The 224197-nt window shown below is 65.6% G+C and carries 200 protein-coding genes, 2 tRNA genes and 2 pseudogenes (2 of these 204 cut by a window edge); 107 read left to right on the top strand and 97 right to left on the bottom strand.

Features of this window, described 5'->3' with window-relative positions:
* Both yedE and O6P39_RS20215 read right to left on the bottom strand, forming a co-directional pair.
* On the bottom strand, positions 1-826 hold the 5' portion of the coding sequence (yedE, locus tag O6P39_RS20220) for a selenium metabolism membrane protein YedE/FdhT (RefSeq protein WP_275608219.1). The gene continues 401 nt to the left of window position 1, outside the view; the window shows 826 of its 1227 coding nt (coding positions 1-826); it begins with the start codon at positions 824-826; its stop codon lies beyond the left edge, outside the window.
* A 68-nt stretch (positions 827-894) separates the two neighbouring features.
* Positions 895-1788 carry a LysR substrate-binding domain-containing protein gene (locus tag O6P39_RS20215; RefSeq protein ID WP_275608218.1) on the bottom strand — a complete coding sequence of 298 codons (894 nt, stop codon included), beginning with the start codon at positions 1786-1788 and terminating at the stop codon, positions 895-897.
* A gap of 221 nt (positions 1789-2009) precedes the next feature.
* On the opposite strand from O6P39_RS20215, the gene O6P39_RS20210 reads away from it, so the two are divergent.
* The 8 genes from O6P39_RS20210 to rpoS all read left to right on the top strand — a co-directional run bounded on the left by O6P39_RS20210 (position 2010) and on the right by rpoS (position 9041).
* Positions 2010-3122 carry an S-(hydroxymethyl)glutathione dehydrogenase/class III alcohol dehydrogenase gene (locus O6P39_RS20210; protein WP_275608217.1) on the top strand — a complete coding sequence of 371 codons (1113 nt, stop codon included), beginning with the start codon at positions 2010-2012 and terminating at the stop codon, positions 3120-3122.
* 50 nt (positions 3123-3172) lie between these two features.
* Positions 3173-4024 (top strand): S-formylglutathione hydrolase, encoded by an 852-nt coding sequence (fghA, locus tag O6P39_RS20205; protein ID WP_275608216.1) that lies wholly within the window; start codon positions 3173-3175, stop codon positions 4022-4024.
* A gap of 59 nt (positions 4025-4083) precedes the next feature.
* Positions 4084-4557: a 2-C-methyl-D-erythritol 2,4-cyclodiphosphate synthase gene (gene ispF / locus O6P39_RS20200; RefSeq protein WP_017521207.1), complete on the top strand. Its 474-nt coding sequence runs from the start codon at positions 4084-4086 to the stop codon at positions 4555-4557.
* Positions 4554-5612 carry a tRNA pseudouridine(13) synthase TruD gene (truD, locus tag O6P39_RS20195; RefSeq protein ID WP_275608215.1) on the top strand — a complete coding sequence of 353 codons (1059 nt, stop codon included), beginning with the start codon at positions 4554-4556 and terminating at the stop codon, positions 5610-5612. Before ispF ends, truD begins: the two co-directional genes overlap by 4 nt.
* Positions 5600-6358 (top strand): 5'/3'-nucleotidase SurE, encoded by a 759-nt coding sequence (surE, locus tag O6P39_RS20190; RefSeq protein WP_275608214.1) that lies wholly within the window; start codon positions 5600-5602, stop codon positions 6356-6358. Before truD ends, surE begins: the two co-directional genes overlap by 13 nt.
* 22 nt (positions 6359-6380) lie before the next feature.
* Positions 6381-7016 carry a protein-L-isoaspartate(D-aspartate) O-methyltransferase gene (locus O6P39_RS20185; protein ID WP_152224982.1) on the top strand — a complete coding sequence of 212 codons (636 nt, stop codon included), beginning with the start codon at positions 6381-6383 and terminating at the stop codon, positions 7014-7016.
* Positions 7017-7104: 88 nt separating this feature from the next.
* A complete protein-coding gene (locus tag O6P39_RS20180) occupies positions 7105-7941 on the top strand; it encodes a peptidoglycan DD-metalloendopeptidase family protein (protein ID WP_275611992.1) in 837 nt (278 codons plus the stop codon).
* 95 nt (positions 7942-8036) lie between these two features.
* Positions 8037-9041 carry an RNA polymerase sigma factor RpoS gene (rpoS, locus tag O6P39_RS20175; RefSeq protein ID WP_275608213.1) on the top strand — a complete coding sequence of 335 codons (1005 nt, stop codon included), beginning with the start codon at positions 8037-8039 and terminating at the stop codon, positions 9039-9041.
* A gap of 444 nt (positions 9042-9485) precedes the next feature.
* On the opposite strand, the gene fdxA is transcribed toward rpoS, so the two are convergent.
* Together fdxA and mutS are read right to left on the bottom strand one after the other, a co-directional pair.
* Positions 9486-9809, bottom strand: coding sequence for a ferredoxin FdxA (gene fdxA, locus O6P39_RS20170; protein ID WP_207885413.1), 324 nt, complete (start codon positions 9807-9809; stop codon positions 9486-9488).
* Between the two features lie 66 nt (positions 9810-9875).
* Positions 9876-12449, bottom strand: coding sequence for a DNA mismatch repair protein MutS (mutS, locus tag O6P39_RS20165; protein WP_275608212.1), 2574 nt, complete (start codon positions 12447-12449; stop codon positions 9876-9878).
* An 82-nt stretch (positions 12450-12531) separates the two neighbouring features.
* Here mutS and O6P39_RS20160 point away from each other — a divergent pair, with 82 nt between their 5' ends.
* The 3 genes from O6P39_RS20160 (at position 12532) to recX (ending at position 14655) form a co-directional block, all read left to right on the top strand.
* The gene (locus O6P39_RS20160; RefSeq protein WP_275608211.1) at positions 12532-13044 is read left to right on the top strand and encodes a CinA family protein; all 513 of its coding nucleotides are present in this window, start codon (positions 12532-12534) and stop codon (positions 13042-13044) included.
* Between the two features lie 85 nt (positions 13045-13129).
* Entirely contained in the window at positions 13130-14185 is a 1056-nt protein-coding gene (gene recA, locus O6P39_RS20155) for a recombinase RecA (protein WP_152224972.1), read from the top strand.
* A 5-nt stretch (positions 14186-14190) separates the two neighbouring features.
* Positions 14191-14655: a recombination regulator RecX gene (gene recX / locus O6P39_RS20150; RefSeq protein WP_275608210.1), complete on the top strand. Its 465-nt coding sequence runs from the start codon at positions 14191-14193 to the stop codon at positions 14653-14655.
* A gap of 69 nt (positions 14656-14724) precedes the next feature.
* On the opposite strand, the gene O6P39_RS20145 is transcribed toward recX, so the two are convergent.
* Together O6P39_RS20145 and O6P39_RS20140 are read right to left on the bottom strand one after the other, a co-directional pair.
* Positions 14725-15798 (bottom strand): LOG family protein, encoded by a 1074-nt coding sequence (locus tag O6P39_RS20145; protein WP_275608209.1) that lies wholly within the window; start codon positions 15796-15798, stop codon positions 14725-14727.
* 163 nt (positions 15799-15961) lie between these two features.
* Complete coding sequence (locus O6P39_RS20140; RefSeq protein WP_275608208.1) at positions 15962-17383, bottom strand: MBL fold metallo-hydrolase; 1422 nt, start codon at positions 17381-17383, stop codon at positions 15962-15964.
* 122 nt (positions 17384-17505) lie between these two features.
* Between O6P39_RS20140 and O6P39_RS20135 the strand changes: the two genes are divergently transcribed.
* Entirely contained in the window at positions 17506-19911 is a 2406-nt protein-coding gene (locus tag O6P39_RS20135) for a xylulose 5-phosphate 3-epimerase (protein WP_275608207.1), read from the top strand.
* Between the two features lie 57 nt (positions 19912-19968).
* On the opposite strand, the gene O6P39_RS20130 is transcribed toward O6P39_RS20135, so the two are convergent.
* The gene (locus tag O6P39_RS20130; RefSeq protein WP_275608206.1) at positions 19969-20184 is read right to left on the bottom strand and encodes a DUF3820 family protein; all 216 of its coding nucleotides are present in this window, start codon (positions 20182-20184) and stop codon (positions 19969-19971) included.
* A 12-nt stretch (positions 20185-20196) separates the two neighbouring features.
* Positions 20197-20604, bottom strand: coding sequence for a quorum-sensing-regulated virulence factor family protein (locus O6P39_RS20125; RefSeq protein WP_275608205.1), 408 nt, complete (start codon positions 20602-20604; stop codon positions 20197-20199).
* Positions 20605-20869: 265 nt separating this feature from the next.
* On the opposite strand from O6P39_RS20125, the gene O6P39_RS20120 reads away from it, so the two are divergent.
* Positions 20870-21595: a tRNA-uridine aminocarboxypropyltransferase gene (locus O6P39_RS20120; protein WP_275608204.1), complete on the top strand. Its 726-nt coding sequence runs from the start codon at positions 20870-20872 to the stop codon at positions 21593-21595.
* A 401-nt stretch (positions 21596-21996) separates the two neighbouring features.
* On the opposite strand, the gene O6P39_RS20115 is transcribed toward O6P39_RS20120, so the two are convergent.
* Positions 21997-22881, bottom strand: a complete 885-nt coding sequence (locus tag O6P39_RS20115; RefSeq protein WP_275608203.1) for a DMT family transporter — start codon at positions 22879-22881, stop codon at positions 21997-21999.
* Between the two features lie 263 nt (positions 22882-23144).
* On the opposite strand from O6P39_RS20115, the gene erdR reads away from it, so the two are divergent.
* Both erdR and O6P39_RS20105 read left to right on the top strand, forming a co-directional pair.
* Complete coding sequence (gene erdR / locus O6P39_RS20110; RefSeq protein ID WP_275608202.1) at positions 23145-23795, top strand: response regulator transcription factor ErdR; 651 nt, start codon at positions 23145-23147, stop codon at positions 23793-23795.
* A gap of 86 nt (positions 23796-23881) precedes the next feature.
* The gene (locus tag O6P39_RS20105; RefSeq protein WP_024765290.1) at positions 23882-24253 is read left to right on the top strand and encodes a diacylglycerol kinase; all 372 of its coding nucleotides are present in this window, start codon (positions 23882-23884) and stop codon (positions 24251-24253) included.
* Between the two features lie 157 nt (positions 24254-24410).
* Here O6P39_RS20105 and O6P39_RS20100 read toward each other — a convergent pair whose 3' ends face one another.
* Positions 24411-25337, bottom strand: coding sequence for a LysR family transcriptional regulator (locus O6P39_RS20100; protein WP_275608201.1), 927 nt, complete (start codon positions 25335-25337; stop codon positions 24411-24413).
* Positions 25338-25559: 222 nt separating this feature from the next.
* On the opposite strand from O6P39_RS20100, the gene fpr reads away from it, so the two are divergent.
* Positions 25560-26336 carry a ferredoxin-NADP reductase gene (gene fpr, locus O6P39_RS20095; protein ID WP_275608200.1) on the top strand — a complete coding sequence of 259 codons (777 nt, stop codon included), beginning with the start codon at positions 25560-25562 and terminating at the stop codon, positions 26334-26336.
* 294 nt (positions 26337-26630) lie between these two features.
* On the opposite strand, the gene O6P39_RS20090 is transcribed toward fpr, so the two are convergent.
* Complete coding sequence (locus O6P39_RS20090) at positions 26631-27044, bottom strand: VOC family protein (protein WP_275608199.1); 414 nt, start codon at positions 27042-27044, stop codon at positions 26631-26633.
* A 60-nt stretch (positions 27045-27104) separates the two neighbouring features.
* Here O6P39_RS20090 and O6P39_RS20085 point away from each other — a divergent pair, with 60 nt between their 5' ends.
* Positions 27105-27407: a putative quinol monooxygenase gene (locus O6P39_RS20085; protein ID WP_275608198.1), complete on the top strand. Its 303-nt coding sequence runs from the start codon at positions 27105-27107 to the stop codon at positions 27405-27407.
* 6 nt (positions 27408-27413) lie between these two features.
* Here O6P39_RS20085 and tsaA read toward each other — a convergent pair whose 3' ends face one another.
* A complete protein-coding gene (tsaA, locus tag O6P39_RS20080) occupies positions 27414-28112 on the bottom strand; it encodes a tRNA (N6-threonylcarbamoyladenosine(37)-N6)-methyltransferase TrmO (RefSeq protein WP_275608197.1) in 699 nt (232 codons plus the stop codon).
* Between the two features lie 47 nt (positions 28113-28159).
* Complete coding sequence (locus tag O6P39_RS20075) at positions 28160-28933, bottom strand: SDR family oxidoreductase (RefSeq protein ID WP_275608196.1); 774 nt, start codon at positions 28931-28933, stop codon at positions 28160-28162.
* Between the two features lie 216 nt (positions 28934-29149).
* Between O6P39_RS20075 and O6P39_RS20070 the strand changes: the two genes are divergently transcribed.
* Entirely contained in the window at positions 29150-30697 is a 1548-nt protein-coding gene (locus O6P39_RS20070; RefSeq protein WP_275608195.1) for a glycosyltransferase family 39 protein, read from the top strand.
* Here the strand turns inward: O6P39_RS20070 and O6P39_RS20065 are convergent.
* Genes O6P39_RS20065 through rimO form a run of 3 tightly spaced genes read right to left on the bottom strand, consistent with a single transcriptional unit; the run spans position 30645 to position 32858 of the window.
* On the bottom strand, positions 30645-31013 hold the full coding sequence (locus O6P39_RS20065; RefSeq protein ID WP_275608194.1) for a DUF2784 domain-containing protein: 369 nt from the start codon (positions 31011-31013) through the stop codon (positions 30645-30647). The two genes, O6P39_RS20070 and O6P39_RS20065, sit on opposite strands and share 53 nt — an antisense overlap.
* Positions 31014-31020: 7 nt before the next feature.
* Positions 31021-31482 carry a DUF1456 family protein gene (locus O6P39_RS20060; RefSeq protein ID WP_275608193.1) on the bottom strand — a complete coding sequence of 154 codons (462 nt, stop codon included), beginning with the start codon at positions 31480-31482 and terminating at the stop codon, positions 31021-31023.
* Positions 31483-31535: 53 nt separating this feature from the next.
* The gene (rimO, locus tag O6P39_RS20055) at positions 31536-32858 is read right to left on the bottom strand and encodes a 30S ribosomal protein S12 methylthiotransferase RimO (RefSeq protein ID WP_275608192.1); all 1323 of its coding nucleotides are present in this window, start codon (positions 32856-32858) and stop codon (positions 31536-31538) included.
* Positions 32859-33101: 243 nt separating this feature from the next.
* On the opposite strand from rimO, the gene O6P39_RS20050 reads away from it, so the two are divergent.
* Complete coding sequence (locus O6P39_RS20050; protein WP_275608191.1) at positions 33102-35006, top strand: potassium transporter Kup; 1905 nt, start codon at positions 33102-33104, stop codon at positions 35004-35006.
* 422 nt (positions 35007-35428) lie between these two features.
* Here the strand turns inward: O6P39_RS20050 and O6P39_RS20045 are convergent, their stop codons facing one another.
* From O6P39_RS20045 to O6P39_RS20020, 6 genes are all read right to left on the bottom strand, one after another.
* Positions 35429-35992 (bottom strand): cytochrome b, encoded by a 564-nt coding sequence (locus O6P39_RS20045; protein WP_275608190.1) that lies wholly within the window; start codon positions 35990-35992, stop codon positions 35429-35431.
* Positions 35993-36126: 134 nt separating this feature from the next.
* The gene (locus O6P39_RS20040; protein WP_275608189.1) at positions 36127-37401 is read right to left on the bottom strand and encodes an AcvB/VirJ family lysyl-phosphatidylglycerol hydrolase; all 1275 of its coding nucleotides are present in this window, start codon (positions 37399-37401) and stop codon (positions 36127-36129) included.
* 1 nt (position 37402) lies between these two features.
* Positions 37403-40048 carry a bifunctional lysylphosphatidylglycerol flippase/synthetase MprF gene (gene mprF / locus O6P39_RS20035; RefSeq protein ID WP_275608188.1) on the bottom strand — a complete coding sequence of 882 codons (2646 nt, stop codon included), beginning with the start codon at positions 40046-40048 and terminating at the stop codon, positions 37403-37405.
* 146 nt (positions 40049-40194) lie between these two features.
* A tRNA-Met gene (locus O6P39_RS20030) sits at positions 40195-40271 on the bottom strand.
* A 117-nt stretch (positions 40272-40388) separates the two neighbouring features.
* A tRNA-Met gene (locus O6P39_RS20025) sits at positions 40389-40465 on the bottom strand.
* A 131-nt stretch (positions 40466-40596) separates the two neighbouring features.
* Positions 40597-42519 (bottom strand): tyrosine-protein phosphatase, encoded by a 1923-nt coding sequence (locus O6P39_RS20020; RefSeq protein ID WP_275608187.1) that lies wholly within the window; start codon positions 42517-42519, stop codon positions 40597-40599.
* Between the two features lie 275 nt (positions 42520-42794).
* Between O6P39_RS20020 and dinB the strand changes: the two genes are divergently transcribed.
* Positions 42795-43793, top strand: coding sequence for a DNA polymerase IV (dinB, locus tag O6P39_RS20015; RefSeq protein WP_275611991.1), 999 nt, complete (start codon positions 42795-42797; stop codon positions 43791-43793).
* A gap of 67 nt (positions 43794-43860) precedes the next feature.
* Here dinB and O6P39_RS20010 read toward each other — a convergent pair whose 3' ends face one another.
* The 4 genes from O6P39_RS20010 to O6P39_RS19995 all read right to left on the bottom strand — a co-directional run bounded on the left by O6P39_RS20010 (position 43861) and on the right by O6P39_RS19995 (position 48544).
* On the bottom strand, positions 43861-44259 hold the full coding sequence (locus O6P39_RS20010; RefSeq protein WP_275608186.1) for an META domain-containing protein: 399 nt from the start codon (positions 44257-44259) through the stop codon (positions 43861-43863).
* Positions 44256-44696, bottom strand: a complete 441-nt coding sequence (locus tag O6P39_RS20005) for a hypothetical protein (RefSeq protein WP_275608185.1) — start codon at positions 44694-44696, stop codon at positions 44256-44258. The genes O6P39_RS20010 and O6P39_RS20005 overlap by 4 nt, the downstream gene beginning before the upstream one ends.
* Positions 44697-44758: 62 nt before the next feature.
* Complete coding sequence (locus O6P39_RS20000; protein WP_275608184.1) at positions 44759-45748, bottom strand: 2-hydroxyacid dehydrogenase; 990 nt, start codon at positions 45746-45748, stop codon at positions 44759-44761.
* A gap of 12 nt (positions 45749-45760) precedes the next feature.
* Positions 45761-48544 carry a response regulator gene (locus tag O6P39_RS19995; protein ID WP_275608183.1) on the bottom strand — a complete coding sequence of 928 codons (2784 nt, stop codon included), beginning with the start codon at positions 48542-48544 and terminating at the stop codon, positions 45761-45763.
* Positions 48545-48670: 126 nt separating this feature from the next.
* On the opposite strand from O6P39_RS19995, the gene O6P39_RS19990 reads away from it, so the two are divergent.
* The 6 genes from O6P39_RS19990 to mazG all read left to right on the top strand — a co-directional run bounded on the left by O6P39_RS19990 (position 48671) and on the right by mazG (position 56251).
* Positions 48671-49381 (top strand): response regulator transcription factor, encoded by a 711-nt coding sequence (locus O6P39_RS19990; protein WP_275608182.1) that lies wholly within the window; start codon positions 48671-48673, stop codon positions 49379-49381.
* Positions 49374-50729 carry a sensor histidine kinase gene (locus O6P39_RS19985; protein ID WP_275608181.1) on the top strand — a complete coding sequence of 452 codons (1356 nt, stop codon included), beginning with the start codon at positions 49374-49376 and terminating at the stop codon, positions 50727-50729. The genes O6P39_RS19990 and O6P39_RS19985 overlap by 8 nt, the downstream gene beginning before the upstream one ends.
* 91 nt (positions 50730-50820) lie before the next feature.
* The gene (gene cysM, locus O6P39_RS19980; RefSeq protein ID WP_275608180.1) at positions 50821-51720 is read left to right on the top strand and encodes a cysteine synthase CysM; all 900 of its coding nucleotides are present in this window, start codon (positions 50821-50823) and stop codon (positions 51718-51720) included.
* A gap of 1 nt (position 51721) precedes the next feature.
* Entirely contained in the window at positions 51722-53074 is a 1353-nt protein-coding gene (rlmD, locus tag O6P39_RS19975) for a 23S rRNA (uracil(1939)-C(5))-methyltransferase RlmD (protein WP_275608179.1), read from the top strand.
* Between the two features lie 92 nt (positions 53075-53166).
* The gene (relA, locus tag O6P39_RS19970) at positions 53167-55425 is read left to right on the top strand and encodes a GTP diphosphokinase (RefSeq protein ID WP_275608178.1); all 2259 of its coding nucleotides are present in this window, start codon (positions 53167-53169) and stop codon (positions 55423-55425) included.
* Positions 55418-56251 (top strand): nucleoside triphosphate pyrophosphohydrolase, encoded by an 834-nt coding sequence (mazG, locus tag O6P39_RS19965; RefSeq protein ID WP_275608177.1) that lies wholly within the window; start codon positions 55418-55420, stop codon positions 56249-56251. The genes relA and mazG overlap by 8 nt, the downstream gene beginning before the upstream one ends.
* A gap of 138 nt (positions 56252-56389) precedes the next feature.
* On the opposite strand, the gene O6P39_RS19960 is transcribed toward mazG, so the two are convergent.
* The gene (locus tag O6P39_RS19960; protein ID WP_275608176.1) at positions 56390-57322 is read right to left on the bottom strand and encodes an aspartyl/asparaginyl beta-hydroxylase domain-containing protein; all 933 of its coding nucleotides are present in this window, start codon (positions 57320-57322) and stop codon (positions 56390-56392) included.
* Positions 57323-57472: 150 nt separating this feature from the next.
* Here O6P39_RS19960 and O6P39_RS19955 point away from each other — a divergent pair, with 150 nt between their 5' ends.
* Positions 57473-58012, top strand: a complete 540-nt coding sequence (locus O6P39_RS19955; protein ID WP_275608175.1) for a DUF2058 domain-containing protein — start codon at positions 57473-57475, stop codon at positions 58010-58012.
* 17 nt (positions 58013-58029) lie between these two features.
* Here the strand turns inward: O6P39_RS19955 and O6P39_RS19950 are convergent, their stop codons facing one another.
* Positions 58030-58308, bottom strand: coding sequence for a Rho-binding antiterminator (locus O6P39_RS19950; RefSeq protein ID WP_275611990.1), 279 nt, complete (start codon positions 58306-58308; stop codon positions 58030-58032).
* 16 nt (positions 58309-58324) lie between these two features.
* Positions 58325-58549 (bottom strand): glutaredoxin domain-containing protein, encoded by a 225-nt coding sequence (locus O6P39_RS19945; protein WP_275608174.1) that lies wholly within the window; start codon positions 58547-58549, stop codon positions 58325-58327.
* 114 nt (positions 58550-58663) lie between these two features.
* On the opposite strand from O6P39_RS19945, the gene O6P39_RS19940 reads away from it, so the two are divergent.
* Positions 58664-59233: a MarR family transcriptional regulator gene (locus O6P39_RS19940; RefSeq protein WP_275608173.1), complete on the top strand. Its 570-nt coding sequence runs from the start codon at positions 58664-58666 to the stop codon at positions 59231-59233.
* 184 nt (positions 59234-59417) lie between these two features.
* Here the strand turns inward: O6P39_RS19940 and O6P39_RS19935 are convergent, their stop codons facing one another.
* The 4 genes from O6P39_RS19935 to O6P39_RS19920 form a co-directional block, all read right to left on the bottom strand.
* Positions 59418-60695: an outer membrane protein transport protein gene (locus O6P39_RS19935; protein WP_275608172.1), complete on the bottom strand. Its 1278-nt coding sequence runs from the start codon at positions 60693-60695 to the stop codon at positions 59418-59420.
* Between the two features lie 186 nt (positions 60696-60881).
* Positions 60882-61361 (bottom strand): hypothetical protein, encoded by a 480-nt coding sequence (locus O6P39_RS19930; RefSeq protein ID WP_275608171.1) that lies wholly within the window; start codon positions 61359-61361, stop codon positions 60882-60884.
* Between the two features lie 181 nt (positions 61362-61542).
* The gene (locus O6P39_RS19925; RefSeq protein WP_275608170.1) at positions 61543-62196 is read right to left on the bottom strand and encodes a tetratricopeptide repeat protein; all 654 of its coding nucleotides are present in this window, start codon (positions 62194-62196) and stop codon (positions 61543-61545) included.
* A 113-nt stretch (positions 62197-62309) separates the two neighbouring features.
* A complete protein-coding gene (locus tag O6P39_RS19920; protein WP_275608169.1) occupies positions 62310-63164 on the bottom strand; it encodes a sulfurtransferase in 855 nt (284 codons plus the stop codon).
* Between the two features lie 87 nt (positions 63165-63251).
* Here O6P39_RS19920 and O6P39_RS19915 point away from each other — a divergent pair, with 87 nt between their 5' ends.
* Positions 63252-64046: a lysophospholipid acyltransferase family protein gene (locus O6P39_RS19915; protein ID WP_275608168.1), complete on the top strand. Its 795-nt coding sequence runs from the start codon at positions 63252-63254 to the stop codon at positions 64044-64046.
* 10 nt (positions 64047-64056) lie between these two features.
* On the opposite strand, the gene O6P39_RS19910 is transcribed toward O6P39_RS19915, so the two are convergent.
* Positions 64057-65118, bottom strand: coding sequence for an SMP-30/gluconolactonase/LRE family protein (locus tag O6P39_RS19910; protein ID WP_275608167.1), 1062 nt, complete (start codon positions 65116-65118; stop codon positions 64057-64059).
* A gap of 139 nt (positions 65119-65257) precedes the next feature.
* Between O6P39_RS19910 and rnd the strand changes: the two genes are divergently transcribed.
* The 3 genes from rnd to O6P39_RS19895 all read left to right on the top strand — a co-directional run bounded on the left by rnd (position 65258) and on the right by O6P39_RS19895 (position 67881).
* Entirely contained in the window at positions 65258-66391 is a 1134-nt protein-coding gene (rnd, locus tag O6P39_RS19905) for a ribonuclease D (protein WP_275608166.1), read from the top strand.
* Positions 66392-66406: 15 nt separating this feature from the next.
* Positions 66407-66700: a YcgL domain-containing protein gene (locus tag O6P39_RS19900; RefSeq protein WP_275608165.1), complete on the top strand. Its 294-nt coding sequence runs from the start codon at positions 66407-66409 to the stop codon at positions 66698-66700.
* A 248-nt stretch (positions 66701-66948) separates the two neighbouring features.
* On the top strand, positions 66949-67881 hold the full coding sequence (locus O6P39_RS19895; protein WP_275608164.1) for a D-2-hydroxyacid dehydrogenase: 933 nt from the start codon (positions 66949-66951) through the stop codon (positions 67879-67881).
* A gap of 130 nt (positions 67882-68011) precedes the next feature.
* Here the strand turns inward: O6P39_RS19895 and O6P39_RS19890 are convergent, their stop codons facing one another.
* Entirely contained in the window at positions 68012-68605 is a 594-nt protein-coding gene (locus tag O6P39_RS19890) for a nitroreductase family protein (RefSeq protein WP_275608163.1), read from the bottom strand.
* Between the two features lie 265 nt (positions 68606-68870).
* Here O6P39_RS19890 and O6P39_RS19885 point away from each other — a divergent pair, with 265 nt between their 5' ends.
* Positions 68871-69320: a YcgN family cysteine cluster protein gene (locus tag O6P39_RS19885; RefSeq protein WP_275608162.1), complete on the top strand. Its 450-nt coding sequence runs from the start codon at positions 68871-68873 to the stop codon at positions 69318-69320.
* Positions 69321-69427: 107 nt separating this feature from the next.
* On the opposite strand, the gene O6P39_RS19880 is transcribed toward O6P39_RS19885, so the two are convergent.
* The gene (locus tag O6P39_RS19880; RefSeq protein WP_275608161.1) at positions 69428-71488 is read right to left on the bottom strand and encodes a S9 family peptidase; all 2061 of its coding nucleotides are present in this window, start codon (positions 71486-71488) and stop codon (positions 69428-69430) included.
* 101 nt (positions 71489-71589) lie between these two features.
* Here O6P39_RS19880 and O6P39_RS19875 point away from each other — a divergent pair, with 101 nt between their 5' ends.
* From O6P39_RS19875 to O6P39_RS19855, 5 genes are all read left to right on the top strand, one after another.
* Positions 71590-72060 (top strand): MFS transporter, encoded by a 471-nt coding sequence (locus O6P39_RS19875; protein ID WP_275608160.1) that lies wholly within the window; start codon positions 71590-71592, stop codon positions 72058-72060.
* 66 nt (positions 72061-72126) lie between these two features.
* Positions 72127-72573: an HIT family protein gene (locus O6P39_RS19870; RefSeq protein WP_275608159.1), complete on the top strand. Its 447-nt coding sequence runs from the start codon at positions 72127-72129 to the stop codon at positions 72571-72573.
* 3 nt (positions 72574-72576) lie between these two features.
* Entirely contained in the window at positions 72577-73350 is a 774-nt protein-coding gene (locus O6P39_RS19865; protein WP_275608158.1) for a class II glutamine amidotransferase, read from the top strand.
* A gap of 112 nt (positions 73351-73462) precedes the next feature.
* Positions 73463-73987, top strand: a complete 525-nt coding sequence (locus O6P39_RS19860) for a DUF2937 family protein (protein WP_275608157.1) — start codon at positions 73463-73465, stop codon at positions 73985-73987.
* Positions 73988-74336: 349 nt separating this feature from the next.
* Positions 74337-75266, top strand: a complete 930-nt coding sequence (locus tag O6P39_RS19855; RefSeq protein WP_275608156.1) for a transposase — start codon at positions 74337-74339, stop codon at positions 75264-75266.
* Between the two features lie 94 nt (positions 75267-75360).
* Here the strand turns inward: O6P39_RS19855 and aceK are convergent, their stop codons facing one another.
* The gene (gene aceK, locus O6P39_RS19850) at positions 75361-77097 is read right to left on the bottom strand and encodes a bifunctional isocitrate dehydrogenase kinase/phosphatase (protein WP_275608155.1); all 1737 of its coding nucleotides are present in this window, start codon (positions 77095-77097) and stop codon (positions 75361-75363) included.
* A gap of 166 nt (positions 77098-77263) precedes the next feature.
* Here aceK and O6P39_RS19845 point away from each other — a divergent pair, with 166 nt between their 5' ends.
* Both O6P39_RS19845 and O6P39_RS19840 read left to right on the top strand, forming a co-directional pair.
* A complete protein-coding gene (locus O6P39_RS19845) occupies positions 77264-77761 on the top strand; it encodes a GNAT family N-acetyltransferase (protein ID WP_275608154.1) in 498 nt (165 codons plus the stop codon).
* Between the two features lie 85 nt (positions 77762-77846).
* Positions 77847-78752: a DMT family transporter gene (locus O6P39_RS19840; RefSeq protein ID WP_275608153.1), complete on the top strand. Its 906-nt coding sequence runs from the start codon at positions 77847-77849 to the stop codon at positions 78750-78752.
* A gap of 48 nt (positions 78753-78800) precedes the next feature.
* On the opposite strand, the gene O6P39_RS19835 is transcribed toward O6P39_RS19840, so the two are convergent.
* The 3 genes from O6P39_RS19835 to cysK all read right to left on the bottom strand — a co-directional run bounded on the left by O6P39_RS19835 (position 78801) and on the right by cysK (position 82430).
* On the bottom strand, positions 78801-79706 hold the full coding sequence (locus tag O6P39_RS19835) for a DMT family transporter (RefSeq protein WP_275608152.1): 906 nt from the start codon (positions 79704-79706) through the stop codon (positions 78801-78803).
* A gap of 444 nt (positions 79707-80150) precedes the next feature.
* Positions 80151-81245, bottom strand: a complete 1095-nt coding sequence (locus tag O6P39_RS19830; protein WP_275608151.1) for a polyamine ABC transporter substrate-binding protein — start codon at positions 81243-81245, stop codon at positions 80151-80153.
* Positions 81246-81455: 210 nt separating this feature from the next.
* Positions 81456-82430 (bottom strand): cysteine synthase A, encoded by a 975-nt coding sequence (cysK, locus tag O6P39_RS19825; protein WP_275608150.1) that lies wholly within the window; start codon positions 82428-82430, stop codon positions 81456-81458.
* Between the two features lie 298 nt (positions 82431-82728).
* Between cysK and O6P39_RS19820 the strand changes: the two genes are divergently transcribed.
* From O6P39_RS19820 to O6P39_RS19805, 4 genes are all read left to right on the top strand, one after another.
* Positions 82729-83574 (top strand): MoxR family ATPase, encoded by an 846-nt coding sequence (locus tag O6P39_RS19820; protein ID WP_015476360.1) that lies wholly within the window; start codon positions 82729-82731, stop codon positions 83572-83574.
* A gap of 114 nt (positions 83575-83688) precedes the next feature.
* Positions 83689-84870: a VWA domain-containing protein gene (locus tag O6P39_RS19815; protein WP_017518512.1), complete on the top strand. Its 1182-nt coding sequence runs from the start codon at positions 83689-83691 to the stop codon at positions 84868-84870.
* A gap of 210 nt (positions 84871-85080) precedes the next feature.
* Positions 85081-86100, top strand: a complete 1020-nt coding sequence (locus tag O6P39_RS19810) for an AraC family transcriptional regulator (RefSeq protein WP_275608149.1) — start codon at positions 85081-85083, stop codon at positions 86098-86100.
* Positions 86101-86232: 132 nt separating this feature from the next.
* On the top strand, positions 86233-86445 hold the full coding sequence (locus tag O6P39_RS19805) for a DUF3079 domain-containing protein (protein WP_275608148.1): 213 nt from the start codon (positions 86233-86235) through the stop codon (positions 86443-86445).
* A gap of 4 nt (positions 86446-86449) precedes the next feature.
* Here the strand turns inward: O6P39_RS19805 and O6P39_RS19800 are convergent, their stop codons facing one another.
* From O6P39_RS19800 to O6P39_RS19790, 3 genes are all read right to left on the bottom strand, one after another.
* A complete protein-coding gene (locus O6P39_RS19800; RefSeq protein ID WP_275608147.1) occupies positions 86450-86845 on the bottom strand; it encodes a VOC family protein in 396 nt (131 codons plus the stop codon).
* A 91-nt stretch (positions 86846-86936) separates the two neighbouring features.
* Positions 86937-87503 carry a hypothetical protein gene (locus O6P39_RS19795; protein ID WP_275608146.1) on the bottom strand — a complete coding sequence of 189 codons (567 nt, stop codon included), beginning with the start codon at positions 87501-87503 and terminating at the stop codon, positions 86937-86939.
* A gap of 178 nt (positions 87504-87681) precedes the next feature.
* On the bottom strand, positions 87682-90099 hold the full coding sequence (locus O6P39_RS19790) for a DUF3772 domain-containing protein (RefSeq protein WP_275608145.1): 2418 nt from the start codon (positions 90097-90099) through the stop codon (positions 87682-87684).
* Positions 90100-90353: 254 nt separating this feature from the next.
* On the opposite strand from O6P39_RS19790, the gene O6P39_RS19785 reads away from it, so the two are divergent.
* The 4 genes from O6P39_RS19785 to O6P39_RS19770 all read left to right on the top strand — a co-directional run bounded on the left by O6P39_RS19785 (position 90354) and on the right by O6P39_RS19770 (position 93983).
* A complete protein-coding gene (locus O6P39_RS19785) occupies positions 90354-91394 on the top strand; it encodes a histone deacetylase family protein (protein ID WP_275608144.1) in 1041 nt (346 codons plus the stop codon).
* Positions 91395-91478: 84 nt separating this feature from the next.
* Positions 91479-92576: an extracellular solute-binding protein gene (locus tag O6P39_RS19780; RefSeq protein ID WP_275608143.1), complete on the top strand. Its 1098-nt coding sequence runs from the start codon at positions 91479-91481 to the stop codon at positions 92574-92576.
* Positions 92577-92747: 171 nt separating this feature from the next.
* Positions 92748-93671 carry a DMT family transporter gene (locus O6P39_RS19775; RefSeq protein WP_275608142.1) on the top strand — a complete coding sequence of 308 codons (924 nt, stop codon included), beginning with the start codon at positions 92748-92750 and terminating at the stop codon, positions 93669-93671.
* 177 nt (positions 93672-93848) lie between these two features.
* Positions 93849-93983 carry a PA1414 family protein gene (locus tag O6P39_RS19770; protein ID WP_275608141.1) on the top strand — a complete coding sequence of 45 codons (135 nt, stop codon included), beginning with the start codon at positions 93849-93851 and terminating at the stop codon, positions 93981-93983.
* A 57-nt stretch (positions 93984-94040) separates the two neighbouring features.
* Here the strand turns inward: O6P39_RS19770 and O6P39_RS19765 are convergent, their stop codons facing one another.
* The 6 genes from O6P39_RS19765 to speB form a co-directional block, all read right to left on the bottom strand.
* On the bottom strand, positions 94041-94766 hold the full coding sequence (locus O6P39_RS19765) for an MBL fold metallo-hydrolase (RefSeq protein WP_275608140.1): 726 nt from the start codon (positions 94764-94766) through the stop codon (positions 94041-94043).
* Between the two features lie 183 nt (positions 94767-94949).
* Complete coding sequence (locus O6P39_RS19760) at positions 94950-96551, bottom strand: 5-guanidino-2-oxopentanoate decarboxylase (protein WP_275608139.1); 1602 nt, start codon at positions 96549-96551, stop codon at positions 94950-94952.
* 86 nt (positions 96552-96637) lie between these two features.
* On the bottom strand, positions 96638-98017 hold the full coding sequence (locus O6P39_RS19755) for a sodium:solute symporter (protein ID WP_275608138.1): 1380 nt from the start codon (positions 98015-98017) through the stop codon (positions 96638-96640).
* A 126-nt stretch (positions 98018-98143) separates the two neighbouring features.
* Positions 98144-99658 carry a cytosine permease gene (locus O6P39_RS19750; RefSeq protein WP_275608137.1) on the bottom strand — a complete coding sequence of 505 codons (1515 nt, stop codon included), beginning with the start codon at positions 99656-99658 and terminating at the stop codon, positions 98144-98146.
* A 25-nt stretch (positions 99659-99683) separates the two neighbouring features.
* Positions 99684-100094 (bottom strand): nuclear transport factor 2 family protein, encoded by a 411-nt coding sequence (locus O6P39_RS19745; RefSeq protein ID WP_152224816.1) that lies wholly within the window; start codon positions 100092-100094, stop codon positions 99684-99686.
* Between the two features lie 16 nt (positions 100095-100110).
* Entirely contained in the window at positions 100111-101070 is a 960-nt protein-coding gene (speB, locus tag O6P39_RS19740) for an agmatinase (protein WP_275608136.1), read from the bottom strand.
* A 287-nt stretch (positions 101071-101357) separates the two neighbouring features.
* Between speB and O6P39_RS19735 the strand changes: the two genes are divergently transcribed.
* The 4 genes from O6P39_RS19735 to O6P39_RS19720 all read left to right on the top strand — a co-directional run bounded on the left by O6P39_RS19735 (position 101358) and on the right by O6P39_RS19720 (position 105356).
* Positions 101358-102254, top strand: coding sequence for a LysR family transcriptional regulator (locus O6P39_RS19735; protein WP_275608135.1), 897 nt, complete (start codon positions 101358-101360; stop codon positions 102252-102254).
* Positions 102251-102850 carry a DTW domain-containing protein gene (locus tag O6P39_RS19730; RefSeq protein WP_275608134.1) on the top strand — a complete coding sequence of 200 codons (600 nt, stop codon included), beginning with the start codon at positions 102251-102253 and terminating at the stop codon, positions 102848-102850. The genes O6P39_RS19735 and O6P39_RS19730 overlap by 4 nt, the downstream gene beginning before the upstream one ends.
* Positions 102851-103118: 268 nt before the next feature.
* A complete protein-coding gene (locus tag O6P39_RS19725) occupies positions 103119-104729 on the top strand; it encodes an ABC-F family ATP-binding cassette domain-containing protein (RefSeq protein WP_275608133.1) in 1611 nt (536 codons plus the stop codon).
* Positions 104730-104906: 177 nt separating this feature from the next.
* Complete coding sequence (locus O6P39_RS19720; RefSeq protein WP_275608132.1) at positions 104907-105356, top strand: acetyltransferase; 450 nt, start codon at positions 104907-104909, stop codon at positions 105354-105356.
* 256 nt (positions 105357-105612) lie between these two features.
* Here the strand turns inward: O6P39_RS19720 and O6P39_RS19715 are convergent, their stop codons facing one another.
* Entirely contained in the window at positions 105613-105957 is a 345-nt protein-coding gene (locus O6P39_RS19715) for an antibiotic biosynthesis monooxygenase (RefSeq protein ID WP_275608131.1), read from the bottom strand.
* 73 nt (positions 105958-106030) lie between these two features.
* Between O6P39_RS19715 and soxR the strand changes: the two genes are divergently transcribed.
* Entirely contained in the window at positions 106031-106495 is a 465-nt protein-coding gene (gene soxR, locus O6P39_RS19710) for a redox-sensitive transcriptional activator SoxR (RefSeq protein WP_275608130.1), read from the top strand.
* Positions 106496-106699: 204 nt separating this feature from the next.
* Here soxR and O6P39_RS19705 read toward each other — a convergent pair whose 3' ends face one another.
* The 3 genes from O6P39_RS19705 to O6P39_RS19695 all read right to left on the bottom strand — a co-directional run bounded on the left by O6P39_RS19705 (position 106700) and on the right by O6P39_RS19695 (position 111741).
* Positions 106700-108052, bottom strand: a complete 1353-nt coding sequence (locus O6P39_RS19705; protein WP_275608129.1) for an HlyD family type I secretion periplasmic adaptor subunit — start codon at positions 108050-108052, stop codon at positions 106700-106702.
* A 5-nt stretch (positions 108053-108057) separates the two neighbouring features.
* Positions 108058-110220 (bottom strand): type I secretion system permease/ATPase, encoded by a 2163-nt coding sequence (locus O6P39_RS19700; RefSeq protein ID WP_275611989.1) that lies wholly within the window; start codon positions 110218-110220, stop codon positions 108058-108060.
* Positions 110221-110382: 162 nt separating this feature from the next.
* Positions 110383-111741, bottom strand: coding sequence for a TolC family outer membrane protein (locus tag O6P39_RS19695; RefSeq protein WP_275608128.1), 1359 nt, complete (start codon positions 111739-111741; stop codon positions 110383-110385).
* A 480-nt stretch (positions 111742-112221) separates the two neighbouring features.
* Between O6P39_RS19695 and O6P39_RS19690 the strand changes: the two genes are divergently transcribed.
* Both O6P39_RS19690 and O6P39_RS19685 read left to right on the top strand, forming a co-directional pair.
* Positions 112222-121491, top strand: a complete 9270-nt coding sequence (locus O6P39_RS19690; protein WP_275608127.1) for a retention module-containing protein — start codon at positions 112222-112224, stop codon at positions 121489-121491.
* Between the two features lie 179 nt (positions 121492-121670).
* Positions 121671-122855 (top strand): thiolase family protein, encoded by a 1185-nt coding sequence (locus O6P39_RS19685; RefSeq protein WP_275608126.1) that lies wholly within the window; start codon positions 121671-121673, stop codon positions 122853-122855.
* A 279-nt stretch (positions 122856-123134) separates the two neighbouring features.
* Here O6P39_RS19685 and O6P39_RS19680 read toward each other — a convergent pair whose 3' ends face one another.
* Positions 123135-123344 carry a DUF6316 family protein gene (locus O6P39_RS19680; protein ID WP_275608125.1) on the bottom strand — a complete coding sequence of 70 codons (210 nt, stop codon included), beginning with the start codon at positions 123342-123344 and terminating at the stop codon, positions 123135-123137.
* Positions 123345-123564: 220 nt separating this feature from the next.
* Here O6P39_RS19680 and O6P39_RS19675 point away from each other — a divergent pair, with 220 nt between their 5' ends.
* The 12 genes from O6P39_RS19675 (at position 123565) to O6P39_RS19620 (ending at position 134142) form a co-directional block, all read left to right on the top strand.
* Positions 123565-124203 carry a peroxiredoxin gene (locus O6P39_RS19675; RefSeq protein ID WP_275608124.1) on the top strand — a complete coding sequence of 213 codons (639 nt, stop codon included), beginning with the start codon at positions 123565-123567 and terminating at the stop codon, positions 124201-124203.
* A 295-nt stretch (positions 124204-124498) separates the two neighbouring features.
* Positions 124499-125512 carry an aliphatic sulfonate ABC transporter substrate-binding protein gene (locus O6P39_RS19670; RefSeq protein WP_275608123.1) on the top strand — a complete coding sequence of 338 codons (1014 nt, stop codon included), beginning with the start codon at positions 124499-124501 and terminating at the stop codon, positions 125510-125512.
* A gap of 3 nt (positions 125513-125515) precedes the next feature.
* Positions 125516-126352 carry an ABC transporter permease gene (locus tag O6P39_RS19665; protein ID WP_275608122.1) on the top strand — a complete coding sequence of 279 codons (837 nt, stop codon included), beginning with the start codon at positions 125516-125518 and terminating at the stop codon, positions 126350-126352.
* Positions 126352-127104, top strand: a complete 753-nt coding sequence (locus O6P39_RS19660) for an ABC transporter ATP-binding protein (protein ID WP_275608121.1) — start codon at positions 126352-126354, stop codon at positions 127102-127104. Before O6P39_RS19665 ends, O6P39_RS19660 begins: the two co-directional genes overlap by 1 nt.
* Positions 127105-127396: 292 nt before the next feature.
* Positions 127397-127990, top strand: coding sequence for an NADPH-dependent FMN reductase (gene ssuE / locus O6P39_RS19655; RefSeq protein ID WP_275608120.1), 594 nt, complete (start codon positions 127397-127399; stop codon positions 127988-127990).
* Positions 127991-128117: 127 nt separating this feature from the next.
* Complete coding sequence (locus O6P39_RS19650) at positions 128118-129080, top strand: sulfonate ABC transporter substrate-binding protein (protein WP_275608119.1); 963 nt, start codon at positions 128118-128120, stop codon at positions 129078-129080.
* A gap of 175 nt (positions 129081-129255) precedes the next feature.
* Entirely contained in the window at positions 129256-130404 is a 1149-nt protein-coding gene (gene ssuD, locus O6P39_RS19645) for an FMNH2-dependent alkanesulfonate monooxygenase (protein ID WP_275608118.1), read from the top strand.
* Positions 130405-130508: 104 nt separating this feature from the next.
* Complete coding sequence (gene ssuC / locus O6P39_RS19640) at positions 130509-131297, top strand: aliphatic sulfonate ABC transporter permease SsuC (RefSeq protein ID WP_275608117.1); 789 nt, start codon at positions 130509-130511, stop codon at positions 131295-131297.
* Complete coding sequence (ssuB, locus tag O6P39_RS19635) at positions 131294-132121, top strand: aliphatic sulfonates ABC transporter ATP-binding protein (RefSeq protein ID WP_275608116.1); 828 nt, start codon at positions 131294-131296, stop codon at positions 132119-132121. The genes ssuC and ssuB overlap by 4 nt, the downstream gene beginning before the upstream one ends.
* Before the next feature lie 45 nt (positions 132122-132166).
* Positions 132167-132382 (top strand): molybdopterin-binding protein, encoded by a 216-nt coding sequence (locus O6P39_RS19630; RefSeq protein WP_275608115.1) that lies wholly within the window; start codon positions 132167-132169, stop codon positions 132380-132382.
* 255 nt (positions 132383-132637) lie between these two features.
* Positions 132638-133057, top strand: coding sequence for an MAPEG family protein (locus tag O6P39_RS19625; protein WP_275608114.1), 420 nt, complete (start codon positions 132638-132640; stop codon positions 133055-133057).
* Positions 133058-133182: 125 nt separating this feature from the next.
* A complete protein-coding gene (locus O6P39_RS19620) occupies positions 133183-134142 on the top strand; it encodes a DMT family transporter (protein ID WP_275608113.1) in 960 nt (319 codons plus the stop codon).
* A 274-nt stretch (positions 134143-134416) separates the two neighbouring features.
* Here the strand turns inward: O6P39_RS19620 and aqpZ are convergent, their stop codons facing one another.
* The 4 genes from aqpZ to O6P39_RS19600 form a co-directional block, all read right to left on the bottom strand.
* Positions 134417-135094: an aquaporin Z gene (aqpZ, locus tag O6P39_RS19615; protein ID WP_275608112.1), complete on the bottom strand. Its 678-nt coding sequence runs from the start codon at positions 135092-135094 to the stop codon at positions 134417-134419.
* 272 nt (positions 135095-135366) lie between these two features.
* Positions 135367-135990: an NAD(P)H-dependent oxidoreductase gene (locus O6P39_RS19610; RefSeq protein WP_275608111.1), complete on the bottom strand. Its 624-nt coding sequence runs from the start codon at positions 135988-135990 to the stop codon at positions 135367-135369.
* Positions 135983-137377 carry a class II fumarate hydratase gene (locus tag O6P39_RS19605; protein ID WP_275608110.1) on the bottom strand — a complete coding sequence of 465 codons (1395 nt, stop codon included), beginning with the start codon at positions 137375-137377 and terminating at the stop codon, positions 135983-135985. The genes O6P39_RS19610 and O6P39_RS19605 overlap by 8 nt, the downstream gene beginning before the upstream one ends.
* A gap of 92 nt (positions 137378-137469) precedes the next feature.
* On the bottom strand, positions 137470-138483 hold the full coding sequence (locus tag O6P39_RS19600; protein ID WP_275608109.1) for a DUF2804 domain-containing protein: 1014 nt from the start codon (positions 138481-138483) through the stop codon (positions 137470-137472).
* A 121-nt stretch (positions 138484-138604) separates the two neighbouring features.
* On the opposite strand from O6P39_RS19600, the pseudogene O6P39_RS19595 reads away from it, so the two are divergent.
* The 5 genes and pseudogenes from O6P39_RS19595 to O6P39_RS19575 all read left to right on the top strand — a co-directional run bounded on the left by O6P39_RS19595 (position 138605) and on the right by O6P39_RS19575 (position 143033).
* Positions 138605-139163, top strand: a pseudogene (locus O6P39_RS19595) (DUF2059 domain-containing protein).
* Between the two features lie 45 nt (positions 139164-139208).
* Positions 139209-139517: a BolA family protein gene (locus O6P39_RS19590; RefSeq protein WP_275608108.1), complete on the top strand. Its 309-nt coding sequence runs from the start codon at positions 139209-139211 to the stop codon at positions 139515-139517.
* A gap of 155 nt (positions 139518-139672) precedes the next feature.
* Positions 139673-140608 carry a rhodanese-related sulfurtransferase gene (locus O6P39_RS19585; protein ID WP_275608107.1) on the top strand — a complete coding sequence of 312 codons (936 nt, stop codon included), beginning with the start codon at positions 139673-139675 and terminating at the stop codon, positions 140606-140608.
* Positions 140609-140644: 36 nt separating this feature from the next.
* On the top strand, positions 140645-141247 hold the full coding sequence (locus O6P39_RS19580) for a DsbA family protein (RefSeq protein ID WP_275611988.1): 603 nt from the start codon (positions 140645-140647) through the stop codon (positions 141245-141247).
* Positions 141240-143033, top strand: a complete 1794-nt coding sequence (locus tag O6P39_RS19575) for an ABC transporter ATP-binding protein (protein WP_275608106.1) — start codon at positions 141240-141242, stop codon at positions 143031-143033. Before O6P39_RS19580 ends, O6P39_RS19575 begins: the two co-directional genes overlap by 8 nt.
* On the opposite strand, the gene O6P39_RS19570 is transcribed toward O6P39_RS19575, so the two are convergent.
* Positions 143034-143921 carry a class I SAM-dependent methyltransferase gene (locus tag O6P39_RS19570; protein ID WP_275608105.1) on the bottom strand — a complete coding sequence of 296 codons (888 nt, stop codon included), beginning with the start codon at positions 143919-143921 and terminating at the stop codon, positions 143034-143036. It abuts the gene before it with no gap.
* Positions 143922-144040: 119 nt separating this feature from the next.
* Positions 144041-145144 (bottom strand): PAS domain-containing protein, encoded by a 1104-nt coding sequence (locus tag O6P39_RS19565; RefSeq protein WP_275608104.1) that lies wholly within the window; start codon positions 145142-145144, stop codon positions 144041-144043.
* A 403-nt stretch (positions 145145-145547) separates the two neighbouring features.
* On the opposite strand from O6P39_RS19565, the gene O6P39_RS19560 reads away from it, so the two are divergent.
* Both O6P39_RS19560 and O6P39_RS19555 read left to right on the top strand, forming a co-directional pair.
* The gene (locus O6P39_RS19560; RefSeq protein ID WP_275608103.1) at positions 145548-147941 is read left to right on the top strand and encodes an EAL domain-containing protein; all 2394 of its coding nucleotides are present in this window, start codon (positions 145548-145550) and stop codon (positions 147939-147941) included.
* A gap of 76 nt (positions 147942-148017) precedes the next feature.
* The gene (locus O6P39_RS19555) at positions 148018-148806 is read left to right on the top strand and encodes an iron-containing redox enzyme family protein (protein ID WP_275608102.1); all 789 of its coding nucleotides are present in this window, start codon (positions 148018-148020) and stop codon (positions 148804-148806) included.
* Between the two features lie 220 nt (positions 148807-149026).
* Here O6P39_RS19555 and O6P39_RS19550 read toward each other — a convergent pair whose 3' ends face one another.
* The 6 genes from O6P39_RS19550 to minC form a co-directional block, all read right to left on the bottom strand.
* Positions 149027-149983, bottom strand: a complete 957-nt coding sequence (locus O6P39_RS19550; protein WP_275608101.1) for a zinc-binding alcohol dehydrogenase family protein — start codon at positions 149981-149983, stop codon at positions 149027-149029.
* Between the two features lie 34 nt (positions 149984-150017).
* On the bottom strand, positions 150018-150179 hold the full coding sequence (locus O6P39_RS19545; protein ID WP_015476413.1) for a DUF1427 family protein: 162 nt from the start codon (positions 150177-150179) through the stop codon (positions 150018-150020).
* A 228-nt stretch (positions 150180-150407) separates the two neighbouring features.
* Positions 150408-151043, bottom strand: a complete 636-nt coding sequence (locus O6P39_RS19540) for an RluA family pseudouridine synthase (protein ID WP_275608100.1) — start codon at positions 151041-151043, stop codon at positions 150408-150410.
* A 76-nt stretch (positions 151044-151119) separates the two neighbouring features.
* On the bottom strand, positions 151120-151374 hold the full coding sequence (gene minE, locus O6P39_RS19535; protein ID WP_207887941.1) for a cell division topological specificity factor MinE: 255 nt from the start codon (positions 151372-151374) through the stop codon (positions 151120-151122).
* Positions 151371-152186 (bottom strand): septum site-determining protein MinD, encoded by an 816-nt coding sequence (minD, locus tag O6P39_RS19530; protein WP_275608099.1) that lies wholly within the window; start codon positions 152184-152186, stop codon positions 151371-151373. The genes minE and minD overlap by 4 nt, the downstream gene beginning before the upstream one ends.
* Before the next feature lie 61 nt (positions 152187-152247).
* On the bottom strand, positions 152248-153165 hold the full coding sequence (gene minC / locus O6P39_RS19525; protein WP_275608098.1) for a septum site-determining protein MinC: 918 nt from the start codon (positions 153163-153165) through the stop codon (positions 152248-152250).
* 144 nt (positions 153166-153309) lie between these two features.
* Here minC and O6P39_RS19520 point away from each other — a divergent pair, with 144 nt between their 5' ends.
* On the top strand, positions 153310-154242 hold the full coding sequence (locus O6P39_RS19520; protein ID WP_275608097.1) for a lipid A biosynthesis lauroyl acyltransferase: 933 nt from the start codon (positions 153310-153312) through the stop codon (positions 154240-154242).
* 45 nt (positions 154243-154287) lie between these two features.
* Positions 154288-155472, top strand: a complete 1185-nt coding sequence (locus O6P39_RS19515; protein ID WP_275608096.1) for a patatin-like phospholipase family protein — start codon at positions 154288-154290, stop codon at positions 155470-155472.
* A gap of 198 nt (positions 155473-155670) precedes the next feature.
* Here the strand turns inward: O6P39_RS19515 and O6P39_RS19510 are convergent, their stop codons facing one another.
* The 5 genes from O6P39_RS19510 to O6P39_RS19490 form a co-directional block, all read right to left on the bottom strand.
* Complete coding sequence (locus tag O6P39_RS19510; RefSeq protein ID WP_275608095.1) at positions 155671-156531, bottom strand: pirin family protein; 861 nt, start codon at positions 156529-156531, stop codon at positions 155671-155673.
* 140 nt (positions 156532-156671) lie between these two features.
* Entirely contained in the window at positions 156672-157484 is an 813-nt protein-coding gene (locus O6P39_RS19505; protein WP_275608094.1) for a VacJ family lipoprotein, read from the bottom strand.
* A gap of 3 nt (positions 157485-157487) precedes the next feature.
* Positions 157488-158837 (bottom strand): serine/threonine protein kinase, encoded by a 1350-nt coding sequence (locus O6P39_RS19500; protein ID WP_275608093.1) that lies wholly within the window; start codon positions 158835-158837, stop codon positions 157488-157490.
* Positions 158838-158923: 86 nt separating this feature from the next.
* The gene (locus tag O6P39_RS19495) at positions 158924-159409 is read right to left on the bottom strand and encodes a GNAT family N-acetyltransferase (RefSeq protein WP_275608092.1); all 486 of its coding nucleotides are present in this window, start codon (positions 159407-159409) and stop codon (positions 158924-158926) included.
* Positions 159410-159485: 76 nt separating this feature from the next.
* The gene (locus O6P39_RS19490; RefSeq protein WP_275608091.1) at positions 159486-160052 is read right to left on the bottom strand and encodes a hypothetical protein; all 567 of its coding nucleotides are present in this window, start codon (positions 160050-160052) and stop codon (positions 159486-159488) included.
* A 102-nt stretch (positions 160053-160154) separates the two neighbouring features.
* Between O6P39_RS19490 and O6P39_RS19485 the strand changes: the two genes are divergently transcribed.
* Positions 160155-160520, top strand: coding sequence for a hypothetical protein (locus O6P39_RS19485; protein ID WP_275608090.1), 366 nt, complete (start codon positions 160155-160157; stop codon positions 160518-160520).
* A 1-nt stretch (position 160521) separates the two neighbouring features.
* Here O6P39_RS19485 and O6P39_RS19480 read toward each other — a convergent pair whose 3' ends face one another.
* Together O6P39_RS19480 and O6P39_RS19475 are read right to left on the bottom strand one after the other, a co-directional pair.
* A complete protein-coding gene (locus O6P39_RS19480) occupies positions 160522-162105 on the bottom strand; it encodes a glycosyl hydrolase family 17 protein (protein ID WP_275608089.1) in 1584 nt (527 codons plus the stop codon).
* A 74-nt stretch (positions 162106-162179) separates the two neighbouring features.
* Entirely contained in the window at positions 162180-162401 is a 222-nt protein-coding gene (locus O6P39_RS19475; RefSeq protein ID WP_275608088.1) for a DUF2061 domain-containing protein, read from the bottom strand.
* Positions 162402-162682: 281 nt separating this feature from the next.
* Between O6P39_RS19475 and O6P39_RS19470 the strand changes: the two genes are divergently transcribed.
* From O6P39_RS19470 to O6P39_RS19425, 10 genes are all read left to right on the top strand, one after another.
* The gene (locus tag O6P39_RS19470) at positions 162683-163537 is read left to right on the top strand and encodes a glycine betaine ABC transporter substrate-binding protein (RefSeq protein ID WP_275608087.1); all 855 of its coding nucleotides are present in this window, start codon (positions 162683-162685) and stop codon (positions 163535-163537) included.
* Between the two features lie 223 nt (positions 163538-163760).
* Complete coding sequence (locus tag O6P39_RS19465) at positions 163761-164072, top strand: DUF485 domain-containing protein (protein ID WP_275608086.1); 312 nt, start codon at positions 163761-163763, stop codon at positions 164070-164072.
* Complete coding sequence (locus O6P39_RS19460) at positions 164069-165739, top strand: cation acetate symporter (protein WP_275608085.1); 1671 nt, start codon at positions 164069-164071, stop codon at positions 165737-165739. Before O6P39_RS19465 ends, O6P39_RS19460 begins: the two co-directional genes overlap by 4 nt.
* 74 nt (positions 165740-165813) lie before the next feature.
* Positions 165814-167604: a DUF294 nucleotidyltransferase-like domain-containing protein gene (locus tag O6P39_RS19455; RefSeq protein WP_275608084.1), complete on the top strand. Its 1791-nt coding sequence runs from the start codon at positions 165814-165816 to the stop codon at positions 167602-167604.
* A complete protein-coding gene (locus O6P39_RS19450) occupies positions 167601-168227 on the top strand; it encodes a 3'-5' exonuclease (protein ID WP_275608083.1) in 627 nt (208 codons plus the stop codon). Before O6P39_RS19455 ends, O6P39_RS19450 begins: the two co-directional genes overlap by 4 nt.
* Positions 168228-168350: 123 nt before the next feature.
* The gene (locus O6P39_RS19445) at positions 168351-168509 is read left to right on the top strand and encodes a DUF3309 family protein (protein ID WP_275608082.1); all 159 of its coding nucleotides are present in this window, start codon (positions 168351-168353) and stop codon (positions 168507-168509) included.
* Between the two features lie 129 nt (positions 168510-168638).
* Positions 168639-168938: a hypothetical protein gene (locus O6P39_RS19440; RefSeq protein ID WP_275608081.1), complete on the top strand. Its 300-nt coding sequence runs from the start codon at positions 168639-168641 to the stop codon at positions 168936-168938.
* A gap of 152 nt (positions 168939-169090) precedes the next feature.
* On the top strand, positions 169091-169903 hold the full coding sequence (locus O6P39_RS19435) for an SDR family oxidoreductase (RefSeq protein ID WP_275608080.1): 813 nt from the start codon (positions 169091-169093) through the stop codon (positions 169901-169903).
* Positions 169904-170257: 354 nt separating this feature from the next.
* A complete protein-coding gene (locus tag O6P39_RS19430) occupies positions 170258-170683 on the top strand; it encodes a hypothetical protein (protein ID WP_015478190.1) in 426 nt (141 codons plus the stop codon).
* A gap of 33 nt (positions 170684-170716) precedes the next feature.
* Positions 170717-171046, top strand: a complete 330-nt coding sequence (locus O6P39_RS19425) for a YnfA family protein (protein ID WP_275608079.1) — start codon at positions 170717-170719, stop codon at positions 171044-171046.
* A 454-nt stretch (positions 171047-171500) separates the two neighbouring features.
* On the opposite strand, the gene O6P39_RS19420 is transcribed toward O6P39_RS19425, so the two are convergent.
* The 4 genes from O6P39_RS19420 to O6P39_RS19405 are packed head-to-tail and all read right to left on the bottom strand — an operon-like array spanning position 171501 to position 176582.
* Complete coding sequence (locus O6P39_RS19420; RefSeq protein ID WP_275608078.1) at positions 171501-171731, bottom strand: YheU family protein; 231 nt, start codon at positions 171729-171731, stop codon at positions 171501-171503.
* A gap of 59 nt (positions 171732-171790) precedes the next feature.
* Positions 171791-172993 (bottom strand): osmoprotectant NAGGN system M42 family peptidase, encoded by a 1203-nt coding sequence (locus O6P39_RS19415; protein ID WP_275608077.1) that lies wholly within the window; start codon positions 172991-172993, stop codon positions 171791-171793.
* Positions 172990-174780 carry an N-acetylglutaminylglutamine synthetase gene (ngg, locus tag O6P39_RS19410; RefSeq protein WP_275608076.1) on the bottom strand — a complete coding sequence of 597 codons (1791 nt, stop codon included), beginning with the start codon at positions 174778-174780 and terminating at the stop codon, positions 172990-172992. Before ngg ends, O6P39_RS19415 begins: the two co-directional genes overlap by 4 nt.
* Before the next feature lie 32 nt (positions 174781-174812).
* Positions 174813-176582 carry an N-acetylglutaminylglutamine amidotransferase gene (locus tag O6P39_RS19405; RefSeq protein WP_275608075.1) on the bottom strand — a complete coding sequence of 590 codons (1770 nt, stop codon included), beginning with the start codon at positions 176580-176582 and terminating at the stop codon, positions 174813-174815.
* Positions 176583-176710: 128 nt separating this feature from the next.
* On the opposite strand from O6P39_RS19405, the gene O6P39_RS19400 reads away from it, so the two are divergent.
* On the top strand, positions 176711-177193 hold the full coding sequence (locus O6P39_RS19400; protein ID WP_275608074.1) for a MarR family winged helix-turn-helix transcriptional regulator: 483 nt from the start codon (positions 176711-176713) through the stop codon (positions 177191-177193).
* Here O6P39_RS19400 and O6P39_RS19395 read toward each other — a convergent pair.
* Together O6P39_RS19395 and mnmC are read right to left on the bottom strand one after the other, a co-directional pair.
* Positions 177190-177942, bottom strand: coding sequence for a sulfite exporter TauE/SafE family protein (locus tag O6P39_RS19395; RefSeq protein ID WP_275608073.1), 753 nt, complete (start codon positions 177940-177942; stop codon positions 177190-177192). The two genes, O6P39_RS19400 and O6P39_RS19395, sit on opposite strands and share 4 nt — an antisense overlap.
* 48 nt (positions 177943-177990) lie before the next feature.
* Positions 177991-179985 (bottom strand): bifunctional tRNA (5-methylaminomethyl-2-thiouridine)(34)-methyltransferase MnmD/FAD-dependent 5-carboxymethylaminomethyl-2-thiouridine(34) oxidoreductase MnmC, encoded by a 1995-nt coding sequence (gene mnmC, locus O6P39_RS19390; protein ID WP_275608072.1) that lies wholly within the window; start codon positions 179983-179985, stop codon positions 177991-177993.
* A gap of 179 nt (positions 179986-180164) precedes the next feature.
* On the opposite strand from mnmC, the gene pap reads away from it, so the two are divergent.
* Positions 180165-181670, top strand: coding sequence for a polyphosphate:AMP phosphotransferase (gene pap, locus O6P39_RS19385; protein WP_275608071.1), 1506 nt, complete (start codon positions 180165-180167; stop codon positions 181668-181670).
* 530 nt (positions 181671-182200) lie between these two features.
* Here pap and lapD read toward each other — a convergent pair.
* The 4 genes from lapD to O6P39_RS19365 form a co-directional block, all read right to left on the bottom strand.
* On the bottom strand, positions 182201-184156 hold the full coding sequence (lapD, locus tag O6P39_RS19380) for a cyclic di-GMP receptor LapD (protein ID WP_275608070.1): 1956 nt from the start codon (positions 184154-184156) through the stop codon (positions 182201-182203).
* An 11-nt stretch (positions 184157-184167) separates the two neighbouring features.
* Positions 184168-184869, bottom strand: coding sequence for a cysteine protease LapG (lapG, locus tag O6P39_RS19375; RefSeq protein WP_275608069.1), 702 nt, complete (start codon positions 184867-184869; stop codon positions 184168-184170).
* Positions 184870-184958: 89 nt separating this feature from the next.
* The gene (locus tag O6P39_RS19370) at positions 184959-185357 is read right to left on the bottom strand and encodes a YbaN family protein (RefSeq protein WP_275608068.1); all 399 of its coding nucleotides are present in this window, start codon (positions 185355-185357) and stop codon (positions 184959-184961) included.
* A 50-nt stretch (positions 185358-185407) separates the two neighbouring features.
* Positions 185408-185995: a YecA family protein gene (locus O6P39_RS19365; RefSeq protein ID WP_275608067.1), complete on the bottom strand. Its 588-nt coding sequence runs from the start codon at positions 185993-185995 to the stop codon at positions 185408-185410.
* Positions 185996-186191: 196 nt separating this feature from the next.
* Here O6P39_RS19365 and recQ point away from each other — a divergent pair, with 196 nt between their 5' ends.
* The 5 genes from recQ to O6P39_RS19340 all read left to right on the top strand — a co-directional run bounded on the left by recQ (position 186192) and on the right by O6P39_RS19340 (position 194035).
* The gene (gene recQ / locus O6P39_RS19360) at positions 186192-188336 is read left to right on the top strand and encodes a DNA helicase RecQ (RefSeq protein ID WP_275608066.1); all 2145 of its coding nucleotides are present in this window, start codon (positions 186192-186194) and stop codon (positions 188334-188336) included.
* 422 nt (positions 188337-188758) lie between these two features.
* Positions 188759-189922: a GGDEF domain-containing protein gene (locus tag O6P39_RS19355; protein ID WP_275608065.1), complete on the top strand. Its 1164-nt coding sequence runs from the start codon at positions 188759-188761 to the stop codon at positions 189920-189922.
* A 97-nt stretch (positions 189923-190019) separates the two neighbouring features.
* Positions 190020-191036 (top strand): DUF2804 domain-containing protein, encoded by a 1017-nt coding sequence (locus O6P39_RS19350; RefSeq protein ID WP_275608064.1) that lies wholly within the window; start codon positions 190020-190022, stop codon positions 191034-191036.
* Between the two features lie 120 nt (positions 191037-191156).
* Positions 191157-191591 carry a transcriptional regulator SlyA gene (gene slyA, locus O6P39_RS19345; RefSeq protein WP_275608063.1) on the top strand — a complete coding sequence of 145 codons (435 nt, stop codon included), beginning with the start codon at positions 191157-191159 and terminating at the stop codon, positions 191589-191591.
* Positions 191592-191884: 293 nt separating this feature from the next.
* Positions 191885-194035 (top strand): FimV/HubP family polar landmark protein, encoded by a 2151-nt coding sequence (locus O6P39_RS19340; protein ID WP_275608062.1) that lies wholly within the window; start codon positions 191885-191887, stop codon positions 194033-194035.
* A gap of 322 nt (positions 194036-194357) precedes the next feature.
* On the opposite strand, the gene O6P39_RS19335 is transcribed toward O6P39_RS19340, so the two are convergent.
* The gene (locus tag O6P39_RS19335) at positions 194358-196562 is read right to left on the bottom strand and encodes a patatin-like phospholipase family protein (RefSeq protein WP_275608061.1); all 2205 of its coding nucleotides are present in this window, start codon (positions 196560-196562) and stop codon (positions 194358-194360) included.
* A 68-nt stretch (positions 196563-196630) separates the two neighbouring features.
* Between O6P39_RS19335 and O6P39_RS19330 the strand changes: the two genes are divergently transcribed.
* Both O6P39_RS19330 and rfaD read left to right on the top strand, forming a co-directional pair.
* Positions 196631-196915 carry a SelT/SelW/SelH family protein gene (locus O6P39_RS19330; protein WP_236171477.1) on the top strand — a complete coding sequence of 95 codons (285 nt, stop codon included), beginning with the start codon at positions 196631-196633 and terminating at the stop codon, positions 196913-196915.
* Between the two features lie 109 nt (positions 196916-197024).
* Positions 197025-198017, top strand: a complete 993-nt coding sequence (rfaD, locus tag O6P39_RS19325; protein WP_275608060.1) for an ADP-glyceromanno-heptose 6-epimerase — start codon at positions 197025-197027, stop codon at positions 198015-198017.
* A 434-nt stretch (positions 198018-198451) separates the two neighbouring features.
* Here the strand turns inward: rfaD and O6P39_RS19320 are convergent, their stop codons facing one another.
* The 3 genes from O6P39_RS19320 to O6P39_RS19310 all read right to left on the bottom strand — a co-directional run bounded on the left by O6P39_RS19320 (position 198452) and on the right by O6P39_RS19310 (position 200587).
* Positions 198452-199318, bottom strand: a complete 867-nt coding sequence (locus tag O6P39_RS19320) for a DMT family transporter (protein ID WP_275608059.1) — start codon at positions 199316-199318, stop codon at positions 198452-198454.
* Between the two features lie 87 nt (positions 199319-199405).
* Entirely contained in the window at positions 199406-199747 is a 342-nt protein-coding gene (locus O6P39_RS19315) for a tRNA-binding protein (RefSeq protein WP_275608058.1), read from the bottom strand.
* A 75-nt stretch (positions 199748-199822) separates the two neighbouring features.
* The gene (locus tag O6P39_RS19310; RefSeq protein ID WP_275608057.1) at positions 199823-200587 is read right to left on the bottom strand and encodes an AraC family transcriptional regulator; all 765 of its coding nucleotides are present in this window, start codon (positions 200585-200587) and stop codon (positions 199823-199825) included.
* 141 nt (positions 200588-200728) lie between these two features.
* Here O6P39_RS19310 and O6P39_RS19305 point away from each other — a divergent pair, with 141 nt between their 5' ends.
* Positions 200729-201538 carry a UDP-2,3-diacylglucosamine diphosphatase gene (locus O6P39_RS19305; protein ID WP_275608056.1) on the top strand — a complete coding sequence of 270 codons (810 nt, stop codon included), beginning with the start codon at positions 200729-200731 and terminating at the stop codon, positions 201536-201538.
* Positions 201535-202557: a glycosyltransferase family 1 protein gene (locus O6P39_RS19300; protein WP_275608055.1), complete on the top strand. Its 1023-nt coding sequence runs from the start codon at positions 201535-201537 to the stop codon at positions 202555-202557. Before O6P39_RS19305 ends, O6P39_RS19300 begins: the two co-directional genes overlap by 4 nt.
* Here O6P39_RS19300 and O6P39_RS19295 read toward each other — a convergent pair whose 3' ends face one another.
* Positions 202558-202806: a hypothetical protein gene (locus tag O6P39_RS19295; protein WP_275608054.1), complete on the bottom strand. Its 249-nt coding sequence runs from the start codon at positions 202804-202806 to the stop codon at positions 202558-202560.
* 212 nt (positions 202807-203018) lie between these two features.
* Here O6P39_RS19295 and O6P39_RS19290 point away from each other — a divergent pair, with 212 nt between their 5' ends.
* On the top strand, positions 203019-204149 hold the full coding sequence (locus O6P39_RS19290) for a GNAT family N-acetyltransferase (RefSeq protein WP_275608053.1): 1131 nt from the start codon (positions 203019-203021) through the stop codon (positions 204147-204149).
* A gap of 350 nt (positions 204150-204499) precedes the next feature.
* Here O6P39_RS19290 and O6P39_RS19285 read toward each other — a convergent pair whose 3' ends face one another.
* From O6P39_RS19285 to O6P39_RS19270, 4 genes are all read right to left on the bottom strand, one after another.
* Complete coding sequence (locus O6P39_RS19285; RefSeq protein WP_275608052.1) at positions 204500-204766, bottom strand: DUF2790 domain-containing protein; 267 nt, start codon at positions 204764-204766, stop codon at positions 204500-204502.
* A 261-nt stretch (positions 204767-205027) separates the two neighbouring features.
* Complete coding sequence (locus tag O6P39_RS19280; protein ID WP_275608051.1) at positions 205028-205258, bottom strand: cbb3-type cytochrome c oxidase subunit 3; 231 nt, start codon at positions 205256-205258, stop codon at positions 205028-205030.
* 1 nt (position 205259) lies between these two features.
* Complete coding sequence (gene ccoN, locus O6P39_RS19275; RefSeq protein WP_275608050.1) at positions 205260-206687, bottom strand: cytochrome-c oxidase, cbb3-type subunit I; 1428 nt, start codon at positions 206685-206687, stop codon at positions 205260-205262.
* Between the two features lie 149 nt (positions 206688-206836).
* The gene (locus tag O6P39_RS19270; RefSeq protein ID WP_275608049.1) at positions 206837-207271 is read right to left on the bottom strand and encodes an NUDIX hydrolase; all 435 of its coding nucleotides are present in this window, start codon (positions 207269-207271) and stop codon (positions 206837-206839) included.
* Between the two features lie 121 nt (positions 207272-207392).
* Here O6P39_RS19270 and rluB point away from each other — a divergent pair.
* Positions 207393-208505: pseudogene (rluB, locus tag O6P39_RS19265) on the top strand (23S rRNA pseudouridine(2605) synthase RluB); the annotation flags it as partial.
* Positions 208506-208887: 382 nt separating this feature from the next.
* Here the strand turns inward: rluB and O6P39_RS19260 are convergent.
* The 5 genes from O6P39_RS19260 to O6P39_RS19240 form a co-directional block, all read right to left on the bottom strand.
* Entirely contained in the window at positions 208888-209811 is a 924-nt protein-coding gene (locus O6P39_RS19260; protein WP_275608048.1) for a GGDEF domain-containing protein, read from the bottom strand.
* A 253-nt stretch (positions 209812-210064) separates the two neighbouring features.
* Positions 210065-210808, bottom strand: coding sequence for a YciK family oxidoreductase (locus tag O6P39_RS19255; RefSeq protein WP_275608047.1), 744 nt, complete (start codon positions 210806-210808; stop codon positions 210065-210067).
* A 91-nt stretch (positions 210809-210899) separates the two neighbouring features.
* On the bottom strand, positions 210900-211577 hold the full coding sequence (mupP, locus tag O6P39_RS19250) for an N-acetylmuramic acid 6-phosphate phosphatase MupP (protein WP_275608046.1): 678 nt from the start codon (positions 211575-211577) through the stop codon (positions 210900-210902).
* Positions 211574-212272: a bifunctional 2-polyprenyl-6-hydroxyphenol methylase/3-demethylubiquinol 3-O-methyltransferase UbiG gene (gene ubiG / locus O6P39_RS19245; protein ID WP_275608045.1), complete on the bottom strand. Its 699-nt coding sequence runs from the start codon at positions 212270-212272 to the stop codon at positions 211574-211576. Before ubiG ends, mupP begins: the two co-directional genes overlap by 4 nt.
* A 147-nt stretch (positions 212273-212419) precedes the next feature.
* Entirely contained in the window at positions 212420-213745 is a 1326-nt protein-coding gene (locus O6P39_RS19240) for a TRZ/ATZ family hydrolase (RefSeq protein ID WP_275608044.1), read from the bottom strand.
* A 154-nt stretch (positions 213746-213899) separates the two neighbouring features.
* On the opposite strand from O6P39_RS19240, the gene mtnA reads away from it, so the two are divergent.
* The 7 genes from mtnA to cmk all read left to right on the top strand — a co-directional run.
* A complete protein-coding gene (gene mtnA / locus O6P39_RS19235; protein ID WP_275608043.1) occupies positions 213900-214976 on the top strand; it encodes an S-methyl-5-thioribose-1-phosphate isomerase in 1077 nt (358 codons plus the stop codon).
* 234 nt (positions 214977-215210) lie between these two features.
* Entirely contained in the window at positions 215211-217985 is a 2775-nt protein-coding gene (gene gyrA, locus O6P39_RS19230) for a DNA gyrase subunit A (RefSeq protein WP_275608042.1), read from the top strand.
* 14 nt (positions 217986-217999) lie between these two features.
* Complete coding sequence (serC, locus tag O6P39_RS19225; RefSeq protein WP_275608041.1) at positions 218000-219085, top strand: 3-phosphoserine/phosphohydroxythreonine transaminase; 1086 nt, start codon at positions 218000-218002, stop codon at positions 219083-219085.
* The gene (gene pheA / locus O6P39_RS19220) at positions 219085-220182 is read left to right on the top strand and encodes a prephenate dehydratase (RefSeq protein ID WP_243808806.1); all 1098 of its coding nucleotides are present in this window, start codon (positions 219085-219087) and stop codon (positions 220180-220182) included. Before serC ends, pheA begins: the two co-directional genes overlap by 1 nt.
* A 70-nt stretch (positions 220183-220252) precedes the next feature.
* A complete protein-coding gene (gene hisC, locus O6P39_RS19215; RefSeq protein WP_275608040.1) occupies positions 220253-221365 on the top strand; it encodes a histidinol-phosphate transaminase in 1113 nt (370 codons plus the stop codon).
* Positions 221352-223583 carry a bifunctional prephenate dehydrogenase/3-phosphoshikimate 1-carboxyvinyltransferase gene (locus O6P39_RS19210; protein WP_275608039.1) on the top strand — a complete coding sequence of 744 codons (2232 nt, stop codon included), beginning with the start codon at positions 221352-221354 and terminating at the stop codon, positions 223581-223583. Before hisC ends, O6P39_RS19210 begins: the two co-directional genes overlap by 14 nt.
* Positions 223583-224197, top strand: partial view of a (d)CMP kinase gene (gene cmk, locus O6P39_RS19205; protein WP_275608038.1) — the 5' portion only. 75 nt of this gene lie beyond the right edge of the window; 615 of the gene's 690 nt are visible here — the first part of the coding sequence; the start codon lies at positions 223583-223585; its stop codon lies beyond the right edge, outside the window. The genes O6P39_RS19210 and cmk overlap by 1 nt, the downstream gene beginning before the upstream one ends.

Below are 224197 nucleotides of genomic sequence, written 5' to 3'. Positions count from 1 at the left end.
CGAAGGTGCCGACGCAGGCGGCCGCCATGCCCAGCAGGATGCCCAGCGCCGCCTGGGTGCGACCGGTGGTCCAGAGATCGCGGGCGGCGCTGGTAAAGCAGATCTGCGCGCGCTCGATCAGGCCACCGAACAACAGGCCGAACAGGCAGGCCATGCCCAGCACCAGGGAAACTTCGAAGCGCCAGGCAGCGAACAGCGCGGCGATCGCCAGCACGGCCAGTCCAAGGCGCCATTGCAGTTTGGCGCGGCGGGCCAGGGCTTCGGCGCTTGGCAGTGCCGCGGCCTTGCCGCCGACTTTCAGCGGAATGCGCAGGAAAGGCAGCAGGCTGATCTTCACCCCGAACCAGGCGCCGATCACGGTGGAGAACATGAAGGCCCAGGCGTGCACCGAGAACATCGGAATGCCGGTGAAGAAGGCCGCCAGGTTGCAGCCCATCGCCAGGCGCGCGCCAAAGCCGGCGATCACCCCGCCGATCAGACCCTGCAGCAGGCGCCGCTTGCTGGTCGGCCAGCGCAGGCTGACGTTGCCGGCCCAGAGCGCGCAGACCAGAGCGCCGAGGAACATGCCGATGATCATCACGCCATCGATGCGATCCAGCGGCGTACCCTGCAGGCCGATGATCTTGAAGTAGCTCCACTCCTGTGGCTGGAGTCCGAACCAGGACAGTACATGGCCGCCCCAGCGGGTGAACTCGCCGGTGACGGCCCAGAAGGTGCCGGTCATGGCGAAGTAATAGGCGGACGCGACGCCGAGGGCGATCAGCGTCGGCAGTGGCGACCAGAAGCGCAGGAGATAGCGCTCACGGAAGGAAGAAAGGGCTGACATCTCGTCGTCCTTGAACCGAAGGGTGGAAAACCGCCCATTCTAGCCAAGGCGACTGTTCGGTGCTTGCGTCAGGGCAACGGGGACGGCTGCAGGTGCTGCAAACCGTCCTTCAGATGATCCACCAGTTGCCGGACCTTGGGCGACAGGTGCCGCTGCTGTGGATAAAGTGCCCAGACTCCGGTATTCGGCGGCTGGTGTGCTTCCAGCAGGGACAGCAGGCGGCCGCTGCGCAGATGTTCCAGTACGTAGTAGTCCGGCAGCTGGCACAGGCCGAAGCCGCGCAGCACCGCATCGAGCACCGCCTGGCCGCTGTTGCAGCGCCAGTTGCCCTGCACCCGGTGCTGGGTTTCCCGGCCATCCTCGAGGAAGCTCCACTGGTCGCTGCTGCCCACCAGACAATTGTGCTGCGCCAGTTCCGCGACGCTCTGCGGCGAGCCGTGGCGCGCCAGGTATTCCGGGGTGGCGCACAGGTACATCACCCTCGGCGCCAGGCGGGTCGCCACCAGCCGCGAGTCGCTCAGGCGTCCCAGGCGAATCGCCAGGTCGAAACCTTCGTGCAGCAGGTCGAGCTGGCGGTTGGACAGCTCGATCTCCACCCGCAGTTGCGGAAACTGCGCCATGAACTCGTTCACCAGCGGCACCACGAAGCGTTCGCCATAGGCCACCGCGCAGGTCATGCGCAGCAGGCCCTTGGGCTCGGCGGAGAGGTCGCTGACCGCGCGCAGCGCTTCCTCGCGGGCATCCTGCAAACGGCGGCAATGTTGCAGGAAGGTCTGCCCGGCCTCGCTCAGGGTGACCTTGCGGGTATTGCGGTAGAGCAGGCGGGTCTGCAGGCGTTCTTCCAGTCGCGCCACCTGACGGCTGACATGGGACGACGACACGCCCAGGCGTTCGGCGGCGGCGGTGAATTGGCCGGTTTCGGCGACGGCGACGAATTCGTCCAGTCCTTCCCAGCGGTGCATCTGGATTATCCCTGTATGGCAATAATGTTTTGATTATTGCCTGATTATTCCCTGAAACGGGGTTTTCTACACTTCTAAGGCTTTGGGGCGCGCTTTTCGCCAACTGCCCCGGACAATCTCCGACGTGGCACTGCCTCGTCGCCGGTTTCCTCGGCCCCGCTGCCGAACCCCGCCCGCGCTGCTGCGGGCGTTGTCGTTTTCCTTCGTTCAGGAGTTTCCAGATGATCAAGTCCCGTGCCGCCGTCGCCTTCGCTCCCAACCAGCCGTTGGAAATCGTCGAAGTCGATGTGGCGCCGCCGAAGAAAGGCGAAGTGCTGGTACGCATCGTCGCCACCGGTGTCTGCCATACCGACGCCTACACCCTGTCCGGTCAGGATTCCGAGGGTGTGTTCCCTTGCATCCTCGGCCACGAAGGCGGTGGCATCGTCGAGGCGGTGGGTGAGGGGGTGACCTCGCTGAAGGTCGGTGACCATGTGATCCCGCTGTACACCGCTGAATGTCGCGAGTGCAAATTCTGCAAATCCGGCAAGACCAACCTCTGCCAGGCCGTGCGCGCCACCCAGGGCAAGGGCCTGATGCCCGACGGCACCAGCCGCTTCTCCTACAAGGGCGAGCCGATCTATCACTACATGGGCTGCTCGACTTTCTCCGAGTACACCGTGCTGCCGGAAATCTCCCTGGCCAAGATCCCCGAGGAAGCGCCGCTGGAGAAGGTCTGCCTGCTCGGCTGCGGCGTCACCACCGGCATCGGCGCGGTGCTGAACACCGCCAAGGTGGAAGAGGGCGCCACCGTCGCCATCTTCGGTCTGGGCGGCATCGGCCTGGCGGCGATCATCGGCGCGAAGATGGCCAAGGCCTCGCGCATCATTGCCGTCGACATCAACCCGGCCAAGTTCGACATCGCCAAGCAACTGGGCGCCACCGACTTCGTCAATCCGAAGGATCACCAGAAGCCGATCCAGGACGTCATCGTCGAAATGACCGACGGCGGCGTGGACTACTCCTTCGAGTGCGTCGGCAACGTGCAACTGATGCGTGCGGCGCTGGAGTGCTGCCACAAGGGCTGGGGCGAATCCACCATCATCGGCGTGGCCGGTGCCGGCCAGGAAATCAGCACCCGTCCGTTCCAGCTGGTCACCGGCCGCGTGTGGCGTGGTTCCGCCTTCGGTGGCGTGAAGGGCCGCACCGAGCTGCCGAGCTACGTGGAGAAGGCGCAGAAGGGCGAAATCCCGCTGGATACCTTCATCACCCACACCATGGGTCTGGAGAAGATCAACGAGGCCTTCGACCTGATGCATGAAGGCAAGAGCATCCGCTCCGTCATCCATTACTGATCGAGTGGCCGGGGCTTCGCGGCCCCGGCCTCACGGAAAAGGAGGACTCCATGACGGATTCCATCGAACTGATCAGCAGCCAGAAGAGCTTTGGCGGCTGGCATCAGCGCTACCGCCACCGCTCCGAAACCCTCGGCTGCGACATGGTCTTCGCGGTTTACCTGCCGCCTCAGGCCGAACCCGAGGCGGGGCTGCCGGTGCTTTACTGGCTGTCCGGGCTGACCTGCACCGACGAGAACTTCATGCAGAAGGCTGGCGCCCAGCGCATGGCCGCTGAGCTGGGCCTGGTGATCGTAGCGCCGGATACCAGCCCGCGTGGCCCCGAAGTGCCGGGTGACCCAGATGGCGCCTGGGACTTCGGCCTGGGTGCCGGCTTCTACGTCAACGCTACCCAGGAACCCTGGGCGCGTCACTACCGCATGCACGACTATGTGGTGCAGGAGTTGCCTGCGCTGGTCGAGGCCAATTTCCCGGTTTCCCAGCGGCGCGGTATCACCGGTCACTCCATGGGTGGCCACGGCGCGTTGATCTGCGCCCTGCGCAATCCGGGCCGTTATCTGTCGCTATCGGCCTTCGCGCCTATTACCCACCCGAGCGATTGCCCCTGGGGGCAGAAGGCGCTGGGCCGTTACCTCGGCGAAGACCCGGCCGCATGGCGCGAGTGGGATGCGGTGGAACTGCTGGCGGGCGCCAGCGAGCGCTTGCCGATCCTGGTGGACCAGGGCGACCGGGACGACTTCCTCGCCGTCCAGCTCAAGCCCGAAGCCTTGCGCGATGCGGCGGCGGCCGTGGGGCACCCGCTGGAGCTGCGTCTGCAGCCGGGGTACGACCACAGCTACTACTTCATTGCGAGCTTCATCGAAGATCACCTGCGCCACCACGCTGCGGTGCTCTGTGGCTGACACCCTGACGCCAGCGATCCGGTAGAATCGACGCCCTGACTCCAACAGGGCGTTTTTTCATGCGAATCGGACATGGCTACGACGTGCATCGCTTTGGCGAGGGCGACTTCATCACCCTCGGCGGCGTGCGCATTCCCCACAAGTTCGGGCTGATCGCCCATTCCGACGGTGACGTGCTGCTGCATGCCCTTTCCGATGCGCTGCTGGGCGCCTGCGCACTGGGCGATATCGGCAAGCATTTCCCCGACACCGACCCGCAGTTCAAGGGCGCTGACAGCCGCGTGTTGCTGCGCCACGTGCTGTCGCTGGTGGAAGCCAAGGGCTGGAAGGTGGAAAACGTCGACACCACCATCATTGCCCAGGCGCCGAAGATGGCACCGCACATCCAGGCCATGCGCGAGACCATCGCCGCGGACCTGAAGGTCGAGCTCGACCAGGTCAACGTCAAGGCGACCACTACCGAGAAACTAGGCTTCACCGGCCGTGAAGAGGGCATCGCGGTACACGCTGTCGCCCTGCTGAGCCGCGCATGACCGAACTGGAGCTGCTGGGGCCGCGTGCCCACGGGGAGCCTTGCGGGCATGGTGTATTGAAGGCCGTGGCCGAGGACTTCCAGGTCGACGAAGTGCTGGACATTCCGCTGGCGGGTGACGGCGAACACCTGTGGCTGTGGGTGGAAAAACGCGGCCTGAACACCGAAGAGGCGGCGCGTCGCCTGGCTCGCGCCGCCGGCGTGCCGGTGAAGATGATCAGCTACGCCGGCCTCAAGGATCGCCAGGCACTGACCCGCCAGTGGTTCAGCCTGCACCTGCCGGGCAAGGCCGATCCGGATCTGTCCGCCGCCGAAGACGACAGCCTGCGCATCCTTGAGCGCAACCGCCATCGCCGCAAGCTGCAGCGAGGCGCGCATTCGGCCAACGGTTTCACCCTGCGCCTCACCGAGCTGCAGGCCGACCGGGAGCAGTTGGAGGTGCGCCTTAAGGCCATCGCGGCCATCGGCGTACCCAACTACTTCGGCACCCAACGCTTCGGCCATGACGGCGGCAACGTCTTCGATGCCCGAAGCTTCGCCGAGCGCGGCAAGCTGCCCGAGCAGCGCAACATGCGTTCGCGCCTGCTCTCGGCGGCGCGCAGCTACCTGTTCAACCAGGTGCTGGCCCAACGCGTGGCCGATGGCACCTGGAACCAGGCGCAGGTCGGCGACCTGCTCGCCTTCACCGACAGCCGCAGCTTCTTCCCGGCCGGCGAGGCGGAATGTGCCGATCCTCGGCTGGCAGTGCTGGACCTGCACCCCACCGGGCCGATGTGGGGCGAGGGCGAATCCCCGGCGTCCGGCGTGCCCGGTGACATCGAGCGCAGCGTACAGCAAGCGGATATGGCGCTTTGCCAGTGGCTTGCCGGTGCGGACCTGGCGCACGAACGGCGCATTCTGCGCCTCCCCATCCCGAGCTTGGCATGGCATTATCCCGCCCCTGACATTCTGCAACTGGAATTCGTCCTGCCGGCTGGCTGCTTCGCCACCGTGGTCGTGCGCGAGCTGATCGAACTCGTGCCGGCAGGGCAGACGGAAAGCCCATGCGCATATTGATTGCCAACGACGACGGGGTCACTGCACCCGGTATCGCCGCGCTTTACGACGCGCTGTCCGATCATGCCGACTGCGTCGTGATCGCCCCGGAAGCCGATCGTAGCGGCGCAAGCAGCTCGCTTACGCTGGACCGGCCGCTGCATCCCCATCGCCTCGGCAATGGCTTCATCAGCCTCAACGGTACGCCGACCGACTGCGTGCACCTGGGCCTGAACGGTCTGCTGGACGAGCTGCCGGACATGGTCGTGTCGGGCATCAACCTCGGCGCCAACCTGGGGGACGACGTGCTTTATTCCGGCACCGTGGCGGCTGCCCTGGAAGGACGCTTCCTGTCCCGCCCGGCGTTCGCCTTTTCACTGTGCTCGCGCCTGACGGACAACCTGCCCACCGCGATGCACTTCGCACGTCTGCTGGTTGAGTCCCATGAGCAGCTCGCCCTGCCGCCGCGTACCGTGCTCAACGTGAACATCCCCAACCTCCCGCTCGATCGCATCAAGGGCATCCAGCTGACTCGCCTGGGTCACCGTGCCCGCGCTGCCGCTCCGGTCAAGGTGGTCAACCCGCGCGGCAAGGAAGGCTACTGGATCGCCGCTGCCGGCGACGCCGAGGACGGTGGAGAGGGCACGGATTTCCATGCGGTGATGCAAGGCTATGTGTCCATCACGCCGCTGCAGATGGACCGGACCTTCCGCGAGGCGTTCAATATCCTTGGCGATTGGATCGGAGGGCTCGACCATGGCCAATGAATTGTCCCGCCGAGGTATTGGCATGACCTCCCAGCGTACGCGCGAGCGGCTGATCCAGCGCTTGTACGAGGAAGGTCTGTCCAACGCCCATGTGCTTGAAGTGATTCGCCGCACGCCGCGCCACCTGTTCGTCGACGAGGCGCTGGCGCATCGCGCTTATGAAGACACCGCGCTGCCCATCGGGCACAACCAGACCATCTCGCAGCCCTTCATGGTGGCGCGGATGACCGAGCTGCTGCTGGCGGCAGGTCCCCTGGACAAGGTGCTGGAGATCGGAACTGGCTCCGGATACCAGACAGCCGTGCTGTCACAGTTGGTCGAGCGGGTGTTCTCTGTCGAGCGCATCCAGGCGCTGCAGGATCGCGCGAAAGAGCGACTTGCGGAGCTAAACCTGCGAAATGTTGTCTTTCGTTGGGGCGATGGCTGGGAAGGGTGGTCTGCCCTTGCTCCCTACAATGGCATCATCGTCACCGCGGCAGCGGCTGAAGTCCCGCAGGCTCTGCTGGACCAGCTGGCGCCCGGCGGCCGACTGGTGATTCCGGTGGGCGGTGGCGAGGTCCAGCAACTGTTGCTGATCGTCCGCACCGAGGATGGCTTCCAGCGCCAGGTGCTGGACTCCGTACGCTTCGTTCCGCTGCTCAACGGCCCGCTGGGCTGAAACAAGCCAAGCGGCAGCGGATACACTATCGGCCAACAGGCTGCACGTAATTCATGGATAAGGGGGATGGGTGAGCTTGACAGCGACCCTGCGACAACGGAACTGGATCAAGGGCCTGGGCCACGCTGTGCTGGCCATTGCCGTTTGCTCTCTGCTGGCGGCCTGTTCTACCTCATCACGTAGCGGCACCACCGTCGTCGACGGCGGCGCCTCTGCGCGCAAGCCGGCGGTGACCAGCGGGCAGTACGTGGTGCGTCGCGGTGACACCCTGTATTCCATTGCCTTCCGCTACGGCTGGGACTGGAAAGCCCTGGCCGCACGCAACAATATTGACGCGCCTTATACCATCCGCCCCGGACAATCGATCCGCTTCGATGGTGGGCCGGCGTCGGTACAACCGTCTGTCGCCAAAAATACTGCGCCCGTCGCTCCGGTGGTTGTCAATAAATCGACTCCTACGGCATCCAGCGCCAGTAAACCGACCTCCTCGACCGTTGCGCCTTCGTCGCAGGCCAGCGCGGGCGCTGCAACTCCCGCTCCGTCGGGCGGTGGTGTGAGCGGTTGGATATGGCCGACTAATGGCACTCTGATTGGGCGTTTTGCATCAAACGGCAGTTTGAATAAAGGGATTGATATAGCCGGACAATTGGGCCAGCCTGTCTTGGCTGCGTCCAATGGCACGGTTGTGTACGCCGGTAGTGGTTTGCGGGGCTACGGCGAACTCGTGATCATCAAGCACAGCGATACCTACGTAAGCGCCTACGGTCACAACCGCAGGTTGCTGGTGCGGGAAGGGCAACAGGTCAAAGTCGGGCAGAACATTGCCGAGATGGGCTCCACAGGGACTGACCGGGTGAAGCTGCACTTTGAGATTCGCCGCCAGGGTAAGCCTGTAGATCCTCTGCAATACCTGCCAAGTCGTTGACGTTTGCTGTTCCCCTGCGTGGGTGAGCGGGCCCTGGTGTCCTAAGGATAAGGACGCACCTGGGCTTGTTGTCGAACTCAGCAAGGGATAACGACATGGCACTTAAAAAAGAAGGGCCGGAGTTTGACGTCGATGATGAAGTGCTCCTTCTGGAGCCCGGCATCATTTTTGAAGAGTCGCTTGCCGAAGAGCAGGTATCGCTTCAAGTCACTCCCAAAGCCTCAGCACTCTCCTCTCTCAAGCAACACAAGCACATCGACTACACGCGGGCGCTCGACGCTACGCAGCTGTATCTGAATGAAATCGGCTTTTCGCCGCTGCTGACCCCGGAAGAAGAAGTCCACTTTGCGCGTCTGGCGCAGAGGGGCGATCCGGCCGGCCGGCGGAGAATGATCGAGAGTAACCTGCGTCTGGTGGTGAAAATCGCGCGGCGCTACGTCAATCGCGGACTCTCGCTGCTCGATCTGATCGAAGAGGGCAACCTCGGGCTGATCCGGGCTGTGGAAAAGTTCGATCCGGAGCGTGGCTTCCGCTTTTCCACCTATGCGACCTGGTGGATTCGACAGACCATCGAACGGGCCATCATGAACCAGACCCGCACCATTCGCCTGCCAATCCATGTGGTCAAGGAACTCAACGTCTACCTGCGGGCGGCTCGCGAGCTGACCCAGAAGCTGGACCACGAGCCTTCTCCCGAGGAAATCGCCAACCTGCTCGAGAAGCCGGTGGACGAGGTCAAGCGCATGCTCGGCCTCAACGAGCGGGTGACCTCCGTGGACGTCTCGCTGGGCCCGGATTCCGACAAGACGCTGCTCGACACGCTCACGGACGATCGGCCGACCGATCCCTGCGAGCTGCTGCAGGATGATGATCTCAGCGAGAGCATCGACCTGTGGTTGTCGGAGCTGACCGACAAGCAGCGGGAGGTGGTGATTCGCCGCTTCGGCCTGCGCGGGCATGAAAGCAGTACGCTGGAAGAGGTTGGCCAGGAAATCGGCCTGACCCGCGAGCGGGTTCGCCAGATCCAGGTTGAGGCACTCAAGCGCCTGCGCGAGATCCTCGAGAAGAATGGTCTCTCCAGTGACGCCTTGTTCCAGTAGCGCCTTGCTTCAGTAACAACGGTCGACCTCGAAAAAGCCCGGATAATTCCGGGCTTTTTTATGCGCCGCGATGTAAGCATTCGCTTACACGGCGTGTGAGCGTTCAGCTTGAAATACTGCTCGTCCAAGCTTCATTGTTTTTTATCTTATTGTTTTATAAAGAATTTATTGCTCTACGTCAGCGTGAGAGGAGGGTGCGTGGGGCAGAATGCCTCAGTTGCTGCGATGCGGGAGCCGAGTAATATCACTCCTGCGTACACGGAAAGGCGCAGGCCGGTAAGGATGCCGGTCAGGACATCGCAGGATGGCGATTCATCAGGATGATGAATTAGGGAAGAAAGAGTGGGCGGGTTATCCCGCCCCTTTTTTTGCCCGCAGAAAAGTGCCGCAGCAGAAATGAAAAGGCCCGCGCGAGGCGGGCCTTTCTTGTTCCAGCGATGGAGATCAGCGCTCCAGGTGCTGCAACTTGTTCGGCTTGCCGTCCCACTCTTCAGCGTCCGGCAGCGAATCCTTCTTCTCGGTGATGTTCGGCCAGACGTCGGCCAGATCCTTGTTCAGCTCGATGAATTCCTGCATGCCATCCGGGACTTCGTCCTCGGAGAAGATCGCCTGGGCCGGGCACTCCGGTTCGCACAGGGCGCAGTCGATGCACTCATCCGGGTGAATGACCAGGAAGTTCGGGCCTTCGTAGAAGCAGTCGACCGGGCAGACTTCCACGCAGTCGGTGTATTTGCACTTGATGCAGTTGTCGGTGACGACGAAGGTCATTTTCTAATTCTCTCCTCAGGCGGGCGGCTAAGCGCGCGCGATTCTAACAGCTTGTTTCACGGTCCGTCAGACTCGCATCTTCCATGCATATAACAATTCGAGAGCTTGACGCGGTGTCAGGTCGTCGGGGCTGACGCGCATCAGCTCTTCAATGACTGGGTGCGGCAGGCTGGCGAACAGGTCGCTTTGCAGCGGTGCGGGGCTTTTCGGGTCGTTCGAACGCGGGGCTTCGTGGGGCAGGCTGGTGGTTTCCAGGCGGGCCAGGTGTTCGCGGGCGCGCTGAATTACCGCACCCGGCACACCGGCCAATTGGGCTACTGCCAGGCCATAACTCTGGCTGGCCGGGCCGGGCAGCACGTGGTGCAGGAACACGATGCGCTCGTTGTGCTCGGTGGCGTTGAGGTGCACGTTGGCCACCGCCGGCTCGCTTTCCGGCAGCACGGTCAGCTCGAAATAGTGGGTCGCGAACAGCGTGAAGGCGCGCAGCTTGGCCAGATGCTCGGCGGCGGACCACGCCAGCGACAGGCCGTCGAAGGTGCTGGTGCCACGTCCGACCTCATCCATCAGCACCAGGCTGCGGTCGGTCGCGTTGTGCAGGATGTTGGCGGTTTCGCTCATCTCCACCATGAAGGTGGAACGGCCGCCGGCGAGGTCGTCGGAAGAACCGATACGGGTGAAGATGCGGTCCACCAAAGACAGTTCGCAACGGGCCGCCGGGACGAAGCTGCCAATGTGCGCAAGCAGCACGATCAGCGCCGTTTGCCGCATGTAGGTCGATTTACCGCCCATGTTCGGGCCGGTAATCACCAGCATGCGGGTGTCCTGGTCGAGGTTCAGATCGTTGGCGACGAACGGCGTATCCAGCACCTGCTCGACCACCGGGTGGCGACCCTGCTCGATCAGGATGCCCGACTCTTCGACGAAGCGCGGGCGGTTCAGGTCGAGGTTCAGGGCGCGTTCGGCGAGGTTTGACAGCACATCCAGTTCGGCCAGGGCGGCGGCGGTGTCCTGCAGCGGTGCCAGTTGGGCGATCAGCAGTTCCAGCAGCTCTTCATACAGCTGCTTTTCGCGGGCCAGGGCGCGGCTCTGGGCGGACAGCGCCTTGTCTTCGAAAGCCTTCAGCTCCGGAGTGATGAAACGCTCGGCGCCTTTCAGCGTCTGCCGACGGATGTAGTCGGCGGGCGCCTGTTCGGCCTGTACGCGGGGCAACTCGATGTAATAGCCGTGGATACGGTTGTAGCCGACCTTCAGGTTCGGCAGGCCGGTGCGGGCCTTTTCCCGGGTTTCCAGGTCCATCAGGTACTGGCCGGCGTTCTCGCTGAGCATCTGCAGCTCGTCCAGCTCGGCGTCGTAGCCACGGGCGATCACGCCGCCGTCGCGGATCACCGCCGGCGGATTCTCGATCACGGCGCGGGCCAGCAGATCGGCCAGCTCCGGATAGGTGCGGATGCTGCCGGCCAGTTGGCCCAGGTGCGGTGCTTCCAGTTCGGTCATGCCGTTCTGCAGCTCGGGCAGGGCGGCGAGGGCGTCGCGCAGGCGGGCCAGATCGCGCGGGCGGGCGTTGCGCAGGCCGATACGGGCCAGGATGCGCTCGACGTCGCCGATTTCCTTCAGCTGTGGCTGGAGGATTTCGAAGCGATAGCGCTCCAGCAGGCAGGCAATGGACTCCTGGCGAGCTTCGAGGACGGCTCGGTCACGTAGCGGGCGGTTCAGCCAGCGGGTCAGCAGACGGCTGCCCATGGCGGTCTGGCAACGGTCGACCACCGATTGCAGGGTGTTGTCGCGGCCACCGGCAAGGTTGGTGTCCAGCTCCAGGTTGCGGCGGCTGGCGCCGTCGAGGATGACCGTATCGTCGATGCGCTCATGGCGCAGGCTGCGCAGGTGCGGCAGGGCGGTGCGCTGGGTTTCCTTGGCGTAGGCCAGCAGGCAGCCGGCGGCGCCGATGGCCAGGGTCAGTTCCTGGCAGCCGAAGCCCTTGAGGTCCTGCACGCCGAACTGCTGGCACAGGCTCTTGTGCGCGGAGTCGCGGTCGAAATCCCAGGGCGCGCGGCGGCGCGAGCCACGGCGTTTCTCCGCCGGCAGGCCCTGGGGCCAGTCGTCGGGGATCAGCAGTTCGGCGGGGTTCATGCGTTCCAGTTCCGCCAGCAGGGTTTCCCAGCCCTTTATTTCCTGGACGTTGAAACGGCCGCTGGTGATGTCCAGCACGGCAAGGCCGAACAGGCGCTCGTCACCCAGCACGGCGGCGATCAGGTTGTCGCGGCGCTCGTCCAGCAGGGCTTCGTCGCTGACGGTGCCGGGAGTGAGGATACGCACGACCTGGCGTTCCACCGGGCCCTTGCTGGTCGCCGGGTCGCCGATCTGCTCGCAGATCACCACCGATTCGCCCAGCTTCACCAGCTTGGCCAGGTAGCCTTCGGCGGAGTGGAATGGGATGCCCGCCATGGGGATGGCATTGCCGGCTGACTGGCCGCGTGCTGTCAGGGTGATGTCCAGCAGCTTGGCGGCCTTCTTGGCGTCCTCGTAGAACAGCTCGTAGAAGTCGCCCATGCGGTAGAACATCAGTTGGTCCGGGTGCTGATTCTTCAGCTTCCAGTACTGTTGCATCATGGGAGTGTGAGCTGAGAGGTCGCTTTGACTCATGGCTTCTGGCTGTCCGGCTTCAACATGCAAAAGCGCCTAGTGTACGGTATCCGCCTGGCCTTCTTTAACCCCGGAGCGCACCGTGCCCCTCACCGATTCCTCGATCACCGAACTCTCTGCGCAACTGGGCGTGCGACTCGCCGCCAACAAGTTGCGCGTCACCACCGCCGAATCCTGCACCGGTGGCGGGATTGCCGAGGCGATCACGCGCATTCCCGGTAGCTCGGCCTGGTTCGAGGCGGGCTACGTCACCTATTCCAATGAGCAGAAGACTCGCCAGCTGGATGTGCCGGCCGAGCTCTTCCCGAAGGTTGGCGCTGTCAGTCGTGAAGTGGTGGAGGCCATGGTGGCCGGTGCTTTGCCGCGCAGCGGTGCGGATATCGCCGTGGCGGTCAGCGGCGTTGCTGGTCCGGACGGCGGCTCTGCCGAGAAACCGGTAGGCACTGTCTGGCTGGCCTGGAGGAAAGGCGAACAGGTGTTCAGCGAACGCCGTCTGTATGCCGGTGATCGGGAGGCGGTGCGGCGGCAGACCGTGGCGACCGCTCTGGCTGGGCTGTTGCGACTGGCGGACGGGGAAAATCCGCTCCAGGGGTAGGCGAGCGGCTTGCCCTGTGGAATAATACTGGCTACTTATACAGTTGTTCGTGGCCGTCCGGCCCCCTGACTTCGCGAGGACATCAATGGACGAGAACAAGAAGCGCGCCCTGGCCGCGGCCCTGGGACAGATCGAACGCCAATTCGGCAAAGGCGCGGTCATGCGCATGGGCGACCATGAGCGTCAGGCTATCCCCGCTATCTCCACCGGCTCGCTGGGCCTGGACATCGCGCTGGGCATCGGCGGCCTGCCGAAGGGGCGTATCGTCGAGATCTACGGTCCGGAATCCTCGGGTAAGACCACCCTGACCCTGTCCGTCATCGCCCAGGCCCAGAAGGCCGGCGCCACCTGCGCCTTCGTCGACGCCGAACACGCGCTGGACCCGGACTACGCCGGCAAGCTGGGCGTCAACGTCGACGACCTGCTGGTTTCCCAACCGGACACCGGCGAACAGGCCCTGGAAATCACCGACATGCTGGTGCGCTCCAACGCCGTTGACGTGATCATCGTCGACTCCGTGGCGGCCCTGGTACCCAAGGCTGAAATCGAAGGCGAGATGGGCGATCAGCACGTCGGCCTGCAGGCGCGCCTGATGTCCCAGGCCCTGCGTAAGATCACCGGCAACATCAAGAACGCCAACTGCCTGGTCATCTTCATCAACCAGATCCGTATGAAGATCGGCGTGATGTTCGGTAACCCGGAAACCACCACCGGCGGTAACGCGCTGAAGTTCTACTCCTCCGTTCGCCTGGACATCCGCCGTACCGGCGCGGTGAAGGAAGGCGACGAGGTGGTTGGCAGTGAAACCCGCGTCAAGGTCGTGAAGAACAAGGTGGCTCCGCCCTTCCGTCAGGCCGAGTTCCAGATCATGTACGGCCGCGGTATCTACCGTACCGGCGAGATCATCGACCTGGGCGTGCAGCTGGGCCTGATCGAGAAGTCCGGCGCCTGGTACAGCTACCAGGGCAACAAGATCGGCCAGGGCAAGGCCAATGCCGCCAAGTTCCTGGAAGACAACACCGAGATCTGCAACACCCTCGACAAAGCTATTCGCGAGCAACTGCTGACCAACCAGCCGGCGCCGACCAAGGCCGAACTCGCAGCGGCGGAAGCCGAAGCGGAAGCTGAAGCCGACTACTGATCGCCATGGCCGTCGAGCTCGATAACCCCGTCGCGGTGCGGCGGGTCGCCATGGACCTGCTGGCGCGACGCGAGCATGGCCGGGCGGAGCTCTCGCGCAAGCTGCGGCAACGCGGTGCTGCGCAGGAACTGATCGACCCTGCCCTCGACCGTCTGGCCGAGGAGGGGTTGCTCAATGAAAGCCGCTATCTGGAAAGCTACATCGCCAGTCGAGCGCGGGCAGGATACGGCCCGGTGCGAATTCGCGAGGAGCTGTCGCAACGCGGCTTGCCCCGTGGCGAAATCGACAGTGCCCTGAGCGAGTCTGACGTCGACTGGAGTGAAAACCTGCGTGAGGTCTGGCGTCGCAAGTTCGCCCGACTGCCGCAGGATGCCCGCGAGCGGGCCCAGCAGGGGCGGTTCCTGAGCTATCGGGGATACCCGATGGAAGCCATCAGCCGGCTCCTGAGTGGCCGGCGATCGGACGATTGAGCTTCATGATTGAAAACAAGGCACCCGCGAGGGTGCCTTGTTCGTTTCGGGGCCGTGATTTCCTATTGATCAGCGCGCCCAGTTTTCCGGCTGGTTGATGAAGTTCAGCAGCTCGCGCAGCCGGCCCTGATCCCGGCCATTGAAGGCGAAGGCCAGGCGGGTGAGGTGGGAGAACTCCGGTTCATCCAGTTCCGATTCGCTGTAGGGCTGCTGGTGGAAGCCGTCGGTCACGCAGAGGCTGCCGAACTCCTGCTCCAGCAGTTCCAGCGCGCGGGTGCTCAGCGGATGGTTCAGACGGATCACGAAGCGGTCCTTGAGCCAGCGGCTGGAGTGGAAGTTGCTGTAGAAGTGGGCAATCTCCTCCGCCGCTTCTTCGGCCGAGTGCACCAGCTTCATCAGGTTCATGTCGCTGGGCAGGATGTAGCCATTGTCCTCGAGTTGCTCCTTGATGAACTCCAGGGCGTGATCCCAGTAATGCCCACCGGGCTGGTCAAGCAGCACCACGGGTACCAGCGGGCTCTTGCCGGTCTGGATCAGGGTCAGCACTTCCAGTGCCTCGTCCAAGGTACCGAAGCCGCCGGGACAGAGCACCAGGGCGTCCGCCTCCTTGACGAAGAACAGCTTGCGCAGGAAGAAGAAGTGGAACGACAGCAGGTTGCTGGTGCCGTCCACGGTGCGGTTGGCGTGCTGCTCGAAGGGCAGGGTGATGTTGAAGCCGAGGCTGTTTTCCAGACCTGCGCCTTCGTGGGCCGCGGCCATGATTCCGCCGCCGGCTCCGGTGATGACCATCAGGTCATAGCGGGCCAGGGTTTCGCCCAGCTCGCGGGCCAGGGCGTAGACGGGGTGGTCGACCGGCGTGCGGGCCGAGCCGAATACCGTGACTTTGCGGCGACGCTTGAACTGCTCCAGGGTGCTGAAGGCATGCTCCATCTCGCGCAGGGTCTGCATCATGATCTTGGCGTCCCAGCGGTTGCGGTCGGCCTGGGCCATGCGGGCTACGGTGGTGAGCATCTCGCGGTAGAGCGGCAGGTTCTGGCTGTTGCCGGGTGCGGCCAGTTCGGCCAGTTCCTCGATCTTCTGGGCAAGCTCCGTGCCGCTGGTCTGGAAGTGTCTGGAGAGGTAATCGTCGGGCTCATAGGGCATGTTGATACTCCTTGTTCATCAACCCCTGTTGGCCTGTCCATGCGCCGCGGCCTGTCACGCAAGGTGTTGCCGGGACGGAAAGTGCGTGCGTCATGCACAGGTCTAACGCAGGAGGCCTGTGCAGTCTGACACGCTGGGTGTGACAGTCCGTGAGACCTCCACTTCAGATCGCTATCCGGTCCCCCGGTTCCGGAATGTTTGCGTTCCAGTTCAGGCGTTCGTGGAGCGCTTTCTGCAGCGCATCCATTTTTTCTCGTTCGCCATGTATCAGGTATAGCTCGGGTTTGTGCTCGAAGTGGCCAACCCACTGAATTAATTGCGATTGTCCCGCGTGGGCGGAGAATCCGCCGAGAGTGTGGATCTGTGCTTTCACGCCGATGCGCTGGCGCAGGATGCGAACGGTTTCGGCGCCGTCGACGATGGCGCGACCCAGTGTGCCCTTGGCCTGGAAGCCGGGGAAGACGATATGGCACTCCTCGCGCCAGAGGTTGTGCTTGAGGTGGTGGACGATCCGGCCGCCGGTGCACATGCCGCTGCCGGCGATGATGATCGCGCCGCTCTGGATGCGGTTCAGCGCCATGGACTCCTCGGCGCTCTGGGTCGTGCGCAGGATCGGCAGCCACTCGCCCACCTTCGCCGTGCCGGTACCGCGCATGTACTCGCGGTCTACGTCGGCGATTTCACCGATGTGCTGCAGGTAGATGCGGTTGGCCTGGGCGGCCATCGGGCTGTCGAGGTAGACCACCTGCTGCGGCAGGCGGCCTTCCTGGTAGAAGCGGCCGAGGTAGTAGATCAGGTCCTGGGTGCGGCCGACGGCGAAGGACGGGATCAGTACGTTGCCGCCGTCGCGTTGGGCCTGGGCCAGGATGCCGGCCAGCTCCAGTAGCGTTTCGTTCGCGTCGCGGTGGTCGCGGTCACCATAGGTGGATTCCAGCAGCACCACGTCGGCGCGGGTCAGCGGCGTCGGCGTGCGCATCAGTGGTGAGCAGGTGCTGCCCAGGTCGCCGGAGAACACCAGACGGCGTGTCATGCCGAATTCGTTGATCTCGATCTCGACGATGGCCGAGCCGAGGATGTGGCCGGCGTTGTGGAAGGTGACGCGAATGCCTCGCGCCACATCCACCGTGCTGCCATAGCTGACGGGCCGGCGCTGGTCCAGTGCGCGGGAGGTGTCTTCCAGGGTGTACAGCGGCTTCACCGGCGGCCGATTGAGGCGCGCGCGCCACTTGTTCTCCCACTCGGCATCCTTTTCCTGGATGTGCGCCGAGTCCATCAGCATCAGCTCCAGCAGGTCGCAGCAGGATTCGGTGGCGTAGATCGGCCCCTTGTAGCCTTCCTTCGCCAGGCGCGGCAGCAGGCCGCTGTGGTCGAGATGGGCGTGGGACAGCACCACTGCGTCGATTGCCTTGGGATCGAACGGGAAGGGCGTTCGGTTGCTGGCCTCGTTGTCGCGGGTGCCTTTGCTCGGGCTGCGACCCTGGCGCATGCCGCACTCGAGCAGCACGCGTACGCCGTCGTGGGTTTCCAGCAGGTAGCAGGAACCGGTGACTTCCTGGATCGCACCGATGAAGGTGAGTAACGCCATATCGCCTCCTGGTCGGAATTTTCTTTCAGCCTTGCCCGATTGGCCGGGTGGGGCGTTGATACATGTCAGCGCCTCCCCGGTCTGGCGACCTAGACTTCCTGTCATACCCGAGGAGAGCCGATATGTCCCAGATCCTGCCCAGTCCGGAAGAACTTGCCGCCCACGCGGCCGCCGAACCGGCATATGCCCAGTGGCTGCATGGCCGAGGTCCGCTTCAGCATAGCGCGCAGACCCGGGCGGCGGTCTTTCGCATGGCTCATCAATTGGTCCAGTACGGCCTGCAGCCGGACCTGGCCAGCGTCTACCGGCTGTTCAGCGCGCTGGACGAACTGACCTGCGCCGGCCTCTGGCTGGTGGCGCACATGACCTACGCACGGCGCGTGCGCCTGGACGGCGTGCGGCTCGAGGCTGAGGACTTCAAGGCGCAACCCGAGGGGCACACCGGCGGCGCGCTGAACATGGTGCCGGCCTATGCAGGCTACCTCGCGCTCAATGCACTGAGCGGCAAGACCCGGGGTTGGTTGATGGGGCAGGGGCACTGCGTGGCGGCGATCGATGCGCTGAACGTGCTGACCGGCAATCTGCATCCGGAACAGGCCGCTGCCTACGGGCAGGGCGAGGAGGGGCTGAATCGGCTGGTGCGGGACTTCTACAGCTATGTCCAGGCGGCGGATGGCAAGGTGGCCGCGCCGCTGGGCAGCCACGTCAATCCGCACACGGCGGGCGGCATCGCCGAGGGCGGCTACCTCGGTTTCGCCGAACTGATGTATGCGCACATGCCGCTGCCGGGCGAGACCCTGGTGGCCTTCCTCTCCGACGGCGCCGCCGAGGAGCAGCGCGGCAGCGACTGGATTCCCCGCTGGTGGCGCGCCGCGGATTGCGGCGCGGCGCTACCGGTGATGATCGCCAACGGCCGGCGCATCGAGCAGCGCACGGACCTTGGCACCCACGAAGGACTGGAAGGCTTCAAGCAGCACCTGCGCCGTTGCGGTTTCGACCCGGTCAGCTTCGACGGACGCGACCCGGCGGCCTTCGTCTGCGCTTTGTGGGAGATGGAGCAGCGGCTGGAGCACCGGGTGGAGGAAATGGCCCGTGGCATCCTCCACTATCCCTTGCCGATTCCCTACGGCATTGCCGAAACGGTCAAGGGCTTCGGCTTCTACGGCGCCGGCAGCAATGCCGCGCATAACCTGCCGCTGCCAGGCAACCCCAGCGAGGATGCGCAGGCACGCGAGCTGTTCAACCAGCATGTGGCGCCGCTCTGGGTCGAGCCGCAGGCGTTGGCCGAGGCCTGTGCGCTGTTCAGCACCTCCCGCGCCGGCCGGGGACTGGAGCGGGACAACCCGCTGGCGGTGCGCAGGCCCATCGAACCGTCGATCCCCGAACTGCATTACCGCAGCGACTTCTGCTCGCCGATGGCGGCGCTGGATCGTTTCTATGTGGACTTGTGCGCGGCGAACCCCGACCTGCGGGCCCGCGTCGGCAATCCGGACGAACTGGCGAGCAATCGCCTGGGGGGCGTCCTCAAGGCGCTCAAGCACCGGGTCTGCGAGCCGGAGAGCGAACTGGAGGCGGTCGACGGCCGGGTAATCACTGCGCTCAACGAGGAGGCGGTGGTCTCCGCCTGCCTGGCCAACCAGGGTGGTCTCAACCTGGTGGCGAGCTATGAAGCCTTCTGCGTGAAGATGCTGGGCGCGGTGCGCCAGACGATCATCTTCGCCCGCCAGCAGAAGGAGGCCGGCCGCCCCGCCGGCTGGCTCGGCTGGCCCCTGGTGGCGACCTCGCACACCTGGGAGAACGGCAAGAACCAGCAATCGCACCAGGACACCACGTTCTGCGAGGCGCTGCTGGGCGAGATGAGCGATATGGTGCGGGTGGTCTTCCCTGCCGACCACAACAGCGCACTGGCGCTGTTGCCGGAGATCTACCGCAGCCGTGGGCAACTGACCTGCATGGTGATTCCCAAGCGCGAGCGTCCCTCGGAGTTCAGCCGCGCCCAGGCCGAGCAACTGGCACGCGACGGGGCGCTGGTGCTGGAGGAGCATCCGGGCAGCGATCCACTGTTGCTGATCGCCAACGGCAGCTATCAGCTGGCGGAGATGCGCCGCGCCGCATCGCGCCTGGAGGAGGCCGGCTATCCCTATCGGCTGGTGTACCTGCAGGAGCCTGGCCGGTTCCGTGCGCCGCGCGACAACTGGGAACTGCAGTCGGTGGCCGACGAGGCGCTGACCGCCAGGTTGTTCCCCGATCATTGCGAGCGCCGGGTATTGCTGACGCACATGCGCCCGGAGGTGGCGCGCGGGCATCTCTGGCCGATCCTGCCGGACGCGCTGAAAACCTCGGTACTGGGCTATCGCAACCAGGGCGGCACGCTGAACGAGGCCGGCATGCTGTTCGCCAACCGCGCTTCCTGGGCCAATGTGCTGGCTGCCTGCGCGCGCCTGATGGACGTGCCGCGCACGGCGCTGCTGACGCCCGAAGAAGCGGCGGCCGTGGCGGGCAAGGGCGATCCGGCGCTGTTGCGTTGAGAGAGCGGGATGCGCTGAGGCGCGGCGCGCAACCGTTGGAGGACGGTTGCGCGGGGTTCAGCGTTTCAGCGGTTTGAGCAGACCGTCGAGGCCGTCGATCTTCAGCTCCAGGGTCAACTGCATCAGCTGACCCAGCTCACCCTTGGGGAATTCGCCCTTGCGGTGGAACCACAGCAGGTACTCTTCCGGCAGGTCTACCAGCATGCGTCCCTGGTACTTGCCGAAGGGCATCGGCGTGCGCGCGATCTTCAGCAACTGCAGTTTGTCGAGCATGGCGGGGCGAGGTTACTTCTGCAGCTTGATCTTGCAGCTGCCGGCGTCGAAGCGCTCGGTGGCGACCGGAGCGTTGGTCTTGTACTCGGTGAAGCTGTAGGTGAGGATCGCGCCCCTGGCCAGCAGCTGGCGGTAGCCGGTGTTGGTGCAGACGCTGTCACCCAGCTGGCTGCGGACGCTATCGGGGTTGGCGCGCATGCGCTCGGCGTGGCTGGCGCGCACACTGAGGTGGTTGATCAGTTGGTTGCCCTCGACGGTGTAGCCCTGGTCGAGAATGTCCTCGTTGATCGCGCGCGGGGTACCCTCGCTGCTTTCCTTGGCGACCTTGTCCAGCATCTGGGACAGTTCGAAGTCCTTCTTCGAGGCGGCGTGCGCGGCGGGGAGGACGAGACAGAGGGCGAGGGCGGTGAGGCGCAGCATGGGCATCTCCTGACAATGGTGCCGATTCGACCGTGCGGACCGATTGAGGTTCGCCGGTTATTCCAGGCCGCCATTGTCCCTGAAAAGCGTGTCCGTGCCGAGAAACACTTGTCACGCCGGCGGCAAATGGCCGTTGGCGGAGGATTCGCCGGTCGTCGTGGGGCGGGAAGCGGAGACGGCTCTGGTACAATCGCCGGTCCGCCTTCATCGTTCTATTCGAGCCACCGATGTTCCGATCCCTTCCTCTCATTCTGGTGGCGCAGCGATGAGCCACGCCGTTGCCCGTCTTCGCGACGAACGCCTGGCCCGTTGCGTCAAGCCGTTCGTGGCCCGCGGCTCGCGCTCGCCGCGCTGTGCCGGCTGCCGCCTGCGGCCGAACTACTGCATGTGCGGCCTGCGTCCTCAGGTTGAGTCGAACGCGGCGATGTGCCTGGTGATGTTCGATACCGAACCGCTCAAACCCAGTAACACCGGCTGGCTGATCGCCGAGACCGTGCCCGACACCTGGGCGTTCGGCTGGTCGCGCATCGAAGTCGATCCGGCCCTGGTGGCGCTGCTGGACGATCCGCAGTGGCAGCCCTACGTGGTGTTTCCCGGCGAGTTCGTCCAGCCGGAGCGTGTGGTGACCGAGGTGCTGCCGCAGGAGGGCAGGCGCCCGCTGTTCATCCTGCTGGACGCGACTTGGAACGAGGCGCGCAAGATGTTCCGCAAGAGCCCTTATCTGGATCGTTTCCCGGTACTGAGCATCACCCCCGATGCCCTGTCGCGCTACCGCCTGCGTCGCTCCAAGTTCGACGAGCACCTGTGCACCGCGGAGGTGGCGGCGTTGTGCCTGGGGCTGGCCGGCGATCGCCGTGCCGGGGATGCGCTGGACGCCTACCTGGATGTGTTCAGCGAACGTTACCTGGGCTCCAAGTGCCAGCAGCCGCTGGACGAGCAGAGCCCGGCGCACCAAGCGCTGATGCCCTTTACCAAGGGATCGGATTCGTAGGAGCAACTGTCTTTTTCTGGACACTCTGTGCCGGCACTTCCCCCTCACCCCAACCCTCTCCCTCAGGGAGAGGGGGCAGATCGTTCCGGCTGACGCTAAGGCTTCATCCTGCGTCGAACGGTTCCCTCTCCCGCTTGCGGGAGAGGGTTAGGGTGAGGGCTCTTGATCTCGTAGGACTTCGTCCGCGACGCTGTGGGGGCGGGGCTGTTCGCGAGCAAGCTCGCTCCTACAGGCTTGGTCCGAGGCGTATGACGTTTGACCTTGGTTTCCGGTCGTACGGACTTCAACCAGGATGCCTGTCACCGAGCGCTTTACGCTCAACCAGCGAGCCAACTGACGGCGTACAACCGCGAACGGTTGTACGCTCTACGGGCTTCCGGTTCGCCCCTGGCCCCACAGGTTCAGGCCGCCTGTGCCTCGGCCTTCTTCGGCCACAGTTGCGCCACCAGCATGCCGGCGAGCATCAGCGCGCAGCCCAGGTAGCCGCGCAGGTGCAGGGATTCGTCGAGGAACAGGGCGCCGGCGATGGCGGCGAATACCGCTTCGAGCGACAGGATGATCGCCGCGTGGGAGGCGATGGCGTGCTTCTGCGCCACGACCTGCAGAGTGAAGCCGGTGGCGACGCCGAACAGGCCGCCATAGATCAGGGCGGGGCCTGCCTGGACGATGGCGTCCCAGCGGATTTCCTCGAAGATCAGCGCCAGGATCAGGCTCACCACCGCGCAGGTGACGAACTGCAGAAACGCCAGGCGGATCGGGTCGTAACGGCTGGCGAACAGGCCCACCAGCAGCACGTGGCCGCCCCAGACGAGGGCGCCGGTCAGTTGCAGCCAGTCACCGGAGGCGACGTGGAAGTCCGGGCCGATGCTCAGCATGGCCATGCCGATCACCGCCAGCGCCGCGCCAATCCAGGTGCCCATGCCGGTGCGATGGCCGATCACCAGGCCCAGCAGCGGCACGATGATCACGTACAGGCCGGTGATGAAGCCGGAGTTGGTCACGCTGGTGAACAGCAGGCCGACCTGCTGCAGATTGATCCCCACGGTCAGTGCGGTACCGATGGCCAGGCCCGCCAGCAGCAGGCCACGGTTGAAGGGCTGTGCCCCACGCTTGCTCGACCAGGCCAGCAGCGGCAACAGTGCCACGGCGCCGAGGGTGAAGCGCAGGCCGGTGTAGAGGAAGGGGCCGATGGCGTCCATCCCGAGGCGTTGCGCGACGAAGGAGACTCCCCAGATCATCGCGGTAAACAGCATCAGGATATCGGCGCGCAGCGCGTGGCTTTTCATTTGTTGTTCTCGAACGGCAGGAAAAAAGCGGAACTCTGCCGTAACGCCCGTGCTTTGGAAAGGGGAACGGCTTGCCCGCGGGCACAGTGGCAGAGCGTTCGGGACACACTGAAAGTACCGTGTGGCGATGTATTCGCGGCGGACACCGGGGGTTGTCTTTGCGTACAATGTGACAAGCAGTGCTGTATCCGGCTCCGACCTTTCCTGCGCAAGTCTGGCTGTTATCCACGGCGGGGCTTCGGCGCGGCCTTCAAGGACTTTCCATGGCTTCCTACGAGATCCTGATCGCTGACGATCACCCGCTGTTCCGCAGTGCTCTGCACCAGGCCCTGACCATCGGCCTGGGACCTGAGGCGAGACTGTCCGAGGCGGCGAGTATCGCGGACCTGGAGGCCAGGCTGAACGAAAAGTCGGACTGGGACCTGGTGCTGCTGGACCTGAACATGCCAGGCGCCTACGGCTTCTCCGGACTGGTGCTGCTGCGCGGACAGTACCCGCAGATTCCGGTGGTGATGGTTTCGGCGCAGGAAGATGCCGCGGTGGTGCAGCGTTCCCGTGAGTTCGGCGCCAGCGGTTTCATCCCCAAGTCCAGCGAGATGAGCACCCTGCAGCAGGCCGTGCGCGCGGTGCTCGACGGCGACGTCTGGTGGCCGCCGCAGGTGGATGCGGCGACCGAGATGAGCGAGGAAGTGCGCGCCGCCAGCGCCGGCCTTTCCAGTCTCACTCCGCAGCAGTTCCGTGTGCTGACCATGGTCTGCGAAGGCCTGCTGAACAAGCAGATCGCCTTCGAGCTGAGCGTCTCCGAAGCCACGGTGAAGGCCCACGTCACCGCGATCTTCCGCAAGCTCAACGTGCGTACCCGCACCCAGGCGGCGCTGTTGCTGCAGCAGATGGAGTCGGTCCCGGGGGCGTGACCTCGTCACATCCTGTCAAACCGCATGAACCCTTTTTGACGCGCACTGGTATAGAGTGCCGCGACTTTTACCTGTGAGAATCGCTCGTGTCCGCTTCCCCCTTCAAAGGCCAGACTGGCCTGAAACGCATCTTCAACGCCGCCGGTTATTCCCTGGCCGGCTTCGCTGCCGCCTTCAAGGGTGAGGCTGCCTTCCGCCAACTGGTACTGATCAACGTCATCCTGATCCCGCTGTCGTTCTTCTGCGACGTCACCCGTGGCGAGCGCGCGCTGATGATCGCGGTGTGCCTGCTGGCGCTGATCGTCGAACTGCTGAACTCCGCCATCGAGGCGGTGGTGGACCGGGTCTCCCTGGAGCGCCACCCGCTGTCGAAGAACGCCAAGGACATGGGCAGCGCCGCCCAGTTCGTGGCGCTGACCATCATTACCGTGACCTGGGCGGGAATCCTGCTGGGCTGAATGCAGAGCCGTGCCCTGTAGGAGCGAGCTTGCTCGCGAACCTGCAAGGCACGGTGCGTTCCCTTTCGCGAGCAAGCTCGCGCCTATAGGTGGGGCGAACCTTTCGTAGGATCGGGCTCCGTCCGCGATGGGCCGCGCGCCGATGCGGCTTGGGGCGTCACGGAATCATCGGCAGCACGATCTCGTCGCTGCGCGTCACGCCCGCCGTTTCGCTGCGGCACAGGTCGAGGAACTCGCGCATGGTCGCGGTCTGGTACTTCTGTCTGTGCCAGATGAAGTAGAACTGCCGGCGCAGGTCCAGGTCCGGTGTTTCCACCGGCACCAGGCTGCCGCGGCGGAAGGCGTCGCGCAGCGCCAGGCGCGAGATGCAGCCGATCCCCAGCCCCGACTCCACCGCGCGCTTGATCGCCTCGGTGTGCTCCAGCTCCAGCCTCACGTTCAATGGCTCTACGTGGTGCCGCATGGCCTGGTCGAAGGTCAGCCGCGTGCCGGAGCCCTGTTCACGCAGAATCCACGCTTCCTCGATCAGTCGTTCCAGGTCCGCGCGGCCTTCACGGGCCAGCGGGTGCTGCGGCGCGCAGAACACCACCAGTTCGTCCTTCATCCACGGCTGCACCTCGATATCCGGATGCTGGCAGTCACCCTCGATCAGGCCCAGGTCCAGCTCATAGTGGGCGATGCGCTGCACCACGTGGGCGGTGTTGTGCACGTGCAGGCGCACCCGGCAGTCCGGCTGGCGTTGCATGAAGCGGCCGATCAACAGGGTCGCCAGGTAGTTGCCGATGGTCAGGGTGGCGCCCAGGTCCAGCGAGCCGAAGGCGCTCTTGCCGTTGAGCATGTTTTCGATCTCGCTGCCCCGGTCGAGCAGGGCCACCGCCTGGGGCAGCAATTGACGGCCGAGGGCGTTGAGGGTCAGGCGCTTGCCGGAGCGGTCGAACAGCTTGCAGTCGAACTGCCGCTCCAGCTCGCCCAGCGCGGTGCTGGTGGCCGACTGCGACATGGACAGCGCTTCGGCGGCGCGGGAGACGCTTTCCTGCTGGGCGACAGCGACGAAGACCTCCAGCTGGCGCAGGGTGAATTTCATGGGATGGACTCCAGAAGGGCAGCGCGACATTCGGTCGCCCCGGTCTAGGAAAGGTCTGACGGTATCCTTTCGCATCGACATGACGCGGCCTTATCTGCGTTTTGGATTAGCAATATCCAGATAATTTATTTTGCGGATATTGTCGCCGCCTATAAAATGTCGCGCAATTGCGCTACGTCCGGGATTTGCTGGGGTGCGCCACGATTTTCCTAGGAGTCCTTGATGAGCAACCTGTACACCGAGCGCGTTCTCAGCGTGCACCACTGGAACGACACCCTCTTCAGCTTCAAGACCACCCGTAACCCGGGCCTGCGCTTCAAGACTGGCCAGTTCGTGATGATCGGTCTGGAAGTCAACGGTCGTCCGCTGATGCGCGCGTACAGCATTGCCAGCCCGAACTACGAAGAGCATCTGGAGTTCTTCAGCATCAAGGTTCCGGACGGTCCGCTGACTTCGCGTCTGCAGCACCTGAAGGAAGGCGACGAGCTGATGGTCAGCCGCAAGCCCACCGGCACCCTGGTGCTGGACGACCTCAAGCCCGGCAAGCACCTGTACCTGCTGAGCACCGGCACCGGCATGGCGCCGTTCCTCTCGGTCATCCAGGACCCGGAAGTCTACGAGAAGTTCGAGAAGGTCATCCTGGTCCACGGCGTGCGTTGGGTCAGCGAGCTGGCCTACGCGGACTTCATCACCAAGGTCCTGCCGGAGCACGAGTACTTCGGCGAGATGGTGAAAGAGAAGCTGATCTATTGCCCGTTGGTGACCCGCGAAGAGTTCCACAGCATGGGTCGCCAGACCGACCTGATGCGCAGCGGCAAGCTGTTCGCCGACATCGGCCTGCCGCCGATGAACCCGCAGGACGACCGCGCCATGATCTGCGGCAGCCCGAGCATGCTGGACGAAACCAGCGAAGTGCTGAACAGCTTCGGCCTGCAGATTTCCCCACGCATGGGCGAGCCGGGCGACTACCTGATCGAGCGCGCCTTCGTCGAGAAGTAAACCGCGCTGTCGGCTCGAAAGAACGCCGCGATTCCTTTGGGGGCGCGGCGTTTTTTTATGCCCCGCATTTCAGCGCTGACGGCGGGGGCTTTTCGTAGGAGCGGTGCATGGGATTGCGTCACCCTAACCCCGGCGGCGCGCCCCGCTCCTGAGGGAGAGGGGGCTGTTCGCTGCAGGAGGAAACTGTGGCGCCAGCCGGCACGGCTTGCTTTTCGTAGGAGCGAGCTTGCTCGCGAACCTGGCCGCATCGTGCCTTGCGGGTTCGCGAGCAAGGGCTAGGCGCCCCCCTCGGTCCTACAGAAGGCGTTGCCCGGAAACCGCCGGGTGGTACAGCGGCTGCACCTTGTTCCCCGCCGGGTCGAGCAGGTGGAAGCTGCGTGCGCCGTCGCCATGGTTGAAGGGGCGGTCCAGCAGGGTCACGCCACGGGCCTTGAAGTACTGGTACCAGGCTTCCAGCTCTTCCACGCTGTCGACGATGAAACCGTAGTGATCCATGGTCTGCAGGCCGTTGGCCGCGCCAACGCCGCGTCCGAGGGAGAGGTTGTCGTTGCCGCAGGTGAGGTAGACCAGGTCTTCGTTGGCGCGGTTGAGGACTTCCATGCCGAGCACGTCGACGTAGAAGCGTTCGCACTCTTCCAGGTTTGGCACCAGCAGGGCGAGATGACGCAGGCCGTTGAGGCGGCCGGGGCGGGCAGGGAGATCGGACATGAACGGGATTCCTTTTTTGTATACAATTTATTTTCAAATTTAAAACAAAAGGAATGCCCTGTGTACAGTCTCTTTATCAAGATCCGCGTAAAGCCCGGAACCGCCGATGAATTCCTTGCCGCCATCAAGGTCAATGCCGCCGCGTCGGTGGCCAGCGAGCCGGGTTGCCTGGTGTTCGATGTGTCCCAGGACCGCGTCGATCCGGACGTGATCTACCTCTACGAGATCTACCGCGACGACGCGGCCTATGACGCGCACACCCAGACTGCACACTTCCGCGACAGCCGCCCGCTGGTGGAGCCGCTGATCCTCGAACAGGAGTGCTTCGAGAGCGACGTGATCGCCCTCAACCCGGTGAGCTGAGGGGCGTCAGCCTTCGCCGCGGGCGAGATCGATCACGCGGATTTCGCCGTCGGCGGGGTAGTGCCAGTGCACGTCCAGGTCCCACAGGCGCACGCCGTAACGGCGCTCGGGCGGCGGCTTCTGGTAGGCCGGGCGTGGGTCCTGGGCGAGGCACTGCTCTACCAGCTCGCGCACCGGCTGGCCGAGGCGCAGGCCGTGCTCGTGGGCCTGGCGCAGGGCCTCGTCGCTCCAGTGCACAGCGATGGGCGCGGGCGGCGCGTCGGCGATGGCGTTGCGGGCATCGCTGATGATGTCCGCGTAGGGCACGTAGGGCTTGATGTCGATTACCGGCGTACCGTCCAGCAGGTCGATGCCGGACAGCCAGAGGCGGCCGGGCTCGACTCTCTCCAGCTTCACCACCGATTGGCCGATGCCATTGGGGCGGTGGGTGGCGCGGGTGGCGAACACGCCCATGGACTGGTTGCCGCCCAGACGCGGTGGGCGCACCTTCAGCCGCGGCTTGTCTTCCAATGCCTGATGGAAGAGGAACAGCAGCCAGACGTGGCTGACCTGCTCCAGGCCTTCCACCGCGTCGCCCGTGTCGAACGGCGGCAGCAGCTCCAGCACGCCGGTCGCGGCCGGGGCCAGTTGCGGCTGGCGCGGGATGGCGAACTTCTCCTTGAAGCAGGAGCGGACGTGGCCAATGGGCGAGACGATGTGGGGCATGGCGGCACAAGCTGTTGCAGGAGCCGCCATGGTACCCGATTCGGCGTTCATCCGAGGTGGAAGCCGCCATCGATGGGGATGATGTTGCCAGTCATGTAGGCCCCGGCGGCGCTCGCCAGGCTGATCGCCAAGGCGGACATTTCCTCTTCGCGGCCCCAGCGGCGCATGGGGATGACGGCGGTGTCCTCGGCCATGGCCTGCTCGTCGTTGGCGATGTGGCGGGTCATCTTGCTGGGGAAGCGGCCGGGGGCGATGACGTTGACGTTGATGTGGTCGCCCACCAGCTCGCGGGCCAGCATGCGCGACAGTTGGTGCAACGCGGCCTTGCTTGGGCCATAGGCGTAGGCGTTTTCGCCGTGGGACGTGACGCCGGCCACCGAGCCGATATTGATCACCCGCGCGGGGCTTTCGGTGCTGCCGGCCTTCTTCAGCAGCGGCAGCAGTTGCTGGATGCAACTGAACACGGCGGTGACGTTGAGTTGCATGACCTTTTCCCAGCCCGAGGCCGGGTAGCTTTCCAGTGGCGCGCCCCAGGTGGTGCCGGCGTTGTTCACCAGGATGTCGAGGTGATCCAGACGCTCGTTCAGCTCGCTGGCCAGGGCGCGGGCGCCTTCCTCTGTGGCGAGGTTGGCGGGCAGGCCGATGCACTCGCCGTACTGCGACAGCTCGGCAGCGGTCTCGGTGCAGGCGGCTCCGTCGCGGGCGCAGATGATGACCTTGGCGCCGGCTTCGAGCAGACCCTGGGCGATCATCCGGCCAATACCGCGGGTACCGCCGGTGACCAGTGCGGTCTTGCCTTCGAGGGAAAAATAGCGGTGCATGAGCCTCTCCTGGCTGCGAAATTCGCCTCACCGTAGCGGGATCGCCGAGGGCCTCCGAGCACTATCGAGAACGTAAATGGCGACGCATCACAACCGCACTGCGCTTTCTTAACCGGCGCATAACTTCTGCTGCCCTAGTGTCCACGGATCTTCGAGTGGCTGGGGGCCCGGGTGATGCAGGGGTGGAGCAGAGAGCGCAAGGCGTTGGCGTTGCTCATGGGCGTTTCGACCTTGCTGCTGGTGTTCGGCCTGGGCGGCCGCGAGGTCTGGGGGCCGGAGGTACGCTGGGCGGATATCGTGCTGCAGATGCTGCAGTCGGGGGACTATCTCGATCCTTACCTGAGTGGCTCGCCGTACTACGACAAGCCGCTGTTGTCCTACTGGCTGATCGCAGCGCCCGCCAGCCTGTTCGGCCTCAATCACTGGACGCTGCGCGCCAGCAGCGTGCTCGCCGGGCTGGGCAGCGTCTGGCTGGTCTGGTGGCTGGGTGAGCACTTGCTGCGCAAGGGCACCGGCCTGCTGGCCGGCTGGCTGATGGCGACCACCTTCTACTTCCTGTTCTGGGCGCGGGTGGCGACGGCGGACATGCTGACGGTGTTCGGCGTGCTGGCGGCGCTGGCCTGGTACTGGCGTGGGCCGGAAGACACGCGCTTCTCGCGCTACCTGGGGTTCTGTCTGATCCTGACGCTGACCTCGCTGTGCAAGGGGCTGATCGGCTTCGTCCTGCCGGTGCTGATGCTGCTGCCGCACCTGTTCAGCGTCGGGCGCTGGCGTCGCCATTTCAACCTGCGGTTGGTGGTGGCACTGGTGGTGTCGGCCGGGGTGTACGCGATTCCCTTTGCGCTTTCGCACTTGTATGGCCAGCCCACCTATGGTGAGAGCGGCCTGGCGCTGGTATTCCGGGAGAACGTAGTGCGTTTCTTCCAGCCCTTCGATCATGAGGGGCCGATCTACAGCTACCTGATCTACCTGCCGGTCTACACCTTGCCCTGGGCGCCGCTGTGGATCGCCGGGTTGTGGTACGCCGGGCGCCACTGGAAGCAGCTGGAGCCCAATGCGCGCTGGCTGGTCTGGGCCCTGGCGCTGCTGTTTGCGTTCTTCACCGCCAGCGGCAGTCGGCGCAGCTATTACGTGCTGCCGTTGGTGCCGTTCGCCCAGTTGCTGGCGGCCTGGTGGGTGGTGGAGTCCCGCCATCGGCGCGGTCTCGCCGGGCTGGGGCGTATCTGGCCGCGCGCCCTCGGCGTGGGGGCCGTGGTGATGCTGCTGGTGCTGGGCGTGGCCTATCCGTGGAGCAATGGCGGCGGCGGGGTTCCGGAGTTCGCCAGCGACGTGCGCAGCCAGGCGGAGCGGACTGCGCCCTGGTCGCAGTGGCGGGTGCTGATCCTCGGTGATCACGATGCGCGGCTGCCGATGTACCTGGAAAAGCGCGGCTCGCCCCAGGCTCATCCGCTCCATTTCGAGCGCTCGGGATATCCACGGGGCGACAGTGCCGCATTGTTCGCCTGGCTGCGCCAGCGTACCGGCGAAGACTGGGACCCGTCGCGCACCCTCATCATCTCCCAGGTGACGCATGAAGGAGAGCAGCCTCTGAGCTGGCTCACGGCGGATCACCGGCTGATCGAGTCGCAACTCAACAATGGGCAGCGCCTGGGGCGCGCGAAGAACAAGGAGGCCAGCCTGGCCTATCTCCCTGTTGGAGCGCCGAGCCCGATCAGCACGAGCGCAGCAGCCGCCGGAGCAGGAGCAGGTAAGGCGGCAGATTGATCGCCAGTACCACGAGGCCGAGGACGACCTGGGTTGCTTCGGTCAGGCCGGCGGGGTAGATCAGCGGGATCAGGTAATGCTCGATGAAGCCGCCGCTGTAACCGTGGTCCCCGGCCAGGGCGCGGAAGTGGTTCTCCAGCGGCGTGAGTGGGCAATAGAGGTGGAGGAGTTCCACCGCCATGCCCCAGGCCGCTGCCGGCACGTGTAGCCAGGCCAGGCGCGGCCAGCGCAGCACCAGCAGGCCGCCGAGCAGCACGAAGAGGATGAAGCCCAGGTGCAGCAGGACGACGGCGTCGGCGGCGAGGCGGTAGAGCACGACGGCCTCAGCGCTGCTGGCGCTGGGTCAGGCCCTTGAGGAAGTTGCGCAGCAGTTGGTCGCCGCAGGGCCGGTAGTTGTTGTGGCCAGGCTTGCGGAACAGCGCGCCCAGTTCCGTCTTGGTGACGATGAAGCCCACGCTGTCGAGGATCGCGAGGATGTCGTCGTCGCGCAGCTCGAAGGCCACGCGCAGTTTCTTCAGGGTGATGTTGTTGGTCAGCGGCAGTTCCACCGGCGGCAGCGGTCGGGATTCGTCGCGGCCACGGCGATGCACGATCAGGCCGTCGAGGAAGTGCGCCAGCACGCGGTCGCTGCACGGCTTGAAGTCCGGCTCGTCGTCGCGGGCGAGGAAGGCACCGACATCCTCGGCGCTGAGGTTGAAGCCGGCCAGCGCGGTGATCTCGGCGACCTGGGCGTCGCGGATGTCCAGCAGGTAGCGCAGGCTGCGCAGTACGTCGTTGTTGGTCATGGGCTTTCCAATAGCAGAAATGAAAAGCCCCGCATCAGCGGGGCTTTTGCGGATCAGACCAGTTCGGCCCAGAGGTCGTACTCGTCGGCGTCGGTGATGCGCACGCGCACCTTGTCGCCCGGCTTCACGTCGAAGGTGTCGACGTATACGGCACCGTCGATTTCCGGGGCGTCGGCGAAGGAGCGGCCTACGGCGCCTTCATCGTCCACTTCGTCGATCAGCACGTCGATTTCCTTGCCGATCTTCAGCTGCAGGCGGGCGGCGGAGATGGCCTGCTGGTGCGCCATGAAGCGCTCCCAACGGTCCTGCTTGACGTCGTCGGGCACCACGTCCAGGCCCAGGTCGTTGGCCGGGGCGCCTTCTACCGGGGAGTACTGGAAGCAGCCGACGCGGTCGAGCTGGGCTTCGGTCAGCCAGTCCAGCAGGTACTGGAAGTCTTCCTCGGTCTCGCCGGGGAAGCCGACGATGAAGGTGGAGCGGATGGTCAGCTCGGGGCAGATCTCGCGCCACTTCTTGATGCGCGCCAGGGTCTTGTCCTCGAAGGCGGGGCGCTTCATGGACTTGAGCACTTTCGGGCTGGCGTGCTGGAAGGGGATGTCCAGGTAGGGCAGTAGCTTGCCCTCGGCCATCAGAGGGATCACATCGTCGACGTTGGGGTACGGGTAGACGTAGTGCAGGCGCACCCACACGCCCATAGAGGAGAGCGCCTGGCACAGCTCCAGCATGCGGGTCTTCACCGGCTGGCCGTCCCAGAAGTCCATCTTGTACTTCAGGTCCACGCCGTAAGCGCTGGTGTCCTGGGAGATGACCAGCAGCTCTTTGACGCCGGCCTTGACCAGGCGCTGGGCTTCGCTGAGCACGTCGCCCACCGGACGGCTGACCAGCTTGCCGCGCATGGACGGGATGATGCAGAAGCTGCAGCTGTGGTTGCAGCCTTCGGAAATCTTCAGGTAGGCGTAGTGACGTGGGGTCAGCTTGATGCCCTGCGGCGGCACCAGGTCGATCAGCGGGTTGTGCTCGGCCTTGGGCGGGATCACCTCGTGGACGGCATTGACCACCTGCTCATACTGCTGCGGGCCGGTGACGGCCAGCACGCTGGGGTGTACATCGCGGATGCTGTCTTCGGCCACGCCCATGCAACCGGTGACAATCACCTTGCCGTTCTCGGCGATGGCTTCGCCGATGGCGTCGAGCGATTCGGCCTTGGCGCTATCGATGAAGCCGCAGGTGTTCACCACCACCACGTCTGCGTCCTGGTAGGTGGGGACGATTTCGTACCCCTCCATGCGCAGTTGGGTGAGGATGCGTTCGGAATCGACCGTGGCTTTGGGGCAACCCAGGCTGACGAATCCGACTTTGGGTGTGGCGGTGGACATGTGCGGCTAACCTCGAAGGGCGCGCTGGTGGCGCCTCTGATCAAAAAGTGCGCAATTCTAGCGGCAGCCCGCGCGCTTGACCAGTCTCCCTGGGACAAGCTGTCGCAGGTCCCTGCAAGCGCGTGCCAGCCGGTAATTGTGGGCAACAGGCTCTATAGTCTTTCAAATCGAATGCGACCGGCTCTTGCATCGACGAAAGGGTCGGAGCAGGATGCGCCGAATTTTTCTGAGGAAATTTGTTACATGTCCGATGCAAGCGCCGGCACCGTTGAGCATGAACAGCCCCATTCCAGTTCCGCGATCGGCCTGATGGTCGGCGCCGTGGGCGTCTGCTACGGCGATATCGGCACCAGCCCGCTGTACACCCTCAAGGAGGTGTTCGTCGGCGGTTATGGTGTGCAGGCCAACCACGATGGTGTGCTCGGCGTGTTGTCGCTGATCTTCTGGTCGCTGATCTGGGTGGTGTCGATCAAGTACGTGATCTTCGTGCTGCGCGCCGACAACCAGGGCGAGGGCGGGGTGATGGCGCTGTCGGCCCTGGCCCGCCGCGCCGCAACCGGTCGCCGCAGGATGCAGGCGATGGTGGTGGTGGCTGGCCTGATCGGCGCCGCGCTGTTTTACGGCGATAGCATGATCACCCCGGCGATTTCGGTGCTTTCGGCCATTGAGGGTCTGGAGATCGCCTTCGACGGGCTGGAGCACTGGGTGGTGCCTCTGTCGTTGATCGTGCTGGTCGGGCTGTTCCTGATCCAGAAGCACGGCACCGCGCGCATCGGCATTCTGTTCGGACCGGTGATGGTGGCCTGGTTCGTCGCTCTGGCGGCACTCGGCATCTACGGCGTGTCGCAGCAGCCGGAAGTGCTCAAGGCGATGAATCCGGTCTGGGCGCTGAACTTCTTCATCTCCCACCCCGGCATCGGCGTGGCCATCCTGGGCGCCACCGTGCTGGCGCTGACCGGCGCCGAAGCACTGTACGCGGACATGGGCCACTTCGGCCGCAAGCCGATCGCCCGCGCCTGGTTTGCCCTGGTACTGCCGGCCCTGGTGCTGAACTACTTCGGCCAGGGCGCGACCATCCTGGTCAATGCCGAGGCTGCGCGTAACCCCTTCTACCTGACCGCGCCGGGCTGGGCGCTGCTGCCGATGGTGGCGCTGTCCACCCTGGCCACGGTGATTGCTTCCCAGGCGGTGATTTCCGGCGCCTTCTCCCTGACCCGCCAGGCCATCCAGCTCGGCTACGTGCCGCGCATGGTGATCCAGCACACCTCCAGCCATGAGCAGGGGCAGATTTACATCGGTATGGTGAACTGGGCGCTGATGGTCGGCGTGGTGCTGTTGGTGCTGGGCTTCGAGTCCTCCGCTGCCCTGGCCTCGGCCTACGGCGTGGCGGTGACCGGTACCATGCTGATGACCACCCTGTTGATGGGGGTGGTGATCTGGCTGCTGTGGAAGTGGCCGCTGTGGCTGGCCATTCCGTTCTTCCTGATGATGCTGCTGGTGGACAGCCTGTTCTTCGCCGCCAACCTGCCCAAGGTGGTCCAGGGCGGTGCCTTCCCGGTGATCGCCGGTATCGGCCTGTTCATCCTGATGACCACCTGGAAGCGTGGTCGCCAGTTGCTGGTGGACCGCCTCGACGAGGGCTCGCTGCCGCTGCCGCTGTTCATCTCCAGCATCCGCTCGCAGCCGCCGCACCGTGTGCAGGGCACCGCCGTTTTCCTCACCGCGCGCTCCGATGCAGTACCCCATGCGCTGTTGCACAACCTGCTGCATAACCAGGTGCTGCACGAGCAGGTGGTGCTGCTCACCGTGGTCAACGAAGACAGTCCGCGGGTCAGCCCGGATCGACGCTTCGAGGTGGACGCCTATGGGGAAGGCTTCTTCCGCGTGGTGCTGCACTTCGGCTTCATGGAAGACCCGGACATTCCGCTGGCGCTCAAGCTCTGCCACCTCAACGAGCTGGACTTCAGCCCGATGCGCACCACCTACTTCCTCAGCCGCGAGACGGTGATCCCGTCCAAGCTGATCGGTATGGCGCGCTGGCGCGAGGGGCTGTTCGCCTTCCTGCTGAAGAATGCTAACGGCAACCTGCGCTACTTCAATTTGCCGCTGAACCGGGTGATCGAGCTGGGGACGCAGGTGGAAATCTAAGGCCCCGTGACCAACAAAAAAGCGCGCCGATTGGCGCGCTTTTTTGTTGGTCGTCTTTGTAGGAGCAACTGTCTTCTACCGGGCTAATCCCTGCCTGCGCTTCCCCCTCACCCCAGCCCTCTCCCAGAGGGAGAGGGAGCCGTCCGTGCCGGCTGACGCCATGGTTTCATCCTGCACCGAACAGTCCCCTCTCCCGCTTGCGGGAGAGGGTTAGGGTGAGGGGCCCTTGGAGCGGACCTTGTCCGCGATCCGCCAACAGGAGCGATCTTGGCGGGCGAAGGGTAGGGCGTATAACGCTCCGCGTTATACGCCGATTGGCCTTGGTCTCAGTGTGCCTCGGGATTGGCCTCAACGCTGGCGATGGGGCTTGGCGTATCGGCGTACCACCGCGAACGGCTGTACGCCCTACGGTGAGCGGAGCCTCACTCTGGCTTCGCTTCACCCTTGCCCGGCAGCATGCGCACCAGGGTGTTGTCGCGGCTGATGTAGTGGTGGAACAGCGCGGCCAGGGCGTGCAGGCCGATCAGCCAGTAGCCCAGCACGGCGATGGTCTCGTGCCATTCCTTGACCTGTTTGGCGAGGTCCGGGTTCTTGTCCACCAGGTGCGGCAGCTCCAGGCCCCAGAAGGGGATGGGCTTGTCGGCGGCGCTGAGGATTACCCAGCCTGCCAGCGGCAGGCCGATCATCAGACCGTAGAGTGCCACGTGCATCAGCTTGGCCAGCTTCATCTGCCAGCTCGGCGGAGCGGGGAGAATGGGCGGGGCCGGGTAGATGAGGCGGCCGATCAGGCGCAGCCAGACCAGCGCGAAGACGCTCAGGCCAAGCACGAAGTGCCAGTGCTTGAGAAACTCGCGGGCTTCGCTGCCCTTGGGGAAGTTCCCGCGCAACTCCATGCTGGCGTACACCGCCGCGATCAGCAGCAGCATGATCCAGTGCATGGCGATGGACAGGCTTCCGTAGCGGGAGGGTTTCTTTGTCAGGCTCATGACGTTTCCTTGTGTGGCTTCGCGGGCCCCGCTCTGGCAACGGGGCTGACAGTGTCAGTCTAGAGCCTTAAGCCAGCCTGAAGCAGCTCCAGTCCATGGAGAATGGGCCGCATCGAGCGGCCCTTTGATAAGGGTCAGCCTTCGTTGTCGGCTGCCTGGCGGGAGCGGATGGCGTCGACCAGACGCTTGGCGAGGGCTGGATAGTTCTCGTCGAAGTGGTGACCGCCGGGGAGCTGGAGGTTTTCCCCGACCGACTGCGGTTGGGTGCAGCCGCTCTCGTCCTTTTCCTCGATGCCGTACACGCACAGCACCTTGGGCCCTGGCAGACGGGCCATTTCCGGACCGGTGGCGGCTTCCTGGCCGGCCTTGCCCAGCCAGCCTTGTACTTCGATCTCGAAGCTGCCGCTGCGGGCGAAGGCCAGCAGGATCACCGCGCTGACATCCTTCTTGGCGTCGGCCGGCAGGCGGTTGTAGATCGCCGGCAGTACATCGGCGCCGAAGGAGTAGCCGGCCAGCACGAAGTGCTTGGCACCCCATTTCTGGCGGTAGTGCTGCATCAGTACGGCGAGGTCGGCGGCGCTCTGTTCGGGGCTCTTGTGCTCCCAGAAATAGCGCAGGGCATCGACGCCCACCACCGGATAGCCCAGCTCGGCCATCTGCGCCGCGACGTCGCGGTCCAGGTCGCGCCAGCCTCCATCGCCGGAGTAGAACAGGGTGACGGTTTCCGATGGTTTGGCAGCAGGGACTTCGACTACCGGCACATTGTCATTGCCACCTTGCAGCAGGTGGCGCAGTTGGTCGGCGAGGACCTTGGGCAGTGGGGTGTCGTAGTCGCTGATCACCGTTTCGGCGTTCTTCAGGCCGCGAGCGAAGCGCGCGCTGGCATCGTCCGGGTTGTCGTTCCAGGCGGCCAGCCAGTGGCCGTGGGCGGCGCTCTGCGGCAGGGGCGTGGCGGTGCAGTCGGGCTTTTCCAGGGAGAAGCCGACCGACAGGGCGTGGGCCTTGTCGTCGCTTTGCCCGGCGAGCCAGCGCCAGGCGTAGGCGCCACCCTCGCCGATGCCGGCGACCAGGGTCGGCTGACCGTCCAGCAACTCGCCGGCGGCCTGGATGCGTTGCTGCTGGGCGGCGCAATCCTTGTCCGGGAAGACGAACTGCACCACACGGGCGCCGCTGTCGTGGGCCAGGGCCAGCAACTGGCCGTCATCCAGTTTCTGGTCCGGCTGCACCGCCAGCAGGACGCGCGCAGTGGGTTGCTTGGCGGGGATGGCCAGGGCGACGGCGCTGCCGTCGGACAACTGGCGGTGTTCCAGGGAGGCCTGGGAAGCGGGGCGGCTCCACAGCAGCAGGCCGACCGCGATGATGATCAGGAGGAGCAGGGCGAGCAGATGCCGCCAGCGACGTTTCAGCATTTCAGCGTTTCACCAATCCACTCAGGCCGCCGGCGATCAGCGCGGCGGTATCGGCCAGCGCCACCAGCGGGTCCAGTCCGGCGGGCACGGCCAGGTAACGGGGTTCCCAGTCGGGCTGGAACTTGTCCTTGAAGCGACGCAGCCCCTGGAAATTGTAGAACTGCTCGCCCCGGCGGAAGACCAGGGCGCCCAGGCGCTGGGTCAGCGGCGCGCCACGGCGCGGCTGGAGGCCGGCGAGCGGCACCATGCCCAGGCTGAAGCGGGTGTGCCCGCTTTCCTTGTAATGCAGGATCAGGCCGAGCATGAGGAATTCCATGGTCAGCTTCGGTGCGTCGGGCACCATGCGCATCAGGTCGATGCTCGCCAGCTCCTTGCTGCCGGTTTCCAGCAGGTTGGCGAAGGCCACGGCGCGGCCCTCGTGGCGAATCACCACGATGCGGAAATAGCTCAGGTATTCAGGGGTGAAGCGACCCAGGGAGAAGCCCTTCTCGCGGACGTTCTTGCCGCCCAGCCAGGCGTCGGAGATCGCCCGCAGCTCTTCCATCGGCGCCTGGCCCGGTTCGTGGAACTCCAGGCTGAGGCCGTCGCGCTGACCTCGGTTCCAGGTGTAGCGCAGGTCCTTCATTTCCTTGCCCTTGTTCTCCAGGTCGAAGCGACGCAGGTCGACCCGAGCCTCCTCGCCGAGCTTGAGGGCGGTCAGGCCGATGTCCATGTACAGCGGCAGGTTCTCCGCCCGCACCTGGTAGAACACCGGGCGCGCGTGGTGCAGGTCGCAGAGGTCGCGGAACTGCCAGATCAGCTCGGCGCGGGACTGCGCCGGACCCACCGGGTCGAACAGCGCCACCAGGCTGCGGCCGCGGCGGGCGTACATCAGGAAGGCGTCTTTGCCTTCGTGGAACAGCAGCGCCTTGTCGCCGGAGAGGGCCAGGCCGCCGTCCGGTTGCGACGAACTGGCCAGGATGCCGGCAGCGGTATCCAGGTCTTCGCGACTGGGTTCGAGGATCGCCGGTGGTTCGGTGCGCAGCAGCCAGTACAGCGCCAGTGCGGCCAGCAGCACGCAGCTGCCCAGGGCGGCGCGCAGGCCGCGCGGAGCGTCGGCGTCCAGGGCGAATTGCCACCAGAGTTCCTGATCGTAGGGTACGTCCTGGTAGGCGAACAGCAGCAGCCAGATGGACGCGGCGATGACGCAGGCGGCGGCCCCCAGATAGAGCGGCGAGAAGGGCAGGTCCATCAGGCGGCTGCGTCGGTAGAAGGCGCTGCGGAAGATCACCAGCAGCGCGGCGGTGAAGCTCAGGATCAGTGCTTCTTCCCAGTCGAAGCCCTTGAGCAGCGACAGCACCGCGCCGGCCACCAGCAGGCCGAGGGTCAGTGCCCAGGCGGCGGACAGGCGACGGCGCAGGCCATAGGCGAGCAGCAGGCAGAGTACGCCGATCAGGCTGGCGGCCAGGTGCGAGGCATCGATGAGGCGGTGCGGCACCAGGAAGCCGATCTCCTCCAGGCGGGTGTCGATGGAAGGCGTGGCGCCGGAGAACAGCAGCACGATGCCGGAGATGAATACCAGCAGCGAGAGGATCTGCGCGGCAAAGCCGGAAGTGATCCGCACCGCCTGCTTGGCCACCAGCACGCGCCGGGCTTCGAGGAACAGCAACAGCAGGCAGGCGATGATCAGCGGCAGCACCACATAGATCAGGCGGTACAGCAGCAGCGCGGCGGCCAATGGCGCGGCGCCCAGTTGCCCGGCGAAGGCCGCCAGCAGCACGGCCTCGAAGACGCCGACGCCGCCCGGCACATGGCTGAGCACGCCGGCCGCCAGGGCAATCAGGTAGACCAGCAGGAAGGCGCCGAAGGGCGGGGCTTCGGGTAGCAGCAGATAAAGCACGGTGGCGGCGCAGGCGACATCCAGTGCGGTGATCAGCAGTTGCAGCAGCGACAGACGCAGGCCGGGCAGGCGCACGGTGCGGCGACCGATGCGCACCAGATGGCTGTCGGGAGACGGCTGTTCCGGCAGGCGCCGGCGCTCGATGCCGACTACCAGCAGAATGCAGAAGGCGATGATGCCCAGGGCGAGCACCGCCACCAGCCAACTCGGCAGGTGCAGGGCCAGGGAGGCGTCGGACAGGTCGCTCAGGGCCGCCAGCGCGGCCAGTATCGGCAGCGCGCAGCCCAGGGACAGGCTGGCGAACAGGGTCATCCGCGCGACTTCGGCGGCGCCCAGGCCCTGGCGGGCATACAGGCGGTAGCGCACGGATCCGCCCGACAGCATCGACAGCCCCACGGCATTGCCGATGGCGAAGGCGGAGAAGCCGCCGGTCAGCAGTGCCGAGGGGGAGAGTCTCACCCCGGCGAAACGGGTGGCGGACCATTCGTAGCCCAGCAGGGTGATGAAGCCGGCGACGGTGGCGGCGAAGGCGCCTGCCAGCGATGCAGTGGGGACGTCGAGGATGGCGTCGTGCAGGGAATAGGCGTCGATGTCGCGCAGCAGGTGGTAGCAGGCGATCAGCGCGAGGCTGAACAGCAGCAGGGTAACGCCCAGGCCGATCGGCTGGCGATTGGCGTTGATCCAGTGCAGAAGCCCGCTGCGCTGCGGCTGCTCGCCGGTCGCGGGGCTGTCTGGGGTGGCAGGGTTGGCGCTCATCGGGCACCTCATCGAATTTGCGCGACAGAGTAGGGGCAGTGGCGCGATTTCCCAAGTCCCTCGGGAGGATTTCTTCCTGGGGGGCGACGATTTGCTGAAGCAGTTTCTTCGGCACAACGAAAAAAGCCACTCCTAAGAGTGGCTTTCTTCTTGATGTCTGGTTGCGGGAGCAGGATTTGAACCTACGACCTTCGGGTTATGAGCCCGACGAGCTACCAGACTGCTCCATCCCGCGGCGGCCATTCTACTGGGATGAAAGCTGTTGTCAATCAATATTTCGTTTTTGATCAATAATTTAAATTCACGCGCAAACGAAAAAGGCCACTCCGAAGAGTGGCCTTTTCCTTGTGTCTGGTTGCGGGAGCAGGATTTGAACCTACGACCTTCGGGTTATGAGCCCGACGAGCTACCAGACTGCTCCATCCCGCGGTCGCCATTCTACGCATGGAGCCTGGGGTGTCAACCGAAAGTTTGGAAAAAGTGATTTTTTATCAGTCGCTTAGCGATTGCCAGCAGCCCCGGGACGCCGCTGTGGGGCGGCTTCCGGGGCTGTCACGACATCAGAAGGCGATGCCGGCGGTGAGCGTTCCGGCGACACCGTGGCTGTCGCCGCCACTGAGCGCCTTCACCTCGGCACCAAGGCTCAGGTCACCCCGGGTCGCCTTCAGGTTCAGCCCTGCCTTGACCAGGTAGTTACTGTCGAAGGTCGAGACCTGTTCGACCTCGAAGCCTGCCAGGGAGGCATTGCTGGTGACCTGCGGGTCGTTCATGAAGTGCTCGTAGCCCAGGCTTACGCCCGGTGCCACGTTCCAGTCGCCCAGGCTCTGGTTGGCCAGACCGATGTCCAGGCCGAGCAGGGCGCTGTTCAGGCTGCGGTCGGTGCCGTCGACGTCCAGGGCCAGGTCGCTGCCTTTCTCGTGGAAGTCGTCCAGCTTGACCCGCGCGCTGCGCAGGCCGATCGAAGGCTCCAGGTCCAACCCACCTGCATGCAGGCGATAGCCGAGCAGGCCGGTGGCAGCAAAGAAGCTGCCGTTGCTGTCGCCCTTGGCGGTGCCCAGGCCGTTGCCCAGGTCTCGCTTGCTGTCGTAGTCGATCCAGCCGGCGTCCAGGCGCAGGTCGGCGTACAGACCCTGGTTGAGGTCCTCCAGCGCCCAGCGGCCGCCAACGGTGAGCAGTGCGAGGTCGGCGTCCGCATCGGCGCCGGCGCTACCCAGCGAGCCCCAGTTGTAGCCGGCGCCGGCACGGGCGCTGAGGTTGTCGCTGAAGCGATGGGTTGCGCCGATCAGGGTGCCCTGAGCGTGTTCGTTGCTGCTGGCCACGCCGTCGCGGCTGTCGGTGCCCACATAGCTGGCCAGGGCTGTCATCCACAGGCGGGTTTCGCCGTCCTTCAGATCGCGGCCGCTGGCGTAGGGGGCGATGGCGTCGTCGATCTGCCCGGCCTCGCGCAGCAGGTAGCTGCCAGCGTCGGCATGGATCTGCCCGCCAACCCGCGACTCGACGCCACCCAGGGTGCCGGCGTCGATCGCCGATTGCAGGTAATAGTTGTAGGCGGTGTAGTGGCCGGACAGGTCGCTGTCCTGCAGGGCCGCCAGCAGTCCTGCGCCGGCGGCGTCGTTGCGGGCGAATCCAGCCTGGCCGGGCAGGCTGTTGAAACGCACCAGTTTGCCGCGCAGAACATAGAGGGTTTCCTGGTCGAGTCCCAGGCCCTGGGTCAGGTAGTTCTGCACCGAGCCGTAGCTGGCCTGGATCTGGTCCAGGCCGGCTTGCAGGTAGCTGGACTCCACGCCCAGCAGCGGCTGGTAGATGGCAGCGAAGGCCGGTGACATCTTGTTCAGTTGCGCCAGGGTCGCGGCGGTGCGAGCGGCGGTGTAGGTGTTGGTGGCCAGGTAGTCCTGCATGATGGTCGCCGAATCCACCCCGGCGATGGATTGCAGCATGGCAGCGGTCCAGCCGGTGCGGTCCTTGCCGGCAGTGCAATGGAACAGCGCCGCATCGTCGGCGGCGGCCAGTTCCTCGAACAGGTGGCGGTACTGCGCGCGCTGGCCGGCGTCGGTGACGAAGGCGCGGTTCATGTCCTGCATCATCTGCCGCGAGGCCGCCGCGCTGGTGAGCGACATGTTCACGGTGCTGGAGCCGATGATGTTGATGTTCTCGTAGACCGCGCCGGTGGGCAGCGTATCCGGGGTGCCGGCGATCTCGCTGGGCGTGCGCAGGTCGAAGACATGGCTGATGCCCAGGCCATTGAGGGTCGCGAGGTCGGATGCGGTCGGGGTCAGCGCGTTGGAGCGGTAGAACACGCCGCCACGCATCACACCGTCATGGGCGGTGCTGTAGGCGCTGGTGGTGCCGGCGACATCGCGGAAGTTGTCGATGCCGGTCAGGCGCGGGGTATTCAGGGTTTCTGCCTGGGCGGGAGCGGCGGCCAGGGCGACGGCCAGTGGAAGCACCAGCAAGGAAGCGGAACGCAGCGAACAAGCGTGCACGTTATGACTCCATGTCTATCTGTATGGATTTGGACGGGGGTCCCACATCCTTGACGCCTCCGATGAACGGTTGGCGGCAGTTTGGTGAAAAATTGATTGCAGGGTCAGATTTCGCTGTGGATTTGGCGCGGGAGGCGGCGGTTTTTTTGCATTACCATGAAGGCGTTTTCAGTCGTCGCTCCCTGGCGACTCCCTGGCGGTGCAGGCACCTTCCCGTGACACGGCAACGAAAGATCATCCACATCGATTGCGACTGCTTCTATGCCGCCATCGAAATGCGCGACGACCCCAGCCTGGTGGGTAAGCCGCTGGCCGTGGGTGGTTCGCCGGACAAGCGCGGGGTGGTCGCCACCTGCAACTACGAGGCGCGCGCCTATGGCCTGCATTCGGCGATGGCGATGCGCACGGCGGTGAAGCTGTGCCCGGACCTGACCATCGTCCGTCCGCGCATGGACGTGTACCGCGAGACATCCCGCGAGATCCACGCGATCTTCCGTGACTACACCGAGCAGATCGAGCCGTTGTCGCTGGACGAGGCCTACCTGGACGTCAGCGACAGCGAGCGTTGCGGCGGCAGCGCCACGCGGATCGCCCAGGAGATTCGCCGGCGTGTCTGGGAAACCCTGCACATCACAGTCTCCGCCGGGGTGGCGCCGAACAAGTTCATCGCCAAGATCGCCAGCGACTGGCGCAAGCCCAACGGTCTGTTCGTGGTGACGCCGGATGAGGTGGACGGCTTCGTCGCCGAATTGCCGGTGAAGAAGCTGCACGGCGTGGGCAAGGTCACGGCGAAAAAGCTGGCGCGCCTGGGTATCCGCACCTGCGCGGATCTGCGTGACTGGTCGCGAATCCAGTTGGCGAAGGAGTTCGGCAGTTTCGGCGAGCGCCTGTGGGGGCTGTCGCGGGGGATCGATGAGCGTCCGGTACAGGTGGACAGCCGGCGCCAGTCGATCAGCGTGGAGAACACTTTCGATCAGGACCTGCCTGACCTTGCCGCCTGCCAGGAGGAGTTGCCGTCATTGCTGGGTGAATTGGAACGGCGCATGACCCGCCTGGACGCCAGCTACCGGCCGGGCAAGCCTTTCATCAAGCTGAAATTTCATGACTTCACCCAGACGACTCTGGAGCAGGCCGGCGCTGCGCGGGACCTGGACAGTTACCGACTGCTGCTGGGGCAGGCCTTCCAGCGCGGCAACAAGGCGGTAAGGCTGATTGGCGTGGGGGTGCGTCTGGTCGACCTGCGCGGGGCGCACGAGCAGCTCAGCCTGTTCTAGGGGGCTACCTGCTCCAGGGATAGTTGCCGTTTCGACGTGGCCCACGACGAAACGGCCATCCTGTTTCTCAGCCTTCAGGCCACATACGCATGGCGCGGCCCGAGGCCGGCCAGAGGCGCAGTTCGCCCTGGTCGCTGAAGTCCCAACGCTGGACATCGTGGAGCATCTGCAGGAAGCGTCCTTCCTGCTCCATCAGCGCCTCGGCGCACATCTTCCGGGTGGAGCCGGGCTGGCCGAAGGTCAGCTTGTCGCCCTCCAGCGTGTAGCTGGCGAACCAGTGGTTGCAGCCGGCGCTGCCATAGGCCCGGCCGTTGCCGTCGAGGGTCAGGGTGATGTGGCTGTAGTCGATCAGGGGGCGCTCGCCGATCCATTCGATGCGGTAGGTCTGATCGGTTTCAGGGACCGGCTTGCTGGCGCAACCGGCCACGGCCAGCGCCACGCAGGCGCCGGCGAACAGGACTTTCATGCAGTCTCCTTGCTCTGGCAATCCGGGCAGAGGTGGCGGGTGCCGGCCTTCGCCCAACCCAGCTCGCCGATGCGCGCTTCGGCGGCAGGCTGCTGGGCGGCCTTGCCTAGGCTGGCGTCGACGGCGAATTCGAAGGTCAGTGTAGCTGCGCAAGCGTCACAGTTGACCGTCCATTCGTGGATCGCCAGTTCACGGAATAGCGGGCCCTTGGCCACGGCCATCCACTGTCCCGGCGGGTTGATCAGGTGGCGCACCTTTTCCACTTCCAGGTTCATGCTCAGGCTCTTGCTGCCCTTGAGGCTGACCAGCAGGGTGTCGCCGGCCTTAATCGAGCCGCCGATGCCGGTGACCTGGTAGCGGCCCGGAGTCAGCGCACGGCATTCGTTGAGGGTGAATTGCGGGTTGAGCAGGGTGTAGCGGAAATCGTGCTGGGCCATGGATCCTCCGGGAAAGCGCGGCATTCTAGGCGGCGCGGCGCTCGGATGCGAGCGCCAGCCGATCAACCATCGACCAGGTTGACGGGCTTGCCCGCCTGCCAGGCGCCGATGTTGTCCAGCGTGGTTTCGGCGATGGCGGCCAGCGCCTCGCGGGTCAGGAACCCTTGGTGAGCGGTGATGATGACGTTGGGGAAGGTCAGCAGGCGCGCCAAGACGTCGTCCTGCAGCGGCAGGTCGGAGCGGTCGGCGAAGAAGATGTCGGCTTCTTCTTCATAGACGTCCAGGCCGAGGTAGCCGAGTTGGCCGCTCTTGAGCGCCTCGATCAGCGCCGGGGTGTCCACCAGAGCGCCGCGTCCGGTGTTGATCAGCATGGCGCCGCGCTTCATCTGCTGCAGGCTGCGCGGGTTGATCAGGTGCCGGGTGGCGTCGTTGAGCGGGCAGTGCAGGCTGAGGATGTCGGACTGGGCGAGCAGTTCGTCCAGTTCGACGAAGCGCCCGCCCAGGGCCTCGATGGCACGGTTGGGGTAAGGATCGTAGGCGAGGATGTGGCAGCCGAAACCGCTCATGATGCGGGCGAAGACTTCGCCGATCTGGCCGCTGCCGATGATGCCGACGGTGCGCCCGTGCAGGTCGAAGCCGGTCAGGCCGTGCAGCGAGAAGTCGCCGTCGCGGGTGCGGTTGTAGGCACGGTGCAGTTGCCGGCAGAGCGCCAGGACCAGTCCCGCGGCGTGTTCGGCCACGGCGTAGGGCGAATAGGCTGGAACCCGTACCACGGACAGCCCCAGGGCGTGGGCGGCCTTGAGGTCGACGTGGTTGTAGCCGGCCGAGCGCAGGGCGATCAGGCGGGTGCCGCCGGCGGCGAGTCGCTCCAGCACCGGTCGCGACAGGTCGTCGTTGACGAAGGGGCAGACCACGTCGAAACCGCTGGCCAGGGCGACGGTGTCCAGGCGCAGCTGCGCCTGCTGGAAGTGCAGTTCGAAGCCGTGGAGGCGGTTGGCTGCGACGAAGCTGTCGTAGTCGTAGGGCTGGTTGCTGAACAGGATGATGCGCATCGTCTTGCGGTCTCAGTGCGTGTCTTGCGGTAGCGCCGTGCTGTCGGCCTCGGCCTCGCGGTTCTCCGTGGCCCTGGCCAGTTCGGCCATGGCCTTGTCGAGTTCGTTCAGGGCCGCCGGGGCGTCGGGGTCGTTCTGCTTGAGCAGGGTTTCCGCGCGCTGGCAGGCGGCGCGCAGCATCGGCACGCCGCAGTAGCGGGTGGCACCGTGCAGGCGATGGATGCGTTCGAGCAGGGTGTTGCGGTCGTTGCGCTCGCGGGCCTGGCGGATCACCTGGCGGTCGGCGGACAACGAGGCGAGTAACATGCCGAGCATGTCGGCGGCCAGTTCCGCCTTGCCGGCGGCCAGGCGCAGGCCCTCGGCGGGGTCGAGTACGCTCAGGGCGTTCAGGCCCGGCTCGGCGCTGTGCGGTTCCGTGCGGGACGCGCCCAGGTGCAGGCCGGTCCACTTCAGTAGCACCTGGGCCAGTTGGCGCTCGTCGATGGGTTTGGTCAGGTAGTCGTCCATGCCGCCTTGCAGCAGGGCGCGCTTCTCGTTGGCCAGGGCGTGGGCGGTGAGGGCGATGATCGGCACCGGGCTGACCTCGCGGTCGGCTTCCCATTGGCGGATCGCGTCGGTGGCCTGGCGGCCGTCCATGCCGGGCATCTGCACGTCCATGAAGACCAGGTCGAAGCGCTCGCGCTGGACCGCTTCCACGGCGGCCAGGCCGCTGTCGACAGCGACCACCTGGGCGCCCATGTCGCTGAGCAGGGTCTTCACCAGCAGCAGGTTGGCCGGGTTGTCGTCGACGCAGAGCAGGTGCGGTGCACGCTCCAGCACGCCGTTGGCGATCTTTTCCTTGCGGGTCGGGCGCAGGTGGAGCAGTTCGTTCAGCGCCTGTTGCAGTTTGCGGGTACAGGCCGGCTTGCTCTGCACCTGGGATTCGGGCAGCACCGCGTTGTAGTGCGCCTGCTCGATGGTCGGGCAGAGTACCAGGCTCTTGCAGCCGTGCTGTTCGAGTTCGCGGATGGACTGCCGCAGCAGCTCCGGCGGGTGGGTGGCGGAAGTCACGCCGAGCAGGGCCAGGCCGATCGCCGGCTTGCCCTGCGGATCGGCTGCCAGCGCCCGCTCCAGCGCCGCAAGGTCGGGGAATTCGCTGACTTCCAGGCCGCAGTCTTCCAGTTGATGGTGCAGGGCGGTGCGGGTCAGCTCATGGGGTTCGTAGAGCGCCACGCGCTGCCCGCCCGCCAATGCCGGCAGCAGGTCATCGCCGTCATCGCGGGCCTTGGGCAGGTTGAGGCTGATCCAGAATTCGGAGCCCTCGCCGGAGCTGCTGTCGACGCCGATCTCGCCGCCCATCTGCTCGATCAGGCGCTTGGAAATGACCAGTCCCAGCCCGGTGCCCCCGGCCTGGCGCGACAGCGAGTTGTCGGCCTGGCTGAAGGCCTGGAACAGCGCGCGCAGGTCCGCGTCGGTGAGGCCGACGCCGGTGTCCTGCACGCTGATGCGCAGCTGCGCGCGGTCGTCGCTCTCGTCTTCGAGCATGGCGCGCACGGCGATGCTGCCTTCGTGGGTGAACTTGATGGCGTTGCTCACCAGGTTGGTCAGCACTTGCTTCAGGCGTTGCGGGTCGCCTACCAGTTGCAGCGGGGTGTCGCGGTAGATCAGGCTGACCAGCTCCAGCTGCTTTTCATGGGCGGCGGGGGCGAGGATGGTCAGGGTGTCCTGGATCAGTTCGCGCAGGTTGAAGGGGATGTTCTCCAGCACCAGCTTGCCGGCCTCGATCTTCGAGAAGTCGAGGATCTCGTTGATGATCCCCAGCAGGCTTTCGGCGGACTTGTGGATGGTGCCGAGGTAGTCCTGCTGGCGTGAGGTCAGCTCGCTTTTCTGCAGCAGGTTGGTGAAGCCGAGGATGCCGTTGAGCGGTGTGCGAATCTCGTGGCTCATGTTGGCGAGGAACTCGGACTTGATCCGGCTCGCCTCCAGGGCTTCCTTGCGCGCCAGGTCCAGTTCGATGTTCTGGATCTCGATGGTTTCCAGGTTCTGCCGCACGTCCTCGGTGGCCTGGTCGATGTTGTGCTGCATCTCCTCCTGGGCACTCTGCAGGGCCTCGGCCATGCGGTTGATGCCGCCGGCCAACTCGTCCAGCTCGTGGCTGCCCAGCGCCGGCAGGCGGGTTTCCAGGCGGCCCTCCTTGAGCTGCGCCACGCCCTGGGCGATCTGCCCCAGCGGCGCGTTGATCGCGCGGCTCATGCGCAGGGCGAGGAGGGCGGTGACCACCAGGCCGGTGATGATCAGCAGCAGGCTGGTGAACAGGCTGCGGTAGCCGCGCAGCAGGGTGCCGTGGTGCGACAGCTCCAGCTCCACCCAGCCGAGCAGCTTGTCGCTGTCGCCATACAGTTCCCCGGACAGGCTGCGGTGCCGGCCCAGTACCGGGAGGAGGAAATGGGTGGTGTCGAGGTTGCTGGTCATGCTCAGGTGCGAGCCATCGCCGCTGGGGATGGGGGTGAGGATGCTGGGCCCGGCATGGACCAGGCGTTCCCGCTCGGGATTGAGGAAGGTGACGGCGCGCACGTCAGGCTGGTCGAGCGCCTCGGTGGCGATGCGCGACAGCAGCTCGGTGTTGTTCTGCGCCAGCGCCGGGGCGGAAAGCGGCGCCAGTTGCTCGGCAATCAACTGGCCGCGCTCGATCAGCTGGGCGCGCATGTCCGACAGCTGCACCCAGGTGAAATAGCCGCCCAATACCAGCGCCAGCAGGCTGGTGGGCAGCAGGGTGAGCAGCAGTACACGTCCCTTGATGCCGAGATCCTTGAACACGCGATTCCTCCGGTGCGGTTTTCCCCGGCAGTGTAGCGGTTCGGACCTGTGGCAGGGGCCTTTGCCTTGCCGAGATTGCGCGGAATCGGGAATACTGGGCGCAATTGCTAATCACTCTTATTTGATATGAACGCATTTTCCTCCTCAGGGCTGCGCTTGCTGACCATCGAGGACGACCCGACACTGGGCGCCCACCTGTCCTCCCATCTGAGCGAGCGGGGCTTCGACGTCACCTGGTGCCAGGATGGTGCCACCGGCCTGGCCGAGGCACGCGGTGGCGACTACGACCTGGTGCTGATGGACATCCTGCTGCCCGGTATCGGCGGCCTGGATATCCTGCGTAGGCTGCGCCGCGAGCGTTCGGTGCCGGTGATCCTGATGTCCGCCCTGGGGGCCGAGCAGGACCGCATCGCCGGTTTCTCCCAGGGTGCCGACGATTACCTGCCCAAGCCCTTCAGCCTGGCCGAGTTGAGCGTACGGGTCGATGCGGTGTTGCGCCGGGTGGCGCTGGAGCGCGGCTTGCAGGCGCAGGTGGGCAGCAGCGACGGCCTGCAACTGGATGGTGACAAGGCCGACGCCGGCCTCGATGGCCGCTGGGCGGGGCTGACGGCTACCGAGTTCCGCCTGCTGGAGACCTTCCTCATCAGCCAGGGCGAGATCCTGAGCAAAGCCTTCCTTTACCAGCACGTCCTGCATCGTGCCTTCACGCCCCACGACCGTGCCCTGGACATGCATGTCAGCCACCTGCGCCGCAAGCTGCAGGGCATCGGCTACTTGCGCCACCAGTTGCAGACGGTGTGGGGCAAGGGCTACGTGTTCCGTGACGGCGATGGCTGAGGTCCCCGGGCGTCACTCGCTGTTCTGGAGGCTGGCGGTCGCGCTGGTGGCGTTCTGCCTGTTGCTGATCTGGCTGTCCTGGTCCTGGGGCAAGCAGGTCGAACGGCAAAGCTATTACCTGTCAGCCGAGGCGCGGGAGGTGCTCGGTGGTTACGCTCGAGAGGCGGAGCAGGCCTGGCGCTCCGGCGGCGCGGTAGGGGTCGATGCCTGGCTGGCGGGGATGCGCCAGCGCGAAGAGGGTTGGATGACCGTGGTCGATGCCCGCTTGCAGGCCCTGGGCAACGTCCCGCTGAGCCGGGACGAAGTCGCCCACCTGACCTTCCAGCGAGGTCTGGAGTGGCCGGTGAGTTCACGCTCGATGGACCTGCCCTACATCGGCATCCCATTCCCCGGCGAGCCGACGGCGGGTCGCCTGGTGCTGCAACTGCCCGCGCGCTACCTGCCCAGTGGTTTCACGCTCATGCGCCAGTCGCTGACCCACGGCCTGCTGCCGGCGGTGCTGGCGCTGCTGTTGTGCGCCTTGCTCTACCGCTACCTGGTGCGCCCGCTGGCGCGCCTGCGCGAGCACGCCAATGCCTTGCAGGCCGACTACCTGGGGTCGGTGGCCGGCCCCGAACTCAACGCGCGCCGCGATGAACTGGGTGAACTGGGTCGCGCGCTGGACCATATGGCGGAGCGCCTGCGCAGCCATGTGAGCCTCCAGCGCCAGTTGCTGCGCGACCTGTCCCACGAACTGCGCACCCCGCTCAGCCGCCTGCGGGTGGCGGGCGACAGTCCGATCAGCGAAGCAGCGCTGCGCCAGCGGGTCGAACGCGAGGTGGAGGTGATGCAGCGCCTGGTCGCCGATACCCTGGAGCTGGCCTGGCTGGATACCGAGCGACCGCACCTGGAGCGGGAGGACATCGACCTGCAATCGCTCTGGGAGCTGCTGGTGGACGACGCCCGCTTCGAGGCCGGCTGGGCGCCGGAACGCTTCCTTTATCAGGTGCCGACGGGGTGTCGTGTGCGTGGTCACCTCAATGGCCTGGCGCGGGCACTGGAAAACCTGCTGCGCAACGCCATCCGTCACTCGCCCCTGAGCGGCTGCGTTCGCCTGGGCGGCCGACGCGAGGGCCAGGGCTGGCACCTCTGGCTCGAAGATGACGGCGCCGGCGTGCCCGAGGCCGATCTCGAACGCATCTTCCAGCCCTTCACCCGTTTGTCCGCCGCGCGCAGTGGCGAAGGTTTCGGCCTGGGCCTGAGCATCGCCCGCAGTTCGGTGCGCATGCAGGGCGGCGAACTCTGGGCGGATTGCGGGCCGGCGGGGCTGCGCGTGCACCTGCGGTTGCCCGCCGCAATCGGCCTCTGAGCATTTGCACACGGCTTGTTAGGAAACTTCGTATGGCGCGCCGCGGTTTGCCGTTATCATAGGTGGCCTGGTTTCAGATCCGAGTGCCTCCATGACCGTGCAGTATCCGACTATCGCCGATTGCGTCGGCAATACCCCGCTGGTTCGCTTGCAACGCATGCCCGGGAATACTTCCAACACTCTGCTGGTGAAGCTCGAGGGCAACAACCCCGCGGGTTCGGTGAAGGATCGCCCGGCGCTGTCGATGATCACCCGAGCGGAGCTGCGCGGCGATATCAAGCCCGGCGACACGCTGATCGAAGCCACCTCCGGCAACACCGGCATCGCCCTGGCGATGGCGGCGGCGATCAAGGGTTACCGCATGATCCTGATCATGCCGGACAACTCCACCGCCGAGCGCAAGGCCGCCATGACCGCCTACGGCGCCGAGCTGATCCTGGTGACCAAGGAGCAGGGCATGGAAGGCGCCCGCGACCTCGCCGACCAGATGCAGCGCGAAGGCAAGGGCAAGGTGCTCGACCAGTTCGCCAATGGCGACAACCCGATCGCTCACTACGATTCCACCGGCCCGGAAATCTGGCAGCAGACCGGCGGTGAGATCACCCATTTCGTCAGTTCCATGGGCACTACGGGCACCATCATGGGCGTGTCGCGCTACCTCAAGGAGCAGAACCCCAAGGTGCAGATCGTCGGCCTGCAGCCGATGGAAGGCTCGGCCATCCCCGGCATCCGCCGTTGGCCGCAGGAGTACCTGCCGAAGATCTTCGACTCGACCCGCGTCGACCGCGTGGTCGACATGCAGCAGAGCGAAGCCGAAGACGTGATGCGCCGCCTGGCCCGTGAAGAAGGCATTTTCTGCGGCGTGTCCTCCGGCGGTGCTGTGGCGGCCATGTTGCGCCTGTCCCGCGAGCTGGAAAACGCGACCCTGGTGGCGATCATCTGCGACCGCGGCGACCGCTACCTGTCTTCGGGCGTGTTCGATCCCCACTGACATGGCCAAACAGAGAACCGGCCTGCGTTTCCAGCCCAGCGGCGGAGCGCGGGGCCCCGCGGTACCGGTGGGCAAGAAGCAGCGCCTGAACATCGAGCGCCTGGCCCATGACGGCCGCGGCATTGCCCATCAGGATGGCCATACCTGGTTCGTTGCCGGCGCGTTGCCGGGCGAAGCGGTGGAAGCCCGCGTGCTTTCCGCCCGCAGCAAGGTGGTCGAAGCGCGCTGCGAGCGCGTGTTCACGGCCGCCGAAAATCGTCGTAATCCTCCCTGCCCGGTGGCTGGCACATGCGGTGGCTGCAGCCTGCAGCACCTGCCTCACGCCGATCAGTTGGCGCTCAAGCAGCGCACCCTCGCCGAGCAACTGGAGCGTTTCTCCGGCCTGACCCCGCAGGAGTGGGCCGCGCCGTTGGTGGGGCCGGAATTCGGCTACCGCCGCCGTGCTCGTCTCGCGGTGCGCTGGGACGTCAAGGCCAAGCGCCTGGAGGTCGGCTTCCGCGCGGCCGCCAGCCAGGCCATCGTCGCGTTCGACGACTGCCTGGTGCTGGTTCCCGAACTGCAATCCCTGGCCCGTGACCTGCCGGACCTGCTGCGCGGCTTTGCCAGGCCCCAGGCCCTCGGCCATGTCGAGCTGTTCCACGGTACCGCCAGTGCGTTGCTGCTGCGGCATATCGAACCTTTGTCCGATGGCGACCTGACGCGACTGCTGGAATTCTGTTCGGCACGCGATGTGCAATTGTGGCTGCAGGGCGACGGAGAACCGACGCCGCACGGCGGGAGCGCCGACCTCGGCTTCCGGCTCGATACCTGGGATCTGACCCTGGCCTACCGTCCCGGCGACTTCGTTCAGGTGAACGCACCGGTCAACGAGGCGATGGTCGCCCAGGCGCTGGACTGGCTGAAGCCGGCGGCCGATGAGCGCGTGCTGGACCTGTTCTGCGGCCTGGGCAACTTCGCCCTGCCGCTGGCCCGTCAGGTGCGCGAAGTGGTCGGGGTGGAGGGCGTGCAGGCGATGGTCGATCGCGCTGCGGCCAATGCCCGGGCCAACGGCCTTGCGAATACTCGGTTCCACCAGGCGGACCTTTCGAAACCGCTTGCCGGCGCCCCCTGGGCGGCGGAGGATTTCACCGCTGTGCTGCTCGACCCTCCGCGCGACGGAGCCTTCGAGGCGGCACGGGAGATGCGTTCACTGGGCGCCGAGCGGGTACTTTATGTGTCCTGCAACCCGGCGACCCTGGCGCGCGATGCAGGCGAACTGGCCCGGCAGGGCTATCGCCTGAAGCGTGCCGGCATCCTCGACATGTTCCCGCAGACGGCGCATGTGGAGGCCATGGCTTTGTTCGAGGCAGGCTAGGACGGCCTGCGCAATCCGACCGGCCCGAGCAAGAAGAAAGGCCGGCGCTGTGAGCGGTGCACCGTGGGGCACCGTGGGGAAGGGTAGACACGATGGTACAGGTGAGAGCGCACCAGCCGGTCAACACTGACGGCAGCATCAACCTCGAGGCCTGGCTGGACCATGTCCAGACTCTGGTCCCGGTTCTGGATCGCAAGGTCCTGCTGGAAGCCTGCGAATTCGCCCGCGAGGTGGAGAACAAGGCGGCCAGCAAGGCGGACAACTCCTGGGCCGACGGCACCTCCAGCTTCCAGACGGGCCTGGAGATCGCCGAGATCCTGGCGGACCTCAAGCTCGACCAGGAGTCCCTGGTCGCCGCGGTGATCTACCGTGGCGTGCGCGAGGGCAAGACCACTCTGGAGGACGTCCAGCAGCGCTTCGGCTCGGTGGTCGCCAAGCTGATCGAGGGCGTGCTGCGCATGGCGGCGATCAGCACCAGCCTCAACCCCCGGCAGTCGCTGGTGCTCGGCACCCAGGCGCAGATCGAGAACCTGCGCAAGATGTTGGTGGCGATGGTCGACGACGTGCGCGTCGCGCTGATCAAGCTGGCCGAGCGCACCTGCGCCATCCGCGCGGTGAAGAACGCCGACGAGGAAAAACGCCACCGCGTCGCCCGCGAGGTGTTCGACATCTACGCGCCGCTGGCCCACCGCCTGGGCATCGGCCATATCAAATGGGAGCTGGAGGACCTGTCCTTCCGCTACCTGGAACCCGACCAGTACAAGCAGATCGCCAAGCTGCTGCACGAGCGCCGGCTGGATCGCGAGCAGTACATCGCCACCGTGATGCAGCAGCTCAAGGACGCCCTGGCCGCCACCGGCATCAAGGCGGACCTCTCCGGCCGTGCCAAGCACATCTATTCCATCTGGCGGAAGATGCAGCGCAAGGGCCTGGACTTCAGCCAGATCTACGATGTGCGCGCCGTGCGTGTGTTGGTGCCGGAAATGCGCGACTGCTACACCGCGCTGGGCATCGTGCACACCCTGTGGCGGCACATCCCCAAGGAATTCGACGACTACATCGCCAACCCCAAGGAAAACGGCTACCGCTCGCTGCACACCGCGGTGATCGGCCCCGAGGGCAAGGTGCTGGAAGTGCAGATCCGCACCCACGCCATGCACGAGGAAGCCGAGCTGGGCGTGTGCGCGCACTGGCGCTACAAGGGCACCGACGTCAAGGCCAGCTCCAACCACTACGAAGAGAAGATTTCCTGGCTGCGCCAGGTGCTCGAGTGGCACGAGGAACTGGGCGACATCGGCGGCCTGGCCGAACAGCTGCGGGTGGATATCGAGCCCGACCGGGTCTACGTCTTCACCCCCGACGGCCACGCCATCGACCTGCCCAAGGGCGCGACCCCGCTGGACTTCGCCTACCGCGTACATACCGAAGTCGGCCACAACTGCCGTGGCGCCAAGATCAACGGCCGTATCGTGCCGCTCAACTACAGCCTGCAGACCGGCGAGCAGGTGGAAATCATCACCGGCAAGCAGAGCGGGCCGAGCCGTGACTGGCTGAACCAGAACCTCGGCTACGTCACCACTTCGCGGGCGCGGGCGAAGATCGTCCACTGGTTCAAGCTGCAGGCGCGCGACCAGAACGTCGCCGCCGGCAAGGCCATGCTCGAACGCGAACTGGGCCGCCTGGCGCTGCCGCCGGTGGACTTCGAGAAGCTCGCCGAGAAGGCCAACTACAAGACCGGAGAAGACCTCTTCGCCGCGCTGGGCGCCGGCGACCTGCGCCTGGCCCATGTGGTCAGCTACGCGCAACAGCTGGTGGAGCCGGAGCGCGGCACCGAGCAGCTCGAACTGATCCCGCGCAAGCCGAGCAAGATCGGCCACGGCAAGCGCGGCGACATCCAGATCCAGGGCGTCGGCAACCTGCTCACGCAGATGGCCGGCTGCTGCCAGCCGCTGCCGGGCGATCCGATCGTCGGCTACATCACCCTCGGCCGCGGCGTGACCATCCACCGCCAGGACTGCGCCACCGCGCTGCAACTGGCCGGGCGCGAGCCGGAGCGGATCATCCAGGTCAGCTGGGGGCCGGTGCCGGTCAGTACCTACCCGGTGGACATCGTCATCCGTGCCTACGACCGTTCCGGCCTGCTGCGTGACGTTTCCCAGGTGCTGCTCAACGAGCGCATCAACGTTCTGGCGGTGAACACCCGCTCGGACAAGGAAGACAACACTGCGGTGATGCGCCTGACTATCGAGATCCCCGGTCTCGACGCGCTGGGACGCCTGCTGGCGCGGGTCTCACAGCTGCCCAACATCATCGAGGCGCGCCGCGACCGCGCGGGTGGCAAGGATGTATAAGCTCGACGACCTGCTGCACCTGATGGCCCGTCTGCGCGACCCGCAGAACGGTTGCCCGTGGGACCTGAAGCAGAGCTACGCGACCATCGTTCCTTACACCCTCGAAGAGGCCTACGAGGTCGCCGATGCCATCGAGCGCGGCGACTTCGGCCATCTGCGCGAGGAACTGGGCGACCTGCTGTTCCAGGTCGTCTACTACGCGCAGCTGGCGCGGGAAGAGGGGCGCTTCGAGTTCGATGCGGTGGTCGATGGCATCACCCGCAAGCTGGTCCGCCGCCATCCCCATGTATTCCCCGACGGTGACCTCTACGGCAAGCCGGACCCGGCGAAGCTTGAGGAAGCCGCGGTCAAGCAGCGCTGGGAAGAGCTCAAGGCCGAGGAGCGCGCCGCCAAGGCGGCCGAGCCGGTGCAACTGTCCCTGCTGGACGACGTGCCCCACGCGCTGCCGGCGCTGAGCCGCGCCAACAAGCTGCAGAAGCGCGCTTCCCAGGTCGGCTTCGACTGGGCTGACGCCCTGCCGGTGGTGGACAAGGTCCGCGAGGAGCTGGATGAGGTGCTCGAAGCCATGGCCGGCAATGACACCGAGGCCCAGGCGGAGGAGGTGGGCGACCTGCTGTTCGTGGTGGTCAACCTGGCGCGCAAGCTCAAGGTCGACCCGGAAACCGCCCTGCGTGCGGCCAACGCCAAGTTCGAGCGACGCTTCCGCTACATCGAGACGGCCCTGCGCGATCAGGGCCGCAGCCTCGAAGGCACCAGCCTGGAAGAGATGGACGAGCTCTGGGGCGCGGCCAAGCGTGACGAGAAGAATCCGATCAGCTGCGGTTAGGCGCTGCCTCCCATGAAAAAGCCCCGCGATTGCGGGGCTTTTTTGTGGCTCTTCGTAGGAGCGAGCTTGCTCGCGAACCGCTTGACGCCGGCGCTGCCGAAAACTCTGTTCGCGAGCAAGCTCGCTCCTACAGGTATCTCAGCCAAACATCCAGCGCAGCAGCCACACCAGCAGGATCACCGCCAGGATCGGTCGGCCAATGCGGTAGGCCTTCGGGTAACGGCGCTTGAACACCTTCACCTGACTGCCCACGGCATTACCGAAGCGGATCAGCACCGAGTAGGCCTGGTTGATCCCGCCGACGCGCTCGCCTTCGACGTTCTGCGGTGCGGTGGCGCGGCCGAGGAAGGCACTGACGCAGCGGTTGAGGCGGGTCAGCAGCGACGACTTGAGCGGGCGCTCGATGTCGCAGAAGAGGATCAGGCGCGACTCGTCGGTTTCGTTCTTCACCCAGTGCACGAATGTCTCGTCGAACATCACGTCGTGGCCGTCGCGCCAGGCATAGGGCTGGCCGTCGACGAAGATGCGGCACTCGTCGGAGTTGGGCGTGGCCAGGCCCAGGTGGTAGCGCAGCGAGCCGGCGTAGGGATCGCGGTGCTTGTTCAGGTGGCTGCGCGGCGGCAGGCGGGTGAACATCGCGCCCTTGACGTTGGGAATGCTGCTGACCAGTTCCACCGTCTTCGGGCAGAGTTGCTGGGCCGAGGGCAGGGGGCCGTCGTACCAGGTCAGGTAGAAGCGGGTCCAGCCCTTCTTGAAGAAGGAGCCGAAGCCGGCCTCGTTGTTGTTCAGGGCGTCGCGGATGTAGCCCTCGTCGAAGAGCTTCTCGGCTTCCTCGCGGATCATCTGCCAGTTATCGCGCAGCTTGTCGAGTTCGGGGAAGCGCTCGCGGTCCAGGTAGGGCTTGGACGGGACGCTGGAGTTCAGGTACATCAGCGAGTTGTACGGGGCGAACCACGCGGAGTGGTTCACGACCTGGCGCAGGAAGGGCAGTCGTACCTTGCCGCGCAGGTGCACGTAGAGGATGGCGACGAGGAAGATGGCAAGAATCGCGAGAACGATGAGCTTGATCATGGGGGCCCTGGATGAGTGAAATCGAGCTGGGCACTTGCGCAGCGCACGCACAGGCCCGAGGATTATACCCCCTGTGGGCGCGAGCGCAGAGCCTTGTGCCATCAGGAAAGTTGCCCCGCGTCAATCAAGGACTGTCGAGAGTCTTATCGAATGAGCATGTCGTTACGTGACCAGTTGCTGAAAGCCGGGCTGGTCAGCGAGAAGCAGGCCAAGCAGGCCGGCAAGCAGAAGCAGAAGCAGCAGCGCCTGGAGCACAAGGGCCAGGCGGAGAAGGATGACAGCCAGCGTCAGGCGGCCCAGCAGGCTCAGGCCGAGAAGCAGGCCCGCGATGCCGAGCTGAATCGCCAGCAGCAGGAAAAGGCTGACAAGAAAGCCAGAACTGCCCAGATCAAACAACTGATCGAAGGCACCCGTCTGCCGAAGCTGGATACCGAGGACTACTACAACTTCGTCGACGCGAAGAAGGTCAAGCGCATTGCGGTGAACGACCTGATCCGCGACAAGCTCAGCCGCGGCAGCCTGGCCATCGTCAGCTACGACGGCCGCTATGAAATCGTCCCGCGTGACGCCGCGCTGCGCATCAAGGAGCGCGACGAACGCCGTATCGTGCTACTCAACGAGCCCAGTGGCGAGCCGGACGAGGACGATCCGTACAAGGACTACGTGGTGCCCGACGACCTCATGTGGTGAGGTCGCCCGGCCGGACTTCAGGCCGGATTCAGTACCACCCTTGCGAAACGCGCTTGCGCCGCCAGCGGCGTGATGGCGTGCAGACGATCCAGCCGGAGCTCCCGGCTGGCGTCGTCCACCCGCACTTCCAGATACTCCTCCAGCACTCCATCCGTACTTCGCCGCGTGTGCGTGGTGAAGGCCTGGGCGTCGAACACCAGGCCGTCACGCAACTCGATACGCAGCCAGTAGCGGTAGAGGCAGGCGATCTCCAGGTAATCGTGGAGATCGCAGTGCAGCGGTCGGTAGGTATCCATGCTGCTGGGCATGCCCTTACTTCAGGTCCGCGATGGCGGCGCCGAAGTTCAGGTGCAGCACCTGGCCATCGACCACCAGGGCGGGCACCGACTTGACCCCGGCGGTCTCGGCTTCGGCGATGCGCGGCGACTGCTCGCCCAGATGCACGACTTCCACTTCCCGGTTCAGCAATGGCAGCAGCGTGCGTTCGGCTTCGACGCAGACGGGGCAACCGGCGTGGTAATAGACGGTTTTGCTCATGACCCTTCTCCTGAGTAGTTATGTATCGAATCGATACCATTTCAGTCTGCAAGTGGAGAGTGGCTTCTGTCAAACTGGTTTTTGATCGATACTATCTATCGGGAGGATGAGCCCATGACCGATACGACCCTGTACGACTACCTCGAACGCATTGCCAGCCTGATGCGCGCCTGGGCTCGGGAGCAGCCGCTGATGGCCGACCTGCAGCCGATCCAGCTGAGTGCGCTGAACTACCTGGCGCGCTGCAACCGTTATTCGAATACGCCGCTGGCGGTTACGGACTTCCTTGGCCTGACCAAGGGGACGGTGTCGCAGTCGCTGAAGGCGCTGGAGGCCAAGGGGCTGATTCGCAAGCGCCCGGATGCGCAGGATCGGCGCAGCGTGCACCTGGAACTGACGGAGGAGGGACGGGGGCTGATCGAGTCGCTGGTGCCGCCGGCTTTCCTCAGCCGTGCGCAAGAAGCACTGGGCGAACGTAGCGAACTGCTGGTGACGCTGCTGCGCGAACTGCTGGCGACCATTCAGCGCCAGGAGAACGTGCCGGGCTTCGGCCTGTGCCGTACCTGCCGTTTCCACCAGAAGTTGGACGAGGGCTCGCTCTGCGGGCTGACCGGTGAGCGACTGGAGCCCCGTGAAGGCGAGTTGATCTGCCGCGAGCACGCCGAGCCTGAACAGACAGCGTGAATCGACCCACTCTGCACCATTGCTTTTCGTAGGAGCGAGCTTGCTCGCGAACAGGACTTCCCGGCGAATTCAGCGTCAAACGCTGCGCGAGCAAGTTTGCTCGCACCGAACGCGGATCGCAGTGGTGCCATTATGAAAAAGCCGGGCATTTGCCCGGCTTTTTCATGCCACGTCGATAGTGCTATCAGAAGCGATAGGTCATCTGCGCGGTCAGACCATGAGCGCTGTTGTCGTACTTGGCGCTGTAGGCGGGCTGCAGCTCCACGCCAGCCAGGTTCTCGCCGTTGGGCTGGTTCACGCCGGCGGTGGATTCCCACAGGTAGGCATAGGCGAAGTCGAAGGTCATGTCGGCGTTCGGCGAGTAGCCGGCACCCAGGGTGAAGATCTTGCGATCGCCCACCGGGATACGCACGTTACGGTGCTCGTTGGTGGTCGGCGACGGGTCGTAGGCGAAGCCGGTACGCAGCACCCACTGGTCGTTGTACTGGTAGGAAGTACCGATGGCGGCCGACCAGGTGTCATGCCAGCTGAGGTCTTCACCGATGGTGGCGAAGTTCGGCAGCGGCGGGTTCTCGTTCTGCACCTCGATGGACTGCAGACGGCTCCAGCGCGTCCAGGTGGTGCCGCCATAGACGGTCCAGCGGTCATCCAGCTTCTGGGTGATCGACAGGTCCACGGACTCAGGCAGGGTGATGTCCAGGCTGGCATCCATGCGCTTGTCGAACAGGCCCATCGGGGAGCCGGATACGGTGGTGTGGCCTTCCAGTTCGTACTTGACCTTGGAGTGATAGGTCGCGCCCAGGGAGGTCATCTCGGTCGGGGTGAACAGCACGCCGACGTTGAAGCCAGCAGCGGTGTCGTCGCCCTTGATGCTGATCTCGGTGTCATCCGGAGCCCCGAACAGACCCTTGGTGGCCAGGTTGTTCTCCAGCTTGCCGTCGATACGGTTGAAGGTCGGGCCGAAGCCGACGGAGACCATGTCGTTGAACTTGTAGCTGATGGTCGGCTGGACGGTGATCACTTGGACCTTGCTGTAGGAGCCGTGGTAACGGCCCTGGAAGCTGCCTTCGTAGTCGTTGATGATGCCGTAGGGCACGTAGATGCCCAGGCCGACGCTGACCTTGTCGTCCAGCGGGGTGGCAATGTAGCCGAAGGGCACGGCAGCCAGCGGGACGGAGTCGCCCTTGTTGGTGCCGGTGGCGGCGCTGTGGGCCTGGCTGATGTCGTCCTTGGCATCGACAATGGCGAGACCGCCACTGATTTCGGTGCGCTTGAGCTTGGACATGCCGGCCGGGTTGCCGTAGATGGTGCTGGCGTCGAGAGCGGAGGAGGCACGGCCTGCGTAGGCGGTACCGGCGCCGCTGGCGCTTTGCTCGTTGATGGCGATGCCGTTGGCCAGGGCCTGGGCAGAGGCGGCGCTAATGGTCAGAGCGAGCGTGGTCTTGAGCCATGTTGTTTTCATTGTTAGAGCAACTCCTGTGTTGATCGGCGCGCACGCTATCAAGATTCGAAAGTCTTGGGTAGTGCCTGGAAAACGCTCTACTTTGGGCTTTATAGCTCAAACAAGCGTTCTATCGGCGTCGTCGCCGTTCGTCGCGATGAACAAAAAAATCTGACCGATCGGTCATTCGAGGACTTCAGGCTCCGCTCAGGCCACCTGGCTGAGATTTCCGACGTAGCTGTGCCAGGCGTCGACGAAATCGTGCAGGCGTCCATGGGGCTGGAAAACCCGACGCCAGACCCGGGCCAGGCCCAGGGGATCGTCGGCGTGGGGCAGGGGGATGCGCTCGGCCTCCACCATCATCCAGGCGATGGCGGTGCTGTAGCGCAGGTTGACCGTGAGTTCCAGATGCGGGGCATCGAGGAAAGCGTGCTGACTGGCCAGCCCGCGAACCCGGCTAGCCAACTCCGGGTCGCAGGCCAGATAGCAGTCCCAGAGGGTCTGGTGACGGCTTTCACCGATGCGGTACAGCCCGTGGCCATGGCTGTCGCCCAGCGCACTCCCCAGCGCCGATTGACAGGCTGCCGCCCCCAGCAGCAGCGCTTCCGCCGCGACACTGTGCCGCCCCAGATAGAGCAAGGTGGGCCGGATTACGTAGTGGCACAGGTCGTTGGCAGCAATTCCCATGACATCCTCGTCCTCGGTGACCGGCGGGGCGGGGCGACTTGGCAGCTTCTAGTGATTTTCCTGGCCCCGCCGGAAGCGGACTTAGCCGCTCGATTTGAAGTGTAGTGCGATAATTATGCTGTAAAGGCCTGTTTTTAAATTGTTTTGATGGCGCCGGAATAATCCATATTCCGTCCGGAAATTAGATGCTGGACGGCAGCTCGGGCATCGCCTCGAGTTTTTCCTCGGCCTCCACGTGCCCCTGGTCGGCGGCGCGCTGGTACCAGAGGCGGGCCTGTGCCGGGTTCTTCGCCACCCCTCGGCCCTTGGCGTAGCCCTCGGCCACGGCGAACTGGGCATCCACGTCGCCCTGCTCGGCGGACTTCTTGTACAGCGCGAAAGCCTTCTTGTAGCTGCGGGTCACGCCGGTGCCGTTCTCGTACATGATCGCCAGGTTGTATTCGGCGTCCTTGTCGTTCTGGTCGACCGCCTTCTGGTACCAGTACACGGCCTTCTCCGCGCTCTGCTCCACTCCGTCGCCGCTGTCATAGGCGTTACCCAGGTTGTACTGGGCGCAGGCGTGCCCCTGTTCCGCGGCCTTCTGGTACCAGTACGCAGCCTGCTCGTAGTTCTGCTCGAACTCGTCGCTGCCGGCGTCGTACTCCAGGCCGAGGCTGTACTGCGCGGTGGCGTGGCCGGCGTTGGCCGCCGCTACCAGTTCGTCGCCATAAAGGTCGGACCACTGGTCGGTGATCGAGCAGGGCGTAGCCTCCAGGGTGGCGGCCTGGGCCGGCGTAGCGGCCCACAGGCACAGCAGCGCGCTGGCGAGCAGGGTGTGGCGAAGACGGGTGGACATGGATTCACTCCTTTGAAAAATGGGCATGAGTCTGACGCATGCCCGGTTACCTATCCATCGGAACGCAGGTACGTGGCGTGACCTGCATTCCGTTCTGGTTGCGGGATGGTTCGTCAGTCGCCCTTGGCCACCGGACGCTTCGCATCGGTGATCCATTCACTCCAGGAGCCGGCGTACAGGCGGCCCAGCGGGTAGCCGGCCAGGCTCATGGCGAACAGGTTGTGGCAGGCGGTGACGCCGGAGCCGCAATAGGCCACCAGGTCCTGCGCCGGGCGACCGCGCAACAGGCTGGCGAAGCGCTGGTGCAGGTGCTCCGGGCGCAGGAAGCGGCCGTCGCTGCCGAGGTTGTCGGTGAAAGCCGCGCACTGGGCGCCGGGAATGTGCCCGGCGACCGGGTCGATAGGTTCGACTTCACCGCGGAAGCGCGGCAGCCCGCGGGCGTCCACCAGCGGCAGGTCGGGTTCGCCCAGGCGTTTGCCGAGGGCGTCGGCGTCGATCAGCAGGCTGTTGTCCGGCTTGCCCTGGAAGTCGCCGGGGCGCACGGGCGTCTCGGCGGTGGTCAGGCGCAGGCCGGCGGCGCGCCAGGCGCCGAGGCCTCCGTCGAGCAGGTAGACGCCCTCGCGCTTGCCCAGCCACAGCAGCAGCCACCAGGCGCGGGCGGCGAAGGCGCCGGGGCCGTCGTCGTAGAGCACCACTTCGCTTTCCGCGTTCAGTCCCCAGGTGCGCAGGCGCTCCAGCAGCTGCTGCGGGTTCGGCAGCGGGTGGCGGCCGGTCACGCCGGGGACGACGGGCGCGGAAAGGTCCTTGTTCAGGTCGGCGAAGTGGGCGCCGGGAATGTGGTTTTCCTGGTAGCTGCGCGCCCCGTAGGCGGGATCGTCGAGGGAGAAGCGACAGTCGAGCAGGACGAGGTTCGGGTCATCGAGGCGGGCGGCCAGTTGCTCGGGCGTGAGCAGGCGGGCATGGGTCATGGGCGCATTCCTGTGTCGTGACGGGGCTTGGGCGCATCATAAGGCTTGTATCGCGAACAAGTTACTGTCGGTAGGGAATTGGCGAAAATGCACAACCTGCAATCGGAGCCGCGCAAGGCCGGCCCGCTGCGCGTCGCCCTGGTGGGCCTGGCGACCGTTCTGATTACCCTGGGCTACAGCGTCCGTGTGCTGGCGCTCGGCGCCATTGGCCGGCTGCGCCGCAGCAAGGTCGACGGCTTCACCCGCGACTGGTCGGGCAGCCTGCTGAGGCTGACCGGCGCGCGCCTGAGCCGTCACGGCGAGGTGCCGGACTTCGGCGATGGCCGCCGCTACATGATCCTCTGCACCCACTCCAGCTTCTACGACATCCCGGCGATCTTCGTGACCATGCCCGGATCGATCCGCATGCTGGCGAAGAAGGAGCTGTTCTCCGTGCCGATCTGGGGCGCGGCGATGCGTGCGGCGGAGTTCCCGTCCATCGACCGGCACAACCGTCACCAGGCCATGGCGGACCTGGCCAAGGCGCGGGAGATGATGGAAAGCGGCATCGTGCTCTGGGCCGCGCCCGAGGGCACGCGCTCCAGGGATGGCAAGCTGCAGCCGTTCAAGAAGGGCTGCTTCCGTCTGGCGCAGCAGACCGATGCGATCATCGTTCCGGTGGCTATCCGTGGCATCCAGCAACTGCTGCCGGCTGGTGGCCTGAAGCTGAACCTCGGCATGCCGGTGGAAGTGCACGTCGGCGCGCCGATCGACTCCACCGCGTTTTCCGAGGAAGGCGTGGATGCCTTGATGGCCGAGGTGCGCGGGCGCATGCAGGAGCTGCTGGAGCCTTCCGCCGCGCCCGCCCGGACGCCTGCCCACGAGGAGCAGACGCCGGCCTGAGGCGGAACCCTCAGTGCAAGGTCAGCCGGCCGATGCGGTCGTTCTCCAGGCTGCCGAGGTAGAGGGCATCGCCCACCGGCTTGGCTGAGGTAACCATGCGCAGGTGCTGGCCGCTGGTGTCGTGCAGGCTGCGGACGATCTCGCCCTTCTCGTTCAGCGCGATCACCAGGCCATAGGGCACCGGCTTGGGCAGGAAGGCGCGCGGCAGCTTGGTCAGCTGGCGCTTGAGCCAGGGCAGTTGCTGGATCAGGTCGGCGTCGGCCTTGCGCGGCGAGGGCAGGGCGACCCAGAAGGTGCCCTTGCGATCGCCTGCGAGGTTGTCCGGCAGCCCCGGCAGGTTGTCGATGAAGACCTCATGCTGCCCGGCCTTCTCGCCTTTGAGCCAATAACGGGTGATGCGGTAGCGATAGGTTTCGTTGACCAGCACGAAGTCCTCGTTCTGCGACAGCGCCACGCCGTTGGCGAAATACAGGTCCTTGAGCAGCGTTTCGGTCTTGCCGCTGGTCGGGTCGTAGCGCAGCAGACGGCCATGGGGACGGGCTTCGAGCAGGTCGAGCAGGTAGTCCGGCTGGTGGAAACGGCTGGATGCGTCGCTGAAATAGATGCGTCCATCGCTGGCAATGTCCAGATCGTCGGTAAAGGCGAAGGGAATGCCGTCAGCCGAATCGGTGAGCACGCGAATCCTGCCCTGCGGATCGACCTGCAGCAGACCCTTCCAGGCGTCGGCGACGATCAGGTTGCCGGTCTTGTCGAATGCCAGGCCCAGCGGTCGGCCGCCGGTTTCGACGAAGGTTTCCGCCTTGCCATCCGCGCCGATGCGCACGATACGGCCATCGGCAAGTCCGGCGAAGATGCGCCCCTGGCTGTCCACGGCAGTGTCTTCCGGCCCGACGATCTGCCCCTGGGCGATCAGTTCGGCCTTCATCAGGGTGTCGTTGGGCTCCATCACGCCGGTCATCGCTGGGGCCTTGGGCGGCGTCCAGGCCAACGGGTCGATGGGACTGGGGGTGAGCGCCAGGTAGACGGCCAGGGCGGCGACCAGCAGGCCGAGCAGCCCGAAAAGCTTCTTCATGGGGAGTTGCCTTATTGTTGTTATGGGGCGGGCTCAGCCTAGTCGCTGCACTGGGCGCGACACAGACCGATAGCCGAGCGGAATGCTCGCACATCCTGCATCTCTATATAATGCGCGCACCGAAACGAAGGAGATGTTCGTGACCGCTCTCGATATTCAGTGGATTCGCGACGATGCCAGCCTGGTGCGCAAGTGCCAGGACTGGAAAGAACTGCCGTACCTCGCGCTCGATACCGAGTTCATGCGTGTCGATACCTTCTACCCCGGCGCCGGCCTGGTGCAGGTGGGCGATGGCAGTGGCGTATGGCTGATCGACCCGCTGTTGATCCGCGACTGGTCGCCGTTCGCCGAAGTTCTGGAGGCACCCTGCGTGGTCAAGGTGTTCCACGCCTGCGGCGAAGACCTCGAAGTCTTCCTGCGCCTGACCGGAAGCCTGCCGCAGCCGCTGTTCGATACCCAGCTGGCCGCCGCCTACCTGGGTATGCCGCACTCGATGGGCTACTCGAAGCTGGTGCTGGAAATCCTCGGAATTGATCTGCCCAAGGACGAAACCCGCTCCGACTGGCTACAGCGCCCGCTGACCGAGATGCAGGTGCGCTACGCCGCCGAGGACGTGCAGCACCTGGCCGAGGTCTACGTGAAGCTGGCGCCGCGCCTGAGCGACGAGAAGCTGCAGTGGCTGCTGGCCGACGGCGCGGACCTGACCGCCAACCAGACCCGCGTCAGCGACCCGCAGGAGGCTTACCTCGATGTGAAGCTGGCGTGGAAGCTCAATCGCCAGCAACTGGCCGTGCTGCGCGAGCTGTGTGCCTGGCGCGAAGAGCAGGCGCGGCTGCGCAACCAGCCGCGCAACCGCGTGCTGCGCGAGCACACCCTGTGGCCGCTGGCGCGCTTCCAGCCCGCCGACAAGGTTGCTCTGGCGCGCATCGACGACATGCACCCGCGTACCGTGCGCCAGGATGGCGATACCCTGATCGCACTGATCGCCCACGCGGCGAAGCTGCCGGAGGCCGATCGCCCGCAGACACTGCCCGAACCGCTGCCGCGCGAGGTCACGCCGGTGCTCAAGCAACTGCGCGAAGTCGGCCAGAAGGAGGCTGAGCGTCTGAACATGGCCCCCGAGCTGATGCTGCGCAAGAAGGTTCTCGAAGCGCTGCTCAAGACTGGTTGGCCGAACGGCCCCTACCATCTGCCCGAATCGCTGCAGGGCTGGCGCCGCGAGCTGATGGGCCAGGCCCTGCTGGACAGCCTCGCCGTCCAGACCCACGAATAACGCGGAAGACACACCATGAAACGCATCTGCTCCATCTACAAGAGTCCGCGCAAGAACGAGATGTACCTGTACGTCGACAAGCGCGAGGCGCTGACCCGTGTACCCGAAGGGCTGATCGCCGCGTTCGGTCCGCCGCAGCACACCTTCGACCTGGTGCTCAGCCCCGAGCGCCAACTGGCCCGCGAGGACATCAACAAGGTCCTGGAAAACATCGAGAAGCAGGGGTACCACCTGCAGATGCCGCCGGCCGAAGAGGAGTACATCGAGCACCTGCCCGAGGAGCTGCTGCGGATGAACGATCCGCTCTGACCCCTCGCTCGCGCGCAACACCCTTCGAGCCGCGGACGGGCGCAGTGCTGGCACTGTGCAAGTTCGCGGCTTGAGCGCATTATGCGTGGAGAAAAGGGTTCAACGGAGCGGAACGCTTGGTCTCTGGCTGTGTCTATAGCCGCCTGTCTTCCCTGAACTACTACCGAACTCCACGGGAAGCTCTCCTAAAGCGAGTCCAGATGCGCCAGCCGGAAACGTTCCACCGATCCAAGCGAAGGGCCTGAGTCATGCGCCTTCTCGTTCTTGATCGTGACCATGCCCTCTACGCCGCCCTGATCATGGCGGCGGAACCGCGGATTACGGTGATTTCCGGCGACAAGCCGGACAAACTCCTCGAAGCCGCCGCCGAGTGCCCCGTCTGGCTCGCCCAGCCCGATTTTGCCGCGCAGCTGCTGCGCCAGGGCGTACACCCGGTGTGGATCCAGTCCAGCTGGGCGGGCATCACCCCGCTGCTGGCGGACGACCTGCCCAAGGACTACGCGCTGACCCGCGCCGTGGGCATTTTCGGCCAGGTCATGACCGAATACCTGCTCACCTATCTGCTCGCCCATGAGCGGCAGATGCTCGGCCGCCTGGCCAGCCAGGTTGGCGTGCAGTGGGATGACCGCCTGCCGGGCACGCTCAATGGCCGCCAGGTGCTGATCGTCGGGACCGGCGAGATCGGCCAGGCGGTGGCGCACATGCTGGCGCCGTTCGGCGTGGAGCTGGTGGGCGTGGCGAAGAATCCGCGGTCGCTGCTGCCATTCAGCCGCGTGGGCGCGCTGGAAGACCTGCCGCGCCTGCTGCAGACTGCCGACTATGTGGTGAACCTGTTGCCCGACACGCCGCAGACCCGCGATATCTACAACCTGCCGCTGTTCAACCGGATGAAGCCGACCGCGCTGTTCATCAACGCCGGGCGTGGCACCTCGGTGGTCGATGCTGATCTGGTGTCGGCGCTGGAGGCCAACCAGATCGCCGGGGCGGTGATCGATGTTTGCCGCGAAGAGCCGCTGCCGCCGCAGCATCCGTTCTGGCACACGCCTCGCCTGCTGCTGACCGGCCACACTGCCGCGCCGACGCTGCCGGGGCCGCTGATCGAGCTGTTCCGCGACAATCTCGCGCGATTCTGGGCCGGCCAGGAAATGCGCGGCGAGGTGGATTTCACGCGAGGCTACTGATCGCCGCAGACATGAAAAAGGCCCCGTTCGGGGCCTTTTTCTTTGGCTCTGGTAGGAGCGAGCTTGCTCGCGAAGCGCATGGCACTGTGATGTGTCTGTTCGCGAGCAAGCTCGCTCCTACGAAAAGCATTCAGAGCGAGAAATCGCCCTCGGCGACGATTTCCGCCAGCGGGCGGCGGGCGTTGGGCACTTCGCGGGCCTGCAGGCTCTCGGAGAGGATCGACTTGTCGCCCAGCTTGCCGATGGCGATCACCGCGTGGATTTCATGGTCCGCCGGCACCTTCAGCTCGCTACGCGCCAGATCGCGGTCGAAACCAGCCATGCCGTGGGTGTGCCAGCCGGCCAGGCTCGCCTGCAGCGCCAGGTAGCCCCAGGCCGAGCCGGTGTCGAAGCTGTGCCAGAGCGCCGGTTTCTCTTCGGTCGAGCCGGGCGGAGCGAAGGTGGTCTTGGACAGCACGACCACCAGCGCCGAGGCGTTCTGCGCCCAGCCGCGATTGAATTCGCCCAGCAGGTTCAGATAGCGTTGCCAGTTCGGCGTGTCGCGGTGCGCGTAGAGGAAGCGCCAGGGCTGCGAGTTGAACGAGGAGGGCGCCCAGCGCGCCGCTTCGATGAAGCTCAGCAGGGTGGCCTCGGGAATGGCTTCGCCGCTGAAGGCGCGGGGCGACCAGCGATTGATGAACTGCGGGTCGATGGGGTGCTCGGCAACGCGGGGATTGGCGCTCATGGTGGCTCCTGTGACTGCTTGGGATATGCCGATGGTGCCGTGGACGGCCGGGCATCGCGGTGGGAACGGGCGGCGTGGCTGCGCTCGGCAGCTGACAGGTCGCGCGGCTCTGGTGGGGAGCAGGCGGACCGGGCCCGTGGCGCGCTCAAACTAACCAGCGCGGCGCGCTCTGGCAAGCACCTCGCGGTCAATGGTCGCCTGCGCTTGGCCTGGAGGCTCCACGGGCTTAGACTTTGCGCCCCGTGAAACAGCCCCTGTACAAAAAATGGCCGCCAAAGTCGAACCCTTCTGGAAACGCAAGACCCTCGACCAGCTCGATCAGGACGAGTGGGAGTCGCTGTGCGACGGGTGCGGCCTGTGCTGCCTGCAGAAGCTGGAAGACGAGGACGACGGCAGCGTCTACTACACGCGCATCGCCTGCAAACTGCTGGACCTGAAGACCTGCCGCTGCACCGACTACGCCAACCGCCGTGCCACGGTGCCCGACTGCATCCAGCTCACGCCGGCCCAGGCCAACGAGTTCCAGTGGCTGCCGCCGACCTGCGGCTATCGCCTGGTCTCCGAGGGCAAGGACCTGCCGCTGTGGCACCACCTGGTCTGTGGCGACCCCGATGCCGTGCACCACGAACGTATCTCCCAGTCCGGCCGCATGCTTGCCGAGGGCTCTGTGGCCGAAGACGACTGGGAAGAGCACCTGATCTTCCGCGCCGGCTGATCTCGCTCAGCGCGGCAGCGCGGCTCATGTCGAAACGCCAGCCGACCCTGACGACCCCGGCGGGTCGCCGAAACTGAAGTAGCCGCAGCACGGGCAGGTGTAGAGCATCAGCGATTGCCTTCGATGCCCAGCACCTTGAACAGGAAGGCGTACTCCAGCGCCACGTCCTTCAACCCCTGGTAGCGGCCGCTCATGCCGCCGTGGCCGGCGCCCAGGTCGGTCTTGAGCAGCAGCAGGTTGTCGTCGGTCTTGCTGACCCGCAGCTTCGCCACCCACTTGGCCGCCTCCCAGTACTGCACGCGGCTGTCGTTGTAGCCGGCCACCGCCAGCAGCGCGGGATAGTCCTGGGCGCTGACGTTCTCGTAGGGCGCGTAGGCGCGGATACGGGCGTAGACCTCCGGTTCCTCCGGGTTGCCCCATTCGTCGTATTCGGTGACGGTCAGCGGCAGGTCGGGGTTGAGCATGCTGTTGAGCACGTCGACGAAGGGCACCTCGGCAATGGCGGCGGCGAACAGCTGCGGGCGCTGGTTGAGTACCGCGCCGATCAGCAGGCCGCCGGCGCTGCCGCCGCTGATGGCCAACTGCGCCGGGCTGCTGTAGCCCTGGGCCAGCAGGTGTTCGGCGCAGGCGATGAAGTCGCTGAAGGTGTTCTGTTTGTATGCAAGCTTGCCGGCGCGGTACCAGGCTTCGCCCAGCTCGCCGCCGCCGCGCACATGGGCGATGGCGAAGATGAAACCGCGCTCCAGCAGGCTCAGGCGGGCGTGGGAGAACCAGGGGTCGAGGCTTTCGCCGTAGGCGCCGTAGCCATAGAGGTAGAGCGGCGCGGGCTGGCCGCGGGCGATGTTTTCCAGCACGTCGCGGCGGCCGACGAGGCTTATCGGCACCTGCACGCCGTCGGCGGCGGTGGCCCAGAGACGGCGGCTCTCGTAGGCGTCGGCGTCGAACGGGCCTTCCACCGGGGTTTCCTTCAGTACCTTCTGTTCGCCGCTGGAAAGCTCCAGCTGGCGAATCTGCGCCGGGCGGTTGAGCGCCTCATAGCGCAGGCGGATCACCGGGCTGTCGAACTCCAGGCTGTCCTGCACGTAGAGGTTGTAGGCGGCGTCGGGCAGTTGCACGCGGTGTGCCGGTTGGTCCTGCGGCTGCACCTCGACGATCGGCAGGCCACCTTCGCGCAGGCTCAGGGTCAGGGCGCTGGCGCTCAGGGTGAGGCCTTCGAGCATCACCTCGTCGCGGTGTGCGATCAGCGTCTGCCAGTGTTCGCGGGTCGGTTGTGCTTCGCTGGCGTGATAGAGGGCGTAGTTGATGCCTTCCTGGTTGCTGCGGATCAGCCAGGCCCATTCCCCGTTCAGGCGGCCGTGGTCGGGGTAGTACTCGTGGTCTTCCTCGCGCGGTGCCAGGCAGACGAAGTCGCCGTCAGGGGTGTTGGCGTCCAGTACCCAGGCTTCGCTGGTGGTCTTGCTGCCCAGCAGAAGGATCAGCTGGCGCTCGGAGCTGGCGCGGTAGCAGTGCAGGAAGAAACGCCCGTCGCGCTCCTCGAAGACCTGTTCCGCACCGCTCTCGCCCAGGCGATGGCGGTACAGCTTGTGCGGGCGGTGGGTGTCGTCCAGCTCGCCGAAGAACAGGGTGCGGTTGTCGTTGGCCCAGGTCAGGCTGCCGTCGCAGTCCTCGAAGGGCAGGACGGTGACGCTGCCGTCGGCCAACTCCTTCACGTAGAGGGTGTAGATCTCGTCGCCGCTGGTATCCAGGCTGTAGGCCAGTTTCGAATGATCGGGACTGATGCTGAAGGCGCCGACCGACAGGAAGCCGTCGCCGGCCAGGGCGTTGGGATCGAGCAGCAGTTGCTCGGCGGCTTCATCCACCGTCAGCGAGCCGTCGGCCGGACGCGGACAGCGGTAATGGCGCGGGTACTCGTCGCCGGCGGTGGTGCGCTGGTAGTACAGCCAGGGGCCCCAGGGCGTGGGCAGCGAGAGGTCGGTTTCGCGGATGCGTCCTTTGATCTCCTGGAACAGCGTTTCGCGCAATTTCGTCTGAGGAAGAAGCTGATCCTCAAGGTAGGCATTTTCCGCTTTCAGATAGTCGAGGACGTCTTCGGCATCGCGGTTTTCCAGCCAGGCATAGGGATCGGCGGCGGCCTCGCGGCGGGCGATGGGGGGCTGACGGTCGGTCATGGCGACTCCTTACGTGGCGGGCATGGATGACGCCCGGCTGCGCACCCATGGGGAAAAGCGGCTATCATAAGCCCCCCTCTGCCGCTATCGCACGTACGCGCATGAACGAACACGATTACCTGATCGCCTGGGGCGCCTATCTGGGTGCCGGCCTCGGCCTGACTCTGGTCTGGTTCCTGATGACCGGCTGGATGTGGCGCTGGCTGCGCGAACCCCTGCGGGTGATCGTCATCGTGCTGCTGTTCACCCCGACCCCGGTGGACCCGGCGAACAACCTGTACGCCCCGGCCATCGCCATCACCGCGCTGGACGTGGTGTTCAAGGTTGGCAACAACGCCTGGCGCGCGGTCTCGGACCTTGCGCTGGTGCTGCTGGCGGCGTTCGGCGTTTACCTGCTGTTCGTGCTGGTTCGCTGGCCCATCGAGCGGGCGCTGAAGAATCGCCGCAAGACACCGGCGCCGGAAGACGAGCCGACCCTGCGCAAGCTGATGCAGCCGGAGCTGATGCCCGACGTGGATACCCGCACCGACGAGCGCGGCGACCGCCGCATGCGTATCGAGCCGCGCCTGTAGAATCGCGCCTTGCGTCCTGACCGACACGCGTCCAGCATGAACTGAACGGCCTTTCGAGGAGTTCCCATGGACTGCGTGTTCTGCGCCATCGCGGCCGGTCGCGTGCCGGCCCACGTTCTCTGCGAAGACGAGCATTTCATCGTGCTGCTGGATATCTACCCGCTGCGGCCCGCGCATCTGCTGGTGGTGGCACGGGAGCACGTGACCTTCCTGCACCAGCTTTCGGAAGGCGCGCAGCAGAACCTGATGCCGCTGGCCGATCGCATGCAGCGTGTACTGCGCCGGGCCGGTTACGGCCGGATCGGCATCAACCTGCTGGTCAACGATGGCCCTGCGGCCAACCAGCATGTTCCACATTTTCACCTGCACCTGATTCCGCGTGAGTTGAACGATCTGCCGGCCATGGTGCTGCGCTTGCTCACACGTTTCCTGCCGCTGGGGCGGCGCAGGATGCACAATCGCCTGGAACGCGAGCTTCATCAGCTGCGCGAGGCACTGTTGGAGGAGAACTGATTCATGTGCGAGTTGCTCGGCATGAGCGCCAACGTCCCGACGGACATCGTGTTCAGCTTCACCGGGCTGATGCAGCGCGGCGGCGGCACCGGTCCGCACCGTGACGGCTGGGGTATTGCTTTCTACGAAGGACGCGGGGTGCGCCTGTTCCAGGATCCGTCGGCGAGCATCGACTCGGAAGTGGCGCGCCTGGTGCAGCGCTACCCGATCAAGAGCGAAACGGTGATCGGCCACATTCGCCAGGCCAACGTCGGCAAGGTCTGCCTGTCCAATACGCACCCCTTCGTGCGCGAAATGGGCGGGCGCTACTGGACCTTCGCCCACAACGGCCAGCTCGCCGATTTCCATCCCGAGCCGGGGCTGTACCGCCCGGTGGGCGACACCGACAGCGAGGCGGCCTTCTGCGACCTGCTCAACCGTGTGCGCCGCGCCTTCCCTGAACCGGTGCCGGTGGAGGTTCTGCTGCCGACGCTGGTCCGCGCCTGCGCGTCCTATCGTGAACAGGGCGTGTTCAACTGCCTGCTCAGCGACGGGGACTGGCTGTTCACCTTCTGCAGCAGCAAGCTGGCCTGGATTACCCGCCGCGCACCGTTCGGCCCGGCGCGCCTGAAGGATGCCGACCTGACCGTCGACTTCCAGTCCGAAACCACGCCCGACGACGTGGTGACGGTGATCGCCACCGAGCCGCTGACCGACAACGAGAACTGGACCCTGATGCAGGGCGGCGAGTGGATGCTCTGGTGGCGCGGCGAGATCGTCGACCAGGGACGTATCTGACGCGACTTGCGCGCATCCGTGCGACGCAGGCCCGGACCCGACGGGCGCCTTCGCCGACAATCGGCAGCGCCTTGGGGGCGATTCCAATAAGACAAGAACGAAGGGGGAGAAGATGTTGCGCAGCTACATTCGCATGGTGCTGTTCGCGCTGGGCCTGATGGTGGCGGTACAGGTGCCGGGCTTCATCAAGGACTACACCCAGCGCATCGACGCCCATCGCATCGAGGCCGCCCAGGCGCTGCAAGGCTTCAAGGACACCTCCGGGCAATTCTTCAAGGGCGATCTGAATGCGCTGGTGGCGCATTATCGCGGCAGCCCCGACCCGATATTCCAGCGTGATGCCGACAACATCGAGCGTCTGTTGCGCCGCGCCCAGTTGTTCGATAACGAGTGGCGTGCCATGCAGGGCAGCTGGTTCCAGCGCGCCTGGCACATGGTGCTGGCGCCGAATGCCGAGCTACTGCAGGAGACGTACGCGAACTACCGCTACCAGGTGGTGCTGGAGCCCGAGGCGATTGGCTGGGGCCTGGCCGGTGGCCTGGTGCTGGCGTGGATCGCCGAGGTGCTGATGGCATCGCTGGTGGCGTTGGTCGGTCTGGGCGACAACCGCCGTGCATCGCGCCGGCATTGGAACTGATGCCTGAGGGCTTGTCGTAGGAGCGGACTTCGTCCGCGATAGGTTCCGCTCTGTAGCGAATCGCGGGCGGTACGCAGGCGCAATGCCTAGGGTTTTTCCTGTGAGGACGGATTCTTCCGCGATGGATTTCGCGGACAAGGTCCGCTTGTGTCTGCCGACTTCGATAGGATCGAAGGTGAGAGCGACGGGAGGCAAGCTGCAGGTCCGCGGTGTTTGCAGCACGAGTAGGAGCCCAAGCTGCCTCCCGCCGTCCTCTGACCAAAGCCCGAACAGTTGAACGAGCCAAACCTCGAACCACAAGCGTGGGCAGTCAGAGTGCTCTCGCCGTGCAGTTTACGAGGGTTTGAGCATGACGTGTTGGGTAGGTATCGATGTCGCCAAGGACTCACTGGCCGTGTGGCTTCGCCCGCAAGGCAGGAGCTTGAGCGTGTCCAATGACGAAGTGGGGCATCAGCAACTGGTGGCGCTCTTCGCCGAGGAGAAGCCTGGCCGTATCGTGCTGGAAGCCACGGGTGGATATGAGCGGGCTGTCCTGCACACCCTGTCCCGCGCCGGCCACGCGGTATCTCGCCTGAACCCTACGCGGGTGCGGGCGTTTGCCACCGCCATGGGCAAGCAAGCCAAAACTGATCCCATCGATGCGGCCGTCCTGGCGCATCTGGCCCAGACGCTGGAAGAGGCGCCCAGCCAGCCCCTTTCACCGGAGCGCGAGCGGCTGCGAGAGCTGGTACAGCGTCGCGAGCAACTGGTTGGCCAGCGCGATGATGAGCGTCGACGTTTGCAGCAGGCCAAAGACGCCTTTGTCCGCGAATGCCTGACGGAGGCTATCCAGGCCCTGAAAGCCAGGATTCGCAGCTATGACGAGCAAATCGCCGACGCCATGGCGACGGTGGATGCCGAGCAAGCCCAGCAACTGGGCCAGGTCAAAGGTGTAGGGCCGGTAACTGTCGCCGGTTTATTGGCCTACCTGCCGGAGCTGGGGCAACTGAACCGGCGTCAGATCGCCGCCCTGGTCGGCTTGGCCCCCTACAACAGCGACAGTGGCCAGAAGTCGGGGCAACGTCGTATCCGCGGCGGGCGCGGCATGATTCGACGCATCCTGTACATGGCGACCTGGTCGGTCATCCGCTATCAACCAGACTTCGCCCTTCGCTACCAGCGCCTGCGCGAGAATGGCCGGTGTGCCAAGGTTGCGCTGGTGGCCTGCATGCGGGTGCTGATCGTGCGACTCAATGCAATGGTCCGAGACGGTACCTGCTGGAGAACAGGGATCGAGTAAAAGACAGTTGCTCCTACAATCGCCGGAAAGCGCGCTGCCCGCTCTTCGTAGGAGCGGATCTTATCCGCGAAGCTTTTGCTCTTCCCTGCCGCGGCTAGCGCGCCAGCGCTTCCTCCGGCGACTCGTGCCGGCGATAGGGGAACACGTCGATTACTTTCCCCGCGCGAATCTGTTCCTGCAAACCCTTCCAGTAATCCGCGTCGAACAGGTTACCGTGCAGCCGGGCGAACAGCCGGCGCTGCTTCAGGTCGACGAACAGGAAGCGCGGGAACTCCTCCGGGAATACGTCCATCGGCCCCACGGAATACCAGGGTTCGGAGGACATCTCGTCCTCCTCGTAGCGCGGCGGCGGGATGTGGCGGAAGTTCACCTCGGTCAGGTAGCTGATCTCGTCGTAGTCGTAGAACACCACGCGGCCGTGGCGGGTGACGCCGAAGTTCTTCAGCAGCATGTCGCCGGGGAAGATGTTCGCCGCCGCCAGTTGCTTGATCGCCAGGCCATAGTCGTTCAGGGCTTCCTCCACCTGCGCCTCGGTGGCGTGCTCCAGGTAGATGTTCAGCGGGGTCATGCGGCGCTCGGTCCAGCAATGGCGGATCAGCACCACGTCGTCTTCCAGCACCACGGTGGAGGGCGCCACCTCCAGCAGTTCGGCAAGGCAGTCCGGGTGGAACTTGCGCACCGGGAAGCGGAAGTCGGCGAACTGCTGGGTGTCGGCCAGGCGGCCGACGCGGTCGTGGTTCTTCACCAGCTGGTACTTCTGGATCACCGTGGCGTGGTCCACGGTCTTGGCCGGGTTGAAGTTGTCCTTGATGATCTTGAACACCACGTTGAAGCCCGGCAGGGTGAACACGCTCATCACCATGCCGCGCACGCCGGGGGCCATGACGAACAGGTCGTCGGTGGTCGCCAGGTGGTTGATCAGCGCGCGGTAGAACTCGCTCTTGCCCTGCTTGTAGAAGCCGATGGAGGTGTACAGCTCGGCGATGTGCTTGCCCGGCAGCAGGCGCTTGAGGAAGGCCACCAGCTCGGCCGGCACCGGCGCATCGACCATGAAGTAGGAACGGGTGAAGGAGAAGATGATCGAGACTTCCGCTTCGTCGGTGATCACCGTGTCGAACTGGATGCCGCGCCCTTCGTGGTGCACCAGCGGGAACACCAGCGGCCACTGCTCGTCCGGGGTGAACAGGCGGCCCACCAGGTAGGCGCCCTTGTTGCGGTAGAACACCGAGCCGATCAGCTCGACGGTGAGCGTCGGGTCCTTGCACACCCAGTCCGGCAGGCTGGCACGCAGCAGGCTGTCGATGCGCTCCAGGTCGCGCTCGCGGTCGTCGTAGTCCACGGCGAAGCGGTAGTCGTCGAAGATCTGCTCCAGGGTATGGCGCAGGTGGCCAGCGGGCCGGTACAGGCGGGTGTGCGGGTCGCGGGCGTGGGCGCGCAGGGACGGCCGGGTGGTGTGCACGAACATGGTGCCGTCGCTGATGTTGTCGTGGCTGAACAGGCCGCAGAAGATCGAGTTGAACCAGGTCTCCGCCAGCTCGTCGTCCAGCCGCGGGTCGATCAGGGTTATGTAGGCGCTCTTGGCGATCGGCCAGCGTTCCACGTCCACCAGGTCGATGTGGGCCATGGTGCGGGTCAGGCGTTCCACGGTCTCGGCGACCTTTTCCTCGTACAGGTTGATGCGCTCCGTCGAGGCCCGCTGCGCCTCCTGCCAGAGCGCCTGCTCGAAGCGCGCAGGCGCTCCGTCGGTGATCTGGTGGAAGCGTGCGCGGTAGTCGTCGAAGCCTTCGAGGATCAGGGTCGCGATCTCGGTCGCCGGCCAGTGCTGAGCCATGGGAGCGCCTCTGCGGAGTCTTGGTGCAGCGAGCTTAGCCACGCACAACGGGGAACGAAAGGGCGAATTCGTACCGCTCGGCCCGGGGCAAGTTGCGTATGCTGGGCTGCCCTTGTTCCTTTAGATTAAGAGCCTTTGGTAGATGCCATGGCAAGGAGCCGCCACGATGGACACCCTCCGCATCGAACGCTGCACGGAGCAGCACATCAACGGGCTGACCGCCCTCTACAACGACCCCGCTGTGGCCCGTCAGGTGCTGCAGATGCCTTACCAGGCGCCGGAGCTGTGGCGCAAACGGCTGAGCCAGGACAGCGAGCGCCAGGTAACCCTGGTGGCGCTGCACCAGGACGAAGTAGTCGGTAGCGCCAGTCTGGAACAGTCCCCGCGCGTGCGCCGCAGCCATTGTGGCGCCATCGGCATGGGGGTGGCGGTCGCCTGGCAGGGTCGCGGCCTCGGGACGCGGCTGCTGGCGGAGCTGCTGGAGGTCGCCGACAACTGGATGAACCTGCGTCGCGTGGAACTGACGGTCTACACCGACAACCAGCCGGCCATCGCGCTGTACCGCAAGTTCGGCTTCGAGGTGGAGGGCGAATTGCGAGACTACGCCTTCCGCGACGGCGCCTTTGTCGATGTGCTGAGCATGGCGCGCCTGCGCAGGAGCTGAACATGGGATTTGAAAGTCAGCTGCGGGTGGACCCGATCCGCCAGCGGCGTAGTCTGGTGACTCCCACGCCAAGGAGCCGTTCGCAATGAGTCCCGCCGCACTCTTGAACCTGCTCGGGCTGGCTGCCATCTGGGGTGCCAGCTTCCTGTTCATGCGCCAATTGGTGCCCGCCATCGGGGTGATGCCGACCGCGTTCTTCCGCGTCTTTCTCTCCGCCGTCGGGCTGGTGGTGATCCTGCTGGTACTGCGCACGCGCTGGGACTTCCGGGGCAAGTTCGGGCGCATCCTGCTGATCGGGGTGATCAGCTCGGGCATTCCGGTGCTGATGTACAGCCTGGCGGCGCGGGTCTTGCCGGCGGGCTATTCGGCGATCTTCAATGCCACCACGCCGCTGATGGGTGTTCTGATCGGTTCGCTGTTCTTCGGTGAGTCGCTGACCGGCTCCAAGGCGCTGGGCGTGCTGCTTGGCCTTGCGGGCGTGGCGGTGCTGACAGGGGCCGGCCCGGTGCCGCTGGACGCCGCCGTGCTGTGGGGGGCTGCTGCCTGCCTGGTGGCGACCACCTGCTACGGCTTTGCCGGGTTCATCACCAAGCGCTGGATCAATGATCAGGGTGGTCTGGACTTCGGCGTGTCCGCCCTGGGCAGCCAGATCGGCGCAACGCTGTGCCTGCTACCGTTCTTCCTCGGCACCAGCCTGGACATGCCGCTGGCGCCTCTGCTGGAGCCGAAGGTGGTTCTGGCGTTGGCCGGGTTGGGTTTCCTCTGCACGTCCTTCGCCTATGTCCTGTATTTCCGCCTGCTGGCCAGTATCGGCCCGCTGAAGACCATGACGGTGACCTTCCTCATTCCGTTGTTCGGCGTGCTCTGGGGCGCGCTGTTGCTGGACGAGTCGCTGTCCTGGGCGCACCTGCAGGGTGGGCTGCTGATTGCCGTGGCGCTTTGGCTGGTGCTGCGGCCGGCGCCGGTGCCGAAGGTGGAAACTGCCAGTTGATTCAGCCGGAGGCGAGGAGTCATCCCCGCCTCCGGTTTTCGTGCTCGGTTAGCCGTTATCCACCGCCTGCGTTGTCTCTGCGGCCCGCACCGGCGCCGGCTGGCGGAACACCAGCATCAATCCCAGCACGATCAGCCCCATCCCCAGCAGGCCCAAGGCGGACAGGCGGTTGCCGAACACCCCGTAGTCCATCAGTGCCGTGACCGCCGGCACCAGGTAGAACAGGCTGGTGACGTTCACCAGGTTGCCCGCCGCGATCATCCGGTAGAGCAGCACGGTGGCCAGCACCGAGACCATCAGCCCCATCCACAGCGCACTGAGGATGAACGTGGCATTCCACTCCACATGCAGCGGCTGGAAGGGCGCCACGGCCAGGCACAGGGTCAGCCCGGCGATGTACTGCAGGGGCAGGGTGCCCAGTGGGTTCTCGCGGATGTTCTTCTGCAGGATCGAACCGCCGGTGATCGATAGCAGCGCCAGCAGGGAGCAGGCCAGTCCGGCGAAGGTCAGGCCCGACAGCCCGATGCTCTGGTAGACCACCATCACCAGTCCGATCAGCCCCAGTGCGAGGCCGCCCAGGCGGGTGGCCGAATGTCGGCGTTCGAGCAGGAAGCTGGTGAGCATCGGCTGTACGCCGAGCACGGTGGCGATGACCCCGGGGGTGACGTGCAGGTCCAGCGCCATCAGGTAGAAGATCGGGTAGATGCCGAGCATTACCAGGCCAGTGAGCACGGCATGGCGCACCTGCTTGCGTTCGCGCGGCCAACGCAGGCCGATCAGCGGCGAGAGTATCAGCAGCGCCACCAGCGCGGTGCTGAAGCGGGCGATGAGGAACACCATCGGGGATGCGTGGGCCAGGCCCCATTTGCTGATGATGGCGGCGCTGCTCCACAGCAGCACGAAGAGCGAGGTGCTGGCCAGGGCGGCTAGGGACGAACGATTGAACGAAATCATGCCATTTACCTGTCGTCAGGCAGATCACGGCCGGCCTTCAGGCGGCCAGCCACAAACCGGGCGCCGCGTCAGATGAGCGCGGCAAGCCGGGTGTTGGAATACGCGTGATGCGTGGGCGTCAGACGCTCACGCCGGGCGGCGGATAGGCCGCGCCGGGAGGCGGAGGCGACGCGATGGCGACGACAGGAGGGGGAGGGCAGGTCGCACCCATACCCGCGCCGCGGGCCGGGGAGGCTGCAGCGATGATTGCCGGATCGGGCAACGGGTATCGGGACATGGATGGAAACCTGTTCAGTGGGGCAGCAACTGCGCTGCGTGGGCTGACTATAGCGGTCTGGATCGACGCTGGCGAGTTCTGCGCGAGTCGTGCGGCAAAGCGCGACTCCTGCGACAGAAACGACAACGCGCGGCCGAAGCCGCGCGTTGCAGGGGCAAGGCTGACGCTTACTTGCCGGTCTTGATGGTGTTCCAGATGCGGGTGCGCAAGCGATCGATCTTCTGCGGCATGGATTCGAGGGCGAACAGCTTGGCCATCTTGTCCTGCGGCGGGTAGATCGCCGGGTCGGCCTTGATCGCCGCGTCCACCAGCGGATCGGCGGCCAGGTTGCCGTTGGCGTAGTGCACCGAGTTGCTGACGCCAGCCATCACTTCCGGACGCAGCAGGTAGTTCATGAAGGCGTAGGCGGCCTTCTCGTCGGGCGCATCGGCCGGCATGGCGACCATGTCGAACCACAGCGGCGAGCCTTCCTTCGGGGTGGAGTACTGGATTTCCACGCCGTTCTTGGCTTCCTTGGCGCGGGTGGCGGCCTGCAGGATGTCGCCGGAGAAGCCGACCACCATGCAGATCTCGCCGTTGGCCAGGTCGCTGACGTACTTGGAGGAGTGGAAGTAGCGGATGTACGGACGCACCTTGAGCAGCGCTGCCTCGGCCTGCTTGTAGTCGTCCTGCTTCTGGCTGTGGTGCGGCAGGCCCAGGTAGTTCAGGGTGATCGGCAGCAGCTCCGGACCGTTGTCCAGCACCGCGACGCCGCACTTGGCCAGCTTCTCCATGTACTCGGGTTTGAAGAAGATGTCCCAGGAGTCGATCGGTGCGTTGTCGCCCAGCGCTTCCTTGATCTTCGCCGGGTTGTAGCCGATGCCGGTTGTGCCCCACAGGTAGGGGAAGCCGTGCTCGTTGCCCGGGTCGTTCACTTCCAGCGCCTTCATCAGCACCGGGTTGAGGTTCTTCCAGTTCGGCAGCTGGCTCTTGTCCAGCTTCTTCAGCGCGCCGGCCTGGATCTGCTTGGCCATGAAGTGGTTGGACGGGAAGACGACGTCGTAGCCGGACTTGCCGGTCATCAGCTTGCCGTCGAGGGTCTCGTTGCTGTCGTAGACGTCATAGGTCGCCTGGATGCCGGTTTCCTTGGTGAAGTTCGGCACGGTTTCCGGGGCGATGTATTCGGACCAGTTGTAGATCTTTACGGTGTCGGCCTGGGCGGCACCTGCGGACACGGCGAGGGAAAGCGCGAGGGTAGAGAGCAACGGGGAGGAAATTTTCATTCTTGTGTTCCTGACGGCGGTGCGGGATGCCCGGCGCCGTCCGCTTTGTGCGGTCGGCAGTTGTGACGGGCTGCGCAAGAATTAACCGTTTTGCCGGAACATGGCGAGGGGCGGTGGCTGCTTGCGGGTCCGCAGACAGCCACGCATGACCCTGCTCGCACCGCGTCGGAACGAGCAGGGGAAACCGCCCCGGAGTGGGGCGCAGGCGTCTTACTGGACCAGGTCCTGCTCGTCGAACATGCCGTCGAACAGCATGCTCGACAGGTAGCGCTCGCCCGAGTCCGGCAGGATGACCACGATGGTCTTGCCCTGCATGTTCGGCTCCTCGGCCAGTTTCACCGCGGCGGCCATGGCGGCGCCGCTGGAGATGCCGCAGAGGATGCCTTCTTCCTGCATCAGGCGCAGGGCCATGGCCTTGGCGTCGTCATCGGCGATGGTGGCGACGCGGTCCACCAGCGACAGGTCGAGGTTCTTCGGCACGAAGCCGGCGCCGATGCCCTGGATCTTGTGCGGACTGGGTTTGACTTCTTCACCGGCCAGGGTCTGGCTGATCACCGGCGAGCTGACCGGCTCCACGGCCACCGCGAGGATCGGCTTACCCTTGGTGTTCTTGATGAAGCGCGATACGCCGGTAATGGTGCCGCCGGTGCCGACGCCGGCCACCAGCACGTCCACCGCGCCATCGGTGTCGTTCCAGATTTCCGGGCCGGTGGTCTTCTCGTGGATCGCAGGGTTCGCCGGGTTGTCGAACTGCGCTGGCATGAAGTAGCGGGCTGGGTCGCCGGCGACGATTTCCTCGGCCTTGGCGATGGCGCCCTTCATGCCCTTGGCCGGTTCGGTCAGCACCAGTTCGGCGCCCAGGGCCTTGAGCACCTTGCGGCGTTCCAGGCTCATGGAGGAAGGCATGGTCAGCACCAGCTTGTAGCCACGGGCGGCGGCGACGAAGGCCAGGCCGATACCGGTGTTGCCGGAGGTCGGCTCGACGATGGTCATGCCCGACTTGAGGCGTCCGCTCGACTCGGCATCCCAGATCATGTTGGCGCCGATCCGGCATTTCACCGAGTAGCCGGGATTGCGCCCTTCGATCTTGGCCAGGATGGTGACGCCGCGCGGGGCGATGCGATTGATCTGGACCAGCGGCGTGTTGCCGATGGACTGCGCGTTGTCTGTGTAGATGCGGCTCATGGGGAGAGAGTCCTTGTCGCTCTTGAGTAGACCCGAAAGCCTATTCCCAGCCCGCCTCTGCGTCCAGACGCAGAACCGGCGGAAAGATCGGTCGCCGCGGTGGCTGGAACGGGCCTCAATGGATCTCCGGGAGGCGGCGCCTGGCGAGAAATGGCCGGGCGCGCGGTGACCGGGCATTCAGTGACTGAATGCCCGTCCTGCGTTCACAGTCGAGCGCCATGCGCGTTATAGTCGCAGTCTCCCAAACGCACCTCTCCGCCCGGGCCAGGCCCGGCCGCTACCGTTCGAGGATTTCCCGATGAAGTTCGAAGGCACTCAGTCCTACGTCGCCACCGACGACCTCAAGCTGGCGGTCAACGCCGCCATCACCCTGCAGCGTCCGCTGCTGGTGAAGGGTGAGCCGGGCACCGGCAAGACCATGCTGGCCGAGCAGCTGGCGGAGTCCTTCGGCGCCAAGTTGATCACCTGGCATATCAAGTCCACCACCAAGGCCCACCAGGGCCTGTACGAGTACGACGCGGTCAGCCGCCTGCGCGACTCGCAGCTGGGCGTGGACAAGGTTCACGACGTGCGCAACTACATCAAGAAGGGCAAGCTCTGGGAGGCCTTCGAGGCCGAAGAGCGTGTGATCCTGCTGATCGACGAGATCGACAAGGCCGACATCGAGTTCCCCAACGACCTGCTGCAGGAACTCGACAAGATGGAGTTCTTCGTTTACGAGACCAACGAGACCATCAAGGCCAAGCAGCGCCCGATCATCATCATCACCTCCAACAACGAGAAGGAGCTGCCGGACGCCTTCCTGCGCCGCTGCTTCTTCCATTACATCGCCTTCCCCGACCGCGAAACCCTGCAGAAGATTGTCGATGTGCACTACCCGAAGATCAGCGGCACGCTGGTCAGCGAGGCGCTGGACATCTTCTTCGACGTGCGCAAGGTGCCGGGTCTGAAGAAGAAGCCTTCCACCTCCGAGCTGGTGGACTGGCTGAAGCTGCTGATGGCCGACAATATCGGCGAAGCGGTGCTGCGCGAGCGCGATCCCACCAAGGCCATCCCGCCGCTGGCTGGCGCCTTGGTGAAGAACGAGCAGGATGTGCAGCTGCTTGAACGCCTCGCCTTCATGAGCCGCCGCGCCAGTCGCTGATTACCGGATTTGCTCTCGTAGGAGCGAGCTTGCTCGCGAAGCTCTTTGCTTCGCCGGGTTCGCGAGCAAGCTCGCTCCTACAGAAGAGCACATGCTCCACGAGAGGATGCAGCCATGCTGCTCAACCTGTTCAACGAAATGCGCGCGGCCAAGGTGCCGGTGTCGGTGCGCGAGCTGCTCGATCTGATCGATGCGCTCAAGCACCGCGTTGTGTTCGCCGACATGGACGAGTTCTATTACCTCGCCCGCACCATCATGGTGAAGGACGAGCGCCATTTCGATAAGTTCGACCGGGCCTTCGGCGCCTACTTCAAGGGCCTGGAAAAGCTCGACGACCACCTCAAGGCGCTGATCCCCGAAGAGTGGCTGCGCAAGGAGTTCGAGCGCCTGCTGACCGACGAGGAACGCGCGCAGATCCAGTCCCTCGGCGGCCTGGACAAGCTCATCGAGGAGTTCAAGAAACGCCTGGAAGAGCAGAAGGAACGCCACGCCGGCGGCAACAAGTGGATCGGCACCGGCGGCACCAGCCCGTTCGGCTCCGGCGGCTTCAACCCCGAGGGCATCCGCGTCGGCGACGCCGGCAAGCGCCAGGGCAAGGCGGCCAAGGTCTGGGACCAGCGCGAGTACAAGAACCTCGACGACCAGGTCGAGCTGGGCACGCGCAACATCAAGATCGCCCTGCGCCGCCTGCGCAAGTTCGCCCGCGAGGGCGCGGCGGAAGAGCTGGATATCGACGGCACCATCGACCATACGGCCAAGGACGCCGGCCTGCTCAACATCCAGATGCGCCCCGAGCGCCGCAACACCGTGAAGCTCCTGCTGCTGCTGGATATCGGCGGCTCCATGGACGCCCACGTGAAGGTCTGCGAGGAGCTGTTCTCGGCCTGCAAGACCGAGTTCAAGCACCTGGAGTACTTCTACTTCCACAACTTCATCTACGAGTCGGTGTGGAAGAACAACCTGCGCCGCTCCAGCGAGCGCACCGCCACCTTCGACCTGCTGCACAAGTACGGGCCGGACTACAAGGTTGTGTTCGTCGGCGACGCCGCCATGGCGCCCTACGAGATCACCCAGGCCGGCGGCAGCGTTGAGCACTGGAACGAGGAGGCCGGCTACGTCTGGATGCAGCGCTTCATGGAGAAGTACAAGAAGCTCATCTGGATCAACCCGTATCCGAAGGACACCTGGAACTACACCGCCTCCACGGGCCTTGTCCGCGAGCTGGTGAAGGAACAGATGTACCCGCTGACCCTGAGCGGCCTGGAAGAGGGCATGCGCTTCCTCTCCCGTGGTTGAGTACCGAAACGGTGCATATGCACCGTTCCGGTGTCCGCAAAGGTAACCTTCCGTCGGGGCGCCAAGCGCCCCGTTGTACGTCGAAGACCCCGTTGCACGGGGATCGATCCGGCCACGCTGGGTGGCCGGCACGTAACTTGCCTGCCCCTGAGCTGCGCCCGTCGCGGTAACACGCAACGGGCACGCCATTGCGTCTACCCTGGGCATGACATGAATCCGCTGACCTTCTCCCGCTCGACCTGGCTCAACTCCCTGCACATGACCTCGCTGACCGTCGCGCTGATGGAGTCGGAAGGGCACAGCCGCGAGTCGATCCTGGAAGGCAGCGGCATCACCGGCGACGACCTGCTCGACCTACGTCGGCTGGTCAGCCCGTGGCAGGAACAGCAGGTGTTCGTCAACGTGCAGAACCTCGCCGGCGAGCCCGCCCTGGGCCTGCGCCTGGGCGTGCGCACGCGGATCACCGCCTACGGCCTGCTCGGCTACGCGCTGCTTTCCGCACCGACCCTGGGCGAGGCGCTGCGCATCGGCCTGAGCTACCCGGTGCTGCTGGGCACCTACTTCCACCTGGCGCTGGAAGTGGAGGGCGACATGGCCTGGCTGAGCGCCACCGGCTATGGCGAAACCGAATCGATGCGGCCGTTCAATACCGAGCTGTGCCTGGGCTCGCTGAAGGTGGCCTGTGCCGACCTGCTCGGCCAGCCGCTGCCACTGGTGCGCGCCGAGTTCGACTATGACGGCCCCGAGGACCGCCGCGCCGCCTATGCCACCCTCTTTGGCTGCCAGCTGGGCTTCGGCTGCAAGCGCAGCGCCATTGGCTTCCCGGCCTCCTGGCTGGAGATGCGCCTACCCCTGGCCGACGCCGTGACCCATCGCGAGATGCTGGAACAGTGCCGCCGCCAGAACATCGACCTGGCCGCCCGCCGCGCCTGGCTGGACAAGGTCCGCGCGATCCTCGGCGAACGCCTGCAGGAGCCGCCGGGCCTGGAAGAGTTGGCGCGCCGGCTCAACTGCTCCTCGCGCAGCCTGCGCCGCCACCTGCAGCAACAGCAGACCAGTTACCAGCAACTGCTCGACGAACTGCGCTTCGCCCGTGCCAAGGAACTGCTGCAGGACGGCGACATGCCGATCTACCGCATCGCCGAGGAGCTTGGCTTCAGCGAAACCGCCAGTCTGCGCCACGCCTTCCAGCGCTGGAGCGGCCAGCCGCCGAGCCACTTCCGTGCATAGAAAACTGTGCATAAAAGCCGTGCACAAAGGCTGCGCCTGAAATCCGTGCGGATTTGTCGCAGATCAAGGAGTAGGCCAGTCTGACAGGCATAGCCTTCAGGAGCCCCACAAGGAAACCCCGAGGGTCTGACCATGGCCAAGAAATTCCCCCTCAATCCACCGCACCCCGAGCGCATCTGCTGGGGCTGCGACCGTTATTGCCCGTCCACCAACCTGGCCTGCGGCAACGGCGCGGACCGCACCATGCACCCGGCCGAAATGCTCGGTGACGACTGGTACCAGTTCGGTGACTGGAATATCGAGGTGCCTGAGAAGATTGCCGTGCAGCTGGATCCTTCCAGCTAGCGCCTCATGCTGCGCCGTCCTGGCGGGCATAACTGACGGTGAGGATTTCCCACTGGTGGCCGTCCGGCTCGTTCCAGTAGAGGATGCGTCCGCCGTTTTCCGTGTCGACCTGATGATCCACCGGCCCGTGTACCCGGCTGCGCCAGGCGATGCCGGCGTCGCGCAGACGCGCGAGGATCGCATCGAATTCCGCTTCGCTGACCCGGAAGCAGAAGTGCAGGCGGGGGAAGGGCTCTTCCCACTGGTCGAAATCCAGGGTCAGTCCCGGATTGACGAATACCGGCACGAACGGGCCGACGCCTTCGCGCGCCCAGGGTACGTCCAGTAGTTCCGCGATTTGCCGTGCCGCGGCCAGCTTGTCGGCAGCGGGTACCAGCAGGTGATCCAGTTCTACGCTCATGGTCGCCTCCGTTACGGATGCCCATGGACAGAGTCTAGGCTCCTGCAAAGCCTGCATCCGGCCCCTGGTCGGGCCGGATGCGGCTGTCGGATCAGCCCTTGGCCGGGGTGATGCCGTAGATCTTCTGGAACTTGCTGATCAGGGCGACCGGCTTGGATTCTTCCTTCTGCATCAGGTAGACCACGCGCTCGCCGTTGGGGCCGCTGGCGATCTCGGTGTGGCGGAAGATCGGCTCGCCCAGGCCGTTCATGTCGACCATGTCGCCGTAGCGCTGGGCCACGTAGATCACGCCGTCCTTGCGGATTTCGCCGTAGAAGCCGGCTGCCGGCGGCAGGCTCTGCTTGTAGAACTGGTAGGAGGCGATCTTCTTCGCGTCCTTGTCCTTGTCTTCGGCGCGTACGACCAGGACCAGGTTCTGGCCGAACTTGTCCTTCTCGCCCACGTCCTTGGTGTAGGTGGTCTTGCCGGTCACCAGGTAGTCGCGGTAGACGTTGGCGTCGTCGAACAGGTAGAGGGTCTCGTCGGTGCGCACCAGGTACCAGTCATCGTTGTTCGGCGTGACTTCCTTGCTGGCGACCGGCGGCTGCATGGCGCAGGCACCCAGGCCGGCGACGAGCAGGGCGATGGATGCGGCTTTGTATAGGTTGTTGTTGAACATCGGTTTACCTCCCCAGGTTGAAAGCCAGGGAGTTTCGCCAGCGTTTGTAACGAAGTGATGACTGGTAGATGAACGATTTGTGCGCGCTGGCGCGCCCGGTTGCACGGGGCGCGCCGTCGCTTGCTGACGGTCAGGAGCGGGCTTGTGCGAAGACCTTGCGCAGACGTGACCGCCGACCTCATTCCTCGGTCTTCTGCAGCGGCTGTTCCGGGACCGGCAGAGGTTGCTGCAGCACCAGGCTCTGCGGCGAGGACAGCGGGATGCCCAGCTCGCGCAGGCGCCCGAGGATGGTGAACAGCAGGTCGCTGCGTGCGGTCGCCACCGCACGCGGGCTGTTCACGTAGCCCGACACCCCCAGGGTCAGCCCGGTTGCGCCGAGTTCCTTGAAGGTCACCGAGGTGGCCGGCGTGGCGGTGATCGACTCATGCTCGGCGAAGGCGCCCAGCAGCACCTCGCGGACTTTCAGCACGTCGGTATCCAGCGGCAGCGTCAGGCTGATGCTGACCACACCCAGCGCGTTGCTCATGGTTACGTTGCGCACGTTCTGCGAGATGAACTGCGAGTTGGGAACGATCACCGTGGACTGGTCGGACATCTGGATTTCCGTGGCGCGCACGTTGATCCGGCGGATATCGCCTTCCACTCCGCCGGTCAGGCTGACCCAGTCGCCGACCTTCACCGGGCGCTCGGTGAGCAGGATTAGGCCGGAGATGAAGTTCTGCACGATGGCCTGCAGGCCGAAGCCGATGCCCACCGACAGGGCGCTGACCACCCAGGTCAGGCTGGTGAGGTTGATGCGCAGGGCCGAGAGCACCAGCAGCACCAGGATGACCATGCCGATGTAGCCGACCAGGGTCACCAGGGAGGCGCGCATGCCTACGTCCATGCTGGTTTCCGGCAGCAGCTCGTCGGCCAGCCAGCGCTTGAGCAGACGCAGGCCGAACAGGCCGCCGGCGAGCGTCGCCAGGGCCAGCAGGATGTCCTGCGGGACGATGTTCAGGCGGCCCAGCGACTGGCCGCTTTTCACCAGTTGCACCAGGCCTTGCAGCAGCTCGCCCGGACTGGTGCCGGAAGTGGAGAAGGCCACCAGCAGAGTCGTCAGCACCAGCAGGGTGCGGCCCGTGCCGGTCAGCAGCGTGGTGAATTGCGCCTGGTGCTGCGGGTTGACCCCGAGGTTCTGCGCCAGGCGCTCGCCGATAGGGTGCTTGGGCGACAGCAGGGCCTCGCAGAGGTCGCCGAACAGGGCGGTCAGCAGGTAGCCGCTGGCGCAGATCACGCTGGCCCAGAGCAGCTTGCCGGCAAGGAAGTAGGCCAGCGAGAGGTAGCCGCTGAACAGGGCGAGCAGGATCAGCAGCACCGTAAGCAGGATTGCCATCACCATCACGCTGGTGAGCGGGGAGGCTTCGTAGTTCGTTTCGCGGCTGCTGCGGCGGTAGCCGTACAGCGCAGCGGCGAACAGCACCGCAGTGGCCAGCGCGGTGATGCCGTTGACCGCGGCGGTCAGGGCGAGGCTGGCGCCGCTGGCGCTGTTCAGGCGCTCCTGGGTGCCCAGCAGCAGGAGCAGCCAGGCCATCAGCCAGGGGAAGTGCGATAGGGACTTGGCCACCGGGTCAGGCAGGTCGGGCAGGCGCCAGGACGGACGCTGCACCGCCAGCAGGCCACGGCCAAGGCCCGCGGTGAAGGTGCAGAAGATCACCAGCGCCAGCAGTTGGTCCGCCAGGTTGGACATGTTGCCGCCGAGCTGTTCGTGCCAGTCCAGGCCTTCGCGGATCAGCGCTGCGCCGCCGCCCAGGGTGACGATGGTCGCCAGGCTCACCGACAGGGCCAGGGCGCTGCGCCGCAGACGGCCGACGGGAATCCAGCGGATCATCGCCTTGGTCAGCAATCCTTCCAGCAGGCGCCGGCCCGGTATCCAGAGCAACGCGGCGGCGATCAGGCAGACGATGAAGGGCGCGCGGTTCCCGGGCTGCCAGGCCTCGGCGAGGCTGTCGGCCACCTGGGCGTGGACGGCGCTCAGACGCGCCAGGTCGTCGTCGGTGGGGCGGATCAGGTTGGACCAGAAACGCGGGCTGAAGGGGGGCGGGGAGCGCGTGGCGATCTGTGAGTTGAGTTGGCTGCGGCGCAGGTTGACGATCTGCGCGGCGAGGTCCTGGGCGGCGCTGTCCACCTGGTTGACGCGCTGTACCTGATTGGTCAGTTGCTTCTGTTCCGCCAGCAGGTCATTACGCTGGCGGGTGAGGTTGTCCGCTTCGCCGGCGACTTCCGGACCGAGTACCTTGAGCTGATCCCCGGTGCGCGCCAAGCGGGTGCTGAGGTCGCCCGCGCTCTGTTCCGCGCGTAGCTGGACCTGCAGCGCGGCCTGGCGCAAGGAGGCCAGCAGGCTGTCGTCGCTGTCGGCGGAAACGCGCTGGCGAATCAGCTCCAGACGCTCACTCAACTGATCCAGGCTCGCCTCGTCGGGGAGGTCCGGCAGCTCGAAGGCGGAGGCTGGCGTCGTCGTGCTTGGCTCGCCCGCCAGCGCGGCGGTGGCGCCGGCCAGCGACAACATCAGTGCCAACAGGGCATGGCAGCATGCCCGTGCGATGGTTTTGCGCATCTTCCCCCCATCCGCTGGTCATGGCGTGATACCGGAGGTAGACCGGTTCCCGCCGTGGCAATTCCCTGAAGCATAGCGAGGCGGGGTGCTCCGGGGGAGGGTTTCGTGGTGAACTGTCGGTGGATATGGTTAGTTAAGGGTCACAAATTCTGGCCATATCGATCCCCTTTTGGCCGCTCACGCTGTTCTGCGCCGTGCCCAGGCTGGGCAGAATCCTGCCACCCGAGAACAAGAATCCTGCGAGGTCTACTCTCATGCTCACGGTCTACAGCGACGATCACCGCCTGCACTTCGGCCAGTCCGAACTGGTCGACGGCAAACTCCAGCCCTGCTTCGAAATGCCCAGCCGCGCGGACACCGTGCTGGCCCGCGTGAAGTCGCAGAACCTCGGCGAAGTCATCGCGCCGAAGGACTTCGGCCTCGAGCCGATCCTGCGCACCCACAACACCCGTTACGTCGAATTCCTCAAGGGCGCCTGGGCCCGCTGGGCGGCCGAAGGCCACACCGGCGACCTGGTTTCCACCACCTTCCCGGGCCGCCGCCTGCGCCGTGACGGTCCGATCCCCACCGCACTGATGGGCGAGCTGGGCCATTACAGCTTCGACACCGAGGCGCCGATCACCGCCGGTACCTGGCAGGCCATCTACAGCTCGGCCCAGGTCGCGCTGACCGCCCAGGACCACATGCGCCAGGGTGCCAACATGGCCTTCGGTCTGTGCCGTCCGCCGGGTCACCACGCCGGTAGCGACTTCATGGGCGGTTACTGCTTCCTGAACAACGCCGCCATCGTCAGCCAGGCGTTCCTCGACCAGGGCGCCAAGCGCGTGGCCATCCTCGATGTGGACTACCACCACGGCAACGGCACTCAGGACATCTTCTACCGCCGCAATGACGTGCTGTTCGCCTCGATCCATGGCGACCCGCTGGTGGAGTACCCGTACTTCCTCGGCCACGCCGACGAGCACGGCGAAGGCGCCGGTGAAGGTTACAACCACAACTACCCGCTGGCCCACGGCACCGGCTGGGATGGCTGGTCCGCCGCGCTGGAAGACGCCTGTCGCAAGATCGCCGCCTATGCGCCGGACGCGGTGGTGGTCTCCCTGGGCGTGGACACCTACAAGGACGACCCGATCTCCCAGTTCAAGCTGGACAGCCCGGACTACCTGCGCATGGGCGAGCGCATCGCCGCAATGGGTATCCCGACCCTGTTCATCATGGAAGGCGGTTACGCGGTCGAGGCCATCGGCGTCAACGCAGTGAACGTGCTGCAAGGCTTTGAGGCCAACGCCCGTTGACAGACACAATCGGGCGGATGAGAGTCCGCCCGATTGCATTTTGGCTCGCTAACCTTTGCGCGGGCGCATCACCTGGGGAAGGACATGAACAAGAATAACGCGCTGCGCGGCCTGCTCGCCGCGGCCACCCTCGCCACTGCCTGCGCCGCCAGCGCCGCGCCGGAAGTGCGCATCTACAACTGGTTCGACTACATCGGTCCGGACACCTTGAAGGGTTTCCAGGCCGACACCGGGATCAAGCCGCAATACGACGTCTACGATAGCAACGAAGTGCTGGAAGCCAAGCTGCTCTCGGGTCATTCCGGCTATGACGTGGTGGTGCCCAGCGACGGCTTCCTGCCCAATTACCTGAAGGCCGGCGTGTTCCAGCCGCTGGACAAGAGCAAACTGCCGAACTGGAAGAACCTCAACCCCGCGCTGCTCAAGGTGCTGGAGAGCAAGGACCCGGGCAACCAGTACGTGATGCCCTACATGTGGGGCACCAACGGCATCGCCTACAACGTCGACAAGGTCAAGGCCGTACTCGGTGACAACGCGCCGCTGGACTCCTGGGACCTGGTGTTCAAGCCCGAGAACCTGGCCAAGCTGAAGTCCTGTGGCGTGGCCTTCCTCGACTCGCCCACCGAGGTGATCCCGCAGGTGCTGCACTACCTGGGTCTGTCGCCCAACAGCCGCAATCCCGAGGACTACAAGAAGGCCGAGGCGCTGCTGATGCAACTGCGCCCGAACATCACCTATTTCAGCTCCTCGAAGTTCGTCACCGACCTCGCCAACGGCGACGTCTGCGTGGCCCTGGCCTGGTCCGGCGGCGCGATGCAGGCGGCCAACCGTGCCAAGGAAGCCAAGAACGGCATCAGGATCGAGTACCGCATTCCCAAGGAAGGCGCCGCGGCCTGGTTCGACGTGCTGGCGATTCCGAAGGATTCGAAGAACGTCGAGCAGGCCCATGCCTTCCTCAACTACCTGCTGCGTCCGGAAGTGGTGGCGCCGATCTCCGACTACGTGGCCTACGCCAACCCCAACCAGGAAGCGGACAAGCTGATCTCGGCGGAGCTGCGCGACAACCCCAACGTCTATCCGAGCGCCGAGGTGCAGGCCCGCCTGTACTCGGTGGAGCCGCTGCCGCAGAAGCTTGAGCGCATCCGCACCCGTACCTGGAGCCAGGTGAAGTCGGGCAAGTGATGTCGTTCGCGGCTGGCTGGACAGCGGGTTTTCGTTGGCAGTGAGCTGCCTGGAACTGGAATAATCGGCGGACTTTCATTGCCGCCGATTTTCCCAGGACGTTTCCTTCTCACTGACGAGCCTTGCCATGCCCAGTCCGACTGCCGACCGCGCCACCAACCGGAGGCGCCCATGATTCCCGAACGCAAGAACGCCGATGCGTTCGCCATCCAGACGATGACCGGCCTGTGCGTGATCTGGGGCATCCAGCAGGTCGCGGTGAAGCTGGCTGCGCCGGACATTGCGCCGATCATGCAGGCCTTCGGGCGCAACGCAATCGCCGCCGTGCTGCTGGCGTTGCTGATGTGCTGGCGCGGCGGCTGGGAAGGCCTGCGCCAGGGCACCCTCAAGGGCGGCATGCTGGCCGGGGTGCTGTGCGCCGCGGAGTTCTTCTTCATCGCCCAGGGGCTGGTCTACACCTCCGCCTCGCACATGGCGGTGTTCCTCTACACGGCGCCGATCTTCTCCGCGCTGGCCCTGCATTTCCTGCTGCCCAGCGAGCGCCTGCGGCGTTTGCAGTGGCTGGGTATCGCGGTGTGCTTCGGTGGCATCCTGCTGTGCTTCGGTGGCGGTTTCGACCTCGCCGGGATGGACAGCCGCATGCTGCTCGGCGACGCCCTGGGTGTGCTCGCCGGGCTGTCCTGGGGTATGACCACGGTGGCGGTGCGTACGACGCGCCTGTCCGAGGCGCCGCCGAGCCTGACGCTGTTCTACCAGATGTTCGCCGCCGCCCTGCTGCTGCCGCTCACCGCACTGGCGCTGGGCAAGACTCACGAGGTCAGCCTCACGGTGATGAGCGTGGGCAGCGTGCTGTTCCAGGGCGTTGTGGTGTCGTTCTTCAGCTACTTCTGCTGGTTCTGGCTGCTGCGCCGTTACCTGGCGTCGAATCTGTCGGTGTTTTCCTTCATGACGCCGATGTTCGGCATCGCCTTCGGCGTGCTGATCCTGGGCGAGCCGCTGAGCCTGAACTTCGTCGGCGGTGCGGTGCTGGTGCTGGCCGGCATCACCCTGGTCAGCAGCGAACAGTGGATACGCAGCAAGCTGCGTCGTCGATGAGCGGCGGATGTGCCGCGCTGTTGATTCAGGTCAGGCGTCGATCCGGCCGTAACCGATAGGCTTTGTATCAAGGAATGAGTAGCGCGGGCGGAGAGTGGGACGCCGAGCTATTCTTTCCCAGGGCGGTCCATGGTGGTAACGGGCCGCCCGACCCGAATTGGAATGAGGAGGCATCCCATGAAAGTCTGGCTGCAAGGCATCGCGTGGAAACTGGCTGTCACGCTCGGACTGATCGAGCCTCCACGTTTGCAACCCATCCCCATCCGCAGCGACGAACAACGTCGCCTGATGGAGCAGCGCCGGCGCTACTGATCGCGCCTGCCTACCGCTGAAGAAAAACCCGCCTGATGGCGGGTTTTTTCTTGCCCGTTATTCGTGGGCCTTGAACCAGTCGTCGATCATCGACTTCAGGCGCTCCCCGGAGAAACTCGGGAAGTGCCCGCCATGAACGGTGCGTACCGGCAGCTCGCGCAGGCGCGCCAGACTTTTCGCATAGTCGTCGAGGTTGGAGTGGTAGGCGTCCTCGATCAGTGGGCCGTCGTAGATGATGTCGCCGGAGAACAGCGTCTGCGTCTTCTCTTCCCATAGGCTGATGCCGCCCGGCGAATGACCGGGGGTATGCAGCACTTGCAGCGTGCGGTCGCCCAGGTCGAGCACGTCGCCTTCGTCGATGGTGCGGGTGGCCGGCGCGGCCTTGACCCGGTATTCGGCGTAGCACAGCGGACAGTCCGGGTGAGCGTCGAACATCTCGTCGCCGACGAAGGCGGTGGCCAGGGTGCGCTCGCCGTCGGGATTGGCGAGGATGTCGGCTTCGGCCGGATGCACCAGGCGTTCGTCGAACTCATGGTGGCCGGCGATGTGGTCGAAGTGGGTATGGCTGGCGACCGCCAGCAGCGGACGCTCGGTGAGCCAGGGCAGTTGTTCGCGCAGACTGACTAGGCCGGAGCCGCTGTCCACCAGTACGTCGCGGTCGCGGCCCTGGATGTGCCACAGGTTGCAGCGGTAGAAGGGACGGACGTAAGGCTCGTGGATCAGGCTGACGCCGTCGTAGCAGTGGCGGACTTCGAACCAGCGGTCGCGGGTGACGATTTTCATGGCGGTGCGCCTTGTTGTGCTGAACGTAGGGCGTACAACCGTTCGCGGTTGTACGCCGATACACCGTGCCGTTCGTTGGCGCCAGGGCCAAGCTCGGAGTGCTCTGGGGCTAGGGTGAAACGGCGTATAACGTCGAACGTTATACGCCCTACGCGGGGTGTGGATAACCCACCTCGGTTCGGATTAAGGCGCGAACGGCGCCGCTTCCATCACTTCCACGATCAGCGGGCGATCGCTCGGGGCGTTGCGCAGCAGTTCCTGCAGGTGCGCGTGGTCGCGGGCGCGCTCGGCGGCGCAGCCGAAGCCCTTGGCGATGGCGAGGAAGTCCGGGGTGTAGATGTCCACGCCCAGCGGAGTGATGTCGCGGCGTTCCATGTAGCGCTTGATCTCGCCGTAGCCGTAGTTGTTCCACAGCAGGACGATGATGCCCACCTTGGCTTCCACGGCGCTGGCCAGTTCGGTCATGGTGAATTGCAGACCACCATCGCCCATCAGGCTGATCACCGGGCGGCCCGGCTCGCCGAGCTTGGCGCCGATGGCCGCCGGCAGGCCGTAGCCCAGAGTGCCGTAGCCGGTGGAAGCGTTGAACCAGCGGCGGCCGCCGTCCAGTTCCACCAGGTGGTTGCCGCTGTAGACGGTCTGGGTCGAGTCGCCGACGAAGCGGGCGTCGGGCAGCACTTCGAGGATCTTGCCGAACAGCTCGCGGTAGTGCGCCCAACCGCTGAAGTCTTCGGCCAGTTGCGCGCGCACCTTGGCCGCACGCTGGGCGCCGGGGCTGCCGGCGTCGGCTTCACGGGCCGGCAGCAGTTCCAGCAGGCCGCGCATGGCGGTGCGGGCGTCGGCGTGGATGGCGATGCTCGGCGCGTAGTTGCGCATCAGTTGCTGCGGGTCGATGTCGATGCGGATCAGCTCGCCGCCGATCTTGAAGTTGCCGTCGAACACCACGTCGTAGTCGGTCTCGCCCAGCTCGGTGCCGATGGCCAGGACCACGTCGGCCTGCTCGGCCAGCTCACGCACGGGCACCAGCGACTGGTTGCTGCCGATCAGCAGCGGGTGGTCGGGCTGCAGCAGGCCCTTGGCGTTGATGGTCAGCGCGGTCGGCGCATCCAGGGCGATGGCCAGGGCGCGGGCTTCGGCCTGGGCCTCGACGCAGCCGCCACCGAGCAGCAGCAGCGGGTTCTTCGCCTTGGCCAGCTTGGCGGCAGCTTCATGCAGCGGCGAGCGGGCCGGGGCAGGGCGGGCCAGCTGCACGCGCGGGCGCACCTGCATGTGGTCGGCCGGGGCGGTGATGATGTCCAGCGGCAGCTCGATGTGCACCGGGCGCGGACGTTCGCTGTCGAACACGGCGAAGGCGCGGGCCAGCACGGCCGGCAGTTCCTCGACGCTCATCAGGGTGTGGCTGAAGGCGGTGACGCCAGCGGTCATGGCGCGCTGGTTGGGCAGTTCGTGCAGGTAGCCGTTGCCGTGGGCCAGGCGCGAGCGCTCGTTGACGCTCGAGATCACCAGCATGGGGATGGAGTCGGCGTAGGCCTGGCCCATGGCGGTGAGGATGTTGGTCATGCCCGGGCCGGTGATGATGAAGCACACGCCCGGCTTGCCGGTGACGCGGGCGTAGCCGTCGGCCATGAAGCCGGCACCCTGTTCGTGGCGCGGGGTGATGTGGCGGATATCGCTGTGGGGCAGGCCACGGTACAGCTCGACGGTGTGTACGCCGGGGATACCGAAGACGGTGTCCACGCCCCAGGCTTCGAGTTGCTTGACGAGGAATTCGCCGCAGGTGGTCATGGCAGTTTCCTTACAGGGAGATGTCGTGAAATGAAACGGGGCGCGGTGATCGACTCGCCGCGCCCCATTCTTTGTGTGGTGCTCGATCAGGCTGCGTCGGCGACCGCAACCGGGCGGGGCGACATCAGGCTGACGACGATGAAGCTGACCAGGCCGACGGCCAGACTGTAGTAGATCGGGGTGTTGGCGTCGAAGCCATCCTTGAGCATGAATACCAGGGCGGTGATGAAGCCCAGGGCCATGCTGGTGATGGCGCCGGCGGTGGTGGCGCGCTTCCAGTAGATGGCGCCGATCAGCGGGATCAGCATGCCGCCTACCAGCAGGTTGTAGGCCAGGGTCAGGGCGCTGATCACGTCATTCACGACCAGGGCGATGGCCAGTACCACCAGACCGGTCAGGGCGGTGAACAGGCGGCTGGTGCCCAGGCTCGATTCCTTGCCGCCGCGCAGCTTGGGCAGCAGGTCTTCGGTGATGGTGGTGGAAGCGGCGAGCAGGCCGGCGCTGGCGGTGGACATCATGGCGGCCAGGGCGGCGGCGATCACCAGGCCACGGATGCCGTCCGGCAGGGCGGACTGGACGATAGCGGCGAAGGCGTTGTTGACGTTGTCGAGGTCAGGCAGCAGCACCTTGGCGCACATGCCGATCAGGGCGCCGACCAGGCCGTAGATCACGCAGTACACGCCCGCGGTGGTGCCGGCGTACTTGGCTACGTTCTCGTTGCGGGCGGTGAACACGCGCTGCCAGATGTCCTGGCCGATCAGGATGCCGAAGAAGTAGATCAGGAAGTAGGTGATGATGGTGTCGTAGCCGATGGTGTGGAAGCTGAAGGCGCTGGCCGGCAGCTTGGCCACCAGCTCATCCCAGCCGCCCACGCGGTACAGGCAGATCGGCAGCAGCACGAACATCAGGCCGACGGTCTTGATGATGAACTGCACGATGTCGGTCAGGGTCAGCGACCACATGCCGCCGATGGTGGAGTACACCACGACCACGCCGCCGCCCAGCAGGACGGAGACCCAGAACGGCAGACCGAACAGCACCTGCATCACGGTACCGATGGCCAGGGTGGAAACCACGCCGATCATCAGTGCGTAGGCGAACATGATCACTGCCGAAGCCTGGCGGGCCATCGGGTTGTAGCGACGCTCCAGCACCTGGGTCACGGTGAAGATGCGCAGCTTGAGCAGCGGCTTGGCCAGGAACAGGTTCAGCGCGATGATGCCGGCGCCCAGGGCCGCGCACAGCCAGAAGCCGGAGATGCCATGGACATAGCCCAGGCGCACGGTGCCCACGGTGGACGCCCCGCCCAGTACGGTTGCCGCCATGGTGCCCATGTAGAAGGACGGGCCGAGGTTCCGACCGGCCACCAGGAATTCCTCATGGGTCTTGGCGCGGCGCATGCCGTACCAGCCCAGGATCAACATGCCGGCGGCATAGATCAGAACAACGAATATATCCAAGGCCATGATCGGCTCCTCACACTTGCATTGTCATTGTTGCCGCACGCTTGTGGCGTACGGTGATTCACCGGACCGACGGAGGTCGGTCCGATGGGGCTTAGGGGTATTGCTCCGCCTCAGGCTGGCGGTCGATCAGGCGGCTGGTTCGCTGATGTCCAGCACCGGACGATCATGGCTGCCGACCCAGCGCGGGCCTTTGGGGCCATACACGCCCGCTGCTTCCGGGAAGGTCCGCAGCAGGGCGACGTAGAGCACGGCGGCCATGCCGAGGGTGACCGGCAGGCTGATGTCGATGCCGCCGGCCAGGTTGCCCAGGGGGCCTACGAACTGACCCGGCAGGTTGACGAAGCACAGGCCCAGGGCCGCGCTCGGGATCCATGCGCCCATGCCGCGCCAGTTCCAGCCGTTGTGGAACCAGTAGGCGCCGCCTTGCTGGCCACGGGTGAACACCTGCAGGTCGTCGGCGTGGTAGAAGCCACGGCGGATGACCAGGCCGAGGATCATGATCACCATCCAGGGGCTGGTGCAGGTGATGATCAGCACGGCGAAGGTGGACACGCTCTGCACCAGGTTGGCGGCGAAGCGGCCGATGAAGATGAAGGCGATGGACAGCACGCCGATCAGCAGGGTGGCCTGTACGCGGTTGAGCAGGCGCGGGAACACGCTGGACATGTCCAGGCCCGTGCCGTACAGCGAGGTGGTGCCGGTGGACATGCCGCCGATCACCGCAATCAGGCACACCGGCAGGAAGAACCAGCTCGGCGAGACCGCCAGCAGGCCGCCGACGTAGTTGTTCTGGGCGATGTAGTCCGGGGCGTTGACCGCGACGATGGTGGCGGTGGCCAGGCCGAACAGGAACGGGATCAGGGTGGCCAGCTGGGCGCAGATCACTGCCAGCATGATGCGCTTCTGCGAGGTTTCGCGCGGGATGTAGCGCGCCCAGTCGCCGAGGAAGGCACCGAAGGACACCGGGTTGCTCATGGCCAGCAGGGCGGCGCCGATGAAGGCGGCCCAGAAGCCTTCACTGCCCATCTGCACGGTGCCGGCGTAGCTGGCATCGAAGGGGCCGGAGAAGGCGAACAGGCCGAGCAGGAACAGCAGGCTGGCGGCCCATACGGCGATCTTGTTGACCAGCAGCATGAAGCGGAAGCCGTAGATGCACACGACCAGCACCAGCACGGCGAACAGGCCGTAAGCCAGGCCCAGGGTCAGGTCGGTTTCCGGCAGGTCGAACAGGCGCTTGGCGCCGCCGATCAGCGCATCGCCCGAACTCCATACGGAGAGAGAGAAGAAGGCGACGGCGGTGAGCAGCGACAGGAACGAGCCGACGATCCGCCCGTGCACGCCGAAGTGGGCGCCCGAGGAGACCGCGTTGTTGGTGCCGTTGAGCGGGCCGAACAGGCCCATGGGCGCGAGAATGATCGAACCGACCAGCACGCCGAGGACGATGGCCCAGACGCCGGCCTGGAACGACAGCCCGAACAGAACCGGGAAGCTGCCGAGCACGGCGGTGGCGAAGGTGTTGGCGCCACCGAAGATCATGCGGAACAGATCGGTGGGCGTAGCGTTACGTTCGTGATCCGGGATCTGTTCGACCCCGAATGTCTCGATCGTTGTGATGGCGTGTGCGTTGTTCTTGTTATCCATGACTTCCTCCCGGGATGCCCTGTCTTTATGGCGTCGGAGACGGTGACAGGTGCTCGTGCGTGGCCAGCCAGCGGCCCTGTTTCGGATCACGGCGGAAGACGATGGTCTCCCGTTCGTGGTTCAGGCTCTCCTCTCCCTGGATGCGCAACCGCGTGGCGACGTCGTGGCAGAACACGGCCACATCTTCGCCCTGCAGGCTGACAAAGGTATTGCTGGACTGGCATTCGAGGACTTCGAAGCCGTCGTCACGCAGCCAGCCTTCCCACACCTCGCGGTACGCCGCGCGCGACAGCAGCGGCTGCGGCCAGGTGTGGAAGATGAAGCTGGCGTCTTCGCTGAAGGCCGCGAAGTAGGCCTCGGTGTCGGTGCGCGCGAAGGCTGCCACGAGATCGCGGGCAGCCTCCAACACCTGTGCTACGCAGGCATCGTTATTCATGTGTTTGCTCGCGCGCTTAGCGGCGCTCTACGCCCGGGAGGATGCAGAGCATTTCGTACAGCAGGTTGGCGCCGAGCAGCGAGGTATTGCCGGTGGTGTCGTAGGGCGGGGAGACTTCCACCAGGTCGCAACCGATGATGTCCAGGCCCTGGCAGCCACGCACGATTTCCATTGCCTGGATGGTGGTCAGGCCGCCGATTTCCGGGGTGCCGGTGCCGGGCGCCCAGGCCGGGTCGATGCCATCGATGTCGAAGGACAGGTAGACCGGGCCGCCGCCGACTTTCTCGCGCACTTCGGCCATCAGCGGAGCCAGCGACTTGTGCCAGCACTCTTCGGCCTGCACCACGCGGAAGCCCTGCTTGCGGCTCCAGTTGAAGTCTTCGGCGGTATAGCCCTGGGCGCGCAGGCCGATCTGCACCACGCGGTCGCAGTCGAGCAGGCCTTCTTCCACCGCGCGGCGGAAGGTAGTGCCGTGGGCGATCTTCTCGCCGAACATGTGATCGTTGACGTCCGCGTGGGCGTCGATGTGCACCAGGCCGACCTTGCCGTGCTTCTTGTGGATGGCACGCAGGATCGGCAGGGTGATGGTGTGGTCGCCACCCAGGGTCAGCGGGATGATGCCGTGGTCGAGGATGCCATCGTAGGCTTCCTCGATGATGCGCACGGCTTCCAGCAGGTTGAAGGTGTTGATCGCCACGTCACCGATGTCGGCGATGTTCAGCGAGTCGAACGGCGCAGCGCCGGTGGCCATGTTGTACGGACGGATCATCACCGACTCGGCGCGGATTTCGCGCGGCCCGAAACGAGTGCCGGAGCGCAGGGAGGTGCCGATATCCAGCGGCACGCCGACGAAGGCGGCGTCGAGCTTGTTGAGCTCTTCGGGGGACTGGATGTGCGGCAGGCGCATCATGGTGGCGATGCCGCCGAAACGCGGCATTTCGTTACCGCCCAGGGGCTGGTGAAGTTTCTTGTCCATGGGGAGGGCCTCAGGCTGATCGCTGTCTTCGTGGAAACAGGCTTGTTGATACTGAGGTCGGATTCTCATCAGGTTGGGTAGTGAGAAAAATCTCTGGCTACAAATAATCAGTTCAGAGTTTTCTAAACTTTCCCTGGGCGCTAGACTGCGCCACCGCGTCGCAGGGGCCTGCTTGCCGGGCGCATGGGGCGTGACCTGCGGATCGATAGGCAGCTTTCTATCGTTCGTTTCACTGGTGCAGAAAGTACTGAACTAGAGCGGCTTTGCCGCCGTTTTACGGAGTCGTCATGAGCGCCAGCGCATTGCCTGACGTCAAGCTGCTGCGAATCTTCGCCTGCGTAGTGCGCAGCCAGGGTTTCGCCGCCGCCCAGCAGGAGCTGAACCTGTCGACCTCGGCGATCAGCACCTACATGAGCCAACTGGAGAATCAGCTGGGCATCGTGCTCTGCCACCGCGGCCGCGGGGGATTCGGGCTGACCAGCAAAGGCGAGCTGTTCTACCAGGAAACCCTGCGCATCCTCGGCGAACTGGAAGGCTTCGAGCGCTATGCCGCCACCCTGAAGGGCGAGCTGCGTGGCACCCTCAACCTCGGCGTTCTGGACTCCACGGTAAGCGACCCGGCGCTGCCGCTGGCCGAAGTGATCGGCGCCTTCAGCAGCCTGCACCCGGCGGTGCATCTGCACCTGCAGGTACAGAGCCCTTACGAGCTGCAGCTGGCGGTGCTGGACAACCGCCTGGACCTGGCCATCGGTTCCTTCTTCAGCCGCATGAACGGTCTGGTCTACCAGCCGCTCTATAGAGAGCAGCACTGGCTGTACTGCAGCGACCGTCATCCGCTGTTCGACGGCCGGCGCATTCCCGCTGAACTGATCACCCAGCAGCGCATGGTCGGCCGTGGCTACTGGAGCCAGGCGGAACTGGCGCGGCACGGCTTCAAGCACAGCGCCGGCACTGTGGAGAGTATGGAGGCGCAGCTGATCCTGATTCTCTCCGGCGGCTACATCGGCTACCTGCCCGAGCATTACGCCCACCCCTGGGTGGAGCAGGGCCGGCTGCGCGCGCTGCTGCCGGCGACCTTCGGCTACCAGGCGCCGTTCTCCCTGATCCTGCGCCGTGGCCGTTCCCGCGAGCCGCTGATCCAGAACTTCCGCGACCTGCTGCGGACGCAGCCGAACACGCCATGAGCCGCGCCCGTTGTCCGCGCTGCGAGCGCCCGCTGACGCATTGCCTGTGCGCGCTGATCCCGCACCTGGACAACCGCACCCGCGTGTTGCTGCTGCAGCACCCGAGCGAAGTCGGCCATGCGCTGAATACCGCGCGACTGGCAGTCCTAGGGCTGGCCAATGCGGAGCTGCTGGTGGGCGAGGATTTCAGTGGTCTCGACCTGTCGGCCTGGGATGCGTGGCTGCTGTTCCCCGGTGAGTCCGCTGTCGCGTTGGCCGATCTGGCGGCGCGCCCTGTGGATAAGCCGCGCCTGCTGGTAGTGCCCGATGGCACCTGGCGCAAGGCGCGCAAGCTGCTGCATCTCAATCCCAATCTCGCGGCGCTGCCCCGTGTGGTACTGCCCGACGGGCTGAGCTCCCGCTACCGCCTGCGCAAGGCGCCGGCCGAAGGTGCGCTGTCGACCATCGAGGCAGTGGTGCATGCCCTCGACGCGCTGGATGCGCCGCAGTCCCACACGGAGCTGCTGCGGCCGTTCGAGACCCTGATCGACGGACAGATCGCCGCGATGGGGGAGGAGACCTTCCAGCGCAATCATGGGCCGCGATCTTCCTCCTGAGCGTTCTTCTGTAGGAGCGAGCTTGCTCGCGAACAGATCCTCCGGCCACGCCGGCGCTGGGTTGGTTCGCGAGCAAGCTCGCTCCTACGAAAAGCATGTGCCGGGCCGGCCGGCGGATTCGCTTGCTGCGGTCGACTCGTTATACTGCGCCCCTCATTCCCCCTCGCGAGGTGTTCGTCCGATGCGCAATTGATGCCGCCGTGGTTTCACGGCCCGTTTCCGTCCCAGGTTTCGCCTGGGGGATTTCCGGCATCAATCTGGATGGCATATGACGAGCCCCTTCACCCTGGCGCTGCAAGGCGTCTTTTTCCACCTGCCCAGCGGCGAAGCGCTGCTGAGCGATCTCAACGAAACCTTCGACGACCGTCGCACCGCACTGGTCGGGCGCAATGGCGTGGGCAAGTCCGTGCTGGCGCGGATCATGGCCGGAAAGCTGCAGCCCAGTGCCGGGCTTTGCCTGAGTTCCGGGCTGGTGCACTACCTGCCGCAGCGCGTCGAGCCGCAGGCGTTTCGCAGCGTGGCGGACCTCGCCGGGGTGCAGCCGCTGCTGGATGCGCTGGCGCGGATCGAGGCGGGCGGCGTCGATCCCGCCGACTTCGAACGCCTCGACGGTCACTGGGATATCCATGCACGCCTGGAGGCTGAGCTGGCCGCCAGCGGGCTCGGGCACCTGGCGCCCGACACGCCAGCCGCACACTTGAGCGGTGGCGAGTGCACGCGAGTGGCGCTGCTCGGTGCCTGGCTCAGCGAGGCAGACTGGCTGATTCTCGACGAGCCGAGCAACCACCTCGACCGCGCCGGGCGTGAAGCGCTACGTGAGCAAGTGCAGCGCTGGCGTGGCGGGCTGATCCTGGTCAGCCATGACCGCCTGCTGCTGGACGATCTGCCGCGGATCGTCGAACTGTCTTCCACCGGATTGCGCAGCTATGCCGGCGGCTACGGCTTTTATCGGGAGGTCCGCCAGCAGGAACAGGACCATGCCCAGCGCGAATTGCAGCGTCGCAAGCTGGAGCGCGACCGCCAGCAACGGGCCATGCAGGAGCAGCGCGAGCGCCAGGAGCATCGCCAGGCGAAAGGGCGGAAGGATGCGCGCGAAGCCAACCAGGCAAAGATCCTCGTCGATCGGCAGAAGGAGCGCAGCCAGGCCAGCATCGCCCGCCTGAGCACCCAGCACGGCGATCGTCGCGAGCAGTTGGCGCGTGAAGTGCGAGAGGCGTTCGGCCAGTTGCGCGAGGAGGATGGAGTGACGCTCAACGCGCCGGACTGCGAACTGCCCGAACAGCGCGGCGTACTTTCGCTGGAGGCGTTGCGCTTGCCGTTCGGCAATGCCGCGCCGCTCGATCTGCAACTGACGGGACCGCGCCGTGTGGCGGTGATCGGAAACAATGGCAGCGGCAAGTCGACGTTGCTCAAGGTCATCGCCGGCGAATTGGACCCCGCTTCCGGTTCGTGCGAGCTGAAGGTACGCAGCGCCTACCTGGACCAGCATCTGGCTGCGCTCTTGCCCGGGCGCTCGGTGCTGGAGCAGTTGCAGGCGCGCAACCGGGCGCTGGATCAGTCCGTGTTGCGCACCCGGCTGGCGCAGTTGGGCCTGTCGGCGGCGCGGGTCGATCAGCCCTGCGGGCTGCTTAGCGGCGGCGAGCGGTTGAAGGCGGCATTGGCCTGCGAGATCTACGCGGAGCAACCGGCGCAACTGCTCCTGCTGGACGAGCCTGACAACCACCTCGACCTGCCGTCCCGTGAGGCGCTGGAGACTCTGCTGCGGCAATACCGGGGCGCGCTGCTGGTGGTGTCCCACGACGAGGCATTCCTGGACCGGCTGGAGCTGGAGGCGCGTCTGGCGTGCATGAACGACGGTTGGCGCTGGCATCGCGAGTGAGGGCTTTACCTGCCGGGCGGGGCTGGCTAGGATCGACTTCCCTTCCTTCCCGGCTGCCTCTGCCGTGTACCGCCCAGGCGTTGATTCGCGAAGCGGTCATTCATGCTGCCGACGCTTCAACGGTCGCCTTTCGCTGGCGTGCCATTCCTTTTTGATCAGCTGAATCAGGATGATTTCATGCTCATTCGCCAACGCATCGCCGCGGACAATCCGCGCCTGCTCGACATCTGGCTGCGCTCCGTGCGCGCTACCCATCACTTCCTCCAGGCGTCTGATATCGACGCGCTGCTGCCGCAGGTCCGCGACCTGTATCTGCCCGCCGTCGAGGTCTGGGTGGCGGTGGATAACGACGATCATCCACTGGGTTTCATCGGGCTCAACGAGCGCCATGTGGAAATGCTCTTCATCGACCCCGAGATGCGCGGACAGGGCATCGGTACCCGGTTGCTCGACTTCGTGCGTGAGTCGCGCGATTCGTTGAGCGTCGACGTCAACGAGCAGAACCCGCAGGCGGTGGGGTTTTACCTGCACTACGGCTTCGTCCAGACCGGGCGCTCGCCCACCGACGGTGAAGGGCGGCCGTTTCCGCTGCTGCACATGAGCCTGCCGGACGCTCTGTTCTCGTAGGATGGGCATCGCTTCGCTCCACCCATCCTACGAATTAGTCCTTGCTCGCGAATGGATTCTCCGGCGGCACTGACGTCCACCGGGTTCGCGAGCAAACTCGCTCCTACAAAACGCGAATCCTGCGGGCGCAGGGCGTATAGCGCTCCGCGTTATACGCCGATTGACTATGGTCCCTGCGCACTCTGGGTTCGGCGATGGCGATGGAGAGCGGTGTATCGGTGTACAACCGCGAACGGTTGTACACCCTACGTGGCGTTCATGCTCCGGTGTCACCACTGCCGAAACTGATGCTCCGCGCGCCAAGCCTGAGCAGGCTGTCGGCGAACAGGTCGCTGGCGGTGCTGCGGCAATCCCAGGCGGCTTCCCAGTCTTCCCGGCGGCGCCAGTGCAGGCGGCCGACCAGGCGCTGCGGCTCGCCTTCGGCGTGCAGTTCGCTGGCGAGGTAGCCGGGGCGCAGGTGGAACAGCTGCTGCAGGTGTTCCAGGTAATCACCCAGTTTCGCGGCGATGTGCGCGCGCTGCTGTGGCGTCACGCCAATCTCGATCTGCAGGACGAAGTGCGGGGTGTCGACGCAGGTGTGGATCGGGCTGGGCTGGGTCATGGTTCTTGGCTCCTGTCTTGAACCGAATGCCAGGCGAGGGTAAAACCTCAACTTAAGTTGAGGTCAATAGCCCATGAAGAAATCGTCTCCCTGTTCGATGCACCGCGACCTGAGCGTCGGCGAGCTGGCCAAACGCGCTGGCGTGGCCGTGTCGGCGCTGCACTTCTACGAAGCCAAGGGGCTGATCGCCAGCACGCGCAATGCTGGCAACCAGCGCCGTTATTCGCGCGATACGCTGCGGCGGGTGGCGGTGATCAAGGTCGCGCAAAGAGTTGGCATCCCGCTGGGCGAGATTGCCGAGGCGCTGGCCTCGTTGCCTCGCGGGCACAACCCGACGGCGGCGGACTGGGCGCGGCTATCGGCGCGCTGGCGGGATGATCTGAACGAGCGGATCGAGAAGCTGCTGTTGCTGCGCGATCAGCTCGATGGCTGCATTGGTTGCGGATGTCTGTCGATGGAGGCGTGCCCGCTGCGCAATCCGGGTGACCGGTTGGCGGAGGAGGGGCCGGGGGCGCATTGGCGGGGGGCGGCGGAGTGAGGGGGAAGAACTGAAGAGCCCCTCTCCCTAACCCTCTCCCTGAAGGGAGAGGGGACCGTTCGGAGTGAGGTGATTCCACATAGCTCGCCGGACGCTTTGGGTGGAGGGAGCATCATTCTTCCAGCCGGCACGAATAGCTCCTTCTCCCTTCAGGGAGAGGGCTGGGGAGAGGGTAAGCCCCAGCTCTGAAGTCCCTGGACAAACTCACCGCTCCCGCAACGCCTCCCAACGCGCTTTCAGCACCGGCTTGAGGATGTAATCCAGCACGCTCTTCTCGCCCGTGATGATGTCCACCGTCGCCACCATGCCGGGGATGATCAGCAGTGGCTTGGCGTCGGTGCCCAGGTGGTTCTTGTCGGTGCGTACCTGGATCAGATAGAAGCTGTTGCCCTTGTCGTCGGTGATGGTGTCGGCGCTGATCAGTTCCAGCTTGGCCTTGAGCCCGCCGTAGATGGTGTAGTCGTAGGCGGTGAACTTCACGGTCGCCGGCTGGCCGGGGTGGAGGAAGGCGATGTCCTGCGGGCGCACCCGCGCCTCCACCAGCAGGTTGTCCTCCAGCGGGACGATTTCCACCATGTCGCTGCCCGGTTGCACCACGCCGCCGATGGTGTTGACCTTGAGTTGCTTGACGATGCCGCGCATGGGTGAGACCACCAGGGTGCGGTTGACCTTGTCATCGATGGCGCGGCTGGTGGCGGTGAGTTTGTTGAAGTCGGTGCGGACCTCGTTGAGCTCCTTCAGCGCGTCGCTGCGAAAGCCCAGTTTCGATTCCTCGATCTTGCGCTGGATTTCATTCACCGCCGCCTCGGCGCGCGGGATGGCCAGGCTGGTGGCGTTGAGGTCGCCGCTGATCTCCACCGCGCTGCGGCGCAGGCGCAGCAGTTCCACCGGGGAGACCGCGCCGCTCTTCACCAGCGGCTCGGACATGTTGATCTCCTGCTGCACCAGGCCGAGGCTGGAGCGGTATTGCTGCACCTTGGCACGGAACTCCTGGAGTTCCTGGTTCTTCTGCCGCAGCTGTTCCTGGAGGATGTTCTGCTCGCTGCTCTGCCGCTGCTGGCGGGTCTGGTAGAGGGCCATCTGGTCTTCCACCACCTGCGGCGCGTCTTTCTTCAATGCATCGGTGAACACCGGCTCGCGGCCTTCGGCCTCCGCGCTCAAACGTTCCACGCGGGCTTCCAGGGAGTTGCGGTCGGCCTCGGTCTCGCCCTTGTTGGAGGCGAAGCGGGTGTCGTCCAGCCGCAGCAGCGGCTGGTTCTTCTCCACCACCTGGCCTTCGCGGACGAAGATCTCCGAGACGATGCCGCCTTCCAGGTTCTGGATGGTCTGCACCTTGGAGGAGGGGATGGCCTTGCCTTCGCCCTTGGTCACTTCCTCGATGTTGGCGAAGTAGGCCCAGACGATGGCTACCACCAGCAAGGCGAATGCCGCCCAGAGGGTGATGCGGGTGGCGTTGGGCGAGTCTTCCAGCAGGGTGCCCTGAACCTCCGGCATGAACTCGGTGTCGCGGGCGCCGTTGCCGCCCAGGTAGTCGCGGATCGATTGGGAGAACTGCATGGCGATTACCCCGCTGCCGGGCCGACATGGCCCTTGCGCAATGCTTCGATGACCGCGTCTTTCGGGCCGTCGGCGACGATGCGGCCGCTGTCGAGCACCAGCAGGCGGTCGACCAGGCTGAGCATCGAGGTGCGGTGGGTGACCAGCAGCAGGGTCTTGTCGCGGCAGGCTTCGTGCAGGCGCTTGCGCAGGATTTCCTCGCTGCTGTTGTCCATGGCGCTGGTGGGTTCGTCGAGCAGCAGGATCGGTGGGTCGAGCAGCAGCGCGCGGGCCATCAGCACGGCCTGGCGCTGGCCTCCGGAGAGCAGTTGGCCGCGCTCGCCCACCGGACGGTCGAAGCCCAGCGGGTGCTGCCGGGCCAGCTCGCTGACGCCGCTCAGCTCGGCCACTTCCAGCATCCGCGCGTCGCTGATGTAGCGCGCGCCGAGGGTCAGATTGTCGCGCAGGCTGCCGGCCAGCAGGGGCAGGTCATGGGCGACGTAACCGATCTGCTGGCGCAGGTCAGAGACGTCGATCTGCCGCAGGTCCAGGCCGTCGAGCAGGATCTGTCCTTCGTCGGGCTGGTAGAAACCCATCAGCAGCCGGCCGAAGGTGCTCTTGCCGGAGCCGCTCTTGCCGATGATGCCGACCTTCTCGCCGGGGGCCAGGCGCAGGCTGATGTGGTTCAGCGCCGGGGTGTTCTGGCCCTGGTAGCTGAAGCTGAGCTGGCGGACTTCCAGGGCACCGTGCAGTTGCGTCCGTTCCAGCGGACGCTGGCGCGGCTGGCGCTCCTGCGGCAGGGCCATCAGCGCGTCGGTGCTGGTCATGGTCAGGCGAGCCTGCTGGTAACGGGTGATCAGCCCGGCGATCTGGCCGAGCGGAGCGAGCACCCGGCTGTTGAGCATGTAGCTGGCGACCAGCGCGCCGACGCTGAGGTTGCCGTCGAGGATGCTGTAGACCCCGGCGCAGATCATCGCCATGCCGGCGAACTGCTGCAGGAACAGGGTGCCGTTGGTGGCCAGCGCGGAGAGGAAGCGGGCGTGATTGTCCAGGCGGGCTAGGGCGCCGTGGGTGCTTTCCCAGCGGTATTGGCGCTCACTCTCGGCGCCGCAGGCCTTGAGGGTTTCCAGGCCGCCCAGGGTTTCGATCAGCAGCGCCTGGCGCTCGGCGCCCAGGGTCAGGCTCTTCTGCACCGTGTCGCGCAGGCGGCTCTGGATGATCAGGGCGAAGACGATGGTGATCGGGAAGGCCAGCAGCGGGATCGCGATGAGCCAGCCACCGAGCAGGCCGATGACCAGAATCATCAGGAGGGAGAAGGGCAGGTCGATCAGGCTGGTCAGGGTCAGGGCGGTAAGGAATTCGCGCAGGCCCTGGAAGTCGTGGATGCTCTGGGCGAAGCCGCCGACGGTTTCCGGCTTGGCGACCATCGACATGCCGGTGATGCGTTCGAACAGGGTCGCCGACAGCACCACGTCGGTCTTCTTGCCGGCCATGTCCAGCAGGTTGGAGCGCAGTACCCGCAGCAGCAGTTCGAACAGCGTTCCCAGCAGAAGGCCGGCGGCCAGTACCCAGAGTGTCGAGAGCGCCTGGTTGGGCACCACGCGGTCGTAAGTCTGCATGACGAATAGCGGTACCAGCATGCCCAGCAGGTTGATCAGCAGGCTGGCCACCAGCGCGTCGGTATACAGCCAGCGCGACAGCCCGAGGGTGTCGCGGAACCAGGCTTCCACCCGTGGCACCAGCGGTTTTCGCGCAGCTTCCAGTTCGTGGCGTGGGCGGGCGAACAGGGCCTGGCCGCTGTACTGGGCGGCCAGTTCGTCGGCGCTGACGGACTGCTCGCCGCCTTCGGTCTCGCACGGCAGGATCAATGCCTGGCCGTCGTCGCGCCATTGGCGCAGCACCGCGCTGCGGCCGTCGTTGAGCAGCAGCAGCACCGGCAGATTGAGGTTGGAGATGCTCTTCAGATCGCGGCGCAGCAGGCGTCCCTGCAGCCCGGCGCGGGCGGCCGCGCGGGGCAGCAGGCTGGCGGACAGGAGCTGGTCGGGCAAGGGTAGGCCGGCCGACAGGCTGTTGCGGCTGACCGTGCAGCCGTGCAGGCGGCAGAGGATCAGCAGGCCGTCGAGCAGGGGGTCGTCATGGCTCAGGCGTGGGTCGCCCGGCGCGGGGGTGCCGCGCTCCTGGATGATCATGGTCACGCTACTTCCTCCCGGGCCGGGTCACCGCCGGCCACCCCCCGCGGGATGCCCGGCCTGCGCCGCACGACGGTTCCGTGCCCTCTGTCGTATCGCTTTACGACCGTCACCCCGTGGCCGGATGGCACGGGGTACGGAGGACGGTCGGGTGCGACTTTCTTATTTCAGATCAGGCAGGCGTGCCTCGTTCTTCACATCCGAGATGGCCACGGATTCGTGCGGCGCCACCACGTGCTGGGACTTGAGCAGGTAGCCCATGCTGGCGAGTACGCGGTACATCGAGAACTCCTCGGTGTAGCGGACCTCGGTGTAGCGGCGGTTGGCGGTGAACAGTTCGTTCTCGCTGTCCAGCAGGTCGAGCAGGGTGCGCTGGCCGAGGGTGAACTGCTGCTGGTACGCCTCGCGCACCTTGCGGGTGTAGTCGGCGTATTCACGGGCCGGTTGGGTCTGCTTCTTGGCGTTCTCCATCGCGTCCCAGGCCAGCGAGAGGTTCTCGTTGATCAGGCGCAGGGCGTTGTTGCGGATATCCTGGGCCTCATTGATTTCGTGGGACGTGGCATTCAGGTGGGCCTTGTCGCGCATGCCGTTGAACAGGTTGTAGCGCATCACGACCTGGGCTTGCCATTGGTTGTAGTGGCCTTCCTCGCCGTCGATGTTGTTGTTGGCGCTCTTGGCCAGTTCCGCGTCGAAGCGCGGGTAGAAGGGCGCCTTGGCGGCCTCGTACTGGGCTTCGGCGGCATTCACGTCGGCCTGGGCGGATTTCAGCAGCGGGTTGTCGCTGAGCATGTTCTGCCGTGCTTCCAGCAGGTCCGGGGGGACCTCCGCCTTGATGGTGGAGGGGGACTCCAGCTGGTCTGGCATCCGTCCGGTGGCGCTATAGAAGCTGGCTTCGGCGTCGGCCAGGTTCACCTCTTCGGTGTAGAGGTTGTTCTGCGCCAGGGCCAGACGGGCGATGGCCTGATCGTTGTCGGCGGTGCTGCCGACGCCACGCTCGCTGCGCAGGCGGATCTGGTCACCGATGCGTTCGTGGGCCTGCAGGTTGTTCTTCGCCAGGGCCACCATCTCGCGGCGCTTGAGCACGTCGAGGTAGACCTCGACGGTGCGCAGGGCGGCGTTCTCCGAGGTGCCTAGGATGCGGAAGGCCTTGGAGTTGACGTTGGCCTCGTTACGCTTGACCTCGTTGGGAGTGCCGAAGCCGTCGAACAGCATCTGCCGCAGGCGGATCTCGGACTCGCCGCGGGTCAGGGTTTCGTCATTGTGGTCGCCGAGGGCGCGGGTGGAGGGGCTGTCGGTGTTCTCCCGGCCGTAGCCGAGCAGAAGGTCGACGGTTGGCAGATAGCCGCCCCTGGCAAACTTGAGCTCCTCGTCCGCGGTCAGGCGGCTGTTCACGCTCTGGCTGATTTCCGGGTGGTATTGCAGTGTGCTTTGTATGGCCTCAGTCAGCGTCATGGCCTGCCCATGGGCGCATGACGCTGCCATAAATACACCGCTCCATAGTGCCGCATTACGACTGCGCATGGCTTTGCTCCTAGCGTTCTCTTACCTGTGATGCTCTTCGTGCGCCAATTTATTGGCTTTTTTCTCTTATCAAGCGTTTCACGCCTGTAACATCACAGCTAAGAACAACTTTCCAGACAGCTCAGAAGAATTTTTCACAAGGCTTATTCGGAAAAAATCTTATGACACCTCTGAAAAGCAGCACATTGTTTAAGCCTGCAAGCCCCGGTATTTCCCGGGTATGGGCGAGGACGGTGCTTGCAATAGAAGCCAGGTACGGTTTGGAGCAGTTAGGGCGGGGACTACAGCAGAAGGACAGGAAAAAGCGTCGTCAGAGTGACAAAAAAATGTCGCTGGCTTTTTGATGCTGAGACGCCATTAGTCCTTTTCGCCACCTTCGCAACTTTCTTCGCAACATCCGAATACAAGCGTGCCTTGGCCTGTTTCGGACAGCTGCATGCCGGTGGACCCGGCGTTGTCAGTGGAGCGGAGGAAGGACTCATGGCTACGTTGATGGGTGTCGTCAGTAAAGTGGTCGGCGAAGTGTTTGCGGTAGCCGCCGATGGATCGCGTCGTCCTTTGAGCCAGGGAGACAAGGTATTCGTTGGTGAACAGCTGGTCACCGGTGCCCATGGCTCGGTGGTGCTGAAAATAGCCGGCGGCGGCGAAATCACCCTCGGGCGCGACAGCTCCCTCCCCATGACCGCACAGCTGCAGTCTGCCGCTCACCATGCACAGGACGGCCAACAGCAGGCCGTCGCCCAGCAGCCCGCAACACCGAGCAAGCAGGACGTCACTGACGTGAAGGCCCTGCAAGCGGCAATCGCCGCCGGTGTGGACCCGACCAAGGCAGCCGAAGCTACCGCTGCCGGCCCGAGCGCCGGCACCGCTGGCGGTGCCAATGGCAAACCGGGTGGCGGGCACTCCTTCGTACTCCTGACCGAAGTTGCCGGGCATGTCGGCCCGGAGATCGGCTTCCCCACCGGCCCGCTCACCTGGGGTCCACTGTTCCCGCAAGACCGCGTTGCCGCGCCACTCGATGAGGCGGCCAGCTCTGGTCCCGGCGCCATCAGTATCGGCGAAAATGCTCTGGGCGGACCCGGCGGCGCGACGCTGGGCGGCAGTCTGAACTACGACTTCGGCACCAATGGCGTAGGTGGTTTCACCTGGGGCACAGCCGGCCTGCCCAACCTGACGTCCGGCGGCGTGCCGCTGACGTACAGCGTGAGCCCCGACGGCCATACGCTCACTGCCAGCGCCAATGGCACCCCTGTGTTCACCTTGACGTTGACCAACGTCAACACTGGTGCCTTCGAACTCACCCTGCTGCAGCCGGTGGATCATCCGGGCTCAGGCCAGGACACCCTGACCCTCAACGTGCCCTACACCATCACTGACGGCACCGGGGGCACCAGCACCAGCAACCTGGTGGTCGGCATCGTCGACGCCTTGCCGAATGCTTCGCTGTCCGCCAACGGCGGTGTGGACGGTGCATTGCAGACGCACGACGCCGCCACCCTGGGCGCTGCGTCCGATAGCAACAGTGCCGATTTCAGCGCGGCCTTCCAGGTCAACGCCAACTATGGGGCCGACGGTGCCGGCAGTACCACGCTGAGCTACAGCCTCCAGCTGGCCGGCGCCGATGGCAGCAACTCCGGATTGACCAGCGGCGGTTCCACTGTCTTCCTGTACAACGTGGGAGGTGTGATCGTTGCCTCCACATCCGCCAGCGCCGCCGGCATCACTGCGGAGAACACCGTCTTCTCGCTGTCGGTGAACGGCAGCACCGGTGTGGTCACCCTGACCCAGTTCAGCGCGATCGACCATGCGCTGCCGGGCAGCGAAGGCAACTTCGCCAGTCAACTCGCCGTGCTCGATTCGGGCCTGGTGCGTATGCAGGGGACCCTGGTGGTCACCGACCGCGACGGCGATACCGCTACGTCCACCAGTTCGCTGGATCTGGGTGGCCGTGTCAGCTTCACCGATGACGGTCCGAGCATCTCGCTGACCGAGGAGCGCGGGCCGATTCTCAGGGTCGATGAGACCGATCTCAATCAGAACGCCACCTTCGACAATGTGGCGGGGCTGTTCCAGTCGAGCTTCGGCGCAGATGGCGCCGGCTCGGTCACTTATCGGGTTGGCACTGCCGACGGTACGGACAGCGGCCTGAAGGACACTGAGACAGGCAACCGTATCCTGCTGTTCAACGATGGCAATGGCGGGGTGGTCGGCCGTGTCGAGGGCACCAATCTGGTGGCCTTCAGCGTCACCCTGAGTAACGGCGCGATCACTCTCGATCAACAGCGCGCGTTGGTGCATCCGGTGCAGACCGATCCACACGACGTGCTGAACCTCGACGCCGGCAAGATCAGCCTGATCGCCACCATCACCGACCGGGATGGCGACACCAACAGTGCCCAGATCGACCTGGGCAACCGGCTGATCTTCGGTGACGACGGTCCGGACATCAATCTGGTGGGTGGCTTTGACGGCCATCTGCTGGTGGATGAGTCCTCGCTCAATAGCGATGCCTCGGCCAACTTCAGCGGCGCGTTCAGCTCCCGAGGCGACGCCGACGGCGCCACCGTGAACTACAGCCTGACGGCGAACACCGGCGACCTCAGCGGCCTGCAGACCGGGAACGGCACCGACATCGTACTGGTGCGGGTGAGTGCCACTCAGGTCGAAGGCCGGGTCGGCAGCATTGATGGATTGACGGTCTTCAGCGTGACGCTGAACGCGACCACCGGCGAATTGACCCTCGATCAGCGGATCGCTCTGCGGCATAGCCCGGACGATCCGGACAACACCGTGCATCTGGGCAGCGGCAAGCTTTCGCTGACTGCGACCATCACCGACGGCGACCTCGACAGCAAGAGCGTCAGCCTCGACCTGGGCGGCCGACTGAGCTTCCACCATGAGAACCCGACCATTACCCTGAACGACTTCAACGGCCAACTGGTCGTGGATGAAACCCACCTGGATGCTGACGCCAGCCTCAACTTCAGTAGCGCCTTCAGCACCACCAGTGGCTCCGGCAACCTCACCCTGACCTATAGCCTGACTGCCACCAACGGCACCTCCAGCGGCCTGCAGACCACCGATGGCACGGACATCGTGCTGCTGCGCGTCAGTGCCACCGAAGTACAGGGCCGGGTTGGCGGCACCGGTGGTCCGATCGCCTTCACCCTGACCCTGGACGCTGTCACGGGCGACATGAAACTTGACCAGCAGATGGCGCTCCGGCATGGCGATGCCAGTAATCCGGACGACATCGTGCAACTGGCCGGCAGCAAGATCTCGCTGACCGCCACGGTGAGCGATGGTTTCTTCTTCAGCGAAAGCGCCAGCCTCGACCTGGGAGGCAAGCTGGTCTTCCATGATGATGGTCCGTCCATCGGTCTGACCGGCGAATTCAACGGCCAACTGGTGGTGGATGAAACCACGCTCGGCACCGATGCCACCGCCAACTTCAGCACGGCCTTCAGCAGCCAGACCGGCGCCGACGGGGGCAGCGTGAGCTACAGCCTGACGGCGACCACCGGCACCCTCAGCGGGGTGCAGACCACCAACGGCACCGACATCGTGCTGGTGCGGGTCAGCGCCACCCAGGTCGACGGCCGGGTTGGCGGCATCGGTGGGGCTACCGCCTTCACCCTGACGCTCAATGCCGCGACCGGCGAGCTGAAGCTCGACCAGCAGATGGCGCTCAAGCATGGCGACTCCAGCAATCCGGACGACACCGTTCACCTGGATACTGGCAAGCTCTCGCTGACCGCCACCGTGACCGATGGCGATCTCGATGCGAAGAGCGTCAACCTCGAACTGGGCGACAAGCTGGTCTTCCACGACGATGGTCCGAGCATCAGCCTGAATGGTCAGTTCAACGGCCAACTGGTCGTGGATGAAACCACGCTCGGCACCGATGCCACAGTCAACTTCAGCACGGCCTTCAGCGCCACGACCGGTGCCGATGGCGCTAGCGTGACCTACAGCCTGAATGCCATCGATGGTACCCCCAGCGGTCTGCAAACCACCAATGGCACCGATATCGTGCTGGTGCGGGTCAGCGCTACCGAGGTCCAGGGTCGGGTCGGCAGCACCGGAGGGGCCACCGCCTTCACCGTGACGCTGAATGCCGCCACCGGCGAGATGACGCTGGTGCAGCAGGTGGCGCTCCGGCATGGCGATGCCAGTAACCCGGATGACACCGTGCACCTGGACGGCGGCAAGCTCTCGCTGACCGCCACCGTGACCGATGGCGACCTCGACAGCCGGAACGTCAGCCTCGACCTGGGCGACAAACTGGTCTTCCACGACGATGGTCCGAGCATCAGCCTGGTAGGCGGCTTCAATGGCGAGCTGGTCGTCGATGAAACCACCCTTGGCGGCGATGCGACGGCCGATTTCAGCGGCGCCTTCAGCTCCACGACCGGTGCCGACGGCGGTAGCGTCACCTACAGCCTGACCGCCAACAGCGGCGACCTCAGCGGGCTGCAGACCACCAACGGCACCGACATCGTGCTGTACCGTGTCAGCGCTACCGAGGTCCAGGGGCGGGTGGGTAGTACCGGCGGCGCAACCGCCTTCACCGTGACGCTGAACGCGACCACCGGCGAGATGACGCTGGTGCAGCAGATGGCCCTCCGGCACGGTGACTCCACCGACCCGAATGACACCGTGCACCTGGCCGGCGGCAAGCTCTCGCTGACGGCTACCGTGACCGATGGCGATCTCGATGCGAAGAGCGTCAACCTCGAACTGGGCGACAAGCTGACCTTCCACGACGATGGTCCGAGCATTGGCCTGGTGGGCGGCTTCAATGGCGAGCTGGTCGTCGATGAGACCTTCCTCGGCACCGATGCCTCGGCCGACTTCAGCGGCGCCTTCAGCGCCACGACCGGTGCCGACGGCGGCAGCGTCACCTATAGCCTGACCGCCAACAACGGCGATCTCAGCGGGGTGCAGACCACCAACGGCACCGACATCGTGCTGTACCGTGTCAGCGCCACCGAGGTTCAGGGCCGGGTGGGCAGCACCGGCGGGGCAACCGCCTTCACTGTCACGCTGAACGCGACCACCGGCGAGCTGACTCTCGTGCAGCAGATGGCCCTCCGGCACGGTGACGCCACCGACCCGAATGACACCGTGCACCTGGCCGGCGGCAAGCTCTCGCTGACCGCTACCGTGACCGATGGCGATCTCGATGCGAAGAGCGTCAACCTTGACCTGGGCGACAAGCTGACCTTCCACGACGATGGTCCGAGCATTGGCCTGGTGGGCGGCTTCAACGGCCAGTTGGTTGTGGATGAGACCTCGCTGGGTACCGATGCCACGGTCAACTTCAGCACGGCTTTCAGTGCCACGACCGGCGCCGATGGTGGTAGCGTCACCTACAGTCTGACGGCCAACAGCGGTGATCTCAGCGGTGTGCAGACCAGCAATGGCACCGATATCGTGCTATTCCGTGTCAGCGCTACCCAGGTCGAAGGGCGGGTCGGAAATACCTCTGGCGCAACTGCCTTCACCCTGACGCTGAATGCGACTACCGGCGAGCTGAAGCTCGACCAGCAGATGGCGCTCAAACATGGCGACGCCAGCAATCCGGATGACACCGTGCAGCTGGCCGGCGGCAAGCTCTCGCTGACCGCCACCGTGACCGATGGCGATCTCGATGCGAAGAGCATCAGTCTCGATCTCGGTAGCAAGCTGGTCTTCCACGACGATGGTCCGAGCATCCAGGTGGACAGCCAGGCCGATATCCGACTGGTCGTGGATGAGTCCAACCTGGCCAACGACGCTCGCGTCGAGTCCAGCCTGGTATCCCAGCTGTTCAGTCCCCACTTCGGCGCCGATGGCGCGGGCTCGATCACCTACGCCGTCAGCACCGTCAATGGTACCGACAGCGGCGTGCGTGACAGTGCCACGGGCCACCGTGTCCTGCTGTTCAACGAGGACGGCAGCGTGGTCGGCCGCGTCGAGGGCAGTAACGCCATCGCCTTCGTCGTCCGGGAGGATAACGGAGCACTGGAGCTGGACCAGCGACTGGCGCTCTACCATCCGGACCCGACCAACCTGGACGAACCGCTGAGCCTGGCCGCCGGGAAGATCACCCTGACCGCCACCATCACCGACCAGGACGGTGACTCGGACAGCGCCCAGGTCGATCTGGGCAGCAAACTGGTCATCTACGATGATGGCCCGAGCATCAACCTGGCGGCTGGCTTCAACGGCGAACTGGTTGTCGATGAAACCACGCTCGCTACCGATGCCACCGCCAACTTCAGCACGGCCTTCAGCGCCACGACCGGCAATGACGGCGGCAGTGTGAGCTACAGCCTGACGGCGAACACAGGCGACCTCAGCGGTGTGCAGACCACCAACGGCACCGACATCGTGCTGGTACGGGTCAGCGCCACGCAGGTCGACGGCCGGGTTGGCTCGATCGGTGGGGCAACCGCCTTCACCGTGACGCTGAACGCAACCACTGGCCAGCTGACGCTCGACCAGAAAGTGGCGCTCAAGCATGGAGATGCCACTGACCCGAATGACACCGTACACCTGGCCGGCGGCAAGCTTTCGCTGACTGCCACCGTGACCGATGGCGACCTCGATAGCCGGAGTGTCAGTCTCGATCTGGGCGACAAGCTGATCTTCCACGACGATGGTCCGAGCATCAGCCTGGCGGGTGGCTTCAACGGCCAACTGACCGTGGATGAGACCACGCTTGCTACCGACGCCACGGCCAACTTCAGCACGGCTTTCAGCGCCACGACCGGCGCCGATGGTGGCAGTGTGAGCTACAGCCTGACGGCGACCACCGGCACCCTCAGCGGGGTGCAGACCACCAACGGCACCGACATCGTGCTGGTGCGGGTCAGCGCCACCCAGGTCGACGGCCGGGTTGGCGGCATCGGTGGAGCTACCGCCTTCACCCTGACGCTCAATGCCGCGACCGGCGAGCTGAAGCTCGACCAGCAGATGGCGCTCAAGCATGGCAATGCCAGCGATCCGAACGATGCGATACACCTGAATAACGGTGTGATTTCGCTGACCGGCACGGTGACCGACGGTGACCTCGATGCGAAGAGCATCAGCCTCGACCTGGGTGGCAAGATCACCTTCCTCGACGACGGTCCGAGTATCAGCCTGGCAGGCGGCTTCAACGGTCAACTGACCGTGGATGAGACCAATCTCGGCACCGATGCCACGGTGAACTTCAGCACGGCCTTCAGCGCCCAGACTGGCGCCGACGGCGGCAGCCTGAGCTACAGCCTGACGGCGACCACCGGCACCCTCAGCGGGGTGCAGACCACCAACGGCACCGACATCGTGCTGGTGCGGGTCAGCGCCACCCAGGTCGACGGCCGGGTTGGCGGCATCGGTGGGGCAACCGCCTTCACCCTGACGCTCAATGCCGCGACCGGCGAGCTGAAGCTCGACCAGCAGATGGCGCTCAAGCACGGCAATGCCAGCGATCCGAACGATGCGGTGCACCTGAATAACGGTGTGATTTCGCTGACCGGCACCGTGACCGACGGCGACCTGGACGCGAAGAGCATCAGCCTCGACCTGGGCAGCAAGATCACCTTCCTCGACGACGGTCCGAGCATCAACCTGGCGGCTGGCTTCAACGGCCAACTCACGGTGGATGAAACCAATCTCAGCACCAATGCCACGGCCAACTTCAGCACGGCCTTCAGCGCTGCCACCGGTGCCGACGGCGGCAGCCTGAGCTACAGCCTGACCGTCACCAATGGCGCTCTCAGCGGCCTGTCGGTCACCAATGGCACGGCCATCGTCCTGGTCAAGGTCAGCGACACCCAGGTTGAAGGGCGTGTTGGCAACGCCAGCGGGGCGACCGCCTTCGTCGTGACCCTAGATGCTGCGACCGGCAGCTTGACGCTCGACCAGCAGATGGCGCTGCGGCATGGCGATACCAGTAACCCGAACGACCCGGTCAGCCTGGCCAGCAACGCGCTGTCGCTGACAGCGACCGTGACCGATGGTGATCTCGATGCGAAGAGCATCAACCTCGACCTGGGCGGCAAGCTAACCTTCCTTGACGACGGCCCGGTGGTGAATGTCCAGCCGCTCACCCAGAACGTCTTCGATGCCAAGGGCTTCCACCTGGAGGGCATCCTGGACGTCAACTTCGGCGCCGATGGTCCCGGCGGCTTCGACCTGAGCGGCAACACGGCGCCCAGCGGCCTGCACTATGTGGTCACCAGCCTGGCGGGTGGCGGCTCCCTGCTGACCGCCCTGGATGCTGACAACCAGCCGTTCTTCACGCTCCAGATCAACAGCAACGGCACCTACAGCTTCGATGTGGTCAACTCGCGGCCGACTGCCGAGGTGGGGTACGACCTGACCACGATCAATGCCAGCGGGCCGGCACCTTCGTTCACCTTGACGTCGTCCGGACTCAGCGCAACCTTCACCACCACTGCCGGTCACCTGGTGAACCCGTCAACCAACGGCATGGGGATCGACAACAACACGATCGACAAAGGTGAGCTGCTCAACGTTGCCTTCAGCGATACCGTCTATAACGCGACTTTCAAGGTTCAGAAACTCTCTACCGGGGACACTCTCAGCTGGAGTGTACTGAGTGCGGCCGGGGCGATACTGGCCACTGGTACCTTCGTACCGCCAGCCGGTACTGGCGAGGGCGACACGACGACCTGGAACCTGCTGGCCAATGGGCACTTCCTCACCGGCTCGGCCGCTCAGCTGGCGGAGACTGGCTTCAGCACGGTGATACTGGGCAGCAACGATGGCGATTACCGGGTCCAGACCCTGTCGGCCGATCGCGCCGTGCTGCCGCCGGACCTGACGCTCAACTTCGGCGTGGGTGTCACTGATGGCGATGGTGACCATGCCAGCCTGAATCTCGGCCTGGAAATGAACACCCCAACCCTGCTGGTAGTGGGCAGCAATGCCGACGACAGCGGTTCCTCGACAACCCAGCACACCATTCCGAACCCGACCGACGCCGACAAGAGCGGCGATATCGTGGGCGGCAATGGCAGCGATGTGCTGGTGGGGGATAAAGGCGGGGCCGCGCAGCCGGTCGGGAATGATCACCTGGTAGGGGGGGCAGGTAACGACATCCTCTTCGGTGACTCCATCAACACCGACAACCTGAGCTGGGCAGGCCATGCCGCGGGCACGCACAACGGTGCCGGCCTCCAGGGACTGGTGGACTACCTGACCGCAACCAATGGCGGAACCGCGCCGTCCACCGGGCAATTGCTCAACTACATCGCCGCCCATGCCCAGGAGCTCAACGTCGCCGGCGATCCCCGTGGCGGCAATGACATCCTCGAAGGGGGCACCGGCAACGACCTGATGTTCGGTCAGGGCGGCAACGACAAGCTGATCGGTGGCCCCGGCGACGACATCATGTTCGGTGGTACCGGTGCGGATGAGTTCGTGTGGAAGGCCGGCGACACCGGTCACGATGTGATCAAGGACTTCAACATCGCCGAAGGTGACACGCTGAACCTGACCGACCTGTTGCAGGGAGAGACCGCCACGGCTTCGTCCTTGGCGCACTACCTGAACTTTACGGTGACTTCCGGCACCACCAGCATCGGGGTCATGCCCACTGGCACCGGCCCGGTGACCCAGACCATCGACCTGGCCAACGTCGACCTGTCCGCCAAGTACGCCGGCCATGCGGGCAATGGCGTGCTCTCGGCGGGCGATACCCAACAGGTGCTCAACGGCCTGCTCGGCGACCACGCGATCAAGACCGACACCGTCTGACCGCTGTTGCTTCACCCTTGAAACCGCCGCCTCCGGGCGGCGGTTTCGTTCGTGCCCGCCCAACGAGGGTGGGGGCACGCCTATACGGCTGGTGAATGATCGTCGCGGTGCGTCCTCACTGCTGTCTATGCTCGGGGCCACAGCATCCTCCCCAACGAACAATCAGAACGAGGTTTCCCATGCGCGAAGTGGTGATCGTCGACAGCGTCCGTACCGGCCTGGCCAAGTCCTTCCGTGGCAAATTCAACATGACCCGCCCGGACGACATGGTCGCCCATTGCATCGACGCGCTGCTGGCGCGCAACGACCTCGACCCGCTGCTGGTGGACGACTGCGTGGTGGGCGCCGGCTCCAACGAAGGTGCCCAAGGCCACAACATCGGCCGTAATGCGGCAGTGCTGTCGAAGCTCGGTATCCATGTCGCCGGCATGACCCTCAACCGCTACTGCTCTTCGGGCCTGCAGGCCATTGCCATCGCCGCCAACCAGGTGGCTTCGGGATGCAGCGACATCCTGGTGGCCGGCGGTGTCGAGTCCATCACCCTGACCATGGGCAAGCAGAACCTCGACAATTTCGTGAACCCGCGTCTGAAGGACGAGTTCCCCGGCATCTACTACCCCATGGGGCAGACCGCCGAGATCGTTGCCCGCCGCTACAACGTCACCCGCGAGCAGCAGGACCTGTACTCCCTGCAGAGCCAGCAGCGCACCGCCCGCGCCCAGGCCGAGGGCCTGTTCAACGATGAAATCGTGCCGATGAACGTGAAGTACCTGGTGGAAGACAAGGCCAGCGGCGAGAAGAAAGTGCTCGACGGCGTGGTCGACCGCGATGACTGCAACCGCCCGGACACCACGATCGAGGGCCTGAACTCCCTCAAGCCGGTATTCGCCGAGGACGGCTCGGTCACCGCCGGTAACGCCTCGCAGCTTTCCGACGGCGCCTCCATGACCCTGGTGATGAGCCTGGAGAAAGCGCTGGAGCTGGGCCTCAAGCCCAAGGCCTTCTTCCGCGGCTTCACCGTCGCCGGTTGCGAGCCGGACGAAATGGGCATTGGCCCGGTGTTCTCGGTGCCCAAGCTGCTCAAGGCCAAGGGCCTGCAGGTTGCCGACATCGACCTGTGGGAACTCAACGAAGCCTTCGCCTCCCAGTGCCTCTATGCCCGCGACCGTCTGGGTATCGACAACGAGAAGTACAACGTCAATGGCGGCTCCATCTCCATCGGCCACCCCTTCGGCATGACCGGCTCGCGCCAGGTCGGCCACCTGGTGCGCGAGCTGCAACGCCGCAACCTGCGCTACGGCATCGTTACCATGTGCGTGGGCGGCGGCATGGGCGCCACGGGGTTGTTCGAAGCGGTGCGTTGAGCCACCGTCGATACCGCGTTCCTCCGGCCCGCTCCACGCAAGCGGGCCTGTAGCGACAAAAAAGCCCCCGGCAAATATGCCGGGGGCTTTTTATTTTGACAGGGTTGAGATGATCTCTGGCGGAGTGGTGCTCGCTAATAGATATCTACCACGTGACCTGGAGCGGCACAGGTTGGACAGGTATGGAACTGTAGGAGCGAGCTTGCTCGCGAACAGCGTATTCCGGCTGAGCGAATAGCCTGGACGTTTGCAACGGCAAACGCCCTGCGCTGTACCGGATCAGCGTGCCGCGCGTACGAACAGGCCTGCTGCCTGCTTCATGCGATCGATGTACTTCCCAACCTCGCGTTCGGCATCGAAGCGAGTGAAGTACGGCCCTTCCAGCGTTCCTTCTCGAGTGGAGAAGAAATACTGGCCATTGACCGAGGTGATCCGGTCGCTGCGGTAGTGGGTTGCCGCATGGGCATCGTTGGACCGTTGGCCGACCATGAAGTCGCCTCCTGGGAAAAAGGATCAATTACCTAGGAGTGTATGCAGCCAACCTGCGTGCCACTAGGCTTGCGACGAACGGCAGGGTTTCGTTTCAGGACCGAGCGCCGGCAGACAGGCTCGGGCTTGTTGTTTTGGTTATAAGAAAATCAAAATATATTCTTTTTAATGCGAAAAGACCTTGTGCATAGTTGATCTCAACATGAACAAGGAGAGACCCATGAGCTTGCGACTTGGCGACATCGCCCCCGACTTCGAACAGGAATCCAGCGAAGGCCGCATTCGCTTCCACGAATGGCTCGGCAGCAACTGGGGCGTGCTGTTCTCCCACCCGGCCGACTTCACCCCGGTGTGCACCACCGAGCTTGGGCTCACCGCCAAGCTGAAAGACCAGTTCGCCGAGCGCGGCGTCAAGGCGATCGCACTTTCGGTCGACCCGGTGGACTCCCACGTGAAGTGGATCGACGACATCAACGAGACCCAGAACACCGTGGTCAACTTCCCGATCATCGCCGATGCCGACCGCAAGGTGTCCGAGCTGTATGACCTGATCCACCCGAACGCCAACGACACCCTGACGGTGCGTTCGCTGTTCGTCATCGATCCGAACAAGAAGGTGCGCCTGACCATCACCTACCCCGCGAGCACCGGGCGCAACTTCAACGAGATCCTGCGGGTGATCGACTCGCTGCAACTGACTGACAACCACAAGGTCGCCACGCCGGGCAACTGGCAGGACGGCGATGACGTGGTGATCGTGCCCTCGCTCAAGGACGAGGAAGAGATCAAGCAACGGTTTCCCAAGGGCTATCGCGCGATCAAGCCATACCTGCGGCTGACGCCCCAACCGAACAAGTGATCCGAAGCGGCTGCGCGTCGGCCAGTCTGCGTTGCCAGCGACAGCGAGCTGCTCATGTGCTGTAGCACACTCCGCTCTCACTGCCCCTGGCGCCTGGCCTGGCTTTAGCTCGCGCGCTCCGGGTGCCGAAGTTTCAACCTCGAGCAGGGTAATAGGGCCGGTTCGCCGGCCCATTTTTTTCTGCTTTCACGCGCGGACCACGCCGCGCTTTTTTCTTCCAGTTTTGCTCTTTATCCAGCTCTGACTCGCCCGCCACACGGGGAGAAGACGTCAGCCCACGCCAAGGAGAACGACCATGGGTCATTCCACCTGGCGCCGCAGCCTGGCCGTCGCTCTTCTCGCGAGCCTGCCGATCGGCGCCTACAACGCTCCCGCCCAAGCCGCCGACGCCCCGAAAGAGGTGCGGCTGGACTACGCCTACTACGCGCCCACCAGCCTCGTGCTCAAGCATTTCGGCTGGCTGGAGAAAGCCCTCAAGCCGCAGGGCACCGAGGTGCGCTGGGTGTTCAGTCAGGGCAGTAACCGCTCGCTGGAATACCTCAATGCCGGCAGCACCGACTTCGCGTCTACCGCAGGCCTGGCCGCGGTGCTCAGCCGCGCCAATGGCAGCTCGCTGAAGACCGTGTACATCGCCAGCCGCCCGGAATGGACCGCGCTGGTAGTACCGAAGGATTCGCCGCTCAAGTCTGTTGCCGACCTCAAGGGCAAGAAGATCGCCGCTACCAAGGGTACCGACCCGTACCTGTTCCTGCTGCGCAGCCTGCAGCAGGCGGGGCTGGACAAGAACGACGTGGAGATCGTCCACCTGCAGCACCCGGACGGCCGCGCCGCGCTGGAGCAGGGCAGGGTGGACGCCTGGGCCGGTCTCGATCCGCACATGGCCGCCAGCGAACTGCAGGCTGGCTCGCGCCTGCTGTACCGCAACGTCGACTTCAACAGTTACGGCGTGCTCAGCGTCACCGAGAAGTTCGAGCGGTCGCAGCCGGAGCTGATCAAGCAGGTCATCGCCGCCTATGAAGAGGCGCGCCAGTGGGCCGTGGCGCATCCGGAGGAGACCGCGAAACTGCTTGCCGAAGAAGCCAAGCTGCCGCTGGAAGTGGCCAAGCTGCAACTCTCGCGCACCGACTTCAGCAAGCCGCTGCCGGGCGCCGAGCAGGTTGCCGCGCTCAAGGCCGCCGCGCCGATTCTGCTCGACGAACAACTGGTGCGGCCAGGCACCGACGTCACCGCCGTGGTCGATCAACTGATCGCACCGCAACTGGCCGGTGAAGTGATCGGTAAGCCCGCCGTCGCCAAGGCGGAGCCCTAAGCCATGCCGACCCAGAGCCTGCGCCTGGCCCGCCAGCGTCGCGCATTCAAACTGCGCTGGCCGCGGCTGAGCTGGCGTGCCTGGCTGGTGCCGCTGCTGTTGTGCGCGGCGCTGGAACTGGCGGTGCGTATCGGCTGGCTCGCCGAGCACCAGATGCCGGCGCCCAGCAGCGTCGCGCTGACGCTCTGGCAACTGGCCCAGGGCGAGCTCTGGAAGCATGTCACCGCCAGCCTGGCACGGGTCGCCGCCGGCTTCTGCATCGGTGCGGCCGCTGCCGTGCTGATCGGCACCTGGGTCGGGCTCAGCCAGCGCGCCGAGGCCTACCTGGAACCGACCTTCCAGGCGCTGCGGGCCATCCCCAGCCTTGCCTGGGTACCCTTGCTGCTGCTCTGGCTGGGCATCGACGAAACGCCGAAGATCGTACTGATCGCCCTCGGCGCCTTCTTCCCCGTCTACCTCTCGCTGGTGGCCGGCGTGCGCAACGTTGACCGCAAGTGGGTGGAGCTGGGTCGCCTGTATCACCTGTCGCCCTTCTCCCTGGTACGGCGCATCCTCCTGCCGGCGGCGCTGCCGAGCCTGTTCACCGGCCTGCGCGGCGCGCTCAGCCTGAGCTGGATGTTCCTGGTCGCCGCCGAACTGATCGCCGCCACGCGCGGCCTGGGCTATCTGCTCAGCGACGGCCGGGAAACCTCGCGGCCGGACATCGTCATCGCTGCCATCCTGGTGCTGGCCGTGCTCGGCAAGCTCAGCGACGGCCTGCTGAAAGCGCTGGAGCAGCGCGCACTGGCCTGGCGCGACACCTTCCTTGGCAATCGTCCTCAGGAACAGGGAGACAGCTGATGAGTGCCTTGCTGGAACTGCGGGATATCCGCAAGAGCTTCTCCGGCGTGCGGGTACTGGACGACGTCAGCCTGAGCCTGGCGCCGGGTGAGGTTGTGAGCCTGCTTGGCCCCAGCGGCTGTGGGAAGAGTACCTTGCTGCGCATCGCCGCCGGGCTGGACGACGAGTTTGCCGGCTCCCTGGAGCGCAACCCGCTGCTGGGCTTCGGCCCGGACGGCGAGAGTGGCCGTGGCGGCGGTGGCATTGGTGTGGTGTTCCAGGAGCCGCGCCTGCTGCCCTGGCTGACCGTGGCGCAGAACATCGGCTTCGCCGACGGCTGGCTGGCCGACGACCACCGCATCGAGCATCTGCTGCGCGACGTGGGGCTGGAAGGCAAGGGCGACCTTCTGCCCAAGCAACTCTCCGGAGGCATGGCCCAGCGCGCGGCCATCGCCCGAGGCCTCTACGGGCGGCCACAGGTGTTGCTGCTGGACGAGCCCTTCAGCGCGGTGGACGCTTTCACCCGCATCCGCCTGCAGGACCTGATCCAGGACCTGGCGGTGGAATATGACATCAGCATCCTGCTGGTCACCCACGACCTCGACGAAGCCTTCTACCTCAGCGACCGAGTCCTTCTGTTGGGCGGCACCCCGAGCCGCCTGCGCCGCGAATTCCCCGTACCGCTGCCGCGCCCGCGCGATCGCCGCGCGGTGGAGCTGGCCTACCTGCGCGGGGAAGCGCTGACCGAGCTGCACCAGTCCCACGTCATCTGACTCTGCACGACGGCCGACCCTCGCGTAGGGCGCATAACGCTCGGCGTTATGCGCCGATTGGCCCTGATATCAGCGTACTCCGGGCTTGGCCACGTAACTGGAGGTGGACACGGAGCATCGGCGTACAACCGCGAACGGTTGTACGCCCTACGTCCTCACGAATAAAACAAAATCGCATAACTAAATGAATAAATAACATTTATTGGAATATGAGATGGGCTGTTAAGGTCTATGCACATTGGTTAGCAGGGCGATGATTGAATCGCTCAGATCGTTATAAGGAATCGCGCACATGTACGTAGTCACCCTTGCCGGCAGCCCGAGCCAGCGTTCCCGTTCCGGCGTCCTCCTGGACGTTGCGCGGAACTGGCTGCACGAGCGTGGCGCCGAGCTGCGTTCCTACGGGGTGCGCGACTTCCCGGCCGAGGATCTGCTGCACGCGCGCTTCGACAGCCCGCGAGTGGTGGAGTTGATCGAGCAGGTGGCCCGCGCCGATGGTCTGGTGATCGCAACGCCGGTGTACAAGGCGTCCATCGCCGGAGCGCTGAAGGTCCTGCTCGATCTGCTGCCGGAGCGGGCGTTGAGCCACAAGGTGGTGCTTCCCCTGGCCACTGGCGGCAGCAACGCCCACATGCTGGCGGTGGATTACGCGCTCAAGCCGGTTCTTGCTGCGCTCAAGGCCCAGGAAACCCTGCACGGCGTGTTCGCCGAGGACAACCAGGTGCAGTACGCCGAAGGCAGTACGCCGGCACGCCTCGACCCGGCCCTGGAGCATCGCCTGCTGGATTCCCTGGAACAGTTCCATGGCGCCCTGGCGCGCCGCCCCAAACCCATCGACCCGAACCTGCTCAACGAGCGGCTGATCAACGCCCGCTGGAGCATCTGAACCCAAAGATACGAACGCCAAGCCCCGACCCGGCAGGCGACGACTCTCGTACAACACGAAAAGGCCCTCACCGTCCCGTCAACGGGACCGCAGGTCCGGCAAGCACACTCGATAAAGGAGCACTCCCATGCGGACCCTCACTTTGCGTAGTGGACTGGCGGCCCTGCTGATCGCGGCCCTGTCCTATAACGCCCAGGCTGAAGAACAACCCGGTACCCTGCGTATCGGCTACCAGAAGTACGGCACCCTGGTGCTGCTCAAGGCTCGCGGCACGCTGGAGAAGCGCCTGGCCGAGCAGGGCGTCAAGGTGCAATGGACCGAATTCCCCGGTGGCCCGCAGCTGCTCGAAGGCCTGAACGTCGGCAGCATCGACTTCGGCGTCACCGGCGAAACCCCGCCGGTATTTGCCCAGGCCGCAGGCGCCGACCTGGTCTACGTCGCCCACGAACCGCCGGCGCCGACCAGCGAGGCGATCCTGCTGCCCAAGGATTCGCCGATCAAATCCCTCGCCGAGCTCAAGGGCAAGAAGATCGCCCTGAACAAGGGCTCCAACGTGCACTACCTGCTGGTGCGCGCCCTGGAGAAAGCCGGCCTGAAATACACCGACATTCAGCCCGTGTACCTGCCGCCGGCCGACGCCCGCGCCGCCTTCGAGCGGGGCAGCGTCGACGCCTGGGTGATCTGGGACCCGTACCAGGCCGCCGCCGAGAAGCAGCTCTCCGCCCGCACCCTGGTGGATGGCACCGGCTTGGTGGATAACCACCAGTTCTACCTGGCGACCCGCCCCTATGCGAATAACCACCCGCAGGTGATCACCACCCTGATCGACGAAGTGCGCTCGGTGGGCCAGTGGTCGCAGCAGAACCCGCAGCAGGTCACCGACCAGGTCGCACCGCTGCTCGGCCTGCCCGCCGACATCACCCTGACCGCCGTGAAGCGCCAGGGCTACGGCGCCCAGCCGATCACCCCGGAAGTCACCGCCGCGCAGCAGAAGATCGCCGACACCTTCACCCAGCTGAAGCTGATCCCCAAGCAGCTGAGCATCAAGGACGTGGTGTGGACGGCGCCGGCCAAGGTCGCTGCCCAGTAACTGATCCGCCTTTTGTAGGAGCGTGCTTGCTCGCGAACCGGCCCAGCTCCAGAACTGCCGGGGAATCCGTTCGCGAGCAAGCTCGCTCCTACGAAGAACAGCAGCAACACGAAATACCCGAACCCCTTCATCGCGCGGCTACGCCACGCCGGCGCGCTTATCTGGAGTAATTGCGATGAGTCTCGACATCTTCTGGTTCCTGCCGACCCACGGCGACGGCCACTACCTGGGTACCGCCGAAGGCGCCCGCGCCGTGGATCACGGCTATCTGCAACAGGTCGCCCAGGCCGCCGACCGCCTCGGCTTCGGCGGCGTGCTGATCCCCACCGGCCGCTCCTGCGAGGACTCCTGGCTGGTCGCCGCCTCGCTGATCCCGGTGACCCAGCGCCTGAAATTCCTGGTCGCCCTGCGCCCGGGCATCATTTCCCCGACCGTGGCCGCGCGCCAGGCCGCCACCCTTGACCGGCTTTCCGGCGGACGCGCGCTGTTCAACCTGGTGACCGGCGGCGACCCGGACGAACTGGCCGGCGACGGCCTGCACCTGAGCCACGCCGAGCGTTACGAAGCCTCCGTCGAGTTCACCCGCATCTGGCGCCGCGTGCTGGAAGGCGAGACCGTCGACTACGACGGCAAACACCTGCAGGTGAAGGGCGCCAAGCTGCTCTATCCGCCGATCCAGCAGCCACGCCCGCCGCTGTACTTCGGCGGCTCCTCCGATGCCGCCCAGGACCTCGCTGCCGAGCAGGTCGAGCTGTATCTGACCTGGGGCGAGCCGCCGGCCGCCGTCGCCGAGAAGATCGCCCAGGTCCGCGAGAAGGCTGCCAAGCAGGGTCGTAGCGTGCGCTTCGGCATCCGCCTGCATGTGATCGTCCGCGAGACCAACGAGGAAGCCTGGAAGGCCGCCGACCGCCTGATCTCCCACCTCGACCAGGACACTATCGACCGCGCCCAGGCGTCCCTGGCGCGCTTCGACTCCGTTGGCCAGCAGCGCATGGCCGCGCTGCACGGCGGTAGCAAGGACAAGCTGGAAGTCAGCCCCAACCTCTGGGCTGGTGTCGGCCTGGTGCGCGGTGGCGCCGGAACCGCACTGGTCGGCGACGGCCCGACCGTGGCCGCCCGCGTGAAGGAATACGCGGACCTGGGGATCGACACCTTCATCTTCTCCGGCTACCCGCACCTGGAAGAGTCCTACCGGGTCGCCGAACTGCTCTTCCCGCACCTGGATATCGCCCGGGCCCAGCAACCGCAGGCGCGCGGTTACGTCAGCCCGTTCGGCGAGATGGTGGCCAACGACATCCTGCCCAAGGCCGCTTCGGCAAGCTGACAAAACCGTAGGGCGAATAACGCGCAGCGTTATCCGCCGTCGATCCCGAACGGCGGATGAAGCCTTCCGCTTCATGCGCCCTACGACGAATCCGGAGTGATGAGATGAGCATTTCCAACAACCTCGCCCAGCGCCTTGCGCCCTGGGCCCTGCCGGTGGGCCTGCTGCTGATCTGGCAACTGGCCGTGGAAACCGGCTGGCTGTCCAGCCGCATCCTGCCTGCACCCAGCGCCGTCGCCGAGGCCGGCTACCACCTGGTGGTCAGTGGCGAGTTGTGGCAGCACCTGGCGATCAGCACCTGGCGCGCCGCCGTCGGCTTCCTCATCGGCGGCAGCATCGGCCTGGTGCTGGGCCTGATCACCGGCCTGTCGAAGTGGGGCGAGCGCTTCCTCGACAGTTCGGTGCAGATGATCCGCAACGTGCCGCACCTGGCGCTGATCCCGCTGGTGATCCTGTGGTTCGGCATCGACGAGTCGGCGAAGATTTTCCTGGTCGCCCTCGGCACCCTGTTCCCGATCTACCTCAACACCTACCACGGCATCCGCAACATCGATCCGGGCCTGCTGGAGATGTCGCGCAGCTACGGCCTGTCCGGTTTCGCGCTGTTCCGCCAGGTGATCCTGCCCGGTGCGCTGCCTTCGATCCTGGTCGGCGTGCGTTTCGCCCTGGGCTTCATGTGGCTGACCCTGATCGTCGCCGAGACCATCTCCGCCAGCTCCGGCATCGGCTACCTGGCGATGAACGCCCGCGAATTCCTGCAGACCGACGTGGTGGTGTTGGCGATCCTGCTCTATGCGGTGCTCGGCAAGCTGGCTGACCTCGCCGCCCGAGGCCTGGAGCGCGTCTGGCTGCGCTGGCACCCGGCATACCAGAGCAAGGGAGGTGCGGCATGAACGCCGTGAATTCTCTGTCTCAAAAGCAGCTGCCCCAGCAACTCAAGAAAGGCATCCCGCTGGTGGTGGAAGGCGTGGTCAAGCGCTTCGGCGAGCGGGAGGTGCTCAAGGGCATCGACCTGCGCATCCCCGCCGGCCAGTTCGTCGCCATCGTCGGCCGCAGCGGTTGCGGCAAGAGCACCTTGCTGCGCCTGCTGGCCGGGCTCGACAACGCCAGCGAAGGCCAGTTGCTGGCCGGCGCGGCACCGCTGGAGAGCGCCCGCGAAGGCACCCGCCTGATGTTCCAGGACTCGCGCCTGCTGCCCTGGAAACGGGTGATCGACAACGTCGGCCTGGGCCTCAAGGGCGACTGGCGTGGCCAGGCACTGGAGGCGCTGGAGGCGGTCGGCCTGGCCGATCGCGCCAATGAGTGGCCGGCCGGCTTGTCCGGTGGACAGAAGCAGCGCGTGGCCCTGGCCCGCGCACTGATCCACCGTCCACGCCTGCTGCTGCTCGACGAACCGCTGGGCGCACTGGATGCCCTGACCCGCATCGAGATGCAGCAACTGATCGAGAGCCTCTGGCAGCAGCATGGCTTCACCGTGCTGCTGGTCACCCACGACGTCAGCGAGGCTGTGGCCATCGCCGACCGGGTGATCCTCATCGAAGACGGCGAGATCGGCCTGGACCTCAATGTCGAACTGCACCGGCCGCGCGCCCGTGGTTCGGCACGCCTGGCCGCGCTGGAAGCCGAAGTGCTCGAACGCGTGCTGTCGCTGCCGGCGCAGCCACCCGAGCCGGAACCCGTATCCCCACTGCCCACGCAATTGCGCTGGGCGCTTTGATCCAACGTTCATCCGTATCACGACATTCCCCCAAGGAGCATTGCCATGACCATCAAAGCCATCAACGTCCGTAACCAGTTCAAAGGCACCATCAAGGAAATCATCGAAGGCCCGGTCCTGTCGGAAATCGACGTCCAGACCGCCGCCGGCATCGTCACTTCGGTGATCACCACCCGTTCCGTGCGCGAGCTGGAACTGGCCATCGGTAGCGAAGTGATCGCCTTCGTCAAATCCACCGAGGTTTCCATCGCCAAGCTGTAAGCGCGGTGGTGGAGGACGGCGGGCAGTCCGGCGACGGGCTGCCCGTTTTCTTTTGTGCAGGCGTGTGTCGGGTCGCGCACTTGGCTTTTGTAGGATGGGTGGAGCGGAGCGATACCCATGCTGTGGGTGGGTGAGGCCGATGGGCATCGCATGCTCCACCCATCCTACGAAAATCTCCCACCTTTGTGCCGGATAGAGCAATTACTCTATTTCCCTTAGACTCCTCTCAAACCAACAAGAAAAAAGGAGTCCCGCATGTCCCTGAGTCCCTCCGCCTTCACCCTGCTCGGCCTGGTTGCCTGGACCGTGCTGCTGGTCCTGCTGCTGGTCAACCAGCGTGGTCTGCTGGTGATGTCCGGCCGCATGAAGGTCAACGTCTTTGCCGCCGACGGCAGCAACACGCCCGGCGCCTTCGGTCAGCGCCTGGTGCGGGCCCACGCCAACTGTGTGGAGAACATCCCGCTGTACGCCGCCGTCCTGCTCTACGCCATGGTCAGCGGCGCGACGCTGGTGACCGATCCGTTGGCCCCGACCCTGCTGGGCGCGCGCATCGTGCAATCGGTGGTGCACCTGATCAGCACCTCGGCACTGGCGGTCTGGATTCGCTTTGCCGCGTTCTTCGTCCAGTTGCTGATCCTGATCTGGTGGCTGCTGCGCCTGTCCGGACTGATCTAGTGTCTTGACTGGGAGCGACGCGGCGTTGACGCCGAGCGACCGGAACAGTTGCGTGTCGCAACTGTTCCTATGGTGCGATACCGCCATGACTTAGCATGGCGAACCGCACACGCGACGAGGCTCCCATGCACGTTTCTTCCGGCCGCTGGCAATTCGGCCTGTTTCTCGCCCTGATCACCGCCGTGCTCTGGGGCATCCTGCCGATCAAGCTCAAGGAAGTCCTGAAGACCATGGACCCGGTCACTGTGACCTGGTTTCGCCTGGTGGTCTCCGGCGGCGTACTGCTCGTCTACCTCACGCTGACCCGCCAGTTGCCGGCGCTGCGCCCCATCGGCCGGCGTGGCGCGGGACTGGTGCTGGCGGCCGTGCTCGGCCTGACCGGCAACTACGTGTTCTATCTGATCGGTCTGCGCATGCTCACCCCCGGCACCACGCAACTGGTGATCCAGATCGCACCGATCCTTCTGCTGCTGAGCAGCCTGCTGGTGTTCAAGGAAAGCTTCAGCGTCGGCCAGGGCCTGGGGCTCGCGGTGCTGATGCTCGGCTTCGGGATGTTCTTCAACCAGCGTCTGGCGGAACTGTTCGGTTCGTTGGGTAATTACACCACCGGCGTGTTGATCGTGGTGTTCGCCGCTTTCATCTGGACTGCCTATGGCCTGGCGCAGAAGCAACTGCTGACGCAGTGGACTTCGGTGCAGGTGATGATGGTGATCTACCTGGGGTGCGCCGCACTGCTCACCCCCTGGGCGCATCCGCTGGAGGCGCTGCAACTGAGCCCGCTGCAGGGCTGGCTGCTGCTGGCCTGCTGCCTGAACACCCTGGTGGCCTACGGTGCCTTCGCCGAGGCCCTGGCGCACTGGGAAGCCTCCCGCGTCAGCGCCACGCTTGCCATCACGCCGCTGGTGACCTTCGCCTCGGTGGCGCTGGCCGCTTCGCTGTGGCCCGACTACGTGCATCCGGAAAACCTCAACGGCCTGGCCTACGTCGGCGCGCTGCTGGTGGTGAGCGGCTCGGCACTGACCGCCCTGGCGCCCTCGCTGCTGCGCAGCTACCGGGCCCGCCGCCAGCGCTTGGCGGATACCTGAGCAAAGGCCGCCCAATGGGCGGCCTTGTATTTTACGTCTAGGGGGATGGCTTTTCGTAGGAGCGAGCTTGCTCGCGAACCGCCCAACACCGATGCCGCCGGTTAAGTCTGTTCGCGAGCAAGCTCGCTCCTACAGAAAATGGATGCATCTGCTCTCCGGCAGGAGTGGATCTTGTCCGCGAATCGCACCGGGCCCTCCGATGTCACGGCGACTTGGTCCTCAAACGAAAACGGGCGCCCTCAGGCGCCCGTCTCGTTTCCAGCGCCCCGATGGCTTACGCCGCCGGACGCACCGCACGATAGACCAGCGCACCGATCACGCCGCCGGCCAGCGGGCCGACCCAGAACAGCCACAGCTGCTTCATGAACAGCGGGGCGGCGAACAGCGCCACGCCCAGGCTGCGTGCCGGGTTCACCGAGGTATTGTCGATCGGGATGCTGATCAGGTGGATCAGCGTCAGGGTGAGGCCAATGGCCAGCGGGGCGAAGCCGGACGGCGCCAGCTTGTCGGTGGCGCCCATGATCACGAACAGGAAGACCGCCGTCAGCAGGACTTCGATGATCAGCGCCGATTGCAGGCTGTAGCCGTTGGGCGAGCCTTCGCCGAAGCCGTTGGCGGCGAAGCCCGCCAGCGGATCGAAGCCGGCCTTGCCGCTGGCGATCAGGTACAGCATGCCGCCGGCAAGGATGCCGCCGACCACCTGGGCGACGATGTAGGGCACCAGCTCGGCGGTGCGCAGACGACCGCCCGCCCACAGGCCCAGGCTGACGGCAGGGTTGAGGTGGCAACCGGAAATTGGCCCGATGGCATAGGCCATGGTGACGACGGTCAGGCCAAAGGCCAGTGCAACGCCCAGTACGCCAATGGCGTGAGCGGCGAAGATGGCGCTGCCGCAACCACCCAATACCAGCCAGAAGGTGCCGATCATTTCGGCGGAAAGTTTGCGAAGCATGCTGCCTCCAGAGGCAAGTCGAGAAGCCCCGGAATTGGGGAGTGCGCATGCTAGGAAAGTCGCGTATCGGCGCGGTGTAGGGCGGTTCCGGCGGTAGTGGGGAATGTTCTGAACGCTGAACAGATTGCGCGGGGAGCGTCTTCCGCCGAGCTCCTCGGACTTCAATGCCCCGCGCCAAGTGCCTTTCGTAGGAGCGAGCTTGCTCGCGAACGGTGCTTTCCGCCGGCTCTGGCACCGGTCGGTTCGCGAGTAAGCTCGCTCCTACACGTCTATCAGACCTGCGTGCCCAGTTGCTCCGCCCGGCGCAGCCAGGTCTGGCGCTGCTCCTCGCTGGAGCCGCGGATCGGGCTGAACTCCTCCAGATGGTGGAGCTCGATACCGCAAGGCGCGAGGATGCAGCGGGTCATCTGGCGGTGCGCCGGGGCCCCTTGGCGCAGGCGGTAGTGCCAGTGGGTCTGGTCGTGGCTCACCAGCAGGTCGGCGCTGCGCCCGCCCAGCAGCGGTTCGAACTCGCGGGATTCGGCCGAGCGGTAGCGGAAGGCGAAGCCTGGTTGCAGCACGCGGTCGAAGAAGCCCTGCAGCAGCGCTGGCAGGCCGCCCCACCAGACCGGATAGATGAACGCCAGGTGCTGCGCCCAGTGGATCTGCCGTTGCGCCTCCAGCACGTCCGGCTCAAGGGTCTGGCTCTGCTCGTAGCCGCCGCGCAGCACCGGATCGAAGTTCAGCTCGCCGAGCTTCAGGGTGTGCACCACATGGCCCTTGGCGCGGGCGCCCTGGGCGTAGGCTTCCGCCACCGCATGGCAGAAGCCGCCGGGCTTGGGCGAGCCGAGCACCAGCAGCACGCGCTTGCCGTCGCCCTCGATGGGGGTGGCGCCATGCTTGGCCGCATCAACCATTCTGACCCGCCTCCAGCATGGTTTCCGGGCGTACCCACTGGTCGAACTCGGCGTCGGTCAGGTAACCCAGCTCCAGGGCCGTTTCGCGCAGCGTCTTGCCCTCTGCGTAGGCCTTCTTGGCGATCTCGGCGGCCTTGTCGTAGCCGATGTGCGGGTTCAGCGCGGTGACCAGCATCAGGCCGCGTTCCAGGTGCTCGCGCATCTTCGCCGCGTCCGGTTCCATGCCCGCGATGCAGTGGCTGTTGAAGTTGCGGCAGCCGTCGGCGAGCAGGCGCACCGATTCGAGCAGGTTGTGGATGATCACCGGCTTGAACACGTTCAACTGCAGGTGGCCCTGGCTGGCGGCGAAGGTAATGGTCGCGTCGTTGCCGAACACCTGGCAGGCGAGCATCGACAGGGCCTCGCACTGGGTCGGGTTGACCTTGCCGGGCATGATCGAGGAACCCGGCTCGTTGGCCGGCAGTTTCACTTCGGCGAAGCCCGCGCGCGGGCCGGAGCCGAGCAGGCGCAGGTCGTTGGCGATCTTCATCAGTGCGGTGGCCAGGGCCTTCAGGGCGCCGGAGAGGATCACCAGCGGCTCGTGGCCGGCCAGGGCGGCGAACTTGTTCGGCGCCGAGACGAAGGGCAGACCGGTGAGGTCGGCCAACTCGGCGGCGATGGCATCGGCGAACTCCTTCGGCGCATTCAGCCCGGTGCCGACGGCGGTGCCGCCCTGGGCCAGCTCGTAGACGGCCGGCAGGGCGGCGCGAATGGCGCGGTCGGCGTAGTCCAGCTGGGCGACGAAGGCGGACAGCTCCTGGCCGAAGGTGACCGGCGTTGCGTCCATCAGGTGGGTGCGGCCGGTCTTCACCAGGTCGGCATGGCGCGCGGCCTGTTGGGCCAGGCCGCCGCTGAGCTCGGCGATGGCCGGCAGCAGGTCGTCATGCACGGCACGCGCGGCGGCGAGGTGCATGGCGGTGGGGAAGCTATCGTTCGAACTCTGCGCGCGGTTCACGTGGTCGTTGGGGTGCACCGGCTTCTTGCCGCCACGGCCGTTGCCGGCGATCTCGTTGGCGCGCCCGGCGATCACCTCGTTGACGTTCATGTTGCTCTGGGTGCCGCTGCCGGTCTGCCAGACCACCAGTGGGAACTGATCGTCGTGCTCACCGGCGAGAACCTCGTCGGCGGCCTCTTCGATCAGGCTGGTGATGTTCTCCGGCAGTTCGCCCAGTTGCGCATTCACACGGGCCGCCGCCTTCTTCACCAGCGCCAGGGCATGTACCACGGCCAGCGGCATACGCTGCCCGCCGATGGCGAAGTTTTCCAGCGAACGCTGGGTCTGCGCGCCCCAATAGGCATCGTCGGGGACTTCGATGGGGCCGAGGCTGTCGGTTTCGGTGCGGCTCATGATGCGATCCTCCTGGAATGACTCGGGCAGTTTAGGCCGTTGTCGGCGCTCCGGGTTCCGAATCGGAGTTCAATTGCCGTGATAGAGCGGTTTCACCAGCGTGCGTGGGTGGCGCCGACCCAGCCGAGGGCTTCGCGCACCGGAACGTGCTCGCCGTCGAGGCTGCGCAGAGAGCCGTCGAAGTGGCCGAACCACTGGCTGGTCTCGGCGAACAGCGGCCCCAGGCGTGGGCAGGCACGGTGCAGCTTGCGCGGCGTGAAGGTGAGGTCGACCCGCTCGCAGGGGCTGCGCAGGCGCCACGGCGCGAGGGGATCGTGGGGCGCCTGGTGGATCTCGACGTCGTGCTCCAGGCGCTGCAACTCGCCGCCGAACCACAGGGCGTTTTCCTTGAGCGGGGTGTGATCGGTCCAGCCACTGCCGAAATTGCCGGCGATGCCTCCGGGCCCGGCGAATGCCGCGCGGGTCCAGTGGGTACGGAAGGGCCACACGCCACGGCCGAAGTCCAGGGCGGCGAAGCTCTCGCCAGCGCTGCACGAATAGACGCGACGCCCCAGCTGCAGGCTGCCACGCGCTGGCAGGCCCATTTGTCGGCTGCAGGCGTGGAAGCACTGGCCGGCCATCGGCACGACCAGGTTGACCGACTCCAGGTGCGCGGGGCGCTTGACCTCCAGCGCCAGGTCCAGCGGCTGGCCGCCGAGGTCGGGGGCGCTGGCGGTGATGCGCAGCTGGCCGGGCTGTTCGACGAAGTTCAGGCACAGGTCGCCGTGCTGGAAACTGTGGCTCTGGTTCGGCACGTCGGGCAGGTCGCAGCCGCGGCCCAGCGGCGTGATCTGGGTGCGGTGCACCGAGCGGCCGGTTTCCAGGTCGAGGAAGTAGATGGCGCCGTAGCCCAGGTAATCGAGGTCGGCGATGGTCAGCGAGAGCATCCAGCCCGGTGCGTTGATGCACCAGTGATTCCAGCGTTTGCGGCGTCCGGGGTTGCCCGGCAGGTTGCAGACCGTCTGCGGCCGGCTCGACCAGCCGATGGCGGCGTCGTTCAGGCGGCCGCGCGGGTCGCACAGGGGAGGGGCGTTTGCGTAGGGCGGCACGTAGGTGAAGGTATTCATTGGACACATCCATGTGGCAATGCGACGCAGCATGCCGGTTTGCCGAAAGGTCGACAAGAGATGCGGGCCACTTCCGTGCAGTTCGGCGGTCTCTTGAGCACTTTCCGAACTTAGGCGCAGAATGGCGGGTCCCACCGGGACATACCTTCAGACTCAAGGACCGCCCAATGACCGCTCTTCGTACTCTCTGCACCGCAGCTCTACTGGTGGGCTTCAGCTCTATCGCCCTGGCCGACGCCAACACCGAGGCGGAGAAATTCCTCAAGCAGGTTCACGCCGACAAGCTCACCGTGCCGGTCTATGCGCAGGTCCAGCAGATGCTCGCCCAGCGTTTCGCCGAGTCCAAGGCGCCCGAGAGCAAGAAGCCGGTGCTGGAGCGTTACCAGGCCAAGGCCAATGCCGAACTCGACCGCGCGGTAGGCTGGGACAAGCTCAAGCCTGAACTGGTCAAGCTCTACACCAGCAACTTCAGCGAATCCGAGCTCAAGCAGATCAACGACTTCTACGCGTCGCCCGTGGGCCGCAAGATGCTGGAGAAGATGCCGCGCCTGACCGCCGAATCCGCCCAGCTGACCCAGGCCAAGCTGCAGACTGCCGTGGAGCCGGTGAACAAGCTGATGGCCGACATGGACAAGGAACTGGGCGTGAAAGCCCCGGCCGCTCCGGCCAAGAAGCCCTGATCATCCTGACCTGCATTGACTGCCTGATTGCCAGCGAGACCCGACATGAGCATGCGTGACCGTATCCAATCCGCCCTGGGCGCCCTCGAACCGCAGCACCTGGAGGTGCACGACGAGAGCCACATGCACAGCCGCGGGCAGGAAACGCACTACAAGGCCGTGATCGTCAGCCCGGTGTTCGCCGGGCTGAACGCGGTGAAGCGGCACCAGAAGGTCTACGCCGCCCTCGGCGACCTGATGGGGCAGTTCCACGCCCTGGCCCTGCATACCTACACCCCCGAGGAGTGGGCGCAGCAGGGACAGGCGCCGGAATCGCCGACCTGCCGTGGCGGCAGCAAGCATGACCTGCATTGACCGCACGCCGCGCTGATAGGCGGCAGGATGCGGGCTTCGTCCCGCTCCGGTAGAATGCGACACCCAGCGCCGGCTTTTGCCGGCGCTGTCATTTTCAGCTGCTGTAATTCAAGGACCCGGTCCGCCCTTTACGCGGGCGACCACTGGAGTGATGCATGACCACCGATCGAATCGTCGTCGCGGCGTTGTACAAGTTCGTCTCCCTGCCCGACTACGTCGCCCTGCGCGAACCCCTGCTGCAGACCCTGCTGGACAATGGCGTGAAGGGCACCCTGCTGCTCGCCGAAGAGGGTATCAACGGCACCGTCTCCGGCACCCGCGCCGGCATCGACGGCCTGCTGGCCTGGCTGCGCAATGACCCGCGCCTGGCGGATGTGGACCACAAGGAGTCCTACTGCGACGAACAACCCTTCTACCGCACCAAGGTCAAGCTGAAGAAGGAAATCGTCACCCTCGGCGTGCCGGGCGTGGACCCGAATTCGAAGGTCGGCACCTACGTTGAACCCAAGGACTGGAACGCGCTGATTTCCGATCCGGAAGTGCTGCTGATCGACACCCGCAACGACTACGAAGTGGCCATCGGCACCTTCGAGGGCGCCATCGACCCGAAAACCAAGTCGTTCCGCGAATTCCCCGACTACATCCGCGAGCACTACGACCCGGCCAAGCACAAGAAGGTCGCCATGTTCTGCACCGGTGGCATCCGCTGCGAGAAGGCGTCGAGCTACATGCTCAGCGAAGGTTTCGAAGAGGTATTCCACCTCAAGGGCGGCATCCTCAAGTACCTGGAAGAGGTGCCCGAGGCCGAAACCCTGTGGCGCGGCGACTGCTTCGTCTTCGACAACCGCGTGACCGTGCGCCACGACCTCACCGAAGGCGACTACGATCAGTGCCATGCCTGCCGCAACCCGATCTCGGCCGAGGACCGTGCCTCCGAGCACTACGCGCCGGGCATCAGCTGCCCGCATTGCTGGGATTCGCTGCCGGAGAAGACCCGTGCCAGCGCCCGCGAGCGGCAGAAGCAGATCGAGCTGGCGCGCGAGCGCAACCAGCCGCACCCCATTGGCCGTGACCCCCGCGCGGAGAATTGATCCATGACCAGCCGCCTGCTCTACGTGATGGACCCGATGTGCTCCTGGTGCTGGGGCTTCGCCCCGGTGGCCGAGAAGCTGGTCGAGCAGGCGCGCGCCGCCGGCGTGCCGCTGGCGCTGGTAATGGGCGGGCTGCGCACCGGCCAGGGCGCGGCCCTGGAACCGGCCACCAAGCGCTACATCCTCGAACACTGGCAGGCTGTGCATGACGCCACTGGCCAGCCGTTCCGCTTCGAGGGCGCGCTGCCCGACGGCTTTGTCTACGACACCGAGCCGGCCTGCCGGGCGGTGGTCACCGCCCGTCGCCTCGACGACGACTGCGCCTGGGCGCTGGTCGGCGAGATCCAGCGGGCCTTCTACGCCGAAGGTCGCGATGTCACCCAGGCCAGCGTGCTCACCGAACTGGCCGAGCGCGTGGGCCTGCCGCGCATCGAGTTCGCCGAGGCCTTCGACAGCCAGGACAATCACCTGGCGACCCTCGCCGACTTCTCCTGGGCCCGTGACCTGGGCATCGCCGGCTTCCCCACGCTGCTGGCCGAGCGCGATGGCCAGCTGGCCCTGCTGACCAACGGCTACCAGCCTCTGAGCGAACTCGCGCCATTGCTGGAGCGCTGGCTGGAGCGCGGGCGGCATGCCTGAGCTGTCCGCTGACCGCCTGAGCTGGGCGGAGATTCGCCGGCTCGCTTTCCGTCACCGCAAAGCCCTGCTCCTCGCCAACCTCGTCGCCGTGCTGGCCACCGCCTGCAGCGTGCCCATCCCGTTACTGCTGCCGCTGCTGGTGGACGAAGTGCTGCTGGGCAAGGGCGACGCCGCGCTGCAGGTGATGAACCAGTGGCTGCCCCAGGCCTGGCACAAGCCGGCCGGCTACATCGGCCTGATGCTGCTGGCGACCCTGCTGCTGCGCAGCTGCGCGCTGGTCTTCAACGTGCTGCAGGCACGCCTGTTCGCGCGGCTTTCCAAGGACGTGGTGTACCGCATCCGCCTGCGCCTGATCGAACGCCTGAAGCGCATCGCCCTGAGCGAGTACGAGACCCTCGGCGGCGGCTCGGTCAGCGCGCACCTGGTGACCGATCTGGACACCCTCGACAAGTTCGTTGGCGACACCCTCAGCCGCTTCCTTGTCGCCTTGCTCACGCTTTGCGGTACCGCTGGCATCCTGATCTGGATGCATTGGAAACTGGCGCTGCTGATCCTGCTGTTCAACCCGCTGGTGATCTTCGCCACGGTGCAGTTGGGCAAGCGCGTCAAGCACCTGAAGAAGCTGGAGAACGACAGCACCTCGCGCTTCACCCAGGCCCTGACCGAAACCCTCGAAGCGATCCAGGAAGTGCGCGCCGGCAACCGCCAGGGCTTCTTCCTCGGCCGCCTTGGCGTGCGTGCCCGCGAGGTGCGGGACTATGCCGTGGCCTCGCAGTGGAAGAGCGATGCGGCCGGGCGCGCCAGCGGGTTGCTATTCCAGTTCGGCATCGACCTGTTCCGCGCCGCGGCGATGCTCACCGTGCTGTTCTCCGACCTGTCCATCGGCCAGATGCTGGCGGTGTTCAGCTACCTCTGGTTCATGATCGGCCCGGTGGAACAGCTGCTGAGCCTGCAATACGCCTTCTACGCCGCCGGTGGTGCGCTGAGCCGCATCAACGAGCTACTGGCCCGCGCGGACGAGCCGCAGTACCCGCACCGCCGCGATCCCTTCGCCGGGCAGGACAACGTCGGCATCCAGGTGCGCGACCTGAGCTTCGCTTACCGCGACGAGCGGGTGCTCGATGGCATGGACCTGGACATCGCTGCGGGCGAGAAAGTCGCCATCGTCGGTGCCAGCGGCGGTGGCAAGAGCACTTTGGTGCAACTGCTGCTCGGTCTCTACCAGCCGCAATCCGGCAGCATCCGCTATGGCGGCGTGGCGCTGGAGGAGATCGGCCTCGAGTGCGTGCGCGAGCACGTGGCGGTGGTGCTGCAGCATCCCGCGCTGTTCAACGACACGGTGCGCGCCAACCTGACCATGGGCCGCGAGCGCAGCGACGACGCCTGCTGGCGCGCGCTGGAAGTGGCGCAGCTGGCGGACACCATCCGCAGCCTGCCGCAAGGGCTGGACAGCGTGGTAGGCCGTTCCGGTGTGCGTCTCTCCGGCGGCCAGCGGCAGCGCCTGGCGATTGCACGCATGGTGCTGGCCGAGCCCAAGGTGGTGATCCTCGACGAGGCCACCTCGGCGCTGGACGCAGCCACCGAGTACGCCTTGCACCAGGCGCTGGGGCGTTTCCTCGAAGGGCGCACCACACTGATCATCGCCCACCGCCTGTCAGCGGTTAAGCAGGCTGACCGGGTACTGGTGTTCGATGGCGGGCGCATCGCCGAAGACGGCGACCATCAGCAACTGATCGCCGAAGGCGGGCTTTATGCCCGCCTGTACGGTCACTTGCAGCAGCACTGATCAGCCGTAGCGGGTGACTTCGAGGAAGCTCACGCAGTTGCCCAGGTCGTGGAAGACCCGCGTGTGGCTGATGTCGTTGTAGGCGATCCCGCGCAACAGGTCGATCAGCTCGGCGTCGCTGCGGTAGTGCGGCTCCCAGTCCAGCAGTCCTTCCAGGTAGGCGATGCCCGGGATGCCCGGCAGGAAGTTGCTCAGCAGCAGGCGTCCGCCCGGCAGCAGGCGGGCGAACAGGTTGCGGGTGAGATCATGGGCGTCCTGGTCGTTGAGGACTTCATAGAGCCCGGCGCAGTAGATCAGATCGAAATGACGCAGGTCGGTCCGGCTGTAGAGCAGCTCGTCGAGGCCGCATTGCACGGCCCGCACACCCTGCGAGGCGTAGCAGGATTCCACGGTCTGCAGCGTCTGTAGCTGAGGGTCGAGGGCGACGAACTCGCGGAAGTACCCATCGCGCAGGGCCCTTGAAAGGTCGGCCTCGCGCAGGTGGCCGCAGCCCACGCAGAGAATGCGCGCCTGGCCGCTGAGCTGCTCGCAGGTACGGTCGATCTCCCGTGCCAGCAACTGGCGGCGCGAGCGCAGGGCGCGCGCCGCTGGCGCGGAGCTGGCGTAGCGGAACAGCTCGTCGGTGGGCCCATCGGGCAGCAGCGAGGGCAGGGCGCTGTCGATGCCGTAGAGATAGTCCATCAGCACGGCATTGCCGGAGCCTTCACCCATCGGCCGTTCCCGCCGGCGGGGAAAGGGCAGCACCCGGGACTGCGCCATGGGCGTCGACTGGCCGATGGCCAGCGCCAGCAGTTCGGTGTTGCTGTCCTTGATGCGGCGCAGTTGCTGTTCGAGTTCTTCGATGGCCTGTGCGATCGATGCCGGATTTTGCTGGGTCCGATTGTCCATTGCCGTCCACCTGGGATGCCGATTGCGTGGCCGGCCCCTTCCGGGCCGGTGCTCCAGTCACCACGTTAGAGGGCTCGGGGCCTCAGTCCATCATCTGAATGAATGATGAACCCGCCGAATCAGCGCTGGCCCAGGCGTACCAGCAGGCTCACCAGTTCGGCCTGTCGGCTGGTATGGGTCTTGCGGAACAGCGCGCGCAGTTGGCTGCGCACGGTATTGATGGAGGTGCCCAGGTACTCGCCGCATTGCTCCGGTGACAGCCCGCGCACCAGCAGGTCACCCAGGCGCTGCTCGGCCGGGGTGAGGCCGAACAGTTCGCTGAGCAGGCGGCTCTGGCGCTGCGGGTCGAGCAGGGCGAGCAGGGCCAGTGGGCGCTGGAAGTTCTGGTTGAAGCCTGCCTCGGCCGGCACCGGAGTGACCAGCAGCTCCAGCGCGCTGCCATCGCTCAGCGGCAGCCAACCCGCTTTTCCCTTGCCCTGGCGCGGCGCGGCGTAGCGCACCAGCGCTTGCAGGCGGGCATTGTGCTGGCGGCAGTGCAGGCGACCGAAGACTTCGTAGAACGCCGCTTTGGCCTGCCCCAGTTGTCGCTGCGCGGCCAGGTTGGCGTAGAGCACCCGCGTGTCGCCATCGAGCAGCCAGAGCGGCGTGGGGTGCTGGTCCAGCAGCAGGTCGCGCTTGGCCAGTTCCTGGCGCATGTCGCCGATCCGCTCGAACATCCGCGCCGCGCGAATCAGGTGCTGGCTCAGGCGATTCAGCAGGGCCTGCTCGTCCGAGGTGGGGTAGCGCGCGCCGACACTGGTCAGCACCGACAGGTAGATGCCGGCACTGGCCTGTTCGTTGAGCTTCAGGCACGACACGTTGAGCATGTCGTTGGGCAATTGGAATTCCTGATAGTAGGGATCACGGCGAATGCGCTCCGGGCCGTACTCTTCCAGGTCGTGGTACCAGTTGCCCACGGGGCGGTGGAGCATGAAGCCCTTGGATGGGTCGATGTTGCAGTAGTCGCGGTTGTACAACTCGATGGCGCCGGGATCGCACAGGTTGATCTCGCTGGCCAGGGCGCCGTCCTGGGTCTGGTCCCAGAACAGCAGGGCACCCTGCTGGCGGCCGGTGGCGTCGATCAGGCCGGAGAGCAAGGGCAGCCAGGCGCTCTCGTCGAGCACGCATTCATAGGAAAGCCCCACCAACTGGTCGTAAAGCACCTCCATATCCCGACTTTGCATGGGGCCTCTCCGGGCTTGCAGATTGCACGAATGGCTGATGTATGGCTCATCGCCGCTATTCGCGCAAGGTGCCGGAATGGCGTGTCATGGCTGGCCGCTGGTCGGGCGAGGGGTTCCCGACAAATGGCCGAAGCGGGCCGGAGAAGGCATCGTGCTATCAGTGTTTCGCCAGGATTACGCTTCGTCAGCCGACCAAGAGCCCTGCAATGCGGTTTGAGGATTTTCCGTGATCGGCTATGAGTAAAGGGTAGTAATGCAGAAATTCCCTTCGGCGGCGCGAGCCAGAACCGCCCAGTGTGGCTTGCCAGGGATAAGAAGAAGGAAGTCGAAGCACATTATGGATGCCTTGGGGCTTGTGCCGAACCGTCGAAGAACCCGGCTACTCCGGCTGATATGGCCGTTCATGGCCGTGGTACTGCTGCAGGCGCTGATTGCCGCCGGCAGCCTGTACATTCTTTCCGGCGTGCGGGCCTACGTGGGGGGCGAAAGCCTCTGGTCCAAGGGGCAGAAGGATGCTATCCACTACCTGCAGCGCTATGGCCAGACCCGTGACCCGGAAGACTACCGCCGCTACCAGGCCGCCATCGCCATTCCGCTGGGCGACCGCACTTTCCGCGCGGCCCTCGACCAGGACCCGCCGGATATCGAGCAGGCGCGGCGCGGCGCGCTGGACGGCGGCAATCACCCGGATGACGTCAACAGCCTGATCTGGCTGTACCGCTACTTCCACGAATACAGCTTCTTCGACGAGGCGGTGAAACGCTGGATCGTCGGTGACGCCTACCTCGACCAGCTCCTGCAAGTGGCCGACGAGATGCACGGCAGCATCCGCGCCGGCACCGTCAACCCCGGCGACCTGAGTTACTGGAACAGCCGCATCCAGGGCATCAACGATGGCGTGACGCCAGCAGCGATGGCCTTCTCAGCCGCCCTGGGCAAGGGGTCGCGGATGCTGATGTGGGTGCTGCTGGTGGTCAACTGCCTGGCGGGGCTGGCGCTGATCCTCCTGGCAATCTGGCGCACCCTCAAGCTGGTGCGCCAGCAGCGGGTCTACGAAAGCGCGCTGGACACCGAAAAGGAACGGGCCCAGACCACCCTGGCGGCGATTGGCGATGGCGTGGTGACCCTCGATGCCCAGGAATGCATCGCCTATTTCAACCCGGCCGCCGAGCGCTTGATCGGCTGGGACAGCGCCATGGCAGTCGGCCTGCCACTGCGTTCGCTGCTGCGGGTATTCGACGAGGCTGACGAGAAGGAGGGCCTGCCGCTGGTGGGGCAGATCCTGCGTGGCGAGGTGGACGGCGGCAGCGAGTCGAGCAAGCTGATCCAGCGCCTGGACGGCACTCGCGTGGCGGTGACGCTGGTGGGCACGCCGATCCACGCCGACGGGCGGGTGGTCGGCGTGGTGCTGGTGATGCACGACATGACCCGCGAGCGCCAGTACATGGCCAGCCTGTCGTGGCAGGCCACCCACGATGCGCTGACCGGCCTGACCAATCGCCGAGAGTTCGAATTCCGCCTGAAGCAGGCGATGGAGAGCTCGGTGCATCTGGATGAGCGTCACGCGCTGATGTACCTGGACCTGGACCAGTTCAAGCTGGTCAACGACACCTGCGGCCACGCCGCCGGCGATGAGCTGTTGCGCCAGGTGTGCTCGGTGCTGCAGCAGTGCCTGCGCGACGGCGACACATTGGCGCGGCTGGGCGGAGACGAGTTCGGCATTCTCTTGGAGAACTGCCCGCCGGAAATGGCCGAGCAGATCGGCGAGCGCATCCGCCTGACCGTCCAGGGGCTGCATTTCATCTGGGAGACCCGCCCCTTCAACATCACCGTCAGCATCGGCGTGGTGCATGTGTCGTCGATGCTGGTGTCCGTGGAGGAGGCGCTGCGCTGCGCCGACATGGCCTGCTACATGGCCAAGGAGAAGGGCCGCAACCGCGCCCAGGTGTTCCGCCCCGACGATACCGAGCTGTCTACCCGGGTGGGGGAGATGGCGTGGGTGCAGCGCATTCGCCTGGCGCTGGACGAGGAGCGTTTCTGTCTCTACGCGCAGCCGATCTTCCCGGTTGATCCGCACGCGGAGGAGGGCGCCCATGTCGAGCTGCTGCTGCGCCTGAACGACGAGTGCGGCCGGCTGGTGGCGCCGATCAACTTCATCCCCGCCGCCGAACGCTACGGGCTGATGCCGGACATCGACCGCTGGGTGGTCGAGAGCGCCTTCAAAACCCTGGCCGCCCGCGCGCTGGAAGGGGACTACGAGCCGATCCATACCTGCGCCATCAACCTGTCCGGGGCGACCATCGGCGACGACACCTTCCTCGACTTCCTGCGCGACCTGCAGCCGCGCTACGGCATCGCCCCTGCGAGCATCTGCTTCGAGGTCACCGAAACCAGCGCGATCGCCAACCTGGTCAACGCCACGCGTTTCATCCAGGAGCTCAAGGCCCTGGGCTACCGCTTCTCCCTCGACGACTTCTGCGCCGGCATGTCCTCCTTCGTCTACCTCAAGCACCTGCCGGTGGACTACCTGAAGATCGACGGCAGCTTCATCAAGGACATGCTCGACGACCCCATCGACCGGGCCATGGTCCAGGTGATCAACCAGATCGGCCACGTCATGGGCAAGCGCACGGTGGCGGAGTTCGTCGAATCGCTGGAAATCCTCGAAGTCCTGCGTGAAATTGGAGTCGACTATGCTCAAGGCTATGGCCTGGCCCGGCCGCAACCATTCAACCGCAGCTTCCTGCGCGAGGCGGAAATGGCGACCGCTGGGGCGAACACAACCTCCGGACGGTGACGACGGGGGCGCGGAGGGTTAATCTGAGGCCAGTTTTACCGGTGCTTGCATGGATTGACCGGCAACGGAGCCTTGGATGAACGAAACCTTTGTTCGTAGTGGGCCGCTCAAGGAGCTTTCCAGTTACCCCCTCTGGGCCCAGCGCCTGGTGCAGGACTGCGAGGGCAGTCGCCTGGCGGTGGTCGGCCACCACTTCTATGCGCGTATGCGCGACGGCCAGCTCAGCCGCCAGACCCTGCGTGCCTTCCTCATCGGCGGCTGGCCGGTGGTGGAGCAGTTCCCCCTGTACATGTCGCAGAACCTGCTTAAGACCCGCTTCGGCCGCAGCCCCGGTGAGGACATGGCGAGGCGCTGGCTGATGCGCAACATCCGCGTCGAACTCAACCACGCCGACTACTGGCTGCGTTGGGCCGAGAGCTACGGCGTGACCCTGGCCGAGCTCAAGACCCAACTGGTACCGGGCGAACTGCATGCCCTCAGCCACTGGTGCTGGCACACCTGCTCCAGCGATGAGCTGGCGCTGGCCATGGCGGCCACCAACTACGCCATCGAAGGCGTTACCGGCGAGTGGTCGGCGCTGGTGTGCTCCACCGACACCTACGAGCGCACCCTGCCGGCGGGCTGCCGCAAGGACGCCATGCGCTGGCTGAGGATTCACGCCCGCTACGATGACGATCATCCGTGGGAGGCGCTGGATATCATCTGCACCCTCTACGGCCCGCAACTCTCGGTGCCGCGTTGCCTGGCCCTGCGCGAGTCGATCTGCAAGAGCTATGGCTACATGCGCATGTTCCTCGACCATTGTATGGCGCTGGAGCAGGTGCAGAGCGGCTCGCGGCGGCGGTCGATACAGGCGGCGGGGTAGGTTGGGCGCGGGGAGGCTTTGACGCGCTTCCCGTCCTTTGGCGTCGGTCGACTACGCGGCTCCATGCGATTGCGTCCCGGAATGGGGCCGAGTTCTATTGCTTGACCGCTGGGACCAGCAGGTTTGAGGGTTGGCCGGCTTTGGTTGGCCGAGTCAGGACGGTGGCGGCAAGCAGTGGGATGGATCGGCACAGGGGCTCTTGTCTACCGCGCCAGATCACTCAAGGCACCAGAATGATCTTCTCGCTGCTGCCCTCATTGATTTCCCGATAGCGCTGCACCCCCTCGCTCAGTGGCACCTCGCGCAGGCCGCCGGGCAGCGGCAGCTTGCCGTCGTCGAACCATTGGCCGAACTCGCGCAGCATCCTGGCGCAGGCCTCCGGGCCGTAGAGCAGCGAGTTGACCCCGACCACCGTGCCGCCGCGACGGTACAGTGCCAGGGCTGGCAGGTGCACGTGCCCGTCCACCGGTGCGGCGATGATGGCGATGCGGCCGAAGGTGGCCAGCGCGGCGACGGCGGCGGGCAGCCAGAAACCGGTGGTATCGAAGATCACCTCGGCGCCGCCGGGGAAGTGCTCTTCCACCTGCGCGGGCAGCGCGTCCGCGGAGCCCAGCAGGATGTTCCGGACACCTTGCGCCTGCAGCTCCGCCTGCGATTCGGTGCGGCGCACCGCGCCCAGGACCTCGGCGCCACGGGCCTTGGCCAGGGCGATGGCCGCCGCACCAACGGCGCCGGAGCCGATCACCAGCAGACGCGTGCCGGCGCCCACCTGGCTGCGCTCCAGTGCGTCCCAGGCGGTGGTGTAGGGCACGCCGCAGCTGGCGGCCTGGGCGAAGCTCATGCGCTCGGGCATCAGTGCCACGCCACCGGCCGGCACGCTCATCAACTGCGCATGGCTGCCGTTGCGGGTGAAGCCCAGGCCCTTGCCGGTGCCCCAGACGGGCTTGCCTAGCAGCTCGGCCGGGCCCTTCACCACGGTGCCGGCGAAGTCGCGGCCCGGCACACGCGGCAGGGTGGTGTAGGGGAAGCGGCCCAATACGTTCTTCACGTCGCTGGGGTTGAGGCCGGCGGCGTGGACTTCCACCAGTACCTCGTCGGCGGCGGGCACCGGGTCGGGCAGTTCGGTGAAGCTCAGGGCGGCGAGGTCGCCGGTACGGTCGAATTGCAGGGCTTTCATGGCACGAGTCCGTAACAGTGAGAGGAAGGTCGAGTCAGTGCAGCCAGCGGTTGAGCAGCGGCAGGGCGTTCTCGCCAATCTGCATGCCCAGCAGGCCGACCAGCGCCACCAGCGGTGGCGCCGGCGAGCGGAAATCGAGGAAGTGGTAGGCCAAGCCGACGGCGAGGCCGATGGCCAGGGAGATCAGGTAGCTCATGGTGTCCTCCGCGCGAGGCTCGGCGGTTGATGGGGATGAGTGAAGTCTAGGGCGGGGGATCGGCTGGCGCCGGTCATCGGCTTCGGAATATCGGACAGATGTGTGATGGGGGATTGGATGGCTGGCGGAGCTACTTTTCGTAGGAGCGGACTTTGTCCGCGATAGGTTCTGCAGCGGGGCTGATCGCGGACGGAGTCCGCTCCTGCGAAAAGCCGGGCGCGTGGCGCGTCAGAACGGCGCGGGGGACTCGAAACGCAGGCGCTCGCCGGTCTGCGGGTGGGTCAGGCAGAGCATGCTCGCGTGCAGGCACAGGCGGTCGCGCAGGGTGAGGGCTTCACCCTCGGCATACAGGCGGTCGCCCAGCAGCGGGTGGCCGATGCTGAGCATGTGCACGCGCAACTGGTGCGAACGGCCGGTGATCGGCGTCAGCTCGACGCGGCTCCAGTTGCCGTGGCGCTCCATGACGCGCCAGAAGGTCAGCGCATGGCGGCCCTGCTCGAAGTCCACCACGTGGCGCGGCTTGGTCGGCGGGTCGTAACGCAGCGGCGCCTCGATGCGGCCGCTGTCCAGTTCCGGCTCGCCCCAGCACAGCGCGGTGTAGGCCTTCTCGGTCTCGCGGTCGTGGAACTGCCGGGACAGCTCGCGGTGGCTGTCGGCGTCGCGGGCCAGGACGATCAGGCCGGAGGTTTCCCAGTCCAGGCGATGGACGATGCGCGCTTCCGGGTAACCGTTCTCCTGCAGGCGGGTGATCAGGCAGTCCTTGTTGTCGTCCGCACGGCCGGGCACGGAGAGCAGCAGGGTGGGCTTGTTCACCACCAGCAGGGCGGCGTCCTCATGGACGAATTCGATCTGGGACAGCGGCATGGAAGCTCTTGCGTGGATTAAGGGAGATAGAAACGACTGCGGCGGCCGAAGCCGCCGCAGGTTCACCACCGCCGGATCAACGTTCCGGCAGGGTGATGTTGAGTTCCAGGATCGAACAGCTGCCCTGGTTGGCCAGCTCGACCTGGACTTGTTCCTGGTCGATGGGCACGTATTTGCGGATCACTTCCAGCAGATCTTTCTGCAGCTGCGGGAGGTAGTCCGGTTGCGAACGGTTGCCGCGCTCATGGGCGACGATGATCTGGAGTCTTTCTTTCGCGATGGAAGCGCTGGAGGGCTGCTTCCGGCTGCGGAAGAAATCTAAAAGGCTCATTCACGTCCTCCGAACAGTCGTTGCAGGAATCCTTTCTTCTGCACGTCGAGGAACCGATGGGGCATTTCTTTGCCCAGCAGTCGCTCGACGGCGTCGCTGTACGCTTGGCCGGCATCGCTTTCTTCGTCGAGGATGACCGGTACGCCCTGGTTCGATGCCTTGAGCACCGCCTGGGATTCCGGGATCACGCCGAGCAGACGGATGGCCAGGATTTCCTCGACGTCCTCGACGCCGAGCATTTCGCCCTTGGTGACGCGCTCGGGGTTGTAGCGGGTCAGCAGCAGGTGTTCCTTGATCGGCTCCTCGCCCTTCTCGGCGCGGGCGGACTTGCTGGCCAGCAGGCCCAGCATGCGGTCGGAGTCGCGGACCGAGGAGACTTCCGGGTTGGTCACGACGATCGCCTCGTCGGCGTAGTACATGGCCAGGTGGGCGCCTTTCTCGATGCCCGCCGGGGAGTCGCAGATGATGTAGTCGAAGGACTGCTTGAGCTCTTCCATCACCTTGCCGACGCCTTCCTGGGTGAGGGCGTCCTTGTCGCGGGTCTGGCTGGCGGCCAGCACGTACAGGTTCTCGAGGCGCTTGTCCTTGATCAGGGCCTGGGTGAGGGTGGCTTCGCCGTTGATGACGTTGACGAAGTCGTACACCACGCGGCGTTCGCAGCCCATGATCAGGTCGAGGTTACGCAGGCCCACGTCGAAGTCGACGATGACGGTCTTGTGGCCGCGCAGGGCCAGGCCGGTGCCGATGGCTGCGCTGGAAGTGGTTTTACCGACGCCACCCTTACCGGAAGTGACTACGAGGATCTTGGCCAAGGTGATTCACCCCAAAGAAAAAACGAAGAATTCTGGTCCCTGAAAGTCGCGGCAGTATCCGTTAAAGGCGGGTGATGTTCAACACGTCACCCGACAGGCTGACGTGCACCGCCTGCCCCCATTGCGGACTGCGTCGAAGGTCTTCGGCGACCTTGTAATTACCAGCGATGGACACGAGTTCCGCGGCCAGTTGCTGGCAGAAGATCCGTGCGCTGGTGTCACCCTTGACACCGGCCAGGGCACGACCGCGCATCGGACCGTAAACATGGATATTGCCGTCGGCGAGAAGTTCCGCACCGGGGCTGACGGGGGCCAGCACGATCAGGTCGCCGCCGGCTGCATAGATCTGTACGCCGCCACGCACCGGAGTGGTGACCAGTTTGGTCGGCCTGACGACCGGTGCCGGCGGTTCGGCCGGTTTCTCCGGCGCGGCGTCCTTTTCCGGTTCCTGGGCCGCGGTCGGTTTTTCCGCCTGGGTTTCGGCCGGGACTGCCTCGGCAGGTTTTTCCGTCTGGGCAGTGGCGCTGTCGGCGGCCTGTTCTACGACCTTCTCGGACAGGCGCTCGCCGCGCGGACGGCGCACCGGGGTGGCGCCGGTCAGCGGGGTGACCGAGTCCTTCGGCTCGACGATGCGCTCGCGGGACGAGCCGGATGGCGGCAGCACGGGGATGTCGAACATGGTCGCCAGGCGGATGTCTTCCTCGCGGCTGGCGCGGATGGCCAGGGTGCGCAGGCCGTGGCGGCGGCAGATGTCCAGCACGCCCTGCAGGTCGAGCTGTCCCTCGCCGTCGGGCAGCTTGTCCAGCGCCAGCACCAGTGGGGTGTCACGGAAGAAGTTGGGCGCCTGGGCGACCTTGTCGGCGAGCTGGCGGTCCAGCCGCGGCAGGTCATTGTGGGCCAGTTCCAGAACGGTGACGGCCAGCATGCTGCCCTTGAGCTGGAATACGGGATCGTGGTCGAGAAGGTCAGCTTGGCTCATGGTCAGACTGCATCATTAAATGGGTTGGACTTATAGCGGACCGCCCCGGCAGCCGCAAGCGTGGCGCATAGCCAGGGCTCGAGGCAGGCGCGGCGCGCATCGGCAGGGTAGAATGTCCGGCTTTGATCGTGACCGGAAAGTTCCATGGACCGCCCCACCTTTCGCCGTGAGTTCCTCCATCCCCGCCACTGGCCGCTCTGGCTCGGCCTCGGCGTGCTCTGGCTGGTGGTGCAGCTGCCGTATCCGGCGCTGCTCTGGCTGGGGCGCGCACTTGGCGCGGTGATGTACCGCGTGGTCGGCAGCCGCCGGGCGATTGCCGCGCGCAACCTGGAGCTGTGCTTCCCGGAGCTGTCCGCCGCCGAGCGCAAGCGCCTCTTGAAGGAAAACTTCGCCTCCACCGGCATCGCCTTCTTCGAGATGGCCATGAGCTGGTGGTGGCCCAAGGCGCGCCTGGCGAAGCTGGCGCACATCGAGGGGCTGGAGCACCTGCGCAAGGCCGAGGCCGAAGGCAAGGGCGTGATCCTCATGGCCATGCACTTCACCACCCTGGAGATCGGCGCGGCGCTGCTCGGCCAGGTACAGACCATCGACGGCATGTACCGCGAGCACGACAACCCGGTGTTCGACTTCGTCCAGCGCGCCGGCCGCGAGCGGCACAACGCCGACGCCACCGCCATCGAGCGCGAGGACGTGCGCGCCATGCTCAAGGTGCTGCGCGCCGGCCGGGCCATCTGGTACGCACCGGACCAGGACTACGGCATCAAGCAGAGCATCTTCGTGCCGCTGTTCGGCATCCAGGCCGCCACCGTTACGGCCACCACCAAGTTCGCCCGCCTGGGCCGCGCGCAGGTGTGTCCCTTCACCCAGTCGCGCCTGGCCGACGGTTCCGGCTATCGCCTGACGATCCATCCGCCGCTGGAGAATTTCCCCGGCGAGACCGAGGAGGCCGATTGCCTGCGCGTCAACCAGTGGGTCGAGCAGGAAATCCGCCGCCAGCCCGAGCAGTACCTCTGGGCGCACCGCCGCTTCAAGAGCCGCCCCGAAGGCGAGCCCAAGCTTTACGCCAGGAAGAAGTAGATCCCGCCCGGCTAATCTGGATACGACGCGACAAGGATTTCAGCCGTGACTGACGCCGCCAGCCCATCGACTTCCCCTGCCGTGACCGGCCTGATCCTCTCCGGGGGCGGGGCGCGGGCGGCGTACCAGGTCGGCGTGCTGGCGGCGATCGCCGAGTTGCTGCCCGAAGGCGCCGAGAATCCCTTTCCCGTGATCGTCGGTACCTCGGCGGGGGCGATCAATGCCGTTGGGCTGGCCTGCGGGGCGCTGTCTTTCCCGACGGCGGTGCAGCGGCTCACCCAGGTCTGGAAGGGCTTTCGCACCGGCCAGGTGTACCGCGCCGACTGGTCGGGCGTGATCGGCCAGGCCTTCAAGTTCCTCGGCCACAGCCTGCTCGGGCTGGGCAAGCGCCAGCCGGTGGCACTGTTGGACAGCACGCCATTGCGCTACCTGCTGGAACGCGAGCTGGACTTCTCCGGCATCGCCGCCGCCGTGCGCCGGCGCAACCTGCGCGCGGTGGCGGTCACCGCGTTCGGCTACGAATCCGGCCAGGCGGTGACCTTCTACCAGGGCCGCGCCACCATCGATCCCTGGCTGCGCCATCGGCGCGTGGGGGTACCGACGCGCCTTTGCCTGGAACACCTGCTGGCCAGCTCGGCGATTCCGCTGCTGTTCGCGCCGGTGAAGGTGCATCGCGAGTACTTCGGCGATGGCGCGGTGCGCCAGCAGGCGCCGATCAGTCCGGCGCTGCACCTGGGCGCCAATCGCGTGCTGGTGATCGGGGTGAGCGGCAACCCGACCATGGGCAGCGCCAACGACGCCGTGGCCAATTACCGTACCGGCCAGCCGCCGAGCCTGGCGCAGGTGGGCATCCATCTGCTCAACAGCACCTTCATCGACAGCCTGGAAGGCGATATCGAGCTGCTGCACCGGATCAACTTCCTCAGCTCCATGGTGCCGGAGGGCAAGCGCCGTGCGGCGTTGGGGCTGCAACCGGTCGATGTGCTGCTGATCTCGCCGAGCCGGCCGCTGGATGAAATCGCCGCCGAGTACCGCCACGAGTTGCCACGGGCGCTGCGCCTGTTCCTGCGCGGGCCGGGGGCGACCAAGGCGAGCGGGGCAGGGGTGCTGAGCTACCTGCTGTTCGAGCCGGGTTACTGCAATGCGCTGATCGAACTGGGGTATCGCGATGCCATGGAAAAGCGCACGGAGATCGCGCGTTTCCTGGGGATGGAGGAGTGGTCCCTGTAGGCGCGGACTTCGTCCGCGATTGAGGCCGCATCGGGGCTGTTCGCGGACGGAGTCCGCTCCTACGAGAGCTTGTCCGGGGAGGTGAGCCGTATAACGTTCGACGTTATACGGCGTTTGACCTGACGATCCGGGGGTATCGGCGTACAACCGCGAACGGTTGTACGCCCTACGGGTTGCTCTGGTCCCACAGGGGAAACATCAGACCGCCAGCACGCCGTCGCGGTAATCGCGCAGGGCCTGCTCGATCTCTTCGCGGCTGTTCATCACGAAGGGACCGTACTGCACGATCGGCTCGTTGAGCGGCTTGCCGGCCAGCAGCAGGACGCGTGCGCCGTTGTCGCTGGAGAGCTGGATCTCATCGCCCTGGCCGAGCCGCACCAGGCGGTTGGTGGCCACGGTTTCGTCGCCGCGTTCGCCCGGTACCGTCAGCGAACCTTCGTAGACGTACAGCATTACCCGGTGTCCCGCCGGAATGCGCGGGCTGACCGAGGCACCCGCCGGCAGCCGCAGGTCGTAGTAGTGCGGCTCGGTGCCGGGGCGCTGCACGGCGCCATCCAGCGCGGTTTCGCCATCGTCGAAGCGGCCGGCGATCACGGTGACGCCGACGCCTTGCACGGTGGTGGTGCGCGGCACGTCTTCCGGCTCGATATCGCGGTAGCCGGCCGGGGACAGCTTGTCCTTCGCCGGCAGGTTCAGCCACAGCTGGAAGCCGCGCATGGCACCTTCTTCCTGTTCGGGCATCTCGCTGTGGATGATGCCGTGGGCGGCGGTCATCCACTGCACGCCGCCGGGCTTGAGCAGGCCGCGGTTGCCCAGGTGGTCTTCATGGCGCATACGCCCTTCGAGCATGTAGGTGACGGTCTCGAAGCCACGGTGCGGATGGGCCGGGAAGCCGGCGATGTAGTCGTCGGGATTCTGCGTGTCGAACTGGTCGAGCATCAGGAACGGGTCGAAGCGCTCGATGCCGGGGCCGCCGATCACGCGGGTCAGGCGCACGCCGGCGCCGTCGGAGGCGGGGTGGCCGATGTGTTGGTCGATCAGGGTACGCAAGCGGGTCATGGGAACCTCCTTGATCAGTGAATGGGGCCATCCTAGTCCCAAACGATGAATCAATGGTTGCGAGTTTTTCGCCAAAACAATCGAATAAATAGATTCGTTGGTCGAAAAAGAAGCCGCCGCGAAAGGGCGGCGGCTTCGGGTCACTCCTGGATCTGCAGCTTGCGTGCTTCGTTGTAGACGTAGCGCAGCTTTTCGTACTCGAACGGGGAGTTGGTCTGGCCGTAGCGGAAGCTGTTGCTGTAGCGCTTGTCGATGACTTCCAGCACCGGCAGTTCCCAGTACTCGCTGCCGAGACTGGAGACATTGAGGTAGTTCACCTCGCGGGCCGCCACGAAGTCGGTCACCAGGCCGCCGGTGTCGCGCACATTGGAGGGGCCGAGTATCGGCAGTACCAGGTAAGGGCCCGCTGGCACGCCCCAGTAGCCCAGGGTCTGGCCGAAGTCCTCGCTGACCTTTGGCAGGCCCATGGCGGTGGCCGGGTCCCACAGGCCGGCGACACCGAAGATGGTGTTGAACAGCAGCCGCGCGGTGCTGTTCGCCGCCCGTTCGGGTCTGAGCTGGCCGATGTTGTTGAGCAGCGTCGTCACTTCGCCCAGGTTGCTGAAGAAGTTGCTCACGCCGGTACGGACAAAGCGCGGGGTGACGTATTCGTAGCCGTGGACGACGGGCAGGAACACCCATTGGTCGAAGCGGTAGTTGAAGTGGTACACACGGCGGTTCCACGACTCCCACGGGTCATAGACGTTGAGGGCGTCCAGGGTGGCGCGTTCGAATTCGCGCTGGTCCAGGCCGGGGTTGAACTTCAGCGCGTCCATCGGGTGCTTGAAGCCGTCGGCCTCGGGCTGCTCGGAGAAGCTGTCGTTGCTGCTGGGATTGGATGTCGAAGTGGTGTCGGCCTGTGCCAGGCCGCAGCACAGCGCCAGGCCGAAAATCCAGGAAGAGCGGAGTCGCATGGATCAGTTCCCTGTCTGTGCGGTTGCCAGGCCGGGGGCCTGCGCATCCTGTCCTTTGAAGAACGCCAGCATGTCCTGCGCGTTCACGCGGTAGTTGAGGTTGCCGCAGTGGCCGCCGAGCGGGTAGAGCGTCAGGCGGTCGCCAAAGGTGCGGCGCAGGAAGCCGATATCGCCCGGGCCGAGGATGACGTCGTCGGCGTTGTGCATCACGGCGACCTTCGGGCTGTCGTGCAGGTAGTCCTGCAAGGCGTAGAGGCTCACCTGCTGGATCATCTGCGGCAGGCTGTTGCCCTTGCCGTGGGCGCGCCAGACCGGGATCAGCTGGTCGGTCAGGTAGCATTCGAAGTCACATTGCATGGCGCGCTTGAAGAAGGGCTCGAGGCTTGTGCCTTCCTTGATCGGGTAGTTCGGCGGGGTGATCAGGCCACGGCGGTTGATCAGGTCGGAGGTAAAAGCCATGTCGGCGGCCGAGAAGCGGAACACCGTCCCGATCAGCATGGCCATTTCCTCGTTGGAGAGGTGCTGCCTGGACTGCTGCAGTTCGTAGACGAAGGCATCGTTGAGGTCGATGTAGCCCTTCTGCTTGAAGTAGCGCGACAGCTTGCTCAGCACCACCTGGTAGAAGGTCTTGGAGTCGTTGATGCCCTTGACCCGGGTCTGCACCATCTTGTCCAGGTTGCTGACCGAGGTGTAGAGGTTCACCGGCGGGTTGAGCAGCAGTACGCGCTTGAAGTTGAAGCTGCGGCGGGTTTCGTCGAGCTGGCTGACGAAGGCGGCGTGCAGGGCGCCGAGGCTGTAGCCGGTGAGGTAGTACTCGCTGATCGGCAGGTCCGGATGCTGGGCGCGCACGGCCTGCATCACCCGGTAGAGGTCGTCGGCATCGGTGGGGGTGTAGCCGGGCGTGGCGGACTGCGAGGCCCCGGCCATGAAGTCCCAGCTGGTCGGCGAGGAAATCTGCACCACGTGGTAGCCGGCACTGTAGAACAGGCGCTTGAGGTATTCCGGGGTGCTGCTGAAGTAGGGCGCGCCGGTGCCGGCGATGATGAACACCAGCGGCGCCTCATGGTCCTGCCGGGCCAGGCGGTAGTGCAGCTTCTTCACCGCCCAGAAGTTTTCCGGCAACTGGTGCTCGCGCTCCGGCCGCAGCTTCAGGGCGTAGTCGGACTGGCTGATGTCTTCGATATCGGGCAGCTGCGGACGAAGGTCCGGTGGTGTCGTGGCGATGGTGGCCTCGAACGGGTTGGTCAGCGGATAGCCGTAGCCGGCCTCATCGACATCGCGGCTGAACGCCGGCCCGGCGAGCCCCAGGGCGAGGCAGCCGAGCAGGACGGCCGCGCGTGAAAGACAGTTCATGGTGAGGGAGTCCTTTCGGAAAGAAGCCAACTCTAGGGAGACCGGCAAGTATGACCAGCGGATTGCCTACAAGTGCTACCGCGGCCTCACGCCTTGTGGGCCAGCTCACGCAGGGCGTCGCCGGTCAGGCGGTAGACCGTCCATTCATCCTGCGGACGGGCGCCCAGGCTGCGGTAGAAGCCGATGGCGGGCTCGTTCCAGTCCAGCACGGACCATTCCAGGCGTCCGCAGCCACGCTCCACAGCCAGTCGCGCCAGTTCCGTGAGCAGCGCCTTGCCCAGTCCGGCACCACGGGCGGCGGGGCGTACGAACAGGTCTTCCAGGTAGATGCCCGGCTGGCTGAGCCAGGTGGAGTAGTTGTGGAAGAACAGCGCGAAGCCCTGCGGCTGGCCGTCCACCTCGCCGATCAGCACTTCGGCGTAGGGGCGCGGGCCGAACAGGTGGTCGTGCATGCGCTGGGCGTCGGCCTTGACCTCATGGACCAGGCGTTCGTAGTCGGCGAGTTCGGTGATCAGCTCGATGATCAGCGGGATGTCGTCGGGGACGGCAGGGCGGAGCGTGACGCGCGGCATGGGAGCTACCTTGATGAGGGGACGCCCGAGAATGCCCCGTGGCCGGCGTCCCTGGCAACTGCCCGATGCGACGGCGCTACAGGCGCTCCAGGCTCTCCACCCAGATCAGCTCGCAGGCCCCGGCGCCAGTGTCTTCGCGCGTCAGGGAACTGACCCAACGCCAGCCGTCGTCGCCTTCCACCCGCACCAGTTTGCCGGAGAGGCGGATGCGCTCGCCCTTGTCGACCTGCGCCAGGGCGCGGGCCACGCTGTCGTTGGCGGGGATCATGTGCATGTTGGCGCTGTGGGTCTCGATGTCCCGGCGCGGGATCGGCATGGTGTCAGCGTGCCAGTGGTACCAGCGGTTGCCCTGGGTGATGCGGATGCCGGCGAGGACGTTCGGATCGGCCATCGGCCCCCAGCCCAGGGCGAGGTCGGTGGGGGAAAGCTCGGCCTCGCGGCCCAGGCGGTAGTCCTCGCGGCCCAGCACCACGGCTTCGAGATTGAAGTCCTGCAGCGGATAGATCGAATAGCGTTCCACCCGGAAGCCGCCGTCGGCCAGGATGTTGCCCTGCTGTGGCGGTGCGTGGGGCCGCTCGCCGGGCCACAGCCACCAGAAGCTGATGATGACGCAGACCAGCAGGAACAGGTTCGATCGCTTCATCGCAGGCTCCGCTGCCGCAGGCAATGTGAGTAGACGCAGCGCCTCTTGCATCGGCCATTGCGCTGGTTATGCTGGGCGCCGTTTTCGCCCCGGAGAGGCGCCATGCCCCGTCGATTGCCCGTCATCCTGCTGTTGCTCGTCCTGTTGCTGTGGCTGGCCGCCAGCTATGGCGTGCGTTTCGGGCTGATGGAGGATAGCCGTTGGGTCGGGCTGTGTGCCGAGTCGGCCAGCCGCTGGGAGTGCGTTGCTCGCGCGCAGCTGGGCCTGCTGATTCATTTCGGCGTGTTCGGCACCGTGGCACTGGGGCTTTCGGCGCTGGCTTTCCTGGTCCCCGGTCGTAGCGGCTGGTGGCTGGCGGCGCTGGGGATGTTCGCCGCGCTGCCGGCGCTGGTGCTGTACAACGCCAGCCTCGCGGTGTTCGCCGTGGTGCTCGCCGGGCTGCGCCTGGTGCGCGCGCGGCGGTCCTGATTCAACTGGCGCTTGCCGGCACGCCGCTCGCCAGCGGCAGGGGCTGCTGCAGACCGCGCCAGAGCGCTCCGAGCAGCAGCAGGCTGACCGCCGCCCAACCCAGCGCCTGCAGGTTGCTCAGGCCTTCCAGCAGCAGTTGCGCTGGCAGGCCGAGGGCGATGAACAGGATCAGCAGCAGGCTTTCGCGGCGCGGCGCGTTCACCGGCCGGCACAGGTAGACCAGCGCCGGGAACAGCAAGGCGACGCTGGGGAAGCTGCGGTAGCGGGCGTCGAACACCAGGCCCAGCATCAGCACCGCGCCAGCGAAGCCGGCCGCCGCCAGCCAGAGTCCTGCGCGTTTCTCCAGCCAGTCGAAGGCCGTAGCGCGCCAGCCCTGGCGTGCTGACAGGGTCAGGCTGAGGTGCGCCAGCACCAGCAGGTTCAGCCCGATCAGGAAGGCCGCCCACAGCCATTCGTCCCAGGACCGGCTGGTCACCACCGCCAGCTCTGCCCACAAACCGATGCAGGCGCCACCCAGTGCGGCGCCCAGAGGCAACAACAGCGCCGCGCGGGACGAGGCCGGGCGACCGCCCAGCAGCAGGCCGCCGGCCAGGACCAGCCCTGACAGCCCCAGCCACGCAGGCCAGCCCGGCAGGTTGCTGACGGGCCCTGCGAGCACGCCTTTCTCCTCGCGGTCGGCGCTGAACAGGCCCCAATAGCCGCCCACCGCGCCTTCGCTCTGGCGCTTCCAGGGTTGGTCGAACGCCTCGATCAGGTTGTAGTGCCAGCCGCGCTCCTCGGCCATGTGCACGAAGCCGCGGATGAAGCGCGCCTCGTTGACCCGGCTGGGCAGGGCGGTTTCGCGCTGGCGGCCTTCGCTGGGCCAGCCGGTCTCGCCGATCAGGATGTCCTTGGGTGCGAATTCGCGGCCGAAGTCTTCACGTATCTTCGCCACATGGGCGAGGGCGTCGTCGATGCCGCTGGGGTTGTCTTCCCAGTAGGGCAGCAGGTGGATGGTGACGAAGTCCACCGCCGGGGCGATTTCCGGGTGGCGGTGCCAGAACTCCCAGACATCGGCGTAGGTCACCGGCTGGTGTACCTGCGACTTCACCTGGCGGATCAACCCGGCGAGGTAGGTGGCGGTGACTTCCTTGCGCAGCAGGGTCTCGTTGCCGACGATCACTGCCTGGACCACGTCCGGGTACTCGTTGGCGGCCCTGATCAGCGCGGTCACCTCACTCTGGGTATCGATCGGATTGGCGTTCACCCAGGCACCGAGCATCAGCTTCAGGCCGTGCTTGCGAGCCAGCGCGGGGATGCCCTCCAGGCCGGTCATCGAGTAGGTGCGCACGCAATTGAAGCGTGTTGCCAGCAGGGCGAGGTCGGTGTCCATCTGTTCCGGGCGCAGGACGAAGGGCTTGTCGAAGGGCGACTGGTCCTTGGCGAAGGGGCTGTAGGACGCGCATTGCAGCTTGTGCGTAGGCGTCGCCGCATCGGGCAGGTTCACCGGTTTGCCCAGGCCGTACCAGAGCCCGCACAGGGCGGCCAGAGCAAACAGCAGAGCGAGGCAATAGGGGAGGAGCGGAAAGCGCGAAGACTGTGGCATGAGGGCACGCGAACCGTGGCGAGGCGCGCATCTTAGCAACGCCGCCGGCTGGCGTCAGCGCCCCCGGCGTGCACTCAGGCGTGGCGGTGCAGCCAGTTGTGCGTCGGTACGGCGTCGCCCGGCTGGCCCTGCTCGATTCGCTTCCAGAGCTTCTCGTGGAAGTGGAAGCCCACGGCGTTGCACAGCGGCTCGACGACCGCCAGCAGCCCACCCACGGTGATGCTGCCGGTCAGGGCATAGGCCACGCTGAAGGCGATGGTGAAGTGCATCAGGGTGAAGGTGACGGTCTTGAGCATGGCGGTTTCTCCGAGTTGAGAACTGTTCTCCGTTGAGAAAAGACTATCGCGGGGGAAGCCTGGTGGGTAATCGAGCCTCTGTATGGTGGTGATAGGAGCCCTGTTGTCGTGGAGGGAATGGCGCGGTCGTGGATGGAAGGATTCTGTCGCGGATCGGATCGTTGCGTGTCGTTCTCAGAGCAGTCCCCCCGCCGCTCGCGCAGATGATGGAGGGGCGGCCAAGACCGCGAATTGCGCCGGGTTCGCCCGGACGCTCCGACAAAAAATACGGGGAGAAAACCATGCGAATGATGCGACGCCTGATGGGCCTGGGCGCAGGGCTGGTGCTGTCGGCGGCTGCGGGGCTGGCCGGTGCGGCGGCCAAGCCGGAAGTCACTCTGGGATACGTGGACGGCTGGTCGGACAGCGTGGCGACCACGCACGTGGCCGCCGAGATCATGCGCGAGAAGCTCGGCTACCAGGTCAAGCTGATGCCGGTCGCGGCCGGGATCATGTGGCAGGGCGTAGCGCGCGGCAAACTCGACGCCATGCTCTCGGCCTGGCTGCCGGTCACCCACGGCGCCTACTACGACAAGATGAAGGACAAGGTGGTCAACCTGGGCGTGAACTACCCGGGTGCGAAGATCGGCCTGATCGTGCCTGAGTACGTGAAAGCCAACAGCATCGAGGACCTCAAGGCGCAGAAGGCCGATTTCGACGGCCGTATCGTCGGCATCGACGCCGGCGCCGGGGTGATGCTCAAGACCGATCAGGCAATCAAGGACTACGGCCTGGACTACAAACTGGTGGCCAGCTCCGGCAGCGGCATGATCGCCGAGCTGACCCGCGCGGAGAACGACAAGAAAGCCGTGGCGGTGACCGGCTGGATTCCGCACTGGATGTTCGCCAAGTGGAAGCTGAAGTTCCTCGAAGATCCGAAGAAGGTCTACGGCGAGGAAGAGCACGTCGACAGCGTCGCCAACCCGGCACTGGAGAAGAAGGCGCCGGAAGTCTGGGCCTTCCTGAAGAAATTCCAGTGGAAGGACGGCCAGGAAATCGGCGAAGTCATGCTCGCCGTGCAGAACGGCGAGAAGCCGGACGTGGCCGCCAAGAAGTGGGTGGAAGCGCATCCGGATCGCGTGAAAGAGTGGCTGTAAGCGCTTAGATCGCACCGCGCTCGATACAGGGAAATCCCTCGCGAAGCCAAGTCTTCGCGGGGGATTTTTTTATTGCGCAGCGTCTATTCCGGGCTTGTTCGCAAAAACCTCGGGAAAGCTGCGACCCCCGCTACGACTAAAGTCGTCTGGAGCGCTTGCACCGTAGTCCTAAAGTGGAGATCGACGACATCCGCGTCATCCCCGCTGTGAGGACAAGAACAAAATGAACGACAGCATCTACCAGCGGATTGATACCAATCCGCGCTTCAAAGAATTGGTGGCCAAGCGCGAGCGATTCGCCTGGCTGCTCTCCCTGGTCATGTTGGGCCTGTACGTGGTCTTCATCCTGCTGATCGCCTTCCAGCCGCAACTGCTCGGCACGAAGGTCAGCGCCGATTCGTCCGTCACCTGGGGCATTCCCATGGGCGTCGGGCTGATCCTCTCGGCCTTCGTGCTCACCGGTATCTACGTGCGCCGTGCCAACGGTGAATTCGACCGCCTGAACCAGGAAATCCTCAAGGAGGCCCAGCAATGAAAGGCCGAATCGCCGCGGCCCTCGCTCTGGCCGCCCTTGTTCCCGCATTCTGGGCTCCCGCACTCTGGGCTGACGCCCTCACCGGCGAGGTGCAGCGCCAGCCGCTGAACGTCTCCGCCATCGTCATGTTCGTTGCCTTCGTCGGCCTGACCCTGTGCATCACCTACTGGGCCTCCAAGCGCAGCAAGTCCGCCGCCGATTTCTATACCGCCGGCGGCAGCATCACCGGTCTGCAGAACGGCCTGGCCATCGCCGGCGACTATATGTCCGCCGCGTCCTTCCTCGGCATTTCCGCGCTGGTGTTCACCTCGGGCTATGACGGCCTGATCTACTCCATCGGCTTCCTGGTCGGTTGGCCGATCATCCTCTTCCTGATCGCCGAACGCCTGCGCAACCTGGGCAAGTACACCTTCGCCGACGTGGCCTCCTACCGCCTCAAGCAGAAGGACATCCGCACCCTGTCCGCCTGCGGTTCGCTGGTGGTGGTGGCCTTCTACCTGATCGCGCAGATGGTCGGCGCCGGCAAGCTGATCGAGCTGCTGTTCGGCCTGAACTACCACGTCGCGGTGGTCCTGGTCGGTATCCTGATGGTCATGTACGTGCTGTTCGGCGGCATGCTCGCCACTACCTGGGTGCAGATCATCAAGGCCGTGCTGCTGCTCTCGGGCGCCTCCTTCATGGCGATCATGGTGCTCAAGCACGTCAACTTCGACATCAGCACCCTGTTCTCCGAAGCCATCAAGGTCCACCCGAAGGGCGAGTCGATCATGAGCCCCGGCGGCCTGGTGAAGGACCCGATCTCCGCGTTCTCCCTGGGCTTCGCGCTGATGTTCGGTACCGCCGGCCTGCCGCACATCCTGATGCGCTTCTTCACCGTCAGTGACGCCAAGGAAGCCCGCAAGAGCGTGTTCTTCGCCACCGGCTTCATCGGTTACTTCTACATCCTGACCTTCATCATCGGCTTCGGCGCGATCCTGCTGGTCAGCACCAACCCGGACTTCAAGGACGCCACCGGTGCCCTGCTGGGCGGCAACAATATGGCCGCCGTGCACCTGGCCAACGCCGTGGGCGGCAGCCTGTTCCTGGGCTTCATCTCCGCCGTGGCCTTCGCCACCATCCTCGCGGTGGTAGCCGGCCTGACCCTGGCCGGCGCCTCGGCCGTGTCCCACGACCTGTACGCCAGCGTGCTCAAGGGCGGCAAGGCCAACGAGAAGGATGAACTGCGCGTATCGAAGATCACCACCGTCTGCCTCGGCGTGGTCGCGATCATCCTCGGCATCCTGTTCGAGAAGCAGAACATCGCCTTCATGGTCGGCCTGGCCTTCTCCATCGCCGCCAGCTGCAACTTCCCGGTGCTGCTGCTCTCCATGTACTGGAAGAAGCTGACCACTCGCGGTGCCAAGATCGGCGGCTGGATGGGCCTGATCACCGCAGTGGTGCTGATGATCCTCGGCCCGACCATCTGGGTGCAGATCCTCGGCCACGAGAAGCCCATCTACCCGTTCGAATACCCGGCGCTGTTCTCCATGGCCGTGGCCTTCATCGGTATCTGGTTCTTCTCCATCACCGACAAGTCGACTGCGGCCGACGAAGAGCGCGCGCGCTTCTTCCCGCAGTTCATCCGCTCCCAGACCGGCCTGGGTGCCAGTGGCGCCGTCGCCCACTGATCGCCTGAGCTGACCTGCCGGGGCCGGGGGTGGAAACACCTCCGGCCCCGTTGCTTTGAGACGGGGACTTCCCGATGTCCGACGATTTCAATTTCGCCTCGCCGCCCTTCGACCAACTGCGCCCGCAGGAGCGCGAGCAACTACGCGATGCGTTGAGCGTGGGCTACTACACGGTCGGCGAAGTGCTGCTGGAAGCCGGTGCGCCGGTGCCTGGCCTGTTCATCCTGCTCAAGGGCGTGATCGAGGAGCGCGGCGAGGACGGCAAACTGTTCGCCCAGTATGCCGCCGAGGACCTGTTCGACGTGCGCGGGCTGTTCTCCGGCAGCAGCAAGCACCGCTACCAGGCGGTGGAGGAGAGCATCGTCTATGAGCTGCCGGCGGAGGTGTTCCATCAGCTCTGTGCTGGCAATCCGGAGTTCGCCCGCTTCTTCCGCGCCGACCTTGCGAGCAAGCGTCAGCTGGAGCGCCGCGATGGCCAGAATCTCGCCGAATTCATCCTCACCCGCATCGCCCGCGAGCATCTGCTGCCGGCCATCGAGGTGGAGCCAACGCTGCCCCTGGGCGACGCCGCGCGCCTGCAACTGAGCCGGGGCGCCGACGCGCTGCTGGTGCGCGAGAATGGCGCGCTGGGCATCGTCACCCGCACCGACCTGATGGTCGCGCACTTCCGTGATGGCCGCAGCGAGGCCGAGCCCATCGGCCCGCTGGCACACCGGCCGCTGGCCAGCGTCGAACTGGGCGACTTTCTGTTCGACGCGATGATCCTGATGACCCGCCAACGTATCGAGCGGGTGGCGGTCTGCGAGGCGGGCAGGGTGGTCGGCCTGCTGCACCTGACTCAGGTGCTCAGCCTGTTCTCCACCCATTCCCATGTGCTGGCGCTGCGTATCGCTCGCGCCGAAAGCGAGGCAGAGCTGCGCGCGGCGGCGGAAACCCTGCACACCCTGATCGCCACCCTGGCCGGCAACGGCATCCGTCTGCGCTTCATCATGCAGCTGGTCAGTGCGCTCAACGAGCAATTGCTGCAGCGTCTGTTCGAACTGCAGATTCCCCCGGCGCAGCGCGGCAAGTGCTGCCTGATGGTGATGGGCAGCGAGGGCCGTGCCGAACAGCTGCTCAAGACCGACCAGGACAACGCCCTGATTCTCGCCGACGATCTCCCGGTGGAGCAGGGCCTGCACCTGATGCAGCGATTCTCCGCGGCCTTGCTGGACTTCGGCTATCCACCCTGTCCCGGCGGCGTCATGGCCAGCCGCAGCGAGTGGTGCAAGCCGCTTGCCGAGTGGCAGCGCGAATTGCGTGAATTGCCGCTGCAGGGACGTCCGGAACAACTCATGCGCCTGTCGATCCTCGCCGATGCCTGGCCGGTGGCTGGTAACCAGCAGTTGTTCGACGGCCTGCGCGAGGGCTTGAACGCCCTGGCCGGCGATGACAGCCGCTGGCTCAGTGACCTGGCGCTGCCGGCCCTGCAATTCGACACACCGTTGACCTTCCTTGGCCAGCTCAAGACCCAGGACGCCCACCTGGATATCAAGCGCGGCGGCATCTTCCCCATCGTCCACGGCGCCCGCGCGCTGGCGCTGCGCGAAGGGCTGGAGGAGCGCGGCACGCTGGGCCGGCTCGCCGCGCTCAAGGCGCTCGGCGTGCTGGACGAATCGCTGGCGGACAACCTGGTGGAGTCCTTCGAGCTGTTCCTGCAACTGCGTCTGCGCCAGCAACTGGACGACCAGCGTGACGGCCGCGTGCAGGGGCTCGACGTTTCGCGCCTGAGCCGCCACGAGCGCGACCTGCTGCGCTACGGTTTGCATGTGGTGAAGAAGTTCAAGCAGAGCCTGATCCGGCAATTCCACCTGGAGACCCGATGAACGCCTGCGTAAGCCTTCCCGATCAGCAGTGGTCCACCTGGCGTCGGCGCCTGTACTGGTGGCGCCACGACCCGGCGGACGCCGAGGAACTGGTGTCGCTGGACTTGGAGACCACCAGCCTCGATCCGCGCAAGGCCGACATCCTCAGCATCGGCGCGGTGCGCATCAGGCGCGGCAAACTGATCCTTGGCGAGCGCCTGGAGCTGCTGGTGGAGCCGCCGCCGAGCCTGAGCGGCGAGTCCATCCGCATCCACAAGCTGCGCCGCACCGACCTTGAAGGACAGCTACCGCTGGCCGAGGCGCTGCGCCGGGTACAGGCGTTCGTCGGCGATCGGCCGTTGCTCGGCTATTACCTGTCCTTCGATGTCGCCGTGCTGCGCCGGCACTTGCGCGAGCAACTGGGCGCGCGGCTGGACAACCCGCGGGTCGAGGTTTCCGAGCTGTATCACCGTAAGATGAGCCGGCGCTTCCCCGACCTGCACCTGGACCTGCGCTTCGACACCCTGGCGCGCCACCTGGATATCCCTGTGGAGGGCCGTCACACCGCCATCGGCGATGCGCGCACCGCCGCGCTGATGTTCCTGCGCCTGCGCAAGGGTTCGCTGCCGCGCAGCCTCGGTTGAGCCGGCTGCACGCTGACCGAATCTTTGAATCTTCCGGCGAACGCCCAAGTCCCAGATTACAAGCGCTGGCCGAATGCCTCACTGCGAGCCATCGCCCCTCGTCAAGCCAAGAGGAGAGACGATATGGGACTCGGGACCATTCTGTTGATCATTCTGATACTGCTGCTGATCGGTGGCCTGCCGGTCTTCCCCCACTCACGTAGCTGGGGCTACGGCCCCTCGGGCGCCATTGGCGTGGTGCTCGTCGTCCTGCTGGTGCTTGTTCTGCTCGGACATATATGAGTTGCGTCGGATCGCCCGGTGTTCCAGGCGGTCCGCCATGTCCATGATGTAGCAGGGTGATTCATCGCACAGCCCTGACGATGATGGCGTACTAACATACCGGTCCTTTGCCGTCGTGGAGTCGAAAGGATGCCGGGTATTGTGCTGATCGCACTGGGAGCGCTGTGGTTGATCATCCAGTGTGGCGTGGGTCTGCTGCCGCTGGCAGATGCCGTTGCGCTGGACCCGGTCAGTGAGCCCGAGCGTTTCTGGCAGTTCGCCTTCCTCGGCCCTTCCATTCCCCTTGCCCTGGGGATGTTCCTGCTGCGCTACCGGGTGCAGCGATTCGCGCAGCTCAAGCACGAGAGCGTCAACTGCGCTGCCTACGTGCTGATTTGCGCCGGGGTTGCCCTGGTGCTGGGCAAACTCTGCGCCCTGCTGATCGGTTGAGCGCTTGATCCGGGGGCCTGTGGCGGCGGTTTGCCGGGGGCATTCAGCGCCCTGATGTCGCCGCCGGGCCGGCGGGCCTTGGTTACACTTTGGCTCACTGTCCCGAACAACTCCCCGAACAACTCCCCGAACAAGAGCAGGCAAACCTCCCTATGCAAAACCGCATCATGATCACCGGCGCCGGTTCCGGCCTCGGTCGCGAAATCGCCCTGCGCTGGGCCCGCGAGGGCTGGAAACTGGCCCTGGCTGACGTCAACGAAGCGGGCCTGGCGGAAACCCTCAAGCTGGTGCGCGAGGCCGGCGGCGACGGCTTCACCCAACGCTGCGACGTGCGTGACTACAGTCAGCTGACCCAACTGGCGCAGGCGTGCGAAGAAAAGCTCGGCGGCATCGACATCATCGTCAATAACGCCGGCGTTGCCTCGGGCGGCTTCTTCAGCGAGCTGTCGCTGGAAGACTGGGACTGGCAGATCTCGATCAACCTGATGGGCGTGGTCAAGGGCTGCAAGGCCTTCCTGCCGCTGCTGGAGCAGAGCAAGGGGCGGATCATCAACATCGCCTCCATGGCCGCGCTGATGCAGGGCCCGGCGATGAGCAACTACAACGTGGCGAAAGCCGGCGTGGTGGCGCTCTCGGAAAGCCTGCTGGCCGAGCTGAGCCTGGTGGACGTAAAGGTCCACGTGGTCTGTCCGTCGTTCTTCCAGACCAACCTGCTGGACTCCTTCCGTGGCCCGAGCCCGGACATGAAGAACCAGGTAGGCAAGCTGCTGGAAAGCTCGCCGATCAGCGCCGCCGACATCGCCGACTACATCCACCAGGAAGTGGCCCGCGACGCCTTCATGATCCTGCCCCACGAGCAGGGCCGCATGGCCTGGCAGATCAAGCAGCAGAACCCGCAGGTGATCTACGACGAGATGGCGAAGATGGCGGAGAAGATGCAGGCAAAGCGCCGCACGCCCGCTTGAGAACCTGATTACGATCTGCTGCGCGTCGGCATAACTGCATAGATAAGCGGAGAGAAATGCTTATTGACCCTCCGCTTTCTCAGTTGTCCTCGCCTTGTTCTCGTAAAGCAGGTTCCGAACCAGTCATTTGCCCTCTTTCGGTGCAGTGAAAGACAGGGCTTGCCCAGGCCGGTGCAAAGGGTTAGCTTTAGTCACCGGCCTGCCTGGCTGAAGAACGTTGGACCCCGGTGAAAGCCCCGCACATTTCGCGGGGCTTTTGCTTTTCCGGGCTACTGCGCATCGACGCGGATTCGCGCTTTGCGTGTCGGCGGGCCTGTGTTAGAAGGCACCGGTGTCATTGAAGGAAGAACCCGCTTGCAGTCCGAATCCATCGTCTATGGTTGCATCCGCGACTGGCCCGGCGACTCGATGGAGCGCCGCCTGCGCCGCGCCGCCAACCGCAAGGTGCTCGACAGCCTGCCGATGGGGGAGGCCTGGCCGTTCCTTGGCCGCGAGATGTTCAGTCGCTGCGAAACCGAGGGTGCCGGCCTGTACCAGTCCCAGGTGATCCATTTCGGCGCCAGCTACCAGACCATCGAGTACGAGTGGAAACTCTGGGTCGAGCAGTTCGAAGCCTTGCTGCGCCGTCTCTACTGGGCCAGCGCGGTGGTTCACCTGGAAACCGAAGTCAACGGCAGCCACACCTTCCGCTGGGAGTCCGAGAACGGTTTCCACAGCCCGCGCGAAGGCGAACTGAAAGTGCGCTGTGCCTGGGAACGCGAGGGTGGCCTGCGCGGCTGACCGGCAGGTTTCCCGTCACGGAAAGAGCCTCCCATGATCAATTACCTCTGGTTCGTCCTCGCGGCCTTCTGCGAGATTGGCGGCTGTTATGCCTTCTACCTCTGGCTGCGCCTGGACAAGAGCGCCCTGTGGATAATTCCCGGTCTGCTCAGCCTGACGGTGTTCGCCCTGCTGCTCACCCGCGTCGAGGCCAGTTACGCCGGGCGTGCCTATGCCGCGTACGGTGGCATCTACGTTGCCGCGTCGCTGTTCTGGCTGGCTTTCGTGGAGAAGAGCCGCCCGCTGTGGAGCGACTGGGTGGGCGTGGCGCTCTGCGTGATTGGCGCCAGCGTGGTGCTGTTCGGGCCCAGGTTCGCGCCCTGATTGGGGCCAACACCTGTAGGAGCGAGCTTGCTCGCGAACAGAATTACCCGGCCCCAATTGTGCTGGGCGGTTCGCGAGCAAGCTCGCTCCTACGAAAAGCGGTTTCCAGAGAAACATCCGCGCGCACCGGATGCAGGGGCAAGACCTTGGGTTACTTTCTGTGGGGCCGCCATCCGTAGTTTGAGAAAGTGACTCGCCCGAGGGGGCGAAACAAAATCTCTCAGCGGACACCGAAGCGGTGCAGGAACACCCAACCGAAAGCATCGCGGACAAGGTCCGCTCCTACGAGACCGCGCGAGTGCCGGCCCCGTAACGTAGGGCGTATAACGTTCGACGTTATACGCCGATTGACCTTGGTTTCAGATCACTCCGGACCTGGCCTCGGAGTCGACGCCAAACAGGGGTGTCACGGCGTACAACCGCGAACGGTTGTACGCCCTACGGTGGGGACCCGTTATTCCTCCAGCCACTCCTTCGGCACTTCGCTTTTCAGCATCAGCTGGCACTGCTGGCTTTCCGGATCGAAGACGATCACCGCCTCGCCGCGCTTGAGGGCATGCCGTGCGCGCTCCACGCGCACGTCCAGCGGCGTGTCGTCGCCGTTGTCGGTGCCTTCGCGGGTGACGAAGTCTTCCAGCAGGTTGTTCAGGGTGTCGGCTTCGATCAGGTCAAAGGGAATCAGCATGGCAGGGTACTCGCAATCGCAGCGCGGGATTGTAGTCCCGCGCTGCGGCGAGTGCAGCTTCAGTTCTTGCCTTTCTCGGTGTTGTCGCCGCTGTCGATCAGCTCATCCACCGGCTGCACATGGGTAGTGCTTTCCATGTGCACCGGATGCTCCAGTTGTTTGCTGAAGCGCTCCAGGGCTCCTTCGCTCGGCTCGGCGTCGCTGTCGAAAACCGGTGGGCTGAGCAGGTAGGCGGTGAGCAGGCGCGATAGCGCGGCGAGGCTGTCGATATGGGTGCGCTCGTAGCCGTGGGTGGCGTCGCAGCCGAAGGCCAGCAGCGCGGTGCGGATATCGTGGCCGGCGGTGATCGCCGACTGCGCATCGCTGTGGTAGTAGCGGAACAGGTCGCGGCGCACGGCGATCTCGTGGCGTTCGCTCAGCCGCAGCAGGTGCCGTGACAGGTGGTAGTCGTAAGGCCCGCCGGAGTCCTGCAGAGCCACGCTCACCGCGTGCTCGCTGGAGTTCTGCCCCTCGGCTACCGGAGCGATGTCGATGCCGACGAACTCGCTGACGTCCCAGGGCAGCGCACCGGCCGCACCGGAGCCGATCTCCTCGGTGATGGTGAACAGCGGGTGGCAGTCGATGGGCGGTTGCTGGCCGCTTTCGCGGATCGCCTTCAGTGCCGCCAGCAGCGCGGCGACCCCGGCCTTGTCGTCGAGGTGGCGGGCGCTGATGTGGCCGCTCTCGGTGAACTCCGGCAAGGGGTCGAAGGCGACGAAGTCGCCGATGGCCACGCCCAGGGTTTCGCTGTCGGCACGGCTGACCGTGTAGGTATCCAGCCGCAGCTCGACGTGATCCCAACTGATCGGCAGGCTGTCCACCGCGGTGTTGAAGGCGTGCCCGGAAGCCAGTAGCGGCAGCACGCTGCCGCGCAGCACGCCGTTCTCGCAGAACACCGTGACCCGGCTGCCCTCGGCGAAGCGGCTCGACCAGCAGCCCACCGGCGCCAGGGCCAGGCGGCCGTTGGGCTTGATCTCGCGGACGATGGCGCCAATGGTGTCCAGGTGCGCCGAAACCGCGCGGTCCGGGCTGTTGCGCCGCCCCGAGAGGGTGGCGCGGATGGTCCCGCGGCGGGTCATCTCGAAAGGCACGCCGATCTCCTCCAGCCGTTCGGCGACGTAGCGCACGATGGTGTCGGTGAAGCCGGTGGGGCTGGGAATGGCGAGCATTTCCAGCAGCACGCGCTGCAGGTAGTTCAGGTCGGGTTGGGGCAATGCCGTCATGCGGAAGCCTCCATGCCGGGGTGGGATTCGCGGTTGAGCAGCTCGCGGCTCAGCGGGAACAGCAGGTCGACGAAGCGCTCGGCGGTGGGTTGTGGTTCATGGTTGGCCAGCCCGGGCCGTTCGTTGGCTTCGATGATCACGTAGTCCGGCTGGTCGGCGTCGCGCACCAGCAGGTCCAGACCTGTGACCGGGATTTCCAGCGCGCGCGCCGCACGGATCGCGGCTTCGGCCAGCTTCGGATGCAGGCGCTCGGTGACGTCTTCCAGGGTGCCGCCGGTGTGCAGGTTGGCGGTGCGGCGCACGGCCAGGCGCTGGCCGCTGGGCAGCACGTCGTCGTAGCCGAAGCCGGCGGCGGCCAGGGTGCGCTCGGTTTCGCCGTCCAGCGGGATACGGCTTTCGCCACCGGTCGCGGCCTGCCGGCGCCGGCTCTGGGCTTCGATCAGCCGGCGGATACTGTGCCGGCCATCGCCGATGACTTCGGCGGGGCGGCGGATCGCGGCGGCCACCACTTCATAGCCGATCACCACGATGCGCAGGTCCTGGCCGGCGTGGTAGCTCTCCAGGATGACGCGGGTGTCGAACTGCCTGGCCTGGGCGATGGCGCTTTCCACCTCGCCGGTGCTACGCAGGTCCACGGCGACGCCCTGACCCTGTTCGCCGTCCACCGGCTTGACCACCAGCGAGCCGTGCTCGGCGAGGAACCGGGCGTTGTCCTTGGCGCTGCCCGCCAAGCGCTGCTGCGGCTGGCGCAGGCCGACGCGGTCGAGGGCGCGGTGTGTGAGGGTCTTGTCCTGGCACAGGCTCATGCTCACCGCGCTGGTCAGGTCGCACAGCGATTCGCGGCAGCGGATGCGCCGGCCGCCCTGGGTGAGGATGAACAGCCCGGCGTCGGCGTCCTGCACCTGCACGTCGATGCCGCGCCGATGGGCTTCGTCGACGATGATCCGGGCATAGGGGTTCAGGCCTTCTTCCGGACCGGGGCCGAGGAACAGCGACTGGTTGATGCCGTTCTTGCACTTGATGGCGAAGGTCGGCAGTTCGCGGAAACGCAGCTTGCGGTAGAGCGCCTTGGCCTGCTGGTTGCTGTGCAGCACCGACAGGTCGAGGTAGGCCAGGCCCCGGCTCATGAAGTGCTCGATCAGGTGGCGCACCAGGGCTTCGCCCACGCCCGGCCGGCTGGACTGCGGGTCCACCGCCAGGCACCAGAGGCTGGAGCCGCCTTCCGGGTCGCGGAAGGCCTTGGCGTGGTTGATGCCCATGACGGTGCCGATCACCGTGCCGGTTTCGTCGTCCTCGGCCAGCCAGTAGGCCGGCCCGCCCTGGTGGCGCGGAGTGACCTGGGCGGCATCCACCGGGAGCATGCCGCGCGCCAGGTACAGGCGGTTGATCGCCGCCCAGTCCTCGTCGCTGTGTACGCGGCGGATGCGGAAGCCGCGGAACGGCCGACGCGCCGGCCGGTAGTCGGTGAACCACAGGCGCAGGGCGTCGGAGGGGTCCAGGAACAGTTGCTGCGGCGCCTGCGCCAGCACTTGCTGCGGTGCGGCGACGTAGAGGGCGATGTCGCGCTCGCCAGGCCGTTCGTTGAGCAGCTCGGTGGCCAGTTGTTCGGCGGTGGCGAAGGTGTGGCCGATCAACAGGCGGCCCCAACCGCATTGCAGGATCAGCGGGCCTTCGTGGCGCTGCGCGTGGTCGCCGGCAAATCGCGCCTGGAGGCGTTCATAGGTGGGTGTCTGGCCTCGCAGCAGGCGCTGGTTGTGGGGATGGGGCTGGTTCAAATGGGTCTTCATGGCTTACTCCCTGAAAAGCATTCGTCCCGGCTTCACAAACCCTGTTCGGTCAGCCAGAGGTTGAGCGCGGCCAGTTGCCAGAGCTTGGAGCCCCGCAGCGGCGTGAGGTCGGTCGACGGGTTGCTGAGCAGGCGGTCGAACATCGCCGTCTCGAACAGGCCGCGATCCTGGCTCGGGTCCAGCAGCAGTTCGCTGACCCAGGCGCGGGTGTTGCCTTGCAGGTGTTTGAGGCCGGGCACCGGGAAGTAGCCCTTGGGGCGGTCGATGACTTCGCTGGGGATGACGCGGCGGGCGGCGGCCTTGAGTACCTGCTTGCCGCCGTCGCCGAGCTTGAAGCGCGACGGGATGCGCGCCGACAGCTCCGCCACCCGGTAGTCGAGGAACGGCACGCGGGCTTCCAGGCCCCAGGCCATGGTCATGTTGTCGACCCGCTTGACCGGGTCGTCGACCAGCATGATGGTGCTGTCCAGGCGCAGGGCCTTGTCCACCGGGTCGTAGGCGCCGGGCTGGGCGAAGTGCTCGCGGACGAACTCGCCGGCCACGTCCTCTACCCGCAGGGCTTCGCGCACGGTCTCCAGGTACTCGCCGTGACTGCGGTCGAAGAACGCGGTGCGGTAGGCCTGCAGCGGGTCCGCAGCGCCGGCCACCTTCGGGTACCAGTGATAGCCGGCGAACAGCTCGTCGGCGCCCTGGCCGCTCTGCACCACCTTGCAGTGCCTGGATACCTCGCGGGAGAGCAGGTAGAAGGCGATGCAGTCGTGGCTGACCATCGGCTCGCTCATGGCCTGGAAGGCTGCCGGCAACTGCTCGATGACTTCCTTCTCGGCGATGCGCAACTGGTGGTGGCGGGTGCCGTAGTGCCTGGCGATCAGGTCGGAATACTGGAACTCGTCACCGCGCTCGCCGCCGGCATCCTCGAAGCCGATGGAGAAGGTCAGCAGGTCGTCCACACCGGCTTCATGCAGCAGCCCGACCAGCAAGCTCGAATCGACTCCGCCGGAGAGCAGCACGCCCACTTCGCGAGCGGCACGCTGGCGCACGCTCACTGCGTCGCGCAGGCTGCCCAGCAGGCGGTCTTCCCAATCCTCCAGGGTCAGTTCCCGTTCATCGGGCAGCGGGCCGTAGTCCAGGTTCCACCAGCGCTGGCGCTCGGCGTGGCCTTCGGCGTCGATGCTCATCCAGGTGGCCGGCGGCAACTTGCTCACTTCGGCCAGCAGGGTACGCGGGGCGGGCACCACGGCGTGGAAGTTCAGGTAATGGTTGAGCGCCACCGGGTCCAGCGCCGGATCGATGTCGCCGCCCTTGAGCAGCGCCGGCAGGCTGGAGGCGAAACGCAGGCGCTTGCCGGTCCGCGACAGGTACAGCGGCTTGATGCCGAGGCGGTCGCGGGCGATGAACAGGCGCCGTTTGTCGCGTTCCCAGATGGCGAAGGCAAACATGCCATTGAGGCGTGGCAATAGTTCCTCACCCCAGGCGTGGTATCCCTTTAGAAGGACTTCGGTGTCGCCACCGGAAAAAAAGTGGTAGCCGAGGGCTTCCAGCTCCCCGCGTAACTCGGGGTAGTTGTAGATTGCGCCGTTGAACACCAGCGACAGGCCCAGCGTCGGGTCGATCATCGGCTGGCCGGAAGCTTCGGCCAGGTCCATGATTTTCAGGCGCCGGTGTCCCAGGGCCAATGGCCCTTCGCTGTGGAAGCCCCAGGCATCGGGGCCTCGTGGGGCGAGGTGGTGGGTGATGCGTTCGACCGCGGCGAGATCGGCGGCCTGTTTATCGAAGCGAAGTTCTCCTGCTATTCCGCACATGTCCTTACCGGTTCTCCGTTGGGGATGAGTGGGTGGTCCCTCAGGGGGCCATAGGGGAGGACCGTCCGATTGGATGAGAGTTCTATTTGATTTCATTGAGGAAAGTTCGAAGGCGCAGGTGAACGATGATGGCTGATGGCAAATCTTCGACGCGTAACGCCCATGCCCTGTCGATGCTCCAGGCGCTGCGTCGCCTGCAGCAGGCGGCTGACGTGCACTCCAAGAGTCTGGGGCGCGATGGCGAGTTGACGCCGCTGCAACTGCTGATCCTGCAGGTGGTGGCGCTGGAGGGGGAAATTACCGCTGGTCAGTTGGCTGGACAGGTTGCACTGTCCCAGTCATCGCTGTCGGGCGCCCTGGCGCGCCTGGAAAGCCAGCGGCTGCTGACGCGCCGGCGCGATCCCGACGACCGCCGCAAGCAGTGGCTGAGCCTGAACGATGCCGGGCATGAGGCGCTGCGCGACGGGCCGGAACTGCTGCCCGAGCATGCCCTGGAGCGCTTCGCCGGGCTGCCGGAGTGGGAGCAGCACACCATTCTTGCCGGGCTGCTGCGCGCTGCCGAGCTGTTCGAGACGCCCGCAACGGCGGGCGTGGAAGAGGAAGAAAACTAGGACGCCAACAGCTTCTGCGCGGCCAGCGACAGGCTGACCGCCACCAGCATCAAGGCGAACAGGCGCTGCAGCGTTGCGCCACCCAGGCGCACGGCCAGGCGATTGCCGACCAGCACACCGAGCGCGCCACCCGCCGCAAGACAGGCCAGCAGCGGCAGGGGCGGCTGGGCATGGCTCAGGTAGAGCAGGAAGCCACCGCCGGAAACCAGTGCGATCACCGCCATCGACGTCGCCGTTGCCGCCAGCATCGACAGCGGGGTGAACCACAGCAGCCCCGGCACGATCAGGAAGCCGCCGCCCACGCCCATCAGGCCCGAGAGCAAACCCACCGCCAGCCCCACGCCCAGCAACGGACCGTTGCGTGTCGCCTGGCCGCATACGCGTTCCTGGCGCGAGCCTTGCCACATGCGCCAGGCCGACCACAGTACCAACAGGCAGAAGCCGACGATCAACCAGGCGTCCGGCACGAACTTTCCCAGCCACTGGCCGATGGCGTTGCCCGGCCAGCCGGTGATCACCAACCAGAACAGCGGCCGCCAGGCCACCTGGCCCTGGCGCGCCCGGGGTACCGCGCCGATTGCCGCAGACAGGGCTACCGCGCCGAGGCTGACGCCGATGGCGTCGTGCAGTGGCAGGTGCAGGCTGAGCAGCAGCGGCAGCGCCACCAGTGAGCCGCCAGCGCCGGTCAGGCCGAGCAGCAGGCCGAGGATCAGGCCAATGGCCGAGGATTCCAGCAGTAATGCATCCATGTCGGTGGTCCGCTCTGGAAGTGGGGCGCGGTCCGTCCGCGCCGGCGATCAGGAAGTCTTCTGCCCGCGCACGACTTCACGCAGGAAAAAACGATTGGGGTGGCAGGCCTCGGCCACGGTGCGGGGCAGCGGCAGCGGCTCGTCCTCCAGCCAGGCCGCCAGCAGTTCGCCGGACAGCGGCGCGGTGACCAGCCCGCGCGAACCGTGGGCGCTGTTCAGGTACAGGCCGTCGAACCAGGGACAGGGCGTTTCCGGCACCTGGCGTGCGTCCTTGCCGAGCACCGCGTAGGCCGCCGCGAAGGCGTCGCGGTCGGCTAGCGGACCTACCAGCGGCATGTAATCCGGGGTGGTGCAGCGGAAGGCCGCGCGGCCTTGCAGGGTCGCCGGGTCGAGCTGGCCGACGTGCAGGCGCTCGCTCAGGTCTGTGGATATCTCCGCCAGCAGGTCGAGGTTGCTCAGGTGTTCTTCCAGCGAAGGCTCGGTGTCGTCCCGCTTGAATTCGAAACTGGCGCCGAGGGTGTGTTCGCCATGGCGCGGCGGCGCGACGTAGCCTTCGGCGCAGACCACGGTGCTCAGCGCCGCACTGTCGGTGGTGACCGGCAAGCGGGTGATCTGCCCGCGGATACGCTTCATCGGCAGGCCCTGGGCGCCCTCGAAACGGCGTACTTCAGCGGCGGTGGCAAGGATGGCGACCGGCGCGCTGGCGAGCTTGTCGTCACCGCTCCAGGCGCTCCAGCCGTCGGCATCGCGCTGCAGGCGGACCTCCTCGCCGGTCACGACGCGGATATTCGGATGCTGCGCCAGATGCCGGCACAGCGCCGGCGGATGCACCCAGCCGCCCTCGGGGAAGAACAGGCCGCCGGCGGGCAGTTCGACACCTGCAATGCTTTCGGCTTCGGCCTTGTCCAGCAGGCGCAGCAGCGAGTCCGGGAAGGCCCCGGTCAACTGCGCCTGGCGCTGCGCTTCGGCGTCGTCGAAGCCCAGTTGCAGCACGCCGCAGTCCGACCAGTCCTCATCTTTCTGCAAGCCTTCGATCAGTCGCCGGGTGTGGCCGAAACCACTGACGATCAGGCGCGACAGCGCGGTGCCGTGGGCCGACAGCTTGAGGTAGAGCACGCCCTGCGGGTTGCCCGAGGCCTCTTCGGCCAGGGCGCCGTGGCGTTCGATCAGCGTTACCTGCCAGCCGCGTGCGGCGAGGCTTGCAGCGCTGGCGCAACCGGCCATGCCGCCGCCGATCACCAGCGCCTCGCGCGGGCCCACGCCACCCTGGGAAGAGCGGCGCGCGGGGCGGGCATACCAGGGTTTGCCGGCCGGCTGTTGGGCGCCGATGTATTCGCCCTGAGACATTTCCCATTTCTTGCCGAAGCCCAGGGTGCGACGGATCTTGAAGCCGGCAGCACCCAGTCCACGGCGGACGAAACCGGCGCTGGTGAAGGTGGCCAAGCTCGCACCCGGCGCCGAGAGTCGGGCGAGCTGGGCATACAGCGCGTCGTTCCACATCTCCGGGTTCTTCGACGGCGAGAAGCCGTCGAGGAACCAGGCGTCGATCTGCGCATCCAGCTCCGGCAGCATGTCCAGCACGTCGCCCACCAGCAGGGTCAGCACCACGCGGCCACCGGCGAAGACGAAGCGCTGGAAGCCGGGGTTGATCGCCACATACTGCGCCAGCAGTTGTGCCGACAGATGCTCCAGCTCCGGCCAGAGGGCGAAGGCGCGGCGCAGGTCGTCCAGCGCCACCGGGAACTTCTCCACGCTGACGAAGTGCAATCGCGCATCCGCCGGGGCCAGCGCTTCGAACTGCTGCCAGGCGCAGAGGAAGTTCAGTCCGGTGCCGAAGCCCGTCTCGCCGATGCACAACCGCCCGCCGGCAGGCAGTGCGGCGAAGCGCTCGGGCAGGCGGTTGCCGGCGATGAACACGTGGTGTGTCTCCTCGATACCGGAGGCGCGGGAGAAGTACACGTCGCCGTAGGCACGGGAGGTGGGCTGGCCATTCTCGTCCCAGTCGATCTGGGCGTTGTGGGCATTGGGAAGAGGAGGGAGCATGCGTCGGTCGTGGTGAAAGCAAAGGCGCAGTTTAGCCGATCCGTCAGGCGGACCTCAGGAATTGGCGAGCTTTCGAGGTGTGCCGCGTTGCCGCGGGTGATCACCGTCACGACAAAATCTCAGCAGTGCTGCCGCCACATCCGCTACCTTTTACGGCATTCGGAAACAAGGAGAGGTGCATGTTCGAATCCGCCGAGATCGGTCATTCCATCGACAAGGAAACCTACGAGAAGGAAGTCGCGGTGCTGCGCGAGGCCTTGCTCGAAGCGCAGTACGAGCTCAAGCAACAGGCGCGCTTCCCGGTGCTCATCCTGATCAATGGCATCGAGGGGGCCGGCAAGGGCGAGACGGTGAAGCTGCTCAACGAGTGGATGGACCCGCGCCTGATCCAGGTCGAGAGTTTCGTCCTGCCCACCGACGAGGAACTCTCCCGTCCGCCGCAGTGGCGCTTCTGGCGCAAGCTGCCGCCCAAGGGGCGTATCGGCATCTTCTTCGGCAACTGGTACAGCCAGATGCTCTACGCACGGGTGACTGGGGAGATCAAGGACAGCCAGCTCGATGGCCTGATCGCCGACGCCGAACGCTTCGAGCGCATGTACTCCGACGAAGGCGCGCTGATCTTCAAGTTCTGGTTCCACCTCTCGAAGAAGCAGCTCAAGGAGCGTCTCAAGACGCTGGAGAATGACCCGCAGCGCAGTTGGCAGCTCAGCGACCTGGACTGGAAGCAGAGCGAGGTCTACGACAAGTTCGTGCGTTATGGCGAGCGCGTGCTGCGTCGCACCAGCCGTGACTACGCGCCCTGGTACGTGGTCGAGGGCGCCGATGAGCGTTACCGCAGCCTGACGGTTGGTCGCACCCTGCTCGAAGGTTTGCAGGCCGCGCTCAAGCGCGAGGGCCGCCCGACGCCGCAACCCCATGCCGCCCCTCTGGTTTCCAGCCTGGACAACAAGGGGCTGCTCGGCGCGCTCGACCTGACCCTGGCGCTGGACAAGGACCAGTACAAGGAGCAGATGGCGAAGGAACAGGCACGACTGGCCACGCTGATGCGTGACAAGCGTTTCCGCAGCCATTCGCTGATCGCCGTGTTCGAGGGCAACGATGCTGCCGGCAAGGGCGGCGCCATCCGCCGCGTGACCGATGCGCTGGACCCGCGGCAATACCACATCGTGCCGATCGCCGCGCCCACCGAGGAGGAGCGTGCGCAGCCGTACCTGTGGCGCTTCTGGCGGCACATGCCGGCACGCCGGCAGTTCACCATCTTCGACCGTTCCTGGTATGGCCGCGTACTGGTGGAGCGGGTCGAGGGCTTCGCCTCGGACGCCGACTGGCTGCGTGCCTATGCGGAGATCAACGACTTCGAGGAGCAGTTGGCCAACTACGGCATCGTGCTGGTGAAGTTCTGGCTGTCCATCGACCAGGACACCCAGCTGGAGCGCTTCAAGGAGCGCGAGTCGATTCCGTTCAAGCGCTTCAAGATCACCGAGGAAGACTGGCGCAACCGCGACAAGTGGGATCTCTACGTGGACGCGGTGGGCGACATGGTCGATCGCACCAGCACCGAGATCGCACCCTGGACGCTGGTGGAGGCCAATGACAAGCGGTTTGCCCGGGTGAAGGTGCTCAAGACCATCAACGATGCGCTGGAGGCGGCGTACGCCAGTGCAAAGAAGGGTAAGAAGGACTGATGGCGCTGGCTTTTCTGTAGCGAGCTTGCTCCCGAACCGCCCAATACTGATGCAGCCGGGAAGTTTGTTCGCGAGCAAGGACTGGGCGTCTCCCTCGGTCCTACGGGTGTTCATCCTGTGGCGTAGGGGCAGTGGCGAGCCTTCGCGGACAAGGGCTAGGCGCCCCCGTCTCTCCTACGGGAGCATGCGCACCGCTCTGGCTCTGGATTTAACGATTTCCAGAGAAATACCCGCGCGCACCGGAGCGCCCCTTCAGGAGTCCGAGTGGAATCGGAGTTTCAGGGGTTGAGCGGCATGGATGCCGCGAGAGCGTCGTTGGGCCATGGATGGCTCGTCGACGCGTGCCCCTGAAACTTCGATGGAGCGAGGGAACCCCGGCGAAGCCGGGGCCGGATGCAGGGGCAAGACCTTTGCCTCCGTTGGGGCGTTTGCCAAAGGAGGTCGCCCGAGGGGGCGAAACAAAATCTCTCAGCACACGCCGAAGCGGCGCAGAAATGTCCAACCCCAAGCATCGCGGACAAAGTCCGCTCCTACGCCCCGTTCTTCTGCGACGGCCGCGGCGCCCCGATAAGCCTACCCATCGCCCCGGCAATCCCCATTTCCCGCAACACCTTCAACTCGCCTTCGCTCTCCACCATCTCCGCGATCAGCGGCAGGTCGATGCTGTTGGCCGCACGGAACACCGCCTCGATGAACAGGCGCTTGTCGTTGTCCTGGTCGATGGCGCGGATGTAGCTGCCGTCGATCTTCAGGTAGGCCAGGCCCAGGCGGGTGAGGTTGCCGATCAGGCTGAAACGACCGCCGAAGTGTTGCAGGCCGAGCTTGCAGCCGACTTCCTGCACGGACTGGCTGAGCTTCTCCAGCTCCGCCGGCGGCGGCAGGTAGCGTTCGTCCACTTCCAGGGTCATCAGCCGGGCTTCCTCCGGATGGGCGCGAAGGATGTCGAACAGCTGCCGCAACGGCGCGGCGCCGCGCACGGTTTCCGCCGAGAGCGACAGCGCCAGCGGCGCCGGCTGCTGGGCGAGGTGGGCGAGGGCGTGTTCGAGCATCGCCAGGTCGAAGCGCGCGGACCAGCCGAAGCGTTCGATCCACGGCAGGAACTGGCCAGCGGCCACGGCCTCGCCCTGCGGATCGAGCAGGCGCGCGAGAACCTTCTGGTGCAGCAGTTCGCCGCTTTCGGCGCAGGCGCGCACGGGCTGGAACCAGAGTTGCAGCTTGCCTTTCTGCAGGGCGTCGTCGAGCCAGTCGCGCCAGGCGTGGGAATCCTGCGCCGGTTGGCTGCCGGAACTGTCCAGGCGCTGCCAGGGGCGGTCCGGCGAGGACTGCGACTGGGCCAGCGCCTGGTCGGCGCGGGACAGGACGCTGGCCGAGGATTCTCCGGGGCGGAAGGCCGACAGGCCCAGGTGCGCCACCGGCGTGCAGTCGCTGGCGCCGGTACCGCGCAGGTTTTCCAGGGAGGCGCTGAGCTCGTCCGCCAGTTGCTCGGCGCTGGCGCTGTCCAGGCCCGGGGCGAGCAGGGTGAATTCGCCACCGCGGCTGCGCGCGGCCAGCCAGTCCGGGGTGCCATGGTGCTGGCGGGTGCGTTCCAGCAATTCGGCGACGTCGCGGATCAGCGCGTCGGTGCGCTGTCCGCCCAGGCGCTGGTTGAGCCCGGCCAGGTCGTTCAGGCGCAGCAGCAGCAGGTAGCCGGCGGTGTTCTGCTCGCTGGGCGAGAGCTGCGCATCCAGGCGCGCATCGAACAGGCGGCGGTTGGCCAGGCCCGAGAGACTGTCCTGGTAGGCCTCTTCGCGCAGCTTCTCGCTGCGCGAGGCTTCCTCGGCGAACAGCGCCTTGAGCTTGTCGACCATCTGGTTCATCGCCTGCACCACGCGCTTGAGTTCCGGGGTGCGCGGCTCCTTGGGCAGGGTGAGGAATTCGCGGCGGGTGATGGCCTGGGCCTGCTGCACCATCTGGTCCAGCGGCTTCAACTGGGTGCGCAGCAGCCAGCCGCCGAGGATGGCGCTGATCAACCCGCACAGCAGCAACCAGGCCAGGCTGCCCAGCGCGCTGTCCCACAGCTTGGCCAGGGCGAACTGTGGATGGCTGACCACTTCGACCCGAGCGGCCTGTTCCCAGCCGCGCATGATCAGCGCATCGCCCCCCTGGGCCTTGAGGTTCACCAGGCTGGCGAACCAGTGCGGTACCTGTTCGGACTGGGTGTCGGTGTCCCGTTCGACGATGACCTTGCCTTCGGGAATGCTGACCACGCGGATGGTGGCGAAGTAGCCGGAGTCGAAGATCGAGCTGACCATCAGTTCGATCATCGCCGGGTCGTCCACGTGCGGTGTCAGCGACAGGCCCAGCGCGGTGGCGGCGTCCTGGGCATGGGAGCGCAACTGGCTGATCAATTGCTCGCGGGAGCTCTCCAGGCTGGTGACGAAGCTGCCGGCGAAGGCCACCACCAGGAACAGACAGATCGCCAGGAACAGTTGCTTGAGCAATGACATGCCGGGTTCTCCTATCGCGTCTCGTCGAGGTCCAGGCCCTCGGCGCGCATCTTGGTCAACAGGTCCTGCCAGCGCGACAGCTTCTTGCTGTCGCCGGTGCGCTTGCCGCCGCCGGGGCCGGGCAACCACAGCCCTTCGGCGTTGAAGGCGTAGACGGGCAGGAGGTCCTTGCGCTGGGAGGCGGGCCTGATCTGCGGGATCAGGTTGTCCAGCACCAGCGGGTCGGCAGTGGGGGTGGGGTAATAGGTGAGCACCATGTGCGCCTGGTTCTGCACCAGTGCCTTGACGTAGGTGATGCGCAGCTTGTCGCTGTCGACCCCGAGACGGCGCAGGGTGACGTACTTGGCGATGGAGTAGTCCTCGCAGTCGCCGGCGCCCTTGTAGAGCGATTCCACGGGCGTCGCCCAGTAGTCCTCCTGGTGCCAGACGGTGCGATCGTCGGTGAACACCAGGGCGCCATTGAAGAAGGCATTCACGGCCTTGAGCTTGGCGGCTTCGTCGAGATTCTGGCTGTCGTCGATCAGCCGGCCCCAGGACTGCAGGCGGGTCTTGGCGGTGCCCAGGTCGCCGTAGCGCTGCTGGGCGTTCTGCAGGATGGTGTCGAAATTCCAGGCGGCGCCGGCGGTCAGGGCCAGGAGGGCGAACAGCAGCCCGCCAGCCCGCAGACGCAGCGGGCTGGCGAACAGCCTAAGGGCTCCTCCGGTTGGCTGCATCGCCAGCGCTCCATGTGGGATGAGTGGAGTCTAGGCGGTCCGTGGAAAGTTGCGCTGGCGTATTGCCAGTGAGCAGGGGCAGCGCCGGCCTAGTCGAGCCGCCGCGTCTTGACTCGGATCAGGTAGATCGTCACCAGCGTCGCGCTGGTCAGCATGAAGCCCCAGGCCCAGGGGCGCTGTACCAGATAGCAGGAGAGGGCGATGCTGCTCCACATCAGGCCGATGGCGTAGACCTTGCCCTTGAGCGGGATGCCTTCTCCGTCGAGGTAGTCGCGGATCCAGGGGCCGAGCTTCGGGTGGTTCACCAGCCAGTCGTAGAAGCGCTGGGAGCTGCGCATGAAGCAGGCGGCGGCGAGCAGGAGGAAGGGTGTGGTGGGCAGGACCGGCAGGAAGATGCCGATCACGCCCAGCGCCACGCTGAGCCAGCCCACGCCCAGCAGGCAGTAGCGAACCCAGGCGTGGCGGCTCTGGCGGATTTGCCGTGACATCGGTGTGCGCGATCGCATCCGGAGCCGCAGGGCGCGGCTCTGGCGTCGGATCAATGGGTGCGGGGTTTCAGCAGGGCCGGCTTCTCTTCCGGGGCCTGGCACAGCAGGAACAGGTTGGTCAGCAGTTCCGGGATCTGCGCGACCATGTCGTCGACCAGTTGGCGGTCGCGGGCGATTTCGTCGAACTCAGGCTGTTCGTCGAACAGGCCGGAACCGACCATGATCGGCAGCAGCAGCTCGCTGACTTCTTCCTCGGCCTGCTCGAACCACACCGCTTCACGCAGGAATACGCCTTCCATGAAGCCGATGCACCAGCCGCGGATGTCGGAATCGTCCGGCTCGTCGCCCAGGTAGGGCTCGCACGGCAGTTCCAGTTCCTCGTCGCTGGCCAGCAGGCGGGTGATATGCGCCTTGAGCTGGACCAGGGTGCCCTCGATCTCGGCGCGCTCCTCGTCGCTGCGGTAGTGCGGCGGCTCGGCGAACAGGGCGTCGATCCACTCGCGGTCCGGCACCTCCTCCGGGCAGATCGCCAGGGCGGTCAGGTAGCCGTGTGCCGCCACGTAGTCCAAGGCTTCCTCGTGCAGGTCATCGGCATCGAGAAAGGCTTGCAGGCGGGACAATTGGTCGGCGAAGGACATCGGGTACTACCTCGGAGGTGATCGGCCCCAGATTGTAGTCGTTCCGGGGCCTCGCGGCAAAAGCGAAATGCCCGCGCGGCCCGCACTGACGCGGGCTTCGGACGCATGTGACGGATTTTTCCGCAGTTTCCCGGACAAGGTGCCGGTCGTGGACGGATGGCTTGCGTATAATGCCCGGCTTCATTCGGAGTCCCCCATGCTCGACCAGGCCCAGCGCATCCTCAAAGACGTTTTCGGTTACGACGCCTTCCGTGGCAATCAGGCGCGGATCATCGAGCGCGTGGCCAGCGGCGGCGATGCCCTGGTGCTGATGCCCACCGGCGGCGGCAAGTCGTTGTGCTTCCAGGTCCCGGCGCTGCTGCGCGACGGCCTGACGGTGGTGGTGTCGCCGCTGATCGCGCTGATGGAAGACCAGGTCGCCACGCTGGACGAGCTGGGCGTGCCGGTGGCGGCGCTGAACTCCTCGCTCAGCCCCGACGCCCAGCGCGAGATCGCCGACCGCCTGCTGCGCGGCGAGATCAAGCTGCTCTACCTGGCGCCGGAGCGCCTGGTGCAGCCGCGCATGCTGGCGTTCCTGCAGCGCCTGCAGATCGGCCTGTTCGCCATCGACGAGGCGCACTGCGTGTCGCAGTGGGGCCATGACTTCCGTCCCGAATACCTGCAACTGGGCCAGCTCGCCGAGCTGTTCCCGGACGTGCCGCGCATTGCCCTGACCGCAACGGCGGACATGCGCACCCGCGAGGAGATGATCCAGCGCCTGCACCTGCAGAACGCCGAGCAGTTCCTCTCCAGCTTCGACCGGCCGAACATCTTCTACCGCATCGTGCCCAAGGAGCAGCCGCGCAAGCAGTTGCTGGGTTTCCTCGCCGAGCGGCGGGGCGATGCCGGCATCGTCTACTGCATGTCGCGCAAGAAGGTCGAGGAGGTCGCCGAGTTCCTCTCCAACCAGGGCTTCCCGGCGCTGCCTTACCACGCGGGTCTGTCCAACGACCTACGCGCCTATCACCAGAAGCGCTTCCTCAACGAGGAAGGGCTGATCATGGTCGCCACTATCGCCTTCGGCATGGGCATCGACAAGCCCAACGTGCGCTTCGTCGCGCACCTGGACCTGCCGAAAAGCCTGGAGGCCTACTACCAGGAAACCGGCCGCGCCGGCCGTGACGGCCTGCCCGCTGACGCCTGGATGGCCTACGGCCTGCAGGATGTGTTGCTGCTGCGGCAAATGATGCAGAACTCCGAGGGCGACGAGCGCCACAAGCGCGTCGAGCGGCACAAGCTCGAAGCCATGCTGGCGTTGTGCGAGGAAACCCGCTGCCGCCGCCAAGCGCTGCTGGCCTACTTCGACGAGGTGATGCCCAACCCCTGCGGCCACTGCGACATCTGCGTCGATGGTGTGGAAACCTGGGACGCCACCGAACCCGCGCGCCAGGCCCTGTCGGCCATCTACCGCAGCGGCCAGCGCTACGGCGTCGGCCATCTGGTGGACGTGCTGCTGGGCAAGGACACCGAGAAGGTACGCAGCGTCGGTCACCAGCACCTGGCGGTGTTCGGCATTGGTAAGTCCCGTGGCGAGGATGAGTGGCGCACGCTGTTCCGCCAGTTGGTCGCCCGTGGTTTTGCCGATGTGGACGTCGACGGTTTCAACGGCCTGCGCCTGACCGAAGCCTGCCGTCCGCTGCTGCGCGGCGAAGAGACGCTGGCGCTGCGCCGCGATCCCAAGCCGCAGCGCAGCAAGTCGTCGTCCTCCGGCGGCGCCAGCCCGGCCAGCCAACTGGTGCGCCAGGAAGAACGCGAGATGTGGGAAGCCCTGCGCACCCTGCGGCGCAAGCTGGCCGAAGAACACTCGGTGCCGCCCTACGTCATCTTCCCCGACGCCACCCTGCTGGAAATGCTGCGCAGCCAGCCCACCACGCTCACCGCGATGGCCCAGGTCAGCGGCGTCGGCGCGCGCAAGCTGGAGCGCTACGGCCAGGCCTTCCTCGATGTGCTCACCGAGTCCGACAAGGCACCGGACACGCCGGCGCCGGTCACCGACCTGCGCCACGAACTGGTGACCCTGGCCCGCGCCGGCATGACCCCCGCGCAGATCGCCCGCCAGCTCGATTGCAGCGAGAAGAACGTCTACAGCCTGCTGGCCGAGGCGATTGGCCGCCAGCAGCTGACCCTGGAGCAGGCGCTGGACCTGCCCGAAGAATTGCTCGGTGAAGTGCAGGATGCCTTCCTCGACGAAGACGGCGAACTGCCGCCGGTGAGCACCATCGCCGAGCTGTTCGAAGGCCGCGTGCCGCTGGGCGTGCTGCACTGCGTGCGCGCCGCCCTGCAGGCCGAGCTGGAAGTCTGATCGCGCGAGCCGCCTGGTGCTGATTCCGTTTTCGTAGGAGCAACTGTCTTCTTCTGGATAATCCGTGCCTGCGCTCCCCCTCACCCCAGCCCTCTCCCCCAGGAGAGGGAGCTGTCCGTGCCGGCTGACACCTCGGTTTGATCCTGCTCCGAACGGTCCCCTCTCCCCTAGGGAGAGGGTTAGGGTGAGGGCCGCCCCGAGTACAGATGTATCTCGTAGGAGCGGACTCTGTCCTCGATCCGGCCGCAAGGCCGGCGGTCAGCCATTGCACCGCTATCGTGGTGATCGCGGACGGAGGCCGCTCCTGCATTCAATGCACCTCAATACACCCCGCTCCGTCAGTTTCGTGGCGTGTTAAAACGACAAACTTGTGACGCTCATCTCGAACGGCTATGGTGGCACTTAGACCTCCACGAGAAGAGGTGAACGTGTCACAACAAAGCTGGCTGGACGACGTCCACTCCAATGCCTACGCCGAGCAGCTCTCCCAGGGTTTTCGCCGCTTGCGCTTTGCGCCCGACCTCGAAACCCAATACCGCCACTATCTGCGGGAAGACAGCTTCGATCTCAAGCGCACCGCACTGACCATCGGCCTACTGATCTGGCTGGCGCTGGCGGTTATCGACTTTCTCCTCATCAGCGGTCCGGTGCACTGGCAGATGCTCGCCGTGCGCGCCGGCGTGCTGGTACTGCTGGTGGCCTGCGGCGCGCTGATCCTGCAGCGCCGCCATAGCCAATTGCTGGTGCCGCTGAGCCTGGCCTGCATCCTCAGCATCGGCGTCGGTGCCGCCGCGGTAGTCGCCATCGCCCACTCGGTCGACCAGACCTATCCCTACGAGGGGCTGTTGCTGGTCAGCATGGCCGCCTATTTCCTGATCGGCCTGCGCTTTGCCGAAGCGGTGGCCTGCGCCTTCGTCATCCTGCTGGCGTACGTGGGGGGCGAGCTGTATGTGGGGCTCCCGTTGCCCAAGCTGGTCAGCAACGTGGTGTTCCTGCTGTTCGGCAACCTGGTCGGTGCCGTGGGTTGCTACCTCCTTGAATACAAGTCCCGCCAGCACTTCCTGATCAGCCGCCTGCTGCGGGTGATGGCCGAGCACGACAGCCTCACCGGGCTGCACAACCGGCGCAGCTTCAATCGCCAGCTGGAACGCCTGTGGCGCCAGGCGCAGCGCGAGAGCGTGGGGCTGGCGCTGCTGCTCTGCGACGTCGACCATTTCAAGGCCTACAACGACCGCTATGGCCACCAGGCCGGCGATACCGTGCTACAGCGCATCGGCGAGGTGCTTGCGGCCTGCGCCCGGCGCCCGCTGGACATGGCGGTGCGCCTGGGCGGCGAGGAGTTCGCCGTGCTGCTCTACGGCGCCAGCGAGCGCGAGGCCAGGGAGCGCGCCGAGGTGTTGCGCGAATCAGTGCAGGGGCTGGGCATCGCCCACGAAGGCTCGCTGACGGCGGACGAGGTGACGTTGTCCATTGGCGTATCCTGCCTGTGGCCGGAGACCGGGCATCCGCTGCGCAGCATCTATGAGCATGCCGATCGGGCGCTGTACGAGGCGAAGGCATTCGGGCGTAACCAGGTCGTGGCGTAATGGCTTATTCCGTCCCCCGCACTGGCGCCGTGCGTGACTGCGGCGCCCGCAGGCGCGGTGCTAGCATGCGCCGGACCCCGCCACCGAGCCCGCGCCCATGCAGCAGCTGATCCAGTCCAACGGCCAACCGCACTACGGCATCTTTCCCACCACTCCGGCGACGATCAACTACCGCGACTTCGACTTCCGCTCACCCATGGGCCGCCGGCTCGGCGCGCTGAGCAAGTGGCGCAGCTTCCACCAGTTCCAGTATTTCGGCCTGATCAGTCCGACCCTGATCGGCGGCTGCGCGCTGGCCGACGTCAGCCTGCTCACCGTCGGCTTCGTCTACCTCTACCACCCGGAAAGCGGGCGGATGATCGAGCGCCAGTTCAAGTGCCCGCTGGGCATGGGCTCGAACTTCACGCAGAACCCCAACGATGGCATCTGCGAACTGCGCCAAGGGCGCAACCTGCTGCGTCTGGAGAACAGTTCCTCGCCCTTCGAGAAGCGCCTGCTGGTCGAGCTGGACGACGGCACCCGCATCGACGCGCGCTTCAGCGAGGAGCAGCCCGCTTTCGAGCCCATGAGCATCTGCACCCCGACGGCGGTGAACGGCTGGGTCTACGCGCGCAAGGTGGCCGGCGTGCACTGCCACGGCGAGGTGCGCAGCGCCCTGGGCAACTACGACCTGCGCGCGCTGGACGCCTACGCGCATCACGACTGGTCCGCCGGCTACATGCGCCGCGAGACGTTCTGGAACTGGGCCTGCCTGTCCGGCGAGGCACAGGGCCGGCGGGTCGGGCTCAACCTGTCGTGCGGGGTCAACGAAACCAGCTTCACCGAGAACTGCTACTGGCTGGACGGCAAGCTGGTGAAGGTGGACAGCGTCCGCTTCGAGTTCGACCGCGACCATCCGCTGCAACCCTGGACCATTCGTTCCTACGACGGCCAGGTCGAGCTGCGCTTCGAAGCCCATGGGCTGCACCAGGAGCGCCTCAACCTCGGCGTGCTGGCCAGCAACTTCAAGCAGATCTTCGGCCGCTTCAGTGGCGTGCTGCGACCGGCGGGGCAGGCCGAGGTGCGCATCGACAACCTGTGGGGTTTCGTCGAGGACCAGTACGCCAAGTGGTGAGGCGTTCCGTCACGCCCTGCGACAATCTGTCATTGTACGGGCTTGATTAGCTGGCTAATAATTAGTCAAATCAATTAGCCGCATCATCCCCGACTTCTTTCAGAAAAAAGCCGCGACACAATGGCAGACAACGATAAGCACTACTTCGGTACCCAACTGGCCCAGGCTTCGCGTGCATGGCGGGCTGAACTCGACCGCCGCCTCAGTCATCTCGGCCTGTCCCAGGCACGCTGGCTGGTGTTGCTGCACCTGGCACGCCACTCCGCCGCACCCACTCAGCGCGAGCTCGCGCAATCGGTCGGCGTCGAAGGCCCGACCCTGGCCCGTCTGCTCGACGGCCTCGAAGCCCAGGGACTGGTTCGCCGCCAGGCCGTGGCCGAGGACCGCCGCGCCAAACGCATTGCCCTGACGCCCAAGGCTGACGTCCTGATCGCCGATATCGAGAGCATTGCCGCTGCGGTGCGCAATGAGGTGCTCAACGGCATCACCGAGGACGAGATCGCCCTCTGCCAGCGGGTCCTCAGCCGGATTCTTGGCAATCTGGAGAAGAACTGAGCAACTCATCACAGTAAATTCGGTAAGATAGCCATTTTTCTGGCGGTTTTTCGCGAAGCCGCCAGTCCACCACCCGATTACCCTGACCATTCGCCGGTTTTTCGACGATTTGTCTTGACCAAACCCGTTGCAGCACCTAATCCCTGATATCAATCGGCCTGTACCTTTCAGGTGCAGTGGTAGGGCGCGTGGGTCTGTGTCCGGCTAGGTGGTTCGAGTGTGTGGACAGGTAAAGCCTGCCGCTTTCGGGTGGTCAGGGAACGGCTAGCAGACCCGAACAATGGGATGGGGTTATGGCTCGTATAACAAATAGAATTCCGCTGACGCTCGCTGCGCTTTCGGTGTTTGTTTCCGCTCATGCCAATGCCCTTGGCCTGGGTGAGATCACCCTGCACTCGTCGCTGAACCAGCCTCTGGATGCTGAGATCGCCCTGCTGCAGACGGGCGACATGACCTCCGATGAACTGATCGCTCGCCTGGCGAGCCCGGCCGCTTTCGAGCAGGCCGGCGTCGATCGTTTCATGTTCCTGCAGAATCTGCGCTTCACGCCGGTGATCCGTGGCGGGCGCAGTTACATCAAGGTGGTGTCGACCCAGCCGGTGCACGAGCCGTACCTCAATTTCCTGGTGGAAGTGGAGCGGCCCAACGGGCGCATGCTGCGCGAGTACACCGTGCTGCTCGACCCGCCGAGCTACAACAGCAGCGCGCGGACCTCCGTCGCCGCCAGTATTCCCCGGCCCGAACGCACGGCCCCTGAACCCTATAGCCAGCGCGCCGCACCGGTTCGCAGCGCCCCTGCGGCGCCGCCCATCCCCGCGGGTGAAGGGCGCTACACCACCGTGCGCAACGACACGCTGTGGCGGATCGCCTCGCGCCTGAGCGGCACCGGCGCCTCGCACAGTCAACTGATGGACAGCCTGCTGGCGCTCAATCCCCAGGCCTTCGTCAATGGCGACCCGCATCGCCTGAAGGTCGGACAGACGCTGATCCTGCCGCAGGGTCAGCAGTACGCCGGGCACACCAACGCTCCCGCGCCGCAGCCCGCTGCCGCGGCGCCCGCGGCCAATGCCACCGTGCAGCCCGTACAGGTCGAGCCGGAAGCCACGCCGGCCGCTGACGCGCCCGCCGCCGTTGCGCCCGCCGCACCGGCGGTAGAAGGCAACCTGGCCAAGGTGGAAGCCGATCTCGCCCTGAGCAATGCCCAGCGCGACCAGTTGAACCAGCGCATGGATGCCATGCAGAAACAGCTCGAAGCACTGCAGAAAGCCCTGGAAAGCCGCGACCAGCAGGTGCAGAGCCTGCAGGCTGAACTGGCCCGCCGTGATGCGCCTGGCACCCAGGCGGCTCCCGCAGCACCCAGGGCCGAGCAGTCGGCGCCGGTCGTTGCAACGCCGGCGACGCCCGCCAGCGATGCCTTGGGTAGCTCGTTAAACCTCTGGCCGTGGCTGGGTGTGGGTGCTCTCGGCGCGTTGCTCGCCGGGCTGCTGGTGATGCGCCGCAAGCGCGAGGATCAGCCGGTCAAGGACACCCGCGTCCAGTCGGCGCAACCCAAACCCATCCCGCCGGCCAAGCCGCTGGCCGCCGCGATCGTGCCGCCGGTGCCCGCGTCCGCGCCGGTCCAGCGTCCGCAGCCGGTGATCACACCTGATGCCGGTGTGGCGCGCCTTCCCGCGGCCAGCGCGGATAGCCTGGAGGGGGCGGACATCTACATCGCTTACGGACGCTTCAGCCAAGCGCGCGACATGCTGCGCAAGGCCGTGGCCCAGGAGCCCGAACGCCGCGAGCTGCGCATGAAGTTGCTGCTGGTGTTCGCCGAACTGGGCGACCTGGTCGGCTTCCATGAGCAGGAGCGCGAGTTGGTGGCACGTGGCGGCGACCAGAAGCAGATCGACCAGATCAAGTCGCGCTACCCGGCGATGCTCGAGCGCGCGGAGGAGGTGCCGGTCGTTCCGTCGGGCGAAACCCTGACCGACTGGGATGACCTGTCGCTGGATGACACGCCCGCACCGACTGCGCATGCCACCACTGGCGACGCGGACCCGGACTTCGCGCTGAATCTGAGCGACATCTCGCTGGATCTGGACTGGGACTCCCTCGACCCCTTCGAGACGCCGCAGCGCAACAAGAACGTGCCGGCCGCCGAACAACCGGTTCCCGCGAATTTCCTCAGCAATCTTCGCGAGCTGCCGGAAATCACCGAGCTGGACCTGGATGGTGAGCACGCCAGCATGTTCGGCCAGGCCACGGAGACCGACCTGGTGTTCGAGCTGCCGGAGACCGAGGTGCACGAGCATGACGAGTTGCTGGCCAGCCTCGACGAAGCGCGCGCCTGTATTGACCGGGGCAACCTGGACGAGGCCTATCGCATCCTCAAGCAGGTGATCGAGAACGGCGACTCCAAGGCCAAGGCCGAGGCTCGCGAACTGCTGGCGCTGATTGCCTGATTCGCACGGTGAATGAAAAAGCCCGGCCTGGTGCCGGGCTTTTTAATGGGCGTTGATCGGCGTTTCGTAGGCGCAATTGTTTTCTTCGGGAAATTCGGTACCGGTATTTCCCCTCACCCCAGCCCTCTCCCTCAGGGAGAGGGGGCAGATCGTGCCGGCTGACGCTAACGTTTCATCCTGCACCGAACGGTCCCCTCTCCCGCTTGCGGGAGAGGGTTAGGGTGAGGGGCTCTTGATCTCGTAGGAGCGGTATGGGCGCCAAACTCAGGCGTGGTGTAACGGCGTACAACCGCGAACGGTTGTACGCCCTACATCGCAGCGCTTAGAAATTCCGCCCCAGGTTGACATACACCGCATGCTCGCTGGCGTTGTTCAGACCGTAGCTGAAGGACAGCGGCCCCAGCGGCGTTTCGAAGCCCATCAGGATGCTGCCGGCGTTGATGTAGCCGGTGTCGTAGCTGTTGTCGTTGTTCCACACCCGGCCGCGCTCCAGGCTGCCGCCGAGGTAGAAGGGGAAGTCCAGCGGCAGGAAGGAGCGCTCGGTCATGCGCCGGTAGTAGATGACCCGGCCCAGGCTGTAGTTCTGCCCGGCCAGGGCATCCTGGCGGTAGCCTGAGAGCTGGCGGGCGCCGCCGAGCAGGAAGCTCGACACCACCACGTTGGCGTCGTCGATGGTGCGACCATAGCCGCCGCCCAGCACGAAGGTGTCCGGACCGCTGCTCAGGGCCTTGTCCAGGCGGATATCCCACTGCCGGTAGCGGTCGTCGTCGCCCAGCGAGGGGGTGTGCTCGCGGAAGGCGGTCTGGATGTTTTCGCCTTCGCGTGGGAAGTCGACGTTGTCCATGGTGTCGAAGGAGTACTTGAGTTCGGCGTAGCCTTCGTTGAAGTGGTAGTTGGGCAGGTCCTGCTCGCCCACGCGCACGTCGGCCTTGCCGTAGGCCTGGGCCACGCCGAAGCGGATCTCGCCGTTGTTGGCGATCTGCCGACCGAGGTTGAGGCCGTAGCCGTAGCGCTCCAGCCGGTACTCGGCGATGGGGTCGTTGTCGTCGGTCGCCTCGACGTTCTGCGCCTCGTTGAACAGGAAGGGCGCGACGAAGTAGCGCGAGCCCACGTCCAGCGGCTGGTAGAACTCGCTGTAGAGCTCCTGATGGTCGCCGATCTGCAGGCGGGTCAGCCATTCCGCGCCCAGGCGGTTGATGCCATTCATGCGATAGCTGGCGCCAACGTTGAAGGTGCTGTCGCCGCGCAGGTCGTCGGAGAGGCTCAGGCCCAGGCGCAGGTAGTCGGTGCCGCCGCGCTTGCCGTACGCGTGGATCACCAGGGCGTTGCCGTCCTTGCCATCTTTGCCCGCCTTGTGATGCACCACGCGGTATTGCACCTGATCGAAGTAGTCCAGGCCGTAGAGGGTGCTCATGTCGCGCTGCAGGCGTTCGAGGTCCAGGCGTTCGCCCAGCGGTTGGCGGATGTAGTGGCGGATGACGTCGTCGCTGACCTTGGAGTTGTTCTCCACCTCGATGCGGTTGATCACCGGCTGGCGCTCGCCCGGCGTGCGTGCCTGGTTCAGCGCCAGGGCGTGTTCGTCCTCGCTCTGGCGCAGGCTGGCCAGGCGCGGCGCGAGGATGGTGGTGGCGCGGTAGCCGGCGTCGATCAGTTGCGGCACCTTGCCGAAGTCGGCGGAGCTGTAGCCGCTGAGCGGCGGCTGGATCAGCACGTCGATGGCGGTCAGGGTGGCCAGCTGCGCCTCGGAGTTCTTGCGGGTCATCAGGGTGACGGACTGGTTGAGCATGTCCACCACAGTGGTCAGTTGCTTGCGGTCCAGCAGCGGGTTGCCGATGTCGACCACGATGACGACGTCGACGCCCATCTTCCGCGCCACGTCCACCGGGATGTTGTCGACCATGCCGCCGTCCACCAGCAGCTTGCCGTTCACGTCCACCGGCGCGAACACCGCCGGAATCGACATGCTGGCGCGGATCGCCTGGGGCAGGTGGCCCTTGTCGAACACGACCTTTTCGCCGGTGGCGATATCGGTGGCTACCGCGCGGAAGGGGATGGCCAGCTTGTCGAAGTCGCGGGTGTCGCTGGTGTGCACCAGCAGGCTTTCCAGCAGCATCGACAGGTTCTGGCCCTGGATCGCACCCAGGGGCAGGCCCAGGGTGCCGTCGTCGCGGAAGCTGAGCTTCTGCTTCACCAGGAAGTCGCGGTCGTCCTGCTTGCGCCGGAAGGGCATGTCGACCCGTGGCGGGGAGTCGGACAGCGCCTGTTGCCAGTCCAGGCCCAGGGCCAGCGTCTCCAGTTCCTTGGGCGTGTAGCCCGCCGCATAGAGCCCACCGATCACCGCGCCCATGCTGGTGCCGGCGATGGCGTCGACGTGAATGCCCTGTTCGTCCAGTGCCTTGAGCACACCGATGTGCGCCAGGCCCCGGGCCGCGCCGCCGGAGAGCACCAGCCCGATCTTCGGCGGCGGGTTGGCCGCCAGGGCGCCGAGGGGCAGGAGCAGGAGCAGGGCGAACAGCAGGCGGCGCATGACAGAAACATCCGGATAGGCGTATGGGCCGGTATTATAGGTGCGCGTCCTACAGCAGGGTCTGATTCATGTCCGAAGCCAAAGCCGAAATCGTCATCACCTATTGCACCCAGTGCCAGTGGCTGCTGCGCGCCGCGTGGCTCGCGCAGGAACTGCTGAGCACCTTCGGCGACGACCTGGGCAAGGTCAGCCTGGTGCCCGGCACTGGCGGGGTTTTCCATATCAGTTGCGATGGCGAACAGATCTGGGAGCGCAAGGCCGACGGCGGTTTCCCCGAGGCCAAGGTGCTCAAGCAGCGCGTGCGCGACCGCATCGATCCGCAACGCGACCTGGGGCACAACGACCGGTCGTGAATCGAGAAGATCATTTCGATAGCAGGCTAACTTCCTTGCTGCATGTCAACGGGGTACGCCCCTACCACTCGTAGTCTGAGGCATCCATTCTCCGCAGGGGATGCCTGACATGAGCATCATCGTCACTGGCGCTGCCGGTTTCATTGGCAGCAACCTCGTCAAGGCGCTGAACGCGCGCGGCGAGGCCGACATCATCGCGGTCGACGATCTGACCGATGGCGACAAGTTCGCCAACCTCGCCGACTGCGACATCAGCGATTACCTGGACAAGCGCGACTTCATCGAGCGCTATGCCCGGGGCGACTTCGGCGTGGTGCGTGCGCTGCTGCACCAGGGCGCCTGCTCCAGCACCATGGAGCGCGACGGGCGCTACATGATGGACAACAACTACCGCTACAGTTGCGATCTGCTGGACGCCAGCCTGTCGCTGGGCGTGCCGTTTCTCTATGCCTCGTCGGCGGCGGTGTACGGCGGTGGGCTTGAGTTCCGCGAAATGCGCTCGTGCGAGCGCCCGTTGAACGTCTACGGCTATTCGAAATTCCTCTTCGACCAGCGGGTGCGCAAGGTGCTGCCCACCGCGCGCAGCCAGGTGGCGGGCTTCCGCTACTTCAACGTCTACGGCCCGCGCGAGCAGCACAAGGGACGCATGGCCTCGGTGGCCTTCCACTGCTTCAACCAGTTCCGCGAGACCGGAAAGGTGAAGCTGTTCGGTGAATACGGCGACTATCCGGCGGGCGGTCACCTGCGCGACTTCGTCTCAGTGGAGGACGTGGCCAGGGTCAACCTGTACTTCCTCGACCACCCCGAGCGCAGCGGCATCTTCAACCTGGGCAGTGGCCGTGCGCAGCCGTTCAACGACGTGGCGCTGGCGGTGATCAACACCCTGCGCGCGCAAGAGGACCTGCAGCCGCTGACCCTGGATGCGGCGATTCGCGCCGGGCTGCTGGAGTACACCGCATTTCCGGATGAGCTGCGCGGCAAGTACCAGTGCTACACCTGCGCCGATATCGATTTCCTTCGCGAGGCGGGTTATCGCGAGCCGATGCTGGGCGTGGAGGAGGGCGTGGAGCGGTATTGCCGCTGGCTGCTGGAGCAAGCCTGAGACGGCATGTATTGCCGGTTTTACCCAGTCTTTACCCAGTGCTGACACTCAAGGACGGGGGAACACGCGATCATTGCACTCAGAGCGGCGGACATCGGTCCGCCCGATACCGCGTCAACCGAGGCTCCTGAAACATGAGAGCCGTCACCGGACAGGCCGCTTCGCAGGCTGTCATGCGAGGAATCCTTGGCAATCCCTCCCCGGGGCAAGGACTCGAAATCCGCATGCTGCGAAGCGGCCTTTTTATTGGATTCGCGAGAACGCGGAGCCCAGTGACGTAGGGCGTATAACGTTCGACGTTATACGCCGTTTGACCATGGCACCCGAGCACGTCGGGGGTTGCCCCCAAACCACCGTTCCGAGCTCGGCAATGGCGCCGATAATGAGCACGGTGTATCGGCGTACAACCGCGAACGGTTGTACGCCCTACGGGGTCAGTGCGATCCGCGCGCGCTGAGGAAGGTGGCGAAGATGATCAGCGCGCCGCCCGCCAGCATGCGCAGGCTTGGTGCTTCGCCGAACAGCACGGTGGCGAAGGCGATGCCGTAGACCGGCTCCAGGGCGAAAATCACCGCCGCCGTGCGTGCCTTGATCAGCCGCAGGCTGGCGACGAACAGGCTGTGGGCGACGCCGGTGCAGAGCACGCCCAGCAGTACCAGCCACAGCCAGTCCATGCCGCGCACCGACGGCAGCTCGACGAACACCAGCGGCAGCAGGCAGGCGATGATGGTCAGGTTCTGGCACAGCGCCGCCTGGATCGGGTCGATACCACGCACGCTCACCCGGTTGGCCAGCGACAGCAGGGCGAACAGCAGGCCGGAGAGGGTGCCCCAGAGCAGCCCGGCGGTGGCGCCGTCGCGCAGGTCCAGGGTTGGAGTGACCATCACCAGGCCGATGCACACCAGCGCCACCACCCCGTATTCACCCTTGCGGATGCGTTCGCGGAACAGCAGCCCTTCCAGCAGCACGGTGAAAGCGGGGAAGCTGGCGAAGCCAAGGGTGGCGACGGCGACGTTACCGACCTTCACTGCGAGGAAAAAGGTCAGCCAGTGGGTACACAGCAGCACACCGCCGCCGACCAGCATGGCCACCTGTTTCAGCGTAGGCCTTTGCTGCTCGCGCAGGTGCCTGGCGAACACTGCCGCCAGCGACAGCGAGCCGAACAGCGCGCGGCCGAAGACGATGACCAGGGGGCCGGCGAGGATGAGTTTGCCGAAGATGCCGGACAGGCCGAACATCAGGGCGCCGATATGCAGGCCGAGCAGGGCGCCGCGGGGAGTGAGTCGGGAAACGGAAATCATGCCTGCGAACCCGCCGACTGCCGTGGCGGGACCTTGATGGAAAGGAAGAAAGCGCGCCGGAGCAGCCGGCTTGCGGTGAAGCTCAAGTCAGGCCAGCCGTGCGCCATTGGGCAGCGGCTTGTCGAAGCCGGCCAGCACCACCTTGTCGTCGCTGTCGTAGGCACCGGTGACCAGCACTTCCGAGCGCACCCCGGCGATGGACTTGGGCGCGAAGTTGCAGACGCAGAGCACCTGGCGGCCGATAAGGTCTTCGATGGCGTAGTGTGCGGTGATCTGCGCGCTGGAGGTCTTGAGCCCCAGCGGGCCGAGGTCCACCTGGAGGATGTAGGCGGGCTTGCGCGCCTTCACATTGGGTTCGGCCTGGACGATGGTGCCCACGCGCAGTTCGACGCGTTCGAAGTCCTGCCATTCGATGGTGTCTGCCGACATCGCTGTTTCCTTGTGTAGTCGCCTGTTCGATGGCCGGCAGTCTAGGCCGTGGGCGCGTGGCTGTCTGTCGCGCGGCTAGCGGGAATTGTCGCGCGCCTCCTGGCGCAGTTGGCGCGCCGTGGTGCCGAACTGACGCACCAGCGCAGCGGTGAAGGCGCTCTGCGAGGCGTAGCCGACCTGCGCGGCGATCTCGCCTATGGGCAGGTGCGTGCTGCGCAGCAGGTCACGGGCCTGTTGCAGGCGGCGCTGGCGCACGTAGTCCATGGGCGTCAGCCCGGTCTCGGCGAGGAAGCGGGCGTGGAAGCGCGCGGCGGAAAGGCCGGCGAGGCGCGCCAGGTCGGCCACCTGCAGCGGGTGCGCGGCGTGGCGGTCGATGTAGCTGTCCAGGCTCGCCAGCGGCAGTTGCGCCGGTTCTTCGATGCGCTGCTGGCCGGCGGCGAGGCTGGCCAGCAGCAGGATCGCGCCCTGGCGCGCCAGTACCGGGTCGTGCAGCGAGCTGCTGGCCAGCCAATGCACCAGTTGCGCCTGGTCGTTGTTGAGCAGGCGCTGGCCGGGGGTTTCCAGCAGGCGGCGGCCGGCGTCGGCGTGCTGGCCGAGGCCCGCGAGCAGGTCGTCTTCGTCGTCCAGATCGACCACCAGGCAACGGCTGCCGTCGGGGCTGGCGCAGGCGTGGTGGGTTTCGCGCGGGACCACCGCGAAACACTGCCGGGTCACCAGGCTGCCGCGCCCGCCCACCTCGAAGTCCAGGCTGCCGGAAAGGCCCAGCACCAGTTGCGCATGGCTGTGGCTGTGGGCGAGGTGGTCGTGGCTGTAGTTGCGCAGGGAGAGGATCTGGCTCATCGGGGCTGCTCATCCGGGACGCTGTCGGGCAGGCCGCCAGTCTAGCGCGGCACGGGTTGTAACGGGACTGTCGCCAGTCGGTCATGTGCACTTCACCACCCGCGCCGAAAATTGGACAAACCCCACTGGAGGTTGCCGACGATGAGCAGCGCGCAACGCATGACGCCGACGAAGAAACAACGGGTACGGACCCTGTGGATATCCGATGTCCACCTCGGCACCCGCGATTGCCAGGCCGAGCATCTGGCCGGCTTCCTCAAGCGCTACCACGCCGACCGTATCTACCTGGTCGGCGACATCATCGATGGCTGGAAACTGCGCGGCGGCATCTACTGGCCGCAGGCGCACACCAACGTGATCCGCCGCCTGCTGACCATGAGCAAGCGCGGCACCGAGGTGATCTACGTCACCGGCAACCACGACGAATTCCTGCGGCGCTATTCCTCGCTGCTGCTGGGCAACATCCGCCTGGTGGACGAGATCGTCCACACCACCGCCGACGGCCGCCAGTTGCTGGTGATCCACGGCGACCAGTTCGACGTGATCACCCGCTACCACAGGTGGCTGGCGTTCCTCGGCGACTGGGCCTACGAGTTCACCCTGACGCTGAACCGCTGGCTGAACCATTGGCGCAGCCGCTACGGCTATGGCTACTGGTCGCTGTCGGCGTACCTCAAGCACAAGGTGAAGACGGCGGTGAACTTCATCAGCGACTTCGAGGAAGCCATCGCCCACGAGGTGCACAAGCGTGGCCTCAATGGCGTGGTCTGCGGGCACATCCACCACGCGGAGATCCGCCAGATCGGTGAGGTGGAATACCTCAACTGCGGCGACTGGGTGGAATCCTGCAGCGCGCTGATCGAACACTGGGACGGCAGCATCCAGCTCTACCGGCTGGCCGAGGAACAGGCGCAGGTCACTGAGCTGGCGGCGATCGAGACGGCGGCATGAGGCTGCTGACCGTCACCGATGCCTGGCTACCGCAGGTCAACGGCGTGGTCACCAGCCTCAAGGCGCTGGTGGCGGAGCTGGAAGGGGCCGGTCACGCTGTCGGGCTGATCACCCCGCTGGATTTCCGGCATCGACCCTGCCCGAGCTATCCGGAGATTCCGCTGGCCTGGGACCTGTGGAAGGTCGGCGAGAAGATCGCCGAATTCGCCCCCGACTGCGTCCATCTCGCCACGGAAGGGCCGCTGGGCTGGGCCGCCCGGCGCTGGCTGATGCGCCGGGGGCTGAGGTTCAGCAGCGCCATCCACACGCGCTTTCCCGAATACGTGAGCACCCGTTGGCCCTGGTTGCCGCTGTCCTGGGGTTATGCCTTCCTGCGCCGCTTCCATGCACCCAGCCAGGCCGTGCTGGTGAGCAGCGAGCGGATGCGCGAGGCCTTTGCCGAGCGGGGCCTGGAGCGCCTGGCGTTGTGGCGCAAGGGGGTCGACCTGCGGCGTTTCCAGCCGGGCGAAGGAGCGCCGGCGGCGGAGCCGGTGTTCCTGTATGTGGGGCGCCTGGCACGGGAGAAGAATGTCGAAGCCTTCCTGGAGCTCGACCTGCCCGGCCGCAAGCGCGTCGTGGGTGACGGCCCGCAGCGGGCGGAGCTGCAGGCGCGTTATCCACAGGTGGAATTCCTCGGCTATCGCCACGGCGAGGAGCTGGCAACGGCCTATCGCAGCGCCAGTGTGCTGGTGTTCCCCTCGCGGACCGATACCCTGGGGCTGGTGATGTACGAGGCGCTGGCCTGCGGCACGCCGGTAGCGGCCTTCCCGGTGGCGGGACCGCTGGATGTGCTGGAGGAGGGCGTGACCGGTGCGCTGGACGACGACCTGCGCAGCGCTTGTATGCGAGCGCTGGAACTGGACCGCCAGGCCTGCGCGCAGTGGGCGCGTGGTCAATCCTGGCGGTCGTCGTCGCAGGAATTCCTTTCCCTGCAGGTACGTCTGACGGAATTGCCGGTCAGCGAAGCGCCGGCCTGCTGATCAGAACAGCGGACGGTCGTGGTCCAGACTCTGGTCCACCAGCCATTTACCGTGGGCGATGGACGCGTGCTGGGCTTTCTCCAGGTCCGCCATGTAGGCGAACTCCAGCGGCAGGGTCTTGCGCTTGGTGGTCTTGCCGTCAGGGCTGGTGATGTGGCAACCGCCGGCCCAGGGCGTGGGCATGCCGGGGTGTTCGACGACATCGGCGGTAATGGTGTACTTGCGGTATTCGCACTGCATCAGGCTCATGGGACGTCCTCCGGTCGAATCGCCAGTGGCCCGGGCCGGGCGCCTGGCGGGGCAGAACGAGCCGACAGGGTTGCCGGCAAACCTTGTCAATCCCCACCATAGACCAGCCGTAAAGCCCGTTTGCCGGATACCGACGAACGTGAATGTCATCGCCGCTGGCTTTTCCTGCGCGAATCTTCCCTTCCCGGGCGCTGCGCGCCAGACTGTCGGGCATGCCAATCCAGACCCTTGCCCGCCTCGCCGATGTGGATGCCCGTCAGTGGGATGCCCTGCTGCCGGACGACCAGCCGTTCCTGCGTCACGCCTTTCTCAGCGCCCTGGAGGAAAGCGGCAGTGTCGGTGGCCGTACCGGCTGGACGCCCGCGCATCGCGTCCTGTTCGGCGACGATGACTGCCTGCTCGCCGCCGTACCGGCTTACCTGAAGAGCCATTCCTACGGCGAGTACGTGTTCGACTGGAGCTGGGCCGATGCCTGCCAGCGTGCCGGCATTCGCTATTACCCCAAGCTGCTGGTGGGCATTCCCTTTACGCCGGTGGGTGGCGCCCGCCTGCTGGGCGCGCCCGAGGCGGCCCTGAGCCTGGTTGGCGTACTGGCGGGGGAGGTGGACGAGGCGCACTGTTCCGGCGTGCATGTGAACTTCACCGATGGCGCCGCCGATGCGCTGCTCGCTGGCGCCGATGGCTGGCTGGAGCGCCTGGGCTGTCAGTACCACTGGCGCAACCGGGGCTACCGCGACTTCCAGGATTTCCTCGACGCCTTGAGTTCGCGCAAGCGCAAGCAAGTGCGCAAGGAGCGCGAGCAGGTCGCGGGGCTGGGCATCGATTTCGTCTGGATGGCGGGCCATGAGCTGTCCGAGACGCACTGGGACTTCGTCTACGCCTGCTACAGCAGCACCTACGAGGTGCGCGGGCAGGCGCCGTACCTGACGCGGGCCTTCTTCAGCCTGCTTGGCGAGCGCATGCCGGAGGCCGTTCGCGTGGTCTTTGCCCATCGTGGTGGCCGCCCAGTGGCCATGGCCTTCAGCCTGGTCGGCGGCGACACGCTGTACGGTCGCTACTGGGGCTGCCTGGCGGAGTTCGATCGGCTGCATTTCGAAACCTGCTTCTATCAGGGGCTCGACTACGCCATCGGTCATGGCCTGCAACGCTTCGATGCCGGGGCGCAGGGCGAGCACAAGCTGATTCGCGGTTTTGAACCGGTGATCACACGCTCCTGGCATCGCCTCGGCCACCCCGGCTTGCGGGAGGCGGTGGCGGAGTTCCTGGAGCAGGAGCGGGTGGGGATTCTGGCGTACGCGGAAGAAGCGCGGGCGGCGTTGCCGTATCGGCAGGATGGCCCGTAGGGCGTACAACCGTTCGCGGTTGTACGCCGTTACACCATCGTTTGCCATCGGCTCCGGGGCTGAGTTCGGAGTGCCCTGAGATCAAGGTCAAACGGCGGATAACGTCGAACGTTATCCGCCCTATGTTCCTGATGTGCCGGTGCCAGGCGGTTCGCGAGCAAGCTCGCTCCTACAGGCGGCGCCGTCCTCGGAGATTTTCCTGTAGGACCGGATTCCTCCGCTCTGGATTCCGCGGACAAGGTCCGCTTCTACGGGCTGGCGGTGCCGCTGTCATCAGGATCGCCCCCCGACCGCCACCACAGGCTCGCGGGGTTTGGCCAAGACGGCCGGAGGGCGATGTTCGGTAAGGCTCAACCCTGGCTGGTGCTACCGCCCCATTCGAGGAAGCGAACCTTGTGGGTTTCGCCCTGGTGATCCTGGTAGACCATGTATGCCGGAACGATGCCGACCTTGCCGGAGTTGTCGGTGCGGTGCAGCACCTTGTCCACATCCAGGGCCATGCCGTAGTGGTATTCGGTGGCCGGCAGATCGGCGCCGGGGGTCTTGATTGCGTCCTGGGCAAAAGCCATGGGGGCGAGGCTGGAGATGACAGCCGACACGACAGAGGCAAGCTTCATTCTGATATTCCTCGGTAGCGAACTCGGTGTGCGAGCTCGATCAGTGGGTTTGAAAGCCCCACCGGGGAGCGCTGGCATCGATGATGTCTGTCCTGGGGTCCAGACAGGACAGGGGACGATGCTGCAGGCGTCCATCAGGTGGCGGGGCACGGGACAGATATTTCCATCCCGGTCGCCCGCCGAGAAATTGATGTGCTTGCTAATGAAGATTGATGCAGGTGATGCGGCGCTCTGCCGCAGCCCCGCTCTTGAGCTGAAGAGCTAGGGCGTCCAGTCGCGCCAGTGCTCGCAGTCGCCCCGGCACTGGCCGGGGCAGGCGCAGCCGGTACGGCTGCGCCCGGTGGCTTTTTCCATGCGCCGGGCCACTTCGTCGTCATCGGCGAAGGGCAGCATGCTGGCCTCCTCGATGCCACGTTCGCGGTGCGCCCCTAGGGTCCAGCCGACACCGAAGTACAGCGCCAGCAGGCCGGCCAGCCCCAGCCACAGCGTCACCTCAGGCCATCCGTTGGGCGGCCAGCATGGCCTGCGGTTGCGCGCGGCGCACGGTCATCCAGGTGTTCCAGGCCATCAGCAGCATGCCGCTGAGGAACATCAGGCCACCGGCCATGCGCACCACGAAGCCCGGATGGCTGGCCTGCAGGGCTTCGACGAAGGAGTAGGTGAGGGTGCCGTCGGCATTGACCGCGCGCCACATCAGCCCCTGGGTGATGCCGTTGACCCACATCGAGGCGATGTAGAGAACCGTGCCGATGGTGGCCAGCCAGAAGTGCGCGTTGATCAGGCCGATGCTGTGCATCTGCTCGCGGCCGAAGACCTTGGGAATCAGGTGGTAGAGCGAGCCGATGGAGATCATGGCCACCCAGCCCAGGGCGCCGGCATGGACGTGGCCGATGGTCCAGTCGGTGTAGTGCGACAGGGCGTTGACGGTCTTGATGGCCATCATCGGGCCTTCGAAAGTCGACATGCCGTAGAACGCCAGCGACACGACGAGGAAGCGCAGGATCGGGTCGGTGCGCAACTTATGCCAGGCGCCCGAGAGCGTCATCATGCCGTTGATCATCCCGCCCCAGCTGGGCGCCAGGAGGATCAGCGACATCACCATGCCCAGCGACTGCGCCCAGTCGGGCAGGGCGGTGTAGTGCAGGTGGTGCGGGCCGGCCCAGATGTACAGGGTGATCAGCGCCCAGAAGTGCACGATGGACAGCCGGTACGAATACACCGGGCGTCCGGCCTGCTTGGGCACGAAGTAATACATCATCCCGAGGAAGCCGGTGGTGAGGAAGAAGCCCACCGCGTTGTGGCCGTACCACCACTGCACCATGGCGTCGGTGGCGCCGGAGTACACCGGGTAGGACTTGAACCAGCTCACTGGAATCGACAGGTGATTGACGATGTGCAGCATCGCGGTGACCACGATGAAGGCCGCGAAGAACCAGTTGCCCACGTAGATGTGCGAGGTCTTGCGCTTCATCAGGGTGCCGAAGAACACCACCGCGTAGGCGACCCAGACGATGGCCATCCACACCGCGCCGGTGAATTCGATCTCGGCGTATTCCTTGGTGGTGGTGTAGCCCAGCGGCAGGGTGATCAGCATCACCACGATCAGCGCCTGCCAGCCCCAGAAGGTGAAGGCGGCCAGGCTGTCCGAGAACAGTCGCGCCTGGCAGGTGCGCTGCACCGTGTAGTAGCTGGTGGCGAACAGCGCGCAGCCGCCGAAGGCGAAGATCACCAGGCTGGTGTGCAGCGGGCGCAGGCGCCCGAAACTGGTCCATGGCAGGTCAAGGTTCAGTTGCGGCCAGACCAGTTGGGAGGCGATCAGTACCCCCATGGCCATGCCGACCACGCCCCAGACCACCGTCATGATGGCGAACTGGCGAACCACCTTGTAGTTGTACGCCTGCTCCGTGCTTATCGTGTTCATGCTGGATTCCCGCTTGTGTCAGAACGTCCGGGCGCGCGCAGGTGGGCCGGCGGCGTGCTCCGGTGAGCGGGCAATCTAAGGAGATGCGTCAGCGGGGAACAGATTCAGATGGGCCGTGCAAATGCATATCAGCGGTCCGCTGCGCGGATTCAGTCGGTCCGGGCGCACCCTGCGAGGAAATGCCGCAGGCGTTCCTGCAGGTAATCCACCGCCTGCCCGTGGGCGAGGTATTCGCTGACGCGCATCAGGCGCCAGTACTGCCCTTCGTCGCCGAAACGGATGGCATCGAACTCGGCCTGTTCCAGGCGCGCCACCAGGAACCAGGCCCAGGGAGCGGGGCCGTGGGTGGCGCGGTAGCGGCGCTGCCATTCGATGCGCTGTTCATCCAGGCGCACGGCGAACTCTTCTTCCAGCTCGCGCAGGGCGCATTGCGCCGGTGTTTCGTTGCCCTCGCGGCCGCCACCGGGAAAGTCCCAGCAGCCGGGGTAGGGGATGCCGGGTTTCTCGTCGCGCTTGTAGACCACCAGTTGGCCGGCATGGAACAGCGCCAGCTTGGCGCCGGTGAAGTCATCTTCGTGCCGCATGGACGCGTTCCCCCGTAACTCGACTAGTCTTTCCCGATCGCGGGCGGTGCTTTGCCGCCCGCAAGCGCGTATGATGCGCGACCTTTTTTATTCGTTGCATGCCACACCGGGAGGTGCCCAGATGACCGACACGCACGAAAACCTTGAAGAACTTACCCCAGCCCCGGCCGGCGAGAAACTGCAGAAAGTTCTCGCGCGCATGGGCGTCGGCTCGCGCCGCGACGTCGAAGCCTGGATCGAAGAAGGCCGCGTCAAGGTCAATGGCGCCGTGGCCACCCTTGGCCAGCGCGTGGGCGACCGCGATGCCATCGCCGTCGACGACCGCCTGCTCAAGCGCGAGAAGATCGAAGAGCACGTCCGCCGCGTGCTGATCTACAACAAGCCCGAAGGCGAAGTCTGCACCCGCGACGATCCGGAAGGTCGTCCGACCGTGTTCGATCGCCTGCCGCGCCTGCGCAGCGGCCGCTGGATCAACATCGGCCGCCTGGACATCAACACCACCGGCCTGCTGATGTTCACCACCGACGGTGAGCTGGCCAACCGCCTGATGCACCCGTCCTACGAGATGGACCGCGAGTACGCCGTGCGCGTGCGTGGCGAAGTCGACGAAGAGATGATCGAGCGCCTGAAAGCCGGCGTGATGCTCGAAGACGGCCCGGCCAAGTTCAGCGACATCCAGGAAGCGCCCGGTGGCGAAGGCTTCAACCACTGGTACCACGTTGTGGTGATGGAAGGCCGTAACCGCGAAGTCCGTCGCCTGTGGGAATCCCAGGGCGTAATCGTCAGTCGCCTGAAGCGCGTGCGCTTCGGACCGGTCTTCCTGACCTCCGAGCTGACCATGGGCCGCTACCGCGAAATGGATCAGCGCGAAGTCGACATCCTCAGCGAGGAAGTCGGTCTCAAGCCCGTCGCCCTGCCGAACCTGTCCGGCAAGGCCATGGAAAAGATCGAGCGTCAGTCGCGCAAGCTCGGCAAGAAGCTGGCGCCCAGCGAGCGTCCGGGCCGTGGCTCGCGTTCGCGCAAGGAGCATGACGAGGGCGAGCGTTCTCATCGTGCGCCGCGTCCGGCTGCCGGCGAGCGCCCGGCCCGTGGTTCGCGTGACGGCGATGAGCGTCCGGCCCGCGCCCCGCGCGGTGAAGACAGCCGTGCCCCGCGCAAACCGCGTGACGCCGGCAGCGATCGTCCTGCACGCGCTCCGCGCGATACCGGTGATCGTCCGGCCCGTGGCCCGCGCAGCGATGCTGGTGAAGGCCGCGCTCCGCGCAAGCCTCGTGACGCCGATCGTCCTGCACGCGCTCCGCGCGATGGTGCGGATCGTCCGGCCCGTGGGCCGCGTAGCGATGCTGGCGAAGGCCGTGCTCCGCGCAAGGCTCCGAGCGATCGTCCGGCGCGCGCCCCCGAGCGCGACAAGGGGGCCCCGCTGGCCGAGCGTCCGGGCAAGCCGGCGCGCAAGCCGATCGCCAAGCGTCGTCCGCAAGCCGCCGGTGATGGCATGCGTCCGGGCTTCAAGCGCTAAGCGTCAGCTGAAATGAAAAAAGGACTCCTCGGAGTCCTTTTTTCTTGCCTGGAATTCGATGGATTTTTGTAGGAGCCTGCGATTCTGGAACGGGTTGCTATCAGCTGGCGCAGGCGAGCCGGTTCCGCCCATCACGCTTGGCGCAGTAGAGCGCGTTGTCGGCGCGGCGCAGCAGGTCGTCCACTGACTCGCCGGCATCGAGCGAGGCGCAGCCCAGGCTGATCGACAGCGGCAAACGTTTGCCGTCGATGGCCAGGTCCAGTTCCTCCACGGCGCGCCGCAGCCGCTCGCCCACCTGGGCGGCGCTGCTGCCGGAAGTGTTGGAAAGCAGCACGAGGAACTCCTCGCCGCCAAAACGGAACACCATGTCGACGTTGCGCAGGCTGGCCTTGATAGCATCTGCCACCGCACGCAGGGCGTCGTCGCCGATACTGTGGCCATAGACGTCGTTGATCTGCTTGAAGTGGTCCAGGTCGAGCATCAGCACCGACAGTGGCTGCAGGTGGCGCCGGGCGACCTCGACCTCGCGGGTCAGTGCCTGGTCCATGGCAATGCGGTTGCCGGTGCCGGTGAGCGCGTCGCGCAGGGCCGACTGTACCGCAGCGCGGTAGAGCAGGGCGTTGCGCAGCGGGTAGAGCAGGCAGGCCATCAGCGATTCCAGCTGGCCCAGCTCGGCCTCGGAGAAGCGCAGGCGGCGACGGAAGCAGAGCTCGCCCAGGTACTCGCCGTCGTGAATGAGGCGGTAGTCGGCGCTGTGCTGTGCCGCGTCACCGAATTCCAGGCGCAGGTCGGCCCCGCTGTGATGGTAAGCCAGGTAGTCCACCGGCAGCAGGCGCTGAATCTCGCTGAAGAACACCGCCAGGATGCGGTCGGCTTCCAGGCTCGCCTGCAATTGCAGGTTCAGATGCTGGCGCAGCTCCAGCAGGTCGAGCGGGCGCCCGGAGCGCTGGCGCGGCTCTTGGGCGGCCAGGCGCTGGAGCTTGGCGGCATCAAAATCGATGGTGTTGGACTTGGGGGGAACCATGGCGCGAGGCAACCTCTGGCGCGTTTCATACGGCGACAGGAGGGACAGAGCGATTTCCGTGCCAGCCCTCGAAAAATCTCCAAAAGAGGGCTTATGGACCGACAGGAGGGGGCTTGGGTTCCGAAAGTAGGGAGGATTTGTCAGAAGAATGGCGAAATGATGGCACTTTGCGCGAAGGGGAAAAGCGAAGTTGCCAGAAAACCGGCGGAAAGCGGCGCCCTCGATGCGGGGCGAGGGCGCCGTGTATCGGGTGTCAGTCCTGGGCGTTGAAGGCCTGGCCGTTGACGCCCTTGCTGTCCGGGCCCATCAGGTACAGGTAGACCGGCATGATCTCTTCGGGCAGCGGGTTGTTGAACGCGTTCTCGCCCGGATAGGCGTGGGCGCGCATGGCGGTGCGGGTGGCGCCGGGGTTGACGCTGTTGGCGCGCACGCGGGTGATGTCCTCGCATTCGTCCGCCAGCACCTGCATCAGGCCTTCGGTGGCGAACTTCGACACCGCGTAGGCACCCCAGTAGGCACGACCCTTACGGCCGACGCTGCTGGAGGTGAAGATCACCGAGGCGTCCTCGGAGAGCTTGAGCAGCGGCAGCAGGGTGTGGGTCAGGCTGAACATGGCGTTGACGTTCACCTGCATGACGCGGGTGAAGTTGTCGGTGGAAATCTGCTCGATGGGCGAACGCAGGCCGAGGATCGAGGCGTTGTGCAACAGGCCGTCGAGCTTGCCGAACTCCTTCTCGATGGTGGCCGCCAGCTCGTCGTACTGGTGCGGCAGGGTGGTTTCCAGGTTCAGCGGGATCACCACCGGTTCCGGATGGCCGGCGGCGACGATCTCGTCATACACCTCGTTGAGGTAGTCCTCGGTCTTGCCCAGCAGCAGCACGGTGGCGCCATGGGCGGCGAAGGTGAGCGATGCGGCCCGGCCAATGCCGCGGCCGGCGCCGGTCACCAGGATCACGCGGCCCTTGAGCAGGTCGGGACGGGCGGAATAGTCGAACATGGAGGCTCCTTCGGAGAGCGGCAAGCTTCAGGCGGTCAGCGGCAAAGAGCGGCGTGAACGTGAAGCTTGCGGCGTGTTGCTTGAGGCTGCTTCAGCAGCTGCAGAGGGCGCGGTCGAGGACGGCCAGCAGCTCGCTCGGGTGGTTGACGATGACGTCGGCGCCCCAGTGCGCGGGGTTGTCGTCCGGGTGGATGTAGCCATAGCGCACGGCTGCAGTCTTGGTCCCGGCGGCGCGGCCCGACTCGATGTCGCGCAAATCGTCACCGATGAACAGCACTTCCGACGGATCGACCTTCAGCTGGCTGCAGGCCAGCAGGAGCATTTCCGGGTCCGGCTTGCTGTTCTTCACGTGGTCCGGGCAGACCAGCACGGCGGAGCGCTCGGCCAGCCCCAGTTGCTGCATGATCGGCGCGGCGAAGCGCACCGGCTTGTTGGTCACCACCCCCCAGATCAGCCGCGACTGCTCGATGCTTGCCAGCAGCTCGGGCATGCCGTCGTACGGGCGGGTGAAGACAGCGCAATGCTCCTGGTAGCGGTCGAGGAACTCCTGGCGCAGGGTCTCGAAGCCGGGAGCTTCCGGGTCCATGTCGAAGGTCGCGGCGACCATGGCGCGGGCGCCACCGGAGACCACGTCCTGGATGCGCTTGTCGTCGATCGGCGCGCGGCCATGGGCTTTGAGCATCGCCTGGCAGACGGCGATGAAGTCCGGCGCGGTGTCCAGCAGCGTGCCGTCCATGTCGAAGAGAACCGCTTTGAGCATGCGATTCACTCCTCGCGCAGGGTCTGGATCATGTAGTTGACGTCGACGTCGTCTGCCAGCTTGTAGTGCTTGGTCAGCGGGTTGTAGGTCAGGCCGATGATGTCCTTGACCGCAAGGCCGGCGTCGCGCGACCAGGCGCCCAGCTCGGAGGGGCGGATGAACTTCTTGAAGTCGTGGGTGCCGCGTGGCAGCAGGCGCATCACGTATTCCGCGCCGACGATGGCGAACAGATAGGCCTTCGGATTGCGGTTGATGGTGGAGAAGAACACCTGGCCGCCGGGCTTGACCATCTTGTAGCAGGCGCGGATGACCGAGGCCGGGTCCGGCACGTGTTCGAGCATCTCCAGGCAGGTCACCACGTCGAACTGCTCGGGCATTTCCTCGGCCAGCTCTTCGGCGGTGATGCGGCGGTATTCCACCGGCACGCCGGATTCCAGCTGATGCAGCTGAGCGACGGCCAGGGGGGCTTCGCCCATGTCGATGCCGGTGACGGTGGCGCCCCGCTGGGCCATGGCTTCGCTGAGAATGCCGCCGCCGCAGCCGACGTCGAGCACCTTCTTGCCGGCGAGGCTGACGCGCTCGTCGATCCAGTTGACCCGCAGCGGGTTGATGTCGTGCAGGGGCTTGAACTCGCTTTCGCGGTCCCACCAGCGGTGGGCGAGGGCCTCGAATTTGGCGATCTCGGCGTGGTCGACGTTGCTCATGGTGTCCCTATGTTTATAAAGCTGAAAAACGAATGCCGCCTATGATGCCAGCTTCGTGCGGCAGATGGGGCGCGGCATGACAGATTGTCGCAGCGGCGGCCCACATGGCTGGCCGCGCTGCGCGAGGATGTCCGGGCTTGAGAGGGCTCAGGCGCCGGCGATCTTGCGACCCCATTCGCCGGCGACGGCGATCAGGCGCTCTTCGTCCAGGCGGGTGAGTTTGCCGTCTTCCAGCAATTGCTTGCCGCCGACCCAGACGTGGCGCACGCAGTCGCGGCCGCTGGCATAGATCAGCTGGGAAACCGGCTCGTAGACCGGCTGCTGGGCCAGGCCGGAGAGGTCGAAGGCAGTCAGGTCGGCGGACTTGCCCAGTTCCAGGCTACCGGCTTCCTGCTCCATGCCCAGGGCGCGGGCGCCGTTCAGGGTGGCCATGCGTAGGGCGCGATGGGCGTCCAGCGCGGTGGCCTGGCCGGCCACGGCCTTGGCCAGCAGGGCGGCGGTGCGGGTTTCGCCGAGCAGGTCCAGGTCGTTGTTGCTGGCTGCGCCGTCGGTGCCGATGGCGACGTTGACGCCAGCCTGCCACAGGCGTTCCACCGGACAGAAACCGCTGGCCAGCTTGAGGTTGGACTCGGGGCAGTGCACCACCGAACTGTTGGTTTCCACCAGCATGGCCAGGTCCTCGTCGTTCACCTGGGTCATGTGCACGGCCTGGAAACGCGGGCCGAGCAGGCCGAGGCGGTGCAGGCGGGCCAGCGGCCGCTCGCCGTTCTTCTCCAGCGCCTGCTGGACCTCGAAGGCGGTCTCGTGGACGTGCATGTGGATGCCCGCGTCCAGCTCCTCGGCGAGCATCAGGATGTTTTCCAGCTTGTCGTCGCTGACGGTGTAGGGCGCGTGCGGGCCGAAGGCCACCTTGATGCGCGGGTGGTGCTTGAGGTCGTCGCGCAGCGCCAGGCCCTGGCGGATTGCCTCGTCGGCGTCGCGGGCGCCGGGCACCGGGAAGTCCAGCACCGGCACGCTGATCTGTGCGCGCACGCCGGCCTTGTGCACCGCCTCGCAGGCCACCTGCGGGTGGAAGTACATGTCGGAGAAGCAGGTGATGCCGCCCTTGAGCTGTTCGGCGATGGCCAGTTCGGTGCCGTCGCGGACGAAGTCCTCGCCAACCCACTTGGCCTCGGCCGGCCAGATGTGCTCCTGCAGCCAGGTCATCAGCGCCAGGTCATCCGCCAGGCCGCGGAACAGGCTCATCGCTGCGTGGCCGTGGGCGTTGATCAGGCCGGGGGCGAGCAGCATGCCCGGCAGTTCGCGGGTTTCCGTGGCCGGATGGCGCAGGGCCTCGGCGCGCGGGGCGAGCAGGGCGATGCGGCCGTCGCGGATGCCCAGGCCATGGCCCTGCAGGACGATGCCGGCAGGTTCCACGGGGACGATCCAGGTGGGGAGCAGAAGCAGGTCGAGCGGGGCTTTGGCGGTGGGCATGAAGCGCATCCTGGGCGCGGCGGAGAGAGGGCCGGAGTATAGCCGAGCGCCTGCGCCTCCGGCTCGGTATACTCGGCGCTTTTACCCGCTCGTGCGGGAATATTCCTGGGGGCCGGGAAAGGCCCGCGATTCCATTCGAATGACGAGGTGTTCCATGCGTGAGCGACTGTTGGCGGCCGAACGGGTTACGGCCATTGATTGGCGCAAGGGGACCCTCCGCCTGCTGGACCAGCGCCTGTTGCCGCTGGAAGAAACCTGGCTGACCTATGAAAGTGCCGAAGGCGTGGCCGAGGCCATCCGCCAGATGGTGGTGCGTGGCGCGCCGGCCATCGGCATTGCCGCCGCCTATGGCGTGGTCCTGGGCCTGCGCGCCCGCCTGGCCAGCGGTGGCGACTGGCGTGCGGCGCTGGAAGAGGACTTCACCCTGCTGGCCGAGTCGCGGCCGACCGCGGTCAACCTGTTCTGGGCGCTGAACCGCATGCGCGACCGCCTGGAGCGTCTGAAGCCGGGCGAAGACCCGATGCCGGTACTGGAAGCAGAAGCCATCGCCATCCATGAAAGCGATCGCGAGGCCAACCTGACCATGGCCCAGCTGGGCGTGGAGCTGATCCGCAAGCAGCACAGCGGCCCGCAGAAGATCCTCACCCACTGCAACACCGGCGCCCTGGCCACCGGTGGCTTCGGCACCGCGCTGGGGGTGATCCGCGCTGCGCACCTGGAAGGCTTGATCGAGCGCGTCTACGCCGACGAAACCCGCCCCTGGCTGCAGGGCGCCCGTCTGACCGCCTGGGAGCTGGCCAACGAGAACGTGCCGGTCACCCTCAACGCAGACGCCGCCGCCGCGCACCTGATGAAGACCGAAAGCATCACCTGGGTCATAGTCGGGGCCGACCGCATCACCGCCAACGGCGACGTGGCCAACAAGATCGGCACCTACCAGTTGGCGGTCAACGCCATGCACCACGGGGTGCGCTTCATGGTGGTGGCGCCCAGTTCGACCATCGACATGAGCCTGGAAAGCGGCGAGGACATCCCGATCGAGGAGCGCGACGGCCGCGAACTGCTGGAAATCGGCGGCAAACGTGTCGCCGCCGAGGTCGATGCCTTCAATCCGGTGTTCGATGTGACTCCGGCGGACCTGATCGACGCCATCGTGACCGAGCGCGGCGTGGTCGAACGCCCGGACGCCGAGCGCATGGCCCAGCTGATGAGCCGCAAGCGCCTGCATTGACGGGGCCTGCGGCAATTCATCGAGGGGCTTGGGCGAGGGTAGGGTTTGACCCTGGCTTGTGGTAAGCTCCGACGGTTCTTCGGGGGGCGTTTTCGCACCCCCTTCAGCATCGCGGATCAGCGCAATAAGTCGTTGATTTGTAGAGAGTCGGTGGCGCTTTGATGGCGCACCGCGCTCCGCCGGGCTCAGGACGAGCGTGGCGGAGTCCCATTTGAAAAAGGAACCAGGCTTCTCATGGGCGAACTGGCCAAAGAAATCCTCCCGGTCAACATCGAAGACGAACTCCGACAGTCCTACCTCGATTACGCCATGAGCGTGATCGTCGGTCGTGCCCTGCCCGATGCGCGCGACGGCTTGAAGCCCGTGCATCGCCGCGTCCTGTACGCCATGAGCGAACTGGGCAACGACTGGAACAAGCCCTACAAGAAATCCGCCCGTGTGGTCGGCGACGTGATCGGTAAGTACCACCCGCACGGCGACACCGCGGTGTACGACACCATCGTCCGCATGGCCCAGCCCTTCTCGCTGCGCTACATGCTGGTCGATGGCCAGGGCAACTTCGGTTCGGTGGACGGCGACAACGCCGCGGCCATGCGATACACCGAAGTGCGCATGGCCAAGCTCGCCCATGAGCTGCTCGCCGACCTGGACAAGGAAACCGTCGATTGGGTGCCCAACTATGACGGCACCGAGCAGATCCCGGCGGTCATGCCGACCAAGATCCCGAACCTGCTGGTCAACGGTTCCAGCGGTATCGCCGTGGGCATGGCGACCAACATTCCGCCGCACAACCTCACCGAGGTGATCGACGGCTGCCTGGCGCTGATGGACAACCCCGAGCTGTCCATCGACGACCTGATGAACTACATCCCCGGCCCGGACTTCCCGACCGCGGGCATCATCAACGGCCGTGCGGGCATCATCGAGGCCTATCGCACCGGTCGTGGCCGCATCTATATCCGTGCCCGCGCCACCATCGAGGACATGGAAAAGGGCGGCAACCGCCAGCAGATCATCATCACCGAGCTGCCCTACCAGCTGAACAAGGCCCGCCTGATCGAGAAGATCGCGGAGCTGGTGAAAGAGAAGAAGATCGAAGGCATCACCGAGCTGCGCGACGAGTCCGACAAGGACGGCATGCGCGTGGTCATCGAGCTGCGCCGCGGCGAAGTGGGCGAGGTCGTGCTGAACAACCTCTACGCCCAGACCCAGCTGCAGAGTGTCTTCGGCATCAACGTGGTGGCCCTGGTCGACGGCCAGCCGCGCACGATGAACCTCAAGGAAATGCTCGAGGTCTTCATCCGCCACCGCCGTGAAGTGGTGACCCGCCGGACCGTCTACGAGCTGCGCAAGGCCCGCGAACGCGGCCACATCCTGGAAGGTCAGGCCGTCGCCCTGTCGAACATCGACCCGGTGATCGAGCTTATCAAGACCTCGCCGACCCCGGCCGAAGCCAAGGAACGCCTGATCGCCACCGCCTGGGAATCCAGCGCCGTGGAAGCCATGGTCGAGCGCGCCGGCGCCGACTCCTGCCGTCCGGAAGACCTGGACCCGCAGTACGGCCTGCGCGACGGCAAGTACTACCTGTCGCCGGAGCAGGCCCAGGCCATCCTGGAACTGCGCCTGCATCGCCTGACCGGCCTGGAGCACGAGAAGCTCCTGTCCGAGTACCAGGAAATCCTCACCCTGATCGGTGAATTGATCCGCATCCTGACCAGCCCCGAGCGCCTGATGGAAGTCATTCGCGAAGAGCTGGAGAAGGTGAAGGCGGAGTTCGGCGACGCCCGCCGCACCGAGATCGTCGCGTCGCAGATGGACCTGACCATCGCCGACCTGATCACCGAAGAAGAGCGTGTGGTGACCATCTCCCACGGCGGCTACGCCAAGTCCCAGCCGCTGGCCGCCTACGAGGCCCAGCGTCGCGGTGGCAAGGGCAAGTCCGCCAGCGGCGTGAAGGACGAGGACTACATCGAGCACCTGCTGGTCGCCAACAGCCACGCCACCCTGCTGCTGTTCTCCAGCAAGGGCAAGGTCTACTGGCTGCGCACCTTCGAGATCCCGGAAGCCTCCCGTACCGCCCGTGGCCGTCCGCTGGTGAACCTGCTGCCGCTGGACGAAGGCGAGCGCATCACCGCGATGCTACAGATCGACCTGGAAGCCGTGCGCGCCCAGTTCGCCGGTGAAGACGGCGATGATGACGACGTGGTCGCCGAGCAGGTCGCCGAAGTGGTGGAAACCGAAGAGGCCGAAGAGGGCGACGACGCCGACTTCAGCCAGGACGAGCCGACCGGCGCGTACATCTTCATGGCCACCATGAAAGGCACCGTGAAGAAGACCCCGCTGATCCAGTTCACCAAGCCGCGCTCCAACGGCCTGATCGCCCTGAAGCTGGAAGAGGGCGACTCGCTGATCGCCGCCGCCATCACCGACGGTTCGAAGGACGTGATGATGTTCTCCAACGCCGGCAAGGTGATCCGCTTCAAGGAAAGCAAGGTGCGCATCATGGGCCGTAACGCCCGTGGCGTGCGCGGCATGCGCCTGGCCGAAGACCAGCGCATCATCTCCATGCTGATCCCGGAATGCCGCGAGGCGCAGATCCTCACCGCTTCCGAGCGCGGTTACGGCAAGCGCACCCCGCTGGCCGACTACCCGCGCCGCGGCCGTGGTGGCCAGGGCGTGATCGCCATGGTGATCAACGAGCGTAACGGCAACCTGGTCGGCGCCGTGCAGGTGCTGGATGGCGAGGAAATCATGCTGATTTCCGACCAGGGCACCCTGGTGCGTACCCGCGTCGACGAAGTTCGCGGTGCGGGCCGTAACACCCAGGGCGTGATCCTCATCAAGCTGGCCGCCGACGAGACCGTCGTGGGCCTGGAGCGGGTGCAGGAGCCTACCGTCGTGGAAGACGACGTCATCGACGGCGAGATCGTCGAAGGCGAAGTAGCGGACGAGAACCAAGAAGCAGGCGAAGCTGCGGCTGAAGAAGCCCCGCAGGCCAGCGAAGACTGATAGCGAGAGTGGATGTGAGCAAGCGAGCCTTTAACTTCTGCGCCGGTCCCGCGGCGCTTCCCACCGAGGTGCTGGAGCGCGCCCGCGCCGAACTGCTGGATTGGCAGGGCAAGGGCCTGTCGGTCATGGAGATGAGCCACCGTAGCGACGACTACGTGGCCATCGCCGAGAAGGCCGAGCAGGACCTGCGCGACCTGATGAACGTGCCGTCGAACTACAAGGTGCTGTTCCTGCAGGGCGGCGCCAGTCAGCAGTTCGCCGAGATCCCGCTGAACCTGCTGCCCGAAGACGGCGTGGCGGATTACGTGGAAACCGGCATCTGGTCGAAGAAGGCCATCGAAGAGGCTCGCCGCTTCGGCAACGTCAACGTGGTTGCCAGCGCGTCCAAGTACGACTACTTCGCCATCCCCGGGCAGAACGAGTGGAACCTGTCCAAGGACGCCGCCTACCTGCACTACGCGTCCAACGAGACCATCGGCGGCCTGGAATTCGACTGGGTTCCGGAAGTCGGCGACGTTCCGCTGGTGGTGGATATGTCCTCGGACATCCTCTCCCGCCCGACCGACGTGTCGAAGTTCGGCCTGATCTACGCCGGCGCGCAGAAGAACATCGGCCCGTCCGGGCTGGTAGTCGTCATCGTTCGCGAAGACCTGCTGGGCCGTGCCCGCAGCATCTGCCCGACCATGCTCAACTACAAGGTCGCCGCCGATAACGGCTCCATGTACAACACTCCGGCTACCTACTCCTGGTACCTCTCCGGCCTGGTCTTCCAGTGGCTGAAGGAGCAGGGCGGCGTCGACGCCATGGAGAAGCGCAACCGCGCGAAGAAGGACATGCTGTATTCCTTCATCGACAGCAGCGACTTCTACACCAACCCGATCCAGCCCAGCGCCCGCTCCTGGATGAACGTGCCGTTCCGCCTGGCCGACGAGAAGCTCGACAAGGCCTTCCTCGAAGGCGCCGACGCGCGCGGCCTGCTCAACCTGAAAGGCCACCGTTCGGTGGGCGGCATGCGTGCCTCCATCTATAACGCCCTGGGCCTGGACGCCATTGAAGCCCTGGTCGGCTACATGGCCGAGTTCGAGAAGGAGCACGGCTGATGAGCGACGCTGACCAGCTCAAGGCTTTGCGCGTACGCATCGACAGCCTCGACGAGAAGATCCTCGAGCTGATCAGCGAACGCGCCCGCTGCGCCACCGACGTGGCGCGCGTGAAGATGGCCTCCCTGGCCGAAGGCGAGAAGCCGGTGTTCTACCGGCCCGAGCGCGAGGCCTGGGTGCTCAAGCACATCATGGAGCTGAACAAGGGCCCGCTGGACAACGAGGAAGTCGCTCGTCTGTTCCGCGAGATCATGTCCTCCTGCCTCGCCCTGGAGCAGCCGCTGAAAGTGGCCTACCTCGGCCCGGAAGGCACCTTCACCCAGGCCGCTGCGCTCAAGCACTTCGGCCACGCGGTGATCAGCACCCCGATGGCCGCCATCGACGAAGTGTTCCGCGAAGTCGCCGCCGGCGCGGTGAACTTCGGCGTGGTGCCTGTGGAAAACTCCACCGAAGGCGCGGTCAACCATACCCTCGACAGCTTCCTCGAGCATGACCTGGTGATCTGCGGCGAGGTGGAACTGCGCATCCACCATCACCTGCTGGTGGGGGAGAACACCAAGACCAACAACATCACCCGCATCTACTCCCACGCCCAGTCCCTGGCCCAGTGCCGCAAGTGGCTGGATGCGCACTACCCGAACGTCGAGCGCGTGGCGGTCTCCAGCAACGCCGACGCCGCCAAGCGGGTGAAGAGCGAATGGAACAGCGCGGCCATCGCCGGCGACATGGCCGCCAGCCTGTACGGCCTGGACAAGCTGCACGAGAAGATCGAGGACCGCCCGGACAACTCCACGCGCTTCCTCATGATCGGCAACCAGGAAGTACCGCCCACCGGCGACGACAAGACCTCCATCATCGTCTCCATGCGCAACAAGCCGGGTGCGCTGCATGAGCTGTTGGTGCCGTTCCACACCAACGGTATCGACCTGACCCGCATCGAGACCCGCCCGTCGCGCAGCGGCAAGTGGACCTACGTGTTCTTCATCGACTTCGTCGGCCACCACAAGGACCCGCTGATCAAGGACGTGCTGGAAAAGATCAGCAGCGAAGCCGTTGCCCTGAAGGTGCTGGGTTCCTACCCCAAAGCGGTTCTCTGAGAAACCGCGAGCCGCAAGCCACCGGTGCGCCGGGGAACGGCTTGCGGCCCATAGCTTGAGGCTTTTAGCGATGTCGTGTGATTTCCTTGCCCTGGCTCAGCCGGGCGTGCAGAAGCTTTCCCCCTATGTGCCCGGCAAGCCGGTCGATGAGCTGGCCCGTGAGCTGAAGCTCGATCCTGCCGGCATCATCAAGCTGGCCAGCAACGAGAACCCGCTGGGCCCGAGCCCGAAGGCGCTCGAAGCGATCCGCGCCGAACTGGCCGAGCTGACCCGCTATCCCGACGGCAACGGCTTCGAGCTGAAGAGCCGCCTGGCCGCTCGCTGTGGCGTCGGCACCGCGCAGGTGACTCTGGGCAACGGCTCCAACGACATCCTCGATCTGGTCGCCCGCGCCTACCTCGCGCCCGGCCTGAACGCCGTGTTCAGCCAGTACGCCTTCGCCGTCTACCCGATCTCCACCCAGGCCGTCGGCGCCCAGGGCAAGGTCGTGCCGGCCAAGGAATGGGGCCATGACCTGGAAGCCATGCTGGCGGCCATCGATGCCAACACCCGCGTGGTCTTCATCGCCAACCCGAACAACCCCACCGGCACCTGGTTCGGCCCGGATGCGCTGGAGCGCTTCCTGTCGCAGGTTCCGGAGAACGTCCTGGTGGTGCTGGACGAGGCCTACATCGAGTACGCCGAAGGCGAGGAACTGCCGAATGGCCTGAAGTACCTGGCCCGCTACCCGAACCTGCTGGTTTCGCGCACCTTCTCCAAGGCCTATGGCCTGGCGTCGCTGCGTGTCGGCTACGCGATCTCCTCGGCGCAGGTCGCCGACGTGCTCAACCGCGTGCGCCAGCCGTTCAACGTCAACAGCCTGGCCCTGGCCGCCGCCTGCGCCGCACTGGACGACGTCGAGTACCTGGCCGAAGGCAAGCGCATCAATGACGAAGGCATGGCCCAGCTGGAAAACGGCCTGCGCGCACTGGACCTTCAGTGGATTCCTTCCAAGGGCAACTTCATCGCCGTGGACCTCAAGCGCGACGCCGGCCCGGTCTACCAGGCCCTGCTCGCCGAAGGCGTGATCGTCCGCCCGGTCGGCGGCTACGGTATGCCGCAGCACCTGCGCATCTCCATCGGCCTGCCGGCCGAGAACGCCCGCTTCCTCGAAGCGCTGGCCAAGGTGCTTGCCCGTGCCTGATGTCCAGCCGCACAAGCTCCGCCGCCTCGTCGTGGTGGGGCTCGGCCTGATCGGCGGCTCCTTCGCCAAGGGCATCCGCGAGAAGGGGCTGTTCGAGGAAGTGGTCGGCGTCGACCGTGATCCGGAAACCCGCCGCCTCGCGGTGGAGCTGGGCGTGGTCGACCGCTGCGAGGAAAGCCTCGCCGCCGGCTGCCGCGAGGCGGACGTGATCCAGCTTGCCGTGCCGATCCTGGCCATGGAGAAGGTCCTCGGCGAACTCGCCACCTTCGATCTGGGCAACGCCATCCTTACCGACGTGGGCAGCGCCAAGGGTAACGTGGTACGTGCCGCGAAAGCGGTGTTCGGCGGAATGCCGTCGCGCTTCATTCCCGGCCATCCCATCGCAGGCTCCGAGCAGAGCGGGGTGGAAGCGGCCAACGCGAAACTGTTCCGCCGTCATAAAGTCATCCTCACGCCGCTGGATAATGCAGACGCGGACGCGGTCCAGTGCGTCGAGAGCCTCTGGCGTGGGTTGGGCGCGGATGTCGAGCAGATGGACGTGGAGCACCACGACGAAGTCCTGGCGGCGACCAGCCACCTGCCGCACCTGCTGGCCTTCACGCTGGTCGACTCGCTGGCCAAACGCAGCGAGAATCTGGAAATCTTCCGCTATGCCGCTGGTGGCTTCCGCGACTTCACGCGGATCGCCGGCAGCGACCCGGTGATGTGGCACGACATCTTCCTCGCCAATCGCGGGGCGGTGCTGCGCATCCTCGACGTATTCCGTGACGACCTCGATGCGCTGCGCGAGGCCGTTGACAAGGGGGACGGGCAGCAACTGATGGGCGTCTTCACCCGCGCCCGGGTTGCCCGCGAGCATTTCAGCAAAATCCTGGCCCAACGGGCCTATGTGGACGCCATGCACAACAATGACCTGATTTACCTGGCCCAGCCGGGTGGCCGCCTGTCCGGACGTGTTCGCGTACCGGGCGACAAGTCCATTTCCCATCGCTCGATCATGCTCGGCTCCCTGGCCGAAGGCACGACCGAGGTGCAAGGCTTCCTCGAAGGCGAAGACGCCCTGGCCACCATCCAGGCGTTCCGCGACATGGGCGTGGTCATCGAAGGCCCGCACCACGGTCGCGTCACCGTTCATGGCGTCGGCCTGCATGGCCTGAAGCCGCCGCCCGGCCCGATCTACCTGGGCAACTCCGGGACCTCCATGCGCCTGCTCAGCGGCCTGCTGGCGGCGCAGCCGTTCGATTCGACCCTGACGGGCGACCCGTCGCTGTCCAAGCGCCCGATGAATCGCGTAGCCAAGCCGCTGCGCGAGATGGGAGCGGTGATCGAGACCGGTCCGGAAGGCCGTCCGCCGCTGACCATCCGTGGCGGCAAGAAACTCACCGGCATGCACTACGACATGCCGATGGCCAGTGCCCAGGTCAAATCCTGCCTGCTGCTCGCCGGCCTCTATGCCGCCGGTAGCACCTCCACCACCGAGCCGGCCCCGACCCGCGACCACACCGAGCGCATGCTGCGCGGCTTCGGCTACCCGGTCGACGTGGAAGGCGCCACCGCCAAGGTCGAATCCGGCCACAAGCTGACCGCCACCCAGATCGAAGTCCCGGCGGACATTTCCTCCGCTGCCTTCTTCCTGGTCGCCGCGAGCATCGCCGAAGGTTCCGACCTGGTGCTGGAACACGTCGGCATCAACCCGACCCGCACCGGCGTCATCGACATCCTCAAGCTGATGGGCGCCGACATCACCCTGGAAAACCAGCGTGAAGTAGGCGGCGAGCCGGTCGCCGACATCCGCGTGCGTTCGGCCAAGCTCAAGGGCATCGACATCCCCGAAGACCTGGTGCCGCTGGCCATCGACGAGTTCCCGGTACTCTTCGTCGCCGCCGCCAACGCTGAAGGCCGCACCGTACTGCGCGGCGCGGAAGAGCTGCGGGTGAAGGAATCCGACCGCATCCAGGTCATGGCCGACGGCCTGATCGCCCTGGGCGTGAAAGCCGAACCGACCCCGGACGGCATCATCATCGAAGGCGGCGCCTACGGTGGCGGCGAAGTCTGGAGCCACGGCGACCACCGCATCGCCATGTCCTTCAGCGTGGCCTCCCTGCGTGCCGGCGCGCCGATCCGCATCCACGACTGCGCCAACGTCGCGACCTCCTTCCCGAACTTCCTCGGGCTGGCCTCCGGCGCGGGCATCCGCGTTGCCGAGGAGAAGAACTGATGAACGCTGAATGGCCAGTCGTCGCCATCGACGGCCCCAGCGGTTCCGGCAAGGGCACCGTCGCCGGCCTGCTGGCCAAGCGCCTGGGCTGGAACCTCCTGGACTCCGGCGCGCTGTACCGCCTGCTGGCGTTCGCCGCCGGTAACCACGGCATCGACCTGACCAACGAGGAAGCCCTCAAGGTCCTGGCGGCGCACCTGGACGTCCAGTTCACCCACGCCAAGGGCGGGCAGGGCCAGCACATCATCCTTGAAGGCGAAGACGTCACCGACACCATCCGCACCGAACAGGTCGGCGCCGGCGCCTCGCAAGTCGCCGCGCTGCCGGCGGTGCGCGACGCCCTGCTGCAACGCCAGCGCGCCTTCCTCGAAGCACCCGGCCTGGTGGCCGACGGCCGCGACATGGGCACCGTGGTCTTCCCCAGCGCCCAGCTGAAGATATTCCTCACCGCTTCGGCCGAAGAGCGCGCCCGCCGCCGCTACCTGCAGCTCAAGGGCAAGGGCATCGAAAGCGACCAGGCACAACTGGCGGAGGAAATCCGCGCCCGCGACGAGCGCGACAGCCAACGCGCCGTAGCGCCGCTGAAGCCGGCCAAGGGTGCCATCCTGGTGGAC

Source organism: Pseudomonas sp. PSE14 (assembly GCF_029203285.1).
In the GTDB taxonomy this organism is placed as follows: Bacteria; Pseudomonadota; Gammaproteobacteria; order Pseudomonadales; family Pseudomonadaceae; genus Pseudomonas.
This window is presented reverse-complemented; position numbering and strand designations above follow the sequence as displayed.

Excerpts from the sequence above, each read along its gene's own strand:
- recA (WP_152224972.1), top strand. The coding sequence starts at position 13,130 with ATGGACGAGAACAAGAAGCGCGCCCTGGCCGCGGCCCTGGGACAGATC.
- O6P39_RS19320 (WP_275608059.1), bottom strand. The coding sequence starts at position 199,318 with ATGATTTCCGTTTCCCGACTCACTCCCCGCGGCGCCCTGCTCGGCCTG.
- O6P39_RS19815 (WP_017518512.1), top strand. The coding sequence starts at position 83,689 with ATGCTGCTCAACCTGTTCAACGAAATGCGCGCGGCCAAGGTGCCGGTG.
- O6P39_RS20100 (WP_275608201.1), bottom strand. The coding sequence starts at position 25,337 with ATGAAATTCACCCTGCGCCAGCTGGAGGTCTTCGTCGCTGTCGCCCAG.
- lapD (WP_275608070.1), bottom strand. The coding sequence starts at position 184,156 with ATGTCATTGCTCAAGCAACTGTTCCTGGCGATCTGTCTGTTCCTGGTG.
- rlmD (WP_275608179.1), top strand. The coding sequence starts at position 51,722 with ATGGCCAAACAGAGAACCGGCCTGCGTTTCCAGCCCAGCGGCGGAGCG.
- O6P39_RS20070 (WP_275608195.1), top strand. The coding sequence starts at position 29,150 with ATGGGCGTTTCGACCTTGCTGCTGGTGTTCGGCCTGGGCGGCCGCGAG.
- O6P39_RS19435 (WP_275608080.1), top strand. The coding sequence starts at position 169,091 with ATGCAAAACCGCATCATGATCACCGGCGCCGGTTCCGGCCTCGGTCGC.
- O6P39_RS20210 (WP_275608217.1), top strand. The coding sequence starts at position 2,010 with ATGATCAAGTCCCGTGCCGCCGTCGCCTTCGCTCCCAACCAGCCGTTG.
- O6P39_RS19305 (WP_275608056.1), top strand. The coding sequence starts at position 200,729 with ATGAGCAGCGCGCAACGCATGACGCCGACGAAGAAACAACGGGTACGG.
- O6P39_RS19725 (WP_275608133.1), top strand. The coding sequence starts at position 103,119 with ATGACGAGCCCCTTCACCCTGGCGCTGCAAGGCGTCTTTTTCCACCTG.
- O6P39_RS19605 (WP_275608110.1), bottom strand. The coding sequence starts at position 137,377 with ATGAGCCGCACCGAAACCGACAGCCTCGGCCCCATCGAAGTCCCCGAC.
- O6P39_RS19660 (WP_275608121.1), top strand. The coding sequence starts at position 126,352 with ATGAGTGCCTTGCTGGAACTGCGGGATATCCGCAAGAGCTTCTCCGGC.
- O6P39_RS20000 (WP_275608184.1), bottom strand. The coding sequence starts at position 45,748 with ATGCGCATCATCCTGTTCAGCAACCAGCCCTACGACTACGACAGCTTC.
- O6P39_RS19405 (WP_275608075.1), bottom strand. The coding sequence starts at position 176,582 with ATGTGCGGAATAGCAGGAGAACTTCGCTTCGATAAACAGGCCGCCGAT.
- O6P39_RS20050 (WP_275608191.1), top strand. The coding sequence starts at position 33,102 with ATGTCCGATGCAAGCGCCGGCACCGTTGAGCATGAACAGCCCCATTCC.
- O6P39_RS19985 (WP_275608181.1), top strand. The coding sequence starts at position 49,374 with ATGGCTGAGGTCCCCGGGCGTCACTCGCTGTTCTGGAGGCTGGCGGTC.
- O6P39_RS19930 (WP_275608171.1), bottom strand. The coding sequence starts at position 61,361 with ATGGGAATTGCTGCCAACGACCTGTGCCACTACGTAATCCGGCCCACC.
- relA (WP_275608178.1), top strand. The coding sequence starts at position 53,167 with ATGGTACAGGTGAGAGCGCACCAGCCGGTCAACACTGACGGCAGCATC.
- O6P39_RS19950 (WP_275611990.1), bottom strand. The coding sequence starts at position 58,308 with ATGGATACCTACCGACCGCTGCACTGCGATCTCCACGATTACCTGGAG.
- O6P39_RS19925 (WP_275608170.1), bottom strand. The coding sequence starts at position 62,196 with ATGTCCACCCGTCTTCGCCACACCCTGCTCGCCAGCGCGCTGCTGTGC.
- recQ (WP_275608066.1), top strand. The coding sequence starts at position 186,192 with ATGCTCGACCAGGCCCAGCGCATCCTCAAAGACGTTTTCGGTTACGAC.
- O6P39_RS19700 (WP_275611989.1), bottom strand. The coding sequence starts at position 110,220 with ATGATCATCCAGGAGCGCGGCACCCCCGCGCCGGGCGACCCACGCCTG.
- O6P39_RS19735 (WP_275608135.1), top strand. The coding sequence starts at position 101,358 with ATGAGCGCCAGCGCATTGCCTGACGTCAAGCTGCTGCGAATCTTCGCC.
- O6P39_RS19880 (WP_275608161.1), bottom strand. The coding sequence starts at position 71,488 with ATGACCGACCGTCAGCCCCCCATCGCCCGCCGCGAGGCCGCCGCCGAT.
- ssuC (WP_275608117.1), top strand. The coding sequence starts at position 130,509 with ATGAGCATTTCCAACAACCTCGCCCAGCGCCTTGCGCCCTGGGCCCTG.
- O6P39_RS19415 (WP_275608077.1), bottom strand. The coding sequence starts at position 172,993 with ATGACGGCATTGCCCCAACCCGACCTGAACTACCTGCAGCGCGTGCTG.
- O6P39_RS20135 (WP_275608207.1), top strand. The coding sequence starts at position 17,506 with ATGTCCCAGATCCTGCCCAGTCCGGAAGAACTTGCCGCCCACGCGGCC.
- O6P39_RS19895 (WP_275608164.1), top strand. The coding sequence starts at position 66,949 with ATGCGCCTTCTCGTTCTTGATCGTGACCATGCCCTCTACGCCGCCCTG.
- ubiG (WP_275608045.1), bottom strand. The coding sequence starts at position 212,272 with ATGAGCAACGTCGACCACGCCGAGATCGCCAAATTCGAGGCCCTCGCC.
- O6P39_RS19720 (WP_275608132.1), top strand. The coding sequence starts at position 104,907 with ATGCTCATTCGCCAACGCATCGCCGCGGACAATCCGCGCCTGCTCGAC.
- minE (WP_207887941.1), bottom strand. The coding sequence starts at position 151,374 with ATGAGCCTTTTAGATTTCTTCCGCAGCCGGAAGCAGCCCTCCAGCGCT.
- fghA (WP_275608216.1), top strand. The coding sequence starts at position 3,173 with ATGACGGATTCCATCGAACTGATCAGCAGCCAGAAGAGCTTTGGCGGC.
- fdxA (WP_207885413.1), bottom strand. The coding sequence starts at position 9,809 with ATGACCTTCGTCGTCACCGACAACTGCATCAAGTGCAAATACACCGAC.
- O6P39_RS19485 (WP_275608090.1), top strand. The coding sequence starts at position 160,155 with ATGCCCCGTCGATTGCCCGTCATCCTGCTGTTGCTCGTCCTGTTGCTG.
- mtnA (WP_275608043.1), top strand. The coding sequence starts at position 213,900 with ATGCGTGAGCGACTGTTGGCGGCCGAACGGGTTACGGCCATTGATTGG.
- O6P39_RS19805 (WP_275608148.1), top strand. The coding sequence starts at position 86,233 with ATGGCCAAGAAATTCCCCCTCAATCCACCGCACCCCGAGCGCATCTGC.
- O6P39_RS19915 (WP_275608168.1), top strand. The coding sequence starts at position 63,252 with ATGCACAACCTGCAATCGGAGCCGCGCAAGGCCGGCCCGCTGCGCGTC.
- O6P39_RS20130 (WP_275608206.1), bottom strand. The coding sequence starts at position 20,184 with ATGCTCGACAAACTGCAGTTGCTGAAGATCGCGCGCACGCCGATGCCC.
- O6P39_RS19440 (WP_275608081.1), top strand. The coding sequence starts at position 168,639 with ATGCCGGGTATTGTGCTGATCGCACTGGGAGCGCTGTGGTTGATCATC.
- O6P39_RS19800 (WP_275608147.1), bottom strand. The coding sequence starts at position 86,845 with ATGAGCGTAGAACTGGATCACCTGCTGGTACCCGCTGCCGACAAGCTG.
- O6P39_RS19860 (WP_275608157.1), top strand. The coding sequence starts at position 73,463 with ATGTTGCGCAGCTACATTCGCATGGTGCTGTTCGCGCTGGGCCTGATG.
- O6P39_RS19425 (WP_275608079.1), top strand. The coding sequence starts at position 170,717 with ATGATCAATTACCTCTGGTTCGTCCTCGCGGCCTTCTGCGAGATTGGC.
- O6P39_RS19910 (WP_275608167.1), bottom strand. The coding sequence starts at position 65,118 with ATGAAGAAGCTTTTCGGGCTGCTCGGCCTGCTGGTCGCCGCCCTGGCC.
- O6P39_RS20090 (WP_275608199.1), bottom strand. The coding sequence starts at position 27,044 with ATGTCCGATCTCCCTGCCCGCCCCGGCCGCCTCAACGGCCTGCGTCAT.
- O6P39_RS20040 (WP_275608189.1), bottom strand. The coding sequence starts at position 37,401 with ATGCTGAAACGTCGCTGGCGGCATCTGCTCGCCCTGCTCCTCCTGATC.
- ssuE (WP_275608120.1), top strand. The coding sequence starts at position 127,397 with ATGTACGTAGTCACCCTTGCCGGCAGCCCGAGCCAGCGTTCCCGTTCC.
- O6P39_RS19420 (WP_275608078.1), bottom strand. The coding sequence starts at position 171,731 with ATGCTGATTCCCTTTGACCTGATCGAAGCCGACACCCTGAACAACCTG.
- O6P39_RS19285 (WP_275608052.1), bottom strand. The coding sequence starts at position 204,766 with ATGAAGCTTGCCTCTGTCGTGTCGGCTGTCATCTCCAGCCTCGCCCCC.
- mprF (WP_275608188.1), bottom strand. The coding sequence starts at position 40,048 with ATGAGGTGCCCGATGAGCGCCAACCCTGCCACCCCAGACAGCCCCGCG.
- O6P39_RS19715 (WP_275608131.1), bottom strand. The coding sequence starts at position 105,957 with ATGACCCAGCCCAGCCCGATCCACACCTGCGTCGACACCCCGCACTTC.
- O6P39_RS19465 (WP_275608086.1), top strand. The coding sequence starts at position 163,761 with ATGAACGACAGCATCTACCAGCGGATTGATACCAATCCGCGCTTCAAA.
- O6P39_RS19585 (WP_275608107.1), top strand. The coding sequence starts at position 139,673 with ATGACCACCGATCGAATCGTCGTCGCGGCGTTGTACAAGTTCGTCTCC.
- soxR (WP_275608130.1), top strand. The coding sequence starts at position 106,031 with ATGAAGAAATCGTCTCCCTGTTCGATGCACCGCGACCTGAGCGTCGGC.
- O6P39_RS19855 (WP_275608156.1), top strand. The coding sequence starts at position 74,337 with ATGACGTGTTGGGTAGGTATCGATGTCGCCAAGGACTCACTGGCCGTG.
- O6P39_RS19990 (WP_275608182.1), top strand. The coding sequence starts at position 48,671 with ATGAACGCATTTTCCTCCTCAGGGCTGCGCTTGCTGACCATCGAGGAC.
- O6P39_RS19730 (WP_275608134.1), top strand. The coding sequence starts at position 102,251 with ATGAGCCGCGCCCGTTGTCCGCGCTGCGAGCGCCCGCTGACGCATTGC.
- O6P39_RS20010 (WP_275608186.1), bottom strand. The coding sequence starts at position 44,259 with ATGAAAGTCCTGTTCGCCGGCGCCTGCGTGGCGCTGGCCGTGGCCGGT.
- O6P39_RS19315 (WP_275608058.1), bottom strand. The coding sequence starts at position 199,747 with ATGTCGGCAGACACCATCGAATGGCAGGACTTCGAACGCGTCGAACTG.
- O6P39_RS19775 (WP_275608142.1), top strand. The coding sequence starts at position 92,748 with ATGATTCCCGAACGCAAGAACGCCGATGCGTTCGCCATCCAGACGATG.
- O6P39_RS19750 (WP_275608137.1), bottom strand. The coding sequence starts at position 99,658 with ATGGATAACAAGAACAACGCACACGCCATCACAACGATCGAGACATTC.
- O6P39_RS19290 (WP_275608053.1), top strand. The coding sequence starts at position 203,019 with ATGCCAATCCAGACCCTTGCCCGCCTCGCCGATGTGGATGCCCGTCAG.
- O6P39_RS19330 (WP_236171477.1), top strand. The coding sequence starts at position 196,631 with ATGTCCGAAGCCAAAGCCGAAATCGTCATCACCTATTGCACCCAGTGC.
- speB (WP_275608136.1), bottom strand. The coding sequence starts at position 101,070 with ATGGACAAGAAACTTCACCAGCCCCTGGGCGGTAACGAAATGCCGCGT.
- O6P39_RS20215 (WP_275608218.1), bottom strand. The coding sequence starts at position 1,788 with ATGCACCGCTGGGAAGGACTGGACGAATTCGTCGCCGTCGCCGAAACC.
- O6P39_RS19685 (WP_275608126.1), top strand. The coding sequence starts at position 121,671 with ATGCGCGAAGTGGTGATCGTCGACAGCGTCCGTACCGGCCTGGCCAAG.
- O6P39_RS20125 (WP_275608205.1), bottom strand. The coding sequence starts at position 20,604 with ATGCTGCGCCTCACCGCCCTCGCCCTCTGTCTCGTCCTCCCCGCCGCG.
- O6P39_RS19255 (WP_275608047.1), bottom strand. The coding sequence starts at position 210,808 with ATGTTCGACTATTCCGCCCGTCCCGACCTGCTCAAGGGCCGCGTGATC.
- O6P39_RS19940 (WP_275608173.1), top strand. The coding sequence starts at position 58,664 with ATGACCGATACGACCCTGTACGACTACCTCGAACGCATTGCCAGCCTG.
- O6P39_RS19620 (WP_275608113.1), top strand. The coding sequence starts at position 133,183 with ATGCACGTTTCTTCCGGCCGCTGGCAATTCGGCCTGTTTCTCGCCCTG.
- O6P39_RS19475 (WP_275608088.1), bottom strand. The coding sequence starts at position 162,401 with ATGCTCAAGACCGTCACCTTCACCCTGATGCACTTCACCATCGCCTTC.
- O6P39_RS19510 (WP_275608095.1), bottom strand. The coding sequence starts at position 156,531 with ATGACCCGCTTGCGTACCCTGATCGACCAACACATCGGCCACCCCGCC.
- O6P39_RS19590 (WP_275608108.1), top strand. The coding sequence starts at position 139,209 with ATGAGCATGCGTGACCGTATCCAATCCGCCCTGGGCGCCCTCGAACCG.
- gyrA (WP_275608042.1), top strand. The coding sequence starts at position 215,211 with ATGGGCGAACTGGCCAAAGAAATCCTCCCGGTCAACATCGAAGACGAA.
- O6P39_RS19600 (WP_275608109.1), bottom strand. The coding sequence starts at position 138,483 with ATGAATACCTTCACCTACGTGCCGCCCTACGCAAACGCCCCTCCCCTG.
- O6P39_RS19885 (WP_275608162.1), top strand. The coding sequence starts at position 68,871 with ATGGCCGCCAAAGTCGAACCCTTCTGGAAACGCAAGACCCTCGACCAG.
- O6P39_RS19770 (WP_275608141.1), top strand. The coding sequence starts at position 93,849 with ATGAAAGTCTGGCTGCAAGGCATCGCGTGGAAACTGGCTGTCACGCTC.
- O6P39_RS19920 (WP_275608169.1), bottom strand. The coding sequence starts at position 63,164 with ATGACCCATGCCCGCCTGCTCACGCCCGAGCAACTGGCCGCCCGCCTC.
- O6P39_RS19875 (WP_275608160.1), top strand. The coding sequence starts at position 71,590 with ATGAACGAACACGATTACCTGATCGCCTGGGGCGCCTATCTGGGTGCC.
- O6P39_RS19310 (WP_275608057.1), bottom strand. The coding sequence starts at position 200,587 with ATGAGCCAGATCCTCTCCCTGCGCAACTACAGCCACGACCACCTCGCC.
- O6P39_RS19545 (WP_015476413.1), bottom strand. The coding sequence starts at position 150,179 with ATGAGCTACCTGATCTCCCTGGCCATCGGCCTCGCCGTCGGCTTGGCC.
- O6P39_RS20005 (WP_275608185.1), bottom strand. The coding sequence starts at position 44,696 with ATGGCCCAGCACGATTTCCGCTACACCCTGCTCAACCCGCAATTCACC.
- O6P39_RS19690 (WP_275608127.1), top strand. The coding sequence starts at position 112,222 with ATGGCTACGTTGATGGGTGTCGTCAGTAAAGTGGTCGGCGAAGTGTTT.
- O6P39_RS19445 (WP_275608082.1), top strand. The coding sequence starts at position 168,351 with ATGGGACTCGGGACCATTCTGTTGATCATTCTGATACTGCTGCTGATC.
- lapG (WP_275608069.1), bottom strand. The coding sequence starts at position 184,869 with ATGCAGCCAACCGGAGGAGCCCTTAGGCTGTTCGCCAGCCCGCTGCGT.
- cysK (WP_275608150.1), bottom strand. The coding sequence starts at position 82,430 with ATGAGCCGCATCTACACAGACAACGCGCAGTCCATCGGCAACACGCCG.
- tsaA (WP_275608197.1), bottom strand. The coding sequence starts at position 28,112 with ATGCCCCACATCGTCTCGCCCATTGGCCACGTCCGCTCCTGCTTCAAG.
- O6P39_RS19270 (WP_275608049.1), bottom strand. The coding sequence starts at position 207,271 with ATGCGGCACGAAGATGACTTCACCGGCGCCAAGCTGGCGCTGTTCCAT.
- O6P39_RS19785 (WP_275608144.1), top strand. The coding sequence starts at position 90,354 with ATGCTCACGGTCTACAGCGACGATCACCGCCTGCACTTCGGCCAGTCC.
- O6P39_RS19400 (WP_275608074.1), top strand. The coding sequence starts at position 176,711 with ATGGCTGATGGCAAATCTTCGACGCGTAACGCCCATGCCCTGTCGATG.
- O6P39_RS19680 (WP_275608125.1), bottom strand. The coding sequence starts at position 123,344 with ATGGTCGGCCAACGGTCCAACGATGCCCATGCGGCAACCCACTACCGC.
- O6P39_RS19260 (WP_275608048.1), bottom strand. The coding sequence starts at position 209,811 with ATGGTTCCCCCCAAGTCCAACACCATCGATTTTGATGCCGCCAAGCTC.
- mazG (WP_275608177.1), top strand. The coding sequence starts at position 55,418 with ATGTATAAGCTCGACGACCTGCTGCACCTGATGGCCCGTCTGCGCGAC.
- cysM (WP_275608180.1), top strand. The coding sequence starts at position 50,821 with ATGACCGTGCAGTATCCGACTATCGCCGATTGCGTCGGCAATACCCCG.
- O6P39_RS19480 (WP_275608089.1), bottom strand. The coding sequence starts at position 162,105 with ATGCCACAGTCTTCGCGCTTTCCGCTCCTCCCCTATTGCCTCGCTCTG.
- O6P39_RS19900 (WP_275608165.1), top strand. The coding sequence starts at position 66,407 with ATGAAACGCATCTGCTCCATCTACAAGAGTCCGCGCAAGAACGAGATG.
- O6P39_RS19795 (WP_275608146.1), bottom strand. The coding sequence starts at position 87,503 with ATGTTCAACAACAACCTATACAAAGCCGCATCCATCGCCCTGCTCGTC.
- O6P39_RS20060 (WP_275608193.1), bottom strand. The coding sequence starts at position 31,482 with ATGACCAACAACGACGTACTGCGCAGCCTGCGCTACCTGCTGGACATC.
- O6P39_RS19295 (WP_275608054.1), bottom strand. The coding sequence starts at position 202,806 with ATGAGCCTGATGCAGTGCGAATACCGCAAGTACACCATTACCGCCGAT.
- O6P39_RS20120 (WP_275608204.1), top strand. The coding sequence starts at position 20,870 with ATGAGCCACGCCGTTGCCCGTCTTCGCGACGAACGCCTGGCCCGTTGC.
- O6P39_RS19460 (WP_275608085.1), top strand. The coding sequence starts at position 164,069 with ATGAAAGGCCGAATCGCCGCGGCCCTCGCTCTGGCCGCCCTTGTTCCC.
- O6P39_RS19810 (WP_275608149.1), top strand. The coding sequence starts at position 85,081 with ATGAATCCGCTGACCTTCTCCCGCTCGACCTGGCTCAACTCCCTGCAC.
- O6P39_RS19670 (WP_275608123.1), top strand. The coding sequence starts at position 124,499 with ATGGGTCATTCCACCTGGCGCCGCAGCCTGGCCGTCGCTCTTCTCGCG.
- O6P39_RS19575 (WP_275608106.1), top strand. The coding sequence starts at position 141,240 with ATGCCTGAGCTGTCCGCTGACCGCCTGAGCTGGGCGGAGATTCGCCGG.
- mutS (WP_275608212.1), bottom strand. The coding sequence starts at position 12,449 with ATGAGTCAAAGCGACCTCTCAGCTCACACTCCCATGATGCAACAGTAC.
- O6P39_RS19365 (WP_275608067.1), bottom strand. The coding sequence starts at position 185,995 with ATGTCCTTCGCCGACCAATTGTCCCGCCTGCAAGCCTTTCTCGATGCC.
- O6P39_RS20185 (WP_152224982.1), top strand. The coding sequence starts at position 6,381 with ATGACCTCCCAGCGTACGCGCGAGCGGCTGATCCAGCGCTTGTACGAG.
- ssuD (WP_275608118.1), top strand. The coding sequence starts at position 129,256 with ATGAGTCTCGACATCTTCTGGTTCCTGCCGACCCACGGCGACGGCCAC.
- O6P39_RS19845 (WP_275608154.1), top strand. The coding sequence starts at position 77,264 with ATGGACACCCTCCGCATCGAACGCTGCACGGAGCAGCACATCAACGGG.
- pheA (WP_243808806.1), top strand. The coding sequence starts at position 219,085 with ATGAGCGACGCTGACCAGCTCAAGGCTTTGCGCGTACGCATCGACAGC.
- O6P39_RS19790 (WP_275608145.1), bottom strand. The coding sequence starts at position 90,099 with ATGCGCAAAACCATCGCACGGGCATGCTGCCATGCCCTGTTGGCACTG.
- O6P39_RS19780 (WP_275608143.1), top strand. The coding sequence starts at position 91,479 with ATGAACAAGAATAACGCGCTGCGCGGCCTGCTCGCCGCGGCCACCCTC.
- O6P39_RS19955 (WP_275608175.1), top strand. The coding sequence starts at position 57,473 with ATGAGCATGTCGTTACGTGACCAGTTGCTGAAAGCCGGGCTGGTCAGC.
- O6P39_RS19820 (WP_015476360.1), top strand. The coding sequence starts at position 82,729 with ATGAAGTTCGAAGGCACTCAGTCCTACGTCGCCACCGACGACCTCAAG.
- O6P39_RS19630 (WP_275608115.1), top strand. The coding sequence starts at position 132,167 with ATGACCATCAAAGCCATCAACGTCCGTAACCAGTTCAAAGGCACCATC.
- O6P39_RS19495 (WP_275608092.1), bottom strand. The coding sequence starts at position 159,409 with ATGCCGCGCGTCACGCTCCGCCCTGCCGTCCCCGACGACATCCCGCTG.
- O6P39_RS19840 (WP_275608153.1), top strand. The coding sequence starts at position 77,847 with ATGAGTCCCGCCGCACTCTTGAACCTGCTCGGGCTGGCTGCCATCTGG.
- O6P39_RS19835 (WP_275608152.1), bottom strand. The coding sequence starts at position 79,706 with ATGATTTCGTTCAATCGTTCGTCCCTAGCCGCCCTGGCCAGCACCTCG.
- aqpZ (WP_275608112.1), bottom strand. The coding sequence starts at position 135,094 with ATGCTTCGCAAACTTTCCGCCGAAATGATCGGCACCTTCTGGCTGGTA.
- ccoN (WP_275608050.1), bottom strand. The coding sequence starts at position 206,687 with ATGAACACGATAAGCACGGAGCAGGCGTACAACTACAAGGTGGTTCGC.
- O6P39_RS19760 (WP_275608139.1), bottom strand. The coding sequence starts at position 96,551 with ATGACCACCTGCGGCGAATTCCTCGTCAAGCAACTCGAAGCCTGGGGC.
- O6P39_RS20140 (WP_275608208.1), bottom strand. The coding sequence starts at position 17,383 with ATGGCGTTACTCACCTTCATCGGTGCGATCCAGGAAGTCACCGGTTCC.
- recX (WP_275608210.1), top strand. The coding sequence starts at position 14,191 with ATGGCCGTCGAGCTCGATAACCCCGTCGCGGTGCGGCGGGTCGCCATG.
- O6P39_RS19610 (WP_275608111.1), bottom strand. The coding sequence starts at position 135,990 with ATGGTTGATGCGGCCAAGCATGGCGCCACCCCCATCGAGGGCGACGGC.
- ispF (WP_017521207.1), top strand. The coding sequence starts at position 4,084 with ATGCGAATCGGACATGGCTACGACGTGCATCGCTTTGGCGAGGGCGAC.
- O6P39_RS19550 (WP_275608101.1), bottom strand. The coding sequence starts at position 149,983 with ATGAAAGCCCTGCAATTCGACCGTACCGGCGACCTCGCCGCCCTGAGC.
- O6P39_RS19470 (WP_275608087.1), top strand. The coding sequence starts at position 162,683 with ATGCGAATGATGCGACGCCTGATGGGCCTGGGCGCAGGGCTGGTGCTG.
- O6P39_RS19565 (WP_275608104.1), bottom strand. The coding sequence starts at position 145,144 with ATGCAAAGTCGGGATATGGAGGTGCTTTACGACCAGTTGGTGGGGCTT.
- O6P39_RS19370 (WP_275608068.1), bottom strand. The coding sequence starts at position 185,357 with ATGTCACGGCAAATCCGCCAGAGCCGCCACGCCTGGGTTCGCTACTGC.
- rpoS (WP_275608213.1), top strand. The coding sequence starts at position 8,037 with ATGGCACTTAAAAAAGAAGGGCCGGAGTTTGACGTCGATGATGAAGTG.
- O6P39_RS20115 (WP_275608203.1), bottom strand. The coding sequence starts at position 22,881 with ATGAAAAGCCACGCGCTGCGCGCCGATATCCTGATGCTGTTTACCGCG.
- O6P39_RS19340 (WP_275608062.1), top strand. The coding sequence starts at position 191,885 with ATGGCTCGTATAACAAATAGAATTCCGCTGACGCTCGCTGCGCTTTCG.
- fpr (WP_275608200.1), top strand. The coding sequence starts at position 25,560 with ATGAGCAACCTGTACACCGAGCGCGTTCTCAGCGTGCACCACTGGAAC.
- O6P39_RS19870 (WP_275608159.1), top strand. The coding sequence starts at position 72,127 with ATGGACTGCGTGTTCTGCGCCATCGCGGCCGGTCGCGTGCCGGCCCAC.
- O6P39_RS19665 (WP_275608122.1), top strand. The coding sequence starts at position 125,516 with ATGCCGACCCAGAGCCTGCGCCTGGCCCGCCAGCGTCGCGCATTCAAA.
- rimO (WP_275608192.1), bottom strand. The coding sequence starts at position 32,858 with ATGTCCACCGCCACACCCAAAGTCGGATTCGTCAGCCTGGGTTGCCCC.
- O6P39_RS20075 (WP_275608196.1), bottom strand. The coding sequence starts at position 28,933 with ATGCACCGCTATTTTTCCCTCGAAGGCAAGACCGCACTGGTCACCGGC.
- O6P39_RS19450 (WP_275608083.1), top strand. The coding sequence starts at position 167,601 with ATGAACGCCTGCGTAAGCCTTCCCGATCAGCAGTGGTCCACCTGGCGT.
- O6P39_RS19350 (WP_275608064.1), top strand. The coding sequence starts at position 190,020 with ATGCAGCAGCTGATCCAGTCCAACGGCCAACCGCACTACGGCATCTTT.
- O6P39_RS19830 (WP_275608151.1), bottom strand. The coding sequence starts at position 81,245 with ATGAAAATTTCCTCCCCGTTGCTCTCTACCCTCGCGCTTTCCCTCGCC.
- O6P39_RS19395 (WP_275608073.1), bottom strand. The coding sequence starts at position 177,942 with ATGGATGCATTACTGCTGGAATCCTCGGCCATTGGCCTGATCCTCGGC.
- aceK (WP_275608155.1), bottom strand. The coding sequence starts at position 77,097 with ATGGCTCAGCACTGGCCGGCGACCGAGATCGCGACCCTGATCCTCGAA.
- O6P39_RS19705 (WP_275608129.1), bottom strand. The coding sequence starts at position 108,052 with ATGCAGTTCTCCCAATCGATCCGCGACTACCTGGGCGGCAACGGCGCC.
- O6P39_RS19960 (WP_275608176.1), bottom strand. The coding sequence starts at position 57,322 with ATGATCAAGCTCATCGTTCTCGCGATTCTTGCCATCTTCCTCGTCGCC.
- O6P39_RS19650 (WP_275608119.1), top strand. The coding sequence starts at position 128,118 with ATGCGGACCCTCACTTTGCGTAGTGGACTGGCGGCCCTGCTGATCGCG.
- O6P39_RS19455 (WP_275608084.1), top strand. The coding sequence starts at position 165,814 with ATGTCCGACGATTTCAATTTCGCCTCGCCGCCCTTCGACCAACTGCGC.
- rfaD (WP_275608060.1), top strand. The coding sequence starts at position 197,025 with ATGAGCATCATCGTCACTGGCGCTGCCGGTTTCATTGGCAGCAACCTC.
- pap (WP_275608071.1), top strand. The coding sequence starts at position 180,165 with ATGTTCGAATCCGCCGAGATCGGTCATTCCATCGACAAGGAAACCTAC.
- O6P39_RS19890 (WP_275608163.1), bottom strand. The coding sequence starts at position 68,605 with ATGAGCGCCAATCCCCGCGTTGCCGAGCACCCCATCGACCCGCAGTTC.
- dinB (WP_275611991.1), top strand. The coding sequence starts at position 42,795 with ATGCGCGACGACCCCAGCCTGGTGGGTAAGCCGCTGGCCGTGGGTGGT.
- O6P39_RS19520 (WP_275608097.1), top strand. The coding sequence starts at position 153,310 with ATGGACCGCCCCACCTTTCGCCGTGAGTTCCTCCATCCCCGCCACTGG.
- hisC (WP_275608040.1), top strand. The coding sequence starts at position 220,253 with ATGTCGTGTGATTTCCTTGCCCTGGCTCAGCCGGGCGTGCAGAAGCTT.
- O6P39_RS19555 (WP_275608102.1), top strand. The coding sequence starts at position 148,018 with ATGAACGAAACCTTTGTTCGTAGTGGGCCGCTCAAGGAGCTTTCCAGT.
- O6P39_RS19560 (WP_275608103.1), top strand. The coding sequence starts at position 145,548 with ATGGCCGTGGTACTGCTGCAGGCGCTGATTGCCGCCGGCAGCCTGTAC.
- O6P39_RS19300 (WP_275608055.1), top strand. The coding sequence starts at position 201,535 with ATGAGGCTGCTGACCGTCACCGATGCCTGGCTACCGCAGGTCAACGGC.
- O6P39_RS19240 (WP_275608044.1), bottom strand. The coding sequence starts at position 213,745 with ATGCCCACCGCCAAAGCCCCGCTCGACCTGCTTCTGCTCCCCACCTGG.
- O6P39_RS19675 (WP_275608124.1), top strand. The coding sequence starts at position 123,565 with ATGAGCTTGCGACTTGGCGACATCGCCCCCGACTTCGAACAGGAATCC.
- O6P39_RS19745 (WP_152224816.1), bottom strand. The coding sequence starts at position 100,094 with ATGAATAACGATGCCTGCGTAGCACAGGTGTTGGAGGCTGCCCGCGAT.
- O6P39_RS20145 (WP_275608209.1), bottom strand. The coding sequence starts at position 15,798 with ATGCCCTATGAGCCCGACGATTACCTCTCCAGACACTTCCAGACCAGC.
- truD (WP_275608215.1), top strand. The coding sequence starts at position 4,554 with ATGACCGAACTGGAGCTGCTGGGGCCGCGTGCCCACGGGGAGCCTTGC.
- O6P39_RS19540 (WP_275608100.1), bottom strand. The coding sequence starts at position 151,043 with ATGCCGCTGTCCCAGATCGAATTCGTCCATGAGGACGCCGCCCTGCTG.
- slyA (WP_275608063.1), top strand. The coding sequence starts at position 191,157 with ATGGCAGACAACGATAAGCACTACTTCGGTACCCAACTGGCCCAGGCT.
- O6P39_RS19765 (WP_275608140.1), bottom strand. The coding sequence starts at position 94,766 with ATGAAAATCGTCACCCGCGACCGCTGGTTCGAAGTCCGCCACTGCTAC.
- surE (WP_275608214.1), top strand. The coding sequence starts at position 5,600 with ATGCGCATATTGATTGCCAACGACGACGGGGTCACTGCACCCGGTATC.
- O6P39_RS19490 (WP_275608091.1), bottom strand. The coding sequence starts at position 160,052 with ATGAAGCGATCGAACCTGTTCCTGCTGGTCTGCGTCATCATCAGCTTC.
- erdR (WP_275608202.1), top strand. The coding sequence starts at position 23,145 with ATGGCTTCCTACGAGATCCTGATCGCTGACGATCACCCGCTGTTCCGC.
- O6P39_RS19570 (WP_275608105.1), bottom strand. The coding sequence starts at position 143,921 with ATGGACAATCGGACCCAGCAAAATCCGGCATCGATCGCACAGGCCATC.
- O6P39_RS19625 (WP_275608114.1), top strand. The coding sequence starts at position 132,638 with ATGTCCCTGAGTCCCTCCGCCTTCACCCTGCTCGGCCTGGTTGCCTGG.
- O6P39_RS19580 (WP_275611988.1), top strand. The coding sequence starts at position 140,645 with ATGTGCTCCTGGTGCTGGGGCTTCGCCCCGGTGGCCGAGAAGCTGGTC.
- O6P39_RS19865 (WP_275608158.1), top strand. The coding sequence starts at position 72,577 with ATGTGCGAGTTGCTCGGCATGAGCGCCAACGTCCCGACGGACATCGTG.
- O6P39_RS20045 (WP_275608190.1), bottom strand. The coding sequence starts at position 35,992 with ATGAGCCTGACAAAGAAACCCTCCCGCTACGGAAGCCTGTCCATCGCC.
- O6P39_RS19335 (WP_275608061.1), bottom strand. The coding sequence starts at position 196,562 with ATGCGCCGCCTGCTGTTCGCCCTGCTCCTGCTCCTGCCCCTCGGCGCC.
- O6P39_RS19505 (WP_275608094.1), bottom strand. The coding sequence starts at position 157,484 with ATGCGACTCCGCTCTTCCTGGATTTTCGGCCTGGCGCTGTGCTGCGGC.
- O6P39_RS19695 (WP_275608128.1), bottom strand. The coding sequence starts at position 111,741 with ATGCGCAGTCGTAATGCGGCACTATGGAGCGGTGTATTTATGGCAGCG.
- ngg (WP_275608076.1), bottom strand. The coding sequence starts at position 174,780 with ATGAAGACCCATTTGAACCAGCCCCATCCCCACAACCAGCGCCTGCTG.
- O6P39_RS19755 (WP_275608138.1), bottom strand. The coding sequence starts at position 98,017 with ATGGCCTTGGATATATTCGTTGTTCTGATCTATGCCGCCGGCATGTTG.
- O6P39_RS19935 (WP_275608172.1), bottom strand. The coding sequence starts at position 60,695 with ATGAAAACAACATGGCTCAAGACCACGCTCGCTCTGACCATTAGCGCC.
- ssuB (WP_275608116.1), top strand. The coding sequence starts at position 131,294 with ATGAACGCCGTGAATTCTCTGTCTCAAAAGCAGCTGCCCCAGCAACTC.
- O6P39_RS19945 (WP_275608174.1), bottom strand. The coding sequence starts at position 58,549 with ATGAGCAAAACCGTCTATTACCACGCCGGTTGCCCCGTCTGCGTCGAA.
- minC (WP_275608098.1), bottom strand. The coding sequence starts at position 153,165 with ATGAGCCAAGCTGACCTTCTCGACCACGATCCCGTATTCCAGCTCAAG.
- O6P39_RS19500 (WP_275608093.1), bottom strand. The coding sequence starts at position 158,837 with ATGAACTGTCTTTCACGCGCGGCCGTCCTGCTCGGCTGCCTCGCCCTG.
- mnmC (WP_275608072.1), bottom strand. The coding sequence starts at position 179,985 with ATGCTCCCTCCTCTTCCCAATGCCCACAACGCCCAGATCGACTGGGAC.